This is a genomic window from Streptomyces sp. NPDC000594, assembly GCF_040299965.1.
Taxonomy (GTDB): Bacteria; Actinomycetota; Actinomycetes; order Streptomycetales; family Streptomycetaceae; genus Streptomyces.
The window spans coordinates 1-164615 of record NZ_JBEPCY010000017.1 but is presented as its reverse complement, the minus strand read 5'-3'; the positions used below and the strand labels follow the sequence as shown (position 1 = coordinate 164615).

Annotated in this window: 146 protein-coding genes, 1 pseudogene and 2 riboswitches; of the genes and pseudogenes, 78 read left to right on the top strand and 69 right to left on the bottom strand. The window is 72.5% G+C overall.

The genetic code is table 11. The features are described 5' to 3' along the window. Positions 1-776 precede the first annotated feature (776 nt). On the bottom strand, positions 777-1307 hold the full coding sequence (locus ABT354_RS23390; RefSeq protein WP_351496885.1) for a hypothetical protein: 531 nt from the start codon (positions 1305-1307) through the stop codon (positions 777-779). A gap of 50 nt (positions 1308-1357) precedes the next feature. After that, positions 1358-2242 carry a dihydrolipoamide S-succinyltransferase gene (locus tag ABT354_RS23385; protein WP_351496883.1) on the bottom strand — a complete coding sequence of 295 codons (885 nt, stop codon included), beginning with the start codon at positions 2240-2242 and terminating at the stop codon, positions 1358-1360. 4169 nt (positions 2243-6411) lie between these two features. Here ABT354_RS23385 and ABT354_RS23380 point away from each other — a divergent pair. Beyond that, positions 6412-7464, top strand: coding sequence for a hypothetical protein (locus tag ABT354_RS23380; RefSeq protein WP_351496881.1), 1053 nt, complete (start codon positions 6412-6414; stop codon positions 7462-7464). Between the two features lie 965 nt (positions 7465-8429). On the opposite strand, the gene ABT354_RS23375 is transcribed toward ABT354_RS23380, so the two are convergent. Together ABT354_RS23375 and ABT354_RS23370 are read right to left on the bottom strand one after the other, a co-directional pair. Continuing rightward, entirely contained in the window at positions 8430-8954 is a 525-nt protein-coding gene (locus ABT354_RS23375; RefSeq protein WP_351496879.1) for an RICIN domain-containing protein, read from the bottom strand. 807 nt (positions 8955-9761) lie between these two features. After that, a complete protein-coding gene (locus ABT354_RS23370) occupies positions 9762-10283 on the bottom strand; it encodes a hypothetical protein (protein WP_351496877.1) in 522 nt (173 codons plus the stop codon). Here ABT354_RS23370 and ABT354_RS23365 point away from each other — a divergent pair. After that, positions 10191-11924 (top strand): DUF6192 family protein, encoded by a 1734-nt coding sequence (locus ABT354_RS23365; protein WP_351496911.1) that lies wholly within the window; start codon positions 10191-10193, stop codon positions 11922-11924. The genes ABT354_RS23370 and ABT354_RS23365 overlap by 93 nt on opposite strands. A gap of 57 nt (positions 11925-11981) precedes the next feature. On the opposite strand, the gene ABT354_RS23360 is transcribed toward ABT354_RS23365, so the two are convergent. The 3 genes from ABT354_RS23360 to ABT354_RS23350 all read right to left on the bottom strand — a co-directional run bounded on the left by ABT354_RS23360 (position 11982) and on the right by ABT354_RS23350 (position 13938). Continuing rightward, positions 11982-12221: a DUF6411 family protein gene (locus tag ABT354_RS23360; RefSeq protein WP_351496875.1), complete on the bottom strand. Its 240-nt coding sequence runs from the start codon at positions 12219-12221 to the stop codon at positions 11982-11984. Between the two features lie 543 nt (positions 12222-12764). Further along, positions 12765-13019 carry a hypothetical protein gene (locus tag ABT354_RS23355; RefSeq protein WP_351496873.1) on the bottom strand — a complete coding sequence of 85 codons (255 nt, stop codon included), beginning with the start codon at positions 13017-13019 and terminating at the stop codon, positions 12765-12767. A gap of 295 nt (positions 13020-13314) precedes the next feature. Beyond that, on the bottom strand, positions 13315-13938 hold the full coding sequence (locus ABT354_RS23350) for a hypothetical protein (protein WP_351496870.1): 624 nt from the start codon (positions 13936-13938) through the stop codon (positions 13315-13317). Positions 13939-14551: 613 nt separating this feature from the next. On the opposite strand from ABT354_RS23350, the gene ybiA reads away from it, so the two are divergent. Then, positions 14552-15034: a riboflavin biosynthesis intermediates N-glycosidase gene (gene ybiA / locus ABT354_RS23345; RefSeq protein WP_351496868.1), complete on the top strand. Its 483-nt coding sequence runs from the start codon at positions 14552-14554 to the stop codon at positions 15032-15034. Positions 15035-15130: 96 nt separating this feature from the next. Here the strand turns inward: ybiA and ABT354_RS23340 are convergent, their stop codons facing one another. Beyond that, entirely contained in the window at positions 15131-15874 is a 744-nt protein-coding gene (locus tag ABT354_RS23340; protein WP_351496866.1) for a hypothetical protein, read from the bottom strand. A gap of 208 nt (positions 15875-16082) precedes the next feature. Here ABT354_RS23340 and ABT354_RS23335 point away from each other — a divergent pair, with 208 nt between their 5' ends. Together ABT354_RS23335 and ABT354_RS23330 are read left to right on the top strand one after the other, a co-directional pair. Further along, a complete protein-coding gene (locus ABT354_RS23335; protein ID WP_351496864.1) occupies positions 16083-16607 on the top strand; it encodes a hypothetical protein in 525 nt (174 codons plus the stop codon). Positions 16608-16877: 270 nt separating this feature from the next. Then, complete coding sequence (locus ABT354_RS23330) at positions 16878-17447, top strand: RICIN domain-containing protein (RefSeq protein ID WP_351496862.1); 570 nt, start codon at positions 16878-16880, stop codon at positions 17445-17447. A gap of 466 nt (positions 17448-17913) precedes the next feature. Here ABT354_RS23330 and ABT354_RS23325 read toward each other — a convergent pair whose 3' ends face one another. Then, entirely contained in the window at positions 17914-18741 is an 828-nt protein-coding gene (locus ABT354_RS23325) for a serine protease (RefSeq protein WP_351496909.1), read from the bottom strand. Positions 18742-19651: 910 nt separating this feature from the next. Further along, positions 19652-19794: pseudogene (locus ABT354_RS23320) on the bottom strand (MerR family transcriptional regulator); the annotation flags it as partial. Positions 19795-19981: 187 nt separating this feature from the next. Between ABT354_RS23320 and ABT354_RS23315 the strand changes: the two are divergent. Both ABT354_RS23315 and ABT354_RS23310 read left to right on the top strand, forming a co-directional pair. Beyond that, on the top strand, positions 19982-21979 hold the full coding sequence (locus tag ABT354_RS23315) for a hypothetical protein (protein WP_351496860.1): 1998 nt from the start codon (positions 19982-19984) through the stop codon (positions 21977-21979). A gap of 549 nt (positions 21980-22528) precedes the next feature. Beyond that, complete coding sequence (locus ABT354_RS23310; protein WP_351496858.1) at positions 22529-22945, top strand: ester cyclase; 417 nt, start codon at positions 22529-22531, stop codon at positions 22943-22945. A 502-nt stretch (positions 22946-23447) separates the two neighbouring features. Here the strand turns inward: ABT354_RS23310 and ABT354_RS23305 are convergent. From ABT354_RS23305 to ABT354_RS23290, 4 genes are read right to left on the bottom strand one after another with little or no spacing between them, the layout of a single operon-like run. Then, complete coding sequence (locus tag ABT354_RS23305; RefSeq protein WP_351496856.1) at positions 23448-23657, bottom strand: transthyretin-like family protein; 210 nt, start codon at positions 23655-23657, stop codon at positions 23448-23450. Next, positions 23644-24081: a hypothetical protein gene (locus ABT354_RS23300; RefSeq protein ID WP_351496854.1), complete on the bottom strand. Its 438-nt coding sequence runs from the start codon at positions 24079-24081 to the stop codon at positions 23644-23646. Before ABT354_RS23300 ends, ABT354_RS23305 begins: the two co-directional genes overlap by 14 nt. Positions 24082-24084: 3 nt before the next feature. Then, on the bottom strand, positions 24085-24732 hold the full coding sequence (locus ABT354_RS23295) for a hypothetical protein (protein WP_351496852.1): 648 nt from the start codon (positions 24730-24732) through the stop codon (positions 24085-24087). Continuing rightward, complete coding sequence (locus tag ABT354_RS23290; RefSeq protein WP_351496850.1) at positions 24695-25168, bottom strand: hypothetical protein; 474 nt, start codon at positions 25166-25168, stop codon at positions 24695-24697. Before ABT354_RS23290 ends, ABT354_RS23295 begins: the two co-directional genes overlap by 38 nt. A 193-nt stretch (positions 25169-25361) precedes the next feature. Between ABT354_RS23290 and ABT354_RS23285 the strand changes: the two genes are divergently transcribed. Next, a complete protein-coding gene (locus tag ABT354_RS23285) occupies positions 25362-25904 on the top strand; it encodes a hypothetical protein (protein WP_351496848.1) in 543 nt (180 codons plus the stop codon). 53 nt (positions 25905-25957) lie between these two features. Here ABT354_RS23285 and ABT354_RS23280 read toward each other — a convergent pair whose 3' ends face one another. Beyond that, positions 25958-26479, bottom strand: coding sequence for an RICIN domain-containing protein (locus tag ABT354_RS23280; protein WP_351496846.1), 522 nt, complete (start codon positions 26477-26479; stop codon positions 25958-25960). 717 nt (positions 26480-27196) lie between these two features. Here ABT354_RS23280 and ABT354_RS23275 point away from each other — a divergent pair. Both ABT354_RS23275 and ABT354_RS23270 read left to right on the top strand, forming a co-directional pair. Then, entirely contained in the window at positions 27197-27367 is a 171-nt protein-coding gene (locus tag ABT354_RS23275) for a hypothetical protein (protein WP_351496844.1), read from the top strand. A 139-nt stretch (positions 27368-27506) separates the two neighbouring features. After that, a complete protein-coding gene (locus ABT354_RS23270; RefSeq protein WP_351496842.1) occupies positions 27507-29516 on the top strand; it encodes a prolyl oligopeptidase family serine peptidase in 2010 nt (669 codons plus the stop codon). 593 nt (positions 29517-30109) lie between these two features. Here the strand turns inward: ABT354_RS23270 and ABT354_RS23265 are convergent. From ABT354_RS23265 to ABT354_RS23250, 4 genes are all read right to left on the bottom strand, one after another. Continuing rightward, positions 30110-30448 (bottom strand): thioredoxin family protein, encoded by a 339-nt coding sequence (locus tag ABT354_RS23265; protein ID WP_351496840.1) that lies wholly within the window; start codon positions 30446-30448, stop codon positions 30110-30112. Positions 30449-30529: 81 nt separating this feature from the next. Continuing rightward, complete coding sequence (locus ABT354_RS23260) at positions 30530-31948, bottom strand: DEAD/DEAH box helicase (protein WP_351496838.1); 1419 nt, start codon at positions 31946-31948, stop codon at positions 30530-30532. 1871 nt (positions 31949-33819) lie between these two features. Further along, on the bottom strand, positions 33820-34731 hold the full coding sequence (locus tag ABT354_RS23255) for a polysaccharide deacetylase family protein (protein ID WP_351496836.1): 912 nt from the start codon (positions 34729-34731) through the stop codon (positions 33820-33822). Positions 34732-34948: 217 nt separating this feature from the next. Next, complete coding sequence (locus ABT354_RS23250; protein ID WP_351496834.1) at positions 34949-35875, bottom strand: NADP-dependent oxidoreductase; 927 nt, start codon at positions 35873-35875, stop codon at positions 34949-34951. A gap of 144 nt (positions 35876-36019) precedes the next feature. Between ABT354_RS23250 and ABT354_RS23245 the strand changes: the two genes are divergently transcribed. After that, the gene (locus tag ABT354_RS23245; protein ID WP_351496832.1) at positions 36020-36700 is read left to right on the top strand and encodes a TetR/AcrR family transcriptional regulator; all 681 of its coding nucleotides are present in this window, start codon (positions 36020-36022) and stop codon (positions 36698-36700) included. Between the two features lie 8 nt (positions 36701-36708). Here the strand turns inward: ABT354_RS23245 and ABT354_RS23240 are convergent, their stop codons facing one another. After that, a complete protein-coding gene (locus ABT354_RS23240; RefSeq protein ID WP_351496831.1) occupies positions 36709-38157 on the bottom strand; it encodes a hypothetical protein in 1449 nt (482 codons plus the stop codon). A 178-nt stretch (positions 38158-38335) separates the two neighbouring features. Here ABT354_RS23240 and ABT354_RS23235 point away from each other — a divergent pair, with 178 nt between their 5' ends. Further along, the gene (locus ABT354_RS23235; RefSeq protein ID WP_351496829.1) at positions 38336-39532 is read left to right on the top strand and encodes an MFS transporter; all 1197 of its coding nucleotides are present in this window, start codon (positions 38336-38338) and stop codon (positions 39530-39532) included. A 99-nt stretch (positions 39533-39631) separates the two neighbouring features. Here the strand turns inward: ABT354_RS23235 and ABT354_RS23230 are convergent, their stop codons facing one another. Together ABT354_RS23230 and ABT354_RS23225 are read right to left on the bottom strand one after the other, a co-directional pair. Then, positions 39632-40327: a hypothetical protein gene (locus tag ABT354_RS23230; RefSeq protein WP_351496827.1), complete on the bottom strand. Its 696-nt coding sequence runs from the start codon at positions 40325-40327 to the stop codon at positions 39632-39634. A gap of 251 nt (positions 40328-40578) precedes the next feature. Beyond that, positions 40579-43074: a molybdopterin-containing oxidoreductase family protein gene (locus tag ABT354_RS23225; RefSeq protein ID WP_502983481.1), complete on the bottom strand. Its 2496-nt coding sequence runs from the start codon at positions 43072-43074 to the stop codon at positions 40579-40581. A gap of 423 nt (positions 43075-43497) precedes the next feature. Between ABT354_RS23225 and ABT354_RS23220 the strand changes: the two genes are divergently transcribed. Next, positions 43498-44070, top strand: a complete 573-nt coding sequence (locus ABT354_RS23220; RefSeq protein ID WP_351496825.1) for a hypothetical protein — start codon at positions 43498-43500, stop codon at positions 44068-44070. Between the two features lie 187 nt (positions 44071-44257). Here the strand turns inward: ABT354_RS23220 and prpB are convergent, their stop codons facing one another. The 3 genes from prpB to ABT354_RS23205 are packed head-to-tail and all read right to left on the bottom strand — an operon-like array spanning position 44258 to position 47409. Next, positions 44258-45160 carry a methylisocitrate lyase gene (gene prpB, locus ABT354_RS23215; protein WP_351496823.1) on the bottom strand — a complete coding sequence of 301 codons (903 nt, stop codon included), beginning with the start codon at positions 45158-45160 and terminating at the stop codon, positions 44258-44260. 12 nt (positions 45161-45172) lie between these two features. After that, a complete protein-coding gene (locus ABT354_RS23210) occupies positions 45173-46690 on the bottom strand; it encodes an MmgE/PrpD family protein (RefSeq protein WP_351496821.1) in 1518 nt (505 codons plus the stop codon). Beyond that, a complete protein-coding gene (locus tag ABT354_RS23205) occupies positions 46687-47409 on the bottom strand; it encodes a GntR family transcriptional regulator (RefSeq protein ID WP_351496819.1) in 723 nt (240 codons plus the stop codon). Before ABT354_RS23205 ends, ABT354_RS23210 begins: the two co-directional genes overlap by 4 nt. 131 nt (positions 47410-47540) lie before the next feature. Between ABT354_RS23205 and ABT354_RS23200 the strand changes: the two genes are divergently transcribed. The 8 genes from ABT354_RS23200 (at position 47541) to ABT354_RS23165 (ending at position 57409) form a co-directional block, all read left to right on the top strand. Next, entirely contained in the window at positions 47541-48548 is a 1008-nt protein-coding gene (locus tag ABT354_RS23200) for a Bug family tripartite tricarboxylate transporter substrate binding protein (RefSeq protein ID WP_351496817.1), read from the top strand. A gap of 93 nt (positions 48549-48641) precedes the next feature. Next, positions 48642-49178 (top strand): tripartite tricarboxylate transporter TctB family protein, encoded by a 537-nt coding sequence (locus ABT354_RS23195; protein WP_351496815.1) that lies wholly within the window; start codon positions 48642-48644, stop codon positions 49176-49178. Further along, complete coding sequence (locus ABT354_RS23190; protein WP_351496813.1) at positions 49178-50734, top strand: tripartite tricarboxylate transporter permease; 1557 nt, start codon at positions 49178-49180, stop codon at positions 50732-50734. The genes ABT354_RS23195 and ABT354_RS23190 overlap by 1 nt, the downstream gene beginning before the upstream one ends. Further along, the gene (locus ABT354_RS23185) at positions 50731-51891 is read left to right on the top strand and encodes an MFS transporter (RefSeq protein ID WP_351496811.1); all 1161 of its coding nucleotides are present in this window, start codon (positions 50731-50733) and stop codon (positions 51889-51891) included. The genes ABT354_RS23190 and ABT354_RS23185 overlap by 4 nt, the downstream gene beginning before the upstream one ends. Positions 51892-52105: 214 nt before the next feature. Next, positions 52106-52972, top strand: a complete 867-nt coding sequence (locus ABT354_RS23180; RefSeq protein ID WP_351496809.1) for a helix-turn-helix domain-containing protein — start codon at positions 52106-52108, stop codon at positions 52970-52972. 96 nt (positions 52973-53068) lie between these two features. Next, positions 53069-54157 carry an SDR family oxidoreductase gene (locus ABT354_RS23175; protein WP_351496807.1) on the top strand — a complete coding sequence of 363 codons (1089 nt, stop codon included), beginning with the start codon at positions 53069-53071 and terminating at the stop codon, positions 54155-54157. Positions 54158-54344: 187 nt separating this feature from the next. Further along, positions 54345-55829, top strand: a complete 1485-nt coding sequence (locus ABT354_RS23170; RefSeq protein WP_351496805.1) for an FG-GAP-like repeat-containing protein — start codon at positions 54345-54347, stop codon at positions 55827-55829. A gap of 62 nt (positions 55830-55891) precedes the next feature. Next, positions 55892-57409, top strand: a complete 1518-nt coding sequence (locus tag ABT354_RS23165) for a VCBS repeat-containing protein (protein ID WP_351496803.1) — start codon at positions 55892-55894, stop codon at positions 57407-57409. A 185-nt stretch (positions 57410-57594) separates the two neighbouring features. Here the strand turns inward: ABT354_RS23165 and ABT354_RS23160 are convergent, their stop codons facing one another. Further along, positions 57595-58257 carry a response regulator gene (locus ABT354_RS23160; RefSeq protein ID WP_351496801.1) on the bottom strand — a complete coding sequence of 221 codons (663 nt, stop codon included), beginning with the start codon at positions 58255-58257 and terminating at the stop codon, positions 57595-57597. A 44-nt stretch (positions 58258-58301) separates the two neighbouring features. Beyond that, entirely contained in the window at positions 58302-59525 is a 1224-nt protein-coding gene (locus tag ABT354_RS23155) for a sensor histidine kinase (RefSeq protein WP_351496905.1), read from the bottom strand. A 295-nt stretch (positions 59526-59820) separates the two neighbouring features. Here ABT354_RS23155 and ABT354_RS23150 point away from each other — a divergent pair, with 295 nt between their 5' ends. The 4 genes from ABT354_RS23150 to ABT354_RS23135 all read left to right on the top strand — a co-directional run bounded on the left by ABT354_RS23150 (position 59821) and on the right by ABT354_RS23135 (position 63194). Beyond that, positions 59821-60894 (top strand): ATP-binding cassette domain-containing protein, encoded by a 1074-nt coding sequence (locus tag ABT354_RS23150; RefSeq protein WP_351496798.1) that lies wholly within the window; start codon positions 59821-59823, stop codon positions 60892-60894. Between the two features lie 2 nt (positions 60895-60896). After that, positions 60897-61628 (top strand): ABC transporter permease, encoded by a 732-nt coding sequence (locus ABT354_RS23145; protein WP_351496796.1) that lies wholly within the window; start codon positions 60897-60899, stop codon positions 61626-61628. Positions 61629-62145: 517 nt separating this feature from the next. Continuing rightward, on the top strand, positions 62146-62418 hold the full coding sequence (locus tag ABT354_RS23140; protein WP_351496794.1) for a hypothetical protein: 273 nt from the start codon (positions 62146-62148) through the stop codon (positions 62416-62418). Positions 62419-62528: 110 nt separating this feature from the next. Further along, positions 62529-63194: an ArsR/SmtB family transcription factor gene (locus ABT354_RS23135; RefSeq protein WP_351496792.1), complete on the top strand. Its 666-nt coding sequence runs from the start codon at positions 62529-62531 to the stop codon at positions 63192-63194. A gap of 193 nt (positions 63195-63387) precedes the next feature. On the opposite strand, the gene ABT354_RS23130 is transcribed toward ABT354_RS23135, so the two are convergent. Then, entirely contained in the window at positions 63388-63783 is a 396-nt protein-coding gene (locus ABT354_RS23130; RefSeq protein WP_351496790.1) for a peptidase inhibitor family I36 protein, read from the bottom strand. 308 nt (positions 63784-64091) lie between these two features. Here ABT354_RS23130 and ABT354_RS23125 point away from each other — a divergent pair, with 308 nt between their 5' ends. The 3 genes from ABT354_RS23125 (at position 64092) to ABT354_RS23115 (ending at position 68358) form a co-directional block, all read left to right on the top strand. Then, a complete protein-coding gene (locus ABT354_RS23125; protein ID WP_351496787.1) occupies positions 64092-65357 on the top strand; it encodes a cytochrome P450 family protein in 1266 nt (421 codons plus the stop codon). Positions 65358-65507: 150 nt separating this feature from the next. Then, complete coding sequence (locus ABT354_RS23120) at positions 65508-66488, top strand: aldo/keto reductase (protein WP_351496785.1); 981 nt, start codon at positions 65508-65510, stop codon at positions 66486-66488. 136 nt (positions 66489-66624) lie between these two features. Then, positions 66625-68358 carry a dihydroxyacetone kinase family protein gene (locus ABT354_RS23115; protein ID WP_351496783.1) on the top strand — a complete coding sequence of 578 codons (1734 nt, stop codon included), beginning with the start codon at positions 66625-66627 and terminating at the stop codon, positions 68356-68358. Between the two features lie 139 nt (positions 68359-68497). Here ABT354_RS23115 and ABT354_RS23110 read toward each other — a convergent pair whose 3' ends face one another. Together ABT354_RS23110 and ABT354_RS23105 are read right to left on the bottom strand one after the other, a co-directional pair. Then, complete coding sequence (locus tag ABT354_RS23110; RefSeq protein ID WP_351496781.1) at positions 68498-68869, bottom strand: hypothetical protein; 372 nt, start codon at positions 68867-68869, stop codon at positions 68498-68500. Next, positions 68866-69762 (bottom strand): bifunctional 5,10-methylenetetrahydrofolate dehydrogenase/5,10-methenyltetrahydrofolate cyclohydrolase, encoded by an 897-nt coding sequence (locus tag ABT354_RS23105; RefSeq protein ID WP_351496779.1) that lies wholly within the window; start codon positions 69760-69762, stop codon positions 68866-68868. Before ABT354_RS23105 ends, ABT354_RS23110 begins: the two co-directional genes overlap by 4 nt. A gap of 24 nt (positions 69763-69786) precedes the next feature. Further along, a riboswitch (ZMP/ZTP riboswitch) is annotated at positions 69787-69872 on the bottom strand. Positions 69873-70337: 465 nt separating this feature from the next. Between ABT354_RS23105 and ABT354_RS23100 the strand changes: the two genes are divergently transcribed. The 7 genes from ABT354_RS23100 to ABT354_RS23070 all read left to right on the top strand — a co-directional run bounded on the left by ABT354_RS23100 (position 70338) and on the right by ABT354_RS23070 (position 80468). Continuing rightward, positions 70338-72410 (top strand): transglycosylase domain-containing protein, encoded by a 2073-nt coding sequence (locus ABT354_RS23100; RefSeq protein WP_502983480.1) that lies wholly within the window; start codon positions 70338-70340, stop codon positions 72408-72410. Between the two features lie 222 nt (positions 72411-72632). Next, a complete protein-coding gene (locus tag ABT354_RS23095; protein WP_351496775.1) occupies positions 72633-73322 on the top strand; it encodes a peptidoglycan recognition protein family protein in 690 nt (229 codons plus the stop codon). Between the two features lie 173 nt (positions 73323-73495). Next, positions 73496-74152, top strand: coding sequence for a PadR family transcriptional regulator (locus ABT354_RS23090; protein ID WP_351496773.1), 657 nt, complete (start codon positions 73496-73498; stop codon positions 74150-74152). Then, a complete protein-coding gene (locus ABT354_RS23085) occupies positions 74149-75672 on the top strand; it encodes an FAD-dependent monooxygenase (protein WP_351496771.1) in 1524 nt (507 codons plus the stop codon). Before ABT354_RS23090 ends, ABT354_RS23085 begins: the two co-directional genes overlap by 4 nt. Before the next feature lie 187 nt (positions 75673-75859). Then, positions 75860-79234, top strand: coding sequence for a S8 family peptidase (locus ABT354_RS23080; RefSeq protein WP_351496769.1), 3375 nt, complete (start codon positions 75860-75862; stop codon positions 79232-79234). Between the two features lie 98 nt (positions 79235-79332). Further along, positions 79333-79466: riboswitch (cobalamin riboswitch) on the top strand. Positions 79467-79593: 127 nt separating this feature from the next. Further along, the gene (locus ABT354_RS23075) at positions 79594-80082 is read left to right on the top strand and encodes a DUF4430 domain-containing protein (protein ID WP_351496767.1); all 489 of its coding nucleotides are present in this window, start codon (positions 79594-79596) and stop codon (positions 80080-80082) included. Positions 80083-80225: 143 nt separating this feature from the next. Beyond that, complete coding sequence (locus ABT354_RS23070; protein WP_351496765.1) at positions 80226-80468, top strand: hypothetical protein; 243 nt, start codon at positions 80226-80228, stop codon at positions 80466-80468. A gap of 56 nt (positions 80469-80524) precedes the next feature. On the opposite strand, the gene ABT354_RS23065 is transcribed toward ABT354_RS23070, so the two are convergent. The 3 genes from ABT354_RS23065 to ABT354_RS23055 all read right to left on the bottom strand — a co-directional run bounded on the left by ABT354_RS23065 (position 80525) and on the right by ABT354_RS23055 (position 84039). Beyond that, positions 80525-82825 (bottom strand): hypothetical protein, encoded by a 2301-nt coding sequence (locus ABT354_RS23065; protein WP_351496763.1) that lies wholly within the window; start codon positions 82823-82825, stop codon positions 80525-80527. A gap of 119 nt (positions 82826-82944) precedes the next feature. After that, positions 82945-83535, bottom strand: a complete 591-nt coding sequence (locus ABT354_RS23060) for a hypothetical protein (protein WP_351496761.1) — start codon at positions 83533-83535, stop codon at positions 82945-82947. A gap of 21 nt (positions 83536-83556) precedes the next feature. Beyond that, positions 83557-84039 (bottom strand): C39 family peptidase, encoded by a 483-nt coding sequence (locus tag ABT354_RS23055; protein WP_351496759.1) that lies wholly within the window; start codon positions 84037-84039, stop codon positions 83557-83559. Positions 84040-84352: 313 nt separating this feature from the next. Between ABT354_RS23055 and ABT354_RS23050 the strand changes: the two genes are divergently transcribed. Further along, positions 84353-85066, top strand: coding sequence for a PepSY domain-containing protein (locus tag ABT354_RS23050; protein ID WP_351496757.1), 714 nt, complete (start codon positions 84353-84355; stop codon positions 85064-85066). A gap of 61 nt (positions 85067-85127) precedes the next feature. Continuing rightward, a complete protein-coding gene (locus ABT354_RS23045) occupies positions 85128-85301 on the top strand; it encodes a hypothetical protein (RefSeq protein WP_351496755.1) in 174 nt (57 codons plus the stop codon). A 74-nt stretch (positions 85302-85375) separates the two neighbouring features. On the opposite strand, the gene ABT354_RS23040 is transcribed toward ABT354_RS23045, so the two are convergent. Together ABT354_RS23040 and ABT354_RS23035 are read right to left on the bottom strand one after the other, a co-directional pair. Beyond that, positions 85376-86551: an RNA polymerase sigma factor gene (locus ABT354_RS23040; RefSeq protein WP_351496902.1), complete on the bottom strand. Its 1176-nt coding sequence runs from the start codon at positions 86549-86551 to the stop codon at positions 85376-85378. 8 nt (positions 86552-86559) lie between these two features. Next, complete coding sequence (locus ABT354_RS23035) at positions 86560-86967, bottom strand: YciI family protein (protein ID WP_351496753.1); 408 nt, start codon at positions 86965-86967, stop codon at positions 86560-86562. Positions 86968-87398: 431 nt separating this feature from the next. Between ABT354_RS23035 and ABT354_RS23030 the strand changes: the two genes are divergently transcribed. The 7 genes from ABT354_RS23030 (at position 87399) to ABT354_RS23000 (ending at position 92452) form a co-directional block, all read left to right on the top strand. Continuing rightward, positions 87399-87689, top strand: coding sequence for a hypothetical protein (locus ABT354_RS23030; protein ID WP_351496751.1), 291 nt, complete (start codon positions 87399-87401; stop codon positions 87687-87689). Between the two features lie 193 nt (positions 87690-87882). Then, complete coding sequence (locus ABT354_RS23025) at positions 87883-88257, top strand: peptidase inhibitor family I36 protein (RefSeq protein ID WP_351496749.1); 375 nt, start codon at positions 87883-87885, stop codon at positions 88255-88257. A 19-nt stretch (positions 88258-88276) separates the two neighbouring features. Continuing rightward, positions 88277-88699, top strand: a complete 423-nt coding sequence (locus ABT354_RS23020) for a peptidase inhibitor family I36 protein (protein WP_351496747.1) — start codon at positions 88277-88279, stop codon at positions 88697-88699. Between the two features lie 773 nt (positions 88700-89472). Beyond that, positions 89473-90252, top strand: a complete 780-nt coding sequence (locus tag ABT354_RS23015; RefSeq protein ID WP_351496745.1) for a PIG-L deacetylase family protein — start codon at positions 89473-89475, stop codon at positions 90250-90252. A 120-nt stretch (positions 90253-90372) separates the two neighbouring features. Beyond that, complete coding sequence (locus ABT354_RS23010) at positions 90373-90762, top strand: peptidoglycan-binding domain-containing protein (protein ID WP_351496743.1); 390 nt, start codon at positions 90373-90375, stop codon at positions 90760-90762. A 154-nt stretch (positions 90763-90916) separates the two neighbouring features. Further along, the gene (locus ABT354_RS23005) at positions 90917-91984 is read left to right on the top strand and encodes a DUF5954 family protein (protein ID WP_351496741.1); all 1068 of its coding nucleotides are present in this window, start codon (positions 90917-90919) and stop codon (positions 91982-91984) included. A gap of 159 nt (positions 91985-92143) precedes the next feature. Beyond that, the gene (locus ABT354_RS23000) at positions 92144-92452 is read left to right on the top strand and encodes a hypothetical protein (RefSeq protein ID WP_351496739.1); all 309 of its coding nucleotides are present in this window, start codon (positions 92144-92146) and stop codon (positions 92450-92452) included. 79 nt (positions 92453-92531) lie between these two features. Here the strand turns inward: ABT354_RS23000 and ABT354_RS22995 are convergent, their stop codons facing one another. Next, positions 92532-93182, bottom strand: a complete 651-nt coding sequence (locus ABT354_RS22995) for a fasciclin domain-containing protein (RefSeq protein WP_351496737.1) — start codon at positions 93180-93182, stop codon at positions 92532-92534. A 143-nt stretch (positions 93183-93325) separates the two neighbouring features. Continuing rightward, complete coding sequence (locus ABT354_RS22990; RefSeq protein WP_351496900.1) at positions 93326-94984, bottom strand: molybdopterin-dependent oxidoreductase; 1659 nt, start codon at positions 94982-94984, stop codon at positions 93326-93328. Positions 94985-95309: 325 nt separating this feature from the next. On the opposite strand from ABT354_RS22990, the gene sigK reads away from it, so the two are divergent. Both sigK and ABT354_RS22980 read left to right on the top strand, forming a co-directional pair. Beyond that, positions 95310-95906 carry an ECF RNA polymerase sigma factor SigK gene (gene sigK / locus ABT354_RS22985; RefSeq protein ID WP_351496735.1) on the top strand — a complete coding sequence of 199 codons (597 nt, stop codon included), beginning with the start codon at positions 95310-95312 and terminating at the stop codon, positions 95904-95906. After that, a complete protein-coding gene (locus tag ABT354_RS22980) occupies positions 95903-96652 on the top strand; it encodes an anti-sigma factor (RefSeq protein ID WP_351496733.1) in 750 nt (249 codons plus the stop codon). Before sigK ends, ABT354_RS22980 begins: the two co-directional genes overlap by 4 nt. Positions 96653-96732: 80 nt before the next feature. On the opposite strand, the gene ABT354_RS22975 is transcribed toward ABT354_RS22980, so the two are convergent. The 4 genes from ABT354_RS22975 to ABT354_RS22960 form a co-directional block, all read right to left on the bottom strand. Further along, complete coding sequence (locus ABT354_RS22975; protein ID WP_502983479.1) at positions 96733-96984, bottom strand: hypothetical protein; 252 nt, start codon at positions 96982-96984, stop codon at positions 96733-96735. Further along, positions 96981-97268 (bottom strand): hypothetical protein, encoded by a 288-nt coding sequence (locus ABT354_RS22970; RefSeq protein WP_351496731.1) that lies wholly within the window; start codon positions 97266-97268, stop codon positions 96981-96983. Before ABT354_RS22970 ends, ABT354_RS22975 begins: the two co-directional genes overlap by 4 nt. Positions 97269-97374: 106 nt before the next feature. Further along, positions 97375-98430 (bottom strand): cytochrome P450, encoded by a 1056-nt coding sequence (locus ABT354_RS22965; protein WP_351496729.1) that lies wholly within the window; start codon positions 98428-98430, stop codon positions 97375-97377. A gap of 115 nt (positions 98431-98545) precedes the next feature. Continuing rightward, complete coding sequence (locus ABT354_RS22960) at positions 98546-98620, bottom strand: tryptorubin family RiPP precursor (protein WP_351496896.1); 75 nt, start codon at positions 98618-98620, stop codon at positions 98546-98548. Positions 98621-99166: 546 nt separating this feature from the next. On the opposite strand from ABT354_RS22960, the gene ABT354_RS22955 reads away from it, so the two are divergent. Genes ABT354_RS22955 through ABT354_RS22935 form a run of 5 tightly spaced genes read left to right on the top strand, consistent with a single transcriptional unit; the run spans position 99167 to position 104394 of the window. Further along, entirely contained in the window at positions 99167-100048 is an 882-nt protein-coding gene (locus ABT354_RS22955; protein WP_351496727.1) for an ABC transporter substrate-binding protein, read from the top strand. Between the two features lie 59 nt (positions 100049-100107). Beyond that, positions 100108-101022: an amino acid ABC transporter permease gene (locus ABT354_RS22950; protein WP_351496725.1), complete on the top strand. Its 915-nt coding sequence runs from the start codon at positions 100108-100110 to the stop codon at positions 101020-101022. Further along, positions 101019-101792, top strand: coding sequence for an amino acid ABC transporter ATP-binding protein (locus ABT354_RS22945; protein ID WP_351496723.1), 774 nt, complete (start codon positions 101019-101021; stop codon positions 101790-101792). Before ABT354_RS22950 ends, ABT354_RS22945 begins: the two co-directional genes overlap by 4 nt. Continuing rightward, positions 101792-103552, top strand: a complete 1761-nt coding sequence (locus ABT354_RS22940) for an N-acyl-D-amino-acid deacylase family protein (protein WP_351496721.1) — start codon at positions 101792-101794, stop codon at positions 103550-103552. The genes ABT354_RS22945 and ABT354_RS22940 overlap by 1 nt, the downstream gene beginning before the upstream one ends. After that, a complete protein-coding gene (locus ABT354_RS22935) occupies positions 103549-104394 on the top strand; it encodes a serine hydrolase (protein WP_351496719.1) in 846 nt (281 codons plus the stop codon). Before ABT354_RS22940 ends, ABT354_RS22935 begins: the two co-directional genes overlap by 4 nt. A 36-nt stretch (positions 104395-104430) precedes the next feature. Here the strand turns inward: ABT354_RS22935 and ABT354_RS22930 are convergent, their stop codons facing one another. From ABT354_RS22930 to ABT354_RS22905, 6 genes are all read right to left on the bottom strand, one after another. Continuing rightward, entirely contained in the window at positions 104431-105354 is a 924-nt protein-coding gene (locus tag ABT354_RS22930) for a LysR family transcriptional regulator (protein ID WP_351496717.1), read from the bottom strand. A 9-nt stretch (positions 105355-105363) separates the two neighbouring features. Further along, a complete protein-coding gene (gene lysA, locus ABT354_RS22925) occupies positions 105364-106707 on the bottom strand; it encodes a diaminopimelate decarboxylase (RefSeq protein WP_351496715.1) in 1344 nt (447 codons plus the stop codon). 156 nt (positions 106708-106863) lie between these two features. Continuing rightward, entirely contained in the window at positions 106864-107556 is a 693-nt protein-coding gene (locus tag ABT354_RS22920; protein WP_351496713.1) for an SMI1/KNR4 family protein, read from the bottom strand. Positions 107557-107622: 66 nt separating this feature from the next. Continuing rightward, positions 107623-108966 (bottom strand): amidase, encoded by a 1344-nt coding sequence (locus ABT354_RS22915; protein WP_351496711.1) that lies wholly within the window; start codon positions 108964-108966, stop codon positions 107623-107625. After that, positions 108953-109177 carry a hypothetical protein gene (locus ABT354_RS22910; protein ID WP_351496709.1) on the bottom strand — a complete coding sequence of 75 codons (225 nt, stop codon included), beginning with the start codon at positions 109175-109177 and terminating at the stop codon, positions 108953-108955. The genes ABT354_RS22915 and ABT354_RS22910 overlap by 14 nt, the downstream gene beginning before the upstream one ends. A 333-nt stretch (positions 109178-109510) precedes the next feature. Further along, entirely contained in the window at positions 109511-110122 is a 612-nt protein-coding gene (locus ABT354_RS22905) for a DinB family protein (protein ID WP_351496707.1), read from the bottom strand. 138 nt (positions 110123-110260) lie between these two features. On the opposite strand from ABT354_RS22905, the gene ABT354_RS22900 reads away from it, so the two are divergent. Beyond that, positions 110261-111964: an FAD-dependent monooxygenase gene (locus tag ABT354_RS22900; protein ID WP_351496705.1), complete on the top strand. Its 1704-nt coding sequence runs from the start codon at positions 110261-110263 to the stop codon at positions 111962-111964. A 77-nt stretch (positions 111965-112041) separates the two neighbouring features. Here the strand turns inward: ABT354_RS22900 and ABT354_RS22895 are convergent, their stop codons facing one another. Then, entirely contained in the window at positions 112042-112473 is a 432-nt protein-coding gene (locus ABT354_RS22895) for an SgcJ/EcaC family oxidoreductase (protein ID WP_351496702.1), read from the bottom strand. A gap of 181 nt (positions 112474-112654) precedes the next feature. On the opposite strand from ABT354_RS22895, the gene ABT354_RS22890 reads away from it, so the two are divergent. Next, positions 112655-113470, top strand: coding sequence for a DUF4253 domain-containing protein (locus ABT354_RS22890; protein WP_351496700.1), 816 nt, complete (start codon positions 112655-112657; stop codon positions 113468-113470). Between the two features lie 77 nt (positions 113471-113547). On the opposite strand, the gene ABT354_RS22885 is transcribed toward ABT354_RS22890, so the two are convergent. Beyond that, positions 113548-113958, bottom strand: a complete 411-nt coding sequence (locus tag ABT354_RS22885) for a RidA family protein (protein ID WP_351496698.1) — start codon at positions 113956-113958, stop codon at positions 113548-113550. A 153-nt stretch (positions 113959-114111) separates the two neighbouring features. On the opposite strand from ABT354_RS22885, the gene ABT354_RS22880 reads away from it, so the two are divergent. Beyond that, positions 114112-114495: a winged helix-turn-helix transcriptional regulator gene (locus ABT354_RS22880; RefSeq protein ID WP_351496695.1), complete on the top strand. Its 384-nt coding sequence runs from the start codon at positions 114112-114114 to the stop codon at positions 114493-114495. 66 nt (positions 114496-114561) lie between these two features. Here ABT354_RS22880 and ABT354_RS22875 read toward each other — a convergent pair whose 3' ends face one another. Further along, the gene (locus tag ABT354_RS22875) at positions 114562-114759 is read right to left on the bottom strand and encodes a DUF397 domain-containing protein (protein ID WP_351496693.1); all 198 of its coding nucleotides are present in this window, start codon (positions 114757-114759) and stop codon (positions 114562-114564) included. Positions 114760-114880: 121 nt separating this feature from the next. Between ABT354_RS22875 and ABT354_RS22870 the strand changes: the two genes are divergently transcribed. The 8 genes from ABT354_RS22870 to ABT354_RS22835 all read left to right on the top strand — a co-directional run bounded on the left by ABT354_RS22870 (position 114881) and on the right by ABT354_RS22835 (position 124892). Next, a complete protein-coding gene (locus ABT354_RS22870; RefSeq protein WP_351496691.1) occupies positions 114881-115726 on the top strand; it encodes a helix-turn-helix domain-containing protein in 846 nt (281 codons plus the stop codon). A gap of 275 nt (positions 115727-116001) precedes the next feature. Then, positions 116002-117135 carry an iron-siderophore ABC transporter substrate-binding protein gene (locus ABT354_RS22865; protein ID WP_351496689.1) on the top strand — a complete coding sequence of 378 codons (1134 nt, stop codon included), beginning with the start codon at positions 116002-116004 and terminating at the stop codon, positions 117133-117135. A 109-nt stretch (positions 117136-117244) separates the two neighbouring features. Further along, positions 117245-118357 (top strand): FecCD family ABC transporter permease, encoded by a 1113-nt coding sequence (locus tag ABT354_RS22860; RefSeq protein WP_351496687.1) that lies wholly within the window; start codon positions 117245-117247, stop codon positions 118355-118357. 77 nt (positions 118358-118434) lie between these two features. Further along, complete coding sequence (locus tag ABT354_RS22855; protein WP_351496685.1) at positions 118435-119529, top strand: FecCD family ABC transporter permease; 1095 nt, start codon at positions 118435-118437, stop codon at positions 119527-119529. Between the two features lie 32 nt (positions 119530-119561). Continuing rightward, a complete protein-coding gene (locus ABT354_RS22850) occupies positions 119562-120404 on the top strand; it encodes an ABC transporter ATP-binding protein (RefSeq protein WP_351496683.1) in 843 nt (280 codons plus the stop codon). After that, entirely contained in the window at positions 120401-122158 is a 1758-nt protein-coding gene (locus tag ABT354_RS22845; RefSeq protein WP_351496681.1) for an ABC transporter transmembrane domain-containing protein, read from the top strand. The genes ABT354_RS22850 and ABT354_RS22845 overlap by 4 nt, the downstream gene beginning before the upstream one ends. Beyond that, on the top strand, positions 122155-124005 hold the full coding sequence (locus ABT354_RS22840) for an ABC transporter ATP-binding protein (RefSeq protein WP_351496679.1): 1851 nt from the start codon (positions 122155-122157) through the stop codon (positions 124003-124005). Before ABT354_RS22845 ends, ABT354_RS22840 begins: the two co-directional genes overlap by 4 nt. Beyond that, entirely contained in the window at positions 124002-124892 is an 891-nt protein-coding gene (locus tag ABT354_RS22835; protein ID WP_351496676.1) for a siderophore-interacting protein, read from the top strand. Before ABT354_RS22840 ends, ABT354_RS22835 begins: the two co-directional genes overlap by 4 nt. A gap of 82 nt (positions 124893-124974) precedes the next feature. On the opposite strand, the gene ABT354_RS22830 is transcribed toward ABT354_RS22835, so the two are convergent. Beyond that, the gene (locus ABT354_RS22830) at positions 124975-126255 is read right to left on the bottom strand and encodes a DUF418 domain-containing protein (RefSeq protein ID WP_351496674.1); all 1281 of its coding nucleotides are present in this window, start codon (positions 126253-126255) and stop codon (positions 124975-124977) included. Between the two features lie 183 nt (positions 126256-126438). On the opposite strand from ABT354_RS22830, the gene ABT354_RS22825 reads away from it, so the two are divergent. Beyond that, the gene (locus ABT354_RS22825) at positions 126439-127101 is read left to right on the top strand and encodes a TetR/AcrR family transcriptional regulator (protein ID WP_351496672.1); all 663 of its coding nucleotides are present in this window, start codon (positions 126439-126441) and stop codon (positions 127099-127101) included. Positions 127102-127284: 183 nt separating this feature from the next. On the opposite strand, the gene ABT354_RS22820 is transcribed toward ABT354_RS22825, so the two are convergent. From ABT354_RS22820 to ABT354_RS22810, 3 genes are all read right to left on the bottom strand, one after another. Then, entirely contained in the window at positions 127285-129048 is a 1764-nt protein-coding gene (locus ABT354_RS22820; RefSeq protein ID WP_351496670.1) for an ABC transporter ATP-binding protein, read from the bottom strand. Continuing rightward, the gene (locus ABT354_RS22815; RefSeq protein ID WP_351496668.1) at positions 129045-131171 is read right to left on the bottom strand and encodes an ABC transporter ATP-binding protein; all 2127 of its coding nucleotides are present in this window, start codon (positions 131169-131171) and stop codon (positions 129045-129047) included. The genes ABT354_RS22820 and ABT354_RS22815 overlap by 4 nt, the downstream gene beginning before the upstream one ends. A 225-nt stretch (positions 131172-131396) precedes the next feature. Further along, positions 131397-132320, bottom strand: coding sequence for a class I SAM-dependent methyltransferase (locus ABT354_RS22810; protein ID WP_351496666.1), 924 nt, complete (start codon positions 132318-132320; stop codon positions 131397-131399). A 487-nt stretch (positions 132321-132807) separates the two neighbouring features. Here ABT354_RS22810 and ABT354_RS22805 point away from each other — a divergent pair, with 487 nt between their 5' ends. The 4 genes from ABT354_RS22805 (at position 132808) to ABT354_RS22790 (ending at position 137022) form a co-directional block, all read left to right on the top strand. Next, positions 132808-133395, top strand: coding sequence for an RICIN domain-containing protein (locus tag ABT354_RS22805; RefSeq protein ID WP_351496664.1), 588 nt, complete (start codon positions 132808-132810; stop codon positions 133393-133395). A gap of 223 nt (positions 133396-133618) precedes the next feature. Beyond that, a complete protein-coding gene (locus ABT354_RS22800; protein WP_351496662.1) occupies positions 133619-134362 on the top strand; it encodes a thiamine pyrophosphate-binding protein in 744 nt (247 codons plus the stop codon). A gap of 142 nt (positions 134363-134504) precedes the next feature. Beyond that, a complete protein-coding gene (locus ABT354_RS22795) occupies positions 134505-135404 on the top strand; it encodes a transketolase family protein (protein ID WP_351496660.1) in 900 nt (299 codons plus the stop codon). 247 nt (positions 135405-135651) lie between these two features. After that, positions 135652-137022, top strand: a complete 1371-nt coding sequence (locus ABT354_RS22790) for an MFS transporter (RefSeq protein WP_351496894.1) — start codon at positions 135652-135654, stop codon at positions 137020-137022. A gap of 62 nt (positions 137023-137084) precedes the next feature. Here the strand turns inward: ABT354_RS22790 and ABT354_RS22785 are convergent, their stop codons facing one another. Beyond that, positions 137085-137495, bottom strand: coding sequence for a MerR family transcriptional regulator (locus ABT354_RS22785; protein WP_351496658.1), 411 nt, complete (start codon positions 137493-137495; stop codon positions 137085-137087). A gap of 29 nt (positions 137496-137524) precedes the next feature. Further along, positions 137525-138535 (bottom strand): MDR family NADP-dependent oxidoreductase, encoded by a 1011-nt coding sequence (locus ABT354_RS22780; protein ID WP_351496656.1) that lies wholly within the window; start codon positions 138533-138535, stop codon positions 137525-137527. A 217-nt stretch (positions 138536-138752) separates the two neighbouring features. On the opposite strand from ABT354_RS22780, the gene ABT354_RS22775 reads away from it, so the two are divergent. Further along, complete coding sequence (locus ABT354_RS22775) at positions 138753-139220, top strand: hypothetical protein (protein WP_351496654.1); 468 nt, start codon at positions 138753-138755, stop codon at positions 139218-139220. Positions 139221-139327: 107 nt separating this feature from the next. Here the strand turns inward: ABT354_RS22775 and ABT354_RS22770 are convergent, their stop codons facing one another. From ABT354_RS22770 to ABT354_RS22740, 7 genes are all read right to left on the bottom strand, one after another. Continuing rightward, positions 139328-139540 (bottom strand): hypothetical protein, encoded by a 213-nt coding sequence (locus ABT354_RS22770; protein ID WP_351496652.1) that lies wholly within the window; start codon positions 139538-139540, stop codon positions 139328-139330. Continuing rightward, on the bottom strand, positions 139537-139800 hold the full coding sequence (locus tag ABT354_RS22765; protein ID WP_351496650.1) for a hypothetical protein: 264 nt from the start codon (positions 139798-139800) through the stop codon (positions 139537-139539). Before ABT354_RS22765 ends, ABT354_RS22770 begins: the two co-directional genes overlap by 4 nt. Before the next feature lie 192 nt (positions 139801-139992). Next, a complete protein-coding gene (locus ABT354_RS22760; protein ID WP_351496648.1) occupies positions 139993-141846 on the bottom strand; it encodes an SIP domain-containing protein in 1854 nt (617 codons plus the stop codon). Positions 141847-141935: 89 nt separating this feature from the next. Continuing rightward, positions 141936-142988, bottom strand: coding sequence for an ABC transporter substrate-binding protein (locus ABT354_RS22755; RefSeq protein WP_351496646.1), 1053 nt, complete (start codon positions 142986-142988; stop codon positions 141936-141938). A gap of 2 nt (positions 142989-142990) precedes the next feature. Continuing rightward, the gene (locus tag ABT354_RS22750) at positions 142991-143782 is read right to left on the bottom strand and encodes an ABC transporter ATP-binding protein (RefSeq protein WP_351496891.1); all 792 of its coding nucleotides are present in this window, start codon (positions 143780-143782) and stop codon (positions 142991-142993) included. An 80-nt stretch (positions 143783-143862) separates the two neighbouring features. Continuing rightward, positions 143863-144963, bottom strand: a complete 1101-nt coding sequence (locus ABT354_RS22745; RefSeq protein WP_351496644.1) for a FecCD family ABC transporter permease — start codon at positions 144961-144963, stop codon at positions 143863-143865. Then, complete coding sequence (locus ABT354_RS22740; protein ID WP_351496642.1) at positions 144963-146009, bottom strand: FecCD family ABC transporter permease; 1047 nt, start codon at positions 146007-146009, stop codon at positions 144963-144965. The genes ABT354_RS22745 and ABT354_RS22740 overlap by 1 nt, the downstream gene beginning before the upstream one ends. Positions 146010-146168: 159 nt before the next feature. On the opposite strand from ABT354_RS22740, the gene ABT354_RS22735 reads away from it, so the two are divergent. Then, positions 146169-146894, top strand: coding sequence for a helix-turn-helix transcriptional regulator (locus ABT354_RS22735; protein WP_351496640.1), 726 nt, complete (start codon positions 146169-146171; stop codon positions 146892-146894). 421 nt (positions 146895-147315) lie between these two features. Continuing rightward, positions 147316-148692, top strand: coding sequence for an MFS transporter (locus ABT354_RS22730; RefSeq protein ID WP_351496638.1), 1377 nt, complete (start codon positions 147316-147318; stop codon positions 148690-148692). A 73-nt stretch (positions 148693-148765) separates the two neighbouring features. Here ABT354_RS22730 and ABT354_RS22725 read toward each other — a convergent pair whose 3' ends face one another. Beyond that, positions 148766-149308 carry a hypothetical protein gene (locus ABT354_RS22725; protein WP_351496635.1) on the bottom strand — a complete coding sequence of 181 codons (543 nt, stop codon included), beginning with the start codon at positions 149306-149308 and terminating at the stop codon, positions 148766-148768. Between the two features lie 371 nt (positions 149309-149679). On the opposite strand from ABT354_RS22725, the gene ABT354_RS22720 reads away from it, so the two are divergent. The 3 genes from ABT354_RS22720 to ABT354_RS22710 all read left to right on the top strand — a co-directional run bounded on the left by ABT354_RS22720 (position 149680) and on the right by ABT354_RS22710 (position 153687). After that, entirely contained in the window at positions 149680-151194 is a 1515-nt protein-coding gene (locus tag ABT354_RS22720) for an FG-GAP-like repeat-containing protein (protein ID WP_351496633.1), read from the top strand. Between the two features lie 232 nt (positions 151195-151426). After that, positions 151427-152803, top strand: coding sequence for an MBL fold metallo-hydrolase (locus ABT354_RS22715; RefSeq protein WP_351496631.1), 1377 nt, complete (start codon positions 151427-151429; stop codon positions 152801-152803). A gap of 122 nt (positions 152804-152925) precedes the next feature. After that, positions 152926-153687 carry a sulfite exporter TauE/SafE family protein gene (locus ABT354_RS22710; RefSeq protein ID WP_351496629.1) on the top strand — a complete coding sequence of 254 codons (762 nt, stop codon included), beginning with the start codon at positions 152926-152928 and terminating at the stop codon, positions 153685-153687. 137 nt (positions 153688-153824) lie between these two features. Here the strand turns inward: ABT354_RS22710 and ABT354_RS22705 are convergent, their stop codons facing one another. After that, positions 153825-154106, bottom strand: coding sequence for a metal-sensitive transcriptional regulator (locus ABT354_RS22705; protein WP_351496627.1), 282 nt, complete (start codon positions 154104-154106; stop codon positions 153825-153827). A gap of 83 nt (positions 154107-154189) precedes the next feature. Between ABT354_RS22705 and ABT354_RS22700 the strand changes: the two genes are divergently transcribed. Continuing rightward, positions 154190-154819 (top strand): rhodanese-like domain-containing protein, encoded by a 630-nt coding sequence (locus ABT354_RS22700; RefSeq protein WP_351496625.1) that lies wholly within the window; start codon positions 154190-154192, stop codon positions 154817-154819. A gap of 31 nt (positions 154820-154850) precedes the next feature. Here ABT354_RS22700 and ABT354_RS22695 read toward each other — a convergent pair whose 3' ends face one another. From ABT354_RS22695 to ABT354_RS22680, 4 genes are all read right to left on the bottom strand, one after another. Then, positions 154851-155618 carry a methyltransferase domain-containing protein gene (locus ABT354_RS22695; RefSeq protein WP_351496889.1) on the bottom strand — a complete coding sequence of 256 codons (768 nt, stop codon included), beginning with the start codon at positions 155616-155618 and terminating at the stop codon, positions 154851-154853. A 71-nt stretch (positions 155619-155689) separates the two neighbouring features. Further along, complete coding sequence (locus ABT354_RS22690) at positions 155690-157153, bottom strand: alpha/beta hydrolase (protein WP_351496623.1); 1464 nt, start codon at positions 157151-157153, stop codon at positions 155690-155692. 193 nt (positions 157154-157346) lie between these two features. Further along, positions 157347-158189 (bottom strand): AAC(3) family N-acetyltransferase, encoded by an 843-nt coding sequence (locus tag ABT354_RS22685; RefSeq protein ID WP_351496620.1) that lies wholly within the window; start codon positions 158187-158189, stop codon positions 157347-157349. Between the two features lie 136 nt (positions 158190-158325). After that, positions 158326-160548 (bottom strand): tetratricopeptide repeat protein, encoded by a 2223-nt coding sequence (locus ABT354_RS22680; protein ID WP_351496618.1) that lies wholly within the window; start codon positions 160546-160548, stop codon positions 158326-158328. Between the two features lie 869 nt (positions 160549-161417). On the opposite strand from ABT354_RS22680, the gene ABT354_RS22675 reads away from it, so the two are divergent. The 4 genes from ABT354_RS22675 (at position 161418) to ABT354_RS22660 (ending at position 164517) form a co-directional block, all read left to right on the top strand. Continuing rightward, positions 161418-162491, top strand: a complete 1074-nt coding sequence (locus ABT354_RS22675) for an RICIN domain-containing protein (protein WP_351496616.1) — start codon at positions 161418-161420, stop codon at positions 162489-162491. 146 nt (positions 162492-162637) lie between these two features. After that, positions 162638-162877 (top strand): chaplin, encoded by a 240-nt coding sequence (locus tag ABT354_RS22670; RefSeq protein WP_351496614.1) that lies wholly within the window; start codon positions 162638-162640, stop codon positions 162875-162877. Positions 162878-163127: 250 nt separating this feature from the next. Continuing rightward, on the top strand, positions 163128-163709 hold the full coding sequence (locus ABT354_RS22665) for a DUF2165 domain-containing protein (RefSeq protein WP_351496887.1): 582 nt from the start codon (positions 163128-163130) through the stop codon (positions 163707-163709). Positions 163710-163896: 187 nt separating this feature from the next. After that, the gene (locus tag ABT354_RS22660; RefSeq protein WP_351496612.1) at positions 163897-164517 is read left to right on the top strand and encodes an SMI1/KNR4 family protein; all 621 of its coding nucleotides are present in this window, start codon (positions 163897-163899) and stop codon (positions 164515-164517) included. The last annotated feature ends 98 nt before the right edge of the window (positions 164518-164615 follow it).

Genomic DNA, 164615 nt, shown 5'->3' with positions numbered 1-164615 from the left:
GCGGACCGGTCGGCGCGGTCGGGACGGCGGGCGGCGTCACGGCGCGGAAGGATGGTCGGGCGGCGTGCCGTGTTACGCCGGGCGGGCGCCCTGGCGCGCGGTCTCCTCCGGAGACACGACGCGCGTTCCTACGGAACGCCAACAGATGCGCCATTCCTTCGGAATGGGGACACAATTGCTTCGCAATTGTGTTGTGTCCCGGACTTCGTCCGGGTATTCGACCTCCGGTCGAATTGCATTTCACTTCGTGAAATGCGAGGGGCGGGCATTCACCCTTCGGGTGAATGCGGGGAGCCCACTCCGTGGTCTCCTGCGCGCTCCGCGCGGGCAGCGGGGGCGGGTGGTGGGGTGGTTTTCGTGTTGTTGTCGGCCCGGGCTGTGTTGGGGGGTTGCCGGATTGGCCGGCGCTGGAGGGTGCGAGGTTGCCGGGGGTCTTCCCGGGGTCGTCTCCGGCGGCTTCGGGGGGCGGGGGGGTTGTTTCGAGCCGGGTCCGGATCGGCTGGGGGATGACGGACTGCTATTTTCTGACGCCGTATCAGCGTATGCGGTATGTGTCTTTGTCGAATCCGGGCCATACCTCCCGGCGGCTCCTGGCATTACTTGATGCACTTGCAGAGCTTTGGAATTCTCCCCCCACCCCAAGAGGTCTATACCATATTTCGAATTTGATTCCTGGGAAATACGCGTCCGGTATTCTCTCGATTCTGCTTTGAGCAATAAAACGCATCGTGCCGCACAGTCCTTTGTCGACTGTGCGGCACGGTGGTGAGGGGTATTCAGGCGCCGATACTGACGGCGCCCACGTAGGCGTAGGCGCCGTAGTCGGAGTCGAGTTCGGAGATGACGTCGTCCCAGATCTCGTCCAGGGTGCCGTCGTCGCCGGCGGCCCACGCCGTCACCGCGTCGTCCCAGATGTAGCGGCCCTGGACCGACCGGTCCGCGATGTCCCGCCGGTACCTGCCGGGAACCCTCGTCTGGTCGACGGGATAGATCTCGATCCGCCGGCCCCGGCCCTCATTGTCCAGGATACGCAGCAGGGCACCGGACCTGACCACATTCTCACGGCGCCGGCTCCAGTACGCGGCATCGACCGCCGCCCGCTTCGGCGCACTCGGCGTCACACCCCGCTCCCACGACCGCAGAAGCCGGGCACCCACCCCCCGGCGCTCCAGCTCCGCACGCCCCGCCCCACTGTCCAGATACCGCAGACGGGCCTTCAGACCGCGTGCGGTGGTGACCGGGGAAGCGATACCCCCCGCACGCACAATCCGGTCCAGCTCACGCCGCAGCCCCTCACCCCCGCTCACCCCCTGCGCATCATGCTTCCCCCACTCACCCCACTCATCAACGGCACGGGTCACGACGCCCCTCCCAGGGTGTAGACGTGCTTGGGCTTCACCTGCGAGAGATCACGACCCCGCCGGAAAACCGCCTCCCAGTCACCCGCCACATGCAACTCATCAGTACCCGACATCTCTACAACCGTCAGACCGGCAGCATGTGCCTTATACGCTTTGAACCACAGATTCGCGAAAGCCTGACTCCGGATAATATGCATCCAGTCCGGACGCCGCATTTCACGGTTCGCCGTACTCTCACCAATGGTCGACACAAACTTAGAATACATCGACTTCACATAATCCAGAGCGAGTTCATCACCACTGGCGATCGCCTCCCTCCGCACCTCGGCAAGCGCCCGCCGCATTTTTTCGAGCAGTCCCTCGGTGGCTCCGGAAGTCCACGACTCATGGATGACAGGGGCCTCGCACAGGCCCTCCCGCGCGCAGCGGAGCAGCAGGCGGAGAGTGGGCTCCGTGATCCAGAGAGGGCCGGGCTCCTGACGCGCACCCAACGGAGAGGGAAGGTCGGGAACCGTCCAGCCAGGCGGGGTGACACGGTGCACACCGGCGCGCCTGGGATCATGGACACCGTCGTCACTGTGGACCAGACGACCGATCGGCAACCACGTCTTCAGGGCCGCCAGATAGGCGCCGTTGATGTCGAGCGCGGTCACATCCAGACGGACATGACCCGCACGGGCAGCCCGGTGAAGATCCGCCGAACGCCACTTCGGGCGGCCCTCCCACACCTCATCCGCACCCTTCTGCGAACGCTTCCGCAAAACATCCTGGGTCGGCGGGAAGTCGGTGTGCTCATACCGGCCACCCACGCGGGAGGCATGAAACAAAGCCATCACATCCGGGACCGCACACTTGATCAGCGCGGCACGAGCCGCGTCCACATCACCATGGTGCACAGCCAACTGGTGACCGACCGCACCACGAACCCGATCCGCAAGAGATCCACCAGAAGCAGACCGGCGGAGCGCAGCGCCGCCCACAGACACAGCCGAAACCGCAACCGAGGCTGGGGCAAGGCGCACCCCCCGCACCGGGCCAGCCAGAGGCGGCGGAGCGGCAACCGGAGGCGCAGAAACGGGCTCCTGCTCCTGAAGGGAGGGAACCGGGGCGGGAGCGGCGGCAGGCGACGGAGCGGGAGCCGCAGCCAGAGGCGGTGCAGGAGCGGCGACGGGCGACGAGGCCGGAGGCGGAAGCGGAGCGACGGCAGGGACGGAAGCCGGTGCGGCAGCGGGAGCCGGAACGGGACATTCCCCCACCGGGGCAGCCGAGGGCGACGGGCCAGGGGACCAGACAGCAGCCGGGGACGACGGAACGGAGGCGGCAGGGGCGGCGACCGGGAACAGGGCAGAAGCCGGAGCGGGCGCGGAGGTGGCCGGAGCAGCCAGGGCCTGGGCAGCCGAACCCGAAGCCGCAGACACAGCCGCAGAAGGCGGAGCAACAGCAGAGGCAGGAGCCGGAGCAGAGGCCGCAGCGGCGTCGGGCGACGGTGCGGGAGCCGAAACCGGAAGCGGTGCAGGGGCGGAAGCCGGAGGCGGAAGCGGAGCGACAGCAGAGGCCGGGGCAGGAGCGACAGCAGAGGCAGAGGCCGGGGCAGGAGCGACAGCAGGGGCAGAGGCCGGTACGGAGCGGTCCTCCCACACCGGGGCGGCCGAGGACAGGGCAGGAGCGGACGCCGGGGCGGAGTGCTCCCCCACCAGGACAGCCGAAGGCGGTGCGACGGCAGGGGCAGCCGGGGACGACGCGGCGGGAGCGGGCACGGCAGCGGCCGGAGCAGCCGGGGCCAGGGCAGCCGAACCCGAAGCCGAAGAAGAAGCCGAACCCGAAGCCGCAGACGCAGCCGCGGCCGCAGAAGGCGGAGCGACAGCAGGGGCGGGAGCCGGGGCGGTAGGGGGTGTGGGCGCGGCAGCCGGAAGCGGGACCGGAGCAGCCGGAGCTGAGGCAGGAGACGAGGCGGCCGGGGCAGAGGCCGGGGACGAGGCGGCGACCGGGAGCACGGAGGCCGGAGACACGGGCGCGGGCGCGGGCGACGGAGCGGAGCGCTCCCCCACCAGGGCAGCCGGGGGCACGGAAACGGCCTCCTGACCCCGGCCCTGGCCCTGGTCCCGCTCCTGGTCCTGGCCCTGGAGAGCGGGGACGGGAGCGGGGGCGGCAGCCGGGGACGACGCGGTGGGAGCAGCCGAGGACGGCGGAGCGGACGCCGGGGCGGAGTGCTCCCCCACCAGGACAGCCGAAGGCGACGCAGCGGCAGCCGGGGACAGGGCAGCAGCCGGGGCAGGAGCGGGGGCGGACAAAGGAACGGGGCGCTCCCTCACCAGGGCAGCCGGAGACGCGGAAACGGGCTCCTGACCCTGGTCCCGCTCCTGGTCCTGGCCCTGGAGAGCGGGGACGGGGACGGGAGCGAGTGCGGGTACGGGTACGGGAGCGGGGACAGCCGGAACGGGGGCGGGGGTGGCCTGTGGTGCCCGGCGGGCGGTGATGCGGTCGGCGGGGAGCCTGGAGACCGCGTGAGAGGGCCCCGCCAGCAGGTCCAGGGTATGCATGCCCCAGTGCGCCGCGAGCGCGTCACACTCGTCCAGCGACCAGTGAGCCTGCCCCGACTGACGACGGGACACTTTCAACTGCGACAACCCACACCCGGCGCCCACATCCACCTGACGCTCCCCCGTCAACTGCATGACCGCCGCCACCGTCAAACGCAGAATCCCCTCAGTACCCAGCATGAACCCCACCCTAACCCCACACGGCAGTCGTTTTACGACTACGACACCTGATTTCCGCACGGAATGGTGGGGGCAGGCTGGTCGTACGAGCCACACCCGCCACACCCCACCACCACCCACGACGAGAACTGCCCAGCAGGCCACCCGAGCGACCCGAGCAGCCACCACACGCCACCACAACCACCACAGGCCACCACCGCGCCACCGCCGGGCAGCCCGGCAGACACCAGCCGCCGCGGCGGCACGGGGCCCGGCCGCCACAGCCAAGACCACCAAAACGGCCGATGGCCCGACAGGCACCAGCCGCCGGGCAGCGGGGAGTCCGGCCAAGGCCGCCAAGGCGGCCGCGGCGGCGGCGGGCACGCGACACGGGCAGCGCGAGGCACAGGCACGCGATGGACGGGGACACGGCGCGCGAGCACGGGACACCGGGACACAGACACGCACCAGAACAGTGCTCGCCGTGGTCGATCAGCCGGCCCCGACCGGCACCCCTGCCCCTCGCAGTCACCCACAGCAGGCACCGGCCCGGGCCGCCCACCCGCCCGGGCTCGCCCACCCGCCCGGGCCGCCCACCCGCCGGACACCCGAACTCCACCCGGACAAGGCCCAGACAGACACGAGGAACGCGAGGAACGCGTTCACACATGACGCTCCGGTCCACAGAAACAACACCACCACAGACATACGGCTCCACCGACCACCACGACCAGAACCGCCAGAACAGCAGACACAACAGCCGCAACAGCACAGGAACACAGCCAGGACAGCAGCAGCAGAACAGCGCGGGAGGGACGGACCCTCCCCCTCAAACCCCCGCACACAGCCCCGGCCAGAGCAGGGCGCCCGGGCAGGCGGTACACGACCGGGACACCCCGCACAGCCCACCCAGACCCGCCACAACCACCCAGACCCAGAACCACACCCAGAACCGGAGGCGGAGGCAAAGACAGGACCAGAGCCAGGACCAGAACCGGGGACGGAGACGGGGGCGGAGGCAGGGGGCAGGGGCAGAACCGGGACCACACCCAGGGGCGCAGGCGGAGGCGGGGACGGGGGCGAGGACGGAGGCGGGGGCGGGGGCGGGGGCGAGGACGGAGGCGGGGGCGGGGGCGGGGACGGCGAGAAACCACACCCGGGCCGGAAACCCGCACCGGAACCCGCCGGGACAGACCCACCCCCGGAACGTCCAGGCAGCGGGGGACCACACCCGGGCCAGGAACCCGCACCGGAACCCGCCGACCCAGACCCACCCCCGGAACGTCCGGGCAGCGGGCACAATGGACTCATCCCACCACGGCCGGCCGGGCTTCCCATCCCGTACTCACCCCGTCACCACCTCCCACGGTCCGCCGAGTACAGCCGGAACCGGCACAGCAAGGACACATACAAAAGCAGCGGCAACGGGAACAATGCAGCGATAGCCATGTGGTGGGGCAGATACCGGAACACCAAACCACGGAAAGAAACAGAACCAGACCACACCCGGCGCTGCCGACCAGCTCCCGAAGCCCCTCAACAGACAACTCGACCACAGAACCACCACCGCAGCCGTCATACCGGACGCCCCGCACCCGCAGAGCGACCTTCAACAGCATGCACTTCAACGGCAGCACCACACACCACACACCAGGCTGACGGCGGCACAGACCCACCACCGACCCGACCCACCACCGGCCCGACCACCAACCACCAACCAGCAGCCAGCAGCCAGCGACCAGCGACCGGCGACCAGCAGCCACCGACCAGCGACCGGCGACCAGCAGCCACCGACCAGCGACCGGCGACCAGCGACCGGCGACCGGCGACCAGCGACCAGCGACCAGCGACCAGCGACCAGCGACCAGCCGGACTCCACACCCACCAACCACCCACACCCAAAACCGGAGCCAGGGACAGGGGGCGAAGGCAGAGCCAGGGACAGGGTCCAAGGGCAGGCAGGGGACAGGGGCGGCGAGAAACCACACCCGGGCCGGGAACCCGCACCGGGGCCCGCTGACCCGGACCCACCCCCGGAGCGTCCGGGCAGCGGGCACGATGGAATCATCACGACATAGGACGAATGGGACCCCCGCACTGCTGACGCATGCAGCGAGCCTGGCGGAGTGAGTGGCCGCCGGGCAGGACACCCAGCACCGGGGTCCAGCACCGGGACCCGGGCGGTACAGGCGCAGGTTCGCGGTCATATAGAGGTGGCGGTCCGCGCGAATCGTGCGTATGCGACGTTCGCCTCTCCCTTCAGTGTCTCTATTAGTACAAATTTCCCTTTGTTTGATTATTTTTCGATTCACTTATCGGGGTTGTCAGTGCTGTGCCTCATGGTTGCCCTTATGAGCCTCACCAGTGAACTCAACGACCCGAACTCGCCCCTCTCACGTTTCATGGAAAGGGAGCTGCCCGCGGTTTCACGGATCACCGGCAGTCTGCGCAGTCAGCTGCCCCTGCAGCCGCGCACCGTCACACCGCAGGCAGCCGGGCGACCCGACTACCGCAGTCTGGGCCGCGCCATCGACCGCCGGCTGCGGGTCGCCTTCGGTGCTCCCGTCGACGCCGCTCTTCTGAATGGAGTCCTGTACGCAGGCATCGACGCGGCAGAAAGGTCCTCCCGCGCCGTGGGACAGGCCGTCCATGGCTGCGGGCAGGCATTGCTCTCCGAACTCAAGGCGCAGCCGGCGGCCTCCCCTGGGGTCATGACGTGTTCAGGTCCTGTCGAAGAGCGTCTGAGCCGTCTGTGTTTCGCCGCCTCGTACTTCGAAGAGGTCGCCCGGGCCGGTCTCCGGGCGGGTAATCCTCTCTTGCGTCTGGATGCGGGCGGCGTCCTCGACGATCTGCTCGTCCAGGTCCCGGCCTATGTCCCGGGAGACATCGCGGGGCAGGTGGAACTCGCCGAAGCCGATGGGGCGCTGGGGTGGGCAACACGGCTTCCCCTGGACAGGCTCATCTGTGCTCCGGTCTTCAGCGGCAGCAATGATGTGGGCGGCGCCGACGCGGACTTCATCGCGGACGGTCATCTGATCGACTGCAAGGCCACCACCCGTCCCGATCGTTTCGGTTCCAGGAAGGAGGTGTACCAGCTGGCCGGCTACCTCCTGTTGGACTACGAGGACGAATACGGGGTGGACAGGGTCTGCTTCTACCTTTCCCGGCAGGGCCGGCTCGTGATGTGGCCGGTGGAGGCCTTCCTTGAACTGCTGGGCGCTCGCCGGTCCCTGCCGGAGCTGCGGGATGCCCTGCGCCGCGCTCTGCATCAGCCGGGCACCTCAGCTAAGCCCCAGAAGCCGCTCCCTCCGCAAGCGACACAGGAAAGCCTCTTCGACGAGAACAGGGAAGAGAGCAAGACGGAAAGCGGCGAGGACGGCGAGGACCGCTCCGGAACCAGCTGACCCCCAACCACCACGAACGCGGCCCCTCCCACACACCCGCAGGGGTCACACCCCTCCCAGCCACAAGCAAAGCGAGGCACGGCCGGATGCACAGACCGAACCAGACGCGGGCTGACGCCATCGAGCGCTGCACCCGGGGCTTCGGCTTCCGCTGCCGTCCGCCCGGAGCACCGCGTACAGAGACCGGCCCGCGAGCGTCCACCGACCGGCACTACGGCACCACCACGCCACCGCCGAACCCGCGACCGACAGCCCCACGCGGCCGGAGACGTCCGGCCGAGGCCTGGCTGAGCGTGGAAAGCAGCCGACAGGTACGGGCGGTGCGGAACGGCTCTGGGCCCAGCTCACCGAGCCCGCCCGGCCTGGCGACGGCGGCAGGGTGGGCTGTCGCGCTGATCACACCCCAGGGGTAGCTCGGCGGTCACCGCCGAGAACACCCCTCTACGCTCGGAGCATGACTTCCGTGAAGCAGGCACAGACAGCGACTCGGCGTATCGGAATGGGTGCGGCCGCGGCCTGCCTCTTGTTCCTGGGAGCACCGGCCGGCCCCGCGTACGCCGCGCCCGCGTCCCCCGCCCCGGACTACCACATCTGCGGAGCCGTCCTGTGGAACGCCGTGGCCGGGGTGACCGCCGCGCATTGCCTGGACATCTCACTCCCCCGCTAGATTCCGCCGCCCCGCCTCGCAGAAGCCGGGTGAAAGCGAACGTGGCGCCGATACGGCGCCGGAGACCACAGCTACGCCAGACGGTAGGCCAGGGCATGGACGATGGCGTGATTCCACTCGACTGGCATAGGGGGAATGCCTCCGCAAGGCAATCTCACGGGCGCCTCCATGCCTCAACGGGACCGAGAACTGGCGGCAGTCGAACACACGAGCCCGCCAGTACCCGGGTCGTCCTCAAAGAGCCCGAACCACAACCGGCCGCGCCAAGGGCCGCGCGGCCGGTCGTCTCAGGTGACGGTCAGAACCAGTACTGCGGGGCTGTTCCGCTGCATGAGCGCTGTACGACGCCCGCGCCGTCCGCCGTGCTGCCGCCGAGGACCTCCAGGCACTTGTTGGAGTGCTCGTTGACGATCTGGTAGGCGCCGCTGCTGTCGAGATGGGCGCGCCATTTCTGCCACCTCATGCCGTTGCAGGTCCGCTGCGCGATGATCGCGCCGTCGGCCGTGCTGCCGTTGGCGGCGTCCAGACACATACCCGAGTGGTGATTCCTGAACTCGGTCAGTCTGCCGCTGACCTCATTCACCCACAGCTGCCAGTTCGTGCCGTCGCAGGTCCGCTGGGCGGCGGGCGCGGCGTAGGCCGTACTGCCGCCGGGTATCTCCAGACACTTCATCCCGTTGGCGTTCTTCCAGTTCCATGGGGCGCCGAGGGCGCCCGCCCGGTCGTTGTCCGCCGCCGCGGTGGCGGCTGGGGTGGCCGCGGCCGTGAACAGCAGGAGTACCGCCGCCACCGTCCTGACCCGCCTCGCTGTACGAACCTTCATTTCCGCTCCCTGCATCGCTCGGCATATCCGGCGGAAACCTCTTCCCCCTCCCCCGGCCCGTCCATCCGGCCGGTGCGGGAACTGTCCTGATCTCCGGCACCGTGGTCCGTTCCGGACTTCTTGACAGGGACCGTCCGTGATCCCTGAGGCGACACCGGGGCATTTCCGGCCGGGGCACGGAAACGACCCGGATCACTCGGCGGCACAGACAGAGGGCACGACGGGCAGAAGCGAGTCGCCAGGGCCTTCGTGTCTCGCTATCGGGTCACGGCCGGGAAGGGGAAGCCGCAGCGCAGCCCGGCCAACACACGGCGCAGGGCGCAGGTAACAGCGACAACTCTGCCCCACGGTGACCAGCTCGACATCCACCGTCATGGACACCAGGGCACACCGTTCTGACCGGCAAGAACAGCCCCACCAGCACAGCCTCCCGCCCGGCGGGAACAACGAGCGAACCTTCTCTACAGGCACCCGCTGGGCAGGAACCGACCCCGGTCGCCGAGCCAGCGTCAACAAACTCCGACAGAGCCACACGACAGTCGAACCCACAGAACACGCCACCACCAGGAAGCACCACCCCACACCACACACAAGCCGAAACAGCACCGCCGAACAGACTGCCCACCCGCCACCACCCGGCACACGGGCTGCGGCAGCATCTCGCGGTGGCGGATCAGCGGCCCATCCGGATGCCCCGGCACCCCGGTCCAAGCCCTCGCCACCGCGCTGCGCACGTCTCCTGAAGCTCCTCCAGGAGACCGTCAACGATGTGGGCGGTCCCTCAGTAAACGCCACGTTCCCGAAGGGTCATTCAAAGCTGGCCAGTGCCTCGCGTGCCGCTGTGGTGAACTTCTCCAACCAACGGTAGAACTCGGCCTCCGCCAACTCGTACACGACTTGTGCGCCCTGGTCCGATCGTTCGAGTGGGTGGAGAGCCCTGTTGGCAGCGACCACCGACGTGCCGAGGGCCTCTGCGGCCTCAGCCACACTCGTTGGCCCCTCCAGAACGGCAAGGCGAATACATCGTCTCAGAGGATCGAAGGCCACACGCAGCTCGCCGCGGAGCTGTCCTATGCGCTGCGTCATCTGGTCGTCGGTTGCCGCCAACACACCCTTGACCTGGAAGTAGAGTTCCGCTGTCTCATGTGCGCGTTGGATCACATCGACGTAGACCGCGCGGCGCGATTCACGCACGCGGTCCCGCTGTTGGGTCCGTGATGATGCCTCGACCTGAATATGGGCGGCGCGGGCAGTTCCTCGGCCGGTCACCCAACTGGCGAGAACAGCGGTTCCGCCGGTGATGACAGCCACCCAGAGCGTAGAGTCCACTGGCTCAGTCTCGAAGCGGCGTCGGTTCCACTCCAGATCGCCGATTGGCCATTTGGCCCGTTCGGGCAAGTCGGGGACGACAGCCCACGGAGAGGGCCGCGACCGCAGACCGCCCGTGGGCCCCTTGCCCGGCGGTGGCGACACGCCGGGACACGCGTGAGCTCCACCCGGCCGCAGCAGCCCGGGGCCGGAGCACGCGAGCAACCCCGCGCTCGACGACCGTGCCGCACACCGCTCCGCTCCCTGTGGACTCCACTCTCATCGGATTGTCCGGCGTGGTGGGTTCCTTCGTGCGCGCTCAGCTCCGGCTGTGGCGCGGGCGGTTGGTTCGCCACAGGTTCGTCCGGCCACCGGGGTACTGTCGGGAGGCCCGGCCGCGCCCGGTTGCTGGCAGCGGTTTCGGCACCAGGTACAACGCCTGGCGCAGCCGGGACGCGTCCGTGTGCTCCTCCAGGCGCACGATGCGCCGCTCCAGTTGCTCGGCAAGCAACTGGAGGTACTCGGTGTGTCGCGGGGCGGGTTCGGCTTCGTCATACGAGTCCTCCGGGATGTGGGGTGGTTGACCACAGCCTCACCTCTCCCGCCCGGTGCCGGGGCCGGGAATCGGGTGACGTCCCGGACAGTGGCGCAGTGACCTCACACCCCGTCCCACGGGCGGCCGCGCTGCCGGCGGCGGACAAGGCCAGGGTGATCCGGGAGCCGGCCCGTGACGACAAGGTGGCCGCCACCGTCACCTCCGAGCTGTTGCAGCGCCCCCGCGTCGCCCTTCGGGCGATGCGCAACGACGATGTCCGCTTCACGGTCAACCGGGCGCAGTTCGACAACTCCGAGGAGAGCCGGGAGAGGATCCATGAGCGGGTCCCGGCGGTCCGCAGGATCGAGCACACCATCGAGTATCTCGATCTGGTCGGCTCCGGCCACCAGTACGTCGCCACCCTGGGGCGGCTCGTTCCCCGGCTGCGGGACCAGGAGTTCACCGAGGACGAGCGGGAGACGGTCCGGCGCTCGATCGCGAAGGTTCGCGGGGCCGCCGACTGGCTGGAGGCCGCGCTCGACACCGGCCGCCTCACTCTGGACGAGCAGCTCGCCCAGCTCCTCAAGGGCCCCGAGCCCGGCAAGTCCGCGGCCCATCCACACCCCGGGCGGCACCCCAGCCCGCTCCTGGGCATCCGCCAGCGGCTCACCGGCACGACTCCGCACCGGCCGAGGCTTCCGCCCTGGCCTGCGCGTCGAGGGCTTGCGCCGCTCCCCGGGCGTCCACGAACTCACCTGGGCACCGGACGGCCGCGCGATGTGGTCCTACGGCCGGGTGGTGGTCGTCGGGCTCTCCCACGTCGTGTGGCACCGAATCGGGACCCGCAGCATCCTGGACCAGCCCCTGGCCGGCGGCCTTCTTGCGGGCGTGGTTCGGCAGTTGGTCGGCTGATCTTTCCGATGGCCAGGAGGGGACCCACCCTGGTCCCGGCCCGTACGCACCGGGTCTCAGCGGGCGGGGCCTGGGCCCGCTCGTGGCCTCGCCCAGCTGTACGTGCGGGATGGTCCCGGGAGGCCGGAACGCAGCAGAGGCTATCCGCAGCCGGTCGACGGTCCAGCCGGGCAGGCGGTCAAGGGCGTGGGCGGAGCCGGCCCAGACCTGGGTGATCCGAGGGTGGGCGAGACGCAGAACGGCCCCCCGGGGCCGTGAGTACGGTCGGCCCGTCAGAAGGGCAGCCGGCCCCGGGCGCGGCGGCCGGCGGACCCGCTGCGGCCGACGGCGCGGGCGCTGCTGCGGAACGGCTTGCTGAGGAGACGGCCGAGGAGACCCGGCGCCTTGCGGCCCAGGCGGGAGCCCGTGCCGAGGGCGCGCTGTGTGCCGCGCTCCGGGTGGCGGGAAAGTCGGGGCAGGAGGAAGCCCAGAACGGCCAGGGCGGCACAGACAGCGATGGCGGCGATGATCACGCGGGTCTCCTTCCGTGGCCGTGGTGGCGGCCGGCTCCGCCGGAGGGGCGAGGACGCCGCACCACGGGGTGTGTGCGGTCCTTCTCGTAGAAGGACTTAGGCTGCCCGCCTACCCGGTGACCCGGTCGAGAAACGCAGGGGCGACTTCGAGGTACCGGTCGGAAGCTGCCGTGCTCACCGAGCTCGCCGGCCAGTGCGTGGGCTCGGTCGTCCGGTACGAACCTGCCACCTGGTCCAAGGCGCCTACATCGTGGTGGCCCGGCGATCCACCGTACGGGTGTCCTTGTCCGGCGGGCGGCGGGCGGCGGGCGGCGGGCGGCGGGCGGCGACGCGCCTACCGCCTGGACCGCGGCCGGGTTCCTGATCGAGTACAGGAGGTCGACCAGGTCCACCAGTTCCTCACCGATGTCCGCGGTGACGTCGGTGCCCGGCGTGAGCTGGCACCGTCTGAGCGGGCAATGCCGGGCAGTCCCCCAGGGCCGGAAGTGGGAGTTCTTCTGCCCGTGGGAACTGCCCGGTCCGGGCCGGGCGCGCAGTACTGGCTCAGCGGGTGGCGCGGTGGCTGGACGGGGAGGAGCCGAGCCGCCAGTCGGACGGCTTCCGGGAACGGAGGGTGTCACCGTGCTCGATGAGGGCCTTGCTCAGGGCGAACTCGTGATCGGCTGCCGAGAGCTTCCGGGGCGCGCAGCCGGGGTGTCCCCAGCCGTCGATCCCCTTGGTGACGCCCTCGCCTTTGGCGTGGTCCTTGAAGAAGGCCGGGGCGGTGCTGCTGCCGTGCGGTCCGTGTGGCAGCAGCACCGCCTCTCTTCTGAAGGGCGCCCTCGCGGTGCTGGTCGTCGTGTGCACGGCGGCGTCGTTGCGGCCGGAGCGCCGTCCCCCACGGGGGCGGCGGGTGGGGTGCGGGCTGCGCGGATCGCGTTGCGTACGGCGGGGCCGGCGACCCTCGCCCGCTCGTCGAACTCCGCTGTCTCCGCTGCTCCGGCCGTCTGGCTCTCCTTTCGTCCCGTCGCGGTCGCACACTTCCGCCATGGTCAGTGACCGGGGGCGGACCGCGCCGTTCCTCGGTATCGGCATGCGCCGCGTGGACGGGTCGTCAGAAGGCTCTCAGTAGATACTTGGTGGAGAAGCCCCCGCTCGTGGAGCAGTCCAGCGTGCTCTCGGTTCTGGTGTAAGTGAAGCCCGAGGGGATGGTGCACGCCCATAGCCCGGTGGCGGGCTTACGCATCAGATAGCGGGGGCTGAATCCGGTGGTGGAGCAGGCGAGGGTCCGCTCCACGCTGGTGTAGGTGAACCCCGGCGCCGAAGAGCAGGCCCAGAGGCCATCCGCAGGGGCCCGCAGCAGATACCGGACGCCGAAACCGGTGGTGGCGCAGGCGAGCGTGCTCTCCGCCTGGCTGTAGACGAAGCCCGAGGGGACGGAGCAGGCCATGAGGCCGTCGGCGGGCGGCTGGACGAGGTAACGGGTGCGGAAGTCGGTGCCGCCGCAGCTCAGCGTCCGTTCCACCTGGGTGTAGGTGTAGCCGGGCGGGACGGAACAGGACCAGAACGCCGAGGTGGCGCCCGCCGACCCGGCCACAGCCGCGGTGCCGCCGTCGGCAGCGGGCCGCTCGGGCGGGGCCGCCGCGGCTGCAGCGCCCGTCGGGAAAAGAACGGCGGCCAGCAGCGCCGCCGCAGTCCCGGCTCCGGACAGCACCGTACGCACTCTCGATCTGATCATGAGGAAGCACTCCTTGGGAGTCGTTCGTCCAACGGAACCCATCGCAGATCGTGCGTTCGAAATAGTCACAGCTGTACAGGGCTCCGGCAAGAGCACCCAGGACCACCCAACCGGGGTCAGCCACTCCCGGTAGCCGCCTGCCGGAACATCCGCAGGACTGGCTGCCACCCCAGGGGCTCATCGTGTTCCGGGTCCTGGTGCTGGTCCTCGTCGAGTGCGGCGGTATCTTCCCGGCGGCGGCACGGGCGAGGGAGTCATCAAGGCTGAGTCTTCCGGGGTGCTCACGCGATTCCTCCGGTGGTCCGGCCCGGGGCGCCGGGCTGCTGGGTGTGCGGCGAGGGCGGGGCGGGCTGTGGCCGGGGGGCCCGTGGGCGGCAGCGCGTTCCCGGATGCCGTCCCGGAGTCGGGCGACGGCGGCTTCGAGCGTCCGGCGGGTGTGCGGGCGGCTTCGATCTCCTCGGGCGAGGGGAGGTGGGTATGTCCAGTTGCTCTGACCGGGAAGGTCCACCGGGTCGTTGGTGTGTTGAAAGGCCGGGCCTGGCGCAGAAACCGGTTGCGGGGGCTGGGGCACGCCTGAGACGGTGCGGGCTTCCGTAACACATGTGAGGCTCCCGTGACGACTTACTTCTACGGTGCCGACGAAGTCCCTTTCGGGTGCTTCTCGAACTTTTCCGATCACGGCTTCGACCTCGACGGGGTCTGGTGGCCGACCTCGGAGCACTACTTCCAGGCGCAGAAATTCAAGGGCACTCGTCACGCGGATCTCGTCCGGCGGGCTCGCACACCGCTGCGGGCAGCGGAGCTGGGCCGTGACTCGTCAAAACCTCTGCGGAGGGACTGGGAGCGGGTCAAGGACGACGTGATGCGCCGTGCGGTGGCAGCCAAGTTCCGCGCGCATGCCGATATTCGCGACATTCTGTTGTCCACCGGTGACGAAGAGATCGTCGAGGACACCACCACCGATCACTACTGGGGTCGGGGCAGGACCGGGAACGGCAAGAACATGCTCGGGCGGATTCTGGTGCGCACCCGTGGCCAGTTGCGCGCCGAACTCGCCGAAGCTCTCGACAGCGATGGCCGCCGCCCGAGGCGGTAATCCGGGGCATGCGTGCGGTGTGCCGCACGTGCAGGACGACTCAGGCCACGGTCTCGGGGACGGGGCGCCTTCCCCAGCGGATGCCTCCGGCCGTCGTCAGATGCGGGCGATGAGGGCGGTGGCGTTGTCCGCGTACGGATCGGGCAGCGCGCGTGCCCGCCGGACAGCCCCGTCGACCAGGCACCGGGCAGCCGTACGGGGCGCGCCGGTGAGGCAGTCGGCCAGGTCGCGGTCGTCCTCGCCGTAGGGCTCGTAGGCGCCGTCGCTGGTGAGGGGGAGCCGGCCGGGGCGGGCCGGGCCGCCGACGTGTTCCACGGCGGGGTGGCCGTAGCGTTCTTCGGTCTCCTCGTCGTCCCAGCCCGCACCGAGGCAGGCGGTGAGGACATTGCGGTCCCCGTGGCCGTCGTAGGCGCGGCGTTCGTTGTGGTCCTCGGTGACCAGGTGGAGGTGTCCGTCGAGGAGGAGATGGGCACGAGCATCACCGCTCCACCCGAAGGACAACGTCCCGCCCGTGCCGTCGGCGTCGGGAGCGTCGGGGGTGCGGACGACGACGACAGCGGCGGCGCACGGCAGATGGAGTCCGTGGTCGGAGCGGCGGCCGGGCTCGGCGGCGTACCGGGCGCGTTCGGCGCGCAGCCCGGTCTCGGCGTTGGCGTGGAGGGCTGCGGTGCGGGCCGGGCGGCGGGCGGCGGTCCGTGTCCAGGCCCGGACGGTGGGGGTGTCGCCGACGCCGTCGAGGAGGACGTACGCCCGGGCGTCGCCGGGTGCCGTCCATACGGTGGTCGCGTCGCACTGATGGTCCCGGCCACCGAGCAGTTGAGCGGTCCCATAGGAATCCACAGCAGGGGGCCTCTTTCCCTTCCGCCGCGAGTCGGCGGCGGGGTGTGCGGACAGTTTCGGTCTCTTCGGATTCGGCAGGCGGTGGCCCCCGGGGCGGAACGGGTTTCGCGGTGCGCGACGACCGGAGGACGGTGGCTGCCGCCCCGGGGCGGCGCTCGTCCGCTGCGCCGGACGGGTGAGAATGGACACCGGCGCCATCCGGGCCGCGATGCCCGTCGCGCCCATCAGCGGACGCGCGGCGGCGGACCGGATCGCCGAGACGCTCGGCACCCCGAGCCCGACCGCCTACGGCGCGCGGGCGAACGTGACGGCATTCTTGGTACGCCGGTTCGTCGACCGCGGCCTTCTGGTCGACCTGAGCGCGAACCCGGACGGGACGCTGCACCACCCCGACCAGGTCGCGGAGGTCTGCCGCCGCGAGCACCTGGCGGATCTGGTCGCCGCCGACACCCCGCTCGGACCCGAACAGGCCGCAACCCGTCTCCGCGTGCGCCGTGCCGACTTCGACCACATGGTCCGGCTCGGCTGGGTCCGCTCCCCGCAGTCGATCGAGGTCCGCTTCGGCACCAGCCGGGCCAGCGCCGTCGACATCGCCCCCTACACCACCGCCTCCGTCGACGCGATCGTCCCCGCACACTCCGACATCGACTGCGACCAGCTCCGCGCGGTGGAGAAAGGCCGGCGCTCCCCGCTCGCGGTGCTGCGCCCGGCACCCGTACCCGCAGCCGCCTGAGCCTGCGGACGCCCGTACCGTGCTACGCCGGTGTTCCCCCGCCCGCCGCGTACCAGCCGTCCAGGCAGGGGGCCTCTTGTCCGGACGCCTCGGCGCCGCTTCCGCCGCCACCGGCCGTGCTCGCGGTTCATGTGGACGCGCCCACACCGCCACGCCCGCCGATCGTGCCGTTCTCGCCGCTGTGGGTCACCGGTGCGACCGTCATGCAGTGGAGTACCGGTGAACCTCCCCCTCCCCCGGCGCCATCCGGTGTCCCGGATAATCCTGGCCGTGACCGTCCTCTCGGCACTCGTATCCGGCGCACCCGCCACCGAAGCCGGGGCCGCCCCTGTCGCCGGGGTGGTCTCCGCCCGGGCGGCACAGGCCCCGCCCGGGCCGGGCACCTACACCATCAGCGCCCTGCACTCCGGGAAATGCCTCGGCCCCCGCGACGCATCGGAGTACGCGCTCATCGTGCAGCAGCCCTGCGACGGACGCGCCTCCCAGCGCGTCACCCTCGTACCCACCACCGGTTACCGGTCGGGCACCTACCTGTTCCGGCTCGACTCCGGCATGTGCTGGAGCGTCCACAACGGCAGCAAGGAGAACTACGCCGCCATCCTCCAGCGCCCCTGCCAGAACCGCTGGTACGAGTGGCTCGACCTCCACACCGACCAGCACCCCTGGGCCGGCAGCGTCATCCGCACCAACACCGGCGGCTGGACCGACAGCGACCGCTGGCGCGTCATCCACGTCCTCAACGCCAGCACCGCCGACGACACCCACCTCATCCAGTACACCCCCCACAACTCCTGGGGCACCGGCGCCAAGAACGACACCTTCCTCTTCCACCCCGCCTAAGGGATGGGTGTGTCAGTGGATCCGTTACCCACGCCTCGCGAGACGGGCACACCACCCATCAGCGACGCTCCGGCCGCCCGGCCGGCCAGCAGGGGCACAGTCGCACCGCACTCGAACGGTTCCGGTGGCGATGGTGCTCACCTGCCGGCCACCACAGCGCGCCGGGTCTCTCCGGCCCGGCACATCCCCTCAGGCGGGTACGAAACCGAAGGTGTCGTTACAGGCTCCGCCGCCGGAAGCACTACAGGGCAGCCGGACAATGTCGGCGCTGTCGGCCGCCGCAGCGTTGCGGACGGGGAAGCAGAGCTGCCGTGGTTGAGGAATGCGATCCGGAATCGGGGATCTACCCCAAGGGTGAAATGAGGCCTACCTGTAGCCGGCGGCGGGGCACGATGATGCGCACCGCCCGAAGAGAGGTACCGGCCGCCGTACGGACAGCGGCCGGCCCCTGGGTTCGCCGGTACGGTCAGATGCCGGTCTTGCCGGCGATCCAGAGGCGATGGCCACCGGCGTTGGTGTAGACGGACGGGTAACTTCCGCTGCAGGTGGAGGGACCCCAGCTGACAACGCCGATCAGGCGGCCGTTCCGGGCCAGCGGGCCACCGCTGTCGCCGTTGCACGCGGACGGGCCCGCCGCCCCGTCGTGGGTGCACAGGTGGTTCACCGGGCTCAGGTTCGCGCCGGGCCAGCGCAGCCGGCATTCGGGAATGGGCAGGACCGTGACCGTGGCCTGCCGAAGGATGTCCGCCCGCCCGCCGCCGGCACTGACGCGCCCCCACCCGGTCAGGACCGCGCTCCCGCGGGGGACATCCGGCAGATCCTGGAGCGCGATCGGCTGGGTGCCCGGGTTGAAATGGATCGGTGCGCTCAGCTTCAGGAGGGCGATGTCGTTCGGCATACCGGCGGCGCCGCCGTTGTAGTCCTCGTGGCCGATCGCTTCCGCCACCGGGTACACGGTGCGATAGAGCGTGGGAGCCGCGAGGGAGTTCGTTCCCACCATCACCCGCATGCTGCCCGCCGGAATCCCCAGGCAGTGGGCCGCGGTCAGCACCCACCGGGCGCCGATGATCGACCCGCCACATGTGTGGAACCACCCGCCGGAGCGCTGGACCTGCAGCGACACCTGGTAGGGGTAGGCGTTCTCGGGGGCCTCCGTCCCGCCCACGACCAGGGCGACCGGCGGCTCGACCGGCGGTGGTGCCGCTGATGCCGTGCCCGCCCCGCCGGCCAGCCCGGCGGCCGACAACACCCCCACCACACCCGCGACCAACCACCCGGTCCAGCCCCTGGCCATCACCGCGCCCGCATTCCTTTCTCTGGTACGGGTGAGCAGGGAAGAAAGAACGGTCAAAACACGTAAGCGCATGGGGAACCCCTCTCGGACGGGATACGGGCAGACCCGGCACAACCCCCGGAAAATCGGATCGTATGCCCGCCCCAAAGCCCGCAACGATCCCCCGGAAGAGTGACCACCACCCCCACACATCCCCCCGGGCAGGAACCCGAGCCGGAGCATTCGCAGCCCGGAACGCCCGCGGTGCGCCCCGGGAATCCCGCCCGGACGGGTCCGTGGGCACCTACCGGCCGGAAACCGCTCGGACCGCTCCGGCGGGAAGCCCGGCACGGTCGTCATGGCAACGGGTGGTCCATGGTGTCGAGGCAACTCGTAGGGCAACTTGTACGGCAAGTCGCAGGGCAACTCGTAGGCAGCCTGCGGAAGAGGGGCGTTGGGCCGGGCTTGGTGTCCGTCGCGAGCGGCGCGGTCCTGGTCGGATCACCGCCAGGTCGGATCGGCAGGGTCGGCGCGTCCTGGGGTGGCCGTTCGGTGGGACGCCGGTTGTGCCAATGGTCCAGAGCGGTGTGCAGCCCCCCCGGGGGCGGTCAAGGGGGACATCAGCCCTTGACCGGATGGTTCACACCGGTCTCGATTCGCTTCTCGTCGCGGTGGGTGAGGTGACCGTTGGTGAACCGCCCGTAGTGTCGGTGCAGCGTGAATTGCCAGGTCTCGTCGGCGGCGTGGCGCTGTACGTCGGCGGCGACCGCGCGGGGGTGCCCGGTGAGCCGGAGGGCGGTCTGTTCGTAGTCGCGGGGTGCGAGGTCCGGGGATGCCTTTGATGTGGCCGGGCACCCATTCGGTCCCGCCCACCTTCACCTTGAGCAGCGCGTCGGTCTCCTCACCTTGGAGGACGAGATCGGCGGTCTCCTCTTCCACCGGCTTCGACGGCGGAGCTGTGGGCGACGAGTTCGCGGGCGCGGGCGGCGATGCGGAGCTGGTAGCGGGAGTAGCGGCGGTGGCCGCCGGTGGAGCGGAGGGGGTGATGAGGCGGGCTTCGGCGCCCGGCCGTAGCTCGTCATCGGCGGTGCTATGTCTGCGCGGGTGAAGAGCTCGACGCTGTGGCGCGGCCTGCCGGTTGGGGGAGCGGCCGAATTTCCGGATCGGCACTGTCTGTAAAAATTCTATTGCCTAGTGTGACGAGCGTGGGAGGGTCGATCCGCGCTGACTGCGTGGACTCCTCCTTCCGACGGGATCGCCGATGTCGCCTGAACTGCCAGTTTCCCGGGACGAGCGTCTGAATCGGCTGCGTCAGCGGCTGCGGAACGGTACGCCCGCCACCTCCGCCGGAGGGCGGGTGGAGGCATCGAAGGGGGCGCGTCTGCTGTACGGGGTGATGCTGCACGGTGCCGCCCGTCTCCAGGCCGGTCTGGAGCTCACCGGTCTCGAAGAGCAGCTGGTCCGGCCGGTGGTGCAGTTGTTGTCGGAGGAGGAGGTGGGCGACTTCGGCCGGGTGTACCAGGAGGAGGCGGCCACTCGGTCGCAGCTGCTCCCGGAGACGCTCGCTGCCCGCCCGGTCTCCGAGGGATACTCCGTTGAGGACCTTGTTCGGGACCTGCCCGGGCTGCGCGAGGAGATCGCGGCGCAGGCGAATGTGAGTACGGTCGACCTCGCCGCCCTCCCGCCGGCCGGGGAGGACGGCGCTCCTGCCGCGCCGGACTCGGAGGAGTTCCAGCAGGGGATGGCCGCCTACGGGTACGGGGCGACGGTGGTAACCGCCTCGGGGCCCCCGTCGGCCGAGGCCGCGCAGGAACGGCCGCCGCTCCAGGTCGACATGACGCTGCCCCGCTTCTTCTGCCGTCACAGGTCCTGGGAGGTCAGCGGTTCGAACGAGATCTACTGGGCGCTTGCCGCCGGTGCCGACGAGGGCACCAGGCAGGAGAGCATCACCCGCACCTACGGCGATGTGGACAACGGCGAGACTCACAACCTGGACGCGAACACCGTTCTGTTCCGCGGGCAGGTCAGCAAGGTACTCCTCGTGCACATCGAGTGCTGGGAGGAGGACGAGAAGGTCGACCCCAAGCTGGCGGAAACTATCCGGACGATCGCGACCGGTCTCAAGGACACTGCCGAGATCATGGGCGTCCTGCCGGGAGGCACACCGTGGGAGCTGGTGACCGACTTTGTCGCGATGCTCGGCACCATCGGGCACCTCATCTCGGAGATCCTTGCATGGCTCGCGGATGACCTGCTCGTCCACCGCACCATCGCCTTCGACCGCGCAGCCATGAACCTGCTGGCCGACCCGGTGTTCACCCAGCCCGACGTCACCTGGTGGTTTGTGGCCGAGGCGCACTTCTCCCTCGACATCCGCGGCAGGTACTCCCAGCCCAGCAGCAACGACATCGCCCTCAGCGCCCACAACGCCTCCGGTTGGAGCGCACCGTCGCTTCCATGGCCGGGTGCCGCCAAGACGCCCGATGCTCCCGCGCTGGCGCTGCACAGCGGGAACCTGTACTGCGCGGCCCGCGGTATGGGCGATCAGATCTACATCAGCCGGCGGGAGAGCGACGGGCGGTGGACCGCCTTCCGCCAGGTCCCCGGCATCAGCTCCAAACACGCCCCGGCCCTGGCCTCCTTCAACGGCCAGCTGTACCTGGCCGTCCGGCTCAACAGCGCCGACAACAACGCCAGCAAGGCATGGCTGCTGTCCTCCGCCCAGGGCGACAGCTGGTCCTGGGTCCCCACGCCCGGCTACTGCCGCACCGCGCCCGCCCTGGCCGTCCACAAGAACCGGCTGTGGCTCGCCTCGTTCGGCGGCAACAACTACCGCAGCCTCATGGTCGGCAGCATGGGCCCCGGAGCCGAGTTCTGGGAGGGTCTCAAGGAATGGCCGGCCCACGAGTCCTACAGCGGCCCGGCCCTGGCCTCCTTCAACGGCCAGCTCCACCTGGCCTACCGCAATCCCGGCGACAAGATCTGTGTCACCACCCGCGACGACGCACTCAACCCCGCGACCCGCTGGCCCGCACCGACCCTGCTGACAGGATCAACATCGGATGCCCCCGCCCTCGCCGTCCGCGGGACCAGCCTCCACTGCGCAGTGCGCGGCGGAGACAACATCCACCTCTGCAACACCACCAACACCGGATGGAACACCTTCACCCCGGTCACCCCGGCCGGAAAGACCCTCTCCGCCCCCGCCCTGGCCACCACCGGCAGCGACCTGAACCTCGTCTACCGAGCACTGCACTAGCCACGCAGCCCCGGCACTCACCGCCGCAGACCGGACCGCTCCGACGATGCCGGCGTGACCGCCGGCGGCGAGCACTCGCTGCGGGGGCTGATCTGCCCGGCAACCGGCCTAGGCCACGCCTCCTCGGCCCGGTCCGGGTCCGGGGGCAGTGCCCCGGGGCTGCTCTGTGATTCGGTACGCGGCCCGGGCACCGTCGGGTCCTCTCCCCTGGTTCGGGTTCGGCGGAGGTGGGGAGGCCGAGCCGGCGGCGCGCGTCGGCGGTGGCCGCCACCACCGCAGCGAGCGCCCCGGCCGGACTCCGGGCCGAGCCGGGAAAGTGCGGCGGCCAGAACGCCGATCGCGTCCAAGGCGTCTTCAGGGCACACGTGCACCTCACGCGGGCCGCCATGGCCCACTGAGTGTGCTGCGTAAACAGGTTCGATCCGGGTGACCGCTCGCAGTGCGCGCCTCGAACACTCTGCGCGGCACGGGTCAACCGTGAGGCATGATGTCCCCAATCGGTCGGGCGGTCTGTTTCCCGGGCCGTGGGGGGCCGGTAAGAGTACAGGTATGGAACAGCGCAGCAAGGACGTGGCCCGTCGTTTCCTGGAGGAGACGGACGACCGCAACCGTGAGTACGCCTACGCCCACCTGTGCACCGCGGACTACCGTGAACACGACCCGGCCATGCCTCAGGAAACCGTGGGGCTCGACGAGGCCGCGCGACTGTACCGGGAGCTGGTCGCGGCTTTCGCTCTCAGACACACGGCCCTGAGCATGGTCGCCGAGGACGACCTGGTGTGCGCGCGGTTCATCGTGCGGGGCCGCCACATCGGCGAGTACCAGGGCTTCCCGCCGAGCGGCAGGAGCTTTGAGGTGTCCGGCCAGGTCACTCTGAGATTCCGGAACGGAAAGATATCCGAAACCTGGCTCAACTGGGACATGCAAGGCGCGATGGAACAACTGGGCTCGCCCCCGGCTTCCTGACGGTGACACACAGAGCGGGAGGAGATGGCGCGCCAGGGCGTACACACACAGCATGTGAAGCGACCCGGCCCATTGCGCGAGCGCCGCCTCACACCTTCCCATCCGCCGTGCGCCGCTCATGCCAGGCCCGATTGCGACAGCGGGGAGAGCAGTAGACCGCCGAGGCGGGAGTTTCCACCCCGACCGTCCAGCCCGCCCCGCGCACCGGGCAGACCGCCCGCACCGCGCTCCCCACCGCCTCCGTACGAGCTCTCGCCCGCCGCAGCCGACGCCAGTGCCGTGAGCGGCACGCCGACGAACAGAACACCACCGCCCCTTCGCCGCCGGCATCAGCGGACCACCACATCCCCGGCACAATCGCGGTCCGCCACGATCTTCATCGACCGCCACCATCCGCAGCCGGACCCGCCCGCCCCCACCCATGACCGGACCGTACGACCATCACCCGGACGTGTCACGAGTACCGGCGGAGGACGAACAGGCCATCAGCGCCGCTGGTACGTCAGATGCATTTGCGGGTGTTCCCCGGCATCTGGGCGAGGTTGAGCGTGCCGAGGTTGAAGACCGTTCCCGAGTTCACATACGACCGGGGCACCGAAATGGTGAGCTCCCGGGGGCAGGGGTGCGTCGCCGGGCCCCCACCCAGCTCGATGCGGGTGTAGATCCTCACCACCGGGTCGATCTGGCCGAGTTCGGTGTCATGGCCGGACAAGGTGATCCTGCTGGGCTTTGCGCAGCCCGACCGCCGCGTCGTCCGGCTCGGGTGCCGGGGCCGGGTTCGCCGGCGGCGGCACCGTGGTGTCGGCGGCCGGGGGCGCGGTCGGCGGGGTGAGGCTCCAGATGTCGGCGCGCGGATCCCCGTCGGCGGCCGGATCGGCGGCGGGGGCGGGCGGAGGCTCGGGGATGCTGAGGCTCCAGGGATCGGCGGGCATCTCGTCGGCCGGGGATGCGGTCTGCTTCTGCAGGCCCGCACCCGTGGTGCCCTTCGCGCGGGCGGCGGAAGTCGCCCATTCGCGGGCCTCGGCGTTCGAGAGGTTCAGTACCTGGGTCTCGCGGGCGCGGCCGCGGGTGACGACCTGGACGCGGCCGGGGTGCTCTGTGGGCATGGGGATGGGGCTGACTTCGGGGACGAGCATGCGTCAGGCGTTGAGGGTGTAGCGGACGAGGATGCGGGTGGCGAAGTTCTCGTGCATTTCGGGGCCGCCGATGGCGCGGGCGGTGGCGGACTGGGCGACGAGGAGGACGTGGAGGCGGACCTGGCTGCCCATGAACAGGATCTCGGCGAGCGCGTCGACGGCGGGGCTGGTCTTCGGGTCGCCGGACTCGCGAATCCTGGCCCAGTGGCGCTTGAGCTGGGCCATGGTGGCGTTGACCTCCTCGAGGAGGATCACCAGCCGGGGGCCGACTCGCCACGGTTCGCGCTCCAGGACGTCGTCGGCCAGCTGCTCAGCGAGGTCGAGGCGGCGCCGGCCTTCCCGGGCGAGCCCGATCAAAGCGTCGTGGATCACAGCGATGTCCCGGCAGTAGGTGACGCCGGGTACACCGCGCGCCCAGGTATGGGAGATCCACTTGAAGTCCAGGACGAACGCCTCGGCTCCGTGGTGGACGAACTGGCAGCAAGCGGTGCGCAGGATGGTCGACTTTCCGCCGCCGATGCCTGCGGAGATGAGGACGTGCGGGGAGTCGGCGTCCAGGTCGGCGGAGACCTTCTTCCGGCCCGATCCGAGGCCGATGAGCGACGCGGGTCGGTCAGCTCCGACATACCCAGCGGCACGGCGAGCCCTCATGTAAGGGGATCACCCACTCGCGCAGGAACTCCCGGCGTCCACGGGTCGCCAGCCCGTACACCGCGCCGCCGACCACCGCCGTGGAGGCGGCGCCGATCCCGCCGGCCTCCAGCATGGCGAGGATCTGGTCCTGGTCCGCCCACAGCTCCCGGACGGTCTCGACCGTGGTGTCCGGGTTCCGGCCCAGCAGGTAGCCAGCCTCCACGGCACCGGCTCCGAGGACGAGACGTAAGGCGAGCCGCTGCCAGCCGGGCCGGTAGGCGGAGTGGCGTACCGGTGCTTCGGCCTTTGGCAGGACCCGAGTGCCTGGGCGCCAGAGGGTGGCGTCGGTGCGGCGCACCCCGTCCGTATCCCGCCCGGCCAGTACCCGGCCGATGCCCACCGCGACGGACTCCGCCGTCTCCTCCAGCTCCCTGTCGAACTTCGTCTGCCCCACAGCCCGTGCCCTTCCACGCGTCGTACCGGTCCCGGGCACTCAACACCCAGAAGCGGACACGACCGTAAAACAGGGAAGCTGTGCATAGTTTTCGTCGAATCCCGGAGCAACTATGGATAAAAAATCCGGCCGGAGCGGGCGGGAAGGCGGCGGCTACGGTGAGGTGAATCGTTGGGCTGAGCAGGGAGTACCTATGGGGTCGGTGGCGAGGGAGCGGCTGTGTGACTGGGTGGTCGACAAGGACGTGGTGTGGGTCCACGGCGACCGGATCACCGACGGCCGCGTTGCTCTGGACATGCGGCTGATCGACGGTCTCGACCCGGACGTGGTGCACAAGGACGGGCGGTGGCGGATCCGCAAGCACACCTTCCCGGTGCATCTCGGTGACGATCACCCCGACCTCACCGGCGTCCTCCCGGCTCCGGGCCCCGGGTGGAGCCCGGTGAGGTGGTCGGACTGGTCCACGGGCGGTGTGCGGATCGGCGCGGTCCACGGCCAGCCGGTCGCGGTCGACCACGCCTGGCTGTCCCGCCTCCCCGACGGCTACCGGATCGAAGGCTCACCCGACCACGACATGCTGCGGATCGTGACCACAGAGCCCGCCCCTGCACTCCTCGCCGGGACCGGTACCCCGCAGCACCTGGTGGTCGGCATCGCGGTCCCCGCGCACACTACAACCGCGCAGGCCGGGGACGGCGTCCTGCGGGCCATTGTCGACGAACTCAGCACCCCGTAGGGCGCCCGTGCGAGCGGTTCAGGGCCCGGACCGGATGGGAGAAGGCGTGCGGTTCAGGGCGCGGCGGTGAAGGTCCAGCCGGTTTCGAAGACCGCCCACGTGTTGAGGAGAGTGATCAGGGTGCCGGAGGAGGGAGTCGCGTCGACGGGTTCGTGTTCGAGGATGCGCAGGCGGGTGCCCCGGGAGCCGGTGGGGTGTGGCTGGTCGGGTTTGGCCGGGTCGAAGGTGCTGCCGGCGAAGCCGGGGTAACCCATGGCCCACATCTGCCGGCGGCCTCCCTGGTCGTATGCCGCCTTCGGCTGCTGAGTGATCGTGCGGTCCGGCTGCACGGTCAGGGCCAAGCCGCTGTGGACGTTGACGATGTAGAAGAAGGTGTACCTGGTGCCGTGGTGGTCGACTTCGAGACGCCAGCGCTGGTGGGCGCCATTGTTGCGGGTGTGGATGATGGGGGCGGTGCCGGGGGCGATGGACGCGCGCGGCATGTCCCACACCAGCGTGGGATGGGACGCGAGGGCGATGTAGAGCTCGCCGTCCGGGGCCTGATGCGTCTCGTCGAGGTCACGGAACTGTGCCATGTATTCCCCCTGCTTCGTCCGCGGTCCCGTCACGGGACCGGGGTCGGGACATCTGCGCCACAGGGTAGGGAGCCCGCCCGCCGCCGCCCAGAACGCCAATCCGGCCACCCGACCCGCCCCGGCGGGAAAGCAGGGCCCCTCCCCCGGACCGGCGAACAGCCATCGGTCCTGGGCGCGGACCGGGAGTTCAGTCCCATAGCCGGGTTCACCGACGCTGGCGGCAGAAATGATCGCCGCCTTCGCGCCGATGTCGATCCGGTCCCTCACGTCGCTGTCCAGGGTGTTCACGTCGCCTCCGGCCGGGCCGCCTGACAGGGTCGTCCCGGATCTCCCCCCGGGAATGCGGCCCCGGGGGCGGGTCGGCTACCGTGGCGCGGGTCCTGGTCCACGTCGCCGGCAGGCGGACGACTGGTGGCGGTGTCCGGCTCGTGGGCGGGGCCGGGTCGGTGGTCGTCCGGCCCGTACACGGAACTGTGCATGGGCTTGACCCACCGTGAGGAAGACCCCTTGACCGCCCGGAATGGCCGTGACCGGCGTCATGAACGGGCTCGTGGCGACGCCGTCCGCTGTCCACCGGCCCGGAGCCGCACCGTAGTTCGACCGGCCGGGCGCAGCAGGTGTCCCGGCCCGCGAACAGCAAGGAGACCTTCATGGAAAATCGACGTCGCCGAAGACCCGGCTCGACCCGGAGCAGATCGGGCGGGCGACTATGTGGAGTTGGTCCGGCGGTACCGGAGCATCGAGGAGGAGCGGGCCGCGCTCGCGGTGTTCCACGCTAACAGTCCGGGGCTGGCGCGGCTGATCGGAGAGTTCGGCGCACTGCTCCTGGCCGGCCACCTCACCGCCGTGCCCGACGCCCGACGAGCACGCCGCATGGCGGGACCGTAGAACGAGGTGAAAGACACTACTCGGCGATCCACATCACGCAGGCTCATTGTCAGTGGTCGCGCGTCCGCTCATGCCGGTGACGGAAGGTCTACGTCCGGCTCTCTGGCCGTCGCGTCGCGCGCGAGCGACAATCGCCCACATGATCGAGCCCTCCGGTGGCCCGTCCACCTTCCGTGACCTGTCCGCCTTCGTCGCCTGCCCCCGCGTCAACTCTCTCGCTCTGTCTGTCGATGGCACTCGTCTTGTCGCCGCCGTGCAGTCGCTGTCCGGGGACGGGACGCGGTTCGTGTCCGGTCTGTGGGAGATCGATCCGACCGGGGAGCGCGACGCGCTGCGGCTGACCCGGTCCGACAAGGGTGAGTCGGCGCCGGTGTTCGGTCCGGACGGGACCCTGTACTTCCTGTCCGGGCGCGCCGCCGCGGACGGCGACGAGGACGAGGGCGCCGCGCTGTGGGCGCTGCCGCCGCGCGGGGAGGCCGTCGTCGTGGCCCGGCACCCGGGCGGGATCGCCGCGGTCACCGTCGCCCGGGACTCCGGCGCGCTGTGCCACACCGCGGGGCTGCTGCCGGGCGCCGCCGACGCCGAGGCGCACGGCAAGCTGCGCGCGGCGCGGAAGGACGCGAAGGTCACCGCGATCCTGTACGAGGCCGGGCCGACCCGCGCCTGGGACCACGACCTCGGTCCGGCGGAGCCGCATACCTTTGTCCGTGCCGGTGCCGACGCGGAACCGGTCGTCGCCGGTGGACAGGGAATCGGTCTGGAGAACCCGGGGGACACGGCGTTGTCGCCGGACGGTACACGGGTCGCGTACCGCCGGTTCGTGCCCGGGCGGGTCCCGGACGAGCACCGCACTGCCGTGGTGGTGGCCGACGCGGTGAGCGGTGAGGAGATCCACGTCGTGGGTGATCTGGAGCACCTCTACGAGGCGCCGCGGTTCACATACGACGGCTCGGCCGTCGTGTGCCGCCGGATGCGCTACCCGACGTACAACGACCCCTCGGAAGAGACTCTCGTCCGGATCGACCTGGCCGACGGCACGGTGCGGGACCTGCTGCCCGGGTTCGACAACTGGCCTGGTGGCGTGGTCTGTTCACCGGTGGACGACACGCTCTTCTTCACGTGCGACGAGCAGGGGCACGCGCCCGTCTTCCGGCGCGACCCGGACGGTGGCGTCACTCGCCTCACCGCTTCGGGTGCGTACGGCTCGCTGACCGTGGCCCCCGACGGGCGGACGCTCTACGCCCTGCGCCACGCGGTCGACACGCCGCCGACGCCCGTCCGGATAGACGCCGCCGCCGTCGACCAGACTCCGCCCGGGCTGCCCGCCCCGGGGGGCGTCGGGGACCTGCCCGGCACACTCACCGAGGTGCACGCGGAGGCGGACGACGGGTTCGTGCTGCGCGGCTGGCTCGTCATGCCCGAGGGCGCGTCCGCCGAGCAGCCCGCTCCGCTGCTCGTCGCCGTCCACGGCGGACCGCAGTTCAGCTGGAACGGCTGGACCTGGCGGTGGAACCCGTGGCCGTTCGCCGCGCGTGGCTATGCGGTGCTGCTGCCGGATCCGGCCCTGTCGACGGGCTACGGGCAGATCAACCACCGGCGCGGCTGGGGACAGTGGGGCGGGCGCCCCTACACGGATGTGATCGCGCTGGCCGACGCGACCGAGGCCCGGGACGACATCGATGCCTCACGTACAGCACTCGCCGGCGGCTCGTACGGCGGATACATGGCGAACCGGGTCGCCACCAGCACGGACCGGTTCAAGGCGATCATCAGCCATGCGGGTCTGTGGGACCTGCGGATGTTTCAGGGCGACACCGATGTGCCCTGGTACTTCCAGCGGATCTTCGGCGACCCGCTGACCCGCCCCGAGCGGTACGAGGCGGACTCGCCGCACCTGGACGTTGCGAAGATCCGCACCCCGATGCTGGTCATCCACGGCGCCAAGGACTACCGCGTGCCCGTCGGGCAAGGCGCCACACTCTTCCAGGAACTGCAGCGGCACGAAGTCCCCGCGAAGTACCTCTACTTCCCGGACGAGAACCACTGGGTTTTGAGGCCGAATCACGCTCGCCTGTGGTACGAGACATTCCTCAACTTCCTCGACCACCATGTCCTCGGCGCCGCATGGCAGCAGCCCGGCCTGCTGTGACCGGGTGACCTGCACCGACCCGAGCGGAACACCGCCTCAGCCGCCATCGTCCGAGGCAGCGGATCACCGCGCTCCCGGCCACACCGCCGAGCCGTCCCGCCAGCCCCCACAGCTCAGATCGTCCAGGCACGCGCACCTCACGGCCAGGGTCAAAGAACACCTGCTGATCGCGAGCGGGCGTGGGGGCTCCTTGTCCGGGCGGGTGTCCTGCGCCGCCCACCGGCCCAGCCCGTGCCGGGCCCGAGAGTTCAGGCGGGCCCGCTGGTACGGGGTGGCGGACCGGTCCCGAGCACCCACGCTCAGACAGCTGCGGCCGCCGCTCCCCGCTCGCGGCCCTGCGCCCTCCCACGGCGCCCGTCTGAGCCTGCGGGACCGCGTCCAGGGCTACGACGATGCTCCCCGACCGCCGCGCCCCAACCGCCCAGGAGAACGGCCAGGGCGCGGTGCTGCTCCTCCTCCCGCACCTGCTGTCCGCTGTTTCCACCACTGGCAGTGAACCCGGCGTCATCTCACGGGGAACAGGTGGCCAGGCCCAGCTCTTCGCACACCTCAGTGCGGCGGGGCGCAGTCTCGCCAGCCGGTAGGCAGCCTGCTCACAGGTGGGTGTCCAGGAACTCCCCGAGCGCGGTCCCGGCCATCGGACCGCTCGCGGCCGCGGTCGCCTCGCCCCGATCGATCAGCACGAAGGAGGGCGCGCCGGTGACGCCGTACCGCCGTACCGGGCCGGGGCACCTGGCGATGTCGGCCCGCACGACGATCAGCCGCCCCTGGTAGGCGTCGGCCACCTCCCGCACCAGGGGCTCCATTTCCTTGCACGCTGCCACGGCCTTGGGCCACACACCGTGGAAGTACGCGAGCACCGGGACGTCCGCCCTCGCCAGGATGAACTCAAACTCGGCGTCTTCCTGGGGTTGATGGACCCTGACTGCCATGGGCACTCCTTGACGCTCCACTCGACGCGAGGCAGTGGGTGCCTCCTTGTGTGTCCTGACCGCGGCGGCGCGCACCGCCCATCAGCGGCCCTTGCGCACACGCCCGGCCTTGCGGGCCTCCGCCATCATGCGCGCCTCCGCGGCCTTCCGGGATTCCTTCGGCGGGCGGCCCGCGTGGGCGCCCAGCCCCCGGAACGCCGCGTTGCCGGTCTTTGCCCTGTCCTGCACCGGCGGGCGCTTCGCGCCGGTAATGGTGGTCAGCCTCTCCTCGCCGGAGCGAACCTGGGTGACCGTGGGCCGGATGCCGACTTCCGACATCATCCGGTTCACGTCCCGGCGCTGGCCGGGCGTGACCAGTGTGACCACGCTGCCGGACTCGCCGGCACGCGCGGTGCGCCCGCCACGGTGGAGGTAGTCCTTGGGTTCGGAGGGCGGATCGACGTTGACGACGAGGTCCAGGTTCTCGACGTGGATGCCACGGGCGGCGACATTGGTGGCCACCAGCACCGTGATCGCGCCGTCCTTGAACTGGGCCAGCGTGTGCGTGCGCTGCGGCTGTGACTTCCCGCTGTGCAGAGCGCCCGCCTTGATGCCGCTGCTCCGCAGATGGCGGGTGAACTGGTCCACGGCGTGCTTGGTCTCCAGGAACATCAGCACCCGCCCGTCCCGGGCCGCGATCTCGGTGGCTGTCGCGTACTTGTCGGTGGGATGGACGTTCAGCACGTGGTGCTCCATCGTCGCGACCGAGCCCTCCGCCCGGTCGACCGTGGCGAGCACCGGCTCACTCAGATAGTGCTTGACCAGTTGATCGACGTTGCGGTCGAGCGTCGCGGAGAACAGCATCCGCTGCCCGCCGGGGGGAACCAGGTCCAGGGTCTGCGAGACCTGCGGCAGGAAGCCCATGTCGCACATCTGGTCCGCCTCGTCCAGCACCGCGATCCGCACCCGGTCCAGGTGGCAGTCCCGCCGGGTGACGAGATCGGTCAGCCGTCCCGGCGTCGCCACCACGACCTCGGCACCCGCCCGGAGCGCCGCCGCCTGCCGGTTGATCGCCAGCCCGCCGACCACGGTCGCCGACCGTAGTCCGAGCGCCTCCGCATAGGGGGCCAGCGCCTCGCTCACCTGCTGTGCGAGTTCCCTCGTCGGCACCAGGACCAGCGCGAGAGGGCGCTTCGGTTCGGCGCGATGGCCCGCCGTACGGGCGAGGAGCGCCAGCCCGAAGGCAAGGGTTTTCCCCGATCCGGTGCGTGCGCGGCCCAGGACGTCCCGGCCAGCCAGCGCGCTCGGCAGGATGGCCGCCTGGATCGGGAACGGATCCCGTACCCCGAGCCCCGCCAGCACCCTCATCAGCTCGGCCGGCAGTTCCAGATCTGCGAAGGACGCGGCCGACGGAAGGCCGGGGGCCGACGTCGCCGGCACCGAGAGCTCGCCCCGCGGGGCCCTCCCCTGCTCAGACCTGCCTGGTCCGGAGCGGCCGGAGGACGGCTGCGTCGTTTTCATGGGGTCCTTCCTCATTTCAGTGCCCTGAACGGGCTGGGGCCCGTGCCTTGTCCGGCACGGGCCCCAGCTGTCTGCGAGCGTGGCCCCGACCTTACCAGCGCCGCACTCACGTCAGCCGTCCCGCCGCCCGGCCGGCGACGGGACCGTTCTCGCGCGGCTCTCAGCGACGGCCACAGCGCCACCCTGCGCATGTCTCACCGTCCAGGACCACCGAAGCCTGGCTTTGTCAGTGAGTTACGGGTTCTGACACAGATCTTGGGGAGTCGTCGCGGAGCGTTACCGTGGTGTTCGATTGCAAGGGACTGACTCGTACGAGACGGCGTACGCCTTGTCGCCTGACAGCCATAAATCATACTCCCTCGGGTGCATCCCGTACGCGGCTCTGGCCGGCTGTGGACGGTGATGGTGCTGGTCAGGCGGACCGACGCACCGTTCTCGCGGCTCGCTGCCCCGCACGCATGGTCCACCACACGGCTCAACCACTCCCTGGAGCGAGTGGGGCTCGCTCCGGCCGGGCGGGCCGGCGCTCGCCTGGCCGGCGGGTGGTCTTCTTGTCCGGGCGGGTGTCCTGCGCCGCCCACCAGCCGAGCCCGTGCCGGGCGAGCTCCTCCGGCAGCCGCCCGTGAACGTTCACCGCCGATCCCGCACACGGGGAGCCGGCGGCGCCATCACGCCCGCCGGGGCGGACACCGGCCGGGCCAGGCAACGCCGGGGGCTTCGTGCTTCCCGGAGGAGACCACCGTGTCCACCTACGGGACCTGCCCCCGCTTCACCGCCGACCTGAACCGGCTCGCCCCCCGCCCAGCGCGACCGCTTCCGCCGGACGGTTACCGCGTTCGTCGACGACCTCCGCACCGGCGGCCCGTTCCGTCCCGGGCTCCGTGTGAAGGGCGTACGGCGCGCAACCGGCGATCTACGAACTCACCTGGTCCGTGGGCAGCGGCCCCGCCGGACGCGCAACGTGGGAGTACGGCACGCCGATAGCTCCCGGGCAACCCCACATCGCGCAGTGGGTGACTCTCTCGATGCCGCAGGCCCGGGGGTGGGAGATCCGCTTGTGGTCGAGGACGAACACGCGGGCGCCGTGGTGGAGCATCTGGCAGGCGACCGCCCACAGCGTCACCGACTTGCCGCCGCCCGGGGAGACGCTGACGAGAATGTGCGGGGATTCGGCGTCCAGGTCGACAGAGACCTTCTTCTTTCCCGATCCGAGGCCGATGAGCGGCGCGGGACTCGGGCATCTTCGCCGACCCGAGCGGGCCCGCGAGCGCCAGATGCAGAGGCTCGACACACTCCCGCCGCTCCCGCGTCAGTACCCCGTACAGGGCCCCACCGACGAACGCGGCCTGCGGGCGCGCCGATCCCTCCGGTCTCCAGTACGGCGAGGGCCTGGTCGCGGGTCTCCCGCAGCTCCCGGCCCGTCTCGACCGTGGTGTCCGGGTTCCGGCCCAGCAGGTAGCCGGCCTCCACGGCGCCGGCTCCGAGGACGGGGCGGGAGGCGGGCCGCTGCCACCCCGCCCGGTACGAACGGCGGGGGACGCGGTCCGGCTGTGGATCCGGGCGCGCCATCCAGCGTTCCCGGACTGGGTGATCCCCCGGAGACGGCGGTGGCCGACCCCGGTGCCTTCTTCATGTGCACCTTGTTACGGGCCAGCGCCTCCAGGGGCCCGTAACCGCCCGACGCCTCGGCGTCGGGCTCTGCGCCTTCCGGAACCGCTGGTTTTCCCAGTCCTTGAACCGCGTCGATGACCGGGGTGGTGCCGATGTTGCACGCCTCGCTCACGAGCAGGGCGACCACCGAGGTCGTCAGGTCCTTCATCCGGGTGGTGCCGTCGCCGGGAGCATCTTCTCCACGGTCTTGCGCGGCCGGTTCAGCGACCTCGGCTCGCCGAGCGGCTCACGCTCTTGGACCAGACTTGCTGAATCGTCCGGTAGTCGATCACGGCTATGTCCTCCCGCTGGAGAACCTCACGGGCCTGCGGCGACGTCAGGAACTCGTAGTCCGTCCGCCGCACGCGCCAGCCAGCGTCGACGGCCTGCGACTCCTTGTCACCCAGACTGGGGTGCACCGCCCATTCGTTGAGCCCGGCAGGCAGGTCACGCAGCATCTGCGCGTAGCGGGCCGCCTTTCCCTCAAGATCGAGGGAGAAGCTGTCCAGGAAGTCGTTGTCGGTGACCGGCAGCCCGCGTCTGCGCATCGCCTGGCGCCCGGGGTCGAGCCAGACGCGGACCGCGAGGCCGTACTCCGCTGCCAGCACCACGGTCAGGTCGAGGATGTCGTCGCGGCCGCCATCAGCCAGGCAATGGAAGTCCAGATGGGTCGGTGTGAGCCCGGCGTCGGCGACGGCGTCGATCTGGGCGCGGAACTCAAGTTCGATCTCATCGAGCCGAGCCTGGCCGAGCAGGGCAGCCCGGCCGACCGGTGTCGGCGAGAACAGCTCGCCCGCAGGGTCCAGCAGTGAGGGAACTCGCTCTCTGGCGATCAGAGGCCCCCATGGGATGTCGGGCATCTCGCATACCAGGGTGAGGTGGATCCCGAACGGGATCTGCGGCCGCCGGCTGAGCAGTTCCATGGCCTGCGGCGCCCCAGGACATGGGACCATCAGGCTGCACGAGGTGGCGATGCCCTCTTCGATCGATTCAATCACCGCGGCGTTGATCGCCGGGTACATCCCGAAATCATCACAGTTGACGATCAGCAGCCGAGCGCCAGGGGGATACCCCAGTAACTCACTCGACTGCTCCGAAGACACGACGGCCGCAGGAATGCTGACTTCATCCATGCCCTCAGTGTGCGACCTGGCCCGGACCTCCGCACGGCAATTTGCGCCGCAGAGCGACACGTCCTCCCGGCCTCTGTGGTCGGGGAGTTCACCGTTCCTGGGGAACGATCTGGTGGGCGACGGGGCCGGTCCGGCACGGGTCGCGCCGGCGAAGGGCACCGTAGCCGTGGGCGGCGTGGGCGCCGTGTCGCGGGCCGCTGGTCGCGGTGTCCGCGTGTCAGGGCACGGTGATGACGATCTTGCCGCGTGCGTGGCCGGTGGCGCTGATGTCATGGGCTGTGGCGGTTTCCTTCAGGGGGAACACGGCGTGCAGCGGGACGGTGAGGCGGCCGTGGTCGGCGAGGTCGGCCGCCAGCGGAAGTCCTGCCCAGCCCGGCGACTCTCCGGCTTCGGAGCGGGAGTACCGCACTCCGTGCCGGTCGGCGTCGAAGTCCGCGATGGTCACGACGCGGTGCGGGTCGCCCACGATGGCGACCAGTTCGGCGAGAGAGCCCTTACCGGCCGCGTCCAGGGCCACATCGACACCGAGCGGGGCCAGTGGGGCGAGGCGGTCGGCCAGCCCCGCCCCGTAGGTGACCGGTACAACGCCGAGCTGGTCGAGGAAGCCGTGGTTGGCCTCGCTCGCGGTGCCGATCACGGTGAGGCCGCGGGCCTGGGCGAGTTGGGCGGCGATGGTGCCGACGCCTCCGGCGGCACCATCGATCAACAAGGTCATGCCCTCGGCGGCTTCCAGTGCTTCCAGCACACGTGTGGCTGAGTCGATATTGCCCGCAGCGCCTCCCGCTTCCTCGAAGGACCATGACCGAGGCTTGGACGCCCACGCCTCCAGCACGGCGTACTGGGCCGCTGCGCCTCCCTGGTCGAGGAAGGGGACGAGGCCGAAGACCGCGTCTCCCACGGCGGTGCCGGTGACCCCCTCTCCCACCTCGTCGACGATTCCGGCAGCGTCCATGCCGGGGATATGGGGGAAGTCCACGGTGGTGATGGACCGCAGCATCCCCGAGCGCAGGTACCAGTCGGCAGGGGTGACTCCGGTGGCCCGCACCGCGATGCGGATCTGACCGGGCCCGGCGTGCGGCTCTTCGACCTCCTCCACGCGAAGGACCTCGGAACCGCCATAGCGGTGGTATCGCACAGCGAACATGGAAAGCCTCCGTACACAGGGCATGTCGTTCGGCGGGAGAACTCGCAGCCGCTCACCTCCGCGGCAGGGAACTGACCGCGGGGCACCGGGTCACGCTAACCCGCTGAACGGTCGACCTCTTCCGTCGGTGATTAAGTGGGAGACATGCCAGCCCAACTGCCTCGGAACCCGCCCTCCTCCGCCTCCGGCCTCCCCGCCCCGGGGCGGAGGGCCGATGCCCGGCACAACCGCGCCCGGCTCCTCCAGGCCGCCCGCGAGGCGTACGCCCTCGACGGCACCGACGTATCCTCCAGCACCATCGCCCGCAGAGCGGGCGTGGGTGCCGCCACCCTCTACCGGCACTTCCCGACACGCGGCTCGCTGATCGCCGCCGCGTTCTCCGAACAACTCGGCCAGTGCGTCGCAGCCCTCGACGAAGCCCTTCAGGACGACGATCCCTGGCGCGGACTTCGCAACGTCCTCATCAAGGTGTGCACGATGCAGGCCCAGGACCGCGGGTTCAGCGCCGCGTTCCTCTCACAGTTTCCCGACGCGCCCGACGTCCACCGTGAGCGTGCCCGCGCCGAGGAGGGCCTCGCCCGGCTGGTACAGCGTGCGAAGGACACCGGACAGCTGCGCAAGGACTTCGACCCGAGCGACGTCACCCTCCTGCTCCTGGCCAACGACGGCGTCGTGCGAGGGTCCCCGGCGGCCTCCATGGCCGCATCCCGCCGCCTGCTCGCCTACTTCCTCCAGTCCTGTCTTCCGACGGACGGCACACCCCTGCCCCGGCCCGCGCCACTCCGTCTTGACGACCTCTACAAGCCTCCGCATCGAACGGGGTGACCGCCGGCCTAGGGATTCATCAGGGCGGCGAAGGAGATGGCAGACCTCCGGGAGGTGCCGGTGATCATTCCGTATCTCTCGCGTCTCTCCAGTTCACCCGCGAGTTCATCGGGAGAGCCCGCCGGAGAGATAGTGCTCACGTATTTCTCTTCCCCTTTCTTGTCGATCTCCCGCCATGAGGTGAGGTATCGCACCCGCCGGGTCACATTGATGAAATTATTGCCGTGCGAGATTTCCCCCTGGTAGGCGACGTAGCTCACACGCTTGCGCCCGGGATCATCCTTGGGGAGGGATATTTTCTTCGCCCCCTTCTCCCATGAGTAGCTGGGGAGCTTGAATTCATCGGCGATCCGCACACGATCCTTGCGCAGGAAGGTGACCCACGCCTGGGCCGTCACCGCATTGAAGTCGGCGTCCCGGGGAACCTGGATCACGATCTCCTGGGTGAACCGCTCTTTCGTCTCAAACCAGTACCCGTTGCTGATGATGGAGCCTGAACCGACTCGTTGGAATGTGGCGGAGCCGGCGTAGAACTCACTGTCCTTGGATTCCTTCCTGTCTTTCTGCCATTCCCCCCTGGTGTCGTTCCTTCCCCTCTGTTCGAAAGCACTCCTCCTGCCTTCTACCTGGTACTGGCTGGCGATCGCATAAAGGGGGATCATCCCCGTGTTCTCGATACGGATCGTCAGCGGGAGATGTATCGCGGCAAGCTTGGGATCGGGCCTGGGGGTACCGAATTTCGCCTCCACCAGAGCGACGGGCTGGGTCGCATAGGGCTGATAGACGGAGGAGTACGTCACATTGATCGTGGTCAGCAGGGCGGTGGTGGTGAGTCCGGCGGTGAATCTCCTGGGATGGGGGACGCTCTCCCAGGCGCGACTCCGGCAGAGCATCCACACACTCCACAGCGACCAGAGCCAGAGGGGGACGAAGGCGAAGAGGTGGGGGGTGTACTCCAGCCCCTGGAGCCAGAGGAAGCACAGCAGGCCGGTGCTCACGAGCGTGATGAGTGTTCCCGCCAGGACGAGCGCGCCCGAGGAACGCAGGGTCCGCTTGCCCCAGTAGTCGAACGATGCCACCGCAGCGACGCCCGCGAGCGCGCCGAAGAGGACGAACAGAAGGCCGGTGAGTCGTCCGGCGAAGGTCAGCGCGTTGACGGCGTCCACGCTTCCGACGTCCACCAGCAGGGCCATGGAGCCGAACAGCCCGGCGGCCATGACGGTGATCGTCGCGCGTCTGTGCCAGGGGCGCTGCTCCCAGACCGAGGAGTCGGCGTTGTGCCAGTACACGGTGGCCCGGTCCGCCAGGTCCACATCGTCCGGGACCCCGGCGTGGCGCAGGACCCGGCGCAGATCGCGTTCCGACCAGGCGCCGCCCGCAGGTTCGCCGTCGACGGTGACCTGGCGCAGGCCCCGGGCGTCGGGCGGCTCGACGACGATGCGCGGGTGTGGGGTCATGCGGCCAGCGTCGGCCCCGGGCGCGGGGGCCGCACCCGGGGCTACTCCATTGCGGATCACCTGCGGAATCCGGCTCTGGTCAACGACCGACGTCGACGTCGAAAAGCTGCCGGACACCCGTTCCCGTCCCTGCTGCACTGGTACGGACTCCCCGTGACCCGAGCAGGACGGAAACCCGATGCCCGACGTGATCAGCCATGCTCCCCCGCCCCCGGCGCCGGCCCGCTCGCCGTTGCTCTCCTGGCTGGCCGTGGTAGCGGTTGCCCTCGGCATCTTCCTGATCGTCACGGTCGAGATCCTGCCGATCGGGCTGCTCACCACCATCGGGTCGGACTTCGCCATCACGGAGGGGACCGCCGGGCTGATGATGGCCCTGCCCGGCGTCCTCGCCGCCGTCTCCGCCCCGCTCGTCACGGCTGCCCTCGGCCGGGCCGACCGCCGTCCGGCGCTGGCCGGGTTCATCCTGCTGCTGGCCCTCGCCAACTTCCTCGCCGCCATGGCACCCGGCTACTGGCTGGTCCTGGTCTCCCGCGTGCTGGTCGGCGTCAGCATCGGCGGCTTCTGGTCCATCGGCGCGGGCCTCGCCGTGCGGCTGGTGCCCATGCGGTCGGTGGGCCGGGCCACCACGGTCATCTTCTCCGCGGTACCCCTCGGTTCCGTCCTGGGTGTGCCCCTCGGCACGTTCATCGGGGACGTGGCGGGCTGGCGGGCGGCGTTCCTCACCATGGCGTTCCTGACACTCGGGGTCTTCGCCCTGCTCCTCGCGGTCGTCCCGCCCCTGCCCCCGGAGCGGGCGGCGAACCTGTCGGTCCTCGGCGACCTGCTGCGCCGGACCGGCACCCGGTACGCACTCGCGGTGACGTTCCTGGTCGTGCTGGCGCACTTCGGCGCCTACACCTATGTCGCACCCTTCCTGGAGCAGGTGCCTCGTATGGACTCCGGCCTCATCACGGTCTGTCTGCTGATCTACGGCTCCGCCGGGGTCGTCGGCACGTTCCTCGCCGGTTCGGCCGTGACCCGTGCGCCCCGGGCCGCCTTCGCCACGGCGGCGGCCCTGATCGCGGGGGCGACCCTGGCGCTCGCGGCGTTCGGCCGGTGGGACGCGGTGGCGGTGGCACTGCTCGTCGTGTGGGGCGTCGCCTATGGCGCGGTGCCCGTGTGCTCGCAGACCTGGTTCGCCCAAGCGGCCCCCGGTGCGGCCGAGGCGTCCTCGGTGCTGTTCACCTCGTCGTTCCAGGCGACGATCGCGCTGGGCGCGCTGGCGGGCGGGGCCGTCGTGGATCATGCCTCCCCGTCTGCGGTCATGGTCGCAGGCGGGGCGACCGCCTTCCTCGCGGTCCTGACCATCGGGAACCACTGCCTCCGACGGCCCTGAATCGACCGCCGGAGGCAGGGAGCGACCGGCCCGCCTCAGCGTGCGGGCCGGCAGCCGGGGCCGGTAGTCGGGGGCGGAGGGCTCGGGGAAAGAGACGACCTAGCAGTCCTCCCCCGGGGTGCCGTCCGGGCCGCCCGGCTGGGCGGAGCCGCAGCATCCGGGCTCTGGGGGCGCGAGTTCATGGGCCGGGTCGATGGGGCGCAGATCGCAGCCCATGACCTTGTCGAAGATCCGCAGGGAACCGAAGGCGAACTCGATGGGCCTGCGGCGGCCCGGCCAGTCGGCGGGCGGGTAGGTCCAGTGCTTCTCCTGGACCTGGGTGTGGCAGCAGTGGACCGGTCCGGACTGGGTGACCTCGCGCCACCCCAGCTCGACGGCCCGACCCACGACGGCGTCGAACGCCTCGCGCGTCGCGGGGGCCTCGTCGCGCATGTCGACGCCGACATGGTCCAGGAAGGGCTTGGCCAGGGTGACGGCACCGCGGATACCGTCGTCCTGGGCGATGGGGATGGAGGAGAAGATGAAGTGGACGCCGGCGTCGGTGGAGTACTTGATGTAGCCCGGCTCCGCGTTCTCGGGCCGGTATCCCAGCACGGCCAGCTCCTGGTGCGGGAGCGTGTCGACGTCGTCCACCTTGATGTGGGCGTGCACCGAGTCGGTGTGGCGCACGGCTTCCGCGAAGGGGAAGTCGGCGTCCATCGTGGACAACACCTCGGCGCGCTCGGCCGCGTTGATCAGCCCGAGGTTCTCCACCTCGGTCAGGACGCTCTCGGCCTCGGATCGAGCCAGATCCATGACGATCTCCCTGGGTCCGTCGTGATGGTCGGAACCACACCCTTGGTGGTGAGATCCGATGACTCCTTGTGCCGCGGGAAGTGACCGAGGTGCGGCGATTTCGCGGTGCACTGGTCCTGCCACAAGGTATGAGCGGCTACGATTCCCGTCAACACAGCCTCTGATAGGTCCCGTTGATAAAGGGACCTCCCGCTTCAGTCCTCTCCGAAGTCCTCTCCGATATCCGCGATCGACCCGATGAATCGGCAGCGTCAGGGGGAAACCTTCCGTACCCGGCAGGCGAAGCACTTGTACGCCCGCTGGCCGGAGAGGTTGTCGTGGTACCGGTCGTCCACGAGCGTGTTGGCGGCTTCGTACCGGGGCCCGCCGAACGCGTCGCCGACCAGCTGGGCCGGGCCGAAGGTGTTGGGGAGGAAGACGGTGTCCTCGCGAATGCCCGGCCAGTACAGCGCGGTGGCGCGGACCGAGCCCCGCGGGCTCTCCACCTCGACCAGGTCCCGGTCCGCTATGCCGTAGCCGCGTGCGGTCCGGGGGTGGATCTGGAGCAGCCGTACGCCGTTGAGCTGTTCGCCCTTCGGGATCCAGTGGGTGACGGAGGCGAAGTGGACGACGCTGGGGCGGCCCGTCATCCCCATGAGGGGGAAGTCACGGTGGACGGTCCCGTCACCGGGGACCCCGAGGCGCACCGGCCGGGTGACGGCCTGGGGATTGACCGGGTTGGTCACAAAACCCGTCCCGTACGCGAGTGTCGGGTGCCCGCCGGTGACCTCGGGGTGTGTGTAGAAGACGGGCAGGGCGGCGTGTCCTGCCTCGGCGAGGCTCCGGTCCAGCGGCTCGGTGTGGATCTCGATCTTTCCGCTGGGAGTGAGGAACCGCCGTCCCTTCGCCGCCCCGAGGGACTCGGCCGCCGTGTACCAGGAGGGGTGGTCGCGGTAGAGGGCGCTGACGCCGGGGTGGCGGGGCGTCGGACAGGGCCAGCGCAGCGGTTCCGTGCGGCTCCTCAGGCGCTGCTCCGTCATGCCGCCCATGCCGGGGGTGTGCCGGACGAACTGCGCCCACAGGTTGGTGTAGTCGCGCCATGCCTCCGGAAAGGCGTCGTTCCAGTACGCGGGTGGGTTCCTGGTGTCGTTGCGTGCCAGCGCGCGGGCGAGGTCGATCCAGATCTCCCAGTCCGGCCGGGACTCCCCGACACGTGGCAGAACGGCCTCCTGCCAGCGGATCGCCCGGTCGTCGCGGCGCATGTAGACGCCGTCGAACTCCAGCCCGCCGCAGACCGGGAGGACGACATCGGCGTAGTGGGCGGCCTCCTCCATGAAGAGTCCGGTGTAGACATAGAAGCCGAGCTGTCGGAAGGCCTCCTTGACCCGGCCGGTGTTGGCGGCGGAGATGAGGGGGTTCCCCTGGGTGATGACCGCTTCGAGCCGGTACGGTTCACCGGTCAGGATCGACTCGGCGAAGTGGTCCGGTCCCACCGGCAGTGCCCGCACCGCCGGTTCCGGCGCCTTCACCGTGAGCGGCGGCAGATGGAGATCGCCCGGCCAGGTGTTGTGCATGAAGTTGCAGCCCGTGCCGAGTCGGCCGATGTTGCCCGTGATCGCCGCGAGGAAGGCCAGCGTGCGATAGGTGTCGAAGGCGCCGAGCTGGTGGGAGATCCCCGCGTTGCAGAAGATCGCGGCCCGGTCGGCACCGGCGTACTCCTCGGCCGTCCGCCGGATGGTCTGCGCGGGTACGCCGGTGACGCCCGCCGCCCACTCCGGGGAGTACCCCTCGCGGCGCAGGTGTCGTCGGAGTTCCTCGAACCCGAGCACCCAGCGCCGGACGAAGGCGCGGTCGTGGAGGCCGGCGGCGACGATGTGGTGGAGCATGCCGAGGACCAGGGCGAGATCGGTGTGCGGCTTGGGCGCGATCCACTCGTCGGCGAGCGCCCCGGTCGGGGTCCGCCGGGGGTCGACCACGACCAGCCTGGCCCCGGTGCGGTGCCGGCCCCGCAGCAGATAGTCGAAGGTGACCGGATGGGTCTCCGCCTGATTGGTGCCGAGGAACAGGAGGTACGTGGCGGAGGCCAGGTCCTCCTCGCCGGTCGCTCCGTCCACCCCGTACCCATTGGTGAAGTTCCCCAGTCCGAAGGTCGTCCTGAGGGCGTGCCCTCCGGAGTCGTTGCACACCGGTCCGACATCGGTGTTGTTGGGGCTCCCGAGCAGCGCGAACAGCCGGGCGACCAGGGAGCCGGTGCCTCGCGGAAGGCGTCCGCTGGTCCGGTTGGCGACGGCTTCGGCCCGCCCCGTGTCCCGCAGGGCGAGGAGCCTCACGGCGATGAGGTCCAGCGCGTCGTCCCAGGAGACCGCGCGGAAGACCGAGTCCGGCGAACCCTTCTCTCCTGCGGTCCTCACCAGCGGACAGGTCAGCCGCAGCGGGCTGTGGGCGAGGTCGACCATCATGGGGGCCTTCATACAGATGTTGCCCCGCTGTACGGGGTCGGCGTCCTCCCCCTTCACACTGATGACCCGGTCCGCCCGCAGCTCCACCCGGAGTCCGCAGTTGGAGTTGCAGAACTGGCAGGCGGTGACCACCGTCCGATCGGCCTCCAGCGCGGCGGAGCCCTCCGTGAAGTTCAGCTCGCCTCCGGCCGCCCCCGGCCCACCCGTGCCGGCTCCTGGTGAGACGGGGGACGCGGACGCCTCTCCCTCACCGACGAGGATCGCCGCACTCGTCACAGCCGCCCCCCGCATCAGGCGACGTCTGGACATGTCCTTGCCGGTGGGCACAACCGACCTCCCTGTCATGGACGGGGCCAAGCCGCGCCCCGTGGTGCGATGACCCCGCGATAGGTGCACGTCGGCGATGGGGAAACGGTTCTGTGTGCGCCGAGGGACCGATGGCCGTCGAGTCGCCCCTGCGGGCGCGGCGCCCGAGGGAATGGACTTGGCCCCACGCCCAGGAGCCCTTCCCGCAGAAGTGGCGGCAGGCCTACTTCTGCCGGTGGTTCTGCCTGGTCGCAGTGGTGGTGCGTTGCTGGAATGGGGGTGCGGCCCTTCGGCGGACCGCTCGCGGCAGGACGTTTCGCGGAGGGCCGGGGCAAGCACAGAACGGAACGGTCGGCATGCGGGTGGCGAGCGGTCGCCGGACGGCCGGCCGGCCCCATCCCACGAAAGACAAGGAACACCATGAAGATGAGAACTGCTGTGACCGGACTCGCGGCAGCCGCGTGCGCGTCGGTGTTCATGGCTCCGGGCACGGCGGGGGCGGCCCAGGCCCCCCAGGCCGCCGGGGGCAAGGCCGGCTCCTTCTGCGTCGTCGATGTCGCCACGCAGAAGACCACCTGCTACGACACCCACCGCGCGTTCGTGGCCGCGATGGGCGGAGAGCGGACCGCCGGCACGTCCGCCGCGCGAGCCGGCGCCCCCGCCGCACGTGCCGAGGTCGCCGAGATCGCCGGCGCCGAGCTGTACGAGCACGGCGACCATGGCGGCCGGGCCATCGGATACGCGCTGAGCGAGCGGTGCAAGGACGACGGGAAGTGGGACGCGGAGGTCATCAGGCTCTCCGACTTCAACGGAGGGACCAACTTCGACAACCTGACCAGTTCCGTCCGGACATGGGGCAACTGCTGGATCGAGCTGTACTCGAAGAGCTCCTTCCGGGGTATCAGCGACCGCTACTCGACCGTGCCCTGGGTCGGCACCAGAATGAACGACCAGGCCAGCTCCTTCAGGCTGAAGGCAGCCGGCGAAGTCATCCGCTGACCTCGTCGGCGGGCCCTGGGATTCGACAGCGAGAAGGGCGTTCCCCCAGGGGCGGCGGGTGCTCTGCGTCCTTCTCACCGTGGTCACCTCCGCCGCGCCGGCAGGGCAGGCACGACCCGCGTGGGCGGGCGGGCCCGCCCTGGCCGGCACCGGGGCGGTGAGGAGGGGGACGGGTCGGACCCGGGGCTCAGTCCTCTTCCAGGCGGAAGTTGTGGACCGAGGAGTCGAAGCGGTTGTAGCCCTCGTAGTTCACGAGGTCGTACAGGTCCCGGCGGTGCTGCATCTCGTCGAGGTGGTCCGTCAGTGCTCCCTGGTCCAGCAGGGTGGTCAGGCCGCGTTCCGCGGCCCCCATCGCCATGCGCAGCAGTGAGACGGGCCAGATGACGATGTTCACCCCCACGTCCCGCAACTGGTCGACGGTGAAGAGGTCGCTCTTGCCGAACTCCGTCATATTGGCGAGGAGCGGCACATCGATGGCGGCGCGTACCCGCGAGAACTCCTCCAGGGTGCGCAGCGCCTCCGGGAAGACGGCGTCCGCCCCGGCGTCCACCAGGAGCCGGGCCCGCTCGATCGCCGCGTCCACTCCCTCGACCGCGCGGACATCGGTACGGGCCACGATGAGGAAGTCGGGGTCGCGCCGGGCGTCGCAGGCGGCGCGGATGCGCTGTGCCGCTGTCTCGGCGTCGACGACCTGCTTGCCGTCGAGGTGGCCGCAGCGCTTCGGGTTGACCTGGTCCTCGATGTGCAGGCCGGCGAGGCCCGAGTCCTCGAATTCCTGGACGGTGCGGGCGACGTTCATGGGCTCGCCGAAGCCGGTGTCGGCGTCGGCGAGTGTGGGGAGGTCGGTGACGCGGGTGATCTGCCGGGTGCGGTGGGCGACCTCGGTGAGGGTGGTGAGGCCGATGTCGGGGAGTCCGAGGTCGGCGCTGAGCACGGCCCCCGACACATAGACGCCCTCGAAGCCCCGGCGCTCGATGAGCCGTGCCGAGAGGGGGTTGAAGGCGCCGGGCATGCGCAGCAGTTCACCGGAGGCCAGCCGTTCCCGGAAGGAGCGGCGCTTGTCGGTGTGGGTTCGCGTGGTGTAGAGCATGGGCCGGGCTCCTCAGAAGATTCCGGGTCGGCCGGTGGGCGGCAGCAGGCCTTCCCGGGCGATGAAGGTCAGGTCCCGTACCTCGTCCGGTCCGAGTTCCGGGAGGCGCAGCGCCAGGCCGAGGAACCGCTCCGTCTCGTCCTCCCCGATGACGGGTGCCGCGAGGGTGCGGAACTTCGCGATGTAGTTGTCGCGGACGAAGGGCCGGGCTCCGGCGGGGTGGGCGTCGGCGACGGCGATCTCGTCCTCGACGGTCCGGCCGTCCGTGAGGGTGACGACGATCCGGCCGCCGTAGGACTGGTCGGTGCCGCCCGCGTGGTAGCGCTCGGTCCAGACGGGGTCCTCGACGGTGGTGATCATGGACCACAGGGCGACGGTGTCGGGGCGACGGGCCCGTTCGGGTGCGTAGGAGTCGACGTGGTGCCAGCTTCCGTCCTGGAGGGCGACGGCGAGGATGTAGGGCAGGGAGTGGTCGAGGGTCTCGCGTGAGGCGTGGGGGTCGTACTTCTGGGGGTCGTTGGCGCCCGAGCCGATGACGTGGTGGGTGTGGTGCGAGGTGTGGACGACTATGCCCGCCACCTTCGCGGGGTCGGCCACCTCGGGGTGGTCGCGGAGCAGCTTTCTGGCCAGGTCGATCCATGCCTGTGCCTGGTACTCCGCCGAGTGTTCCTTGGTGTAGCTGAGGAGGATCGCCTCCTTGGGCTCGCCCGGGCCGGGCAGGGGTACCTCGTAGCGGCCTTCCGGGCCGTCGAGGAGCCAGGCGATGACGCCGTCCTCGCCTTCGTAGATCGGGGCGGGGCTGGTCTCGCCGCGCATCGCCCGGTCCACGGCCTCGACCGCGAGCTTGCCGGCGAATCCGGGTGCGTACGCCTTCCACGAGGAGATCTCGCCCTTGCGGGACTGGCGGGTCGTGGTGGTGGTGTGCAGGGCCTGGCCGATGGCCTGGTGGATGACGTCGGCGGGCAGGTCGAGCAGGGTGCCGATGCCGGCGGCGGCGGAGGGGCCGAGGTGCGCGATGTGGTCGATCTTGTGGCGGTGCAGGCTGATGGCGCGGACCAGGTCGATCTGGAGTTCGTAGCCGGTCGCGATGCCGCGGAGGAGGGCGTGGCCGTCGCGGCCGGTGTGCTGGGCGACGGCGAGGACCGCGGGGATGTTGTCGCCGGGGTGGGAGTAGTCCGCGGCGAGGAAGGTGTCGTGGTAGTCGAGTTCGCGGACGGCGACCCCGTTGGCGTATGCCGCCCATTCGGGGCTGGTCCGTGTCCGGGGGTCCCGTCCGAAGAGCGTGGCGCCCGCGCCGGACCGGCTGGGGGTGTGGGCCAGGGCCTGGTCACGTGCCGAGGAGGGGGCGGAGCGGGTGAGGGAGGCGGCGGCGACGGCGGCGTTGTCGATGAAGCGGTTGACGATCATTTCGGTGACGGCGTCGGTGACGTCCACCGGGTCGGTCGCCACCTCCGCCATCCGCCAGGCCAGTTGGTCCTCGCGCGGCAGGTTCTCCTCGCTGCGGTGGGTGCGTACGAGATGGTTCTTCATCGGGGCGTCTCCGTTGAGCTGCTGGTCGGGCCGTGTCCCTCGACGGCGTCCTTCTCGGTGGGACGCCAGGACTGGCGGAAGTGCGCGAAGCTGTTGTGCAGATGCACATGGGTGGCGTGGAGGGCGAGTGCGGCGTCCCGCCCGGCGATGGCGCGGGCGATGAGGGCGTGCTCGGACGCGGATGCCTCCAGCCTGCCGCGGGAGTGGCGGGCGGTGTGGCGCACCCGGGCGGCGTGGGTCCGCATGGTCTCCATCGCGTCGCGGAGGAAGGCGTTGTCCGTCGCTTCGTTGATGGCCTCGTCGAAGCGGCGGATGAGGGCGAAGTACTCGCGCACCGGTGTGCCGGGGTCCTCGGGGGCGCGGAAGAGGCCGTGCCATGTCTCGAAGTCTTCCGCGAAGGCCGTGAAGACCGCGGGTTCGCCCCGGGCGGCGGCGAGTTGGGCGGCCTGGGCCTCCAGGCAGGCCCGCAGTTCGAAGAGGCTCCGTACGTCCGCGTCGTCGATCTGGGTGACGACGAGGCCGCGTTTCCCGGAGGGTACGACCAGGTTCTCGGCGGTGAGGCGGCGGAGGGCCTCGCGGACGGGGGTGCGGGAGACTCCCAGGCGTTCGGACTGCTCCACTTCTAAGAGGGGGGCACCGGGCGGCAGGTCACCGTCGAGGATCTCCGACCGCAGTTGTGTGTAGGCACGGCCGGCGGCCGTGGAGGAAGTAGTCGACACAGCCGGAGTGTATACACAGAGGGCCCATCAGGTCTCGGTATGGGTTATATCTCGGCAAACTCTTGTCGACGTCCCCGCCTGTGTATACATTCCGTGCCCAACGCACTCCTCGGAGAGACAGGGACGTCTCCATGAAGATCACCCGTGTGGCCGCTGTATCCGTGGCCGCCGTCATCGCCCTCACGGCGTGCAACAGCAACAGCACCTCCTCGGACGGCACGGCCGATTCCGGCGGGAAGCCCCAGGCGCTCAACCGGATCGAGATCATCGCGCCCGCCGCGCCGGGCAGCGGCTGGGATCAGACCGCGCGCGCCGTCCAGGACACGATGAGAGCCGGCGGTCTGGTGAAGGCCCCGGAGGTCAAGAACGTCGCGGGCGCCTCGGGCACGGTGGCCCTGGCGCAGGTCGCGCCCCAGAAGGGGAAGAAGGATCTCTGGATCGCCTCCGGCCTGGCCATGATGAGCGGTGTCATCAGCAACGGCACCGGCGTCACCCTCGATGAGCTCACCCCGCTCGCCCGTCTCATGGGTGAGTACGAGGCCATCGTGATCCCGAAGAACTCGCCCTACAAGTCGGTCGAGGACCTCTTCAAGGCGATCAAGAAGAACCCGAAATCGGTCGCCATCGCGGGCGGCTCGGCCGGCAGCGCCGACCACATCTACATCGGACTGCTCGCCCAGCACTTCGGTGTGAAGCCCGCCGATGTGAACTACGTGCCATACAGCGGCGGCGGCGAGGCGATGACCGCGATGCTGGGCGGCAAGGTCCAGGCCGGCATCTCGGGCCTGAGCGAGTTCGCCGCCCAGGTCAAGGTCGGCCGGCTGAAGGGCCTCCTGGTCTCCTCGGCCAAGCCGGTCGACGGCGTCGAGTTCGTCCAGACCGCCGCCGACATCGACAAGGGCCTGGAGTTCCAGAACTGGCGCTCGATGATGGCTCCGGGCGGCCTGGACGAGAAGGTCACGGCGCAGTACATCGACGCGCTCAAGAAGATGTACGCCTCGCAGGGCTGGAAGGACGCCCTCCAGAGGAACTCCTGGAACGACAACTTCATCACCGGGGACGAGTTCTCGTCCTGGCTCAAGGAGGAGAACACCCGGGTCAAGGGAGTCCTCGACGAGCTGGGTCTCGCCAAGAACTGATCCGCGTCACGATCCCCCCACGGTGGGTGCCCGGCAGGACGCGGGCACCCGCCATCCCGGCGCGCTTCCCCCCGGCGCGAGAAAGGCACACTCATGAGCACCACACCCACGGCACCCGGGCCCGCCCCGGGCCCGGCCGGCGGGAAGCAGCGCCCGGCCTTCGGCGAGTGGGCGGTGACCGCCGGACTCCTCACCGTCGGGATCATCACCCTGCTCGACGGCCTGGGCCAGGCGGAGTCGACCTCCGCGTCGGGCGTCGGAGCAGGATTCATGCCCACGGTGGTCGGCGTCCTGCTCATCTCGCTCTCCCTGGCGCTCGGCGTCCAGGTGGCGCGCGGCCGGCGTGGTGAGGCGGACGCCGGAGAGGGCGACATCGACGTCCGCCGCACCCGGTGGGTGCCCTTCGCCGTCTGCACGGGCGCCGCCCTGCTCTTCATCGCCGGTGTCGACACGCTGGGGTACGTGATCGTCTCCACGGTGGCGTTCTGGCTCACCGCATGGGCCTTCGGGGCCCGCGACCACCTGCGGTCGGCGGCCATCGCGACCGTGTTCTCCCTCGCGGTCTACCTCGTCTTCACCAGGGCGCTGGGCATCTCGCTGGCCGCCGGTGTGCTGGAAGGAGTGCTCTGATGTCGGGCTGGGAAGGACTGCTGCACGGGCTCTCGCTCGCGATCACCCCGGAGAACCTGCTCTTCGCCCTGATCGGCACCATCGTCGGCACGCTGATCGGTGTGCTGCCGGGCATCGGCCCCGCGCTGACCATCGCCCTGCTCCTGCCCATGACCTATGGGCTCGAACCGGCCGGCGCGTTCATCATGTTCGCCGGCATCTACTACGGCGCCATGTACGGCGGATCCACCACCTCGATCCTGCTGAAGACCCCGGGTGAGTCCGGTTCGGTCATCACCGCGATCGACGGCAACAAGATGGCCCGCCAGGGCCGCGGGGCAGCCGCCCTGGCCGCCGCGGCGATCGGATCCTTCGTCGCGGGCACCATCGCGACGCTGCTGCTCGCCTTCTTCGCGCCGTGGATGGTCGAGGTGGCCGTCAAACTCGGCGCCCAGGACTACTTCGCGCTCATGGTGGTCGCCTTCCTCACGGTCAGCGCCCTCGTCGGCGGCTCGCCGCTGCGCGGACTGCTCTCCATGTCGCTCGGCCTGGTCGTCGGAATCGTCGGACTCGACTTCCAGAGCGGCCAGCAGCGCCTGACCTTCGGCGAGGTGGCCCTGCTCGACGGTATCGACACGGTCGTGCTCATCGTCGCGCTCTTCGCGATGGGCGAGGTGCTGTACGTGGCGGCGCACCAGACATCGAGCCGCTTCGATGTCATGCGGATGAACAAGGGCGAGCGGTGGATGACCCGCCAGGACTGGGGGCGCTCCTGGCGCCCCTGGCTGCGCGGCACCTCCATCGGCTTCCCACTCGGGGTCATCCCCGCCGGCGGCTCCGAGATACCGACGTTCCTCTCCTACACCCTGGAGCGCAAGCTCTCCAAGCGCCCGAAGGAGTTCGGGAACGGCGCGATCGAGGGCGTGGCCGGGCCGGAGGCCGCGAACAACGCCAACGCCGCGGGCACCCTGGTGCCACTGCTGACCCTCGGCATCCCCACCTCCGCCACGGCGGCCGTGATCCTCGTCGCCTTCCAGCAGTACGGCATCCAGCCCGGTCCGCAGCTGCTGGACACCCAGTCGACCCTCGTCTGGGGGCTCATCGCCAGCCTGCTCATCGCCAACGTCATCCTGCTCGGCCTGAACCTGCCGCTCATCGGCGTCTGGGTGAAGATCCTCAAGATCCCCAAGCCCTACCTCTTCGCCGGCATCATGATGTTCGCCCTGCTGGGCACGTACGCGGTGAACGGCAGCGCCTTCGATGTGGGTCTGCTGCTCTTCTTCGGCTTCGCCGGCTATCTGATGCGCCGCTTCGGGTTCCCGGTCTCCCCGATGATCGTGGGAGCGATCCTGGGCCCGCTCGCGGAGGTGCAGCTGCGCCGGTCGCTGGACATCGCGGGCGGTGACGTCACCACCCTGGTGTCGACACCGTTCACGATGGTCGTGTACCTCACCCTCGCGGCCGTACTCTTCGGCGGATTCCTCCTCCGCAGGTCCGCGCGCCGGCGGACCCCCACCGAGACGGCCCGTCAGGAGAAGGACCCCGTCGCGGCGGTACCGGAGTCCTCGGACCGTTGAGAGCCACCGCCGCCCTGCTGTGCCACGCCTTCCTCCTCCAGCTGGCCGCCTATGTCGTCCGGCCCACGTCGGCCTACCGTGCGATCGAACTCGGTGTGGACCCCCGGATGGTGGGGCTCATCGCCGCGAGCTTCGCGCTGCTGCCGCTCGTGGTGGCGGTCTCCATAGGCCGCTGGAACGACCGGGGGAATGTGGGACGGAGCCTGGTCATCGGCGGGGTGCTGATGACCGGGGCGGGGCTGGGGGTCCACCTGTGGTCGCGGAGCCTGACCAGCCTGCTGGTCTGGAACGCGGTGATCGGCCTGGGGCACCTCCTCGCGATCGTCGGCCAGCAGACCCTGGTGGCCCGGCTCGGGCGGGAGCGGCTGGACTCGGCCTTCGGCACGTACACCTTCGTGGGGTCGCTGGGGCAGGCGGCCGCCCCGCTGGTGCTCACGGTCGTCGGCGGAAGCGCGGTCCTCCCGGACACCGGTCTCCTCTTCGCGATCTACACCGTCACCTGCGCCGGTCTGCTCGCCGTGACCTTCCTCCTGCCGTCGCCGGGGAACCCGGACCGGCGCCCCGCCCGGGGGGACTCCCTGCGCTCGGCGCTCCGGGTCCCCCCGGCGACCCGGCGGACCATGACGGGCGCGATGCTGCTCAGCATGCTCGTCCTCGCGGCGGTCGACCTGATCCAGGTCTACCTCCCCGCGCTGGGCGTGGAGCGGGGGATCCCGTCGGCGACCGTCGGCATCCTGCTCTCCGTACGCGCGGCGGCCACCATGGCCTCGCGGCTGGGCCTGGCCCGCCTGACCACCCGGCTCGGCCGGACCCGGCTCGCCCATGTCTCCACCCTGGTGGCGGGTGCGGCCGTGGGCGCCCTCGCCGCTCCCCTGCCGGTCTGGGCCGCGGGGGTGCTGCTCGCCGTCGCCGGGTTCGCCCTCGGGATAGGCCAGCCGCTGTCGATGACGATCGTGACCACCGCCGCCCCGGCCGGAACCACCTCGACCTGGCTCGCGCTGCGCCTCAGCGGCAACCGCGTGGGCCAGTCGCTGGTCCCGGCCGTTCTCAGCGCGTTCACGGCCGGCATCGGCACCGGCGGCGTCTTCCTGGTGACCGGGATCGGGCTGCTCGGCACCGCGGCCATGGCACGGGTGCTCATCAGCGACGATCCCTGACCTCCTCGCCCCGGACACCGTCCGGCCCGGCCCGCCCGCCGGACACCCGCCGCCGGGGCACCGCCGGTGCCCGCGCCCGCGAGCCCCCACGGGCCCGTGATCCGGAGTGCGGCCGGTGTCCTCTCCCGGCGGCGGAGGCGGAGGCCGCAGCCCACCCCTGACAGGGATACCCAGGGCCGGTGGATCACGGTGTCGCGGGACGTAGGCTCGCCGTATGAACGTCAGCGACCTGGGCACCTTCCTCTGCGCCCGACGCGCCGGGATCGTCCCGGAGAGCGTCGGCATCGTCACCCGGAACACCAGCCGGCGGGTGCCGGGGCTGCGCCGGGACGAGGTGGCCCGGCTCGCGGGAGTGAGCGTCGCGTACTACACCCGGCTGGAACAGGGCCACAGCCAGAACGCCTCGGACTCCGTTCTCGACGGCCTCGCCCGCGCCCTGCGCCTGGACGACACCGAGCGGGCCCACCTCTACGATCTGGCGCGCGCCGCCGCGTACCGCCGCACCCGGCGCGAGCCGGAGCCCGAGACACCGCATCCGCGCACCCTCGCCCTGCTCGACTCGCTCCCCCACCTCCCCGCCGTCCTGCTGGGCCGCCGCAACGACGTCCTGGCGTGGAACCGGCTCGGCCACGCGCTGGTCGCGGGGCATCTGGACTTCGCGGCGCCCGCCGACACCGCGCGCCGCCCGTCGATGTCACGGATGCTCTTCCTCGACCCTCGGACACGGGAACTGGAAGCGGAGTGGGAGAGCTACGCCAGGACCCATGTCGGCCACCTCCGGCTGGTCCGCGGGCGCCACCCGGACGACCGGGAACTCGCCGGCCTGGTGGACCACCTCCGCACCCACAGCCCCGAGTTCGCCGCCCTGTGGTCGGACGGCCAGGTACGGGAGTGCACCTTCGGCACCCGCCGGCTGCGCCATCCGGTGGTGGGCGCGATCACCGTGACCTATCAGGTGTGGCTCCAGCCGGACAGCGACTGCCGCCTGGAGGTCTTCACCGCGGAACCCGGCACGGCGTCGGCCGACGCCCTCGGTCGCCTCGACACGCTCGCGCCCCCCGCCGCGCGGGAGCGGCGCTGAGCACACCGCCGGACCCGGCGGTCACCCCGAATCCATCGATCCATCGCGTACGGACAGCCGCTTCGGCATGCCCGCACGCCGTGCACAGGAGTACGTGTGAACAGGAACCATCACTCCGGCCGGCAGCTCGCCCTCGTCGTCGGCGGGACCGGTATCGCGGGTCGCGCCCTCTGCCGGGAACTCGCCGGACAGGGCCGGCGCGTCCTGAGCCTGTCGCGCGGCACCCCGGCACCGCTGGACGGTGTCGAGACGGTGCGCGCCGACCTGACGGACGCGGAGTCCGTGGCGCACGCGCTGGCCGGGCACGCTCCCACCCAGGTGTTCTTCACCGCCTGGAGCCGGCGGGCGACCGAGGCGGAGAACATCGTCGTCAACGCGGCGATGGTGCGGCACGTCCTGGACGCGGCCGGCCGCTCCGGCCGGCTGCGCCATGTCGCGCTGGTGACCGGGCTCAAGCACTATCTGGGTCCGTTCGAGGCGTACGCCACCGGCGCGGCGCGCGAGACCCCCTTCCATGAGGACGAGCCGCGCCTGCCGGTCCCGAACTTCTACTACGCCCAGGAGGACGAGGTGTGGGAGGCCGCCGAGCGGTACCGGTTCACCTGGAGCGTCCACCGTTCGCACACGATCATCGGGCACTCCGTCGGCCATGCCATGAACATGGGCATGACGCTGGCTGTCCAGGCGTCCCTGTGCCGCGCGGCGGGCAGGCCCTTTGTCTTTCCCGGCAACGAGGTCCAGTGGAACGGCGTCACGGACATGACCGACGCGGGACTGCTGGCCCGCCAGATGATCTGGGCCGCCACCACCGAGGGCCTGCCCAGCCAGGCGTACAACACCGCCAACGGCGATGTCTTCCGCTGGCGCTGGATGTGGCCGCGCCTGGCGGAGCTGCTGGAGGTCGAGCCGGAGGGGTTCGCGGAGCGGCCGCGCCCCCTGGAGCAGCAGATGGCGGGCGAGGCGGACGCCTGGCGCGCACTGGCCGCACGGGAGCGGCTGGCCGAGCCCGACCTCGACCGCGTCGCCTCCTGGTGGCATACGGACGGCGACCTCAACCGTCCGGTCGAGTGTTTCACCGATCTGACCCGCAGCCGGAACGCCGGGTTCACCGGCTACGCCGACACGTTGGCCTCGTTCGCCGCCCTCTTCGACACGCTGCGCCGGGAGCGTGTCATCCCCGGCTGACGGCCGTTCTCCGTACGGGCGGCGCGCCCTCCTCCGGTCCGTCGGCGGGCCGGCGGCACCGGATCGGAAACACCACCCGGACAGCACAACCCTTCCCCCCTCTGCCGAGTCAAGCACGTACACGGATCAACCACTCGGCCTGAAACCGCGATTGCCACTCGGGAAGGCCCTGTCAAGGAGATGGAACATGTCCTCCTCATTCAGCCTCGGGCGTGGCCTGGGCCTGGCCATCGCGACCGCTGTGGTCTGCGCGCTCACCGCGCCCACCGCGGTCGCCGCCCCGGCGCCGCCCGCGCCGGCGAAGACCAAGCCGGCCCTCTCCGACGACTTCAACGGCGACGGCTACCGCGATGTCGTCACCGCCTCCCCGTACGCGTTCGCCGGGATCAGGAAGTACGCGGGCAATGTGACCGTCCTGTACGGTTCGAAGTCGGGCACGCTCCGTGACAAGTGGCAGTGGTTCGACCAGTCCCAGCAGGCCCCGCCCGCGAGTGCCGAGCGCTACGACCACTTCGGCACCGCCGTCACCTCCGCCGATCTGGACGCGGACGGCTACGCGGACCTGGTCGTCGGGGCGCCCGGTGACGACGGTCCCGGCGGCGAACCAGCCGACATCGGCTCCCTCTCCATCTTCTGGGGCGGCAAGAACGGCCTCGGCCGTACCCCCGCCGTGATCAGCGGAACGGCCGGATTCTCCGCTATCGGCGGGCGTCTGGTGGCTGGCGATGTCAACGGCGACGGCACGGCGGACCTCGTCACGGCGGGCGTCTCCAGCGCCTGGACCCAGCTGCGCACCTACGCGGGCCCGTTCAAGCGCGACGGCTCGCCCGCCGGCGTCACGACCGACCCGGGCCTGCACGACGAGATCCGGGATCTGGCGGCCGGTGACCACAATGGTGACGGCATCACCGATGTCGTCGCCGTCGAGAACCAGACCGATCTGCCCGAGCGCCTCAGCACCTGGGTCTGGAAGGGCACCGCGCGCGGGCTGGTCTCCACCGGCAAGCTGGCGCTGAAGTGGGAGCAGGGCGGCGACAGCGTCGACCTCGGCGACATCAACGGGGACGGCTTCGACGACATCGTCCAGGGTCGTGAGGAGTACAGCGGGGACTATGTCCCGCCGGGGACCCTCGGCGGGATGTTCGGCTACATCCCCGGCTCCGCGAAGGGGCCGGTGGCCGGCAAGGCGAAGTTCGTCAACCAGGGCAGCCCCGGAGTGCCGGGCGCCGTGGAGCACGGGGACGGCTTCGGCTCCGAGATCACGGTCGGCGATGTCAACGGCGACAAGTACGCCGACATCGCGGTCGGCGTGCCCGGCGAGGACTTCGGCGGGAAGAGCGACGCCGGTGCCGTGGTGATCCTGCGCGGCGGCAAGAACGGCATCGCCACCAGTGGCGGGACGGTCTTCAGCCAGGACACCTCCGGGGTGCCCGGCGCGGCCGAGAAGGGCGACCTCTTCGGCGGGGGCGTCAAGCTCGTGGACGTCAACCGGGACGGCCGGGCCGACCTGGTCGCCGGCGCGCCCGGGGAGAACAGCCGCGAGGGCGCCGTATCGGCCCTCAAGGGCGGCGCCTCCGGGATCACCGCCAAGGGATCGATCACCGTCACCCCGCGCGGCCTCGGCCATGTCCCCAACCCCGGGGACCGCTTCGGCCTGGTCTTCGGCCACTGACCGGCAACGGCGCGCCCGCCCCTCCGCCCCGCCCCTTCCCCTCCCGCTCGCGAAAGTTGATGATGACGTCCTTCACTCCGGCCCGTGGTCCGGTCCTCACCGCCGCGATCGCGGTCGTCAGCGCCCTGCTGGTGCCGACCGCCTTCGCCGCCCCGGCAGCACCGACGGCCCCGGCGGCCCCTGCCGCGGCGGCCGCCTCGGCCACCTCGGCCACCTCGGCGAAGAACAAGCCGGCCCTCTCCGACGACTTCAACGGCGACGGCTATCGCGATGTCGTCGTCGCGACACCGTATGCGAAGGTCAACGGCGTACGCGCCGTCGGCCATGTCGCCGTCCTGTACGGCTCCGCCTCCGGCGTGCCGAACGGCAAGAAGCAGGTGCTCGACCAGGGGCGGCCGGGCGTTCCGGACACCCCCGAGCACGGGGACTGGTTCGGCTCGGCCGTCACCTCCGCCGATCTGGACCGGGACGGCTACGCCGACCTGGTCGTCGGGGCCTCCGGCGAGGAGGCCCCCGGGGCGAACGAGCATCTGAACACCGGCTCCGTCTCGGTGTTCTGGGGCGGCAAGAACGGTCTCGACCCCAAGGCGGTGGTGACCCCCGGCGGCGGATCGCTGCTGGCCACCGGCGACTTCACCGGCGACGGCAACCCCGACCTGGTCGTCCCGCTGAGCGGCGCGCAGGGGAAGGACAACCGTCTGCAGGTCGGCACCGGCCCGTTCCGGCGCGACGGCTCGGCCGCCCGTACCGTCACCGTCCCCATCGCCGAGCCCGACAGCCTCCGGGACCTCGCGGCCGGCGACTACAACGGCGACGGTTTCCTCGACCTCGCCGCCCCGCAGAACGCCCCCGACAACCCGTCCAGCCTGGTCACCCTGATCTGGAAGGGAACGAAGAACGGCCTGGTCGCCGAAGGGGTGCTGAAGAACGTCCCCGGCGGTGAGTCGATCGACCTCGGCGACATCGACCAGGACGGCTACGAGGACATCGTCTACGGCCGCAAGGGGCATTTCGGCGACGACTACACCGCCCCGGCCGTCGGCGGCCAGATCGTCCATGTCCCCGGTTCCGCGAAGGGTCCGGTGACCGCCAAGGCGAGGATCGTTCACCAGGACAGCCCGGGGGTTCCCGGTGCCGCCGAAGCGGGCGACGGCTTCGGCACCGACATCACGGTCGGCGATGTCAACGGTGATTCGTACGAGGATGTCGTGGTCGGTGTCCCGGAGGAGGCGCACGGCAAGAAGAGGCACGCCGGCGCGGTGGTCGTGCTGCGCGGCTCGAAGAGCGGCATCGCCACCAGCGGTGGCACGGCCTTCAGTCAGGACACCGCCGGGGTGCCCGGCACCGTCGAGCAGTACGACCGCTTCGGCAGCGCGGTCAAGCTGGCCGACGTCAACCGCGACGGCCGGGCCGAGCTGCTCGCGAGCGCCACGCACGAGGACGACTCCAAGGGCGCGGTCTGGGTCCTGAAGGGCGGCTCCTCCGGGACGACGGCCAAGGGCGCGGTCTCCTTCGGCGCCCCCGCGCTCGGGCTCCCCGCGTCGGCGGGCGACTGGTTCGGGCGCGGCTTCAACCACTGACCGCGTCTCCGGCCGCCCGGACCCCGCACCCGCTCAGGTGCGGGGTCCGGTGCGTGGGACGGTACGGGTGGCGGGGCCGGCTCACGGTCCCCGCGGCTCCGGAGCCGGAGCCGGAGCCGTCCCGGGTGCGGATCCATGGCAGCCGGTCCACATGTGACAGGCCGTCCCTTCCCCTGAGGCGCGGGTCAGGACGGGGAGACGAAGCCGGACTCGTACGCGATGATCACCGCCTGGGTGCGGTCCCGGGCGCCCAGCTTCGCCAGGACGGAACTGACATGGGACTTCACCGTCTCCGTCCCCACCACCAGCCGCGCCGCGATCTCCGCGTTCGACAGGCCGCGTGCCATGAGGCGCAGCACTTCGCCCTCCCGCTCGGTGAGCGCCGCCCGCAGTGGTGCGGCGCGGTCCGCCGGGCCGCCGTGCTCCTCGCCGTACGAGGCGGCCAGCCGCCGTACCGCCGCGGGGAAGAGCAGCGAATCGCCCTCGGCCACCAGCCGGATCGCGTGCACGATCTCCGCCGGGCGGGCCCGCTTGAGAAGGAACCCGTCGGCGCCCGCGCGCAGCGCCCCGTACACATACTCGTCGTTCTCGAAGGTCGTCACCACGATGATCTTCGGCGGCCGGGGTACCGTGCGCAGGACGGCCCGGGTGGCCTCGATGCCGTCCATCAGGGGCATGCGGACATCCATGGCGACGACGTCCGGCCGCAGTCGCCGCACCAGGGGGATCACGGCGGCCCCGTCGGCCGCCTCGCCCACCACCTCGATATCGGGCTGGGCGTCGAGGACGGCCCGCAGCCCCGCCCGGACCAGCGGTTCGTCGTCGACCAGCAGCACGGTGAGTGGCATCCGGTCAGCCTAGGTCACCGAACTGCCGGGTTCGGAAGGCCCGTTCACCGCAGCGGCAGGTCGACATGGAGCAGCCAGTCGTTCCCGGTCCGGCCGGCGCGGGACGCGCCGCCGAGCAGCGCGGCCCGTTCGCGGATGCCGCGCAGCCCGCTGCCTCCGCCGGGGGCCGGGGCCGGGGTGGCGGCGGTCAGGGGGTTGCGGACCTCCAGCAGGAGCCGGGCGCCGGAGACGGTGATACGGACCTGGACGGGGACGGGGGCGGGGCCCGCGTGCCGCAGGACGTTGGTGAGGGCCTCCTGGAGGATGCGGTAGCCCTCGCGGGACACGGGCCCCGGCACCTCCTCCAGTGGCCCGGTCACCCGGGCGTCGACCCGGGCGCCCGAGGAGCGTGCCGAGTCCAGCAGAAAGCCCGCCTCGTCGAGGGCGGGACGGGCGGCGGCGGGCGGGCGGCCGGTCTCGCGCAGCACCGTCAGTACGCGTTCCAGGTCCTCCAGTGCGGCCCGCCCCGCCTCCTCGATGGTCTCCAGGGCCCGGTCGGTGAACTCGGCGTCCCCGGCCGTCCGGGCGGCGCCCGCCTGCACCACGGCGAGGGTGAGCGCATGGCCGAGGGAGTCGTGCAGTTCGCGGGCGATGCGGTTGCGTTCGAGCAGCCGCTCCGTACGGTCCTCCAGTTCGGCGAGCCGTTCCCGGGCCGAGGGGCCCAGCAGCCGGCGGGCGGCCGCCACCGTCAGGGTGCCCACGGCGGTGGCCAGGGCGAGGTTCGCCGCCAGCGGCACCGGAGCCAGCAGGGTGTACGCGCCGCCGCTGCCGGTCACCCGTGCCAGCGGATCGATCAGCCCCGCCCGGGCACCGCCCGCCCCGGCGAGGGTCAGCGTCATCGCCATGAGCTGACCCGTCATCAGGACGGCGGCGAGCCCCGCCTCCATGCGCAGCACCAGCCAGGTCCCGGTCCTGGCCCGGTCGCGCCAGGAGGCGGACGGGACGGCGGAGACGCCCGGCTCCTCGTCGGTCCGCACCCGTGCGTGCGGCCCGGGGAAGAGCATCAGCTGTGCCTGGAGTCCTTCCGCCCGGCGTACCACGGGGATAAGGGCCACCGCGAGGGCGAGGGGGATCGGCAGGGCCGCGACGAGCAGCCAGTCGAACGCGGTCGGGCGGCTCAGGCTGGGGTAGACCATGCCGCAGGTGAGGGGCACGATCGCGCCCAGGAGCAGATGGAGCCAGCGGGTGTAGGTGACGGCCCGGGTGAGCGGTGCGAGCGCGCGGCGCAGGGGCAGGGCGGTTCGCCGCAGGGGCCCGGCGGGCCGGTGCGGCGGTGGGGTGGCGCGGCGCAGGGGTGCGGTGGCGCGGGTGGTCGGCGGGGTGACCGCTCGGCGGGGTGCGGCGAGGGCGCGGCGTAACGGCCCCGTCGGCCGGAGCCGCGGCGTGGGTGTCCCGGCCGGCGGAAGGGGACCTGGCATGGCGTCATCGTTCCAGAGCGGGCCCGCCGGGGCCTCCCCCACGCGGGGGAGACGGTCCCCTCCGGCGGGGGAAGCCCTGCCGTGCCGGTCCGGCCAGGCTGGGGACATGATCAGTATCGAGGTCACCGACCTGACGAAGACATACGGCCGGAGCCGGACGGCCGTCTCCGGGCTGACCTTCACCGTCCGGCCCGGCCGGGTCACCGGCTTCCTGGGCCCCAACGGCGCGGGGAAGTCCACCACCCTGCGTCTGATGCTCGGTCTCGACCGCCCCGACTCCGGCTCGGTGACCCTGGACGGCCGCCCGTACCCGGCGCTCGGCGAGCCGTTGCGAACGGTGGGTGCCCTGCTGGACGCGGGGGCGGCCCACGGCGCCCGTACCGCCCTCGACCAGCTGCGCTGGCTCGCCGCCGGCAACCGTCTGCCGCGCCGGCGCGTGGACGAGGTGCTGGCCACGACCGGGCTCACGGAGGCGGCCCGGCGCCGGGTCGGGGCCTTCTCGCTCGGGATGCGTCAGCGGCTGGGCATCGCGGCGGCGCTCCTCGGCGACCCGGCCGTCCTTCTGCTCGACGAGCCGTCGAACGGGCTCGACCCGGAGGGGATCGTCTGGATCCGTGGACTGCTGCGCCGGCTCGCGGCGGAGGGGCGCACCGTCCTGGTCTCCAGTCATCTGATGGGCGAGACCGCCGCGTTCGCCGACCATCTGGTGATCCTGGCCAGGGGACGGCTCCTCGCGGATGTCCCCGTAGCGGACTTCCTCGTACGGAACGGGCGGACCCGGGTCCGGGTGCGGGCCGCCGATCCGGCGAAACTGCGGACGGCGTTGCTGGTCAGGGGGTACGGGGTGGTGGCGGACGGCGGCGACGGGTGGGTGGTCGAGGGCGCCGGGGCGGAACGGGTGGGGGAGATCGCGGCGGAGGCGGGGACGTCCCTGCGGGAACTCTCCGAGGAGCGTGCCTCGCTGGAGGAGGCGTATCTCGCGCTGACGGCGGAGGGGGCGGAGTTCGCCGCGCGCGGAGGGGCGGGCCGGGACGGTGCGCCGCCGCCGGGGCCGGCGGGCGCGGAGACACCAGGAGCATCGGGGCCGTCGGGGCCGTCGGACCCAGGAGCGCCGGGCACGGGAACGCCGGGGTCGGCCGGGCCGTCGGTGTCCCCCGCTCCCCCGGTGCGGGAGGGCTGACCATGTCTGTCACCGCCGTACTCCGCTCCGAATGGATCAAGATCGTTTCGATTCGGTCCGGCCCGGGGACGCTCCTCGCGGTCCCGGCCGTCGCCCTCGCGGTCACCGTGCTCGTGTTCGCCACCGCCGGCGCGTCCGAGGCGTACGGCGACGACCCGGTCCACCGCGCCTTCTTCGCGATCGGCTTCGCCCAGATCGCCGCCATCGCCTTCGGGACCACCGCCGTCGCCACCGAGTACACCGGCGGGGGCCTGCGGATCTCGCTCACGGCCGTGCCGCGCCGGGGGGTGTTCTACGCGGCCAAGACGGCGGTCGTCACCGGGGCCGCGCTCGGTGCGGGGCTCGTCGGCTCGTTCGCCTCGTTCCTGGCGGGCCAGGCGTTCCTGGACGAGGACGCCATCGGCCTCGGTACGCCGGGGGCGCTGCGGGCCTGCGCCGGGGCGGGTGTCTATCTCGCGCTGATGTCCGCGCTCGCCACGGGGCTCACGTTTCTGCTGCGCAGCGCCGCCCTGGTACTGAGTCTGCTCGTCCCCGCCGTTCTGATCCTGCCGTTCGTGATCAGTGATGTCGCCGGGAGCGCCGTCGGCTATCTGCCGGACCGCGCCGGGCAGCAGATCCTGCACCAGGACCCGACCGGCGGTCCCGGCGCCTGGACGGGGCTGGCGGTGACGGCCCTGTGGGCGGCGGCGGCGCTGCTGGCCGGGTGGGCGGCGGTCCGCCGGCGCGACGCCTGAGGCAGAGGGCGCCGGGCCCTCGGCGCGTCCGGCAGGCGCGGCCTCGCCCCGCCGCCGCGCCGGGCGGCACGTCCGGCTTCGGCCCGGGTGCTGCCCGCAGAAGGCCCGCCACCGGGCGCTTTCGCCTGATGGCGGGCCCGTCCCCGCTGAATGGCGTCCAGGCGGTCGCCGTCAGGACGGCACGGGGCTTCGCGCGGTGTCCGCCCCTCGTCCGCCCTGAGTCGGCGGCACACCGCGCCCGCGCCGGGTCGTGGTCGACCGCCATGACGCCCACTCCCCCGCGTGGGCACGGGGTGCGCACCCCTCCCGACCGGTCGCCGGGTACGTATTGCGCGGCGGTGTGTGCCGCGGCACTTGGATTTCCTATGGCCTTGACACCTTCGGCGAGTGCGGCCGAGGTTTCCACTGACGCCCCATGGGTGGCCAGGTCCGCCGGCCAGAAGTGGCTTCTGAAGTCGGTGGCGAGCGGTTCACGTCGCCTACGAACCACCGGGCCAGGACCATCGGATTCCGGTTCGTGAGCACCGGGTTCTTCACCACGGCGGAGGAGAAGAAGCTGCGCTATGTCTCGGTGGAGATGGGCGCCGGGGGCGAGCAGGTGTTGCGGGCACGGGCCGCCACGGCCGGTTCCTGGGAGAAGTTCGTGCTGGAGCCCGCGCCCAGCGAAATGAGCGGCACACCGCCGGCGGTGTGGCCATCGTGGCCCCGGAGGAGAACGCCTGGTACGCACGCCACGATCTCCGGTCCCGGCCTCCGACGGCCCCGACGAGTGTCGCTGCCCGCCACCTGATGCCGATGGGGCTCCCGCGCGGGCGGGAGCCCCATCGTGGCGGACGGATTCCCCGGGCTCCTTTGCAAAGCCTTCTTTGCGAAGAAGTCTTGGGGGTCTAGGGTGCCCCTATGAGTGAACCGACGCACCGTCCCGGCCCCGCCGACGCCGCCCACCCGGTCGGCGCCGGTGCCGTGCCCGACGCGATCGTGCTCGACGCGAAAGGGCTGCGCGCACTCGCCCACCCGCTGCGGGTGCAGCTCGTCGGGGTGCTGCGGACCTCCGGCCCGTCCACGGCCACCCGGCTCGCCGAGCGACTGGGCGTCAACTCCGGCACGGCCAGCTACCATCTGCGCCAGCTGGGCGCCGCAGGATTCGTCGAGGAGGACACCGACCGGGGCAACGCCCGGGAGCGCTGGTGGCGCTCCGTTCACCGGACCACCTCGTTCAGCGACCCCGGGCTGGCCGAGCGGGAGCCCGAGGCGGCCCTCGCCTATCTCCACTCGGTGGCCGCCGGCTACACCCGCCGCACCCAGCAGGCGCTCAATGAACTCCGGACCATGCCCCCCGTCTGGCAGGACACCCTCGACATCAGCGACTGGCAGCTCAGGCTCACCCCCGGGGAAGCCGCCGCCCTCCATCGCGAGCTGCGCGCCGTCCTCGACCGGCACCGCGGGGAGAGCGCCGAGCGGGAGACACCCTCCGCCGCCGGCCGCGCCGAGCGTGTCTCCGTCATCCTCCAGTTCCTGCCCGAGCCCGGCACCACCGCCGCGCCCGACCGGCCCAGCGGCTCCTAGGTCGTCTCTTACGGATCTTGCTGGGCTCGCGTGCCCTGGCACCGCACCTCGCCGCGTTGTCGTCAATCACCAATGGCCCCCTGGGCCCTGGCGGGCCCGGGAGGTGCCCCCACCGCAGTGGCTCAATCCTCCGCCTTGCGATGCACGGCACCAGACCCCGCTCCCTGATCCAGCCTGATCCCTAAGAAACTCCCTAGCAGGGCTTCCAGGAGGAGATCGCGTCATTGAACACGTTCCCTCCCAGGTTCCCCACCTCGTATCCGTTCGGCACCCTGAAGTGCCTGCCCTCGTGGTTGTTGTGCTCCCAGAAGCACATGGTCGAGCCGGTCCGGTTCCTGATGGAGGAGATCGAGTCCTGCCAGCGGGGGTCCACGGCGATATCCCTGGCGGGGTCCCTGACGCTGAGCGGGGCGTTTCCGCAGTCGTTGAAGTGCGCGTGAACGCAGATGAGGTTCCCCGTCCTCGCGACGCTCACCGCGGGTGTGCTGCTGGCCGCGGCGACGGTCCCGGTCAGGGCGGCCGACAGGGTCAGCGCCACGACGGCCGGTGCGGCGAGCAGGGTCGGGGGCTTCTTCGGGCGGAAGGGCATGGATCCTCCTGTGAACGTCGGCGAGGAGTGGCGGCCTCCTGGGAACCGGCTCCACCCACCGACGCCGTGTATCGAGTGCTCCTCGGCCCGCGCCCTGGCCGGGCGCCGGCTGCGGACCGGTCACTCATATGACTGAGCAGGGAGGCCAGTTGTGACACCTGGCAGATGGGTGCGGCCCGGCGAGGACGCGGCGGACATCCCAGGAGGTTCTTCACTCATCCGGGTGAATTAGCGCCTGCGGGGTGCCCGCCGCGCCGTGTGCGCATGACGATTCGGGAATAACTACCACTTGCTTGGAGATTCCCGTTATGGCGGTACAGGACCCGTACAGCGCCGAAGCTGACGACACCCCCCTGGACCTGACCGATCAGGAGCTGGTCAGGGACCCCTTCCACGCCTATCCACTCCCCCGCGAACGCGAACGGATGGTGCGCGGGCACATGCCCGGCGTCGACCCGATGTGGGTGGCCACCCGCCACGGCGACATCCGTACCGTCATGAGCGATCCCCGCTTCACCATCGACGCCACCGCCGTCCCCGGCGCACCGGTGGCCCACCGCACCGAGCAGACCTGGCAGGCGCGCGGGATGCACCGGGGGTACGAGAAGTATCTGCGTGCCGGGATCTTCGACGCGGACGGCGCCGACCACCGCCGGCTGCGCTCCCTGGTCACCGCGGCGTTCTCGCCGCGTCGTGTCGCCGCGCTGCGGCCCCGGATCGAGGCCATCGCCACCCAGTTGCTCGACCGTCTGCCGGACCACGCCGAGGACGGTGTGGTCGACCTCATCGAACACTTCGCCCGGCCCCTGCCCATCACCGTCATCTGCGAACTCATCGGCGTTCCCGAAGCCGACCGCGACCGCTGGCGGGCCCGCAGCGCCACCCTGGGCGCAGGCGTCTGCGGCGACGCACTCGGCGACGCGCTCGCCGGTATGGCGGCCGACGCCCACACCCTCGTCGGCCATCACACCACCCACCCCGGGGACGACCTCATCTCCGACCTGCTCGCCCCGCACCACCGCGACCGGCTGAGCACCGACGAACTGGTCGCCCTGATCGTCAACCTTGTCGTCGCCGGACACATCACCACCGTCAACCTCATCGCCAACGGCACCGAGGCGCTCCTCGCCCACCCCGACCAACTCGCCCTGCTGCGCGCGGACCCCACCCTCATGCCGCACGCCGTCGACGAACTCATGCGCTACTGCGGCCCCGTCGTCCGCGCGCTGCCCCGCTACGCCCTCTGCGACACCACCCTCGGGGACACCCCGGTGAAGGCCGGGGAAGCAGTTCTTCCGATCGTGTCCGCGGCCAACCACGACCCGGCGGTCTTCGCCGACCCCGACCATGTCGACGTCAGCCGCACCCGCCACAACCGGGAGCCGCACCTCGGCTTCGGGCATGGCGTCCACCGCTGCCTCGGCGCGCACCTCGCCCACGAGGAGACCGCCATCGCCCTGGCCGCGCTGCTCCATCGCGCTCCCGACCTGCGGCTCGCCACCGATCCGGAGCATCTGCGGCGTGGCACCAACCCCGTCAACTGGCATCTGAAGGCGCTCCCCGTGCGTCTGTGACCCGGGGTGAACGCATGCCGGGAGGTGTTCCATCGGCCTGTGCGGGCCCACCCTCCGTGACCTCCGTGACCGGTTCCCGCCGGTATCCACCGGACACACGGGGGCAGGGAGGATCCCGGACCCCGCACGGGCCGATGAGAGAGTTCCTCCATGACATCGACGTTCGGGACCGTATCGCCCCCGCCCTCGCGCATCGGCCTGGGGCTCGCGGCCGTCGGGCGGCCCGGTTACATCACCCTGGGCCGGCAGGCGGATCTGCCCGCGGTGCGTTCCGCGGAGGCCCTCAAGGAGCGGGCCTTCGCGCTGATGGACGCCGCCTACGCGCACCGTGTGCGCTACTTCGACGCCGCCCGCTCCTACGGACTGGCGGAGACCTTTCTCGCCCAGTGGCTGGCCGCCCGTCCCGACGTCACGGATGTGACGATCGGCAGCAAGTGGGGCTACACCTACACCGCCGGCTGGCGCACCGAGGCGGATGTCCACGAGGTCAAGGACCACAGCGTCGGCGCGTACCTCCGGCAGGTCGCGGAGACGCGTGCCGTGCTCGGCGACCGGCTCGACCTGTATCAGATTCACTCCGTCACCCCGGACAGTCCCGCACTCGGGGACACCGCCCTGCATGAGCGGCTGGCGCGGCTGGCGGCCGAGAACGTCATCATCGGACTGTCCACCAGCGGCCCCCGCCAGGCGGAGACCATCCGCGCCGCGCTGGCGGTCACCGTGGACGGACAGCCGCTGTTCGGCTCGGTCCAGACCACCTACAACCTGCTGGAACGGTCGGCGGGCGACGCCCTCGCGGACGCGCACGCGGCGGGCCGCACGGTCATCGTCAAGGAGGCCCTGGCCAACGGGCGCCTCGCCGGCCCTCATCTCACGGCACCGGAGCTGGGGCCGGTGCGGGAGATCGCGCGGGAGACGGGTACCTCGTGCGACGCCGTCGCCCTGGCCGCCGTCATCGCGCGGCCCTGGGCCGATGTGGTGCTCTCCGGCGCCGCCACCGTTGATCAGCTCACCAGCAATCTCGCGGCCGGCCAAGTGCGCCTCGACCCCGCCCAGCTGGACCGGCTCGAAGAGGCGGCCGAACCCGCCGGGGAGTACTGGGCGCGGCGGTCGCGGCTTGCCTGGAACTAGAGACGACGGTCTTCGGCGGGGGCGGATGAACCGGCGAGCGGCCCGCCCTGTCCATGCCGCACCGCTCACCCCTGGGGTGAGCGGCGATGAAGCATCCGCTCGCCCCTTCCCCCGGACCTTTCTCTGGAGTCTCCCGATGACCTACTTCCTTCCGGCCACCGGCGCTGTCGCGCGGGCCGCACGCGGACTCGCCCTGGCCCACCCCGGCCTCATCGCGGTCCATGGTGAACCCCTCCATCTGCGCACACGGGTCAGCCATCCCGGCCGCACCGTAGCCCTGGTCTCGGGTGGTGGCTCCGGGCATGAGCCGCTGCACACCGGTCTGCTCGGGCCGGGTGGCCTGGACGCCGTCTGTCCGGGGGAGATCTTCGCCTCCCCGCACAACCGGCAGATATACGAGGCCGGGGCCGCCGTCGCCAAGCGTGACGGTGTCCTGTTCATCGTCAAGAACTACACCGGTGACGTGATCAACTTCCGGATAGCCGCGGAGCGCCTGCGCCACGACGGGGTACCCGTCGCCACGGTGCTGGTCGACGACGACCTGGCCACCGAGAGCGAGGACACGGCGACCGGCCGCCGTGGCACCGCCGCCACCGTCGTCGTGGAGAAGCTGCTGGGTGCCTTCGCCGATCGGGGGGCCCGGCTCGACGAGCTCGCCGCCCTGGGTGCTCGGATCGTCGCGCGCTCGCGCAGCCTGGCGGTCGCCGCACGGGCCCAGACCTCTCCGGCCACCGGTGAGCCCGCCTTCGCCCTGGGGCCGGGCGCCCTTGAGTACGGGGTCGGCATCCATGGCGAGCGCGGCACGGGCACCATCGAGCACCGACCGGTCGACGAGCTGGTGCGCCGGATGACCGACGACCTGCTCGCGGCTCTGCCCGGGGGGCCGGACCAGGTGCTGGCCGTCGTCAACGGCCTCGGCGCCACGACCGGTCTGGAGCTGCATGCCATCGGCTCGCTCCTGCACGACGTGCTGACCGAACGCGGCGTCCAGCCGCTGGCGATCGTGCCCGGCACCTTCACCGCCGCCCTGGACATGGCCGGGTTCTCGATCACCCTCACCCGCATGGAACCGGAGTGGGCCGAGCTGTGGACGGCGCCCGCCGACACTCCGCTCGTGCTCCCCTCCCGCACCCTCGCCACGGACACCGCGGCCGCCTCGGTCGTCCAGCCCGACACCGTCCAGCCCGACACCGTCCAGCCCGACTCCGGCCAGGCTCCCACCGGCACCCGCGCCCCGGCCGTTCTCGACCGCTTCCGGCAGGCCGTCTCCGGGGCCCGGGACAACCTCACCCGGCTCGACCAGCTCGTCGGTGACGGCGACTTCGGCGACAACCTGGCCGGCGGGGTGCGGCAGGCGGTCCTGCGGAGCGAGTCCGGGACCGACGGCATGGCGGCGCTGGCCGGGGCGTTCCTCGATGATGTGGGTGGCACCAGCGGCCCCCTCTTCGGGCTTCTCTTCCAGCGGCTCGCGGCCGTGTCCTGGCCGGACGACCGGGCACCGGACATACGCCCGGTCGCCGACGCCGCCGCGGCCGGCCTCGCGGCCATCCACCGCGTCGGTGGTGCCGAAGTCGGCGACTGCACCCTGGTGGACGCGCTGGCGCCCGCCACCGAAGCCCTGGAGGCCGCCGCCCGGGACACCGTCGACGACGCCTTCACCGCCGCCGCCGGTGCCGCCATCCAGGGCGCCCTGGACACGGCGCCCCTCTCCCCCCGGCGCGGCCGCGCCAGCTATGTGGGTGAGCACGCCCTCGGTGTCCCCGACCCCGGCGCCCTGGGCGTGGCCCTGCTGTTCACCGCCATCGCGCAGGTCTACGAGCCGGACAAGGCAACCCGCCTGCCGGACCTCCAGCACCTGACCGCCCGCTGACAGGGCCCTGGCGCGGAACCCGCCCGGTCAGCACGGTCCGGCACCGGTGTTGTACGGGCCGACACCGGTGCCGTACGGGGCGGCACCGGTCGCACGGTCAGGGGCCCGGATGCCCACCCGAGTCGGGACCTGGTCTCCCTCAAGCGTCGCGGAAGCGTCGCAGCAGTTCACGGGCCGGAGGGCTGTCCGGGTCAAAGCTGTGGGTCCCGGCCATGTCGGTGGGTACGCCCGGCCCCCACAGGCGGGCGGCGTGGCACTGGAAGCAGAAGGCGATCCGGAAGAGCAGGTCGGTGGCGCCATGGGCACGGATGCCCCAGCCGGGGATGAAGCAGCGGTGCAGCTCGCTGTCCGGCAGGGAGCCGATCAGTGTCAGGGCGTCCCTGGCCCGGTCCGCCTCCCAGATCGCGACCTCGTCACCCGTCAGGTCCGCCGCTCCGAGCTGCCGCCCGGGGTCGGTGATACGGACGACCTCGATCAGCTCGGCCCGCTCCTGGACGGGTGGCAGCATCATGGCCGGGGACCGGTCGATCGGGGCCCTGTGCCCACCGGGACCCCGAGCTGGTTCGCGGCGGCGGCCACGGTCTGCGCGAGCAGGACGGCGATGGTCATCGGCCCGACGCCGCCGGGCACCGGAGTGATCAGCCGGGCGCGGGTGCGGGCGGTGTCGAAGTCCACGTCGCCGACGTTGCCCGGGTTGTATCCGGCGTCGACGACCACCGCTCCGGGCTTGATGTCCTCGCCCCGGATCAGCCGGGGCCGTCCCACGGCCGCCACCACGACGTCCGCCTCCCGGACGATCGCCGGCAGATCCACCGTACGGGAGTGGCAGTACGTCACCGTCGCGTCCCTGGCGAGCAGAAGCATCCCGGCGGGCCTGCCGAGGATCGCGCTGCGGCCCACCACGACGGCGTGCCTGCCGGTGAGGTCGACGTCGTACGCCTCCAGCAGCCGCATGATGCCGCCCGGGGTGCAGGACACAAAGCCCGGCAGGCCGAAGCCCATCGCGGCGAACGAGTGCGTCGTGACCCCGTCGACGTCCTTCTCCGGGGCGATGGCCTCGAACGCCGCGCGCTCGTCGATGTGCGGACCGCAAGGGTGCTGGAGCAGGACGCCGTGCACCTCGGGGTCCTTGGACAGACCGGCGAGGGTGTCGACGAGTTCAGCGGTCGTGGTGGTGGCGGGCAGGGCGATGTGCCGGGAGCGGATACCCGCCTTCGCGCACCGCGCCCGCTTCATCCGGACATAGGTGACCGAGGCGGGGTCGTCCCCGACCAGCACCGTGGCCAGACAGGGGCTGGTTCCGGTGCGCCCCGAGATCTCCTCGGCCCTGGCGGCGGCCTCTTCGAGGGTGTGCCGGGCGAGGCGGGTACCGTCCATGAGCCGGGCTGTGGGGGTCGCGGACATCATTGCCCTCCAGGTGTCGTCGCACTCATTCGCCCAGGCGCACGGCAACGACATCTCGTCGGGCCGCTCCCCGGTGGTACTCCACCTCAGCGCCAGTCACGGCCCGCACATCACTGTAGTGGACGCGGTCGGCTCGCCCCGATCGGTGCCCCCGGTTGGGGAGATGCCGCCGGCTCACCGATGGCCGGCCGCTGGGCGGGGTGGTGCTGGAGGGGCGTGCGGCCGGTGCGCCGGAGGGGGCCGCAGGGTCGCCTCAGGGTGTGCCCTCGGTCACACGCGGGAGCCGTCGGAGGTCGTGGACACCGGGGTGGTCGCCGCCCGTCGGCCACCCGGGCGCCGCCCCTGGGGACGGCTCTCCGACCGGCCACAGGAAGGGTTCACGCCGTCATGGCCGGGCCGGTGCGGCGTTGGTGGCCCCTGCACACACCGAGGGCGCGGAAGCGAATCGGACCGCCGCGCCGATTATGGAGATCTTGTGAACGGGTCAACCGTCGTCCACGCTCTCCTCATCATCACGACCGAGCCTGTCATCGCGCCGAAGCGACGGCTCGTGACCGAGGAGGTCCGCTTACCCCATGAGGCTGCCCCGCAATCGCCGCGCGAAACGCGCAGGAAGCCAGGAGCGGACAGAAGGCTCACCGCATGCGCGCCGTGCCTCGGACCGGGTGAGGAGCGACAGGAGGAACGGCAGGAGCCGCGGGAGGAGTCGCGGGAGGAGGGCCGCCCGGAAGGTCCGCCGGTTCCGTATCGACTTCCCCAGGGGCGGACAACGGGGCTGGCGACGCTGGGTACCGTCCTGGAAACTGACAACCGGTCTGTTCCTGCTCTTCATCGGCGCCCTGACCGGTCTTTTCGTGACCATCTACATACAGGTCGAGATCCCGAACGCGCACAACTCGGCGCGCCGGCAGGCCACCGTCTACTACTGGGCGGACGGCAGCCGGATGGTGAGCGTGGGGGATGTGAACCGGCAGGACGTCAAGCTCTCCCAGATGCCCAAGTCCTTCCGGCGGGCCGTCATCGCGGCGGAGAACGCGGACTTCTACAGCGACCCGGGCGTCTCGGTGACGGGCGTCGCCCGCGCGGCCGTCAATATCGTCAAGGGCGAGGAGACCCAGGGCGGCTCCACGATCACCCAGCAATATGTGAAGAACACGTATCTGAGCCAGGACCAGACCGTCGAGCGCAAGGTCAAGGAACTCTTCCTCTCGCTGAAGGTCAGCAACCAGCGGCCCAAGAGCGAGATCCTTGAGGGGTATCTCAACACCTCCTGGTTCGGCCGCGACGCGTACGGTGTCCAGGCCGCCTCGCACGCCTACTACGGCATCCCCGCGAAGGAGCTGAACCCCAGTCAGGGCGCGTTGCTGGCCGCGGTCCTCAAGGGCGCGGACAGCTTCGACCCCTCGCTGAGCGACGCCAATCGCCGACGGGCCGAGGACCGCTGGTCCTGGATCCTGGACCGGCAGGTCGAGACGGGCACGATGAGCGCCGGGGAACGGGCGAAGTACACGAAGTTCCCCGAGCCGAAGCCCCCCGTCAAACCGACCAGCCAGGCCGGGCAGATCGGCTATCTCGTCGACATCACCAACAAGTACCTCAGCAGCCGCAGCGGGCTCACGGGCAAGGATCTCGCCCGTGGCGGCTACCACATCCACACCACCTTCGAGAAGGACAAGGTGCTCGCGCTCACCGACGCCGTCGAGAAGGTGCGCGCCGACCGGCTGGACCCGAAGGTACGCGCGAAGGACCGGCATGTGCAGGTCGGCGCGGCCTCCGTACGGCCCGAGGACGGGGCGATCGTCGCGGTCTACGGAGGCTCCGACGCGATCAAGCACTTCAGCAACAACGCGGACACCTCGGGCGTGCCCGCGGCGTCGGCGTTCAAGCCCTTTGTGTACGCCGCCGCGCTGGAGGAGGGGTTCGCGGGCGCGAAACGCTCCGTCGAGGTCCCCGATCTGGCGCCCCTGGAGTCCAGGCCGACGGAGAAGCCGGGAATCCTGGCCCTGGACCTCCACTCGGCCCTGGTCGCATCGGACCACACGCCCTTTGTGTCGATCGGCAAGAAGATCGGGCTGAAGAAGGTGAAGAAGCTCGCGGTGGCGGCGGGGCTGCGTGAGGAGAGCATGGCCAAGCTGGAGCCGACCTTCTCGATCGGCACCTCGACGCCCAGTGCCGTCCGGCTGGCCAGCGCCTATACGACCTTTGTCAATGAGGGCCTGGCCACCGAGCCCTACTCGGTGACCAAGGTGGAGCTGAACGGCGAGGCGGTGGAGGGCTTCGGCCGGCCGGGGAAGCGGCGGGCGATGAGCCCCGAGGTCGCCTCGATCGTCGGCTCGGCGCTCCGCCAGGTGAGCTGGGACGCCATCGGACCGCCGAAGGAACGGCGGGACTACCTTCCGGCCTGGGCCGGCAAGTCGGGGCCGCAGGACCGGATGAAATCGGCCTGGTTCATCGGCGCGTCCCAGGAACTCAGCACCGCGGTCACGATGTTCCGCACCAAGCCCGATGTGCCGCATCTGCTGCCCATGCAGGGGGTGGGCGGCTCCGATTCCGAGCGGGGCAGCGTCTTCCCGCCGCTGATCTGGGAGTCCTACCACCGGGCGGCGACACCCCCGTCGCACCTGGCCGACGGCGCCTGGATGCCGTGACGTTCCCGTCGTGCGGGACGGCCCCCGGGGCCGGCGCTCCCGCCGATCTCGCGCAATCCCCCCAAGTCCCGCTCCGCGACCGGGCACGATGGTGCCGTCGGCCGCGCTGTTGCCGTCCCATTACCTGGCCATGGAGCGGTGATCACGTACGCAGATCATGTTGGAGTCCATGTTGACCTGCCACAACAGCCGTACGGCGCCCAGCGACCCGGCGAGGTGCCCATGACGGGCAAGCACCGGCAACCCACCCGGCGCGGGATGTTCGTCCTCGGCGGAGGGCTCGCCCTCGCTCCGGTCTCGATGGCCCTGTTCCTCTGGAAGGAGCAGTCCGGGCGGCAGACCCCGGCCGCGCCGGAGGAGGCACCGGCCGTCCCGCAGCCGCAGACGGCGTCGACCTCCGCCGCCGTCCGGCCCCCGGGGTGGATGGCCGACGCCGCCCGGATGCCGATCGAGGTGAACTTCCGCCCGGAGAGCCGGGACGGGCAGCGGGGTCTGATACTCCACGTACAGCAGGGGGAGGGGTCGCTGTTCGAGCGGTTCTCCGACCCGGTGACCAAGAGTTCATCCCATTTCTGGGTCTCCCGGGCGGGTGAGATCGAGCAGTATGTGTCGGTCCACGACCGGGCCTGGACCCAGAAGGCCGGCAATGCCGGGTGGGCGTCGATCGAGACCTCCGGTTTCGCCGACAGACCGCTCACCGCCGCGCAGGTCGAAGCCGTCGCCCGCGTCTATGTCTGGGGCGCCCGCCTGCACGGCTGGCCACTTGAGGTGACGGACAGCCCGGAGGGCCGGGGTCTGGGCACCCATTCCATGGGCGGGGGCGACTGGGGCGGACACGCCTGCCCCGGGACGATACGGGCGCGGCAGCGGGACGCGATCATGAGGCGGGTACGGGACTCCCTGCGGAGCTGACGGGCCGGGCGGGCCTCCTCCCCGCCCCCGTCTCCGTCTCCACCGCCGCCTCCATCTCCACCGCCGCTTCCGCGTCCGCGAGACCGTTCGGGCAAACGCCGACCGTTCATCTCACCTTGACAGAGGGGTACTTGGCTTCGAATACTCGGAACCGAGTAATAGGAGGCGAGTAGTTGAGCGACAACCATCGGCGGAAGGTGTCCAACCCGCTGGGGCTGGCGGTGCTCGGGCTGCTGCTGGAGTCACCGGCGCATCCCCATGCCCTCGCCGCCACCCTGCGGGAGCGGGGCATGGACCGGGCCTTCCGGGTGACGACCGGGTCCCTGTACGACGTGGTCCGGGCGCTGGAGCGGGCCGGGTGGATCGAGGAGCACGAGCGGGTGCGGCTCGGGGGTCGCCCGGAGCGGACCGTGTACCGGCAGACCGAGGCGGGGCACACGGAGTTCCTGCGGTGGCTGGACGAGCTGATCCGGGTCCCGGCCGAGGAGTTCCCCCGGTTCCTCTCGGCGGTCGGCTATCTCGGCGCGCTCGGCCCCGAGGGCGCCGCCGCGGCGCTGCGGGAGCGGGCCGGGCGGGTGCGGGCAGCCCTGGAGGAGCTGCGGCGGGACCACCGCGCGGTGCTGGAATCCGGTGCGGTCCCCCGGCTGTTCGTGCTGGAGGCCGAGTACGCGATACGGATGCGGGAGGCCGAGCTGGCGTGGATCGAGGAGGTCGCCGACGCGATGGAGACCGGCCTGCTGAGCCCGCCGGACCCCGGCTCCGGAACCCCGCACGGGCCGCGTCCGGCCGCGGCCACCGGCCCGGACGGCACCGCCGGGGAGGACCGGTGACGGCGGCGGACCCGTCCGGGGTGCTGGTGGTCGGAGCGGGCCCGGCGGGGCTGATGCTGGCGGCGGAGCTGACCCTCGCCGGGGTCGCGGTGACGGTGGTGGACCGGCTGCCCTCGCGGTCGCCGTACTGCCGGGGCTTCACCCTCGGCCCCCGCAGTCTGGATCTGCTGGACCGGCGCGGAGTGGTGGACCGTTTCCTCGCCGAGGGCCCGGCGGTGCCGTACGCGATGTTCGCCGACCCGGGCCGGCCACTGGATCTGACCGCGCTCGACAGCGGCCACCCCCATCTGCTGGGCATCGCCCAGACCCGGGTCGAGGAACTGCTGGAGGAGTGGCTGGCCGGGCTGGGGGTCACCGTCGCACGGGGGCGGGAGGTGACCGGCTTCACCCAGGACGGCGACGGGGTCGAGGTGACCATCCGCACCGACGGCGGGACCGGGCGGCCGCGTTACGGATATCTCGCGGGCTGCGACGGCAGCCGCAGCCTGGTCCGCGAGGTGGCCGGGATCGGCTTCCCCGGCACCGCGGCGACCTCGTACGGTCTGCTCGCGGATGTCTCCCTGGCCGATCCCGGGGCCCTGCCGTTCGGGGTGACCCAGGGCGAGCACGGCTCCGTCTTCGTGATCCCGCGCCCCGGGTACGTCCGGATCGTGCTGGAGGAACCGGAGCCGCCCGCCGACCGTGACGAGCCGGTGCGGCCGGAGTACTTCCAGCGGGTGCTGGACACCGTGCTCGGCCGGAGGGTCGGGCTCACCGCGCCCCGCTGGCTCAGCCGGTTCTCCGACGCCGCCCGGCTGGCGGACCGTTATGTCTCGGGCCGTGTCGTCCTGGCGGGCGACGCCGCGCACATCCATCCGCCCGCCGGGGCGGTCGGCGTCGATGTGGCCCTCGCCGACGCGGTCAACCTGGGCTGGAAGCTGGCGGCGACCGTCCTCGGGCACGCGCCGGACGGCCTGCTGGAGAGCTACCACCGGGAGCGGCACCGGGCCGGGGCACGGGTGCTGCGGACCACCCGTGCCCAGACGCTGCTGGCCGGCACCGATCCGGCCCTGGATCCGGTACGGGAACTCTTCGGCGAGCTGGCCCGTGACCCCGGCGCGGCCCGCTGTCTCGCCGGAGTCGTCACCGGTACGGACACCCGCTACGGCCCGGACGCCCCCGGCCGCCACCCCTGGCTGGGCGCCCTCGCACCCGATCTGGAGGTGGTCACCGAGGGCGGTCCGACCCGTCTCGCCGCGCTGCTCGCACCCGCACGCCCGGTGCTCCTGGTACGGGAGACCCGCGCCCTCCCGGCAGGCACGGAGTCACGGGTGGACGTCCACCGGGTGCGCTGTCCCGGTCACCCCGACCACCCCGGGTTCGAGGGGTTCGACGGGTTCGACGGGCTGCTGATCCGCCCCGACGGCCATACCGTCTGGGTCTCCACGGCGGCCGATCCGGAGCCGGACCACACCCTCCTCGCGGCGCTGACCACCTGGTTCGGGATCCGGGACGGCTCCCCGGAGCACGCCGGCGGCTGACCGGGGCGGAGCCCGCCGAAGGCAAATCGCCTCGTACCCGCCCATTCCCTCGTTACATCTGTGACTCGTTGGACGGATGGGATGACAGAGGCAGGTGTGAAGTGAGAGTTTCCCCTTGCAGGAGTGGAAAGCGGGTGTCGCTCCGAGCGCCCAACCGACCAACACCCGCACTGGCAGGGGGAATTTCATGTTCTCCAGGAGACGTCATCACATCGGTGCCGCGACGCTGACCACAGCGGTCGCCGCAGCGCTTGTCACGGGGCTGACCACCCCGGCGTCATCCTTTTCCACCGCTCTTCCGGGGGGTACGGCCACGGCCGCGGCCGCCGCGAAGGGCGTCGAACCCATCGACCGGGACGGCGGGGGCAAAGCCGCCGCCGTCCACTGGGTGACCCTCGTCACCGGTGACCGGGTCGGGGTGAGCGCCGAGGGGAAGGCGGTCGCCCTGGACCCGGCCGAGGGGCGTGCGGGCATTCCCGTGCACACCTTCACCCAGGACGGCGGTACCCATGTCGTACCCGCCGACGCCCGTGCCCTGATAGCGAGCGGGCGGCTCGATCGCCGGCTCTTCGATGTCACCGAGCTGGCCCGGGCGGAGAGCCGCGCGGCCTATCGCGAGGGACTGAAGGTCATCGTCGCCTACGGCGGTGGCTCCGGGTCCACGGCCAGGAAGGGCCTGCGGGCCACGGGGGGCGTGCGGGTCGACCGGAACCTTCCGGTCCTGGACGCGGACGCGGTGACGATCCCGGTGCGGAAGCCGGGTGCCCTCTGGGCCTCCCTCGTCCGCACCGGCGCGGAGGGGGCGCGTACCGCCCCCGGTGTCCGGCACATCTGGCTGGACTCGGTGTACACGGCCTCGCTCGACCGGAGTGTCGCCCAGATCGGTGCCCCCGCCGCCTGGCAGGCCGGTCTCGACGGTACCGGCGTCACGATAGCCGTCCTGGACACGGGGGTGGACAGGACCCACCCGGATCTGACGTCACGGGTCGTCGCGGAGAAGAATTTCAGCGACTCCAAGGACGCCAAGGACCGCCAGGGTCACGGTACGCATGTCGCCTCGATCGCGGCGGGCACCGGCGCCCGGTCGGGCGGAAAGCTCAAGGGGGTCGCCCCGGGCGCCGCGATCATCAACAGCAAGGTGCTCGGCGACAGCGGCTCGGGTACCGCCTCCGGCATCATCGGCGGTATCGACTGGGCCGTCGCCCAGGGCGCCGATGTCATCAATATGAGCCTCGGCGCCCCGGACTCCCCGGGAACCGACCCGGTGGAGGCCCATGTCGACAAGGTGGCCCGCGATACGGGGGTGCTCTTCGCCGTCGCGGCGGGCAACGACGGCCCGGCCGGCGCGTCCGTCAACTCCCCCGCGAGCGTGGAGCGGGCGCTGAGCGTCGGTGCCGTGGACGACGAGGGCGGGACCGCCCCGTTCTCCAGCCGGGGACCGACCGCCGCAGGGCTGATCAAACCGGATGTCGCCGCTCCGGGAATGGACATCACGGCCGCGGCAGCGGCGGGGACCGAGACCGACCCGCAGTCCCCCGCCGGATACACCACCCTCTCCGGCACCTCCATGGCGAGCCCTCATGTGGCGGGCGCGGCGGCGCTGCTGAAGCAGCGGCACCCCGGCTGGAAGGGTGAGCGGCTGAAGGCCGCCCTGGTGGCCTCCGCCCGGGATCTCGGGCTGGGTGCGGTCGAGCAGGGCACCGGACGGGTCGCCGTGGACCGGGCGCTCGGGCAGAACCTGGTCGCCGAGCCGGCGTCGATCGGCTTCGCCCGGCAGAGCTGGCCCCATCAGGACGACACCCCCGAAACCCGGCGGCTCACCTATCGCAACCTGGGCGGCACGGAGGTCACCCTCGATCTGAAGGTCACCGGGCAGGGTCCCCGGGGCACTTCCGCCCCGGCGGGCTTCTTCACCCTGAGCGCCCAGCGGGTGACCGTTCCCGCCGGTGGCACCGCCTCCGTCGATCTGTCGGCGGACACCCGCGTCGGAGGGAAGACCGACGGCTACTACACGGCCACGGTCGTGGCGACCGGCGGCGGACAGACCGTGCGCACCGTCGCGGGGGTGGACCGGGAGCGGGAGCAGTACGACCTCACCGTCAAGTACATCGGACGGGACGGCAAGCCCACCAAGAACATGTCCTCGCTCCTCCACGCCCTCTTCGCGGACGGCGGCGGGACCCACATGCTGGACGACGAGGGGAGCAGCGTCACGGTCCGGCTCGTCAGGGGCGACTATGTCCTCAGCGCGGCGGGTCCCGTGGACGGCAAGGACTACGCCAAGGGCTATGACCTGCTCACCGCCCCGAGGGTGTCGCTGACCAAGGACACCACCGTCACCGTCGACGCCCGTCGGGCCAAGCCGGTCTCCATCACCGTGCCGGACAAGAAGGCCAAGCTGAGCCGCGCGGAGCTGGGCTATGTGGTGGGCAAGGGCGCCCAGCGGGACTCCAGCAGTATCTTCTTCGACTCGCTGCACCAGGTGCGCACCGGTCATGTGGGGGCTCAGGCCGCGCCCGGCACGTTCGCCGAGACCTGGGCCACACGGTGGAAGCCGGTCGGCTCGAAGGAGTACGCCACGGCGGGCGGCGGCCCGGTGCGGAAGTACTCCACCGGCTACACCAAGAAGTACAAGGCCGGTGACTTCGCCACGGTGAAGGCGGTCCTGGCCTCCTCGGTGAAGGGCAAGTACGGCGAGGTCAGCACGGTGGCCGAGGTCGGTGGCAACAGCTCCCGTCTCCTCGGCCCCTTCCGGGCCCTGCCGGGTACCTGGAATCTGCTGCTCGCGTCGGACCCGGGGGCGACCTGGTCGTTCGCCAGCGTCCAGTCCTCGGACAAGGGACACGACCCCGGGAGCGAGGAGATCTGGGGCCAGACCGCGAGCAGGGCCTTCCGTGCGGGGGCGACCTTCACCGAGACCCTGGGTACGGGGGTCCATACGCCCTGGGTGCGCAAGGGCCGCAGCGGTGTCTTCCGCGAGGGCAACCGCATCCATCTGGACCTGGCGTTCTTCACCGACGGCAGGGGGCATGCGACGCACTCGGTCGCCTCTTCGGCGAAGGCCGCCCTGTACCGGGGGACCACCGGCGTCGGCGAGGTCGACTTCCTCCGCGGGGAGACCTTCACCGTCGGTGCGGAGCCGGCCGAGTACACCCTGACGGCCTCGGCGGTACGGGACAAGAAGGTGTCCCGGGTGGCGAGCCGGATCGACGCCGGCTGGACCTTCCGGTCGGAGCGGCCGGCCCGGGGGACGGTGGCCGAACTGCCGGTCTCCTCGGTCCGCTTCTCGCCGAAGCTGGCGCTCGACAACACCACCCCGGCGGGCAAGCGGCTCACCGTCCCGGTCACCGTCGAGGGCCCGGCGGCGGGCAAGGGCTTGAAGTCCCTGACCGTCTCCGTCTCCCATGACGGCACCACCTGGAAGAAGGTGCCGGTCAGCCAGGGCGCGATCACGGTCACCAGCCCGGCCAAGGGCAAGGCGGTCTCGTTCCGCGCGCAGATCGTGGACACCCGGGACAACCGGAGCACCATCACCGTCCACAACGCCTACCACGGCAGGTAGGCACCCCTGCGGCCCCGGTGGGAGCGGTTCGCGCCGCTCCCGCCGGGGCCCGATGGCCAACACCCCTTGGCGTGGCGGGTATTCGACCGTACGATGCGTCTGCCCGGCCACCACCGGGCCACAACCGAATGGCTGTGCGAACGGGGGAAGCCGGTGGGATTCCGGCGCTGACCTGCAACCGTGTGCGGCGCGTGCCGCGAGTCGGGATGCCCGTCGCATGGCATGCCCACGCTTCCACTGCCACGGTCTGCGGTGCGACAGCCCTGTGCGCTCCGTGCGTGTCCGCCCCGGGGCGGACGGTGCGGGCCGCCCGTCAGGGCCGTGCCCCGCCGGACCCGGTCCGGTCAGAAAGGCACTCCATGCTCCTCAGCACGACCCGCCGCGCCGCTGTCACCACGGCCGCCCTGAGCCTCGCCCTCACCGGTCTCGCCGCCGCGCCCACCGCGCAGGCCACGCCGAACACCAACGCACCGGTCACGGTCCGGCTCACCGTGCAGGGCCCGAACGGGGCGCTGTTCCAGGGGAAGATCAGGACCAAGGGCCACGAGGTGACCACCGCGAGCGGCGGGACCCACCGGTGCGACGGCACCAACAACGGCGCCCACCTCTCGAAGGTGCCCACGCCGACCGCCGCCCTGGACGACGCGGCCCGTAAGCACCACTTCACCTGGGACGGCACCTGGTACGCCGCGTTCGACGACTTCTCCGTCGACACCATAAAGAACGTCAGCGGCGGTGGCAGCGCCTACTGGAGCATCGCGGTCAACGGCACCCCCACCCCGGTCGGCGGCTGCCAGTTCAAGCTGAACACGGGCGACCGGGTCTCCTTCACCTGGACCTCCTTCTGAGGCCGGGCTCCGGGTCGCGGAGCCCCGTTCAACAGGAATGTGCACGTCCTGTTGAACGGGGCGAAGGCTGACGGGAAGCTTCAGGCCGGCCACCGGCGCGTCGGCGCCGGTGGTGCCCGGTGAGCAGAAGGAGGCCCCTCGTCATGTCCCTACGTACGGTGTTCGCCACCGTCGGCGTGGCCGTTTCGCTGATGAGTGCCGGAGCGCTGGCCGCGCAGGCCGCGCCACGACCGGCCCCCTCGGGGGCCACCGCCTGGGTTTCCATGGGTACGCACCCGTCGTACGCGAGCTGTGTGGCGACGGGCACCCATCTGGTCAACATCTGGCTGATCCTCGACTTCAGATGTGACACCTATCCGCCGTACACCCTGTACGGCTTGAAGTAGCGGGTCGGCCCCTTCCCCGGTGGTCCGGGAAGGGGCCGGTTCCTCGCGGGTCGTGGTCAGGGCCGGACCCGTACGACACCGGTGGCCGTCGTCTCCGGGCCCGAGCCGTCCGCCGGGCCGGCGGTCAGCCGCCAGGTGTAGGCGCCGGTCGCCACCGGGGTGCCCGTGCCGGAGGTGCCGTCCCAGTCGACCCGTACCGCGCTGAGGGTCTTCCCGCCCGTCCAGGTGCGGACGGTCCCACCGGTCGCGCGGTGGGTGAGCGTCACCCGCCAGGACGCCGCCGGCCTGGAGAGCCACCAGGCGGCGGCCCACTCGCCGGTGCCGTTCCGCGCAAAGGTGCGCGGCGCGGCGGTGCGGGCGACGCGCAGCGGGGAGACCGCGTGCTGGACCGCGCTGACATGGATGGTGTCGTCCGTGCCGACCCAGGCGAGCTTGGCCGCGCCCGGGTCGAGGGTCCAGGTGGTGCCGCGCCCGTCGCCGCCCCCGGGCCGCTGCTTCAGACCGGTGACGGTACCCAGGTCGGCCGTACCCCCGCCGGTCCTCAGGGCGGTGAGGCGCAGCTCCCCGGAGGGGTCGCGGTGGGCCAGGAAGCGGTCGCCCAGGAGGGCGCCGGAGGCCGGTGCGGGATAGGTGTGCCCGGTCGCCAGGTCACGTACCCCGGCCGCGTCCCGGGAGGCGCAGCTCCAGTAGAGCAGGGTGCCGCCGTGCTGGAGTTCGCCGGGGACGCAGGGGGTCCCGAGGGGGATGGTCCCGGTCTGTCTGCCGGTCCGCAGATTGATCACCTTTACCGTGCCGGGCCTCTTCGGCGCCGGTGTGAACAGCCGATGCTGCTCCAGTGCGGCGGCCCGGGCGGGCTGTTCGTGGACGACGGCGTCGCGGGCGGTGTCCACGACGTACTGCCGTCCGCCCGCCTCGTACAGCACGAACTCCGGTGCGGTGTCGAGGATCCTGCCGTCGGTGCCCGGCAGGGGGAAGCGGTCCACCGGGCGGTCCGGGTCGTCGCCGGTCACCAGGGTGTCGGTGCCCGTGGCCGGGTCGGTGACCAGCCGGGCCAGGCCCTCGTCGGTGCCGTCGGCGAAGCGGCCCGCGGCGCGGCCCGGGTGGTCGGCGAGGGCCGGACCGTCGGCCGGGTCGGTCCCGGTGCCGATGTCCTTGCCGTGCAGGGTCTCCTCGCCGGCGAGGGAGTTGACGTACCGCAGCCGCCCCCGGTCGAGGGTGAGCGCCTCGATCGACCCGTCGGCGGTCTTGGTCCGCGCCATCTCCCGCAGGGGCAGATCCTCGACGAGCCCGAGGCCGTTGACGCTGAGGACGCGTACGGCGCGCTTGCCGTCGGCGTCCTTGCCGAGCGCGATCAGCGAGCCGTCGCCCTCGGTGCGCAGGAAGGCCTGCTCCACATCGGCCAGCAGGGTCCGTTCGGTCTCCGCCCCGGCGAAGGGGGTGAGCCGCAGCGGGCCGCCGTCGCCCTCGTACCAGAGCACGTTGTCGCCCACCACGAAGGAGGTGACCTCGCTGTCCGGGGACCGGGGGTCGAGGGGGACGACCCGCGGGGCGGCCGTGCTGCCCAGCGGCATGATCCGTACGCCCGGCCCGCCGTCGCGGGAGAACCAGCTGACGGTGGTCTGGGTGATGCGGAAGCTGCTCGCCCCGCCGGTCACGGGCAGGGGGACGACCCTGCCGTTGTACCCGGTGAGGATGGCGTGGCCGGGGGTGCCGTCGGCCTTGCGGTAGCCGATGAGGAGCTGGTTGTAGTGGGCGCCGAGCAGTTGGGGTTCGGCGCCGGTGGTGGCTCCGGCGGGCAGCTGGACGACGGGGTTGTTCGCCGGGTCCATGCCCCGGACCACGCGCAGCTGATAGGTGCCGTCGCCCTGGTCGACGGTGGCCAGGACCCAGCCGTTGGCGACGCGGGGGTTGAGGTAGCCGGCGGGCACGCCGATGGTGCTGGTGTAGGAGGGATCCTCGATCCCGACCCGGACGACGTCGGTGCCGCCGTCGGCGCGCGGCCTGGTGTGGACGACGCGGTTGTACTCGTCGTGGGTGCGCACGATGGCGTCCTGGGGTACGCCGTCGAGGGCGGGGACGGGCTTGGTGGAGCTGTTGTACGTCGTGGTCCAGCGGTACTCGCCGTTCTCGCGGTACAGCACCCCCTGGCCGCCGGTGGCCAGCACCGTCGCGGTCCCGTCGCGGTAGGCGTCGGGGGCGGGTACGAGGATCTCGGCGGCTCCGGCGGGCTTGGCGGCCCCGGCCGCGTGAGCCGTTGCGGGCAGTACGGCGGCCGGTCCCGCGGTGAGGACGGCGGCGGTGGCGGCGGCGACGGCGGTACGCCGGGCACGGCTGGCTGTGCGCAGGTGATGGGACACCTGACCCCCCATTTGTTAACCGTTGACACTTGATCAGCACGTCGTGAACTCGGTTAACAGTACATCAGCGAGAGGGGTTTGTGCACGGCTCGGCGCCACCGTCCTTCCGGGCGGGTGGGTCAGCCTCCCGTGGCATCACCCGGCGTCGGGGCGGGCAGCAGCCCGGCGCGGGCGGTCAGCTCGGGCCGGATCTCCTCCAGGGTGTAGATCCGTCCGGCCTCGAACCCCTCGGGCGCGGGGGCGGTCGGCACCAGCCGGTCCGTACCGGTCGGGGAGTGCAGCCACACCGCGATCAGATGCAGTGAGGGAACGTGCAGCAGGCGCGACTCCGCGTCCGTGTCCGGATCGACCGCTCCGGGCGCCTCCGCCACCCGGAGGGCCTCGTCGACGCCCGCCACGAAGGGCCCGTAGTTCAGCTGGGCGAGTACGGTCGTGCCCTCCGGCGTGGTGAGGGTGTCCGCGAAGGCGACCGCACGGCCGTCCAGCTCGACCAGATAGCGCCACATGACGGGGCGGGCCGCCGCGAGCCCGGCGGCACCGAGCAGGTCGTCGCGGCCGACCTCGTACAGCCGCCGGGGCCGGGTGAGGGCCGGTTCGGCGTCTTCCGGCGCCTCCGCGAAGGGGGCGATGCCGCGCCGGCGGAAGGCGCGGACGCCGTCGCGGGCGGCGGTGAGCGACGCGGCGGGCGGCTCGGGGGCGTGGACCGGCATGGGTCTTTCCTCTCAGTCCCGTCAGTCCCGGGTGTAGTAGGTGTGGGTCCAGGTCCCCGACCCCTGGTAGGCGGTCCGGAGAACGCTGTGGAGCAGGAACGTCCTGCCGTAGATGGGGTCGTCGACGATGTCGACGCTGTCCGCGTCGTCGACATAGCCGATGGCGGACAGGAAGTGCCCGCCGCCGTCGCTCCACTGCACACGGATGCAGAGCGGACGGCCGGCGCCGACCTCCGTGATGATCTCCACCTGTGAGGTGGCGGTCCCCACCATGCGGTCGAAGCACCCCACGATGCCCAGCGGGACATCGAGCACGCTGGTGACATTGCAGGGATCGCCCGGCGGAGTGCCGCAGCAGTCCGAGCGGCCGAGGTTGGAGTTGGCCACATCGCACTGGGCCCAGGCGGCGCCGGGGTGGTAGTAGGCCGAGACGCTGGCCGCGACCGCCGCCCAGCACCAGTTGCTCTTCAGCTGGCCTTGCATCGAGAAGGGGAGAACAGCCATGGGAACCTCCTGGTGAATCATGGAGGCATTACTCCCGTCCTGCACCTTATGTCGCCAGCGAGGGAGGGCTTCATCCCCGCGTCTGGCCCGAACGGCCCCGGGGCGGGTCCGGGAGGGCGGCCGATCGGGTGACGTCGCGGGGTGCCCGGGTAGGGGTGGCGGGCCAGGGGTTAGGGGTGGCTGTATGCCTCTTCAGCGCAGTGGAAGCCCGTCCGAGCCGGGTATGTGCCGTCCCGATTCCCCGTCCGCCGTCCCCCGGGGGTCCGCCGCACCGGCTCCACCGGGCACCGGGCGTACCGGTACGGGGCGCTCGTTGCGGGTCCGGGCCGGGGCCGTGGTCTGTGCCGTGGTCGCCTCGGTGCCGCTGGTCACCGGGTGCGGGAGCGACGACTCGGTGGTCTCGGCCGCCGACGCGACGCCGACCGTCACCGCCACCCCTTCCGCCGGGGCGTCCCTCTCCCGGGAGCGGGCCCAGCGCCAGGCGCTGGTCCAGTCCGCGAAGATCGACTGGTCGAAGGCGGCGGAGACGGCCACCGGGGAGGTTCCGCAGAGCGAGCTGGTCGAGCTGGACCTCGGGCGCACGCCCCGCGAGGCCAGCCCCTCGGGCACGGACGGCACCGCCTCGCCCAGTCCCGCCCCGACGCCCGGTAGCCCGCAGTGGACGGCGACGGTCGCCCTGCGGGACGGCACCGCCCATATCGTGACGATCGACGCCGTCACCGGCGAGGTCCGGCAGTCCCGTGCCGAGCAGGGCCAGGACACGGACGACAAACGGGAGCTGGCGGGGCTGCTCTCCCGGGCGACCCGGACCCCGCAACAGGCGGTCGACGCGGCCACGAAGAAGTTCCCGGGCACCGTCACCGGGCTTCAGCTGAGCGAGGACGACGGCGACGACGACACCAGCACCACCGGCCCCACGGTCGTCTGGGAGACCGAGGTGGCCGACACCGACGAGTGGACCGAGGCCGACATCGAGGTCGACGCGGTCACCGGGAACGTACTGCGGGAGCGGATCGACCAGGACTGACGGTGTTCCGCCGGGGAACCCGCGGGGCACGCGGACCGACCGACCGGAAGGGGCCACCCTCATGGGCTGGGCAAGGGCGAAGATCAAACAGGTGATGGGACGCAAGAAGGAGGCCGACGGGATCGCGCTGCGCAACGAACGGCTGCGCAAGGAGGGCGAGCGCGAGAAGCAGCAGGGCCGGGAGGAGCAGGCGGCCTGGAAAGAGGCCGCCCGGCGGCGGAAGCAGGGTCACTAGGGCCTGCCTTCCGGGTCTGCCGGGTCCTTCCGGGTCTGCCGCGTCTTCCGGCGGGTTCGGGCGGGCGCGGTCCGTCAGTGGCGTCCACGGGCGTTGAGCCGGGCGGCCCGGCGGGTCAGATGGTCGCGCTCGGCGAGGTCGGTGGCCTGGTGGGCCGCCTCGGCGTAGAGCCGTGCCGCCGTGGCGAGGTCGCCGTCGCGCTCATGGAGATACGCCGCCACCGCCGTGCGGCGGGGCAGTGGGCGCCCGCCGCGCGCAGCGGCCGGGGAGGCCGCGTCCAGCGCCGCGAGGGCCGCCAGGCCGGCGCGCGGCCCGTCGGCCTCACCGACGGCCACCACACGGTTGAGCCGGACGACCGGGCTGTCGGTCAGCCGCACCAGCTCGTCGTACCACTCGACGATCTGTGGCCAGTCGGTCTCCTCGGCGGTGGGCGCGTCGGCGTGGAGTGCCGCGATGGCCGCCTGGGCCTGGTACTCGCCCAGCCGGTCACGGGCGAGGGCCGACTGGAGGATCCCGACGCCCTCGGCGATCGACACGGTGTCCCACCGGCCGCGGTCCTGCTCGGCGAGGGGCACCAGGCCGCCGTCGGGTGCGGTCCGGGCGGCGCGGCGGGCGTGGTGGAGCAGCATCAGGGCGAGCAGGCCCGCCACCTCGGGATGGTCGATCGCGGCGGCGAGCTGCCGGGTGAGCCGGATGGCCTCGGCGGCGAGGTCGACATCGCCGGAGTAGCCCTCGTTGAAGACCAGATAGAGGACGCGCAGCACGGTGGCGACGTCGCCGGGCCGGTCGAACCGGACACCGGAGACGGTGCGCTTGGCCCGGCTGATCCGCTGGGCCATGGTCGCCTCGGGTACCAGATAGGCCCGGGCGATCTGGCGGGTGGTCAGCCCGCCGACGGCGCGCAGGGTGAGCGCGACCGCGGACGACGGGGTCAGGGACGGATGGGCGCACAGGAAGTAGAGCTGGAGCGTGTCGTCCAGCGCGCGGGCGGGCCCGGGGGCCGGCTCCTCGGCGACGCGGTCCTCGCGCCGGCGGCGGGCGGCGTCCGCCCGGGTCGCGTCGAGGAACCGGCGCCAGGCGACGGTGACCAGCCAGCCCTTCGGGTCCTGCGGCCGGCCGTCGGGCCAGCCGCGGACCGCCTCGGCCAGCGCCTCCTGGAGGGCGTCTTCGGCCGCCGCGAAGTCGGCTCCGCGGCGGACGAGGATTCCGAGCACACCCGGTGCGAGGCTGCGGAGCAGGGCCTCGTCCATCGACGGGGTCACTCCGAGATGGTGGGCGGCGCGGTCAGGAACGGGCGCAGTTCGAGCCACTCGTGGATCGGCCTGCCGCCCGCGCCGGGGGCGGCCGACAGCTCCCCGGCCAGTTCGAGGGCGCGCTCATAGCTGTCGACGTCGATCACCATCCAGCCGGCGATGAGGTCCTTGGTCTCGGCGAAGGGGCCGTCGGTGACGGGCGGGCGGCCCTCGCCGTCGTACCGGACGAAGGTCCCCTCGGGGGCGAGGGCCTGGCCGTCGACGAACTCCCCGGTCTTCTCCAGCCGGGCCGCGAAGTCGTTCATGTACCCCACATGGGCCGAGATCTCCTCCGGCGTCCACTGGTCCATCGGTACGTCGTTGACGGCGGCCGGGGCGCCTCGGTAGTGCTTGAGCAGCAGGTACTTGGCCATGGTGTCGCTCCTTGGTACGGGTGCGGCCCATTGTGGCCGCGTTCACTCCGAGGACGGAGCCGGGCACGGGTTCTCGACATCGCCGCCGGGATTTTTTGACTCGCGTGGATGAGGGAACGCCGCTCCGGCGGGCCCGCAGGCGCGGGCGGTCGCCTGGGCGGCTCGGGCGGCTCAGCCGCGAGGCGGCGCTCCCCCGTCGCGGCCGGCCCCGCCCATCCGGGTCCCCCGCATCCGGGCCGCGCGTGCCCGGATGGGTCCTGACCTGGGCGGGGACGAACCAGGGATGAACCAGGGCCGGAATCGGGCGGGGCGCGGGCGGGCGCGGCGTCCTCGGCTTTCACCTGCAAGGGTGACTGTACGGGCGCGATCCGCTACCTAACGTGGTGGGCGACGGGCTTCGGACCGGAGCCCACGACCCCGGGAGGCCTCCTGTGCGACGCACCCTTACCACCCTCGGCACCCTGACGGCGGCGCTGGCCCTCGCCGTTGCCGTCCCGCAGAGCGCGTCCGCCGCCAACGGCGTGCTGATCGTCAATGGCACGGCCCATGAGAATCCCAGCGGCTGCATCTCCCCCGCCAAGCCGCCCCTCACCGTGGACAACTGGACGGACACGGGCGTCTATGTCTTCGAGGAGGCCAACTGCCAGGGGTGGCCCATCGGCATCGTCCACCCGGGCCTGGAGCGGCAGTTCCCGCAGGGCAGAAGCGTCCTGGTGTTCTGAGCCCCGGAGGTACGGCCGGGCCGTGGTCCGGCCCGGCGCCGTCCGCCCCGGAGGGCCGGGGAAGCCGCCCCCGGCCGGCGCTGTCAACGACCTTCGGGGCACACCGAATCAGCTCGCGGACCGGGTCGGGGAAAGGGCAGCCTGAAGGAGGTAGGTATCCATCTACTCACCGACAAAAAGGGGGAAGAGCGATATGCACCAACGTGCTGTCGTCGGAGCGGTGGCGGCCGCCGCCTTCGCCGGGGTCCTGGGCATCGCCCCGAGCGCGTCCGCCGAGCCCAACCCGCCCGGCTGCGGAAAGGGTTACTTCTGCGCCTACAGCGGCGAGAACCAGACCGGGCAGCTGGTCCTGCGGACCGCGGGCAACTGGACCGGGGATGTGTCCATCCGGTCGGCCTTCAACAACGGAGTCGTCCACGCGGGCGCCGACCACGTCGATGTGACGTACACGGTGTCGGGCGGGACGGAGACGGCCTGCCTCCACTACAACCCGGGACCGGGCGGCTACAAGGTCAACGCGGTTTCGGGGACCCGCATCGTCAAGGTCGTATGGCGTGGCGAGTGCTGACAACGAAGGGATGTTCACCATGCTGACCACCACCCGATCCACCACCCGGCGCACCGGGCGGACCACCGCGCGGCTCACCTCGGTGGGAGCCGGGGCCGTGGCCGCCGCTCTCGCCGGGGTCCTGGGCCTCGCTCCGAGCGCGTCCGCGGAGCCCAACCCGCCCGGCTGCGGCAGGGGGTACTTCTGCGCCTACAGCGGCGCCGATCAGACCGGCCGGCTGGTCCTGCGGACCGCGGGCAACTGGTCCGGCAATCTGGCCGTCGGCTCCATCTTCAACAACGGAGTCGTCCACGCGGGCGCCGACCATGTCGATGTGACATCGGTCCTCGGCGGGCAGCCGTCGACCGACTGTTTCCACTACAACCCCGGCCCGGGCACCTACAAGGCGAACGCCGCGCCCGGACTGAACATCACCCGTGTCGTCTGGCGCGGTGAGTGCTGAGCCGACGACCGTTCTCCATGGGGCCGACGCGGGTGACGCGTCGGCCCCATGGCTTTCGGGTGTCGCCGCGCCCTCTCCCCCTGATGCGCTGGAGCACCGCCGGGTACGGGCGGGGGAGGGTCCCATCGGGCCTTCCCCGGGGGTCACACGAAAAACTGGCTGAAAATCGCCGGTTTGGCAGAACGATGACCGTACCGGGTCGGACAGTGCGGCAAACCACCGAAGGTGCGCGCCCGGTCGAAGTGTGGTGCGGCGCAGGGGATTCGGGGGCGCCGGCAGGGGTCCGGCGGGGCGTGGGGAGCGCACAGCGGGGGTGTTCACCGCCGGGTTCGAGGCGGCCGCGTGATCGGCGCGAATTCGATCTGGAGTCACCCGCACCGTAATGGTTAGGTTTCTTTACGATTCACCTCCGCACCGCCGGTGGCCTGGTGCGCGACACTCCGCATGCTGATGGGACGCCCGTGATCGATGTCGTCGTGGTGGGGGCCGGGGACGCGGTTCCCGACTCCGCGCCCCCCGCTCCCCCGTCTCATGAGAGGCCGGCGGACAGGTCCCGGCGGCGGCCGGGGGCCGTGTGCGGCCGACGTGCCCACCCCGGCGGACACGGTGGTACGGGCGTGCCGCCGCACCGCTCCCGCGCCACGCGCTGACCGGCCCGTACCCGACCGCACGGCACGTATCCAGCCGCACGGCAGCTGACCGACCGTACGGATGTGTGCCCTCACCCTGCCCGAACGCACCCGCACCGCCGCACCCGACACCAGAGGACCCTCATGCCCTACACCGCACCGCCGCCCTGGCGCACCGTCGTCCTGTCGCCCCACTTCGACGACGCGGTGCTCTCCCTCGCGGGCCTGCTCCCCGAGCTGCCCGGACCGGTCGCCGTCGTCACCGTCCACGGCGGGGCACCCGCCGCCGGAACCCCCATATCCTGGTGGGACGGCTACTGCGGCTTCTCGTCGACGGCGGAGGCGCACACCGAGCGCCTCGCCGAGGACGCCCGTGCCTGCGCGCTCCTCGGTGTGGCGCAGATCGTGCTCGACCACCCCGACAACCCCTACGCCGAGGACGTCGAACTCGCCGGTCTGGAGGCCTTTCTCCGGGAGCTGGCGCCCGGCACCCGGGTGCTGGTGCCCCTGAGCACCCGACAGCGCGACCACCGGACGGTACGGCTGCGGGCCCTCTCCGTCCTCGCGGACCTCGGCGCCCCGCTGCCCTGGGTCTACGCCGACCTCCCCTACACGGGGCACGTCCCTGAGTGGGGCACGGACGACGGGTGCGCGGCGCTCGCGGCCGACATCGAGGTGGGAACGGCCTACCGGGAGCTGCTGCGCGACCACCGGCTGGAGGTCCGGGCCGAACTCACGCTCTCGGACGCGCAGTGGGCGCGCAAGCGTGCCGCCGTCCAGTGCTACGGCTCGCAGCTCGCGGCGCTCGCCGTCGGCCACGGCTCCTTCCTCGCCCGGAGCGGGCCCCTGACCACCGAGCGGATCTGGTCACTGGAGCCCCTGGGCTCCGGGGAATCCGCCGGGTCCGGGGACGCCCCGCGCTGACCCCCGGGCACGAGGGCCGGGCGGGGCGGGCGGGGTGTCAAACCACCTGAAAAGGTGAGACGTTTCCGCCGAGCCGGTGGAACACATCAGGTGACGACTCTCGAAGGAGTGGCTGACAGCATGAACAGACTGCTGCGGAACCTGACGATCCTGGCCGGCTGCACGGTCCTCTGCGGCGCGGCGGTGGCCCCCTCGGTCGCCGCCACGGCCGCACCACCCCGTACCGCAGTGGTGGCACCGCGGGCCCCCGCGCCCGTCGCGGTGGCGCTCTACTGCGGCTACGACAACCGGCAGATTCCGCCCACCATCCGCCAGGGCAGCTCGGGCGACACCGTCCGGGAGGCCCAATGTCTCCTGGAGTACTGGGGCTTCCCGGTCGGCTCGGCGGGTGTGGACGGCATCTTCGGCAGCGCCACCCGCAGCGCCACGATCTCCTTCCAGCGGAGCCGGGGCCTGGTCGCGGACGGGATCATCGGCCCCAACACCTGGCGGGAGCTGCGCGACCTCTGACCCCCGCCCCCGGCGGACACGGCGGCCACGTCCGGCCCGCACGGCCGGGCGGAGGGCCGCCGCTGTCCGTACCACCGGCACCGGAAACCACCCGTGCGGGTGGGGATTCACCGAACTCCGGTGGCGGAGTGCCGGGATGTGCAGGATGGGGCCCATGGAGCATGGGAAGAGGGGACCGCGCCCCGCGCGGCCGGTGTTGGTGCGGGTGCCGGTGGAGCCGGTGGAGGCCGCCGTCGAGGCGGACGCGGTCGACGCGGCGGCCTGGCTCGGCGGGCTGGCGGTCCGGGGAGCGCTCTACGGAGTGGTCGCCCAAGGGGCCGGCGACGGTGCGCGGTGGCGGGTCGTGGTGCCGGTGACCTCCAACTACCCGCAGGAGGCCCGGGAAAGCCTCAACTCGCAGTTGTGGTACCGCGCGAAGGACGAGGCCCGGGACCGGGCGGAACGGCGCGCCCTGCTGGCGGCGGTCGCCCGGCTGGAGACCGAGCGCGTCGACGAGCTGACGGTGTCCGGCACCCGCTACCGCGTCGCCCGTGCCGAGGAGTACGCCGGAACGGGCCCCGGCGGCCTGGAGCAGCCCCGCCCCACCGATCCGGGACCCGACGCGACGGAGTGGGACGGCGCCGAGCCGAAGATCGACGAGGACTTGGTCCTGGATCTCGACGCACCCGTCTCCCCGACCCAGGCGGTGGAGCAGCTGGCACTGCGGGACATGTACTACCTGGACGACGACTCCCCGAAGCAGGCGCGCGACGACGCGCGACGGGCACTGGAGACCCACCCGGACGTGCTCCTCCTGCCCGCCGCGTTCACGGTCGTGGAGGAGGCCGAGGACGGCTGGAAGCCGATCAGCGGTCCGCACATCACCGCGCACGCCGCCCGCAGATCGCTGGAGTTCGTCCTGGCATGGGCGTGGCCCCGGCTGCACGGACTGATCTCCTTCGACGCCCAGCGGGAGACCGACGCCCGGAGCGTGGTCGAGGCGGGAGGCGACGAGGCGGCCGAGCTGGCGCCCTACGCGGCGGCCGCGAACCGCCTGCGCGCGGGCCCGGTCAACCGGGTGGAGCTGGACGGGACCTGGTACCAGATCGCCCGTACCCGCCGCCTGGTGCGGTGGGGGCCCGACGGTCCCGAGGGGCCACGGCCCAGCGACCGCGACGGACAGGAGCCGCTCCAGCTCCACCCGCCGATGGACGAGGACGGCCGTATCCTCCCCGAGGACTGAGCCCACCGAAGGGCCGAAGAGCGGGATGACCGGCTTCCGCCGTAACGCCGCGGGCCCCGGGGCCGACCGCACCGTAACCCCATCGCCCTTTTGTCCAGGGCGAGTTCGAGGGGAAGGCCCCGAATCGGTGCGGTGTGGTGCACCGGGCATACTGGGCGGGTGCTGATCCGGATAACCCCGCGCAGATTAGGCGCCGCCGCCGCGCTGTACGCCGTCTTCGTCGGAGGCTGGTACCTCGGCCAGCCCCTCCCCGATGTCGGCTGCGAGACCTCCGACCCCGCCACCGTGGAGCCGTACCCCGCGTCCGTCGGGGAACCCGGCGCCGTCTCCGACGAGTTCTCCCGGGTGGGTGAGACGATCGAGGACGCCCTCACCGTCGAGCTGTTCGCCACGACGGCGGTACTGCCGTGCAACCCATCGGAGCCCCACCCCCGTCTGGTGGCCTGGGTGATCGGCGACTGGCGGTGAGCGGACCGCCCCGGCGGACCGGGGTGGCGACAGGCGCACCCCGGACACCGCCGGTACGTGATCGGCGGTTGCCCTCGGTCTACTTCGGCATCAGCACGGTGTCGATGATGTAGACATGGGCGTTGGCCGTCCCGACGTTCCCGCACACCACCGAGGCGGTGTCGTTGACCGTGTAGGACCTGCCCGAACCGCTGGTGGTGACCACGCCCTTCTGGAGCGTCTCGAAGGAGCCGTTCGCCAGCTGCTCCGGCGTCACGGCCCGGCCGACCACATGGTAGGTGAGGATCTTGGTGAGCAGCTCCTTGTCGGCGAGGACCTTGGCGAGGTCGGCCTTCGGGATCTTCGCGAAGGCGTCATTGGTGGGTGCGAAGACGGTGATGTCCTCGGCGTTGTTGAGGGTGTCGACCAGACCGGCCCGCTGGACCGCGGAGACCAGGGTGGACAGGGCCGGGTTGTTGGAGGCCGCGGTGGCGACGGGGTCCTTGGCCATGCCGCCGAAGGAACCCGAGCCGTCCTTCGGGACATCGGCACAGGCCGGGCCGAAGGGCTGGTCGCCGGTGGCCGGGGTGTCCACGGGGGTGTTCTCGCCGGCGCCGGACGACTCACCGGCCTGGGCGGGCTTGTCGGCCTTGGCGTCGCCGTCGGAGTCGGAGCAGGCCGCCAGGGAGAAGGGCAGCAGGGCGGCCGCGGCCACGGCGATCACGGTACGGCGGATACGCACGCTGTTCATCGATTCACTCCTTGCAGGGGGTCGATCCCCGGTCGGGGATCGGGGGGAGGGTGGTGCTGCCGGGCCGGCTGCCGGAGTCGGCCCGGTGGTCTGGGGGACGGTCGCCCACGGGACGGTGAGCTGCGGGACGGTGGGCCGGTCGGCTACGCGACGGTGACGAAGACGCTGTGCCAGCCGCTCGCCCCGTCCGGGACGGTGGGGGCGCGGCGCTCGGACTGGACGGCTCCCGTGCCGTCGGTGGCACGGACGGTGAGGGTGTGGCCGCCGGGGGTGGCGTTCCAGCGGCAGGACCACTGGCGCCAGGTGTCGACGGTGTCCTGCGCGGCGAGGTCGGCGTCCCGCCAGGGGCCGTTGTCGATCCGGACCTCGACCCGGGTGATGCCCCGGCGCTGGGCCCAGGCGACACCGGCGATCATGACGGTTCCGGTGCCGGGGCGGGCGAAGGGCCTGGGGGTGTCGATGCGGGACTGGGTCTTGATCGGCGCCCGCCGCGCCCAGGAACGCCTGACCCAGTACGGGTCGTAGGCGGCGAAGGTGGTCAGCTCGATCTCCTCGATCCACTTGCAGGCGGAGACATAGCCGTAGAGGCCCGGGACGAGCATGCGTACGGGGAAGCCGTGGTCGAAGGGGAGCGGCTCGCCGTTCATCCCGACCGCGAGCATCGCGTCCCGCCCGTCCATCACCTCCTCGACCGGTGAGCCGAAGGTCATCCCGTCCACGGAGCGGGCGACCAGCTGATCGGCGCCGCCGCCGCGCGACGGCGGTTTCACCCCGCACTCGGCGAGCAGGCCGGCCAGGGGTACGCCGAGCCAGCGGGCGTTGCCGGTGTAGGGGCCGCCGACCTCGTTCGAGACACAGGTCAAGGTGATGTCGCGTTCGATGAGGGGCCGGGCCAGGAGGTCTTCGAGGGTGTAGGAGCGGGGCCGGGGGATGCCCTTGCCGTGCACCCTCAGCCGCCAGGCCGCCGCGTCGATCCTCGGTACGACCAGGGCGGTGTCGACGCGGTAGAAGCTCCGGTTGGGGGTGATGAACGGGACGATCCCGGGAACCCTCAGCTCTGTTCCGGCCGGGACGGCGGGGGCGGGCGAGGCGGGGGCGGGCAGGGTGAGGGCCGCGCGGGAGGCGGCCGCGTCCCGTCCGCGCCGGCCGGACAGGAATCGCCCCAGCGCTCCGGCTCCGGTGGCGGCCGTGGCGGTGAGGGCCGCCGCGGTGAGGAACCTCCGCCGGCTCCGGCCGCCTCCGGCGCTCTCGTCGTCCCCGGAGGACTCGGTGACGGACGGGGTGGGGGACTCGGTGGAGCACTCGGTACGGGAATCGCTACGGGAATCGGCGGGGGAATCGGCGGGCGCCACCCGACCCGCCAGCACGTACAGGACGACAGCACCCGCCACCGCACCCGTCAGAGAGGGCAGCGCATCCGCGGAGCCCGCCGTGTCGGGCCTGCTCAGGGCGGCGGCGGCACCGACGAACCCGAACACCAGCACCCCGGCCGCACCCGCCCGCCGGTGCCGGAGCGCGAGGAGACCCAGGGCGACGGCGAACAGGGCCAGCAGGACAAGGATGCCCAGCAGGAGGGCGACCTTGTCGTTCTCCCCGAAGGTGCGGATCGCGAAGTCCTTCACCCCGGCCGGGGTCCGGTCGATGACCGCGCCGCCGACCACCGTCACGGGCCCGCTGGCGGGCCTCAGCGCACCGGCGACCAGTTCGGCCACGGCCAGCGCGGTGAACGCGGCCAGCAGACCGGCCGCCGCCGCCGAGAGGACCCGGATCATGGTGTTGCGCAAGCTGCTCACACAGGGCATTCGGCGGCGGCCGCCCGGCGGATGGGTCCCCCGGGTCCGGCTCACCCGAACGAGTGAGACAGCCGGGGGCGGATCCCGGCCCGGCCGCAGCTGGGAGCGGGTGGCGGGGACCAGCGGGCGCGGCGACGCCCAAAGCGGCCCCCCATCCGCCCGCGCGTCCGCTACGAAGAAACGTCAGACACCCGACAGGGAGCCGGCGGAACCGCCCGTACGGGCACTCCGGTCGGCTCCACCGACAAAGGACCAGCATGCGATGGACACCCCGCCCACGGGCGGCCGGCACCGGCCGCCCCTTCGCCCGGCCGCCCCGGCCGGAGCCCCAGTGGTGAACCGACCGCTCCCCTTCGCCGGTACCGGCCCCGCCGGCGGCGGCGACCACACCGACCTCGCCGAGGTCATGCGGCAGGTGGCCCACGGCGACCAACAGGCCTTCGCCACCCTGTACGACGCCCTCGCGCCCCTGGTCTTCGGCATCGTGGTCAGGGTGGTCCGCGACCGTGCCCAGTCGGAGGAGGTCGCCCAGGAAGTCATGATCGACCTCTGGCGGCAGGCGGCCCGGTACCGGCCCGGGGCCGGAAGCGTCACCGGCTGGGCGGCCACCATCGCCCACCGCCGGGCCGTGGACCGGGTCCGCTCCGCCCAGGCGGCCGCCGACCGGGAGCAGGCGCAGGCCGCCCGTGAGCACCACACCGCCTTCGACGAGGTCGCCGAGGAGGCCGAGACCCGTCTGGAGAGCGAGCAGGCCCGGCGCTGTCTGCGCGGGCTGACCGAACTCCAGCGCCAGGCGGTGACCCTGGCCTACTACGGGGGCCTGACCTACCGTGAGGTCGCCGAGGCCCTGCGCACACCACTGCCCACCGTCAAGACACGCATGCGGGACGGGCTCATCCGGCTCCGCGACTGCATGGGGGTGACCACATGAGAGACCACGCGTCCGATGTCCACAGCCTGGCCGCCGCCCATGCCCTCGACGCCCTGGAACCCGCCGAGCGCGAGGTGTTCACCGCCCATCTGCGGTTCTGTGAGGCATGCCGGCTGGAGGCCGCGGAGTTCGCCGCCACCGCCGCCCGGCTGGCCGCCGCCACGGCCCGGACTCCCCCGGCTTCCCTGAAGCCGCGGACCCTGGCCGCCCTCGACGGCGTACGGCAACTGCCGCCGCAGGTACGCACCGTGCCGGCGGCCCGCTTCGCCGGCCCGCTGCGGCGCGGGGGCACCGCCCTGATGCTGGCCGCCGGGCTGGCCGCCGCCGCCTCGTTCGCCGGTCTCGCCCTCTGGCAGCACCGGGAGGTGGAGCGGTCCGAGGTACGGGCCCGGGAGGCCGAGCGGCGCCTCGACGACATCGGCACCGTTCTGGCGGCTCCGGACGCCCGCACGGTCCATGGGCGGACCGGTGACGGGGCCCTCGCCACCGTGGTCGCCTCCGACCGCCGGAACAAGGCCGTCCTCACCGTCTCCGGTCTGCCCGCGCCGGCTTCCGGCCGGACCTACCAGCTGTGGCTGGACCATGACGGCACCCTGCGTCCGGCCGGGTTCCTCCGGGGGGACGGCTCGGTCCTCATCGACGGCGACCCCGCCGACGCCACCGCGGTCGGGCTCACCCTGGAACCCTCCGGCGGATCCCCCCGGCCCACCACGGCTCCCCTGCTGCTGCTCGCGCTGCCCGCCTGACGGCACCGCCCGCGCCGGACCGTACCCGCCGGACCGCAGGCGCAGGAACGGGCTCAGGGTGTGGGCTCAGGGGTGTGGGCTCAGGGTGCGGGGACGACGCGCAGGACGGTCACCGTGACGACGGAGGCGCTCACCTCGTAACGGACGAACGCGACCCCGGCGACGGTGGCCTCCCGCCGGTCGTGGCTCTCCCCCACCTCGGCGGATCCGCAGCCGTAGGGCTCCCGGGCGATGGCGAGGAGGCCGGTGTCGAAGACCTTGCGGGCCTCCGGTCCCAGGGCGTTGCGGCCCGCCGCGGCGGGGTCGGTGAAGGCCAGCCGCAGGGCACTCACCCGGCGCTCCGGTACTCGTCGGTGAGGTCGTCGGGGAAGGTGACCCCGGTGAAGTCGCCCTCCCGGACCCGGGCGACCAGGGCGTCCTCCTCGGCCTCGTACCCGGTGGGGGCCTTCATCAGCCAGCGCGCCAGCAGCATCGGCAGATCGCCGACAGCGGTGGTCTCCGCCTCCGCCGTGAAGGTCGCGCGCAGCTCCGCGGGCAGGGCCTCGCGGACCCCCCGGATCGTCGCGGGCACCTCGACCGGGCCCCCGGTGGTGTACATCGTCAGTGTCTGGGTCATCGCCCTCCGCCTCACCTCCCGGCGGCCCGCCGTCGGACCCGCCTCCGGGGCCGCCAGGCTACGCGCAACGGCAGGGGCCGGGGCGCGGATCCGGCGGACCGGGCCGTCAGCGGGCCCGGGCCGCCGGGGTCAGGCGGACCTCGCCCACGCCCAGCAGACCGAGGAGCGGCACCCTGGCGACGCGCTGGTCCGGGTCGACCTCCAGCCCCGAGTGTCGGATCAGATCCAGGAGGAGTTCGGCCAGCGGCATGACCATATGCCGTCCCCAGCACCGCTCCGAGGAGTGGCCGAACGGCAGATAGCCGGGTGCGGTATCGGGATCGAGGTCGTTCCAGCGGTCCGGGCGGAAGGCATCCGGGTCGTCCCAGAGAGCCGGGTCCCGCTGGGAGAGCAGCGGCAGCAGGAGGAGGTCGTCCCGCTCGCCGATCCGGCCGTCGACGGCCGCGTACTCGGGGGAGGCGTTGCGGAGGATGTTCCAGGAGGGCGGCAGCAGCCGCATGGACTCATGGATGATGTTCCGGTTCGGCGTGCTGTCGTCGAAGGGGAATCCCAGCCAGAGCGCGTTGGCCACCAGGGTGGAAACGGTGAAGCAGACCGGTGCGGCGGCCCTGCGGTACATGCCCATGGCGTACCGGCGTTCCTGGTAGCCCGTGGCCTGGGCCACGCGGGTCGCGAGACCGGTGAGGTCGTCGCCCGGACGGGGCCGGCCGGGCAGGGCCGCCCCGAGCGCGACCACGGACCAGGTGAGTTTGGGGGTGAGTTCGAGGTTGCGGCTCATCAGGAGGCGCAACCGGTAGGGGTCCCGGCCGAGGATGAGGTCGCGCAGGAAGTAGTGCCCTGTCAGGGGCCAGGGCCCGGACAGGTCCACGTCCTTCGGCAGGGGGTTCCCGAGTGCTTCGCGTACGTCGTTGCCGATGGTCCGCATGACCGCCGATGCCTCGGTCCGTGGTATCGAGCGCCCGAGCAGTGGCTTGAACGTGGGCCGTTCGGTGTCCCTGGCACGGCGTGCGGCAAGGATCCGGTGGGTGACCTCGTGCCCCGCTATTCCGATGGTGTCGGATTCCAGCCGGAACACATCCTGACCCAGGTGGTCGTCCAGGAGGGCGGCCAGTCGCGGAGCGAACTCGGTGGTACGTACATGCGGCGGCGATGACGTGGGCATGGATTCTCCGGAGGAGTTCGGGGCGGGACATCGCCGTCCGGCCGGACAACGGAAAGCGGAAGGGGTACGACCGGACGACGATGTCAGCCCGGCTTCAGGGCCGGGATTTCGGCTATCAGGTCCAGATGTACCAGGCGTACTCCTTCAGGCTTTTGTTCGGTGTGACCTTCTCGCGCAGGGCGAAGAGCATCTTCCTCATGGCACTCCCTTTCCGTGGGACGGGTGGCACGCGGGGCCCGTTCCTCGCCGGTGCCGATCGCTTGCCGGTGACCCCGTGATGCTTCCCTGGCCTGGCCATTGGCTAATCCATGAATCCTTTTCAAGGATTTCCCGGATGGCCATTTTCTGACTTTACAAAAACACCGTCGCCGATTTGACGGAGGCTCAATTCTTCGGTTTGCCATGCTTCAGCCGCTGTGCGGAGCGGCACAGGTTGGCCGAATGCCTACGGGAATCCGGGGCACGTGTCACCGCCCTGCCGGGCTCATGGGCCAGAGGTGTCCGGGGTGGAGGCACTGCAACCGGGGGCCGAGGGGTTCTCGCCGGGCCCGGCTCGGCGGGGGCGGGATCCCGGGTCCACCGGGCTCCCCGCCCGTCGACGGATTCCCCGGTGGAACCGGCGAGCCGTACCGAATTCGATGCTCAGCCGCGAATGGTGTCATCATCTTCCATTTCCGGCCATCCGGCTGTCAGCATCTGCGCACGTCACCACATGGGGACCAGATGAGGAGAAAACATGGCAATGCGCAGACGGGCCGGTTCCCTCGCGGCCCTGGCTCTCGCCGTCCTGCTGACGGTTTCCTGCGGGCGCTCGGACCAGGGAGGCGGTTCCACCGCTCCGGACGAACCGGCCGTGGGCGCACAGGCGGCCGATCTGCTGCCGGCCGATCTGCGGAGGAAGGGCGTCCTGCGGGTGGCCACCGCCGTCGGCTATCCGCCCATGGAGATGTACCGGCCCGGCACCACCGAGCTGACCGGTGTCGATCCCGATCTGGCGCGGGCCGTGGCGGACCGGCTCGGGCTGCGGCTCGAACTGACCAACTCCGCCTTCGACGGGCTGATCCCCGGGCTGAAGTCCGGACGGTTCGATCTGGTGATGTCCTCGATGACGGACAGCCCCGAGCGCCGCCGGGCCGTGGACTTCGTGGACTACTTCCGCACCGGCGGCGTGGTCATGACGGAGAAGGGCAACCCGGAGGGCATCAAGACCCTGGCGGACCTCTGCGGCAAGGCCGTCGTCCTCGCCAAGGGCAGCTCCAATCTGGACATCGGCCAGAAGCAGAACGCCCGGTGCGCCGAGAGGATGCGGATCTCGCAGAGCGAGGACGCCCCGACCGGGCTGCTCCAGCTCGACAGCGGGCGGGCCGTGGCGACCATCGTGGACTATCCCGTCGCGATGATGTTCGTGAAGGAGAAGGGGAGTTACGAGGTACTGCCGAAGCAGTACGGCACGGCACCCTGGGGCATAGCCGTGGCGAAGGACAACAGCGGTCTGCGGGACGCCGTCCGGCAGGCGCTCCAGGGGCTGATCGAGGACGGCGGCTACCGCAGGATCCTCGACTCCTACGGGGTCGGCGGCAGCGCCGTCGCCCGGGCCACCGTCAACGACGGCCAGTGAGGCGGGGAAGCACCGATATGACCCGGCTCAAAAAAGACGCAACGAACACGACGGCCGTGGTGCGCGAGGCCGCTGACGGTGACGGCCTCGCCCTCAGGGTGACGAGCAGGCCGCGCCCGGGGCGCTGGGTGGCCGTTCTCGCCGCCCTCCTCCTCGCCGTCTGGCTCGCCTGGACCGTCATCGTCAACCCCCATCTCCACTGGGACATCGTCGTGGAGTACCAGTTCGACGACCGGATCCTCAAGGGTCTGTGGGTGACGGTCCAGCTCACCCTGGTCTCGATGGCCGTCGGTATCGCCATCGGGGTCCTCATCGCGGTGATGCAGCTCTCCGAGAGCCCGGTGCTCCGGGTGGTCGCCGGCGCCTACACCTGGTTCTTCCGGGGCACTCCGCTGCTGGTCCAGCTGATCTTCTGGTTCAATCTGGCGCTGCTGTTCCCGGTGATCGGCATCGGCGTCCCCTTCGACGGCCCCAAGCTGGTGGAGTGGCAGACCAATGCGGTCATCACCGGCTTTGTCGCCGCCCTGCTCGGTCTCTCCATCAACGAGGGCGCCTATATGGCGGAGATCGTGCGCGCGGGCATCCAGAGTGTGGACCCGGGCCAGCGCGAGGCGGGTGAGTCGCTCGGCATGTCCCACCGGCGGGTCCTCACCCGGGTCGTCCTGCCGCAGGCGATGCGCGTGATCATTCCGCCGCTCGGCAACCAGTTCATCTCCATGCTCAAGACCACCTCCCTGGTCTCGGTGATCGCCGGGTCCGACCTCATGACCGTCTCCCAGCATCTGTACCTGGCCAACTTCGAGGTGATCGCGCTGCTGATGGTGGCCTCCCTCTGGTACCTCGCCCTGACCACCGTCGCGAGCGTCGCCCAGCACTTCGTGGAACGGCACTACGACCCGGGGGCCGCGTCGATGCGGCGACGGGTGCTGACCAATCTCCGGCCCGGCCGCACCGCCAAGGGAGCCACCGCGTGAGCGACATCGTCCTTCAGGCCCGTGGCGTACGGAAGCGCTTCGGTGACACCGAGGTGCTCAAGGGCATCGACCTCGATGTCGCCGCCGGGGAGGTGCTCTGTGTCATCGGCCCCTCCGGCTCCGGCAAGTCCACCCTGCTGCGGTGCTTCAACCATCTGGAGAAGATCGACGGCGGCCGGGTCCGGGTCGGCGGCGAACTCGTCGGCTATGAGCCGCACGGATCCTCCGGGACCGTGCTGCGCGAGCGGCGGCCCCGGGACATCCGGCGGCAGCGCGAGCGCATCGGCATGGTCTTCCAGCGCTTCCATCTCTTCCCGCACCGCACGGCGGTACGGAATGTGATGGAGGGTCCGGTCGTCGTCAAGCGCCGCCCCCGGGCGGAGGCGGAGCGGCAGGCCCGGGAACTCCTCGCCCGGGTCGGCCTCGCCGATCGCGCGGACCACTACCCCGCCCAGCTCTCCGGCGGCCAGCAGCAGCGCGTCGCCATCGCCCGTGCCCTCGCCATGGAGCCCACCCTGATGCTCTTCGACGAACCCACATCGGCCCTCGATCCCGAACTCGTCGGTGAGGTCCTCGGCGCCATGCGCGACCTGGCCCGCAGCGGGATGACGATGATCGTGGTCACCCATGAGATGGGCTTCGCCCGCGAGGTGGCCGACCGGGTCCTCTTCCTGGACCAGGGGGTCGCCGTCGAGGAGGGCAGCCCCGAGCAGATCTTCGGCGACCCGCGGCAGGAGCGCACGCGGGCCTTTCTGTCGACGGTGCTGTGATGCGCGGCCCCGTGCTCCCGCCGGAGCGGACCCCGGCCCCGTCCGCCCGCAGGCCCGTACCCCCTGTCCACCCGCCCGTACCGCCGGTCCGCCGGACCGGAGGTGACCCGGCCCCGTACTCCGGCCGGACCGTCCATGACCTGCTCCTGCGGGGCGGCACCCTGGTCGACGGTACGGGGGCGCCCCGCCGGGCGGCCGATGTCGCCGTCACCGACGGGCGGGTCACCGTACTGCCGCCCGGCGGACGGCATGAGGCCGCCGAGACCGTCGACGCGTCCGGACAGGTCGTCGCCCCCGGCTTCATCGATGTGCACACCCACTCCGACGCGCTGGCCGCGCACCACGAGGACCACCGGCCGGGCGTCGGCGGGCCCCGGGAGGAGGCGATGGCGGCGCTGCGTCTCGCGCCGCTGCTCCAGGGGGTGACGACCGAGATCGCGGGCAACTGCGGCAGCAGTCTCTTCCCCGCGCTCCCGGAGCGGCTGCCCCGGCTCGCCGAGCACCTCCGGGTCGTCTTCGGCCTCGGCCCCGTACCGCCCGCCGAGGACTTCGAGGCCTTCGCCGCCGGACAGGATCCCGCCCGGCGCCGTACCCATATCGCCTCGCTCGTCGGACACGGGACCCTGCGCGCGGGGGTGCTGGGCTTCGCGGACCGCCCCGCCACCGACGCCGAGCTGCGGGCCATGTGCGCGCTCCTCGACCGGTCCCTCGCCCAGGGCGCAGCCGGGCTCTCCACCGGGCTGATCTATCCTCCCGGCGGATACGCGGACACCGGCGAACTGGTGGCGCTCGCCGAGGTCGCCGCCCGTCACGGCAAGCCGTATGTGACCCATCTGCGCGATGAGATGTCCCAGGTGGAACGGGCGCTGGAGGAGGCGCTGGAGATCGCCCGCCGCTCCGGCGCGGCGCTTCAGATCTCCCATCACAAGACGGCCGGGCGCCAGGCCTGGGGTGCCACCCTGCGGACCCTGCCCCGGCTGGAACGCGCGCGGGCCGAGGGGATCGATGTGCTGTGCGATGTCTACCCGTACACGGCGGGCAGTACGGTCCTGCACGCCCTGTTGCCGCCCTGGGTGAACGAGGGCGGCATCCGGGCCCTGCTGGAACGGCTGCCCGGGCCCGAGGTCCGCGACCGGATCCGGCGCTCCATCGCCGAGGGCGTCGACGGCTGGGAGAACACCGTCGGCAACGGCGGCTGGGATCTGATCTCCGTCGCCGCCGCGCCCCGTCACCCCTCGGCCGAGGGCCGGCGGATCGCCGATCTGGCGGGCTCGCGGGGCGTCGACCCGGTGGAGTACGTCTGTGATCTGCTGCTCGCGGAGGACGGCGAGGTGACCATCATCAGCCACTCCATGCGCGAGGACGACGTCCGCCGGGTGCTCGCCAGCCCGCTGGCGATGATCGGCTCGGACGGGGTGCCCAAACCGGGCCGTCCGCATCCGCGCTGGGCGGGCAGTTTCGCCCGGGTCATCGGCCACTACGGCCGTGACCAGGGCCTGTTCACCCTGGAGGAGGCGGTGCACCGGATGACCGGGCTGCCGGCCCGCCGGTTCGGTCTGACCGGGCGGGGCACGGTCCGGGACGGGGACCGTGCCGATCTGGTCGTCCTCGACCCGGACGCGGTACGCGACGGGGCCACCTTCGACCGGCCGCTGCTGGCGCCCGAGGGCATCGGTACGGTCGTGGTCGCGGGCCGGGTCGCCGTGCGCGCCGGGCGGCCCACCCGGGAGCGGGCCGGAGAGGTGGTGAGGGTGGTATGACGCTCGCCCGTGTCGCGGCGGCGGCCCGCAGCGCCGCCGCGCTCCCGCTGGTCCTCGGGGTCGCCGCAATCGATGTGGACGACGGCCGGAGTGTGGGTGTCGACGACACCACCGTCCTGCCGGTGGCCTCCGCCGCCAAACTGCTGCTGCTGGCGGAGGTCGCCCGGCGGCTGGACAGTGGTGAGCTGTCCCCCGGACAGCGGGTCGCCGTCCGGGAGGAGGACATCACCGGGGGCACCGGTCTGCTCCGCCGGCTGGGCCGGGACGGCTGGACGGTCGAGGACCTGTGCTGGCTGACCGCCTCCGTCAGCGACAACACGGCGACCAACGCCCTGGTGCGGCTGGTGGGTCCGGAGGCGACGGCCCGGCTCGCCCGGGGCCTGGGGATCGGGGCGCTGACCCTCCACGACCGGGTCCGTGACAGCCGTGGTCCGGACGACCCGCCGCTCTTCGCGACCGGCACCGCCCGCGCGCTCGCGGAGCTGGTCGCCCACGCGGTCCGGGGCACCCTGGTCTCGCCCGGGGCGTCCGAACGGCTGCTCCGATGGATGCGGTCCGGCACCGACCACGGCCTGGCACCCGCCCTCGTCGCCCACGACCCGTACGCGGAGTGCTTCCCCGAGCCGCTGCCCGGCGGGCTGCTGGTGGCCAACAAGACCGGGACCGACCGGGGGGTCCGCGCGGACGCGGGTGTCTTCATCGGTGAGCGCAGGATCGCGTACGCGCTGGTGGCGCGGTGGGACACCGCGCTGGGGCGGAGTACGGAGCGGGCCGCGGTCCATGCCGTGCGCGAGGTCGGACGCGCGCTGGCGGAGTGTGCGGGGCTCCCGGGCGGCGGCTGACCCGGCGCCCCGGGCCGCCGGGGAGGTGGGTGCCTGTCAGGCCCACTGGGCGCCCAGCAGGGCACCCACCTCCCCGGCGGCCGACCGCAGATCGGTCAGAAAGGCCCGGAGCAGCGGGTTCTCGTTGGTACGTCGGGTGGCGACCCCGATCCGCCGGTGCAGCTGGGGGTGGTCGAGGCGCAGCACATGCACCCCTGTCGTGTCGCCGAGGCCCAGCGCCGGGACCAGGGCGATGCCCATGCCCGCGCGGGCGAGGTTGATGGTGACCTGGTAGTGGTCGCTGCGGCAGCGGACCCGGGGCAGAAAGCCCTCGGAGGCGCAGGCGCGTTCCAGGACCGGCTCGCCGCTGGTGCCCCCTCGGGTGCCGATCCAGCTCTCCCCCTCCAGCGCGGCCAGCCGGACCACGGAGCGCCGGCCCAGCCGGTGCCGCAGGGGCACCACGATCAGCTGGGGCTCGTCGAAGAACATCTCCACCTCGGCCGCGGTCTGCCGGCACCAGGGGTCCAGCGGATGCTCGAAGACGACCACCGCGTCCAGCCGGCCCGCCTCCAGATCGGGGAGGAGGTCATGGGGCTGGCCGAGGATCAGCTCCAGCTCCGCGTGGGGCCGCCCGGCGGCGAACGCGGCCAGGGCCCGGGGCAGCAGCTCCAGCCCCGCGGAGGCGAAGAACCCGAGCCGCAGCACCCCGGCCTCCCCGGCCGAGTGCCCCCGCAGGTCGTCCTGGGCCACGGCCATCAGGTCGGCGATCCCCTGCGCGTGCTCGGCCAGCCGGCGGCCGGCGGCGGTCAGCCGCAGGCTCTGCGGGCCGCGCTCCACGAGCGCGACCCCGACCTCCTGCTCCAGCCGGGCGAGTTGGTGGGAGACGGCCGAGGGGCTCAGATGGAGTGCCCCGGCCGCCGCGACGATGGTGCCCTTGCGGGCGATCTCCAGGAGGACGTGCAGACGACCACTGTTCAGCATCGCGCCAGGTTAGGCGGTGGCCGGATGGCGTGCGGTGACCAGGTCGGCCCGGTGTGCCCGCGGCTCCGTGCCCGGGGCGGGCACATCCAGGCGCAGCAGGTCGTCCTCGGTCTCCCGCCGTACGACGAGCCGGGCCTCGCCGTCGCGGACGAAGACCACGGCGGGCCGGGGCAGCTTGTTGTAGTTGGAGGCCATGGCGTAGCCGTACGCCCCGGTGACCGGCGTCGCCAGCAGGTCGTGGACGCGGAGATCGGCGGGGAGCGCGGCGTCGTCGATGATCACGTCGCCGCTCTCGCAGTGCTTGCCGACCACCCGGGCGCGCAGGGTGCGGTCCGCGTGGGGCGCACGGGGCAGGAATGCCTCGTACCGGCCGGCGTAGAGCGCGGGGCGGAGGTTGTCGCTCATCCCGCCGTCGACGCTGACATAGGTGCGGATACCGGCGATCCGCTTGATGGTGCCCACCCGGTACAGGGTCAGCCCGGCCCGTGCGGTGATCGCCCGGCCGGGTTCGACGGTCACCTCGCCGCGCCAGCCCGCGTTCCGCGCGGCGGTGTGCACCCCGGCCGCCCAGTCGGCGAAGGAGGGGACGGTCTGCCCGGCCTCGTAGGCCACTCCGAGGCCGCCGCCGACGGTGAGTCCCAGGACCCCCGCTCCGACGGCGAACCGGGCGACGGCGGCGGCGCCGTCCGCGAGCTGTGCGGCGTCGAGGACCTGGGAGCCCACATGGGCGTGGACGCCCTCCAGGATCATGGCCGCCGACTCCCGGGCCCGGCGCACGGCCGTCCCGGCGTCGCCGGTGGCCAGCCCGAACCCGAACTTGGAGTCGGTGCCGCCGGTACGGATCGCCTCGTGCTCGCCGGCCGCCACACCGGGCGCGATCCGCAGCACCACGGGCTGTGGGGCGATCCCCGCCGTGGTGTGGAGGCGCTCGATCCGGTCCATCTCGTCGAAGCTGTCGACGACGATGTGCCGTACCCCGGCGGCCGCCGCCGCGAGCAGCTCGGTGTCGTTCTTGTTGTTGCCGTGGAGCACGATCCGGTGGCCCGGTACGCCCGCGTGCAGGGCCACCCTCAGCTCGCCGCCCGAGGCGACATCGAGGAGCAGCCCTTCCTCGTGGGCGAGGCGGGCCATGGCGGTGCACAGGAACGCCTTGGAGGCGTAGGCGACCCGGCCGGGTCCGAAGGCGGTGACGGCCTCCCGGCACCGCTGCCGCAGATGCTCCTCGTCGTACACGAAGAGCGGTGTCCCGAAGACGCGCCCCAGTTCCGCGAGGGGAACACCGCCGACGGACAGTCCCGAGGGGCCGTCCTCGGCGGTGAGGGGGAGCAGATCCGGGGAGATGGCGGTCGTCATGGCTTCTGGTTCCTCCTGGTGACGGACTCGGAGCCATCCTCGGTCCTCGGCGAAGGAGACCAAAGCGGATTCTTCCGGGGGTGAGCATCGAGAAATCCGATGCTCGCCCGGCCGACCCGGCCCGGCGCGGGGCAGGGGTGGTGTGCGGGGCCGTGGTCAGGCGCCCGGGGCCGTCCCGAGGGCCGTGTGCTCGGCCTCCTCCAGCCAGCGGGTGTACCAGTTCCGGAAGGTGACGGGCCGGCCCTCGGGGTCCAGGAGGGGTTCAAGGTCGGCGTCGTCGGCGCGCGGGTCGGACCAGACGGTGCCGCGATGGGGACCGCTGACGATCAGCCACTCCCGCAGGGCGCAGCCGAGATGGCTGATCACGATGGCTCCGGCGGTACGGGCGGGGCCGAGGAAGATGTCGTACCACTGCTCCTCCCAGGCCTCGTACGCCGTCTCGAAGGCGTCCTCGTCGTCGTACTCGTCCTCGTCGGGGCGCTCGGCGCGCAGCCGCTCGACGGCCTCGGCGGCGGGGTGGGGGCTCCCGGGGAAGGGCAGGGCGAGCAGGGAGGTTTTGGTCATGTCCGCGCCGTCGCCTTCCCACTGCCAGCGCTGCTCCGCGTACCGTACGGGGAAGAGGCCGTAGGCGGGGCCCGCGCCGCCCGCGCCGACCCGGGTGAGGAAGGTCCGGTACTCCTCGGGCAGCTCGACCCCGAGCTGCGCCTCCAGGTCGGCGAGGTCGTCCGCGGACAGGGGGTCCGCCAGGATCCAGCCGTGTCCATAGGCTCCGAAGACCTTCCCCGCGGACTCCCGTGCGCCGAGTTCCGCGACGCGTTCCCGTATGCCTGACCACCACTGATCGCTCATACGGGGAGCCTACGGCGGCCCACTGACAGCGGAGCGGCGGCCGGGGCGGGCCCGCCCCGCTGCCTGCTACGCCCCGGGGCCGGCGGTCTCGTACGCCGTGCCGACGGCCAGGAGCAGGGACTCCTCCCTGGGCCGCCCCATCAGCTGGAGGCCGATGGGGAGTCCGTCCCGGTCGCGGCCGACGGGGAGGCTCAGCGCGGGGAACCCGGTGATGTTGGCGGCGACGGCGAGCCGGACATAGACCTGGGTGACGCTCTCCTGGGTGCCGTCCGGCCAGTGCACCGTCTCCGCCCCGGCGGGGACGGCGGTGATCGGCACCGTGGGGGCGGCGATCACATCCACCTCGCGCAGCAGCCGGGACCAGGCCGCCCGTATCAGGGTACGGACGCGCTGGGCGCGCAGATGGCCGATGGCGGGAACCAGCGCGCCGGTTTCGAGGAGGGTGCGGACATCGTCCCCGTACAGCTCCGGGGTGGTGCGCAGGGTCTCCTCATGGAAGGCGGTGGCCTCCGGGAGGGTGAGCCCTTGGTGGGTGGGGATGAGCTGTCCGGCCATCGGGATGTCGATGTCGACCGTGCGGGCCCCCAGTTCGCGCAGACGGTCGATCGCGCGCCGGACGGCGGCCGCCACCTCCGGGTGGACGCGTTCGGTGCGGTGGTCGCGGGGCACACCGACGCGGAGGCCGTCGAGGCCGCGCCGGGTCTCCGCCGGCTCCGGGGGCTCTCCGGTGAGGGCGGCCAGGACGAGCCCGGCGTCCTCGACGGTCCGGGTGAGGGGGCCGACATGGTCCAGGGACCAGGAGAGGGGGACGATTCCCTCGGTGGGCACCAGGCCGTAGGTGGGTTTGAGGCCGACGATCCCGTTCAGGGCGGCCGGTATCCGGATGGAGCCGCCGGTGTCGGTTCCGAGGGAGAAGGTCGCGCTGCCCGCGGCGACGGCGACGGCCGAACCGCCGCTGGAGCCGCCCGCGATCCGTTCGGGGTCACGGGCGTTGCGGGTCTGCGGGGTGAGCACTCCATAGGCGAACTCATGGGTGTGGGCCTTGCCGAGGAGGACGGCTCCGGCGGCGGCGAGCCGCGCGGTGACCGTACTGTCCTCGGTGGCCCGGTGTCCGGCGGCGATCCGGACCCGGGAGCTCGCGGTGGTCGGCAGCCCCGCCACATCGATGAGGTCCTTGAGGGCCATGGGGATGCCGTGCAGCGGGCCCCGGAGCCGTCCGGAGGCGATCTCCTGGGCGGCCCGGTGGGCTTCCTCGCGAGCCCGGTCGGCGGTGACCAGGGCATACGCCCCGAGCTTGGGCTCGGTCTCCTCGATCCGGTCGAGCACGGATTCCACCAGCTCCACCGGGGAGAGCCGGCGCTCCCGGATCAGCTCCGCGGCGGCGGCGAGGGTCAGTTCACTGGGCCGCATCGGAGGCCGCCTCTCCCGGCAGGTCGCCGGCCGGGTCGTAGGTGGTGGCCGGCGGGGTGTCCCCCAGTTCGACGGCGCGCAGCTCCGCGAGCCCGCGGAACATATGCGCGGCGGTCGCGGCCACCACCGCGTGCCGGGCCGGGTCCAGCTCGATTCCGGCGAGGGCCGCCCAGCGGGCGGCCTCCGGGGGTGTGAGTTCGGGCAGGGACACGGTCGTCCTCTCGCAGGCGCCTCTGACGGACGCACGGGCACCGGCCGCGCGGGTGTGCCGAGCGATCACCGGGGCTGCCGCCGCCGGGTCGGCGCGACCCGCGCGCGGCGGGGTGTCGTCACGTCACTTTCCTTTGCCCTCAAGGGTATTCCCCTTCACCGGGCCGGGCCCATGAGGGTGCGAGCGGTGCGACTCCTGAGGCCCGGGCCTGCCCGGTTCCGCACCCGACCGGGCCACCGGCCGTCAGGGCCACCGCCGTACCCGGGCGGGCACGGCGGCCCGCCGGCGGGCCGGTGCGTGGGGGCTCTCACGGGTGCGGCGGCAGGCCCTGTCTCAGACGGCCGGGTCCCCGGGCGCGGCCCGGTCGGCCTCGCGCGCCGTGCGCTCCAGCCGGTCGTGGTAGGTCTTCCACCACTCCGGGCCGACCGACGCCATGGCCGTTTTACCCTCGTTCATCCCCACCGCGCCGTCCATGAGTTCCCGGATGATGTCGGCATGGCCGGCGTGGCGGTGGGTATCGGCGATCACGCGCACCACGGCATGGTGCAGCGACACCTCGTCCCGGCCGCTGGGCCACCACGGCACCGTGCCGATCGTGTCCAGCGCCAGTGCGTCGATCGTGGCGTCGGCGTGTGCCCAGGCGCGGCGGTAGAGCCCCACGACGAACGCGCGGGACTCGTCGGCGGTGGCCCACATGTCCCCATTGGGCTCGGCGTCCTCCGCCAGCCAGGGCAGCGGCTCGCCGGACGGCCGTCCGAAGGTGTCGCCGAGGTAGCCCAGCTCCACACTGGCCGCGTGTTTCACCAGGCCCAGGAGGTTGGTGCCGGTCGGTGTCGCGGGGCGGCGGATGTCGTACTCGGAGAGCCCGTCGAGCTTCCACAGCAGGGCGTCACGGGCGGACCGGAGATAGAAGCGGAGGTCGGCCTTGGCATCGGAGACGGTCATGGGACCAGTCTGCCGGGTGGGGCGGCGGCCCCGGCGCGCGGGCGGCGGGCCGGAGGGCGACCATGGAAGGACGGGACGGGTTCAGGGGGAGGCAGGTCCGGGGGCAGCAGGTCCGGGGGCAGGCGCTGGGAGGCACCCGTGGCACGCACCCGTACGGCCGACGTACTGATCGTGGGCGCCGGCCCTGTCGGACTGAGCGCGGCGGCCGAACTGCGCCGCCGCCGGGTGCGCTGCCGTCTCGTCGACCGGCTGCCGGCGCGTCTCCCGTACGCCAAGGCGGTCGGTGTCCAGCCGCGCACCCTGGAGATCTGGGACCGCATGGGGCTGGTCGGCGCCGTCCTGGAGGCCGCCGTTCCGCTGCGGGGGCAGCTGATCCATGTCAACGGCCGGGAGCGGGCCCGGATCGAACTCGCCCTGCCGCCCGAGGTGCCGTACGGCTTCGCCGCGCTGCCGCAGTACGAGACCGAGCGCCTGCTGGAGGAGTATGTCGCGGGCCTGGGGACGGTCATCGAACGCGGCACCGAGCTGGTGTCGTTCACCCAGGACCGGGACGGGGTCACCGCCCTCCTGCGGACCGCCTCGGGCGCCGGGGAGGAGGTGCGCTGCCGGTATCTGATCGGCTGCGACGGAGCCCACAGCACCGTCCGCAAGGGGCTGGGTCTGAGCTTCGAGGGGGCGGCCTTCCCCGAGGAGTACATGCTGGCCGATGTGGAGGCCGACTGGGATCTGCCGCCGGGCTACGGCATCCGCTCCAGCCGGCTGGCCGACGACGGTTCCACCGAGGCCGTCCTGGTCTGCATCCCCCTCCCCGGCACCGGCCGTTACCGCATGTCGATGCTGGTACCGCCCGAACTCTCCGCACAGATCGGCGGCCGGGCGGACGGCGCGGGCGTGACGCACGGCCTGGCGGGCGGGCGGTCACCGGAGCTGTCGCGGATCCAGGCCGTGGTGGACCGGCTCGGTCCCCGGCCCGCCACGCTCTCCCGGATGCGCTGGTCCTCCGTCTTCCGTATCAGCCATCGGATCGTCGACCGTTACGCCGACGGCCGGGTTCTCGTCGCGGGCGACGCCGCCCATATCCACCCGCCCACCGGCGCCCAGGGCATGAACACCGGCATCCAGGACGCGTGCAACCTGGCCTGGAAGGTCGCCCTCGTGGTCCGGGGAGAGGCGGGCTCCGCCCTGCTCACCACCTATGACGCCGAGCGCCGCCCGGTCGGTGAGGAGGTCGTCGGCCGGACCGTGCGCCATGCCGTCGAGGGCATCGAGGCCGACCGCGACGATCCGCGGACCGTGCTGCTCCGGGAGGCCCAACTGCTCGTCGGCTACCGGGGCGGCCCGCTCGCCGGAAGCCCGTACGGGCCCGCCGACGCGCCCCAGCCCGGTGACCGGGCCCCGGACTGCGCCGGTCTGACCACCCCGGTCGCCGCCCGGCCGCTGCGCCTGCTCGACATCCTGCGGGGGCACACGGGGCAGGTGGTGCTCCTGTACGCGGCGGACCCCGCCGAACTCGCCGGTGCCGTCGAGGCTGCCGGACTCGCCCCGGCCGTCGAGGCCGTCGGGGCGACGACGGCCGTGGTGGACGCGGGCTCCCCCGGCCTGCCGGGCGCCGGTTTCCGGACGCTCACGATCCTCGCCCGCGAGGCCGCGCCGCGGGCCGAGGACGCCCTGCCCGTACCGGGATACCGCGATGCCGCCGGGGAGTTCGCCCTGCTCTACCGCCCCGGCGGCCCGGCCGGCTTCGTCGTCCGCCCGGACGGGCAGCTCGGCGCCCGCTTCCCGCTCGCCGACACCTCGGCGGCCCTGTCGGCGTACCGCACGGCCCTGTCCCCGCCCGGATGAGGGCGACGGCCCGGCGACCGGCCACCGCCCCGCGGACACCGTGCGCCCGCGGTGTCCGGGCGGCCCCACCCGGGTGATCAGGTGCGCGGGGCGTCGACGGCGGTGTTCTGACCCGCGACGATCCGCCAGCCGTCGGCACGTTCGGCGATCACATAGAGCGTCGACCCCCACGGGCCCGCCACGGGCGCGCCGGTGGCGTCGGTGGGCGTCTGGACCACATTCACCGCGATCACTCCGGGGGCGACCTCCAGCAGCTTGGCGATGTCGTACCGGGCGTAGGAGTCGCTCAGGAAGCCCTTCAGCGCCGGGGCGCTGAACTCGGCGATGGCGGCACGGCCGTCCAGCCGGGTGCCCAGGGCGTTCGACCAGGACGCGTCGGTGGAGAACTGCTCGCTCAGCGCGATCGGGTCCTTGGTGTTGAACGCGTTCTCCAGGGCCTTGACCACCCCGGTCACCGCCGCCCGGATCCGCTCCGATATGTCTCCCACGACGAGGGTCTCGTTGGTCATGGCCGTTCCTTCCGTTTCCGGATTCCTCCGGGGGCGGCGGTGTTCGCCGCTGACAGCCATTCCACAACCTGGACCAAAGTTGAGGTCAAGCGCGGGGGTGACCCCTGTTGTTCGGCGGCGGCGGCGGTGTCGGACCCCGGAGTCGGTGGCGGTGTCGGACCCCGGAGTTAGCATCCGCCCTGTGAATCTTGAACTTCTGCGATCCGCCGGTGTCGTACTGCCGCCCGGCCGAATGATCACGTCGGACGAGGACGGGGGCGATGCCCGGCCGCCCCTGTGGCTGAGCGACGGGCCGGACTTCCCCCTCGGGCTCTGGGGGCGGATACGCGCCGTCCATGAGCGCTCCGGGCTGTGGCCCCTGTTGCTCGTCCCGCTGGAGGGGGACGAGAGCTTCCGGCCCTGGGCTACGGGGGAACTGGAGCCGGGGAGGATGTCCTCGCCCGACTCCCACGATCCGTCCGCACTCCTGGCCCGGTGGTGGCAGTGCCATACGCATACCGGTGACGAGGACGACCCCCTGGCACCGGCCGCGCGGGCGGCGGTCACCGCCCCCTTCGGGCGGAGCTGGCCGGGCCCGGCGCGGGCCGGTGGCGACATCACGAACGCCGACGCCGAGGCCGTCGAGTACGCGGAGTTCTTCGCCTCCTTCCATGCGCGGGTCCGGCTCGGCCTGGTGGCGGCGGCGCGCGGTGCGGACGCCCTCGCCCTGCTCGGCTGGGAGGGCCCGGTCAACTACGAGGGCGACACCGGCACCCACGCGGCAGTGGTGCGCGATTGGGAGGAGCGCTTCGGGGTACGGGTGGTGGGGATCGGGTTCGCGACGCTGCATCTGAGTGTCGCCGCGCCGCCGGCCGACCGCGAGGCCGCGCTGGCCGTCGCGGCCGAGCACTTCGCCTTCTGCCCGGACAATGTGTGGCAGGGGCCGCGCCCGCAGTCGCTGGCCTCCTATGCGGACCGGCTCATCGGGGCGAACTGCTGGGAGTTCTGGTGGGACTGACCCCGGGCACCGTGCGCCGGACACCGTGCACCGTGCACCGTGCGCAGTGTCCGGCGACCGGGGGCAGGTTCTCGGGGTCAGGCGGGCAGCCTGGTGTCGACCACGAAGGCGATCTCGACGACCTGGCCGGGGAAGGCCAGTTCGGTGACGCCGACGGCCGTGGTGACCGGGCGGTGGTCGCCGAAGTAGGCGAGATTGCCCTCCGCCACGGCGGCGGCGTTCCGCTGCACGCCCACCAGGTAGGCGGTCTGCGAGACGATCTGGCGGCGGGTGACGCCGTAGTGGTCCAGGACCTTGTCGGTGTTGAGGTGGACCCGGGCGAGCTGGCCGGCGAAGTCGTCCGGGTGGAGGAGGCCGCCCTCCTCGTCGAAGGCGACCTGTCCGGAGACATGGATCAGATCGCCGGACCTGATCGCCTGCGCGTAGCCGAACTCCGTCTCGGCCGGGACCTCGTGGTTGAAGACGCTGGAGACATCGGGGGTGGTCATACCGGTGGTCTCTCCTCCCGTGGCGGGCACGGTCCGCCGCCGGGGACCGCAGGGGGAACCCGGAGCGCCCGTGCTCTCTTGTGGTTACTCGGGAACTCTAGGAGAGTGACTGCCGACCTGGAAGAACGAACTTTTCAGTGACTGGGGAACCTGATGGTGACCAAGCATTTCACCGGCTCGCCCGAGGACGCGGATCTGCGGCGCGCGGACTCGCTGGCGCGGGAGATCTTCTCGGACGTCGCCAATAAATGGGCGCTCCTGATCATCGAGGCGCTGTGGGAGCGCACCCTGCGCTTCGGCGAGTTGCGCGACGAGGTCGAGGGCATCAGCCACAAGATGCTCACCCAGAATCTGCGCATGCTGGAGCGGTACGGCCTGGTGGGACGGACGGTGTACCCCACGGTGCCGCCCCGGGTCGAGTACACCCTCACCGAGCCGGGGCGCGCCCTGCGGGCGACGGTCGACGGCATGTGCGGCTGGACCCATCGCTATCTCGGGGAGATCGAGGAGGCCCGGCGCCGCTTCGACAACGCCTGAGCGCGGGCGGCGCCGGGGCCCTGGGGTCCGTCCGGGTGCGGGGTCCCGGGTCCGGGATCGGTACGGTCAGAGCGCCCCGGACCGGATCCCGGACCGGAAGGCGCTCCACCCGTCCGCACCGAAGCGGAGCAGCCGCCCCCCGGGGTCCTTGGAGTCCCGGACCGCCACCGAACGGCCGTCCGGCCGGGCCAGCTCCAGGCAACTGTGGATGCTGTACGAGCTTTTCGTCCAGATGAGCCCGGAGAACTCTTCCGCGGCGCCCATGGTTTCCTCCTTCATCGGCGGTGACGACGGTTCCCTACCCCGGAGGGTGCGGTTCCGAGCGTGCCGGGCGAAGGGGAGGGGCACCGGACCGGGCGGAGGGAACTTAGGCTAGCCTAAGTTCATGTCGGTTGCCGCTGTCCCGAGCCGCCCGTGGGGCGAACCATCCGCCGCACCCCTCCTCCAGTGGGCCGACCCCACGGTCGGCGGGGCGGAGGTGTCTCCGCCGTATCTGCTGACCACCGCGGTGTTCGACGGCGGGGAGCGGACCGGGCTGGGGCACCTGGGGGTGCATACGCACCCCGACGCGCTGCTCGTCTGGCCGCACAGCGGCTCGATGATCCTGCACACCCCGGGTGCGCTGCGCCGGCTCGTCCCCGGGCAGGGGGTCTGGGTGCCGCCCGGGACACCGCACGCCTCCGCTCCCGACCCCGGGAGCGTGGGCTGTTACACCTATGTGATCCGTTCCGCCGCCCCCGACGACTGGCCGGCGCCGCGCGCGCTGCGAGTGGGGCGGGCGCTCCAGGAGATGCTGCTCCATCTCGACGCGACCGCCATGGCGGACGGGCTGCGGCTGCGTACCCAGCGGGTCGTTCTGGAGCTGCTCCAGGACGACCCGCTGCCCGCGCTCGATGTACCCGTACCGGAGGACTGGCGGATCCGGGGCCTCGCCCACGCCGTCCTGGACGACCCCGACGACGACGCGTCGCTGGAGGACCTCGCCGTACGGCACGGGCTGAGTGTGCGTACGGTCACCCGGGCCTTCGCCCAGGACATCGGTATGCCGTTCACGCGCTGGCGGGCACTGGTACGGATGTCGTCCGCGATCACCCTGCTCAGCCAGGGCCGGCCGGTGAATCTGGTCGCGCACCGCTGCGGCTACTCCACGACCAGCGCGTTCAGCGCCGCCTTCCGCCGGGTCACCGGCAGCAGCCCGACCGAGTACCTCCGCGCGCTGCCGGGCTCCTGACCCGCCCGCGCCGGCAGCCCTCCCCCTCCGGCCGCCCTTCCTCTCCGGCCGGTCATGGGGTGGCCGATTCACGACGCACCCTGGCCGTCGTGCGACGCCCGGGGTTCCGTCCGTTCCCTAGCGTTGAGCGAAGTAAGGGTTACCTGACCTACGGTGCGCGGGACCGTCCGCGGAGTCCGTACCCCGGTGACGCCTTACCGCCTTGCAGGTCGCGCACCACCTGTCCGCCGTCGCGCCGTACCGCGCCGCGCGGATCCGCAGAACCGAGGAGAACCATGTCCCTGTCCACGGCCGGACCACAGGCCGCTCCCTCCCCCGCGCCCCGCCGCCGCGGGGCCAGGGCCCGTCTCGCGGGGCTGGCCTTCGCCGCCGCCCTGGTCCTGAGCGGCTGCGGCGGCGGTACGTCGGACTCCGGCGGTGCCGGCGCGGACGCCGGGAAGGGCGGGACAGCCGCCGCGTCCACGAACTTCCCCGTCACCATCGACCATGCCCATGGCACCACCAGGATCACCGCCAAGCCCCAGCGGGTCGTCGCGGTCAGCTGGATGTCGCTGGATGTCGTCGCCGCGCTCGGCACCGTGCCCGTCGGCGTGGACGAGCAGTGGGGCGGCGACAAGGAGGGGTACACCCCCTGGTTCCGCGACCGGGTGGAGAAGCTCGGCGGCACCCTGCCCGAGACCCTGGACTACGGCGACGCCGGGGAGATCGACTTCGAGCAGATCCTCTCCCTCGAACCCGATCTGATCCTCGGCCTGTACTCCGGCATCAGCGATGTCGACTACAAGCGGCTGTCCGAGATCGCGCCCACCGTCCCGTATCTGAAGAAGCCCTGGGACGGCGGCACCTGGCAGGACATGACCCGGACCATCGGCAAGGCCCTCGGGGAGAACGAGAAGGCCACCTCGCTGGTCACCGATGTCGAGGGCCGGCTCGCCGATGTCGCGAAGGAGAACCCCGAGTTCAAGGAGAGCACCTTCGCCTACGGGGTGGCCCTCACCCCCGGCTCCACCGAGCTGGGGCTGTACATGGACTACGACCCCCGGGTGCGGCTGCTGACCGAGATGGGCTTCCGCAACACCCCGTCGATGGAGAAGATCGCGGCCACCGTCAAGGGCTCCAACTGGTACGGCGGGGTGAGCCTGGAGAAGCTCGACACCATCGAGGCCGATGTCTTCGTCGCCTGGGCGAACGCCCCCGGCGAGATCGGCCACACCCTCAAGGACCCGCTGTTCACCCGGTGGGAGCCCATCGAGGACAAGCGGTACGCCTTCGTCCGCGACCCCTCGCTCGGCATGGCCACCAGCGGCCCGAGCGTGCTCTCCATCCCCTGGGCGCTCGAACGCTATGTGCCGATGCTCGCCGACGCCGTCGCCGGGAAGGGTGTGACCGGCGCCGGGAAGACCTCCTGACCCGGTGACCGGTGCCGCGGCCGGAGACCTCCACCGGTCGCGGCACCGGTCGCCCCACCCGCTCCCCTGCCCCACCCGCTCCCGTCCACAGCCCACGAGGACCCACCCCGTGACGATCACCTCACCCACCGGTGGGACGGCGCCCGCGCGGATGGCCGTGGCTCCGGGCCCGCACTCCGGTTCCTCCGGTGCGGGCCCGGCCCCACGCCCCCGCCGCCGGCTGCCCGTCCTGCTGGCGGCCGTCGTACTCCTGCTGGCGACGACCCTGCTCAGCCTGATGGTCGGGGCCCGCCCGATCGACCCCGCCACCGTGTGGGACGCGCTCACCGGCATCGCCCGGGGCATCGACCCGGCGACCCTCCCCGACGAGCACGTCATGGTCCGCGAGGGACGGCTGCCGCGCACGGTGACCGGGCTGGTGGTCGGCGCCGCCCTCGGGCTGTGCGGGGCCCTCATCCAGGCGTTCACCCGCAACCCGCTCGCCGACCCCGGCATCCTCGGGGTGAACGCGGGCGCCTCGTTCGCCGTGACCCTCGCCGTCGGGGTGCTCGGGTTCACCGACCCCTCGGGGTTCATCTGGTTCGCCCTCGCCGGGGCGTTCGTGCTGACCGTCCTGGTCTATGTGCTCGGCTCGCTCGGCTCCCAGGGGGCCACCCCGGTGAAGCTCACCCTCGCCGGAGTCGCGCTCACCGCCGTCTTCAGCGGGTTCACCACCGCGCTGACCCTCAAGAACACGGCCACCTTCGACACCATGCGGTTCTGGGGCATCGGCTCCCTCGGCGGGCGGCCCCTCGACATCCTGACCGTCGCCGGGCCGCTGCTCGCCGCCGGGGCGCTCCTCGGACTGCTGTGCGCCCGGCCCCTCAACGCCCTGGCGCTCGGCGACGACACCGCCGTCTCCCTCGGCGCACGGCTCGGCCCCACCCGGGTGGCCGTGGTCCTCGCGGTCACCCTGCTCGCCGGGACATCCGTCGCCGTCGCCGGGCCGATCTCGTTCGTCGGGCTGATGGTGCCGCACATCGTGCGCTGGATCACCGGCCCCGACCAGCGGTGGGTCCTGCCGCTCACGCTGCTCGTCGCACCCGCCTTCCTGCTGGCCGCCGACATCGTGGCGCGGGTGGTGCTGCCCTCCGGGGAGCTGCGCGTCGGGCTGGTCACCGCGCTCGTCGGCGCCCCCGTCCTCATCGTCCTCGTACGGCGCCGCACGGCGAGCGGGCTGTGAACCGCCCCCCGGGCCGCACCCCGGAGCCCGCCGCTGTCCCCGCCGTCTCCGCCTCAGTCCAGGAACCCGAGTCCGCCATGCCCCCGGTCCCAGCCCCCCGTACGCCCGAGGAATCCCCCGCGTCCGTCGGGTCCGTGGACTTCGGCCGGGCCACCTGGACCTGGCGACGGCTGGGCACCGCCTTCCTCATCGACCGGCGTACCGTCCTCGTCTGCTGCGCACTGCTCGCCGCGGTGCTCGCCCTCGGCGCGCTGACCCTCGCCACCGGCTCCCGGTCACTGACCCCGGGCCAGGTGCTGACCGCCCTCACCGACCCGGACTCCGACCCGAGGGCCCGTCTCGTCGTGGTCACCTGGCGGCTGCCGAGGCTGCTCCTCGCGGTGTTGTGCGGGGCCGCTCTCGCGGTCAGCGGGGCGATCTTCCAGTCGCTCACCCGCAACCCCCTCGGCTCCCCCGATGTGATCGGCTTCTCCTCCGGCTCCTACGCCGGGGCCAGCGTCGTCCTGCTGCTGCTCGGCACCGCCGACTATCTCGCGGTGGCCGCCGGGGCGCTGCTCGGCGGAACGGCGACGGCGTTCCTGGTCTATCTGCTGGCCTACCGGGGCGGACTCCAGCCTTTCCGGCTCATCATCGTCGGCATCGCCGTGGGCGCCGGACTCGGCTCGCTCACCTCGATGCTGCTGCTGTCGGTCAACGCCCAGCAGGCGATGCTCGCGGCGAGCTGGGGCGCCGGCTCGCTCAGCGGACTCGGCTTCGACCAGCTGCGGCCGGCCGCCATGGTCTTCGCGGCGCTGCTGCTGTGCACCCTGTGGGTCGCCCGGCCGCTCGCCCATCTGGAGATGGGCGACGACACCGCCCTCGCGCTCGGGATCCGGACCCAGCGCACCCGGCTCGCGGCGACGGTCGTCGGGGTCGCGCTCACCGCCCTGGTGACCGCCGCCGTCGGGCCGATCGCCTTTGTGGCGCTGGCCGCCCCGCAGATCGCCCAGCGGCTGACCCGTGCCGCCACCACCCTGCGGATCGTGCCCGTCGCCCTCACCGGCGCGCTGGTCCTGGTCGCCGCCGACTTCACGGCCCAGCGGATCGAACTCCCCGTCGGCGTGGTCACCGTCAGTGTCGGCGGGCTCTATCTGGCCTGGCTCCTCGCCCGTCAGTACGCCGCCCGCCGATGACCCCCGTACCGCCCCCGTACCGAGGAACCCCCATGCCCACGACGACCGACCGCACCTCCCCGGCCACCGCCATCGCCGGCCCCACGGCCCGGCTGGAGGCACGCGATGTGACCCTCGGGTACGCGCGTCACCCGGTCGCCGACCATCTCGATGTGGCCGTCCCCGACGGCTCGTTCACCGTGATCATCGGCCCCAACGCCTGTGGCAAGTCGACCCTGCTGCGGGCGCTCTCCCGGCTGCTCGCCCCCACCGCCGGGCAGATCGTCCTCGACGGCCGCCCGATCACCTCGTACGGCACCAAGGAGGTGGCCCGCCGGCTCGGGCTGCTGCCGCAGACCTCCCTCGCCCCGGACGGCATCACCGTCGCCGAACTCGTCGGCCGGGGCCGCTATCCCCACCAGGGGCTGACCCGGCAGTGGACCGCCGAGGACGAACGGGCCGTCGCCGAGGCCATGGCGGCGACCTCGGTCACCGCGCTCTCCGGCCGTCTCGTCGACGAGCTGTCCGGCGGGCAGCGGCAGCGGGTGTGGGTGGCGATGGTGCTCGCCCAGCGGACCCCGGTCCTGCTGCTGGACGAACCGACGACCTTCCTGGACATCGCCCACCAGATAGAGCTGCTGGAACTCTTCACCGATCTGCACCGCTCGGGACATACCCTGGTCGCCGTTCTCCACGACCTCAACCACGCCGCCCGCTATGCCACCCATCTGATCGCCCTGCGGGACGGGCGGGTGGTCGCCGAGGGCCCACCCGGCGAGGTGATGACCGCCGAGCTGGTGCGCGAGGTGTTCGACCTGCCGTGCCGGGTGGTGCCCGACCCGGAGACGGGTACGCCGATGGTCGTCCCGCTGGCCCGCCGCCGGGACACCGAGTGAGCCCGAGCCCGGACCCGGGTCCCGCCCCGGCTCCAGAGCTGGACCTGGCCCCGGACCCCGCCCCGGCCGTCACACCCGGCGATCTCTTCCGGCTCGCCCTGGTACGTGGCGGACGCGCGGGCCGGCTCGCCCTGACCACGCTCGCCTTTATGGCGCACCAGCTCTGCGAGGCGCTGGTGCCCATCGTCGTGGGTGTGGTCATCGACCGGGCCCTGGCCCCGGGCGACGCCGCCGCGCTGCCGCTGTGGCTGGCCGTCCTCGCGACCGTGTTCCTGGTGCTGTCCCTCTCCTACCAGGGGGCCTCCGCCGCCATGGTCACCGTGTACGGGCGGGCCGAGCACGAGCTGCGGCAGTCGGCCATGACCCGGCTCCTGGACCCGCGCGGGCCGCGCCGCCGCCTCGGCCCCGGGGAGGCGCTCTCCCATGTCACCTCCGACACCTATCGGGTGGCCGGGGTCTCCTGGAGCGTCGTGGAACAGGCCGCCACGGTCACCGCGATCCTCACCGCCTCCGTCGCCCTGCTGGTCATCTCGGTGCCGCTGGGCCTCGGGGTGATCGTCAGCACGGTCCTGGTGCTGATCCTCACCCAGCGGCTGGCGACGCCGCTCGAAGCGCGGGGCCACGCCGAGCAGGGTGCCGCCGCGCGGGCGGGCGAGGTCGCCACCGACATGATCACCGGTCTGCGGGTCCTCATCGGGATGAACGCGCGGGCCGAGGCCACCGCCCGCTACCGGACCGCCAGCGAGGCCTCACGCCGGGGCGCGGTGGCCGCGGCCCGCTCCGTCCTCGGGTACACGGCGCTGAGCACCGCGCTGTCGGGGGTGTTCCTCGCCGGACTGGCCACCGCCGCCGGACTGCTGGCGCTGGAGGGGCGGCTGACGGTGGGGCAGCTCGTCACCGTCCTCGGGCTCGCCCAGTTCCTCCAGGGGTCCCTGGCGCATGTCGGCACCTTCGCCGCCAACTGGGCCCACAAGCGGGCCTCCGCCCGCCGACTGGCCGCCCTGCTCGACGGGACCGCCCCCGCCGCCCACGGCCCGGCGCCCGTGCCCGGCCCGGCCATCGATCTGCGGTGGCAGCCGCCCGGCCATCACTCCCCCGTGGAGATCCCGGCGGGGTCGGTCGTCGGATTCGTCCCCCGCCACCCCGCCCACGCCCGTGACCTCAGCGACCGGCTCGCCCACCGGATCCCGGTGCCCCGGGGCGAACTCCTGGTCGCCGGACGGGACGCGGCCGACCTCGGCCCGGACGGCGTCCGCGCGCACATCACCGCTCCCCCGCACCACGGCTCCCTCTTCAGCGGCACCCTGCGCGCCAATCTCACCCCGCCCGGCGGCACCCTGGACCCCGTACTGCTGAGGGCGGCCGCCCTGGACGACGTACTGGACCAGCTGGGCGGCCCGGAGGCCGAGGTGGGCGAGGACGGCGGACGGCTCTCCGGCGGGCAGCGGCAACGGCTGCTGCTCGCCCGCGCCCTGCACGCCGGGACGCCCGTACGGGTCCTCGACGAGCCCGCCACCTCCGTCGACCCGGTGACCGAGGGCCGGATCGCCGCCGGGCTGCGGGCGGTGCCCGGCACCACCCTGCTCATCACCGCCAGCCCGATCCTGCTCGCCTGCTGCGACCGGGTGGTCGATCTCCGGGACACCGCCCGCGCCGACCGTGACACGGCCGGCACCGCCGGCACCGCTCGTGACACCGCCGGCACCGCTGACGGGACCGCCCGCGCCGACGGACCGAAGGGAGCCCTCCGGTGAACCGGCCCTCCCCCGCTCCCGCCGGGACCCTGCCCAGCGCCACCCCGCGCCGGGCCCGCCGCGAGACCGCCCGCCGGCTCGCCCGCCGGCGCGGCCGCCTCACCGCCACCGCCCTCGTCCTGGTCTGCGGCACCGCCGTCACCCTGACCGCGCCCCTGCTGCTCGGCGCCATCGTCGACGCGGTGACCACCGGGGCCGGCAACGGCCGGATCACCGCCCTGGGCGCGCTGCTCGTCCTGGTCTCCCTGACCGGTGCGGCCCTGACCCTGGCCGGCGGCCGGATGCTCGCCGGACTCGTCCAGGACACCCTGGCCGGGCTGCGCGAGGAGGTGTTCGAGGCGGCGGTCCAACTGCCCGCCGAGACCCTCGAATCCGGTGGCAGCTCCGATGTGGTCTCCCGGGTGACCGGCGATGTCGAGGCGATCTCCGAGGCCGCCTCCGGAGTGCTGCCCCAGCTGACCGGGGCGCTCCTCACCATCGGGCTGACCCTCGCCGGGCTCGCCGTCCTCGACCCCCGGCTCGCCCTCGCGGGTCTGGTGTGCGTACCGGTCCAGTGGTACGCGGCCCGCCGCTTCCTGGCCCGTTCCCATCTCGTCTACGGGGATGTGCGCCGGCTGGAGGCCGAGCGCGGCCAGACCGTCATCGAGGCGGTGCGCGGGGCCGAGACGATCCGTGCCTACCGCGCCCAGGAGCACCACCTCGGCGATCTCGCCGACCGCAGTCTGCGCGCCGTCGACCGGCAGCGGGACGGCGTACGGCTCGCCAACCGCTTCTACGGCGGGCTGCACATCGCCGAGTTCCTGGGGATGTCGGCGATCCTGGTCATGGGCTTCGCCCTGCTGGAGTCCGGGGCGATCACACTGGGCGCCGCCACCGCCGCGGCCCTCTACTTCCACCGGCTCTTCGGGCCGATCGGGGCGCTGCTCACCGGGCTGGACGACATCCAGCGCGCCACGGTCGGCCTCGGCCGTCTGATCGGGGTCACGGATCTCGGCGCCGACCGCGCCCGTCCGGTGGCACCGGCCGGGGGCCCGGGGGCCGCCGGAAAGCCGGGCGCCGCCGGGAGACCGGGCGCAGCGCCGCCGTCGGTGGAGGTGTCGGGGGTGACCTTCACCCATCCCGGGGCCACCCGGCCCGCCCTGCGCGGGGTCAGTCTGAGCGTCCCCGGCGGCACCACCGTGGCCCTGGTCGGGGCCAGCGGCTCCGGCAAGAGCACCCTGGCCCGGCTCATCGCGGGCATCGGCCGCCCCGACGAGGGGCGGGTCACCGTCGGCGGCGACGACGCCCACCGCGCCCCCGGGGCCTATCTGGTCACCCAGGAGACCCATCTCTTCGGCGGCACCCTCGCCGACAACCTCACCCTGGCCGCCCCGGACGCGACCCGGGCCGCGCTCGAACACGCCCTCGCCGAGTCGGGCGCGGTCCGGGCCCTGCCGCCGGGCACCGGTCTGGACACCGTCCTCGGCGGCGCGGACGGCGTCGGCCTCGACGGGGGCGCCGTGCAGCATCTCGCCCTCGCCCGGGTGCTGCCGGCCGACCCGCCGCTGCTGATCCTGGACGAACCCACCGCCGAGTCGGGCCCGGCCACCCCGGCCCTGCTCACCGAGGCGCTGCGCCGGGTGACCCGGGGCCGTACCGGGGTGATCGTCGCCCACCGTCTCGAACAGGCCCGCGACGCCGATCTGGTGGTCCTGCTCCAGGACGGCCGGGTCGCCGAGCAGGGCACCCATGAACATCTGCTGTCCCGGGAAGGGGAGTACGCGACGCTGTGGCGCGCGTACACCCAGGGCCACCGGGCCCCCGCCCGGACGCACCGCATGAACCCACCAAGGAGCATGGAGTCATGACCATCTACCGCGCCACCGTGTCCCGTGTGCGACCCCTGACCGACACCATGGTCAGGATCACCCTGACCGGCGGGGACCTGCCCGGCTTTGTCTCGACCGGGGTGGGCGACGAGTATGTCCGTCTCTTCTTCCCGCACGGCCCCGACCGCCGGGAACTCTCCCTGCCCGTCGCCACCGACACCGGCTGGGAGACCCCCGAGGGCCGCCCCACCGCCCCCATGCGCACCTACACCATCCGCGCGGCCCGCCCCGAATCAGCCGAGATCGACATCGACTTCGTCCTCCACGACCACGGGGTCGCGGGCGGCTGGGCGGCGGCGGCACGCCCCGGCGACCCGCTCGGTCTGAACGACCCGACCGGTCTGTACGCCCGGCCCGAGGGGGTCACCCGCCAGATCCTGGTCTCCGACCTGACCGGGCTGCCCGCGCTCGCCCGCATCCTGGAGAACACCCCGGACTCCCTCACCACCCGCGCGATCGTCGAGGTGCCGGACGAGCGCTCCGTCCAGCCGCTGCCGGCGCACCCCCGTACCCGGGTGACCTGGGCCCACGGCGGCAACGGCCGTACCCCCAGCCGCCTCGCGGACCTGGTCACGGCGGCGCTCCCGCCGGGCACCGACCTCACGGACACCTATGTCTGGGTCGCGGGCGAGACCACCGCCCTGCGCAGTGTCCGCAAGCATCTGCGCAGGACGCTGGAGCTGCCCACCGACCGTTTCAAGGTGGTGGGCTACTGGGCCCCGGGCGGCGACAGCTGGAGCGAGCGGTACGAGGCGCTGCCCGAGGGCGTCAAGGCGGAGCTGGCCGCGCTGTGGGAGAACCCGGAGGGCGATCTGGAGGATGTGACGATCACCTACGAGGAGCGGCTGAGCGGGCTCGGGCTCTGAGAACCCCGCAGCCCGTACCGCAGCACGTACAGCGGTGCGTGACGGTCACGCGGTCCCCACCGGGACCGCGTGACCGGACGGTTCAGCCGGTCGCACGGTCCCCGGTGCGGGACTTCCACCGCGGGCGGCGGGCGTTGGTGGCCGCGCGCAGCACCCACTCCACCGGTCCGTACGCATGGCCGCTCAGCCACCAGCGGCTGAACACCAGCTGGGTGGCGAAGAGGGTGAGGCCGATCAGCGTCACCAGGGCGGGTGCCACCTCCCCGACCAGGGCGAGACCGTAGCCGGTGTAGATCAGCGCCACCACCAGCGACTGGGTGAGGTAGTTGGTCAGCGCCATCCGCCCGGCGGGGGCCAGCGCCCGGCCGAGGCGGGTGCCCCGTTCACTGGTCAGCACCCGCAGCACGGTGGCCGCGTAGGCGGCCGTCAGCAGCGGTGCCGTCAGCAGGTCCACCCCCAGGCCGAAGCCCACGGCCTCCAGCCCGCTGCCCCGGGTCACGGTCCAGGCGTAGAACACGGCACCGGCGAGGCCGACGGTGAAACCGGCCCACTGGAGGCGTCGCAGAAGAACGGTGTGGTCCGCCGCGTGGGCGATGATGCCGCGCTTGCCCGCCGCGAGTCCCAGCAGGAAGGCGGCGAACGCGGGCGGCCCCTGGACGAGGAAGATGGTCAGGGCGGCGGCGGGCTGCTCCCCCGCGAACGCCCCGAGCACCGAGCCGGCGTCCCCGCTCAGCTCCGCGAGGCGGGTTCGGGCCTCCTCGGCCGCCGAACCGATGTCCCCGTCGATATGGCCCGCCCAGGCGCTCCATCCCAGGGTGAGGTAGCCCAGGGCGCAGACGGCCAGGATCGTGATCGCGGTGCGCACCGCCGTACGGGGACGGATGCCGCGGAGCGTCAGCAGGATCAGGCCCAGGATGGAGTAGGTGATGAGGATGTCGCCCGGGTAGAGGAAGAGCGCGTGGGCGATACCGAGCGCCAGCAGGGCGGCGCAGCGGCGCAGGATCCGGGCGGTGATCCGGGCGCCGGCCCGTTCGGCGGACCCCATCTGGAGGGTGAAGCTGTAGCCGAAGAGGAAGGAGAAGAGGAGATAGAACTTGGTCTCCAGGACCACCGCGGTCATAAAGCGCCATGCCTGGTGCAGCGGCCCGTCGAAGGCGGGGTCCACCAGTCCGCCGCCGTGGTAAGTGGTGGCCATGGCCCCCATATTGACCAGCAGGATGCCGAGCAGCGCGAATCCCCGCAGCGCGTCGACATCCGCGATCCGCGCCACCGGGCCCCGGCCGGTGGCGGTGCCGGTGTCGTTCTCGGAGTCGGTTGTGGCCTCCTTCGGTGTACGGGGGTGCCGTTCGGTGCTCTGACTCATGCTGCCGCCCTACGGTCGGGTCCTGGACGCCGTACGCTCGGCCGTCCTCCGGGACAGACGCGAGGAACGCCCGGCAACCTGTCCCCGTGATCATTCCTGGCGCGCGGGGCGCGGAGGATGGCCGAGAAGGGGCGTAGGGGGCGCGCCGAGGGGGTGACACATCCGATCAATTAGGGTGCCACCATGTCGAGTACAGCGGGCTTGGGGAATGAAGTGCCCTACCGCCGCAGGCGGCGCGGTGCGCTGAGCCGGGCGTCAGTGGTCGACACGGGGCGGCGGCTGGCCGAGCGGGAGGGGATGGACGCGGTCACGATCCGCCGGGTGGCGGCGGAGCTGGGTGTGACGCCGATGGCGCTCTACCGGCATATGTCGGACAAGCAGGAGCTGGTTGTCGCCATGCTGGACGATGTGGCCCGGGAGCTTCCGCCGCTGCCGGCGGGCGAGGACCCCCGGGAGTGCCTGGCCCTCGCCTTTGTCGGGCTCCGCGACCATCTGGCGCTGAGCCCCTGGGCGGTGGAGGCGCTGCGCAGCGGTGATCTGTTCGGCCGGGCGGCGCTGCCCTATGTGGAAGGGGTGCTGGAGCTGCTGGAGCGGGCGGGGCTCGACGAGCGGCGGGGCATGGAGGCGTACTGGGCGCTGTGGTGGTTCACCTTCGGGCATCTGACGAGTCTGCCGGCGACGCTGCCGGAGAACCGCCGGGGGCGGATGGCGCTGCTGCTCAGCTCCGGGACCGAGGGGCTGCCCCGGGTGCGGCGCATGGGGGAGCTGCCGTTGCGACCGGGGGACGGCGGAAGGATGTTCCGGGCGGGGCTGGACGCGCTGCTCGGCGGGCTGCTGCCGGGCTGACGGCGCCGGTCGGTGCCCCGGCCCCGGGCCCGTACGCCACCGGCATCGGGGAGGTGACATCGCCGAAGGCCCGTCCACCCGGGGGTGGACCTCGGCGAGGTCGGCCCGGACCTGCCCGGCGGCGGGGCCCTCGCCGAGGCGAGCGCGGCGGGGCCCTGTCCGAGGCGGGCGCGGCCAGGGTGGTCATGGCCGGTCGCCCCGCGTCCCCTCGGCGGCGGTGGGCACCAGCCGCCAGCCCTCGCCGCGCCGCCGCTCGTTCCAGAACGCGGTGTACCGGCCGTCCGCGGCGAGCAGTTCCTCATGGGTGCCCGACTCGGCGACATGGCCGTCGTGGAGGACGAGGATCTGGTCGGCGGCCACCACGGTGGGCAGCTTGTGGGCGATGACGAAGAGGGTGGAGTGCTCCATGAGGGTGTGCAGCGCATGCTGCACATAGCGCTCGTTCTCCGGGTCGAGGGCGGCGGTGGCCTCGTCCAGCAGCACGATCGGGGCCCGCTTGAGGACGGCGCGGGCCACCGAGACCCGCTGGCGTTCGCCGCCGGAGAGCGACATACCGCCCTCGCCGACCCGGGTCGCCCAGCCGTGCGGCAGCCGGGCGACGATCTCGTCCACCCCGGCGAGCCGGGCGGCCTCGCGGACCTCCTCCTCGGTGGCGTCCGGCCGGCCGGCGCGGATATTGGCCTCCAGGGTGTCGTCGAAGAGATAGACGTCCTGGAAGACCAGGGCGAGCTGGGCCATCAGATCGTCGCCGCGCAGCTCCCGGACATCGGTGCCGCCGACCCGTACGGTGCCGCTGCCGGTGTCGAAGAAGCGGGCGATCAGCCGGGTGAGGGTGGTCTTCCCGGCGCCCGAGGGGCCGACGACGGCCGTCATCGTGCGGGCGGGGACCCGGAAGGAGACATCACGGAGCACGGGCTCCGCCGCCCGGTAGCCGAAGCCGACCCCGTCGAACTCGATCTCCCCGGGTGCGGTGAGCGGCCGGGAGGCCGCCGGCTCCGGCAGCGGCTCCTCGGCGAGGATGCCGGCGATCCGGCGCAGGTCGTTGGCGGCCATCCGCAGGGCCCCGGCGCGCGCGGCGGCCTCGGAGAGCGGGCCGGTGAAGCGGGCGATGAGGGCGAGCAGCGCCACCAGCCGTACCGGCTCGACGGCGTCGCCGACCGCCAGCAGGACCCCGACGGTGATCAGTGCCGCGAAGGCCAGCTGGACGACGAGACCGCCCGCGAGGATCTTCGGGAAGATCTCCGCGAGCCAACGGCCGCCCACCGTGCGCTGGGCGGCTATCGCCTTCTCCAGCGGCTGGTAGCCGCCGCCGGCCCGGCCGAAGGCCCGCAGGGTCTGCTGGTTGCGGGCGAACTCGACCACCCGGCTGGCGGCGGTGGTCGCGGCGGCGTCGCTGTGCTCCTCGCCCCGGCCGACCGCCACCGCCGACCAGCGGTGGGTGAGCGCGATGAGCGGGACGCAGGCCAGCACCGTCAGCCCGAGGCGCCAGTCGAGGAAGAAGAGGGCGACGGCGATCGTCGCCGGGGTGAGCACCCCGGACACCACCGGTTCCAGCAGATGGGCGGTGACGGAGGCGACGGTCTGCACCCCGCCGGTGGCGCTCCTCGACAGCCGTCCGGTGGTCTCGCTGGAGAACCAGCCCAGCGGCAGCCGTGCCACATGGTCGCCCAGCCGCTCGTGCAGGGTGCCGAGGGTCACCAGGGAGAGCCCGAAGCCCTTCATGGCCTGGACATAGCGGGCCACACAGGTGGCGGCGGTGACCACGGCCATGGCGGCGATCCAGCGCAGCGCCTCCCCGGTTTCCCCGCGCAGCAGGGCGTCGAGCACCGGGACGAGCAGGGTCATCGACGCGCCCTGGAGTACGGCATAGGCGGCCAGCCAGGCCAGATAGGTGCGCAGGGCGCCCCGGTGGGCCGGTCCGAGGACCTTCGCCAGATCCCGGATCATGCGGTGCTCCTCTCGGACCGTCCGGGGCCCTCGCCCGGTGCGGTGCTGCCGTGCCGGTCGTTGCCGGTGGGCTTGACGTCGCCGGTGGGCTTGTCGTTGCCGGTGTACGGGGGTTCACCGGTCCGTGGGGTGCCGTCGGCGGCCGTGTCGCCCCCGTACGCCTCCCACATCCGTGCGTAGGTGCCGCCGTGGGCGAGCAGTTCCCGGTGGGTGCCGGTCTCGGTCACCCGGCCGCCGTCGAGCACGGCGATCCGGTCGACACCGACGATGGTGGCGAGGCGGTGCGCGATGACCAGGACGGTGCGGCCCGCGGCGACGGCGGACAGGGCGTCCTGGATACGGGCCTCGGACTCGGGGTCGGCGAAGGCGGTGGCCTCGTCGAGGACCAGGACCGGGGTGTCGGCGAGGAGCGCCCGCGCGATGGCGAGCCGCTGGGCCTCACCGCCGGAGAACTGGGCCTCCTCCCCCACCGTCGCCCCGTAGCCGCCGGGCAGTTCCAGGATCCGGTCATGGATCTGGGCGGCCGTGGCGGCGGCGACCAGCTCCTCATGGGTGGCGTCCGGGCGGCCCAGCCGCAGATTGTCGGCGACGGTGCCGTGCAGCAGCTGGACGTCCTGGAGGACGAAGCCGACCGTGCGGTACAGCTCGTCGGGGGCGAGGTCGCGGATGTCCGCGCCGCCGACGCGGATGGCGCCGCCGGTCACATCGTGGAACCTCAGCAGCAGTTTGGCCAGGGTGGACTTGCCGGCGCCGGAGGGACCGACCAGGGCGGTCACGGTGCCCGGCCGGCAGGTGAGGCTGACCTCGTGCAGGGCGGCCCGGCCGGTACGGTCCACCGGGCCGCCGGGGGCAGCACCGGCAACCGAATCGGCGTCGGGGGCGGGGGCGGCTGCCGCCCTGTCGTCCGCCGGGTCCGCGTGACCGCCGGGCCCGTTCCCGCCCTGCCCCTGCCCCTCGCCCCGGCCCTCTTCCTCGTACCGGAAGGTGACCCGGTCGAACTCCACCAGGTTCCCCTGCGGATGGGCCGGACGCTCCGCCACCGGCAGGACCGGTGTGGAGAGCAGGGTGACGATCCGGACGACCGCCGCACGGGCCGCGCCGCGTGCGGTGAGGCCGTCGTTCAGGGTCTGGAGCGTGGTCGGGACGACCAGCGCGACCAGTACCTCGGCGAGCACATCGATCGGGGTGACCCAGCCCCGGTCCACGAACCAGATGCCGCCCGCCAGGCTCACCAGGGCCACCACGGGCGCCGAGAGCGCGATCGAGGTGGACGCCTCCAGCCGGAGCATCGGGCGCACCCACCCGGCGTAGCGGGTTCCGAAGGAGGTGGTCGCCTCCCGGTAGGCATGGTGGGCACGGCCGGTGGTACCGAAGGACTTCACCACCGCGATGCCCTGGACGAACTCCACGATGGCCGCGCTGACCTGCCCGAACGCGGTGTCCATCTGCTGGAGTTTGTCGCCGATGCCGCGCATCATGAACGCGTAGGCGAGGGCGTACACCGGCAGGGTGGCCATCGCGAGCAGGCCGAGCCGCCAGTCCAGCCAGAAGAGATAGCCCAGTCCGCCCAGCGGCAGGACGATCGCCCCCGCGACCTCGACCTCGTGGTGGGCGACCAGATGGTGGAGATCGGAGAGGTCGTTCTGGGCGGCCTTGCGCACCTGGCCGGAGGTGGTGGAGGAGTACCAGCCGAGGCCGACCCCGCCCAGCCGGTCCACCATGCGGCGGCGCAGCAGCGCCTGGAGGCGGGAGTCCGCGATATGGGTGAGCCAGAGCGCGAGTCCGGTGAGGGTCCAGCCGAGGGCGAGCCCGAGGACGATGACGACGACGGTGGTGGCGACCGCGCCGCCGTCGATGTCCCCGGGGGCCAGCAGCTCCCGGGCGAGTTCGGCGATGCCGATGAAGGGCACCAGGGTGCCGAGCGCGCCGAGGGCACCGAGGACGACACCCCAGCGGCTCAGCCGGGCGACGGGGCGGCGCAGCTCGCGCAGGGCGGCCTCGGGGTCGGGGGGTTCGGCGGCGGGCCCGGGTCCGCCGGTGTCCTCGGTGGTGTCCTCAGTGGTGCTCCCGGCGGGTTCCGGATGGTCCGCGAGGGGTGTGGTGCGGGTCTGGGTCTCGGTCATGCCTTCCGTCCTCCAACTCGCCATCCCCTAGGGGCAATGATTCGCCAACTACCAAGGGAAGGCTTACCTTACGTATACAGCGTATGCTTACGTCAAGCGGAAGGCCCGCCCACAGAGATGTATGAGTGGGCGGGCCGGTGTGTTCAGGTGGTGGCCGGTGAACAGGGTTCGACGGCAGGGTGGTTGGGCCGCCGTCGGCAGGTCGGGTCCCGCACTGTCGGGGTGTCAGCCCTGGTGACACCACCAGAAGGAGGCAGGACGGAAGTGCCGGGTCACACCGAGCCGGCGCCAGAACGGGCGGAGGATCGCGCGCAGTTCGGGATCGCCGTGCACAAAGGCGTTCGGCAGCAGCACATCGAACCGCTGGGGCGCCGCCGTGAGCATCGCCGCCAGCAGGTACTGCTCGGAGTAGAGCCGCCACCGCCAGGACTCGGGGTAGTCGGCGGGCAGCATGATGTCATGGACCTGGACGAGCACTCCGGGCTTCAGCCTGGGGAGCACTTCGAGAAAGAAGACCATCACGTCCGAGCCCATGTGCAGGCGGTGCGACCCGTCGAGGAAGAGGATGTCCCCGGCATCGAGGTCGTCGAAGACGGCGGGGTCGGCGTCCTGGAGCGGCACCCGGAGCACCTCGTCGCAGAGATGGTCGACGGGGGCCCGGGGCGCCGGGTCGATCGAGGTGATCCAGGTGTCCAGGCCCAGATCGCCGATGGCCCGGCGGGCGAACTTGGTGGAGTTGCCGGAGCCGATCTCCAGATAGCGGGCCGGCTTGGACTCGGCGAGCATGCCGTAGAGGGAGAGGGCGTCCAGCGGCGGCAGCCAGGTGTTGCCCCAGTAGGCGGTGGCCCCCCGCGCCACCCCGTCCAGGGGGATCCGGGCCAGCCGGTCGGCATGGTCGAGGAAGCCGGTCAGCCGCTCCGCGTACCGCTGACGGTTCCGCTCCAGCAGCCGCCGCACCGGGGCGAGTTCGGCCCTCGGCTCGGGGGTGACCACATGGTCCAGGAAGACGGGCCTGGCCAGACCCGAGGCCCACATCACCAGCCCGAAGGCGGTGGGCCTGCGCTCCAGCCGGTCGATTCCGCGCTGGAGGACGGGGAACCGCTCGAAGAGGGTACGGGTGGCCCCGGGGGCCGGATTCTGGGCGCGCATGGGGAGAGAGCCTTTCGGACGACGGTACGACCGGTGGGGACGTGCTCGGGTTGGTGCGCAGGCGCCGGTGCACTCGGGCGGGGGACGGTCCGGACCCGGTGATCCATTCCCCGAACGAACCAGGGGTACCCCCCGTTTCACCCTGCCGCGCGAGCACCGCCAACCGTGCGCCGCCGTACCGGTGTTGACGCCACCCGGGCCACCGGACCGTGGCGCCGCTCGGGACGGGCTCAGCTCAGCGGGCGGGCCCGCAGATGGGCGACGGCGCAGGGGCGGGAGCCCCCGGGCGGGAACGGAGGACGCCAGGCGGAAGGCAGGGGCGGATGGCGCCGGAGGGGCGGGAACGCCCTGCTGTCGCCTCCCGCGTTCACGCCCCCTCCGCGCACGCCGGTGCCTCCCTCCGTGCGCCCTCCCCAGGGGCGGGGACCGTCCCTAGCTTCCGCCACATCCCCCTCTTCAGGGTGGAGAGGGCGCGTGAGGAGCATCCATGAGGCAACGCCTGAGAACCGCCGCGGCCGTCTGCGGCTCCGCCGTACTCCTGGTGACCGCGCTCCTGTCCGGGGGCACGGCCACCGCGGCGCCCGTCCCGGAGCGGCCGGACACGCCCGCCGCCGCCGTGTCCCCGACGGTGCAGAAGTTCGACACCCGGGCGGTCTATCAGCGGGTCCGCAACTTCGGCACCCATCTCTGTCTCGCCGTCCCCGGGGGCAGCCTTGAGGAGGGGAAGCAGCTGATCCAGTGGCCCTGCGGGCCGTGGAACGACCACTACTGGGCCTTTGAGAACGCCTTCACCTCGGGCGGCCTCCAGTATGTCCGGATCCGCAACCTCAACAGCGGACAGTGTCTCGCGGTGCCCGGTGGCAGCACCGCGGCGGGCACCACCGTCATCCAGTGGCCGTGCGGGACCTGGCGCGACCACTACTGGGGTCTGCGGGTGAGCAGCAGCGGCACCCAGCTCGTCAACTACAACAGCGGGCAGTGCCTCGGGATCCCGGGCAATGACCCCAACGCTGGTGTCCGGGTCTTCCAGTGGCCCTGCGGGCCGTGGCCGGACCACTACTGGTTCCCCGCGTGAGCCCCCGGCGGCCGGGCGCGCCTGACGGCGTCCGGCCGCCGCCCCCGAGCGGGTGGCACGAGGCGACCGGTGCGCTGTCCCCCGTAACCCATGCAGTGGATCATCATCGGTGCCCCGTTTCGCCAGGGAGACTTCTTGCTGGTCAGCGGGGCATTTATCGATTTCCGGTCGGATCTTTTGACCTTCTTGACCTCAAGTCACGTTGAGGTTGCACGCTGGGGTCATGACGCAGACGACAGCGAACAGCGCCTCCACCGGGACCCCCTCCGCCGGCTTCGGCGAACTCGGCCGGCTGATGTCCCTGATGACCGGGGACGAGAAGCACGGACCCGCCGCGACCTCCACCCTGGACGCGCTCTGGGTGCTCTACGACCGGGTGCTGCGGGTCTCCCCCGCGACGGCGGACGCCCCCGACCGGGACCGCTTCCTGCTCTCCAAGGGGCATGGCCCGATGGCCTACTACGCCGTACTGGCCGCCCGGGGGTTCATCCCCGAAGAGTTGCTGCCCGGCTTCGGCGGCTATGACTCCCCGCTCGGGCACCACCCGGACCGGGTGCTGGTGCCCGGGGCGGAGATCGGCAGCGGCTCGCTCGGACACGGACTGCCGCTCGCGGTGGGCACGGCCCTGGGCCTCGGGATCCAGGGGCACACCGACTCCCGGGTGTGGGTCCTGATCGGCGACGCGGAGCTGGACGAGGGCAGCAACCACGAGGCCATCGCCTATGCGGGCCCGGCCGGACTGACCGCACTGCACGCCCTGGTCATCGACAACAGCTCGGCCACCCATGGCTGGCCCGGCGGGATCGCCTCCCGTTTCGCGGCGGCGGGCTGGTCGGCGGTGACCGTGGACGGGCGGGACCACGAGGCGCTGTACGCGGCGTACACGACGCCCCACCCCGGCCGCCCGCATGTGGTGGTCGCCCGGGTGGAGGCCAAGCCCGACCACGGTGAGCCCAAGATCGCCTGAGCCCATGGCCGCCTGAGCCCGGCCCGCGCCCCGGCCCGTTCACGACCGCGCCGGACCGGCCTTCCGCCACCCGGGGACCCCACTCCCCCACCGCCACCCACCAGACTCCGCTTCCACCCACCAGATCCAGGGGACTTCCGCGATGGACACCATGCGCGACCGCTTCATCTCCACCACCTCCCGGCTGCTCGACGAGGACCCACGGCTCGCCGTGGTGCTCGCGGACATCAGCGCCGACGGCTTCGAGCCCACGCGCCGGGCCCACCCGGACCGGGTGATCAATGTCGGCATCCGGGAGCAACTGCTGGTCGGCGTGGGCGGCGGCCTGGCGCTGGCCGGGCTGCGGCCGGTCGTCCACACCTTCGCGAGCTTCCTGGTGGAGCGGCCCTTCGAACAGATCAAGCTGGATCTCGGCCACCAGGACGCCGGGGCGGTACTGGTCAGCGCGGGCGCCTCCTACGACTGGCCCGCCGGCGGCTTCACCCATATGGCACCCGGGGATGTGGCCCTCCTGGACACCCTGGACGGCTGGACCATCCATGTCCCCGGCCACCCGGACGAGGCGGAGGCCCTGCTGCGCGCGTCGGTCACCGGGGACGACCGGGTCTATGTCCGGCTCTCGCTCCAGCAGAACGACGCGCCGCTCCCGGTCACCGGCGAGGGGTTCCTGACCCTGCGTGAGGGCCGCTCGGGGGTGGTGGTCGCGGTGGGCCCGATGCTGGGAGCGGTGGCGGAGGCGGTGGCCGACCTGGATGTGACCCTGCTGTACGCGACCACCGTCCGCCCCTTCGACAGCGCCGCCCTGCGGCGGGCCACGGGGGCCGGGAGGGCCGATGTGGTGATCGTGGAACCGTATCTGGCGGGCACCTCCACCGCCGTCGCGAACGACGCGCTCCGCGATGTTCCCCACCGGGTGCTCGGCCTGGGTGTGGGGCGCAAGGAGCTGCGCCGCTACGGGCAGATGACGGAGCATCTGACGGCCCACCGGCTGGACGCGGCCTCGCTGCGCGAGGACATCGGCGGCTTCCTCGGGACCCGCTGAGCGACGGGCCGCCGGCTCCGGAGAGCGCCCCCGCACCAGGACGGCCCATCGGGCCGCGGTACGGGGGCGCTGTCATGCCGCGACCGGGCTCACTGCAAAGAGTTCTTCGCGAAGAACTCTTTGCAAAGAAATGTTGGCGGTCTAGAGTCCGCACCATGACTGACGCCAGACAGGGGCCGCGCGCCCCCCAGCGAGCGGTACGGACCGGTCCGCTCGCCCCCGTACCAACGGAACCGGGGTGCGCGCCATGACGTCCTGCGGTACGGGCGAGGGGGCCCCCGAGGCCGCGGGGCGCTCCTTACGGCCGCTGGCCGGGGTGCTGACCGCCATGGCCGTGGCGCTGACCGGCACCCGGCTGTCGGCCATCGCCCTGCCCTGGTTCGTCCTCGTCACCACCGGCAGCGCCACCCGTACCGGGCTGGTCGCCTTCTGCGAGATGCTGCCGTACGTGGTCGTCAAGGCGTTCACCGGGCCGCTGGTGGACCGGGTCGGCCCCCGGGTCGTCTCCTGGACCACCGATCTGGCCAGTGCGGGCGCCGCCGCGGCGATTCCCCTGCTGCACACGGTGGATCTGCTCTCCTTTCCCCTGCTGCTGGCCCTGGTCGCGCTGATCGGCGCGGCCCGGGGGCCCGGCGATCTCGCCAAGGAGGTCATGGTCCCGGAAGCGGCCGAGCGCGGCCGGATACCGCTGGAGCGGGCCACCGGGCTGACCGGGGTGACCGAACGGCTCGCGGGCACGGTCGGCCCGGCGGCCGGCGGCGCCCTGGTGGCCGTGGCGGGCCCGCTCACCGGACTGGCCGTCAACGCCGTCTGCTTCGCCCTGGGATCGGTCGTCATCGGGCTGGTGCTCCCCCGGGAGACAGGACGGGCACGACGGGCACGGACCGGGAGCGATCCGGTGGGGAGAGCGGGCGCCGGGACGGCGGAGCCCGGTTACTGGCGGCGCTTCGGGGAAGGGTTCGTCTTTCTGCGGAACGAGCCGCTGCTGCTCACCGTCGTCGTCATGCTCGGGGTCACCAATCTGCTGGACGCGGCGTTCAGCACCGTTCTTCTGCCGGTCTGGGCCCGGGAGTCCGGCCATGGGCCCGCCGCCATCGGCCTCGCGGGCAGTGCGATGGGGATCTCCGCGGTCGCCGGGAGCCTGGTGGCCGCGGTGGCCGCGCACCGGCTGCGGCGGCGGGTGATGTTCTTCACGGGCTTTCTGTGCGCCGGGGCGCCGAAGTTCCTGATCCTCGCCTCGGAGGCGCCGATGGGGGCGGTCCTGGCCGTGTTCGCGGTGAGCGGCTTCGGGGCGGGCTTCATCAACCCGGTGCTGAGCGCGGTCTTCTTCGAACGGATCCCCCGGGGGATGCTCGGCCGGGTGAACGCGCTCGGTTCCTCCCTCACCTGGGTCGGCATCCCCCTCGGGGGACTGCTCGCCGGGGCGGCGGTGGCTTCGGCGGGGACGGCGGCGGTGCTCGTCGCCTGCGGCGCCGTCTATGTCCTCGCCACCGGACTGGCCGGGCTGCGGCCGGAATGGCGCGGGCTGGACCGGGGCGCCCGGGTGCCCGTACCGGAGGGAGAACCGGCGGGAAGACCGGAGGCGGCCCCGTCCCGGAGCGACGCGCCGCCCCGATGACCCCGGCCGCCGACCACCGGCCGCCGGGGCCGGGCGACCACCGGGGTCCGGCGACCGGCGGATCAGGCCGCCGGCGGCGGCCCCCCACAGGAGAACAGACCCTCGAAGTGCTCGGTCAGCGCCCTGCTCAGCCGGTCCCGTGCCATGGTCAGCCGGTCGATGCGGTCGTTCAGCTCGGCCACCCGACGGCCGGTGACCTCCGCGACGGGGCAGCGGACCTCACCGGCCGCCACGGGCTCCGCACCGCCGGGCCGGGGATCCCGGTCGAAGACATGGACGACGTCCCGGACATCACCGATCGTCAGACCCGTGTCCAGCAGGGCCCGGACGACCCGCAGCCGCTCGATCTCCCGTACTCCGTAGTCCCGGTGCCCCGAGGGGGTGCGCCCCGCCGTGAGCAGGCCCCGCTGCTCGTAGTAGCGCAGGGCTCTCGGGGTCAGTCCCGAGGCCGTCGCCGCCTCGCCGATGCGCATCGCTCTTCCCTTCCTGGGCCGGATACGGGTCACAACTCCACCAGGACCGCTCCGACATGCCGTCCCGCCAGCAGTTCGCACAACGCACGGGGCGCCTGATCGATGCCCGGCAGCCGGGTGTGCGGGAAGACCAGGGTGCCGTCGCGCAGGGCCCGGCCGAACTCCCGGGACCACTCCGGGATCGCGTCGAGGTGGTCGCTGCCGGAGATGCCGCGCAGGGTGATGCCCCCCAGGATCAGGGAGCCGGTGTCGATCCGGGTCGGTGCGGCGAAGCTCCCCGACAGCTGGGCGGCGAGGGAGCCGATGAGGCCGATACGGGCGCCCCGGCGCGCCACCGCCAGGGCGGCCAGCAGCTGGTCGCCACCGACGTTGTCGACGACCGCGTCCACCCCGTCGGGCGCCGCCGCGCGGAGCTGGTCCTCGACGGGGCCCGCGTCCCGGGTGACGGCGACGTCGTAGCCCAGCTCCGCGACCAGGCGGTGGCCCTTCTCCCGGCTGCTGGTGGTGCCGATCACCCGGGTCGCCCCGCGCAGCCGGGCGAACTGGCCGGCCAGCGAGCCGACGCCGCCCGCCGCCGCGGTGACCAGGACGGTGTCCCCCGGCCGTACCGCGGCTCCGCGTACCACCCCCAGCCAGGCGATCAGCCCCTGGGACAGATGGGCGGCGGGGTCCGGCAGCGCCCCGGGGTCGAGCCGCTCCACGTCCGCCGCGTCCACCACGGCGTACTCGCGCCAGCCCCGGCCGTGCGAGACGAGGTCCCCGGGGCGCAGCCCGGTGCCGGGTGCGGCGACGACCGTGCCGATCGCCGGTCCGTCCGGGACGGCGCCCGGCGCGGCGGGGGGTACGGGCAATCCGTCGGCGCCCCGTATCACGGTGTCCATGATGGCGGCGACGGCCATCAGCCGGTTGCGTACGAGGACCTGTCCGGGGCCCGGCTCGGGGAGGGCGACCTCGGCCGTGTGGAAGTGGTCGGGGCGGAGGGGGCCCTCGGGGCGGGCGGTCAGGCGTACTTCCCGATGGGTGGTGGGCAGGGCGGACATCGTGGCTCCTCGCGACAGGGGCAGGGGTAGGGGCAGGGGCAGGGGTCGGCGCCGGATGTGCTGGATCACGTGATCCAGCACGTCCGTGCATGCTCCACTGACGCTAGGACCTGACGTATACGTCAAGGTCAAGGCCGTTGGGGCGGTTCCCGCCGGGAGCGTGTGGCCGGGCCCGCGGTCTGGTGACGGCGGGCGGGCCGCACTAGGGTCGCGCATCATGATCACCACACGGAACGCTCTGACAACTCTGGTCGCGAGCGGCGCGGTTCTGGCCGGTACGGTGCTGCCCGCCTCCGCCGGAACACAGCAGGTCCTGCCCGAGGTGCGGGTGCTGTCGGCCACCGCGACGCCGCACACCTTCCATGTCGCCTACCGCTGCGCCCCCGGCTCCGGGGTGCGTGCCATCGCGCTCCAGGCGGACATGAACACCGCGGGTCACTATCACTATGTGAACACCACGATCCATCAGTGGGACGCGCCCCACCCCGACCCGGGCAGCCCCGCGCCGGAGGTCCCGCTCTGCGACGGGACCTGGCAGATCGCCCATGAGGAGATCACCGGCTTCCTGCCGGGGACGACCCCGTTCCACGCCGGGGACCAGGTGACGGTCAACTGGAAGGCGTACTCCGCCGGGATGGGCACCGTACTGGCCGAGGGGCAGCAGGCGGGCGTGGTCTTCGAGTAGTCCGGGCGGCCCCGATCCGGCCGGCCGGGGCGGCCCCGGCGCGGGTGTCCTGAGAACACGACCGGTCCCCCGCCCGGGGGCGGGGGACCGGTGACGGACGGCCGCGGCTACCGTGCCAGGTGGGCGGCCACGGTCCGGAGCAGTTCCTCGGGGGCCAGCTCCCCGATGGACTCGGGCAGGTCGACCTCCACCTCGTGCGCGGTCTGTCCCTCCCCCGCGACGATGACGGCGTACTCGGCGTCCTTGGGCGCCTCGGACGCGTACCCCTCCTGCACGGCCGCGACCTCGCCATCGGCCTCGGTGATCACGGTGAGCCTCATACGAAGCCTCCTCCTTGGAGGTTGTGGGTGCCCGCTTCACCGCCGACGTTCCGGATGGTCACGCCGTACTCCGTGTAGCCGGTCCCGGTCCTGCGTTTGCTCTGGTTGAAGGCGATGTGCGTCGGACCGTTCCCGGACGGCTTCACATCCGGCCAGGCCGTCTGCGCGCCGCGGTCCTCACCGCCGTTGAGGTTGAACCACCAGGTGACCTGGGCACCGGCGGCCAGTGTGGTGATGGCTCCGAAATTATTGAATGCCACGACTTCTTCCTCTCCATCATCGGAAGCCGAGGAGCGTCGCCCCGAGCCGCACGCTCGCCCCACCCGGCCACAGCACCACAGCACCACAGCAGGACAGTGCATTTCGGGGCACACAGCCCATCATGACGGTTGTACGGGGCACCCGGCCATCACTCGGAAGGGGGAAGCGGCCCGCCCGACCGCCCCGGGCGGCTACGCGCCGGCCGGGGCCAGGGTCCACAGCCGGTGGTCCCAGCCGATGTCCTGGCAGGTGCGCACGGTGAGCCCGGCGCTCCGGACCAGGGCCGTCAGCCGGTCGGTGTCCCGCAGGCCGGAGCCGAAGGCGCACTTGAGCCGGAGGTGGTGCACCACGGCGTCGAGGTCGTCCGGGTCCGCCGCCCGTACCTGCTCGACCAGGACCAGGGTGCCGCCGGGGCCGAGCGCCGCGGCCGCCTCGGCCAGGGTCTGGACGGCGTCCTCGTCGGGCAGCCACTCCAGCTGACGGGAGAGGAGCACCGAGTCCGACCCGGTGGGCACCCCCGCCGTCGTCGGCAGCAGCTCGATGGCGGGCAGCACATCGGTGTCCAGGATCTCCTCCAGGACCCGCAGCACCGACGGCAGGGCGGCGATCCTCGCGCGCAGCCCGGGGAAGGCCTTCACCAGCGCGTTCACCACGGTCCCCGAGCCGGGGCCGACGGCGGTCAGCGAGGGCACGGCGGACCAGTCGACGGCGCGGACCACCCCGGGGGCGATCCAGCGGGCCTCCTCCTCGACCGCCGCCCGTGCCGTCCCCGCGAGACGGGGCTCCCGGGCCATGGCCTCGACCAGGGTGTCGCCCTCCCGGGTGCGGTAGCCCGCCGCGCCCGTGCGCAGCGTGTGCAGCAGACCGCTCAGGGAGGCGTCGAACGCGGCCTGCGCGCCGTCGAGGTGGTACTCGTCGGCCGAGTGGTCGTCCTCCACGAGTTCCTCCCCGATGGCGGTGAGCCGGTAGCGCTCGGGGCTGCCGGTCAGCAGATCGATCGAGACCAGATAGGTGAGGAGCGCCGCGAGGGTGGAGCGGTCGGCGCCGGTGCGGACCACGAGCTGGTCCAGGTCGCGCACCCCGCTGTCCACCAGGTCGAAGAGGCCGAGGGTGACGGCGGCGCGGATGGCGTAGCCGGGGGTGAGGTCGGTGAGCGAGTGCAGCCGCTCATGGGCGTCGTCGTCCCCGGCGGCCTCCTCGGCGCCGTCGCCGGAGAGGCCCGCGTCGGGCGCGGGCGGCTCGGTGCGGCGCCAGTAGCCGGTGATGTCGGTGTGCTCGCGGGGCACCTGGCGCTCGGTCACCAGATGGCGGCGGATGCCCTTGAGGGTGACCGCCTCGCCCGCGCACCAGGCGAAGACCGTCCCCGGGAGCCATTCCATCTCCCGTACCGCGGACTCCAGCAGATCGGTGGTCCCGGCGGGGGCGCCGGCGCGGGAGAGCCAGGCGATCCGCGCGTCGGCGGCGGTGGGCAGGGACTGGCGGTGGCTGTCGTCGGCGATCTCGATGAAGACCCGGGCGACGGTGGTCGCGGGCATCTCCGCGAGCCACCGTCCGATGGCGGGCAGGGCGGTCTCGTCCCCGGCGATCAGCAGCCAGTCGGCGCCCTCGGGATGGCCGTGGGACATTTTCGGGCCCGCGATCCAGGTGGTGTCGCCGGGGGTGACGGCCTCGGCCCAGGCGGCGGCGACACCGCCCTCGTGGCGGACGAAGTCGAAGTCGATCTCCCCGGCCACCGGGTCGTGGCGGACCGGGGTGTAGTCCTTGGCCACCGGTCGGTCGTCGGCCGGCCAGTCCAGGCTGCTGACGTTCTGCCGGGGCAGGACGAGATGCCCGGCCCCGTCCTCGAAGAAGAACTTCACATGGTCGTCGAAGCCCTCCGTCCGCAGCTCCGGCAGGTCGAGTCCGTCCCGGGTGAAGGCCCGCAGCTGCTCCCCGCCGAGGGTGACACGGCGCATTCCCGGCGTGATGTTCTCGGCCCGCAGGACGGTCAGTTCCCTGAGGACGATGGGGAACATGACGACCGGTCGGGGGTTGCGGGCAGGCATGGGCGCTCCTTGAGTCGTTATGTCGTGGGGTGCGGCGGCGGGGCCGCGGGGCCCCGCCCGGGTCCGGCCGGGCGGGGCGGGGTGGTGCGTCAGCGGCCGGCGACCGCGTCGGCCAGGATCGGTGTCAGCTTCTCGGTGACCCAGGGCGAGGTGAGCGCGTCCGGGTAGGCCATGGCCGAGGAGAGCGAGTTCTTCGACGGGATGACGGCGAAGTTGCCGCGCTTGACCACATCGAGGGAGCGGAAGAGCTTGTTGCCCTCCAGCTCGGCGGCGGAGAGCAGGCCCTCGTCACCGAACGGGTAGGTGACCAGCAGGACGTCGGCCTCCAGCTCGTCCAGGTTCTCCAGGCTGATGGCGTTCTTCTTCGCGTCGTACTTCTTCGCCTTGTCGGTCTTGCGCAGCCCGAGCTGTTCGAAGACGCCGGCGTCCTGGTCACTGTAGGACATGAAGGTGATCTGCTCGGGATGGACGACCGCGTAGGTGTAGGTCTTGCCCTTCAGCTCGGGGTGGGCCGCCGCGGCGTCCTTCAGGGCCTTCTCGCTGTCGGCGATGACCTGCTTCGCCTTGTCGGTCATGCCGAGCGCCTTGGCGGCGGTCAGCAGCCGGTCCTGCCAGGTGAGGGTATCGGCGTGGTTCTTGTCGGTGTAGGTGACGACGGGGGCGACGGGGGCGAGCTTGGCGTAGTCGGCGTCCATCGCCCAGGTGTTCATGCCGAGGATGACATCCGGCGCCTCGGCCATGACGGCCTCGTAGTCGGTGCCGTCGGTGTCGTCGTAGGTCTTGAGCTTCTTGGCACCCAGCTTGTCGATGGCGCGCTGCTTGTACTCGGGGACCGGGCCGCCGTCCTCGACGTCCGGGGTGATGACCGGCACCACGCCGAGGGCGAGGGCGATGTCGGTGTCACCGTCGGAGACGGTGGCGACCCGTACCGGCTTCTTGGTGACCTCGGTGGTGCCCCAGGCGTTGTCGAGCTTGACCGGGAACGCCCCGGAGGCCTCGGAGGAGTTCTTGCCGCCCGGGGTGTCCGGGGTGTCGGATCCATCGGATCCGGCGCAGCCGGTGACCAGGGCGAGGCACGCTGCCGCGGCGAGCAGCACCCGGGTGGTGCCGCGGCGTCCGGCGGGTCGTGCGAGGCGGTTCATGTTCATTTCTCCTGCGTGAGGTGGCGACGGCCGAGGGGGAAGATCTGCGGCCGGTCGGTTCGGGGGTGGGTCACGACGACGCAGTCCAGGCCGAAGACCTCGGCCACGGTCGGCGCGTCGAGTACCTCGGACGGCGGGCCCTGGCGTACGACCCGGCCATCGCGCAGCGCGACGATGGTCGAGGCGTACAGGGCCGCCTGGTTGAGGTCGTGGGAGACGAGCACGATGGTCTTGCCGGTGCGTTCGTTGAGGTCGGCCAGCAGGTCCATCACCTCGATCTGGTGGGCGATGTCCAGATAGGTGGTGGGCTCGTCGAGAAGGAGGACCGGGGTGTCCTGGGCGAGGGCGAGGGCGATCCACACCCGCTGGCGCTGTCCGCCGGAGAGCTGGTCGACGGGCCGGTCGATCAGCTCCGCCGTACCGGTGGCGAGCAGGGCCTCGGCGATGATCCCGTCGTCGGCGGGGGTCCGCCTCTGGCCGAACCGCCGGTGGGGGTGGCGACCGCGCCAGACGAGGTCGCCGACGGTGATGCTCTCGGGCGCGATCGGGGTCTGCGGCAGGACACCGAGCCGGCGGGCCACCTCGCGGGTGGGCAGGGCGTGGATGTCGGCGCCCTCCAGCAGGACGGATCCGGCGGCGATGGGGAGCAGCCGGGCGATCGACTTGAGGAGGGTCGACTTGCCGCAGGCGTTGGGTCCGACGAGTGCGGTGATCCGGCCCGCCTCGATGGTCAGGTCCAGGTCCGCGATGACGGTGGTGCCGTCGTAGCCGGCTTTGATGCCGCGCGCCTCGATGCTGGGGGGCGCCGGGGTGCCGTCGGCGGCCGGGGCGTCTTCGGTGGCCGGGGCGGTCACGGGGTCGGTGAGGGGGTGGTTCACGGGGTGGCTCCGGGTCTGCGCCGAAGGATCAGCCAGACGAAGTAGGGCGCTCCGAGCAGCGCGGTGAGGGCCCCGGTGGGCACCGGGCTGATCAGGGGGGCGTGCTGGGCGAGGACATCCGCGGCGAGGACCAGGACGGCTCCGACGGCGGGGGCGAGGGCGATGGCCCGCTCCTCCCCCACCAGGCGCTGGGCGATGGGCCCGGCGACCAGGGAGACAAAGCCGATGGGTCCGACGACGCCGGTGGCGAGCGCCGCGGCGGCCGCTCCGACGAGCAGGGTGGCGACCCGGGCCGGGGCGACCCGGGTGCCGAGGCCGGTGGCGAGCTGGTCCCCGAGGGTGAGGCCGGTGAGCGGCCGGTGCAGCAGCGCCGCGGCCGGCAGACAGAGCGCGAGACCGATGGCGAGGGTGGTGACACCGTCCCAGTCGGCCCCGTTCACGCTGCCGATGAGCCAGCGCATGGCGATGGCGATGCTCTCCTCGTCGGCGGCGGTCAGCAGGTAGTTGGTGTACGCGGTGCAGACCGCGCTGAGTCCGATGCCGACGAGGACCAGCCGGTAGGTGTCGATCCCGCCGTCGCGCCGGCTGAGCACATGGACGGCGGCGAGGAGCACAAAGGATCCGGCGACGGCGGCGACCGGCGCGCCCAGGACGAACGCGGCGGGGGCGTAGAGCAGGACGGTGGTGGCTCCGGCGGAGGCCCCGGCGGTGATGCCGACGATATCGGGGGTGGCCAGCGGGTTGCGGATCAGCCGCTGGTAGAGGGCGCCCGCGAGGCCGAAGAGCGCGCCGGCGAGCAGAGCGGCCAGGGCGCGCGGCATCCGCAGCTGGAAGATCATGTAGTCGGCGAGTCCGGTCCGCAGTCCGAGGGCGGCGGGCAGGACATCGGCGGGGTCGACCCGGCCGATGCCGCCGAGGAGGACGGAGGCGGCGGTGAGGGCGACGAGGAGGGTGGCGAGGACGGCCGCGGTGACGGCGGTCCTGCGGTGACGGGCGCGGCGGCCGGCCCGCAGCCGGGCGACGGTCCGTTCCTTGGCGTGTGCGTCCTGGCGGAGGGTGTCCTGGCGGGGCGCGGTGGTCCCCGGTGCTGTCGTCATCACATTCTCACCAGGTTCCGGCGCCGGGCCAGCCAGACGAAGAAGGGGGTGCCGACGGCCGCGGTCATCACGCCGACCTGGACCTCGCCGTGGTCGAGGACGAGCCGTCCGGCGGTGTCGGCTCCGGTGAGCAGGACGGCTCCGAGGGCCATGGACAGCGGCAGCGACCACCGGTGGTCCGGGCCGACGAGCATGCGCGAGCAGTGGGCGGCGACCAGGCCGACAAAGGCCACGGGGCCGACGGCGGCGGTGGCCGACGCGCAGAGCAGGACCGCGACGGCGGCACCGGCGAGCCGGGCCCGCTCGACCCGTACGCCGAGGCCGCGGGCGGTCTCGTCGCCGAGGCTGAGGATGTTGAGGGTGCGGCCGAGCGGCAGGGCCAGCAGCAGCGCCACGGCGGCGAAGGGGAGGATCTCGTCCAGGATCGAGCCCCGGCCGGTGAGTTGGCCGATGGACCAGAAGCGCAGATGGGCGTAGACCGCCTGGTCCCGGATGACCATCAGGGTGATCAGCGAGGACATCACCGCGGACAGGGCGACCCCGGCGAGGACCAGGCCGATGGTGGAGCTGCCGACCTGGGAGCGGGTGCCGATGAGATAGACGAGCGAGGCGACGACCCCGGAGCCGATGAGGGCCATCCAGAAGTAGCCCTGGGCGCCGGTGACCCCGAGGAACATGATGCCGATGACGACGGACATGGCCGCGCCCTGTTCGACACCGAGGACGCCGGGGTCGGCCAGCGGGTTCATGGTCAGTGCCTGCATGATGAGCCCGGAGGCGCCGAGCGCCGCGCCGACCAGGAGACCCAGGAAGGTCCGGGGGATCCGCTCGGTCCACAGCACATGGGAGTTGTACGCCTGGCCGTCGGGGTCGAGCAGGATCCGGACGACCTCCACCGCCGAGATGTCCCGGGCGCCGAGGCCGATGCTCGCGATCAGGGTGGCCAGCACCGCCAGGGCGGCGAGGACGGCGACGGTGGCGCCCCGGGAGAGGCGGGTCCTTGCCGGTGGCGGCGGTGATGTCACCGGTGGGGACGTGGATGTCATGGGTCTTTCGGCTCCTTGCTCGTCGTACAGCGGGTTAGGTTACCCTTACTTCGCTCGCGCCGATCCAAGTCACAGATGCGAGACTCACACTCAGGGGTCAGTTCCCGGCCCCGTACTCTCAGGGGCCGGTTCCCGGCCCCCGCGACCCTGGGGGCCGGCATGACCGAGACCATCGCCCGGCCGCCGGCACAGGAGCCGGTGGACGAGGACCTCATCACGGACGACGGGCATCCCACCCATGTCCACGACTACCACCAGTTCCTGCATGTGCCGGTGGGGCGGATCGTCGTCACCGCACGGGGCACCGGGCACGAACTGTCGCCGTCGGTGGGGCTGTGGCTGCCGGCCGGGCTGCCGCACAGCGCCCGTTTCGACCCGGGGTCGCTGGTGGTCAGCGAGACCTTCGAGACCGACGAGCACCGACTGCCGTACCGGGACGCCACGGTGGTGAACATCGGGGAGGCCCAGCGCCGTCCGCTGCTGTCGCGGATGGGCGGCGACGGACCCGACGACGCCACGCTCTTCGCCGTCCTGACGGCGGGACCGGCGGACCGGCTGCCGCTGCCACTGCCCACCAGTGACGCCGCCCGCGCGGTGGCGGGCGAACTGCTGCGCCGGCCCGACGATCCGCGGACCGCCGACGAGTGGGCACGGGGGCTGTACACCAGCTCGACCAGTCTGCGGCGGGCGTTCCGCACGGAGACCGGGATCGCGTTCTCCGAGTGGCGCACCCGGCTGCGGCTCAACCGGTCGCTGGAGCTGCTGGCGCAGGGGCAGATGGTGGGCGCGGTCGCGACCCGGGTCGGTTTTGTGAGCACCAATGGCTACATCCTGGCGTTCCGCAAGCACTTCGGCCGTACGCCGGGGGCCTATGTCCGGGAGTAGTGCGCCGGGTGGCCGTGCGGCGGCGCACTCCGCAGAAGCCCCCTCCCCCCGGGTGGCGCCCCGCCCGCGGCGGTGGTCGCCGGGCTTGCGGAGACCGGTCCGCCAGGGCGCCGGTATCGCCGTGGCGACCCGTCCCATCAGGGTGTTCGGCCCCGGTCGGGCTTGACTCCGACCGACAGTTGATAGTTAGGTCAGCCTTTCCTAACTGCCCCCATCGGGCCGACCACCCTTCACCGCGCCACACGGAATCCCCGTGTGCGCGGCTTCGCCGTGCGCGGACCACCCCGCGCCACGGGGAGAGGACGACGCACCATGGCCGACACGGCCGGACATCGGATCCGCCCGCCCCAGGGGCCGGCACGGGAGACCGCGGGCTCGGCCCGCCCCGAACCCGGCACCCCCACCCCGGCGGGAGACCCCCGTGCGAGCGCGTGACCTCCTCATCGACATCGACCCCCTGCGCACCAGCCCCGACTTCCGCGCGATCTTCATCGCCCGGGTGGTGTCGCTCTTCGGGCTCGGCATGGCGACGGTGGCCCTGGCCTTCCAGGTCTACGATCTGACCGGCTCCACCCTCGATGTCGCCGTCACCAGCATGATCATGAGCGTCACCGTGCTCCTGGGTTCGCTCTGGGGCGGCTGGATGGCGGACCGCTCCGACCGCCGACGGCTGATCATGTGTGCCCGGGGCGCCGCCGCGCTCGCCTTCGCCGGGCTCGCCGTCAACGCCTTTCTGCCGGAGCCCCAACTCTGGGCGATCCAGCTCTGTGTGGCCTGGGACGGTCTGGCCACCGGGGTCAGTGTGACCGCGCTGATGGCGGTCGCGCCCGGCCTGGTCCGCCCGGACCAACTCCCCGCCGCCGGGGCGCTGATCTCCCTCACCGGGGAGATCGGCTCCATCACCGCCCCGCTGTTGGGCGGAGTGCTGCTCGCGGCGGCCGGACCGGGGCCCGTCTTCGCGTTCGCCGCGTTCACCACGGCGGTCACCACGGCGCTGATCGCCCGGATCCGGCCGCTGCCACCGGTCGAGGAGACCGATACGGATACCGATACCGACGACGGAGACGGAGACGGGGACGGGAACGGGAACGGGAACGGGAACGGGGTACGGGACAACGGTTCGCCCCTCGTCGCCCTGCGGTACGCGGTGCGCAACCGGGTCCTCGGCGGACTGCTCGCCCTCGGCGGGGTGACCGCCGTGTTCAATCTGCCCGTGGTGCTCTTCCCGGAGATGGTGGCGGAACGATTCGGCGGTGACGAGGTCACCCTCGGCCTGCTCTACACCGCCCCGGCCATCGGCTCCGTCCTGGTCTCCGCGACCAGTGGCTGGATCGGCCGCACGGCCCGCCCCGGACAGCTGCTGCTGGCCGCCGCGTTCACCGGCGGCCTGGCGACGGTCGGATTCGGACTGAGCGGCCGGCTCCCCGTCGCCGTCCTCGCGCTGGCCGTCGTGGGGGCCGCCGGGACGGTGTACGAGATCCTGGAGTACGCCCTCGTCCAGCACAACACCCCCGACCGGCTGCGCGGCCGGATCGTCTCGGTCGTCACCGCCCAGGGCACCACCGGCGGTGTGGTCGGCGACGCCGAAGTCGCCCTGCTGGCACGCTGGTTCAGCCCCGGCGCCGCCGCGGTGGTGAACGGCGCGGTCTGCGCGGGCGCGGCGGTGCTGGTGGCCCTGCTGATCCCGGGGGTGCGACGGGCGACCCTGCCCCGCGAGGACGACGACCACACCGCCGACTCCGCAGGTCCTGCGGCACCCATCACCCCTGTCCGGGACGGCGAACCCGCCAAGGGCTGACCCCCGGTGACGGCCCCATGACGGCCACCGCGCCCTGCCGGGCACCGGGGCACGGGGTGTGCCCGGACCGCCGTCAGAGGGCGGGAGCGGATCCGTCGCCACCGGGCCGGTCACCGGGTCCGCCACCGGGCCGGTCACCAGCTCCATCGCCGGGTCCGTCGCCGGAGCCGAGGGCGGCCCGGTGGCGGGCCCGGATCTCCTCCGCCTGGGCCAGCAGCTCCTCGTACCACGCATGCGAGGCCCGGATGTCGACATAGGGCGCCGGCAGGAGCCGGGGCCTGCGCCCGGGGCGGGCGATCACGATCCGGTGGGCGCCATGGCTCCGGCTGCTCCGCTCCTCGACGGTGATGGCGGAGATGTCCCGCCAGGGGTAGGTCCTGCGGAGGGAGAGCGGGCGCCGGGCATGGATACCCTCGCCGTCGACCGTGACCCGGCCGAGACCGACCCTGAGGACGAAGGGGACGATCACCAGCCATGCCACCCCCAGGGCGTCCAGGAAGCCGGGGACGGCACCGCCCAGGAGCCGCACCAGGGAGATCACGCCCCACCCGGTGAACACCGCCGACCACGCCAGGGCGCGCCGCCTCTCGCGGTTGCGGTACACGATCGGTTCCACGGGACAGCCTTCTCATCAATCCAGGACAAAGACCCCCATCCTATGCGGAGCCCGGAGCCCGGAGCCCGGAGCCCGGAGCCCGGAGCCCGGAGCCCGCCCGGGGGCCGGGGTGCCCACCGCCGGCCTCCCCGGAGGAGCCGACCGGGCCGCTCCCCGGTGGACGGCACGGAGGACGGCGCGGGAGACGACAGGGACGGCACGGAGGACGGCGCGGGGAGCGCCGGCACGGGAGGGAGGAGGGCGGTCCGACCGTACGGGACAACCCTTTCGCCCCGCCGGAGGTCGATACTGACGCCGGGCACACCGACACACCGGCGCCCCATCCGACCGACTCGCGCACCCGTCACGAGGGGCGCCTCCCAAGGACTGACATGACCTTACTTCGTGCGCGTCGCGGCCCGGCGCTCGCTGTCGCCGTCACGGCCGCCCTCTCCCTGGCCACTCCCCCGGCACTCGCCGCCCCGGACGACCCCCGGGGACCCGGCCACCCCTCCGCGCGGGCCGCCTGTACCGGCCCGGCCCCCGCCGCGCCCCCGGACTTCAACGGCGACCGGCGCCGTGACCTCGTCGTCGCCGCGCCCTCCGGGACCGCGGACCACCGGGAGAGGGCCGGCCATCTCGCGGTGCTGTACGGATCGGCGTCCGACCCGGCACACACCCACCATGCCCTCATCCACCAGGACACCCGGGGGATCCCCGGGGTCGCCGAGCCCGGGGACTCCTACGGCGGCGCCCTGGGCACCGGGGACCTCGACCGGGACGGCTTCTCCGATCTGGTGGTGGGCTCCCCCGGCGAGGACATCGGCACCGCCCGGGAGGACGCGGGCTCGCTCGCCGTGATCTGGGGCGGGCGGCAGGGGCTCGCGGCGTCCGCCACCGTGATGGACGGTCAGCATCTGTACGGCAGGCTGGGCGACCGGCTGGCCGTGGGCGACTTCGACGGGGACGGCCATACCGATGTGGCCGCCTCGGACCGCCGTACGGACATCCGGGTGCTGTTCGGCCCGTTCGGCCGTGACGGCTCCGCCGACCGCACCTCGCTGCTCGACGGCGATGTCTGGTTCGTCCTCGATCTGGCCGCCGGGGATGTGAACGGCGACGGCCGTACGGATCTCGCCGCCGTACGCCACCACTCCGACGCGTACGACTCCCGGCACACGGTGATCTGGCGGGGCACCGCGCGGGGGCCCGCCGCCGAGGGGGAGACGGTCACGGACGCCTCCGGGCGGGTCGTCCAGGGCGGCGAGAACCTCGACCTCGGTGACATCGACCGGGACGGCTGTGCCGACATCGTCGCCGGGCGGCTGGACGGGCACGACAGCGACCTGGGGATCCCCGAGGCCGCCGGCGGCATGATCACCTATATCCCCGGCTCGAAGGACGGGCCCCAGGGGGCACGGGCGGTCCGGCTCAACCAGGACACCCCCGGGATCCCCGGTGTCCCCGAGCCCGGGGACGCCTTCGGTGCCGGTCTCTCGGTGGGCGACCTCGACGGCGACGGCTATGCCGATGTCTCGGCGGGGCTCCCCGGCAAGCGGGTGGCCGGGGTGAACGGGGGCGGTGCGGTGATCACCCTGCGCGGCGGTCCCCGGGGGCTCACCGGGACCGGGGCGGCGCTCCTCACCCAGAACACCAGCGGGGTGCCGGGGGTGGCCGAGACCCAGGACCGCTTCGGATCGGCGACCCACGCGGTCGACATGAGCGGTGACGGCCGGGCGGAGCTGGTGGCCTCGGCGGTGGGCGAGAACGGGCGGGCCGGCGGGGTGTGGGCCTTCCGGGGCACCGCGTCCGGGCCGACCGTGACCGGCTCGGTCACCTTCGGCAACGGGACCCTGGGCGCGGCCGCGACCCCGGGCAGCGAACTGGGCAAGGTGTTCGACGACTGAGCCCGCCCGGATCCACGCCGGGGCATGCCGGGTCACACCGGTGTGCCCCGGCTTTTCGCTGCCCGGAGCGCCTGCCACCCCGCACCAATCGGTGACTCCCTGTAATCGCCTGGCCGCCCGGACGGGACCCGCCCTGGGCGCCCCCGAGGGGAAATATACCCCCCGGGGTACCTCTGTTAGGGTGAGGGAGCAGATACCCCCGGGGGTAATGAGCACCTAAGGAGTGGCAGCCGTGTTCTTCATCGACACCCTGGAGTTCGAGGGCCTGGGCAACCGCAGCCATCTGGCCGGAGGGGCCCGTAACGCCGTGGTCGTGGACCCGCCCCGGGACATCGACCGGGTCATCGCCGCCGCTGCCCGGCGCGGGGTGCGGATCACCCATGTCGCCGAGACCCATCTGCACAACGACTATGTCACCGGCGGTCTGGAGCTGGCCCGGGTCACCGGCGCCGGCTATCTGGTACCCGCCGGGGCCTCCGTGCACTTCGCCCGCATACCGGTCACCGACGGTGACACCGTCCCGGTGGACGACGGACTGGTGCTGCGCGCGGTGGCCACCCCCGGACACACCCCGCACCACACCGCGTATGTCCTGGAGGAGGAGGGGCGGGCGGTCGCCGTCTTCACCGGCGGGTCGCTGCTGATCGGCTCCGTGGGCAGGCCCGACCTGGTGGAGCCCCGGCTGACCGAGCGGCTGGCCCACGCCCAGCACGCCTCCGTGCACCGGCTCGCCGATGAGCTGGACGACGGCGTCGCGGTGCTCCCCACCCATGGCTTCGGCAGCTTCTGCGCCTCCTCCCGGGCCGAGGGGGACCACAGCACCATCGGCGCCGAGCGCCGCACCAATGACGCGCTGACCAAGGATCCCGACACCTTCGTGGCCGACCTGCTGGCCTCCCTGGACGATGTCCCCGCGTACTACGCGCACATGGGCCCGGCCAACGCGGCGGGCCCCGCCCCGATCGATCTGACACCACCGCGCACCGCCGACGCCGAGGAGCTGGCCCGCCGGCTGGCGGCCGGCGAGTGGGTGGTGGACCTGCGCAGCCGGGTCGCCTTCGCCCGGGGCCATCTGGCCGGGTCGTTCAATTTCGAGGGCGAGGGGCAGCCCGCCACCTATCTGGCGTGGCTGATCCCCTGGGGCAAGCCGGTCACCCTGCTGGCCGACACCCCCGAGCGGATCGCCGACGCCCAGCGCGAGCTGGCCCGGGTGGGCATCGACCGCCCGGCGGCCGCCGCCACCGGGGACCCGGAGGGCTGGCTCCGGGCGGGGGAACGGCTCGCCTCCTTCCCCCGGGCCCGCTTCGCCGAGCTGGCCGGGGCGCGGGACGGGGGCGGGCGCCCGGTGGTCCTGGATGTCCGCCGTGACCGGGAGCGCGCCGACGGCTTCATCGAGGGGTCGGTGCACATACCCGTCCATGAACTGCGCGACCGGATCGGCGAGGTGCCGCCCGGGACGGTGTGGGTGCACTGCGCGGGCGGGATGCGGGCGGCCATCGCCGCCTCGCTGCTCGACGCGGCGGGGCGCGAGGTGGTCGCCGTGGACGACGGCTTCGACGCCGCCGCCCGCGCCGGGCTCCCCCTCACCCGGCCCGGCACCGCCGCCTGAACCACCCGCTCCCCGACGAAGGACCGCACCATGTCGCCCTCCCCCGTACCCCCCTCACCCGGTGGGCCACCCCCCGCCCCGGCCGTCCGTACGGGGCGGGGGCACGGCGGCGGGGGTGTGCGATGAGCGACCTGGTCCTGGCACTGATCGCCGGGGGTACGGTCGGACTCGCACTCGGCGCCCTCGGCGGGGGCGGCAGTGTGCTGGCCGTGCCCGCGCTGATCTACGCACTCGGCCTCGACCCGGCGGCGGCCACCACCGCGAGCCTCCTGATCGTCGCCGCCACCTCGCTCACCGCGCTGTACGGCCATGCCCGTGCCGGGCGGGTGCGCTGGCGGACGGGCGCGCTCTTCGCCGCGGCCGGGCTGATACCCGCGGCGGCCGCCGGTGCGGCGGCGGCCCGGATCCCCGGGCCCCTGCTGACGGCCGCGTTCGCCGGGGTCGCCGCGCTCGCGGCGATCGGCATGCTCCGCCCCACCCGGGCGGAGACACCCCACCCCGCCGGGGAACCGGGCGCCGTCCGGCCGGTCCGGGCCGCCGGGACCGGGGCCGGGCTGGGGGCGATGACCGGACTGCTCGGGGTCGGCGGCGGCTTCCTGGTGGTCCCGGCACTGGTCACCGCGATGGCCTTCCCGATGAGGGCCGCCGTCGGCACCGGTCTGCTGGTCATCTCGGCGAACTCACTGGCCGCCCTGGCCACCCGGGGCGCCACCCTCACCGGGGTGGACTGGTCCGTGATCGCGCCCTTCGCCGGGGCCGCGATCCTGGGCGCCTGGGACGGCGGACGGCTGGCCGCCCGGGTCTCCGCCACGACGCTGCGCCGGGTCTTCGCCGCCCTGCTGCTCGGGGTGGCCGCCCTCATGCTCGTGGATGTGCTGATATGACCGCCGGCCGGCACCCGGGGACGGCCCGGTGGCCCCTGCCGGAGCGGCGGGCCCCACCGCCCCGGACACACGACGGGTCCACGGTGCCGCACCCCGGGCGACGGCGCCGCCCGGACCGGGGACCGGGGCCGGGTGGCTCAGGCCAGGGAGAGGAAGAGCTTCTCCAGCCGGGCCCGCAGCTGCTCCCGGTCCTCCCCGGAGGAGAGGTCCCCGTCGGTCAGACAGTGCTGGAGACCGGTGGCGATGATCGCGAAACCGGCCCGGTCCAGCGCCCGGGAGGCCGCGGAGAGCTGGGTGACCACGTCCTCGCAGTCACGCCCCTCCTCGATCATCCGGATCACCCCGGCGATCTGGCCCTCGGCCCGGCGCAGTCGGTTGATCACCGTCTTCAGTTCGTCGGCCGCCATCTGCAGTTCCACAGCCCGCTCACTCCCGTCCGGATACCCCTCTGGGTATCTTACCCGGCGGGGGGACGCCCCCAGGAAGAACAGGAAAGACCCGCATGAACCCCCGTACCGACCGTACCGACCGTACCGACCGCACCGACACCCGTACCGACACCCGTGGGGACACCGTCCCCGCTCTCGACGCCGACCAGGCCCAGGCCCGCATCGGCGAGCTGATCGTGGTCGATGTGCGGACCCCCGGCGAGTACGCCACCGGACATCTGCCCGGCGCCCATCTGGTCCCGCTCGACCGGCTCGAAGCGGCCCTGCCCGAGCTGGCGGCGGCGGCCGAACGGGGCACCCTGCTGATGGTGTGCGCCTCGGGCAACCGCTCCGAGGACGCCTGCCGCCGGCTCGCCCGCCAGGGGATCACCGCCACCACCCTCTCCGGGGGCACCCAGGACTGGCGGCGGCGCGGCCATGCCGTCGACCGCCCGGCGGGGGCGCGCACCGTCTGGGCGATGGAGCGCCAGGTGCGGTTCGCCGCCGGATCGCTGGTGCTGACCGGACTGCTGGCCGGGCTGCGCACCCCCCGGGCCCGCTGGATCTCCGCGGGTGTCGCCGGCGGTCTGGTCTTCTCCGCCGTCACCGACACCTGTGCGATGGCCCGGGTCCTGGGCAGGCTGCCGCACAACCGGCCGCGCGGCCGGGAGCTGGAGACCGCCCTCGCCGCTCTGCGCGGCTGACCCCTGAGCCCGCCCCTGCCCCGGGGCGGGCTCATCCGGGCCTGCGCGCCTCGACGAGCGTACGGCTGGAGTGGGCGACGAACACCCCGTGCTCCTCGATGTGCCGGTGGAGTGCGAGCAGCCGGTCGTGGTACCCGGCGGAGGTGAAACCCGGAACGGTCCAGACCACCTTGCGCAGGAAGTGGACCACGGCCCCGATGTCGAGGAACTCCATCCGCAGACGCTCGGTGCGCAGCTCCACGATCTCCAGTCCGGCCTCCCGGGCGGCGGCCGATTCCAGGTCGGGATGGCGCAGCCGCCGCTCGTCGGGCCGGGGTCCGAGGAAGTGCTCGACCAGTTCCCAGCAGGTCGCCGGGCCGACGTGCTGGGCCAGATAGGTGCCCCCGGGACGCAGCACCCGGGCGATCTCCGCCCAGCGGACGGTCGCCGGGTGACGGGAGATCACCAGGTCGAACGCGCCGTCGGCGAAGGGCAGCGGGGGCGGGGGCGATCCGTCGGGGTCGGCGACCACGACGGCGCCGCGCGGGTGGAGCAGTGCGGTGGCCCTGGCGGCGTTCGGCGGCCAGGACTCGGTGGCGACCATGGTGGGCGGGAGGACGGGGACTCCCGCCAGTACCTCGCCGCCGCCGGTCTGGATGTCCAGGGCGGCGCCCACGCTCCGGAGCCGTTCGCCGATCAGGCGCTGATAGCCCCAGGAGGGCCGCTCCTCCGTCGCCCGTCCGTCGAACCAGGAGAAGTCCCAGCCCGTCACGGCGGCGGCGTCGGCCTCGGCCACCAGTTCCTCGAATGTTCCCGCCATGGGTGCCATGGGTGCCATGGTCGCAGGCGGGCAGGGATGCGGGCGTTCCGGCCTGGGTCACCGGCCCGGGGTCAGGGGACGAGGACGATCTCCGGGAAGCGTTCGGACGGGCTGTCCAGGAGTCCTCCGTCGCCGATGCCGCGCAGCTGCCGGTCGAAGAAGGCGGTGAGGCAGGCGCGCTGGGCGAGGGTGCCCCGGTCGGGCGGGGTCCTGCCGAAGAGTTCGGCGACCCTGCCCGGGTCCGCCCCGGCGCCGTCGACCAGCTGCCAGTGGACGGGGGCGCTGGTGGTGAAGGTCAGATGGTTGGCGCCCCGGAGGGTGAGATCGCGCTTCCAGCCGCGGGTGGCGCCCCAGAAGCTCTTCCAGGAGGCGTCGAAGGCGTCGTTCACATGGTTGTGCGGGGAGGGGGTGCCACCGGGGCCGGGCGGTTCGGTGAACTCGGCCCCCATCAGCAGGAACGCCTGGTTCTCGCGCAGGCCCTCGATGCCCACATCGCCGAAGACCCAGCGGGGTTCCGGGGCCGGCTGCCCACCCGGTCCCCCCGGCTCACCCGGTCCACCCGGTCCGCCCGGTCCGCCCGGTCCGCCCGGTCCGCCCGGGAGCGGTTTCCGGGCCACATGGTAGAGAAGGCCGTCGAGGTTGACCCCCGCACTGATGCGGCGGTGCCGGTGGAGGGCCTCCCCGGTGGCGAAACCGCCCGCGGAGTGGCCGAAGGAGCCGACCCGGGTGAGATCGAGCGCCCCGGTCAGCCCCCGGGGCATGCCCCGCCCGGAGGAGTCCTTGTCCCGTCCCCGGTGGAACTCGCCGAGCGCCCGCAGCACAAAGGCGACATCGTCCACCCGGGTGGTGATCATCCGCTCCAGATCGGCGTCGCTGTAGTCGAGGAAGTCCGGGATGACGGCGGAGACCACCCGGCCGCCCGGGAACTCGACGGTCATCGTCTCGTACGGATGGTCGGTCTGCACCACCAGATAGCCCTGGGAGGCCAGTTCCTCCGCGTACAGGGTGCCCTCGGTGCGCCGGAGCTGGCCGCCGGGCATGAACACCACGACCGGCAGCCCGCCGGGCGGCGCCGCGACGGGCGCGCCCTCATGGGCCCCGGTGCGGATACCGGCCCAGTCCACCGCGCCGGGCGCGATCCCGAGGACCTGCTGGGCCCCGCGCTCCATATCGCTCACCTGCCCGGCGGGGAGCCAGCGCGGGCGCTCCCGTCCCGTGGTGGAGCGGGCCGGGTAGGTGAGTGTTGCCATCAGCTCACGCCGGTGCGAGGGCCGCCACGGGTCCGCGCGGTGCCGGTCCCGCAGATGGACATGGACCTGCCCGATCGGGTGCGGTCCGGTCGGCGGGGGCAGTACGGGGATGAATCCGCCGGCCGCACCGGTGGCACGGGCGGGGCGGGCGGGGCGGGGGCGGGTCCCGGCGGCGTGTCCGAGCCCCGCGCCCGCGAGCACCAGGGCGGGCGCGAGGGCCGCGCCCGTACCGAGGAACCGGCGGCGGCCGGGGGACGGCGGGGACATACCGAGGATGCCGGGCATGGGGGTCCTTCCTGAGGTACGGGCACGGATCCGCCCAACCGCCTTACGGGGCGGGGCAGTTCCGGGAGTTGAAGCCTCGCGCAAGGGCGGTAGGACGCCGGTACGTAAGTTCTGTGTCCGCTCTGTGGCCCCGCCCTGGGCGACCCCGGGCCCCGTAACCCCGCCACCCCGGAACGGGCGGTGGGCGGTGGGCTCAGCCGAGGGGGGCGGAGGCCAGGGGGCCGCCCGCCGTGGCGTCGCGGCAGGCGGCGCACTCCGGGGAGCAGCGGGTCAGCCCCGGGTCGCGGGCCAGGAGCGGCACCACCGTGGCGAGGGTCTCCCGTACCGGATAGGAACGCCAGACGGCGTCCCCGACGGAGGTGGTCCGGGCGCAGGCGCTCAGCCGGGGTTCGAGCCGGGGGAAACCCTCGGAGCAGGAGCCCACCTCCACCTGGGCGGTCCGGCCGTCGGCGGTCCGCGCCCAGCGCCGGAAGAGACGGCGCCCGGACTGTTCCTCGGCGAGATGGAGCGCGGTCATCCGGTTCAGCCCGACCCCGATGAGCAGGCTCCGCCCGTTCCGTTCGGCGAGCGCGCGCAGCGGGGCGTACACATCCACCGGGGTCTGCCCGTCGACGAGTTCCGCCGCGAGGGGGCCCACGGCGGCGAAGGAGTTGAGGGGATGGCCGCCCCGCCGCAGGCCGGGGCGGGTGAGCAGGGCTGCGGGGAAGACCCCGAGCCGGTCGTTGACCAGCCCGCAGCCGGGGGTGTAGACGGCCGGTGCCGACGCGGGCCCCGCCGGCCAGGGCCGGGTGTAGTCGAGTCCGTTGCGGTCCGGGCGCATCGACGGCGACGGGGGTGGCGCGACCCCGAAGTGCGGTTCGGTGAAGGCGGGGACGAGTACGGTGCAGCCCCGTTCGAGGAGCGCGTCCGCGAGGGCGGCGGCGCCTCCGGCGAGCGGTGCGCCGAAGGATCGCAGCGAGGCGTGGACCAGGACGGGCAGCCCGGACAGCGCCAGTTCGTCCACGGCGTGTCCGAGGTCGTCGGCGGTGATCGTCACTTCTCCTCCTCGATGGTGCGCGGTACGGCGGTACGGCCGTGCGGGCCGGGAGCCGCCGGATCCGACGGTACGGGGCGGGGCGCATCCACCGGGAGGGGACGGGGAGCGGGCGTTCCGGTTACGGGGTGGCGCGCGCTCACACGACATGGCGGGCCTCGAAGGGCTCGCCGCGCCGCAGTGCGGTGAGGGCCCGCAGGCTGGCGGCGGTGTCGGGGTGCCGCTCGCCGAGGACCCGGCGGCGCTCGGCGAGGACGGCGCGGCACATCCGTTCGGCCTCGGTGGAGCGGCCCCGGGCGGCGAGGGTCCAGGCCAGTTCATGACGGGTGGTCAGGGTCTCGGGATGGCTCTCCCCGAGGACCCGGCGACGGGCCCGCAGGACCTCCCGGTAGAGGGCCCCGGCCTCGTGGTGGCGGCCGGCCCTCCCCCGTACCCAGGCGAGTTCATGACGGCTGGCGAGGGTCTGGGGGTGGTGGGCGCCCAGCGTCGCGCTCCGGGCCGCGTGCACCCGGTCGAGCGCGTCGGCGGCCTCGGTGTGACGGCCCTGGTTGGCCACGGCCCAGGCCAGCTCGTGGGCGGTGGTCAGGGTGTCGGGGGAGGTGGCGCCCAGCACCGCCCGGCGGGCGGCGAGCACCTCCCGGTAGGCATGCTCGGCCTCCGTCCAGCGCTCCTGGCAGGCGGCGATCCAGGCGAGTTCATGGCGGCCGGCGAGGGTCTCGGGATCGGTGTCGCCGAGGACCCGGCGACGGGCCTCGTACACCCGCCGGTAGCGGGTCTCGGCCTCCGCGGTGTTCCCCTGGAACGCGATCTGCCACGCCCGCTGGTGGTGCAGGGCCAGGACGGCGGGGTGGTCGGGGCCCAGGGCGGCGGTGTGCTCCAGGGCGGTGCGGCAGAGCCCGGCGGCGAGCCGGTGGGCACCGCTCCGGTCGGCGGCGCGGGCGGCGTCGGCGGTGGCCTCGGCCAGCGCGGCCGACAGCGGGGGCGGCAGCCGGCCGGCGGTGGTCCGGTGGAGGGTGTCCAGATGGGGGGCGAGGCGCAGATAGCGCCGCCAGTCGCCGGGCCGGTCCATGCGGAGCCGTCCCAGGGCGGCGACGAGGAGTTCGACGGCGGCGGCGGGGACCGGGGAACCGGGATGGCGGGCCGGGCCGAGGTGGAGCCGGTTGACATCGGCGATCACCCGGTGGACGACCAGTCCCCCGCCGCCGCCGGGCAGCGGCTCCACGGTCAGCAGACCCACCTCCGCGAGACCGCGCAGGCCCCTGTCGACGGCGTGCTCGGCACCTGCACCGGCCCCGGGGTCGGCACCGGGGTCGGTGGCACCGGCGGTGATCGCGGCCAGCGCGGGCACGGTGGGGTCCAGCAGCTCCCGGGGTACGGGGTCGCCGGGCCGGTAGCAGGAGAGCAGCCGCAGCAGGGTCCGGGCCTGGGGGGTGCCCCGGCGGGCGAGGGCGTCGAGGGACAGCTCCCAGGTGAGGGTGATCGTGGCCCGGGGGTCCGCGTCGGGTCCGGGGTCCCCGGGCCAGTCGCCGCCGGGCGGGGTGTCCAGGGTGGCGCGGAAGCCGGCGAAGGTCGGCCGGCGGGCCACGCCCGCGTGCAGATGGTGGCCGGCCAGGAAGAGCGCCAGGGGCAGGCCGCCGAGACGGCGGGCGAGGTGCCGGGCCGTGTCGGGGGTGCCCGCGGCGGGGGCGAGATCGGTGAGGACCAGGGTGGCGGCGTCCTCGTCGAGGGGGCCCACCGGCAGCAGGGTGGCGTCCCTGCCCCAGGCGTGCGCCCCGGTGTGACGGGTCGTCACCACGACCAGCCCCCGGTGGGAGGGGCGCAGCCAGCCGGGCCCGGTGAGGGTACGGGGGTCGTCGGCCGCGTCGAGGACGAGCAGCCAGCCCGCGGGGGCCCGGTCGAGGGCCGCCCAGAGGCGGTCCGGGGCGTCGCCGGCACCCTGGGCCAGCGCCGCCAGGTCGGCCGGTGCGGCGCCCGCCCGGCGCGCGACGGTGACCTGGGCGGCGCCGAGGGCCTCCGGGTCGCCGGCCGGGACCCACCACACGGGCCGCGCCCGGCCCCGGTGGCGGACGGCCCCGGCCTCCGCCGCGAGCGCGGCGGCGACGGTCGACTTGCCGAAGCCGCCGGGCCCGGCCAGGACCAGGGTCCGGCCCGGGGGCCGGCGCAGGGCCGCCCGCAGCTCGGCGAGGAGGGGGTCCCGGCCGCGTACCGTGCGCGGCAGCCGGTCGAGGGGCGGCCGTACGGAGGAGCCCTGCGGCCCCTCGGTCCCGCCGCCGTCCCGGCCCCGGAACTCCCGCCAGGCGAGGCCCGCTGTCCAGAGCGTGGCGACCGTGCCGACCGCCGCCAACGCCAGTTCGACATCCATCGCTCCCCCGAGACGACCACGACCACGGCCGCGCACCGGCCGAACGCCCCCATCCTGACGCACCGACGGCCTCCGGGCACGCCCTCCCACCACCCCCCGCGCGGAGCACCCCGCTCCGCAACCGACACGGATCCCTTGCCCTCACCGGCCCCGCTCCCGCCCGGCCCGCCCGGCCCGCCCGGCCGGTACGGGTCCGGACCCCGCCTCCACGGCACCGAGCACCGCGACGCCCTGGGCGCCAGGGACCGTACCGCGACGGACAGCGCCCCCGGACCACCAGGAGTCACTCGGCCCGGAGGCGCCCACCACGCACCCGTACCCGGGGCGGATCCATCACCGCACCGGGCACCGGACCCTCCAAGGCGCCGGGCACCACGACGGAGAACGGCCCGGCCGGGGACGCAGGCGGACCCGAGCTGCTGACAGTGGTTCAGCGGCGGTGGCCCCCACCCCCGGAGGGCCGCCGGATCGGCTTCGGGCCGGTGGGTGCGCCCCTTGCCGGAACGCCCCGGAGCCGTACCGCGACGGACGGCGGCCCGGCCAGGGCGCCGGATCGGCGACGGAAGACGCGGACCCGGCGGACCCGGGGTCCTGACAGCATGTCAGCGGCGGTGGGCCCCCACCCCGGAGCGCCCCCGGAGGGGAATCGTTTCGCGAGGACGCGTGATCCTCCAGACGTACCACGTCCACCGACGGGCGGCGGCGTTTTCGGGTCAGCCGTACGGGGTGGGGCGGCCAGGGCAGCGCGGCGGCGGGGAGCGGGGGCGGGGGAAGCGACGCGGGCCGGTGTGGCTGGAATCCGCCGCCGGGTGGCCGAGGGCTGGCCACCCTGCCGGACGGGGGAACGCGACGGCAGGGGAGCGGAGCACATGACCGTACGGGTGATCACGGGCACGGGCCGGGGCGTCTGCCCCGAGGGCAGCTGGGCGCTGTACGAGGACGCCGAGTACAACCGTGACGGACCGGCCCGGATCCTCGTCAGCGACGAGGACATCGAGGATCTGCACCGGCACGGCTTCGGCGACCGGGCCTCCTCCGCGGTGAACCGGACCGACTTCGCGCTCGTCCTGTACACCGACGCCGAGTACACGGGCGACCTGCTCACCGTCGTGTCCGGCGGGACCGCGCCCCGGATGGCCGCGCCCCGCGCCGACCGGGGCTCCCGGCTGCCGGGGCGGTTCGGGGCGGCGGGCGGCACCGTCTACTCGGGGCGGCTCACCTACCCGGCGGGGCCGGCCCGGCTCAGGGCCGGGGTCTACACCCTGACCAGCGCCCAGGACGGCCGCCGGCTGGACGGGCCGGACCCCCGCGCGCCCGAGGGCGCACCGGCCCGGCAGGGCCCGGCCGGGGAGCGGAACTCCCAGCGGTGGCTGCTGCTGCCCGAGGGTTCCGACGGCCACTACCGGCTGGAGAACCTGGCGGCGGTCCACCGTCTCGACCCCGGTGGCGCCCGCGACGACGGCGCACCGGTGCGGCTCCACGCGGACACCGGCGCCAGGACCCAGCTGTGGCGGCTGTGCCTGGAGCGCAGCGGCGCGTACACCCTGACCAACGCCGTGACCGGCAAGCGCCTCGACGCCGACCCGTACGGCGACGGCGTCAACCAGTGGACGCCCCACGGCGGCACCGGACAGCGGTGGTTCGTCCGGCTGCTGCCCGGCGCTCCGGCGACGGCCGCGGCTCCGCTGCTGCGGCGGGTCACCCCCGCGCCGGGGCTGCTGGACGGGGTCGTCGTGCGGGCCGCTCCCCGGGAGGACGCCGAGGGGATCGGGGTCCTCGGCCCGGGGGCGACCGCCTTCTGCGCGGGCGGCGGCCGGGACGGCTCCCAGCACCCGGGGTCGACGGTCGCCGCGGGCGACCGCACCTGCAGCGGCTGGACGGCGGTGGTGCACCGGACCCGGCGGGGGTACGTGCCCAACGCGTGTGTCGACTTCCTGCCCTGACACCAGGAACGGCGGTGCGCCCCCGGGCCGTCGGGGTCCGCCGGAGGCCGTGCGGCACGCCCACGTACGGCCCCATGATGCGACGCCGCCCACCACCGGTGATGTGATCGCAGCCCCACGTCCCCGTCATCCCATCAGGAGACATCATGCGTATGCGTATCGCCGCCGCGGCGGCGGCACTGGCCCTGGCCACCGTGCTCACCGGGGCCGGCGCGGCCACCGCCGACGCCGGAGCCGAGGGAGCCGCCGTGGGCTCCCCCGGAGTCGCCTCCGGCAATGTGGTGCAGGTCCCCGTGCACGTCCCGCTGAATGTGTGCGGCAACACGGTCGACGTCCTGATCGGCGTGCTCAACCCGGCCGCCGGGAACACCTGCGCCAACGTCTGACGGCAGGGACCGGACAGGTTTCCCGTCCCGCGCGCCGCACGTCGCGCGGGACGGGGGCTGTTGCCGGGACCCTGTCCCCCGGCAACAGCCCACCCGCGTCGAGGTGTTCGGCGTGTCCGTGTCAGGATGCGCGGGTCCGTTGCGCATGGGGCGCAGGGGGAGGAAGGGAACGTCAGTGCCAGGGGACAGGACCAAGAACATCCGGACCGCGCGGACCACGCGGACCGTGAAGGAGTCCGGCGGGGGCCGGCTGGACCGGGTGTTCGGGCTCGGGACGCTGCCGGTCGCGGCGACCGCGCTCACCGCGACCATCGCCGTCTACATGGCGCTGGTCGCCTTCGGGAACATCACCGACTTCGGCACCAACCGGGCGTTCGTCCAGCATGTGCTGGCGATGGACACGACCTTCCGGGACGACGACGTGATGTGGCGGGCGATCGAGTCGCGCGCCATCGCCGACGCGGCCTATGTCGCCATCATCGTCTGGGAGACCGTGACCGCCGCCGTGCTGCTCGCCGGGGCCTGGCTGTGGCTCCGCGCCGTCCGGGGCGGCGATCTCCCGAGGGCCCGCCGCGTGACCACGCTGGGGCTGACCATGGTGCTGCTGCTCTTCGGGCTCGGTTTCATCGCCATCGGCGGTGAGTGGTTCCAGATGTGGCAGTCGTCCGACTGGAACGGACTGGAGCCGGCGGGCCGCAATGTGATGATGGCCGCCTTCGTCCTGGTGGTGATCCATCTGCCCGGCGCGCGGGAGAGCCGGGACGGTTGGGAGGACCGGGAGGACCGGGACGGTCGGCGGAGCCGGGAGCAGCCGGACGAAGCGGCCGCCTGAGCGAACGCCGCGGGCAGCACGGCCGGTGCTGTGGCCGGACGCCGCACCGGCCCTCCGCGTCGGCCCATGATCCGACGACTCCCGGGAAACGGCCCGGAGTGCCGTTCACGCCGTCGCGCGGTGCGGATCCCGCGGCGGCCCCCTCTCATGGAATCTCACGGCGAATCTCCTGGCGAAGGACCCTTCGATGACCTCTGAGCCCGTGTCCCGGCAGCCGCTGGACGGCGAGCGGATCGACCGGCGGCTGGCCCGCATACGCGAACTGTTCGCACGGTGGGCCGCCCTGCGGCCGGGCAGCGGTGAGCTGTGGCGGACCGGCTTCTCTCCGCCGACGGAAGCCGAGGTGGTGGAGACGGAGACCCGGCTGGGGCTACGGCTGCCGGAGAACTACCGCCGCTATCTGCTGGAGTTCGGCGAGCCCGCGCAGCTGCTGATGGCGTACGCCGGACAGCTCCTCGGCGAACAGACCGGCCCCCGGCCCGCCGGGCCGTTCCCGCTCGACCGGCCCTGGGCCGGCCCGCCGTCGGAGATCACCGACTGGGAGGAGACGGAGGGGACCGACTTCTTCGAGGAGGGACCCGGCGAGTTCTACGGCCAGTTCGACGATCCGAGGACCGCCTTCCACGACCTCCCGGAGGGCGCCCGGTACACGGACGGCACCCTGGTACTGGGCGCGACCCGCGATCACTCCCTGGCCCGGCTGGTGCTCAACGGCCCCTGGGCGGGCACGGTGTGGCTCGACAGCTTCGGCAACGACGGCGGGCTGATCCACCTGGCCGACGAGACCGACGACTTCTTCGAGGACTAGGTCCAATGCCGTTGTCTTTGTGGTGGGCGTACTGTGTTTGGTAGTGGGTCCCGGGGGTGGTTCAGGTGGCTGCGAGTGTGTCTGACTTATCGGGTCTT

Bases quoted from the DNA above. Each gene is read 5' to 3' on its own strand.
- ABT354_RS23380 (WP_351496881.1), top strand. From the start codon at position 6,412: ATGAGCCTCACCAGTGAACTCAACGACCCGAACTCGCCCCTCTCACGT.
- ABT354_RS23375 (WP_351496879.1), bottom strand. From the start codon at position 8,954: ATGAAGGTTCGTACAGCGAGGCGGGTCAGGACGGTGGCGGCGGTACTC.
- ABT354_RS23365 (WP_351496911.1), top strand. From the start codon at position 10,191: ATGGGCGGCGCGGGCAGTTCCTCGGCCGGTCACCCAACTGGCGAGAAC.
- ABT354_RS23350 (WP_351496870.1), bottom strand. From the start codon at position 13,938: ATGATCAGATCGAGAGTGCGTACGGTGCTGTCCGGAGCCGGGACTGCG.
- ABT354_RS23335 (WP_351496864.1), top strand. From the start codon at position 16,083: ATGCCCGTCGCGCCCATCAGCGGACGCGCGGCGGCGGACCGGATCGCC.
- ABT354_RS23325 (WP_351496909.1), bottom strand. From the start codon at position 18,741: ATGGCCAGGGGCTGGACCGGGTGGTTGGTCGCGGGTGTGGTGGGGGTG.
- ABT354_RS23315 (WP_351496860.1), top strand. From the start codon at position 19,982: ATGTCGCCTGAACTGCCAGTTTCCCGGGACGAGCGTCTGAATCGGCTG.
- ABT354_RS23310 (WP_351496858.1), top strand. From the start codon at position 22,529: ATGGAACAGCGCAGCAAGGACGTGGCCCGTCGTTTCCTGGAGGAGACG.
- ABT354_RS23300 (WP_351496854.1), bottom strand. From the start codon at position 24,081: ATGCTCGTCCCCGAAGTCAGCCCCATCCCCATGCCCACAGAGCACCCC.
- ABT354_RS23295 (WP_351496852.1), bottom strand. From the start codon at position 24,732: ATGAGGGCTCGCCGTGCCGCTGGGTATGTCGGAGCTGACCGACCCGCG.
- ABT354_RS23285 (WP_351496848.1), top strand. From the start codon at position 25,362: ATGGGGTCGGTGGCGAGGGAGCGGCTGTGTGACTGGGTGGTCGACAAG.
- ABT354_RS23280 (WP_351496846.1), bottom strand. From the start codon at position 26,479: ATGGCACAGTTCCGTGACCTCGACGAGACGCATCAGGCCCCGGACGGC.
- ABT354_RS23270 (WP_351496842.1), top strand. From the start codon at position 27,507: ATGATCGAGCCCTCCGGTGGCCCGTCCACCTTCCGTGACCTGTCCGCC.
- ABT354_RS23265 (WP_351496840.1), bottom strand. From the start codon at position 30,448: ATGGCAGTCAGGGTCCATCAACCCCAGGAAGACGCCGAGTTTGAGTTC.
- ABT354_RS23260 (WP_351496838.1), bottom strand. From the start codon at position 31,948: ATGAAAACGACGCAGCCGTCCTCCGGCCGCTCCGGACCAGGCAGGTCT.
- ABT354_RS23255 (WP_351496836.1), bottom strand. From the start codon at position 34,731: ATGGATGAAGTCAGCATTCCTGCGGCCGTCGTGTCTTCGGAGCAGTCG.
- ABT354_RS23250 (WP_351496834.1), bottom strand. From the start codon at position 35,875: ATGTTCGCTGTGCGATACCACCGCTATGGCGGTTCCGAGGTCCTTCGC.
- ABT354_RS23245 (WP_351496832.1), top strand. From the start codon at position 36,020: ATGCCAGCCCAACTGCCTCGGAACCCGCCCTCCTCCGCCTCCGGCCTC.
- ABT354_RS23240 (WP_351496831.1), bottom strand. From the start codon at position 38,157: ATGACCCCACACCCGCGCATCGTCGTCGAGCCGCCCGACGCCCGGGGC.
- ABT354_RS23235 (WP_351496829.1), top strand. From the start codon at position 38,336: ATGCCCGACGTGATCAGCCATGCTCCCCCGCCCCCGGCGCCGGCCCGC.
- ABT354_RS23230 (WP_351496827.1), bottom strand. From the start codon at position 40,327: ATGGATCTGGCTCGATCCGAGGCCGAGAGCGTCCTGACCGAGGTGGAG.
- ABT354_RS23225 (WP_502983481.1), bottom strand. From the start codon at position 43,074: ATGTCCAGACGTCGCCTGATGCGGGGGGCGGCTGTGACGAGTGCGGCG.
- ABT354_RS23220 (WP_351496825.1), top strand. From the start codon at position 43,498: ATGAGAACTGCTGTGACCGGACTCGCGGCAGCCGCGTGCGCGTCGGTG.
- prpB (WP_351496823.1), bottom strand. From the start codon at position 45,160: ATGCTCTACACCACGCGAACCCACACCGACAAGCGCCGCTCCTTCCGG.
- ABT354_RS23210 (WP_351496821.1), bottom strand. From the start codon at position 46,690: ATGAAGAACCATCTCGTACGCACCCACCGCAGCGAGGAGAACCTGCCG.
- ABT354_RS23200 (WP_351496817.1), top strand. From the start codon at position 47,541: ATGAAGATCACCCGTGTGGCCGCTGTATCCGTGGCCGCCGTCATCGCC.
- ABT354_RS23195 (WP_351496815.1), top strand. From the start codon at position 48,642: ATGAGCACCACACCCACGGCACCCGGGCCCGCCCCGGGCCCGGCCGGC.
- ABT354_RS23190 (WP_351496813.1), top strand. From the start codon at position 49,178: ATGTCGGGCTGGGAAGGACTGCTGCACGGGCTCTCGCTCGCGATCACC.
- ABT354_RS23180 (WP_351496809.1), top strand. From the start codon at position 52,106: ATGAACGTCAGCGACCTGGGCACCTTCCTCTGCGCCCGACGCGCCGGG.
- ABT354_RS23170 (WP_351496805.1), top strand. From the start codon at position 54,345: ATGTCCTCCTCATTCAGCCTCGGGCGTGGCCTGGGCCTGGCCATCGCG.
- ABT354_RS23165 (WP_351496803.1), top strand. From the start codon at position 55,892: ATGACGTCCTTCACTCCGGCCCGTGGTCCGGTCCTCACCGCCGCGATC.
- ABT354_RS23160 (WP_351496801.1), bottom strand. From the start codon at position 58,257: ATGCCACTCACCGTGCTGCTGGTCGACGACGAACCGCTGGTCCGGGCG.
- ABT354_RS23150 (WP_351496798.1), top strand. From the start codon at position 59,821: ATGATCAGTATCGAGGTCACCGACCTGACGAAGACATACGGCCGGAGC.
- ABT354_RS23145 (WP_351496796.1), top strand. From the start codon at position 60,897: ATGTCTGTCACCGCCGTACTCCGCTCCGAATGGATCAAGATCGTTTCG.
- ABT354_RS23135 (WP_351496792.1), top strand. From the start codon at position 62,529: ATGAGTGAACCGACGCACCGTCCCGGCCCCGCCGACGCCGCCCACCCG.
- ABT354_RS23130 (WP_351496790.1), bottom strand. From the start codon at position 63,783: ATGCCCTTCCGCCCGAAGAAGCCCCCGACCCTGCTCGCCGCACCGGCC.
- ABT354_RS23125 (WP_351496787.1), top strand. From the start codon at position 64,092: ATGGCGGTACAGGACCCGTACAGCGCCGAAGCTGACGACACCCCCCTG.
- ABT354_RS23120 (WP_351496785.1), top strand. From the start codon at position 65,508: ATGACATCGACGTTCGGGACCGTATCGCCCCCGCCCTCGCGCATCGGC.
- ABT354_RS23115 (WP_351496783.1), top strand. From the start codon at position 66,625: ATGACCTACTTCCTTCCGGCCACCGGCGCTGTCGCGCGGGCCGCACGC.
- ABT354_RS23110 (WP_351496781.1), bottom strand. From the start codon at position 68,869: ATGATGCTGCCACCCGTCCAGGAGCGGGCCGAGCTGATCGAGGTCGTC.
- ABT354_RS23105 (WP_351496779.1), bottom strand. From the start codon at position 69,762: ATGTCCGCGACCCCCACAGCCCGGCTCATGGACGGTACCCGCCTCGCC.
- ABT354_RS23100 (WP_502983480.1), top strand. From the start codon at position 70,338: ATGAGGCTGCCCCGCAATCGCCGCGCGAAACGCGCAGGAAGCCAGGAG.
- ABT354_RS23095 (WP_351496775.1), top strand. From the start codon at position 72,633: ATGACGGGCAAGCACCGGCAACCCACCCGGCGCGGGATGTTCGTCCTC.
- ABT354_RS23080 (WP_351496769.1), top strand. From the start codon at position 75,860: ATGTTCTCCAGGAGACGTCATCACATCGGTGCCGCGACGCTGACCACA.
- ABT354_RS23075 (WP_351496767.1), top strand. From the start codon at position 79,594: ATGCTCCTCAGCACGACCCGCCGCGCCGCTGTCACCACGGCCGCCCTG.
- ABT354_RS23070 (WP_351496765.1), top strand. From the start codon at position 80,226: ATGTCCCTACGTACGGTGTTCGCCACCGTCGGCGTGGCCGTTTCGCTG.
- ABT354_RS23060 (WP_351496761.1), bottom strand. From the start codon at position 83,535: ATGCCGGTCCACGCCCCCGAGCCGCCCGCCGCGTCGCTCACCGCCGCC.
- ABT354_RS23055 (WP_351496759.1), bottom strand. From the start codon at position 84,039: ATGGCTGTTCTCCCCTTCTCGATGCAAGGCCAGCTGAAGAGCAACTGG.
- ABT354_RS23045 (WP_351496755.1), top strand. From the start codon at position 85,128: ATGGGCTGGGCAAGGGCGAAGATCAAACAGGTGATGGGACGCAAGAAG.
- ABT354_RS23040 (WP_351496902.1), bottom strand. From the start codon at position 86,551: ATGGACGAGGCCCTGCTCCGCAGCCTCGCACCGGGTGTGCTCGGAATC.
- ABT354_RS23035 (WP_351496753.1), bottom strand. From the start codon at position 86,967: ATGGCCAAGTACCTGCTGCTCAAGCACTACCGAGGCGCCCCGGCCGCC.
- ABT354_RS23025 (WP_351496749.1), top strand. From the start codon at position 87,883: ATGCACCAACGTGCTGTCGTCGGAGCGGTGGCGGCCGCCGCCTTCGCC.
- ABT354_RS23020 (WP_351496747.1), top strand. From the start codon at position 88,277: ATGCTGACCACCACCCGATCCACCACCCGGCGCACCGGGCGGACCACC.
- ABT354_RS23015 (WP_351496745.1), top strand. From the start codon at position 89,473: ATGCCCTACACCGCACCGCCGCCCTGGCGCACCGTCGTCCTGTCGCCC.
- ABT354_RS23010 (WP_351496743.1), top strand. From the start codon at position 90,373: ATGAACAGACTGCTGCGGAACCTGACGATCCTGGCCGGCTGCACGGTC.
- ABT354_RS23005 (WP_351496741.1), top strand. From the start codon at position 90,917: ATGGAGCATGGGAAGAGGGGACCGCGCCCCGCGCGGCCGGTGTTGGTG.
- ABT354_RS22995 (WP_351496737.1), bottom strand. From the start codon at position 93,182: ATGAACAGCGTGCGTATCCGCCGTACCGTGATCGCCGTGGCCGCGGCC.
- ABT354_RS22990 (WP_351496900.1), bottom strand. From the start codon at position 94,984: ATGCCCTGTGTGAGCAGCTTGCGCAACACCATGATCCGGGTCCTCTCG.
- ABT354_RS22980 (WP_351496733.1), top strand. From the start codon at position 95,903: ATGAGAGACCACGCGTCCGATGTCCACAGCCTGGCCGCCGCCCATGCC.
- ABT354_RS22970 (WP_351496731.1), bottom strand. From the start codon at position 97,268: ATGACCCAGACACTGACGATGTACACCACCGGGGGCCCGGTCGAGGTG.
- ABT354_RS22965 (WP_351496729.1), bottom strand. From the start codon at position 98,430: ATGCCCACGTCATCGCCGCCGCATGTACGTACCACCGAGTTCGCTCCG.
- ABT354_RS22955 (WP_351496727.1), top strand. From the start codon at position 99,167: ATGGCAATGCGCAGACGGGCCGGTTCCCTCGCGGCCCTGGCTCTCGCC.
- ABT354_RS22940 (WP_351496721.1), top strand. From the start codon at position 101,792: ATGCGCGGCCCCGTGCTCCCGCCGGAGCGGACCCCGGCCCCGTCCGCC.
- ABT354_RS22935 (WP_351496719.1), top strand. From the start codon at position 103,549: ATGACGCTCGCCCGTGTCGCGGCGGCGGCCCGCAGCGCCGCCGCGCTC.
- ABT354_RS22930 (WP_351496717.1), bottom strand. From the start codon at position 105,354: ATGCTGAACAGTGGTCGTCTGCACGTCCTCCTGGAGATCGCCCGCAAG.
- lysA (WP_351496715.1), bottom strand. From the start codon at position 106,707: ATGACGACCGCCATCTCCCCGGATCTGCTCCCCCTCACCGCCGAGGAC.
- ABT354_RS22920 (WP_351496713.1), bottom strand. From the start codon at position 107,556: ATGAGCGATCAGTGGTGGTCAGGCATACGGGAACGCGTCGCGGAACTC.
- ABT354_RS22915 (WP_351496711.1), bottom strand. From the start codon at position 108,966: ATGCGGCCCAGTGAACTGACCCTCGCCGCCGCCGCGGAGCTGATCCGG.
- ABT354_RS22905 (WP_351496707.1), bottom strand. From the start codon at position 110,122: ATGACCGTCTCCGATGCCAAGGCCGACCTCCGCTTCTATCTCCGGTCC.
- ABT354_RS22895 (WP_351496702.1), bottom strand. From the start codon at position 112,473: ATGACCAACGAGACCCTCGTCGTGGGAGACATATCGGAGCGGATCCGG.
- ABT354_RS22885 (WP_351496698.1), bottom strand. From the start codon at position 113,958: ATGACCACCCCCGATGTCTCCAGCGTCTTCAACCACGAGGTCCCGGCC.
- ABT354_RS22880 (WP_351496695.1), top strand. From the start codon at position 114,112: ATGGTGACCAAGCATTTCACCGGCTCGCCCGAGGACGCGGATCTGCGG.
- ABT354_RS22875 (WP_351496693.1), bottom strand. From the start codon at position 114,759: ATGGGCGCCGCGGAAGAGTTCTCCGGGCTCATCTGGACGAAAAGCTCG.
- ABT354_RS22870 (WP_351496691.1), top strand. From the start codon at position 114,881: ATGTCGGTTGCCGCTGTCCCGAGCCGCCCGTGGGGCGAACCATCCGCC.
- ABT354_RS22865 (WP_351496689.1), top strand. From the start codon at position 116,002: ATGTCCCTGTCCACGGCCGGACCACAGGCCGCTCCCTCCCCCGCGCCC.
- ABT354_RS22855 (WP_351496685.1), top strand. From the start codon at position 118,435: ATGCCCCCGGTCCCAGCCCCCCGTACGCCCGAGGAATCCCCCGCGTCC.
- ABT354_RS22850 (WP_351496683.1), top strand. From the start codon at position 119,562: ATGCCCACGACGACCGACCGCACCTCCCCGGCCACCGCCATCGCCGGC.
- ABT354_RS22835 (WP_351496676.1), top strand. From the start codon at position 124,002: ATGACCATCTACCGCGCCACCGTGTCCCGTGTGCGACCCCTGACCGAC.
- ABT354_RS22830 (WP_351496674.1), bottom strand. From the start codon at position 126,255: ATGAGTCAGAGCACCGAACGGCACCCCCGTACACCGAAGGAGGCCACA.
- ABT354_RS22825 (WP_351496672.1), top strand. From the start codon at position 126,439: ATGTCGAGTACAGCGGGCTTGGGGAATGAAGTGCCCTACCGCCGCAGG.
- ABT354_RS22820 (WP_351496670.1), bottom strand. From the start codon at position 129,048: ATGATCCGGGATCTGGCGAAGGTCCTCGGACCGGCCCACCGGGGCGCC.
- ABT354_RS22815 (WP_351496668.1), bottom strand. From the start codon at position 131,171: ATGACCGAGACCCAGACCCGCACCACACCCCTCGCGGACCATCCGGAA.
- ABT354_RS22810 (WP_351496666.1), bottom strand. From the start codon at position 132,320: ATGCGCGCCCAGAATCCGGCCCCCGGGGCCACCCGTACCCTCTTCGAG.
- ABT354_RS22805 (WP_351496664.1), top strand. From the start codon at position 132,808: ATGAGGCAACGCCTGAGAACCGCCGCGGCCGTCTGCGGCTCCGCCGTA.
- ABT354_RS22800 (WP_351496662.1), top strand. From the start codon at position 133,619: ATGACGCAGACGACAGCGAACAGCGCCTCCACCGGGACCCCCTCCGCC.
- ABT354_RS22795 (WP_351496660.1), top strand. From the start codon at position 134,505: ATGGACACCATGCGCGACCGCTTCATCTCCACCACCTCCCGGCTGCTC.
- ABT354_RS22790 (WP_351496894.1), top strand. From the start codon at position 135,652: ATGACGTCCTGCGGTACGGGCGAGGGGGCCCCCGAGGCCGCGGGGCGC.
- ABT354_RS22785 (WP_351496658.1), bottom strand. From the start codon at position 137,495: ATGCGCATCGGCGAGGCGGCGACGGCCTCGGGACTGACCCCGAGAGCC.
- ABT354_RS22780 (WP_351496656.1), bottom strand. From the start codon at position 138,535: ATGTCCGCCCTGCCCACCACCCATCGGGAAGTACGCCTGACCGCCCGC.
- ABT354_RS22775 (WP_351496654.1), top strand. From the start codon at position 138,753: ATGATCACCACACGGAACGCTCTGACAACTCTGGTCGCGAGCGGCGCG.
- ABT354_RS22770 (WP_351496652.1), bottom strand. From the start codon at position 139,540: ATGAGGCTCACCGTGATCACCGAGGCCGATGGCGAGGTCGCGGCCGTG.
- ABT354_RS22760 (WP_351496648.1), bottom strand. From the start codon at position 141,846: ATGCCTGCCCGCAACCCCCGACCGGTCGTCATGTTCCCCATCGTCCTC.
- ABT354_RS22755 (WP_351496646.1), bottom strand. From the start codon at position 142,988: ATGAACCGCCTCGCACGACCCGCCGGACGCCGCGGCACCACCCGGGTG.
- ABT354_RS22745 (WP_351496644.1), bottom strand. From the start codon at position 144,963: ATGACGACAGCACCGGGGACCACCGCGCCCCGCCAGGACACCCTCCGC.
- ABT354_RS22740 (WP_351496642.1), bottom strand. From the start codon at position 146,009: ATGACATCCACGTCCCCACCGGTGACATCACCGCCGCCACCGGCAAGG.
- ABT354_RS22735 (WP_351496640.1), top strand. From the start codon at position 146,169: ATGACCGAGACCATCGCCCGGCCGCCGGCACAGGAGCCGGTGGACGAG.
- ABT354_RS22720 (WP_351496633.1), top strand. From the start codon at position 149,680: ATGACCTTACTTCGTGCGCGTCGCGGCCCGGCGCTCGCTGTCGCCGTC.
- ABT354_RS22710 (WP_351496629.1), top strand. From the start codon at position 152,926: ATGAGCGACCTGGTCCTGGCACTGATCGCCGGGGGTACGGTCGGACTC.
- ABT354_RS22700 (WP_351496625.1), top strand. From the start codon at position 154,190: ATGAACCCCCGTACCGACCGTACCGACCGTACCGACCGCACCGACACC.
- ABT354_RS22695 (WP_351496889.1), bottom strand. From the start codon at position 155,618: ATGGCGGGAACATTCGAGGAACTGGTGGCCGAGGCCGACGCCGCCGCC.
- ABT354_RS22690 (WP_351496623.1), bottom strand. From the start codon at position 157,153: ATGCCCGGCATCCTCGGTATGTCCCCGCCGTCCCCCGGCCGCCGCCGG.
- ABT354_RS22680 (WP_351496618.1), bottom strand. From the start codon at position 160,548: ATGGATGTCGAACTGGCGTTGGCGGCGGTCGGCACGGTCGCCACGCTC.
- ABT354_RS22675 (WP_351496616.1), top strand. From the start codon at position 161,418: ATGACCGTACGGGTGATCACGGGCACGGGCCGGGGCGTCTGCCCCGAG.
- ABT354_RS22670 (WP_351496614.1), top strand. From the start codon at position 162,638: ATGCGTATGCGTATCGCCGCCGCGGCGGCGGCACTGGCCCTGGCCACC.
- ABT354_RS22660 (WP_351496612.1), top strand. From the start codon at position 163,897: ATGACCTCTGAGCCCGTGTCCCGGCAGCCGCTGGACGGCGAGCGGATC.